The sequence below is a fragment of the Sanguibacter sp. Z6_81 genome, assembly GCF_057180625.1.
In genome coordinates, this window is record NZ_JBXUFV010000001.1 from 283,893 (window position 1) to 507,444 (window position 223,552).

219 protein-coding genes, 1 tRNA gene and 1 riboswitch (2 of these 221 only partly in view) are annotated in these 223,552 nt (G+C 71.7%); of the genes, 108 read left to right on the top strand and 112 right to left on the bottom strand.

Translation table 11 applies throughout. The features are described from left to right. A protein-coding gene (locus AC2AXK_RS01325; RefSeq protein WP_484343529.1) for an adenylosuccinate synthase crosses the window boundary here: on the bottom strand, positions 1-184 show its 5' portion. It extends 1,103 nt beyond the left edge of the window; 184 of the gene's 1,287 nt are visible here — the first part of the coding sequence; its start codon is at positions 182-184; the stop codon falls past the left edge of the window. A 172-nt stretch (positions 185-356) separates the two neighbouring features. After that, complete coding sequence (locus tag AC2AXK_RS01330; protein WP_484343530.1) at positions 357-815, bottom strand: DUF3151 domain-containing protein; 459 nt, start codon at positions 813-815, stop codon at positions 357-359. Between the two features lie 98 nt (positions 816-913). Here AC2AXK_RS01330 and AC2AXK_RS01335 point away from each other — a divergent pair, with 98 nt between their 5' ends. Beyond that, positions 914-1,279, top strand: coding sequence for an STAS domain-containing protein (locus AC2AXK_RS01335; protein ID WP_484343531.1), 366 nt, complete (start codon positions 914-916; stop codon positions 1,277-1,279). 85 nt (positions 1,280-1,364) lie between these two features. Here the strand turns inward: AC2AXK_RS01335 and AC2AXK_RS01340 are convergent, their stop codons facing one another. Continuing rightward, positions 1,365-3,596, bottom strand: coding sequence for a SpoIIE family protein phosphatase (locus AC2AXK_RS01340; RefSeq protein WP_484343532.1), 2,232 nt, complete (start codon positions 3,594-3,596; stop codon positions 1,365-1,367). 149 nt (positions 3,597-3,745) lie between these two features. Between AC2AXK_RS01340 and AC2AXK_RS01345 the strand changes: the two genes are divergently transcribed. Then, a complete protein-coding gene (locus AC2AXK_RS01345; protein WP_484343533.1) occupies positions 3,746-4,174 on the top strand; it encodes an STAS domain-containing protein in 429 nt (142 codons plus the stop codon). 102 nt (positions 4,175-4,276) lie between these two features. Here AC2AXK_RS01345 and fbaA read toward each other — a convergent pair whose 3' ends face one another. After that, positions 4,277-5,299, bottom strand: a complete 1,023-nt coding sequence (gene fbaA, locus AC2AXK_RS01350; RefSeq protein ID WP_484343534.1) for a class II fructose-bisphosphate aldolase — start codon at positions 5,297-5,299, stop codon at positions 4,277-4,279. A gap of 205 nt (positions 5,300-5,504) precedes the next feature. On the opposite strand from fbaA, the gene AC2AXK_RS01355 reads away from it, so the two are divergent. Both AC2AXK_RS01355 and AC2AXK_RS01360 read left to right on the top strand, forming a co-directional pair. Next, positions 5,505-5,630, top strand: coding sequence for a hypothetical protein (locus tag AC2AXK_RS01355; RefSeq protein WP_484343535.1), 126 nt, complete (start codon positions 5,505-5,507; stop codon positions 5,628-5,630). Between the two features lie 113 nt (positions 5,631-5,743). Next, complete coding sequence (locus AC2AXK_RS01360) at positions 5,744-6,208, top strand: LppA family lipoprotein (RefSeq protein ID WP_484343536.1); 465 nt, start codon at positions 5,744-5,746, stop codon at positions 6,206-6,208. A 21-nt stretch (positions 6,209-6,229) separates the two neighbouring features. Here the strand turns inward: AC2AXK_RS01360 and AC2AXK_RS01365 are convergent, their stop codons facing one another. Then, on the bottom strand, positions 6,230-6,892 hold the full coding sequence (locus tag AC2AXK_RS01365) for a TrmH family RNA methyltransferase (protein WP_484343537.1): 663 nt from the start codon (positions 6,890-6,892) through the stop codon (positions 6,230-6,232). A gap of 66 nt (positions 6,893-6,958) precedes the next feature. On the opposite strand from AC2AXK_RS01365, the gene AC2AXK_RS01370 reads away from it, so the two are divergent. The 3 genes from AC2AXK_RS01370 to AC2AXK_RS01380 all read left to right on the top strand — a co-directional run bounded on the left by AC2AXK_RS01370 (position 6,959) and on the right by AC2AXK_RS01380 (position 9,393). Continuing rightward, a complete protein-coding gene (locus AC2AXK_RS01370; RefSeq protein WP_484343538.1) occupies positions 6,959-7,819 on the top strand; it encodes a hypothetical protein in 861 nt (286 codons plus the stop codon). Positions 7,820-7,897: 78 nt separating this feature from the next. Further along, entirely contained in the window at positions 7,898-8,620 is a 723-nt protein-coding gene (locus AC2AXK_RS01375; protein WP_484343539.1) for a DedA family protein, read from the top strand. 32 nt (positions 8,621-8,652) lie between these two features. Next, on the top strand, positions 8,653-9,393 hold the full coding sequence (locus AC2AXK_RS01380) for an HAD-IIA family hydrolase (RefSeq protein WP_484344233.1): 741 nt from the start codon (positions 8,653-8,655) through the stop codon (positions 9,391-9,393). An 84-nt stretch (positions 9,394-9,477) separates the two neighbouring features. Here the strand turns inward: AC2AXK_RS01380 and AC2AXK_RS01385 are convergent, their stop codons facing one another. The 5 genes from AC2AXK_RS01385 to AC2AXK_RS01405 form a co-directional block, all read right to left on the bottom strand. Next, complete coding sequence (locus tag AC2AXK_RS01385; protein WP_484343540.1) at positions 9,478-10,389, bottom strand: hypothetical protein; 912 nt, start codon at positions 10,387-10,389, stop codon at positions 9,478-9,480. A gap of 83 nt (positions 10,390-10,472) precedes the next feature. Further along, positions 10,473-10,778: a hypothetical protein gene (locus AC2AXK_RS01390; RefSeq protein WP_484343541.1), complete on the bottom strand. Its 306-nt coding sequence runs from the start codon at positions 10,776-10,778 to the stop codon at positions 10,473-10,475. 138 nt (positions 10,779-10,916) lie between these two features. Then, positions 10,917-11,480 (bottom strand): hypothetical protein, encoded by a 564-nt coding sequence (locus tag AC2AXK_RS01395; RefSeq protein WP_484343542.1) that lies wholly within the window; start codon positions 11,478-11,480, stop codon positions 10,917-10,919. Positions 11,481-11,485: 5 nt separating this feature from the next. Further along, positions 11,486-12,076 carry an orotate phosphoribosyltransferase gene (pyrE, locus tag AC2AXK_RS01400; RefSeq protein WP_484343543.1) on the bottom strand — a complete coding sequence of 197 codons (591 nt, stop codon included), beginning with the start codon at positions 12,074-12,076 and terminating at the stop codon, positions 11,486-11,488. A gap of 9 nt (positions 12,077-12,085) precedes the next feature. Beyond that, positions 12,086-12,877, bottom strand: coding sequence for an SDR family NAD(P)-dependent oxidoreductase (locus tag AC2AXK_RS01405; protein WP_484343544.1), 792 nt, complete (start codon positions 12,875-12,877; stop codon positions 12,086-12,088). Between the two features lie 62 nt (positions 12,878-12,939). On the opposite strand from AC2AXK_RS01405, the gene bla reads away from it, so the two are divergent. The 4 genes from bla to AC2AXK_RS01425 all read left to right on the top strand — a co-directional run bounded on the left by bla (position 12,940) and on the right by AC2AXK_RS01425 (position 16,428). Continuing rightward, positions 12,940-13,914, top strand: coding sequence for a class A beta-lactamase (gene bla / locus AC2AXK_RS01410; RefSeq protein ID WP_484343545.1), 975 nt, complete (start codon positions 12,940-12,942; stop codon positions 13,912-13,914). 26 nt (positions 13,915-13,940) lie between these two features. Further along, positions 13,941-14,735: an exodeoxyribonuclease III gene (locus AC2AXK_RS01415; protein ID WP_484343546.1), complete on the top strand. Its 795-nt coding sequence runs from the start codon at positions 13,941-13,943 to the stop codon at positions 14,733-14,735. A 45-nt stretch (positions 14,736-14,780) separates the two neighbouring features. Then, positions 14,781-15,590, top strand: coding sequence for a DUF4190 domain-containing protein (locus AC2AXK_RS01420; RefSeq protein ID WP_484343547.1), 810 nt, complete (start codon positions 14,781-14,783; stop codon positions 15,588-15,590). 385 nt (positions 15,591-15,975) lie between these two features. After that, positions 15,976-16,428 carry a septum formation family protein gene (locus tag AC2AXK_RS01425; RefSeq protein ID WP_484343548.1) on the top strand — a complete coding sequence of 151 codons (453 nt, stop codon included), beginning with the start codon at positions 15,976-15,978 and terminating at the stop codon, positions 16,426-16,428. 18 nt (positions 16,429-16,446) lie between these two features. Here AC2AXK_RS01425 and thiC read toward each other — a convergent pair whose 3' ends face one another. After that, positions 16,447-18,147 carry a phosphomethylpyrimidine synthase ThiC gene (thiC, locus tag AC2AXK_RS01430; RefSeq protein ID WP_484343549.1) on the bottom strand — a complete coding sequence of 567 codons (1,701 nt, stop codon included), beginning with the start codon at positions 18,145-18,147 and terminating at the stop codon, positions 16,447-16,449. Continuing rightward, a riboswitch (TPP riboswitch) is annotated at positions 18,139-18,248 on the bottom strand. Its footprint overlaps the gene before it by 9 nt. 112 nt (positions 18,249-18,360) lie before the next feature. Between thiC and AC2AXK_RS01435 the strand changes: the two genes are divergently transcribed. Continuing rightward, a complete protein-coding gene (locus tag AC2AXK_RS01435; protein WP_484343550.1) occupies positions 18,361-19,020 on the top strand; it encodes a maleylpyruvate isomerase family mycothiol-dependent enzyme in 660 nt (219 codons plus the stop codon). Positions 19,021-19,022: 2 nt separating this feature from the next. After that, complete coding sequence (locus AC2AXK_RS01440; RefSeq protein ID WP_484343551.1) at positions 19,023-19,661, top strand: maleylpyruvate isomerase family mycothiol-dependent enzyme; 639 nt, start codon at positions 19,023-19,025, stop codon at positions 19,659-19,661. Positions 19,662-19,704: 43 nt separating this feature from the next. On the opposite strand, the gene clpB is transcribed toward AC2AXK_RS01440, so the two are convergent. After that, the gene (clpB, locus tag AC2AXK_RS01445) at positions 19,705-22,374 is read right to left on the bottom strand and encodes an ATP-dependent chaperone ClpB (protein WP_484343552.1); all 2,670 of its coding nucleotides are present in this window, start codon (positions 22,372-22,374) and stop codon (positions 19,705-19,707) included. Positions 22,375-22,633: 259 nt separating this feature from the next. Here clpB and AC2AXK_RS01450 point away from each other — a divergent pair, with 259 nt between their 5' ends. Continuing rightward, complete coding sequence (locus tag AC2AXK_RS01450) at positions 22,634-23,611, top strand: LppM family (lipo)protein (RefSeq protein ID WP_484343553.1); 978 nt, start codon at positions 22,634-22,636, stop codon at positions 23,609-23,611. 27 nt (positions 23,612-23,638) lie between these two features. Next, complete coding sequence (locus AC2AXK_RS01455) at positions 23,639-24,637, top strand: alpha/beta hydrolase (RefSeq protein ID WP_484343554.1); 999 nt, start codon at positions 23,639-23,641, stop codon at positions 24,635-24,637. Between the two features lie 73 nt (positions 24,638-24,710). Here the strand turns inward: AC2AXK_RS01455 and mnhG are convergent, their stop codons facing one another. The 9 genes from mnhG to AC2AXK_RS01500 form a co-directional block, all read right to left on the bottom strand. Then, entirely contained in the window at positions 24,711-25,076 is a 366-nt protein-coding gene (gene mnhG, locus AC2AXK_RS01460; RefSeq protein ID WP_484343555.1) for a monovalent cation/H(+) antiporter subunit G, read from the bottom strand. Beyond that, positions 25,073-25,483, bottom strand: coding sequence for an MrpF/PhaF family protein (locus AC2AXK_RS01465; protein WP_484343556.1), 411 nt, complete (start codon positions 25,481-25,483; stop codon positions 25,073-25,075). Before AC2AXK_RS01465 ends, mnhG begins: the two co-directional genes overlap by 4 nt. Further along, positions 25,480-26,079, bottom strand: coding sequence for a Na+/H+ antiporter subunit E (locus tag AC2AXK_RS01470; protein WP_484343557.1), 600 nt, complete (start codon positions 26,077-26,079; stop codon positions 25,480-25,482). Before AC2AXK_RS01470 ends, AC2AXK_RS01465 begins: the two co-directional genes overlap by 4 nt. Next, the gene (locus AC2AXK_RS01475) at positions 26,076-27,620 is read right to left on the bottom strand and encodes a Na+/H+ antiporter subunit D (protein ID WP_484343558.1); all 1,545 of its coding nucleotides are present in this window, start codon (positions 27,618-27,620) and stop codon (positions 26,076-26,078) included. The genes AC2AXK_RS01470 and AC2AXK_RS01475 overlap by 4 nt, the downstream gene beginning before the upstream one ends. Next, on the bottom strand, positions 27,617-28,078 hold the full coding sequence (locus AC2AXK_RS01480; RefSeq protein WP_484344234.1) for a Na(+)/H(+) antiporter subunit C: 462 nt from the start codon (positions 28,076-28,078) through the stop codon (positions 27,617-27,619). The genes AC2AXK_RS01475 and AC2AXK_RS01480 overlap by 4 nt, the downstream gene beginning before the upstream one ends. 8 nt (positions 28,079-28,086) lie before the next feature. Next, complete coding sequence (locus AC2AXK_RS01485) at positions 28,087-31,140, bottom strand: Na+/H+ antiporter subunit A (RefSeq protein WP_484343559.1); 3,054 nt, start codon at positions 31,138-31,140, stop codon at positions 28,087-28,089. 177 nt (positions 31,141-31,317) lie between these two features. Then, positions 31,318-32,400, bottom strand: coding sequence for a hypothetical protein (locus tag AC2AXK_RS01490; protein WP_484343560.1), 1,083 nt, complete (start codon positions 32,398-32,400; stop codon positions 31,318-31,320). A gap of 3 nt (positions 32,401-32,403) precedes the next feature. Next, positions 32,404-32,979, bottom strand: a complete 576-nt coding sequence (gene dcd, locus AC2AXK_RS01495) for a dCTP deaminase (RefSeq protein WP_484343561.1) — start codon at positions 32,977-32,979, stop codon at positions 32,404-32,406. A 105-nt stretch (positions 32,980-33,084) separates the two neighbouring features. After that, the gene (locus tag AC2AXK_RS01500; protein WP_484343562.1) at positions 33,085-33,609 is read right to left on the bottom strand and encodes a TM2 domain-containing protein; all 525 of its coding nucleotides are present in this window, start codon (positions 33,607-33,609) and stop codon (positions 33,085-33,087) included. An 83-nt stretch (positions 33,610-33,692) separates the two neighbouring features. On the opposite strand from AC2AXK_RS01500, the gene AC2AXK_RS01505 reads away from it, so the two are divergent. Beyond that, positions 33,693-33,763 (top strand) — tRNA-Gly (locus AC2AXK_RS01505). Between the two features lie 131 nt (positions 33,764-33,894). Here AC2AXK_RS01505 and AC2AXK_RS01510 read toward each other — a convergent pair. The 3 genes from AC2AXK_RS01510 to AC2AXK_RS01520 all read right to left on the bottom strand — a co-directional run bounded on the left by AC2AXK_RS01510 (position 33,895) and on the right by AC2AXK_RS01520 (position 36,163). Next, positions 33,895-34,371 (bottom strand): aromatic ring-opening dioxygenase LigA, encoded by a 477-nt coding sequence (locus AC2AXK_RS01510; protein WP_484343563.1) that lies wholly within the window; start codon positions 34,369-34,371, stop codon positions 33,895-33,897. Positions 34,372-34,675: 304 nt separating this feature from the next. Continuing rightward, complete coding sequence (locus AC2AXK_RS01515) at positions 34,676-35,194, bottom strand: DinB family protein (protein ID WP_484343564.1); 519 nt, start codon at positions 35,192-35,194, stop codon at positions 34,676-34,678. A gap of 24 nt (positions 35,195-35,218) precedes the next feature. After that, complete coding sequence (locus AC2AXK_RS01520) at positions 35,219-36,163, bottom strand: hypothetical protein (RefSeq protein WP_484343565.1); 945 nt, start codon at positions 36,161-36,163, stop codon at positions 35,219-35,221. Positions 36,164-36,364: 201 nt separating this feature from the next. Between AC2AXK_RS01520 and AC2AXK_RS01525 the strand changes: the two genes are divergently transcribed. Next, entirely contained in the window at positions 36,365-37,609 is a 1,245-nt protein-coding gene (locus AC2AXK_RS01525) for an amidohydrolase (protein ID WP_484343566.1), read from the top strand. Between the two features lie 129 nt (positions 37,610-37,738). Here AC2AXK_RS01525 and AC2AXK_RS01530 read toward each other — a convergent pair whose 3' ends face one another. Beyond that, complete coding sequence (locus AC2AXK_RS01530) at positions 37,739-38,440, bottom strand: HAD hydrolase-like protein (protein WP_484343567.1); 702 nt, start codon at positions 38,438-38,440, stop codon at positions 37,739-37,741. A gap of 368 nt (positions 38,441-38,808) precedes the next feature. On the opposite strand from AC2AXK_RS01530, the gene AC2AXK_RS01535 reads away from it, so the two are divergent. From AC2AXK_RS01535 to AC2AXK_RS01550, 4 genes are read left to right on the top strand one after another with little or no spacing between them, the layout of a single operon-like run. After that, a complete protein-coding gene (locus AC2AXK_RS01535; RefSeq protein WP_484344235.1) occupies positions 38,809-39,654 on the top strand; it encodes a DUF4397 domain-containing protein in 846 nt (281 codons plus the stop codon). Between the two features lie 13 nt (positions 39,655-39,667). Next, positions 39,668-40,453, top strand: coding sequence for a class F sortase (locus tag AC2AXK_RS01540; protein ID WP_484343568.1), 786 nt, complete (start codon positions 39,668-39,670; stop codon positions 40,451-40,453). A gap of 35 nt (positions 40,454-40,488) precedes the next feature. After that, the gene (locus tag AC2AXK_RS01545) at positions 40,489-41,064 is read left to right on the top strand and encodes an RNA polymerase sigma factor (protein ID WP_484343569.1); all 576 of its coding nucleotides are present in this window, start codon (positions 40,489-40,491) and stop codon (positions 41,062-41,064) included. Beyond that, positions 41,051-41,833 (top strand): anti-sigma factor, encoded by a 783-nt coding sequence (locus tag AC2AXK_RS01550; RefSeq protein WP_484343570.1) that lies wholly within the window; start codon positions 41,051-41,053, stop codon positions 41,831-41,833. Before AC2AXK_RS01545 ends, AC2AXK_RS01550 begins: the two co-directional genes overlap by 14 nt. Before the next feature lie 2 nt (positions 41,834-41,835). Here AC2AXK_RS01550 and AC2AXK_RS01555 read toward each other — a convergent pair whose 3' ends face one another. The 3 genes from AC2AXK_RS01555 to AC2AXK_RS01565 all read right to left on the bottom strand — a co-directional run bounded on the left by AC2AXK_RS01555 (position 41,836) and on the right by AC2AXK_RS01565 (position 49,097). Continuing rightward, a complete protein-coding gene (locus AC2AXK_RS01555; RefSeq protein WP_484343571.1) occupies positions 41,836-43,692 on the bottom strand; it encodes an NHL domain-containing thioredoxin family protein in 1,857 nt (618 codons plus the stop codon). Between the two features lie 69 nt (positions 43,693-43,761). Further along, positions 43,762-44,442 carry a histidine phosphatase family protein gene (locus AC2AXK_RS01560; protein ID WP_484343572.1) on the bottom strand — a complete coding sequence of 227 codons (681 nt, stop codon included), beginning with the start codon at positions 44,440-44,442 and terminating at the stop codon, positions 43,762-43,764. A 56-nt stretch (positions 44,443-44,498) separates the two neighbouring features. After that, a complete protein-coding gene (locus AC2AXK_RS01565) occupies positions 44,499-49,097 on the bottom strand; it encodes a DUF7927 domain-containing protein (protein WP_484343573.1) in 4,599 nt (1,532 codons plus the stop codon). Between the two features lie 169 nt (positions 49,098-49,266). Here AC2AXK_RS01565 and AC2AXK_RS01570 point away from each other — a divergent pair, with 169 nt between their 5' ends. Further along, entirely contained in the window at positions 49,267-49,743 is a 477-nt protein-coding gene (locus AC2AXK_RS01570) for a hypothetical protein (protein WP_484343574.1), read from the top strand. A gap of 82 nt (positions 49,744-49,825) precedes the next feature. Continuing rightward, positions 49,826-52,105 carry a SpoIIE family protein phosphatase gene (locus AC2AXK_RS01575; RefSeq protein WP_484343575.1) on the top strand — a complete coding sequence of 760 codons (2,280 nt, stop codon included), beginning with the start codon at positions 49,826-49,828 and terminating at the stop codon, positions 52,103-52,105. Positions 52,106-52,215: 110 nt separating this feature from the next. Here the strand turns inward: AC2AXK_RS01575 and AC2AXK_RS01580 are convergent, their stop codons facing one another. The 3 genes from AC2AXK_RS01580 to AC2AXK_RS01590 all read right to left on the bottom strand — a co-directional run bounded on the left by AC2AXK_RS01580 (position 52,216) and on the right by AC2AXK_RS01590 (position 53,876). Beyond that, entirely contained in the window at positions 52,216-52,506 is a 291-nt protein-coding gene (locus AC2AXK_RS01580) for a DUF6458 family protein (RefSeq protein ID WP_484343576.1), read from the bottom strand. Positions 52,507-52,609: 103 nt separating this feature from the next. Beyond that, the gene (locus AC2AXK_RS01585) at positions 52,610-52,828 is read right to left on the bottom strand and encodes a hypothetical protein (RefSeq protein WP_484343577.1); all 219 of its coding nucleotides are present in this window, start codon (positions 52,826-52,828) and stop codon (positions 52,610-52,612) included. A gap of 49 nt (positions 52,829-52,877) precedes the next feature. Then, the gene (locus AC2AXK_RS01590) at positions 52,878-53,876 is read right to left on the bottom strand and encodes a chymotrypsin family serine protease (RefSeq protein ID WP_484343578.1); all 999 of its coding nucleotides are present in this window, start codon (positions 53,874-53,876) and stop codon (positions 52,878-52,880) included. A gap of 102 nt (positions 53,877-53,978) precedes the next feature. On the opposite strand from AC2AXK_RS01590, the gene AC2AXK_RS01595 reads away from it, so the two are divergent. The 3 genes from AC2AXK_RS01595 (at position 53,979) to AC2AXK_RS01605 (ending at position 57,143) form a co-directional block, all read left to right on the top strand. After that, positions 53,979-54,857: an aminoglycoside phosphotransferase family protein gene (locus AC2AXK_RS01595; protein ID WP_484343579.1), complete on the top strand. Its 879-nt coding sequence runs from the start codon at positions 53,979-53,981 to the stop codon at positions 54,855-54,857. Positions 54,858-54,993: 136 nt separating this feature from the next. Continuing rightward, the gene (locus AC2AXK_RS01600) at positions 54,994-56,556 is read left to right on the top strand and encodes an NCS1 family nucleobase:cation symporter-1 (RefSeq protein WP_484343580.1); all 1,563 of its coding nucleotides are present in this window, start codon (positions 54,994-54,996) and stop codon (positions 56,554-56,556) included. A gap of 74 nt (positions 56,557-56,630) precedes the next feature. After that, complete coding sequence (locus AC2AXK_RS01605) at positions 56,631-57,143, top strand: N-acetyltransferase family protein (protein WP_484343581.1); 513 nt, start codon at positions 56,631-56,633, stop codon at positions 57,141-57,143. Positions 57,144-57,226: 83 nt separating this feature from the next. On the opposite strand, the gene AC2AXK_RS01610 is transcribed toward AC2AXK_RS01605, so the two are convergent. Beyond that, a complete protein-coding gene (locus AC2AXK_RS01610; RefSeq protein ID WP_484343582.1) occupies positions 57,227-59,257 on the bottom strand; it encodes a bifunctional copper resistance protein CopD/cytochrome c oxidase assembly protein in 2,031 nt (676 codons plus the stop codon). Positions 59,258-59,381: 124 nt separating this feature from the next. On the opposite strand from AC2AXK_RS01610, the gene AC2AXK_RS01615 reads away from it, so the two are divergent. From AC2AXK_RS01615 to AC2AXK_RS01645, 7 genes are all read left to right on the top strand, one after another. Continuing rightward, the gene (locus AC2AXK_RS01615) at positions 59,382-60,380 is read left to right on the top strand and encodes an AAA family ATPase (protein ID WP_484343583.1); all 999 of its coding nucleotides are present in this window, start codon (positions 59,382-59,384) and stop codon (positions 60,378-60,380) included. A 16-nt stretch (positions 60,381-60,396) separates the two neighbouring features. Further along, positions 60,397-61,296, top strand: a complete 900-nt coding sequence (locus AC2AXK_RS01620) for a DUF58 domain-containing protein (protein WP_484343584.1) — start codon at positions 60,397-60,399, stop codon at positions 61,294-61,296. Then, positions 61,283-61,771: a hypothetical protein gene (locus AC2AXK_RS01625; protein WP_484343585.1), complete on the top strand. Its 489-nt coding sequence runs from the start codon at positions 61,283-61,285 to the stop codon at positions 61,769-61,771. The genes AC2AXK_RS01620 and AC2AXK_RS01625 overlap by 14 nt, the downstream gene beginning before the upstream one ends. Next, positions 61,765-62,817 carry a vWA domain-containing protein gene (locus AC2AXK_RS01630; protein ID WP_484343586.1) on the top strand — a complete coding sequence of 351 codons (1,053 nt, stop codon included), beginning with the start codon at positions 61,765-61,767 and terminating at the stop codon, positions 62,815-62,817. The genes AC2AXK_RS01625 and AC2AXK_RS01630 overlap by 7 nt, the downstream gene beginning before the upstream one ends. After that, positions 62,814-63,842, top strand: a complete 1,029-nt coding sequence (locus tag AC2AXK_RS01635) for a vWA domain-containing protein (RefSeq protein ID WP_484343587.1) — start codon at positions 62,814-62,816, stop codon at positions 63,840-63,842. Before AC2AXK_RS01630 ends, AC2AXK_RS01635 begins: the two co-directional genes overlap by 4 nt. Continuing rightward, positions 63,835-64,920, top strand: coding sequence for a hypothetical protein (locus AC2AXK_RS01640; protein ID WP_484343588.1), 1,086 nt, complete (start codon positions 63,835-63,837; stop codon positions 64,918-64,920). Before AC2AXK_RS01635 ends, AC2AXK_RS01640 begins: the two co-directional genes overlap by 8 nt. Before the next feature lie 72 nt (positions 64,921-64,992). Beyond that, complete coding sequence (locus tag AC2AXK_RS01645) at positions 64,993-66,381, top strand: D-arabinono-1,4-lactone oxidase (protein ID WP_484343589.1); 1,389 nt, start codon at positions 64,993-64,995, stop codon at positions 66,379-66,381. Between the two features lie 51 nt (positions 66,382-66,432). Here AC2AXK_RS01645 and AC2AXK_RS01650 read toward each other — a convergent pair whose 3' ends face one another. Then, on the bottom strand, positions 66,433-67,188 hold the full coding sequence (locus tag AC2AXK_RS01650; RefSeq protein WP_484343590.1) for a ZIP family metal transporter: 756 nt from the start codon (positions 67,186-67,188) through the stop codon (positions 66,433-66,435). A gap of 200 nt (positions 67,189-67,388) precedes the next feature. On the opposite strand from AC2AXK_RS01650, the gene AC2AXK_RS01655 reads away from it, so the two are divergent. After that, positions 67,389-69,032 carry a methyl-accepting chemotaxis protein gene (locus AC2AXK_RS01655; protein WP_484343591.1) on the top strand — a complete coding sequence of 548 codons (1,644 nt, stop codon included), beginning with the start codon at positions 67,389-67,391 and terminating at the stop codon, positions 69,030-69,032. Positions 69,033-69,055: 23 nt separating this feature from the next. Beyond that, the gene (locus tag AC2AXK_RS01660) at positions 69,056-69,577 is read left to right on the top strand and encodes a GNAT family N-acetyltransferase (RefSeq protein WP_484343592.1); all 522 of its coding nucleotides are present in this window, start codon (positions 69,056-69,058) and stop codon (positions 69,575-69,577) included. Between the two features lie 13 nt (positions 69,578-69,590). Here AC2AXK_RS01660 and nirD read toward each other — a convergent pair whose 3' ends face one another. The 7 genes from nirD to AC2AXK_RS01695 form a co-directional block, all read right to left on the bottom strand. Further along, positions 69,591-70,034: a nitrite reductase small subunit NirD gene (gene nirD, locus AC2AXK_RS01665; RefSeq protein ID WP_484343593.1), complete on the bottom strand. Its 444-nt coding sequence runs from the start codon at positions 70,032-70,034 to the stop codon at positions 69,591-69,593. After that, entirely contained in the window at positions 70,031-72,622 is a 2,592-nt protein-coding gene (gene nirB / locus AC2AXK_RS01670) for a nitrite reductase large subunit NirB (RefSeq protein ID WP_484343594.1), read from the bottom strand. Before nirB ends, nirD begins: the two co-directional genes overlap by 4 nt. 523 nt (positions 72,623-73,145) lie before the next feature. Then, entirely contained in the window at positions 73,146-74,054 is a 909-nt protein-coding gene (locus AC2AXK_RS01675; RefSeq protein WP_484343595.1) for a PIN domain-containing protein, read from the bottom strand. Between the two features lie 20 nt (positions 74,055-74,074). Next, entirely contained in the window at positions 74,075-75,061 is a 987-nt protein-coding gene (locus AC2AXK_RS01680; RefSeq protein ID WP_484343596.1) for a ParA family protein, read from the bottom strand. Positions 75,062-75,285: 224 nt separating this feature from the next. Then, positions 75,286-76,986: an FAD-dependent oxidoreductase gene (locus AC2AXK_RS01685; RefSeq protein ID WP_484343597.1), complete on the bottom strand. Its 1,701-nt coding sequence runs from the start codon at positions 76,984-76,986 to the stop codon at positions 75,286-75,288. After that, complete coding sequence (locus AC2AXK_RS01690; protein WP_484343598.1) at positions 76,983-79,367, bottom strand: molybdopterin oxidoreductase family protein; 2,385 nt, start codon at positions 79,365-79,367, stop codon at positions 76,983-76,985. Before AC2AXK_RS01690 ends, AC2AXK_RS01685 begins: the two co-directional genes overlap by 4 nt. An 11-nt stretch (positions 79,368-79,378) precedes the next feature. Continuing rightward, positions 79,379-80,776: an MFS transporter gene (locus AC2AXK_RS01695; protein ID WP_484343599.1), complete on the bottom strand. Its 1,398-nt coding sequence runs from the start codon at positions 80,774-80,776 to the stop codon at positions 79,379-79,381. Between the two features lie 317 nt (positions 80,777-81,093). On the opposite strand from AC2AXK_RS01695, the gene AC2AXK_RS01700 reads away from it, so the two are divergent. Beyond that, positions 81,094-81,759 (top strand): hypothetical protein, encoded by a 666-nt coding sequence (locus AC2AXK_RS01700; RefSeq protein ID WP_484343600.1) that lies wholly within the window; start codon positions 81,094-81,096, stop codon positions 81,757-81,759. Positions 81,760-82,028: 269 nt separating this feature from the next. Continuing rightward, entirely contained in the window at positions 82,029-82,757 is a 729-nt protein-coding gene (locus AC2AXK_RS01705) for a hypothetical protein (RefSeq protein WP_484343601.1), read from the top strand. A gap of 6 nt (positions 82,758-82,763) precedes the next feature. Here AC2AXK_RS01705 and AC2AXK_RS01710 read toward each other — a convergent pair whose 3' ends face one another. From AC2AXK_RS01710 to AC2AXK_RS01750, 9 genes are all read right to left on the bottom strand, one after another. Then, positions 82,764-84,611 (bottom strand): WXG100 family type VII secretion target, encoded by a 1,848-nt coding sequence (locus AC2AXK_RS01710; RefSeq protein WP_484343602.1) that lies wholly within the window; start codon positions 84,609-84,611, stop codon positions 82,764-82,766. Next, entirely contained in the window at positions 84,587-84,913 is a 327-nt protein-coding gene (locus AC2AXK_RS01715; protein WP_484343603.1) for a hypothetical protein, read from the bottom strand. The genes AC2AXK_RS01710 and AC2AXK_RS01715 overlap by 25 nt, the downstream gene beginning before the upstream one ends. A gap of 132 nt (positions 84,914-85,045) precedes the next feature. After that, on the bottom strand, positions 85,046-86,599 hold the full coding sequence (locus tag AC2AXK_RS01720; RefSeq protein ID WP_484343604.1) for a dihydrolipoamide acetyltransferase family protein: 1,554 nt from the start codon (positions 86,597-86,599) through the stop codon (positions 85,046-85,048). 65 nt (positions 86,600-86,664) lie between these two features. Continuing rightward, positions 86,665-87,747, bottom strand: coding sequence for an alpha-ketoacid dehydrogenase subunit beta (locus tag AC2AXK_RS01725; RefSeq protein WP_484343605.1), 1,083 nt, complete (start codon positions 87,745-87,747; stop codon positions 86,665-86,667). Next, positions 87,744-88,904, bottom strand: coding sequence for a pyruvate dehydrogenase (acetyl-transferring) E1 component subunit alpha (gene pdhA / locus AC2AXK_RS01730; RefSeq protein WP_484343606.1), 1,161 nt, complete (start codon positions 88,902-88,904; stop codon positions 87,744-87,746). Before pdhA ends, AC2AXK_RS01725 begins: the two co-directional genes overlap by 4 nt. Before the next feature lie 207 nt (positions 88,905-89,111). Beyond that, complete coding sequence (locus AC2AXK_RS01735; protein WP_484343607.1) at positions 89,112-89,693, bottom strand: hypothetical protein; 582 nt, start codon at positions 89,691-89,693, stop codon at positions 89,112-89,114. A gap of 86 nt (positions 89,694-89,779) precedes the next feature. Continuing rightward, the gene (gene hisC / locus AC2AXK_RS01740) at positions 89,780-90,886 is read right to left on the bottom strand and encodes a histidinol-phosphate transaminase (protein WP_484343608.1); all 1,107 of its coding nucleotides are present in this window, start codon (positions 90,884-90,886) and stop codon (positions 89,780-89,782) included. A 57-nt stretch (positions 90,887-90,943) separates the two neighbouring features. Then, positions 90,944-92,473, bottom strand: coding sequence for a hypothetical protein (locus AC2AXK_RS01745; protein WP_484343609.1), 1,530 nt, complete (start codon positions 92,471-92,473; stop codon positions 90,944-90,946). Positions 92,474-92,498: 25 nt separating this feature from the next. Further along, positions 92,499-92,723, bottom strand: coding sequence for a hypothetical protein (locus AC2AXK_RS01750; protein ID WP_484343610.1), 225 nt, complete (start codon positions 92,721-92,723; stop codon positions 92,499-92,501). Between the two features lie 160 nt (positions 92,724-92,883). Between AC2AXK_RS01750 and purB the strand changes: the two genes are divergently transcribed. Beyond that, positions 92,884-94,350, top strand: a complete 1,467-nt coding sequence (gene purB / locus AC2AXK_RS01755; RefSeq protein WP_484343611.1) for an adenylosuccinate lyase — start codon at positions 92,884-92,886, stop codon at positions 94,348-94,350. A gap of 15 nt (positions 94,351-94,365) precedes the next feature. Continuing rightward, the gene (locus AC2AXK_RS01760; RefSeq protein WP_484343612.1) at positions 94,366-95,127 is read left to right on the top strand and encodes a class I SAM-dependent methyltransferase; all 762 of its coding nucleotides are present in this window, start codon (positions 94,366-94,368) and stop codon (positions 95,125-95,127) included. A gap of 55 nt (positions 95,128-95,182) precedes the next feature. Here the strand turns inward: AC2AXK_RS01760 and AC2AXK_RS01765 are convergent, their stop codons facing one another. Beyond that, complete coding sequence (locus AC2AXK_RS01765) at positions 95,183-95,641, bottom strand: pyridoxamine 5'-phosphate oxidase family protein (protein WP_484343613.1); 459 nt, start codon at positions 95,639-95,641, stop codon at positions 95,183-95,185. A 146-nt stretch (positions 95,642-95,787) separates the two neighbouring features. Between AC2AXK_RS01765 and AC2AXK_RS01770 the strand changes: the two genes are divergently transcribed. The 3 genes from AC2AXK_RS01770 to AC2AXK_RS01780 are packed head-to-tail and all read left to right on the top strand — an operon-like array spanning position 95,788 to position 98,428. Next, positions 95,788-96,870: a trypsin-like serine peptidase gene (locus AC2AXK_RS01770; protein WP_484343614.1), complete on the top strand. Its 1,083-nt coding sequence runs from the start codon at positions 95,788-95,790 to the stop codon at positions 96,868-96,870. Beyond that, positions 96,870-97,817 carry a hypothetical protein gene (locus tag AC2AXK_RS01775; RefSeq protein ID WP_484343615.1) on the top strand — a complete coding sequence of 316 codons (948 nt, stop codon included), beginning with the start codon at positions 96,870-96,872 and terminating at the stop codon, positions 97,815-97,817. The genes AC2AXK_RS01770 and AC2AXK_RS01775 overlap by 1 nt, the downstream gene beginning before the upstream one ends. Continuing rightward, the gene (locus AC2AXK_RS01780; RefSeq protein ID WP_484343616.1) at positions 97,814-98,428 is read left to right on the top strand and encodes a DUF4333 domain-containing protein; all 615 of its coding nucleotides are present in this window, start codon (positions 97,814-97,816) and stop codon (positions 98,426-98,428) included. The genes AC2AXK_RS01775 and AC2AXK_RS01780 overlap by 4 nt, the downstream gene beginning before the upstream one ends. 71 nt (positions 98,429-98,499) lie before the next feature. On the opposite strand, the gene AC2AXK_RS01785 is transcribed toward AC2AXK_RS01780, so the two are convergent. Further along, positions 98,500-99,072, bottom strand: a complete 573-nt coding sequence (locus tag AC2AXK_RS01785; RefSeq protein WP_484343617.1) for a hypothetical protein — start codon at positions 99,070-99,072, stop codon at positions 98,500-98,502. Between the two features lie 103 nt (positions 99,073-99,175). Here AC2AXK_RS01785 and AC2AXK_RS01790 point away from each other — a divergent pair, with 103 nt between their 5' ends. Continuing rightward, complete coding sequence (locus tag AC2AXK_RS01790; protein ID WP_484343618.1) at positions 99,176-101,557, top strand: ATP-binding cassette domain-containing protein; 2,382 nt, start codon at positions 99,176-99,178, stop codon at positions 101,555-101,557. On the opposite strand, the gene AC2AXK_RS01795 is transcribed toward AC2AXK_RS01790, so the two are convergent. From AC2AXK_RS01795 to AC2AXK_RS01805, 3 genes are read right to left on the bottom strand one after another with little or no spacing between them, the layout of a single operon-like run. Next, a complete protein-coding gene (locus tag AC2AXK_RS01795; RefSeq protein ID WP_484343619.1) occupies positions 101,520-102,362 on the bottom strand; it encodes a class I SAM-dependent methyltransferase in 843 nt (280 codons plus the stop codon). The genes AC2AXK_RS01790 and AC2AXK_RS01795 overlap by 38 nt on opposite strands. A gap of 44 nt (positions 102,363-102,406) precedes the next feature. Continuing rightward, on the bottom strand, positions 102,407-103,216 hold the full coding sequence (locus AC2AXK_RS01800) for an LLM class F420-dependent oxidoreductase (RefSeq protein ID WP_484343620.1): 810 nt from the start codon (positions 103,214-103,216) through the stop codon (positions 102,407-102,409). Between the two features lie 54 nt (positions 103,217-103,270). Further along, entirely contained in the window at positions 103,271-104,815 is a 1,545-nt protein-coding gene (locus AC2AXK_RS01805) for a methionine--tRNA ligase (RefSeq protein ID WP_484343621.1), read from the bottom strand. Between the two features lie 258 nt (positions 104,816-105,073). On the opposite strand from AC2AXK_RS01805, the gene AC2AXK_RS01810 reads away from it, so the two are divergent. Together AC2AXK_RS01810 and AC2AXK_RS01815 are read left to right on the top strand one after the other, a co-directional pair. Beyond that, positions 105,074-105,595 (top strand): GNAT family N-acetyltransferase, encoded by a 522-nt coding sequence (locus AC2AXK_RS01810; protein ID WP_484343622.1) that lies wholly within the window; start codon positions 105,074-105,076, stop codon positions 105,593-105,595. Beyond that, entirely contained in the window at positions 105,547-106,194 is a 648-nt protein-coding gene (locus tag AC2AXK_RS01815; protein WP_484343623.1) for a M23 family metallopeptidase, read from the top strand. Before AC2AXK_RS01810 ends, AC2AXK_RS01815 begins: the two co-directional genes overlap by 49 nt. Before the next feature lie 36 nt (positions 106,195-106,230). Here the strand turns inward: AC2AXK_RS01815 and AC2AXK_RS01820 are convergent, their stop codons facing one another. After that, entirely contained in the window at positions 106,231-107,154 is a 924-nt protein-coding gene (locus tag AC2AXK_RS01820; protein WP_484343624.1) for a Ppx/GppA family phosphatase, read from the bottom strand. Between the two features lie 67 nt (positions 107,155-107,221). Then, entirely contained in the window at positions 107,222-108,616 is a 1,395-nt protein-coding gene (locus tag AC2AXK_RS01825; protein WP_484343625.1) for a glutamyl-tRNA reductase, read from the bottom strand. A gap of 57 nt (positions 108,617-108,673) precedes the next feature. Here AC2AXK_RS01825 and hemE point away from each other — a divergent pair, with 57 nt between their 5' ends. The 4 genes from hemE to AC2AXK_RS01845 all read left to right on the top strand — a co-directional run bounded on the left by hemE (position 108,674) and on the right by AC2AXK_RS01845 (position 113,300). Continuing rightward, a complete protein-coding gene (gene hemE / locus AC2AXK_RS01830) occupies positions 108,674-109,735 on the top strand; it encodes a uroporphyrinogen decarboxylase (RefSeq protein ID WP_484343626.1) in 1,062 nt (353 codons plus the stop codon). A gap of 13 nt (positions 109,736-109,748) precedes the next feature. Beyond that, positions 109,749-111,215: a protoporphyrinogen/coproporphyrinogen oxidase gene (locus AC2AXK_RS01835; protein ID WP_484343627.1), complete on the top strand. Its 1,467-nt coding sequence runs from the start codon at positions 109,749-109,751 to the stop codon at positions 111,213-111,215. Positions 111,216-111,316: 101 nt separating this feature from the next. After that, positions 111,317-112,396: a GGDEF domain-containing protein gene (locus tag AC2AXK_RS01840; protein ID WP_484343628.1), complete on the top strand. Its 1,080-nt coding sequence runs from the start codon at positions 111,317-111,319 to the stop codon at positions 112,394-112,396. Between the two features lie 109 nt (positions 112,397-112,505). Next, the gene (locus tag AC2AXK_RS01845; RefSeq protein WP_484343629.1) at positions 112,506-113,300 is read left to right on the top strand and encodes an alpha/beta fold hydrolase; all 795 of its coding nucleotides are present in this window, start codon (positions 112,506-112,508) and stop codon (positions 113,298-113,300) included. Here the strand turns inward: AC2AXK_RS01845 and AC2AXK_RS01850 are convergent. Continuing rightward, positions 113,287-113,964: a TetR/AcrR family transcriptional regulator gene (locus AC2AXK_RS01850; RefSeq protein WP_484343630.1), complete on the bottom strand. Its 678-nt coding sequence runs from the start codon at positions 113,962-113,964 to the stop codon at positions 113,287-113,289. The genes AC2AXK_RS01845 and AC2AXK_RS01850 overlap by 14 nt on opposite strands. A gap of 46 nt (positions 113,965-114,010) precedes the next feature. Between AC2AXK_RS01850 and AC2AXK_RS01855 the strand changes: the two genes are divergently transcribed. Next, the gene (locus tag AC2AXK_RS01855; protein WP_484343631.1) at positions 114,011-114,841 is read left to right on the top strand and encodes an alpha/beta fold hydrolase; all 831 of its coding nucleotides are present in this window, start codon (positions 114,011-114,013) and stop codon (positions 114,839-114,841) included. A gap of 109 nt (positions 114,842-114,950) precedes the next feature. Here the strand turns inward: AC2AXK_RS01855 and AC2AXK_RS01860 are convergent, their stop codons facing one another. Further along, the gene (locus AC2AXK_RS01860) at positions 114,951-115,760 is read right to left on the bottom strand and encodes a Rossmann-fold NAD(P)-binding domain-containing protein (protein WP_484343632.1); all 810 of its coding nucleotides are present in this window, start codon (positions 115,758-115,760) and stop codon (positions 114,951-114,953) included. A 195-nt stretch (positions 115,761-115,955) separates the two neighbouring features. Between AC2AXK_RS01860 and AC2AXK_RS01865 the strand changes: the two genes are divergently transcribed. From AC2AXK_RS01865 to AC2AXK_RS01875, 3 genes are read left to right on the top strand one after another with little or no spacing between them, the layout of a single operon-like run. After that, positions 115,956-116,789 carry a phosphotransferase enzyme family protein gene (locus AC2AXK_RS01865; protein ID WP_484343633.1) on the top strand — a complete coding sequence of 278 codons (834 nt, stop codon included), beginning with the start codon at positions 115,956-115,958 and terminating at the stop codon, positions 116,787-116,789. 28 nt (positions 116,790-116,817) lie between these two features. After that, positions 116,818-117,795 (top strand): hydroxymethylbilane synthase, encoded by a 978-nt coding sequence (hemC, locus tag AC2AXK_RS01870; RefSeq protein ID WP_484343634.1) that lies wholly within the window; start codon positions 116,818-116,820, stop codon positions 117,793-117,795. A 42-nt stretch (positions 117,796-117,837) separates the two neighbouring features. Next, complete coding sequence (locus tag AC2AXK_RS01875; protein WP_484343635.1) at positions 117,838-119,349, top strand: SulP family inorganic anion transporter; 1,512 nt, start codon at positions 117,838-117,840, stop codon at positions 119,347-119,349. A gap of 9 nt (positions 119,350-119,358) precedes the next feature. Here the strand turns inward: AC2AXK_RS01875 and AC2AXK_RS01880 are convergent, their stop codons facing one another. Next, a complete protein-coding gene (locus AC2AXK_RS01880; RefSeq protein WP_484343636.1) occupies positions 119,359-120,774 on the bottom strand; it encodes an aminotransferase-like domain-containing protein in 1,416 nt (471 codons plus the stop codon). Here AC2AXK_RS01880 and AC2AXK_RS01885 point away from each other — a divergent pair. Further along, on the top strand, positions 120,773-121,762 hold the full coding sequence (locus tag AC2AXK_RS01885) for a DMT family transporter (RefSeq protein ID WP_484343637.1): 990 nt from the start codon (positions 120,773-120,775) through the stop codon (positions 121,760-121,762). The two genes, AC2AXK_RS01880 and AC2AXK_RS01885, sit on opposite strands and share 2 nt — an antisense overlap. On the opposite strand, the gene AC2AXK_RS01890 is transcribed toward AC2AXK_RS01885, so the two are convergent. The 3 genes from AC2AXK_RS01890 to AC2AXK_RS01900 all read right to left on the bottom strand — a co-directional run bounded on the left by AC2AXK_RS01890 (position 121,677) and on the right by AC2AXK_RS01900 (position 123,748). Continuing rightward, entirely contained in the window at positions 121,677-122,090 is a 414-nt protein-coding gene (locus AC2AXK_RS01890; RefSeq protein ID WP_484343638.1) for a DUF4262 domain-containing protein, read from the bottom strand. The genes AC2AXK_RS01885 and AC2AXK_RS01890 overlap by 86 nt on opposite strands. A 199-nt stretch (positions 122,091-122,289) precedes the next feature. Continuing rightward, positions 122,290-122,850, bottom strand: coding sequence for a GNAT family N-acetyltransferase (locus tag AC2AXK_RS01895; protein ID WP_484343639.1), 561 nt, complete (start codon positions 122,848-122,850; stop codon positions 122,290-122,292). A 58-nt stretch (positions 122,851-122,908) separates the two neighbouring features. Next, positions 122,909-123,748 (bottom strand): SMP-30/gluconolactonase/LRE family protein, encoded by an 840-nt coding sequence (locus AC2AXK_RS01900; RefSeq protein ID WP_484343640.1) that lies wholly within the window; start codon positions 123,746-123,748, stop codon positions 122,909-122,911. Positions 123,749-123,841: 93 nt separating this feature from the next. On the opposite strand from AC2AXK_RS01900, the gene AC2AXK_RS01905 reads away from it, so the two are divergent. Genes AC2AXK_RS01905 through AC2AXK_RS01915 form a run of 3 tightly spaced genes read left to right on the top strand, consistent with a single transcriptional unit; the run spans position 123,842 to position 124,819 of the window. Next, entirely contained in the window at positions 123,842-124,033 is a 192-nt protein-coding gene (locus AC2AXK_RS01905) for a hypothetical protein (RefSeq protein ID WP_484343641.1), read from the top strand. Positions 124,034-124,082: 49 nt separating this feature from the next. Then, entirely contained in the window at positions 124,083-124,511 is a 429-nt protein-coding gene (locus AC2AXK_RS01910; RefSeq protein WP_484343642.1) for a hypothetical protein, read from the top strand. Beyond that, positions 124,508-124,819, top strand: coding sequence for a transcriptional regulator (locus AC2AXK_RS01915; RefSeq protein ID WP_484343643.1), 312 nt, complete (start codon positions 124,508-124,510; stop codon positions 124,817-124,819). The genes AC2AXK_RS01910 and AC2AXK_RS01915 overlap by 4 nt, the downstream gene beginning before the upstream one ends. A gap of 21 nt (positions 124,820-124,840) precedes the next feature. On the opposite strand, the gene AC2AXK_RS01920 is transcribed toward AC2AXK_RS01915, so the two are convergent. Together AC2AXK_RS01920 and AC2AXK_RS01925 are read right to left on the bottom strand one after the other, a co-directional pair. Beyond that, positions 124,841-125,383 carry a TetR/AcrR family transcriptional regulator gene (locus AC2AXK_RS01920; RefSeq protein WP_484343644.1) on the bottom strand — a complete coding sequence of 181 codons (543 nt, stop codon included), beginning with the start codon at positions 125,381-125,383 and terminating at the stop codon, positions 124,841-124,843. Positions 125,384-125,455: 72 nt separating this feature from the next. Continuing rightward, the gene (locus AC2AXK_RS01925) at positions 125,456-127,384 is read right to left on the bottom strand and encodes an oxidoreductase (protein WP_484343645.1); all 1,929 of its coding nucleotides are present in this window, start codon (positions 127,382-127,384) and stop codon (positions 125,456-125,458) included. A 223-nt stretch (positions 127,385-127,607) separates the two neighbouring features. Here AC2AXK_RS01925 and AC2AXK_RS01930 point away from each other — a divergent pair, with 223 nt between their 5' ends. Next, the gene (locus AC2AXK_RS01930) at positions 127,608-128,831 is read left to right on the top strand and encodes a pyridoxal-phosphate-dependent aminotransferase family protein (RefSeq protein WP_484344236.1); all 1,224 of its coding nucleotides are present in this window, start codon (positions 127,608-127,610) and stop codon (positions 128,829-128,831) included. Beyond that, positions 128,828-130,183: an allantoate amidohydrolase gene (locus AC2AXK_RS01935; RefSeq protein ID WP_484343646.1), complete on the top strand. Its 1,356-nt coding sequence runs from the start codon at positions 128,828-128,830 to the stop codon at positions 130,181-130,183. Before AC2AXK_RS01930 ends, AC2AXK_RS01935 begins: the two co-directional genes overlap by 4 nt. Here AC2AXK_RS01935 and AC2AXK_RS01940 read toward each other — a convergent pair. After that, positions 130,081-130,707 (bottom strand): nucleotidyltransferase family protein, encoded by a 627-nt coding sequence (locus tag AC2AXK_RS01940; protein ID WP_484343647.1) that lies wholly within the window; start codon positions 130,705-130,707, stop codon positions 130,081-130,083. The genes AC2AXK_RS01935 and AC2AXK_RS01940 overlap by 103 nt on opposite strands. A 29-nt stretch (positions 130,708-130,736) precedes the next feature. On the opposite strand from AC2AXK_RS01940, the gene AC2AXK_RS01945 reads away from it, so the two are divergent. The 7 genes from AC2AXK_RS01945 to AC2AXK_RS01975 all read left to right on the top strand — a co-directional run bounded on the left by AC2AXK_RS01945 (position 130,737) and on the right by AC2AXK_RS01975 (position 136,948). Further along, complete coding sequence (locus tag AC2AXK_RS01945; protein ID WP_484343648.1) at positions 130,737-131,303, top strand: 2-oxo-4-hydroxy-4-carboxy-5-ureidoimidazoline decarboxylase; 567 nt, start codon at positions 130,737-130,739, stop codon at positions 131,301-131,303. Then, positions 131,300-131,668 (top strand): hydroxyisourate hydrolase, encoded by a 369-nt coding sequence (gene uraH / locus AC2AXK_RS01950; RefSeq protein ID WP_484343649.1) that lies wholly within the window; start codon positions 131,300-131,302, stop codon positions 131,666-131,668. Before AC2AXK_RS01945 ends, uraH begins: the two co-directional genes overlap by 4 nt. Positions 131,669-131,791: 123 nt before the next feature. Beyond that, positions 131,792-132,367, top strand: coding sequence for an ATP-binding protein (locus tag AC2AXK_RS01955; RefSeq protein WP_484343650.1), 576 nt, complete (start codon positions 131,792-131,794; stop codon positions 132,365-132,367). A 128-nt stretch (positions 132,368-132,495) separates the two neighbouring features. Beyond that, a complete protein-coding gene (locus AC2AXK_RS01960; RefSeq protein ID WP_484343651.1) occupies positions 132,496-133,887 on the top strand; it encodes a sensor histidine kinase in 1,392 nt (463 codons plus the stop codon). Continuing rightward, on the top strand, positions 133,884-134,660 hold the full coding sequence (locus AC2AXK_RS01965) for a response regulator (protein WP_484343652.1): 777 nt from the start codon (positions 133,884-133,886) through the stop codon (positions 134,658-134,660). Before AC2AXK_RS01960 ends, AC2AXK_RS01965 begins: the two co-directional genes overlap by 4 nt. Positions 134,661-134,801: 141 nt before the next feature. Further along, on the top strand, positions 134,802-135,698 hold the full coding sequence (locus tag AC2AXK_RS01970) for an ABC transporter ATP-binding protein (protein ID WP_484343653.1): 897 nt from the start codon (positions 134,802-134,804) through the stop codon (positions 135,696-135,698). After that, complete coding sequence (locus tag AC2AXK_RS01975; protein WP_484343654.1) at positions 135,695-136,948, top strand: ABC transporter permease; 1,254 nt, start codon at positions 135,695-135,697, stop codon at positions 136,946-136,948. Before AC2AXK_RS01970 ends, AC2AXK_RS01975 begins: the two co-directional genes overlap by 4 nt. 133 nt (positions 136,949-137,081) lie before the next feature. Here AC2AXK_RS01975 and AC2AXK_RS01980 read toward each other — a convergent pair whose 3' ends face one another. After that, the gene (locus AC2AXK_RS01980) at positions 137,082-137,696 is read right to left on the bottom strand and encodes a TetR/AcrR family transcriptional regulator (RefSeq protein WP_484343655.1); all 615 of its coding nucleotides are present in this window, start codon (positions 137,694-137,696) and stop codon (positions 137,082-137,084) included. A gap of 164 nt (positions 137,697-137,860) precedes the next feature. On the opposite strand from AC2AXK_RS01980, the gene AC2AXK_RS01985 reads away from it, so the two are divergent. Further along, positions 137,861-138,823, top strand: coding sequence for an NAD(P)-dependent alcohol dehydrogenase (locus AC2AXK_RS01985; protein ID WP_484343656.1), 963 nt, complete (start codon positions 137,861-137,863; stop codon positions 138,821-138,823). Positions 138,824-138,850: 27 nt separating this feature from the next. Here the strand turns inward: AC2AXK_RS01985 and AC2AXK_RS01990 are convergent, their stop codons facing one another. From AC2AXK_RS01990 to allB, 3 genes are read right to left on the bottom strand one after another with little or no spacing between them, the layout of a single operon-like run. Next, a complete protein-coding gene (locus tag AC2AXK_RS01990) occupies positions 138,851-139,363 on the bottom strand; it encodes a nucleoside deaminase (protein WP_484343657.1) in 513 nt (170 codons plus the stop codon). Further along, complete coding sequence (gene pucL, locus AC2AXK_RS01995) at positions 139,360-140,277, bottom strand: factor-independent urate hydroxylase (protein ID WP_484343658.1); 918 nt, start codon at positions 140,275-140,277, stop codon at positions 139,360-139,362. Before pucL ends, AC2AXK_RS01990 begins: the two co-directional genes overlap by 4 nt. Positions 140,278-140,335: 58 nt before the next feature. Then, the gene (allB, locus tag AC2AXK_RS02000) at positions 140,336-141,829 is read right to left on the bottom strand and encodes an allantoinase AllB (RefSeq protein ID WP_484343659.1); all 1,494 of its coding nucleotides are present in this window, start codon (positions 141,827-141,829) and stop codon (positions 140,336-140,338) included. A 99-nt stretch (positions 141,830-141,928) separates the two neighbouring features. Between allB and AC2AXK_RS02005 the strand changes: the two genes are divergently transcribed. Beyond that, complete coding sequence (locus tag AC2AXK_RS02005; RefSeq protein ID WP_484343660.1) at positions 141,929-142,987, top strand: XdhC family protein; 1,059 nt, start codon at positions 141,929-141,931, stop codon at positions 142,985-142,987. A 36-nt stretch (positions 142,988-143,023) separates the two neighbouring features. Here the strand turns inward: AC2AXK_RS02005 and AC2AXK_RS02010 are convergent, their stop codons facing one another. Then, positions 143,024-143,614: a GNAT family N-acetyltransferase gene (locus tag AC2AXK_RS02010; protein WP_484343661.1), complete on the bottom strand. Its 591-nt coding sequence runs from the start codon at positions 143,612-143,614 to the stop codon at positions 143,024-143,026. 113 nt (positions 143,615-143,727) lie between these two features. On the opposite strand from AC2AXK_RS02010, the gene AC2AXK_RS02015 reads away from it, so the two are divergent. Both AC2AXK_RS02015 and AC2AXK_RS02020 read left to right on the top strand, forming a co-directional pair. Then, entirely contained in the window at positions 143,728-144,471 is a 744-nt protein-coding gene (locus tag AC2AXK_RS02015; protein WP_484343662.1) for a GH25 family lysozyme, read from the top strand. A 25-nt stretch (positions 144,472-144,496) separates the two neighbouring features. Next, positions 144,497-145,924 carry a serine hydrolase domain-containing protein gene (locus AC2AXK_RS02020; RefSeq protein ID WP_484343663.1) on the top strand — a complete coding sequence of 476 codons (1,428 nt, stop codon included), beginning with the start codon at positions 144,497-144,499 and terminating at the stop codon, positions 145,922-145,924. Between the two features lie 47 nt (positions 145,925-145,971). On the opposite strand, the gene AC2AXK_RS02025 is transcribed toward AC2AXK_RS02020, so the two are convergent. Then, the gene (locus tag AC2AXK_RS02025; protein WP_484343664.1) at positions 145,972-146,352 is read right to left on the bottom strand and encodes a hypothetical protein; all 381 of its coding nucleotides are present in this window, start codon (positions 146,350-146,352) and stop codon (positions 145,972-145,974) included. An 88-nt stretch (positions 146,353-146,440) separates the two neighbouring features. Between AC2AXK_RS02025 and AC2AXK_RS02030 the strand changes: the two genes are divergently transcribed. Continuing rightward, positions 146,441-146,968 carry a GNAT family N-acetyltransferase gene (locus tag AC2AXK_RS02030; RefSeq protein ID WP_484343665.1) on the top strand — a complete coding sequence of 176 codons (528 nt, stop codon included), beginning with the start codon at positions 146,441-146,443 and terminating at the stop codon, positions 146,966-146,968. Further along, positions 146,965-147,594, top strand: a complete 630-nt coding sequence (locus AC2AXK_RS02035; RefSeq protein ID WP_484343666.1) for a hypothetical protein — start codon at positions 146,965-146,967, stop codon at positions 147,592-147,594. The genes AC2AXK_RS02030 and AC2AXK_RS02035 overlap by 4 nt, the downstream gene beginning before the upstream one ends. Here the strand turns inward: AC2AXK_RS02035 and AC2AXK_RS02040 are convergent. Further along, positions 147,567-148,082: an SRPBCC domain-containing protein gene (locus AC2AXK_RS02040; protein WP_484343667.1), complete on the bottom strand. Its 516-nt coding sequence runs from the start codon at positions 148,080-148,082 to the stop codon at positions 147,567-147,569. The genes AC2AXK_RS02035 and AC2AXK_RS02040 overlap by 28 nt on opposite strands. Before the next feature lie 84 nt (positions 148,083-148,166). Between AC2AXK_RS02040 and AC2AXK_RS02045 the strand changes: the two genes are divergently transcribed. Next, on the top strand, positions 148,167-149,402 hold the full coding sequence (locus AC2AXK_RS02045) for an MFS transporter (protein ID WP_484343668.1): 1,236 nt from the start codon (positions 148,167-148,169) through the stop codon (positions 149,400-149,402). Further along, positions 149,399-150,262, top strand: coding sequence for a PHP domain-containing protein (locus tag AC2AXK_RS02050; protein WP_484343669.1), 864 nt, complete (start codon positions 149,399-149,401; stop codon positions 150,260-150,262). The genes AC2AXK_RS02045 and AC2AXK_RS02050 overlap by 4 nt, the downstream gene beginning before the upstream one ends. 61 nt (positions 150,263-150,323) lie before the next feature. Here AC2AXK_RS02050 and AC2AXK_RS02055 read toward each other — a convergent pair whose 3' ends face one another. The 3 genes from AC2AXK_RS02055 to AC2AXK_RS02065 are packed head-to-tail and all read right to left on the bottom strand — an operon-like array spanning position 150,324 to position 152,374. Further along, positions 150,324-150,914: a hypothetical protein gene (locus AC2AXK_RS02055; protein WP_484343670.1), complete on the bottom strand. Its 591-nt coding sequence runs from the start codon at positions 150,912-150,914 to the stop codon at positions 150,324-150,326. Positions 150,915-150,959: 45 nt separating this feature from the next. Then, positions 150,960-151,505, bottom strand: a complete 546-nt coding sequence (locus AC2AXK_RS02060; protein ID WP_484343671.1) for a GNAT family N-acetyltransferase — start codon at positions 151,503-151,505, stop codon at positions 150,960-150,962. Further along, entirely contained in the window at positions 151,502-152,374 is an 873-nt protein-coding gene (locus AC2AXK_RS02065; RefSeq protein WP_484343672.1) for a dihydrodipicolinate synthase family protein, read from the bottom strand. The genes AC2AXK_RS02060 and AC2AXK_RS02065 overlap by 4 nt, the downstream gene beginning before the upstream one ends. A 104-nt stretch (positions 152,375-152,478) precedes the next feature. Here AC2AXK_RS02065 and AC2AXK_RS02070 point away from each other — a divergent pair, with 104 nt between their 5' ends. Continuing rightward, entirely contained in the window at positions 152,479-153,507 is a 1,029-nt protein-coding gene (locus tag AC2AXK_RS02070) for a serine/threonine protein phosphatase (protein WP_484343673.1), read from the top strand. Here the strand turns inward: AC2AXK_RS02070 and AC2AXK_RS02075 are convergent. The 4 genes from AC2AXK_RS02075 to AC2AXK_RS02090 all read right to left on the bottom strand — a co-directional run bounded on the left by AC2AXK_RS02075 (position 153,482) and on the right by AC2AXK_RS02090 (position 159,085). Further along, positions 153,482-155,995 (bottom strand): MMPL family transporter, encoded by a 2,514-nt coding sequence (locus tag AC2AXK_RS02075; RefSeq protein ID WP_484343674.1) that lies wholly within the window; start codon positions 155,993-155,995, stop codon positions 153,482-153,484. The genes AC2AXK_RS02070 and AC2AXK_RS02075 overlap by 26 nt on opposite strands. A gap of 63 nt (positions 155,996-156,058) precedes the next feature. Further along, positions 156,059-156,718: a TetR/AcrR family transcriptional regulator gene (locus tag AC2AXK_RS02080; protein WP_484343675.1), complete on the bottom strand. Its 660-nt coding sequence runs from the start codon at positions 156,716-156,718 to the stop codon at positions 156,059-156,061. Positions 156,719-156,803: 85 nt separating this feature from the next. Continuing rightward, positions 156,804-157,889 carry a Gfo/Idh/MocA family protein gene (locus AC2AXK_RS02085; RefSeq protein WP_484343676.1) on the bottom strand — a complete coding sequence of 362 codons (1,086 nt, stop codon included), beginning with the start codon at positions 157,887-157,889 and terminating at the stop codon, positions 156,804-156,806. Next, positions 157,886-159,085, bottom strand: a complete 1,200-nt coding sequence (locus AC2AXK_RS02090; protein ID WP_484343677.1) for a Gfo/Idh/MocA family protein — start codon at positions 159,083-159,085, stop codon at positions 157,886-157,888. Before AC2AXK_RS02090 ends, AC2AXK_RS02085 begins: the two co-directional genes overlap by 4 nt. A 112-nt stretch (positions 159,086-159,197) precedes the next feature. Here AC2AXK_RS02090 and AC2AXK_RS02095 point away from each other — a divergent pair, with 112 nt between their 5' ends. The 3 genes from AC2AXK_RS02095 (at position 159,198) to AC2AXK_RS02105 (ending at position 161,801) form a co-directional block, all read left to right on the top strand. After that, positions 159,198-160,235: a LacI family DNA-binding transcriptional regulator gene (locus AC2AXK_RS02095; protein WP_484343678.1), complete on the top strand. Its 1,038-nt coding sequence runs from the start codon at positions 159,198-159,200 to the stop codon at positions 160,233-160,235. Further along, positions 160,232-161,008, top strand: coding sequence for a carbon-nitrogen hydrolase family protein (locus AC2AXK_RS02100; protein ID WP_484343679.1), 777 nt, complete (start codon positions 160,232-160,234; stop codon positions 161,006-161,008). Before AC2AXK_RS02095 ends, AC2AXK_RS02100 begins: the two co-directional genes overlap by 4 nt. 151 nt (positions 161,009-161,159) lie before the next feature. Continuing rightward, entirely contained in the window at positions 161,160-161,801 is a 642-nt protein-coding gene (locus AC2AXK_RS02105; protein WP_484343680.1) for a hypothetical protein, read from the top strand. A gap of 4 nt (positions 161,802-161,805) precedes the next feature. On the opposite strand, the gene AC2AXK_RS02110 is transcribed toward AC2AXK_RS02105, so the two are convergent. The 3 genes from AC2AXK_RS02110 to AC2AXK_RS02120 all read right to left on the bottom strand — a co-directional run bounded on the left by AC2AXK_RS02110 (position 161,806) and on the right by AC2AXK_RS02120 (position 166,917). After that, positions 161,806-164,436, bottom strand: coding sequence for a molybdopterin-dependent oxidoreductase (locus tag AC2AXK_RS02110; protein WP_484343681.1), 2,631 nt, complete (start codon positions 164,434-164,436; stop codon positions 161,806-161,808). After that, a complete protein-coding gene (locus AC2AXK_RS02115) occupies positions 164,433-165,275 on the bottom strand; it encodes an FAD binding domain-containing protein (RefSeq protein ID WP_484343682.1) in 843 nt (280 codons plus the stop codon). Before AC2AXK_RS02115 ends, AC2AXK_RS02110 begins: the two co-directional genes overlap by 4 nt. Before the next feature lie 166 nt (positions 165,276-165,441). Further along, positions 165,442-166,917, bottom strand: coding sequence for a diguanylate cyclase domain-containing protein (locus tag AC2AXK_RS02120; RefSeq protein WP_484343683.1), 1,476 nt, complete (start codon positions 166,915-166,917; stop codon positions 165,442-165,444). 173 nt (positions 166,918-167,090) lie between these two features. Here AC2AXK_RS02120 and AC2AXK_RS02125 point away from each other — a divergent pair, with 173 nt between their 5' ends. Both AC2AXK_RS02125 and AC2AXK_RS02130 read left to right on the top strand, forming a co-directional pair. Then, positions 167,091-168,140 (top strand): GmrSD restriction endonuclease domain-containing protein, encoded by a 1,050-nt coding sequence (locus tag AC2AXK_RS02125; protein WP_484343684.1) that lies wholly within the window; start codon positions 167,091-167,093, stop codon positions 168,138-168,140. A 98-nt stretch (positions 168,141-168,238) separates the two neighbouring features. Then, positions 168,239-169,441 (top strand): MFS transporter, encoded by a 1,203-nt coding sequence (locus AC2AXK_RS02130; protein ID WP_484343685.1) that lies wholly within the window; start codon positions 168,239-168,241, stop codon positions 169,439-169,441. Positions 169,442-169,517: 76 nt separating this feature from the next. Here the strand turns inward: AC2AXK_RS02130 and AC2AXK_RS02135 are convergent, their stop codons facing one another. Then, positions 169,518-170,120: a TetR/AcrR family transcriptional regulator gene (locus AC2AXK_RS02135; RefSeq protein ID WP_484343686.1), complete on the bottom strand. Its 603-nt coding sequence runs from the start codon at positions 170,118-170,120 to the stop codon at positions 169,518-169,520. 100 nt (positions 170,121-170,220) lie between these two features. Between AC2AXK_RS02135 and AC2AXK_RS02140 the strand changes: the two genes are divergently transcribed. Next, entirely contained in the window at positions 170,221-171,018 is a 798-nt protein-coding gene (locus tag AC2AXK_RS02140) for an SDR family NAD(P)-dependent oxidoreductase (RefSeq protein WP_484343687.1), read from the top strand. A 129-nt stretch (positions 171,019-171,147) separates the two neighbouring features. Here AC2AXK_RS02140 and AC2AXK_RS02145 read toward each other — a convergent pair whose 3' ends face one another. From AC2AXK_RS02145 to AC2AXK_RS02160, 4 genes are all read right to left on the bottom strand, one after another. Further along, the gene (locus AC2AXK_RS02145; protein WP_484343688.1) at positions 171,148-173,187 is read right to left on the bottom strand and encodes a beta-galactosidase; all 2,040 of its coding nucleotides are present in this window, start codon (positions 173,185-173,187) and stop codon (positions 171,148-171,150) included. Between the two features lie 129 nt (positions 173,188-173,316). Continuing rightward, a complete protein-coding gene (locus AC2AXK_RS02150) occupies positions 173,317-174,648 on the bottom strand; it encodes an ABC transporter substrate-binding protein (RefSeq protein ID WP_484343689.1) in 1,332 nt (443 codons plus the stop codon). An 88-nt stretch (positions 174,649-174,736) separates the two neighbouring features. Then, on the bottom strand, positions 174,737-175,687 hold the full coding sequence (locus AC2AXK_RS02155; RefSeq protein ID WP_484343690.1) for a carbohydrate ABC transporter permease: 951 nt from the start codon (positions 175,685-175,687) through the stop codon (positions 174,737-174,739). Between the two features lie 2 nt (positions 175,688-175,689). Further along, positions 175,690-176,610, bottom strand: a complete 921-nt coding sequence (locus AC2AXK_RS02160) for a carbohydrate ABC transporter permease (protein ID WP_484344237.1) — start codon at positions 176,608-176,610, stop codon at positions 175,690-175,692. A gap of 216 nt (positions 176,611-176,826) precedes the next feature. Between AC2AXK_RS02160 and AC2AXK_RS02165 the strand changes: the two genes are divergently transcribed. The 4 genes from AC2AXK_RS02165 to AC2AXK_RS02180 all read left to right on the top strand — a co-directional run bounded on the left by AC2AXK_RS02165 (position 176,827) and on the right by AC2AXK_RS02180 (position 180,191). Beyond that, a complete protein-coding gene (locus AC2AXK_RS02165; RefSeq protein WP_484343691.1) occupies positions 176,827-177,912 on the top strand; it encodes a LacI family DNA-binding transcriptional regulator in 1,086 nt (361 codons plus the stop codon). Between the two features lie 96 nt (positions 177,913-178,008). Further along, complete coding sequence (locus AC2AXK_RS02170) at positions 178,009-178,524, top strand: hypothetical protein (protein ID WP_484343692.1); 516 nt, start codon at positions 178,009-178,011, stop codon at positions 178,522-178,524. Between the two features lie 140 nt (positions 178,525-178,664). Continuing rightward, positions 178,665-179,801: a methyltransferase gene (locus AC2AXK_RS02175; protein WP_484343693.1), complete on the top strand. Its 1,137-nt coding sequence runs from the start codon at positions 178,665-178,667 to the stop codon at positions 179,799-179,801. A gap of 9 nt (positions 179,802-179,810) precedes the next feature. Further along, positions 179,811-180,191: a nucleoside triphosphate pyrophosphohydrolase family protein gene (locus AC2AXK_RS02180; RefSeq protein ID WP_484343694.1), complete on the top strand. Its 381-nt coding sequence runs from the start codon at positions 179,811-179,813 to the stop codon at positions 180,189-180,191. Between the two features lie 74 nt (positions 180,192-180,265). Here the strand turns inward: AC2AXK_RS02180 and AC2AXK_RS02185 are convergent, their stop codons facing one another. The 7 genes from AC2AXK_RS02185 to glsA all read right to left on the bottom strand — a co-directional run bounded on the left by AC2AXK_RS02185 (position 180,266) and on the right by glsA (position 185,411). Next, complete coding sequence (locus AC2AXK_RS02185) at positions 180,266-180,865, bottom strand: TetR/AcrR family transcriptional regulator (RefSeq protein ID WP_484343695.1); 600 nt, start codon at positions 180,863-180,865, stop codon at positions 180,266-180,268. An 18-nt stretch (positions 180,866-180,883) separates the two neighbouring features. Continuing rightward, positions 180,884-181,573 carry an ABC transporter ATP-binding protein gene (locus AC2AXK_RS02190; protein WP_484343696.1) on the bottom strand — a complete coding sequence of 230 codons (690 nt, stop codon included), beginning with the start codon at positions 181,571-181,573 and terminating at the stop codon, positions 180,884-180,886. After that, positions 181,570-182,700 (bottom strand): ABC transporter permease, encoded by a 1,131-nt coding sequence (locus tag AC2AXK_RS02195; protein ID WP_484343697.1) that lies wholly within the window; start codon positions 182,698-182,700, stop codon positions 181,570-181,572. Before AC2AXK_RS02195 ends, AC2AXK_RS02190 begins: the two co-directional genes overlap by 4 nt. Before the next feature lie 135 nt (positions 182,701-182,835). Beyond that, positions 182,836-183,450: an RNA 2',3'-cyclic phosphodiesterase gene (gene thpR / locus AC2AXK_RS02200; RefSeq protein WP_484343698.1), complete on the bottom strand. Its 615-nt coding sequence runs from the start codon at positions 183,448-183,450 to the stop codon at positions 182,836-182,838. A gap of 76 nt (positions 183,451-183,526) precedes the next feature. Then, a complete protein-coding gene (locus AC2AXK_RS02205; RefSeq protein ID WP_484343699.1) occupies positions 183,527-183,955 on the bottom strand; it encodes an organic hydroperoxide resistance protein in 429 nt (142 codons plus the stop codon). A 78-nt stretch (positions 183,956-184,033) separates the two neighbouring features. Beyond that, positions 184,034-184,477, bottom strand: a complete 444-nt coding sequence (locus tag AC2AXK_RS02210) for a hypothetical protein (protein ID WP_484343700.1) — start codon at positions 184,475-184,477, stop codon at positions 184,034-184,036. 1 nt (position 184,478) lies between these two features. Then, positions 184,479-185,411 (bottom strand): glutaminase A, encoded by a 933-nt coding sequence (glsA, locus tag AC2AXK_RS02215; RefSeq protein WP_484343701.1) that lies wholly within the window; start codon positions 185,409-185,411, stop codon positions 184,479-184,481. A 90-nt stretch (positions 185,412-185,501) separates the two neighbouring features. On the opposite strand from glsA, the gene AC2AXK_RS02220 reads away from it, so the two are divergent. The 7 genes from AC2AXK_RS02220 to hemL all read left to right on the top strand — a co-directional run bounded on the left by AC2AXK_RS02220 (position 185,502) and on the right by hemL (position 191,834). Beyond that, the gene (locus AC2AXK_RS02220) at positions 185,502-185,669 is read left to right on the top strand and encodes a hypothetical protein (protein WP_484343702.1); all 168 of its coding nucleotides are present in this window, start codon (positions 185,502-185,504) and stop codon (positions 185,667-185,669) included. A 72-nt stretch (positions 185,670-185,741) separates the two neighbouring features. Further along, entirely contained in the window at positions 185,742-187,019 is a 1,278-nt protein-coding gene (gene nhaA / locus AC2AXK_RS02225) for a Na+/H+ antiporter NhaA (protein ID WP_484343703.1), read from the top strand. 94 nt (positions 187,020-187,113) lie between these two features. After that, complete coding sequence (locus AC2AXK_RS02230; protein ID WP_484343704.1) at positions 187,114-187,686, top strand: dienelactone hydrolase family protein; 573 nt, start codon at positions 187,114-187,116, stop codon at positions 187,684-187,686. A 120-nt stretch (positions 187,687-187,806) separates the two neighbouring features. Further along, positions 187,807-188,541 (top strand): hypothetical protein, encoded by a 735-nt coding sequence (locus AC2AXK_RS02235; RefSeq protein ID WP_484343705.1) that lies wholly within the window; start codon positions 187,807-187,809, stop codon positions 188,539-188,541. Positions 188,542-188,590: 49 nt separating this feature from the next. Continuing rightward, the gene (locus AC2AXK_RS02240; protein WP_484343706.1) at positions 188,591-189,484 is read left to right on the top strand and encodes a uroporphyrinogen-III synthase; all 894 of its coding nucleotides are present in this window, start codon (positions 188,591-188,593) and stop codon (positions 189,482-189,484) included. Next, entirely contained in the window at positions 189,481-190,452 is a 972-nt protein-coding gene (gene hemB / locus AC2AXK_RS02245) for a porphobilinogen synthase (protein ID WP_484343707.1), read from the top strand. Before AC2AXK_RS02240 ends, hemB begins: the two co-directional genes overlap by 4 nt. 47 nt (positions 190,453-190,499) lie before the next feature. Next, positions 190,500-191,834, top strand: a complete 1,335-nt coding sequence (gene hemL, locus AC2AXK_RS02250; RefSeq protein WP_484343708.1) for a glutamate-1-semialdehyde 2,1-aminomutase — start codon at positions 190,500-190,502, stop codon at positions 191,832-191,834. 232 nt (positions 191,835-192,066) lie between these two features. Here the strand turns inward: hemL and AC2AXK_RS02255 are convergent, their stop codons facing one another. Next, complete coding sequence (locus tag AC2AXK_RS02255; RefSeq protein WP_484343709.1) at positions 192,067-192,975, bottom strand: DUF4393 domain-containing protein; 909 nt, start codon at positions 192,973-192,975, stop codon at positions 192,067-192,069. Between the two features lie 129 nt (positions 192,976-193,104). Here AC2AXK_RS02255 and AC2AXK_RS02260 point away from each other — a divergent pair, with 129 nt between their 5' ends. After that, positions 193,105-193,413, top strand: a complete 309-nt coding sequence (locus AC2AXK_RS02260; RefSeq protein WP_484343710.1) for a MazG nucleotide pyrophosphohydrolase domain-containing protein — start codon at positions 193,105-193,107, stop codon at positions 193,411-193,413. 6 nt (positions 193,414-193,419) lie between these two features. Here AC2AXK_RS02260 and AC2AXK_RS02265 read toward each other — a convergent pair whose 3' ends face one another. Both AC2AXK_RS02265 and AC2AXK_RS02270 read right to left on the bottom strand, forming a co-directional pair. Then, the gene (locus AC2AXK_RS02265) at positions 193,420-194,160 is read right to left on the bottom strand and encodes a class I SAM-dependent methyltransferase (protein ID WP_484343711.1); all 741 of its coding nucleotides are present in this window, start codon (positions 194,158-194,160) and stop codon (positions 193,420-193,422) included. Positions 194,161-194,205: 45 nt separating this feature from the next. Beyond that, entirely contained in the window at positions 194,206-194,631 is a 426-nt protein-coding gene (locus AC2AXK_RS02270; RefSeq protein WP_484343712.1) for a hypothetical protein, read from the bottom strand. Between the two features lie 385 nt (positions 194,632-195,016). Here AC2AXK_RS02270 and AC2AXK_RS02275 point away from each other — a divergent pair, with 385 nt between their 5' ends. Continuing rightward, a complete protein-coding gene (locus AC2AXK_RS02275) occupies positions 195,017-195,337 on the top strand; it encodes a heavy-metal-associated domain-containing protein (protein ID WP_484343713.1) in 321 nt (106 codons plus the stop codon). Positions 195,338-195,413: 76 nt separating this feature from the next. Here AC2AXK_RS02275 and AC2AXK_RS02280 read toward each other — a convergent pair whose 3' ends face one another. The 5 genes from AC2AXK_RS02280 to AC2AXK_RS02300 form a co-directional block, all read right to left on the bottom strand. After that, positions 195,414-196,463 carry a zinc-binding dehydrogenase gene (locus tag AC2AXK_RS02280; RefSeq protein WP_484343714.1) on the bottom strand — a complete coding sequence of 350 codons (1,050 nt, stop codon included), beginning with the start codon at positions 196,461-196,463 and terminating at the stop codon, positions 195,414-195,416. A gap of 69 nt (positions 196,464-196,532) precedes the next feature. After that, complete coding sequence (locus tag AC2AXK_RS02285) at positions 196,533-198,050, bottom strand: MFS transporter (RefSeq protein WP_484343715.1); 1,518 nt, start codon at positions 198,048-198,050, stop codon at positions 196,533-196,535. Between the two features lie 107 nt (positions 198,051-198,157). Continuing rightward, on the bottom strand, positions 198,158-198,406 hold the full coding sequence (locus AC2AXK_RS02290; protein ID WP_484343716.1) for an RNA polymerase subunit sigma-70: 249 nt from the start codon (positions 198,404-198,406) through the stop codon (positions 198,158-198,160). Between the two features lie 50 nt (positions 198,407-198,456). Further along, entirely contained in the window at positions 198,457-199,221 is a 765-nt protein-coding gene (locus AC2AXK_RS02295) for a 2,3-bisphosphoglycerate-dependent phosphoglycerate mutase (protein WP_484343717.1), read from the bottom strand. Between the two features lie 28 nt (positions 199,222-199,249). Further along, positions 199,250-200,452: an MFS transporter gene (locus AC2AXK_RS02300; RefSeq protein WP_484343718.1), complete on the bottom strand. Its 1,203-nt coding sequence runs from the start codon at positions 200,450-200,452 to the stop codon at positions 199,250-199,252. A 67-nt stretch (positions 200,453-200,519) separates the two neighbouring features. Here AC2AXK_RS02300 and AC2AXK_RS02305 point away from each other — a divergent pair, with 67 nt between their 5' ends. The 5 genes from AC2AXK_RS02305 to AC2AXK_RS02325 all read left to right on the top strand — a co-directional run bounded on the left by AC2AXK_RS02305 (position 200,520) and on the right by AC2AXK_RS02325 (position 204,537). Continuing rightward, positions 200,520-201,191: a GyrI-like domain-containing protein gene (locus tag AC2AXK_RS02305; RefSeq protein WP_484343719.1), complete on the top strand. Its 672-nt coding sequence runs from the start codon at positions 200,520-200,522 to the stop codon at positions 201,189-201,191. A gap of 70 nt (positions 201,192-201,261) precedes the next feature. Continuing rightward, positions 201,262-201,420, top strand: coding sequence for a hypothetical protein (locus AC2AXK_RS02310; RefSeq protein ID WP_484343720.1), 159 nt, complete (start codon positions 201,262-201,264; stop codon positions 201,418-201,420). Beyond that, on the top strand, positions 201,417-203,687 hold the full coding sequence (locus AC2AXK_RS02315; RefSeq protein WP_484343721.1) for a heavy metal translocating P-type ATPase: 2,271 nt from the start codon (positions 201,417-201,419) through the stop codon (positions 203,685-203,687). The genes AC2AXK_RS02310 and AC2AXK_RS02315 overlap by 4 nt, the downstream gene beginning before the upstream one ends. A 14-nt stretch (positions 203,688-203,701) precedes the next feature. Further along, positions 203,702-204,058, top strand: coding sequence for a metal-sensitive transcriptional regulator (locus AC2AXK_RS02320; protein WP_484343722.1), 357 nt, complete (start codon positions 203,702-203,704; stop codon positions 204,056-204,058). Positions 204,059-204,069: 11 nt separating this feature from the next. Further along, entirely contained in the window at positions 204,070-204,537 is a 468-nt protein-coding gene (locus AC2AXK_RS02325; protein WP_484343723.1) for a hypothetical protein, read from the top strand. Here AC2AXK_RS02325 and AC2AXK_RS02330 read toward each other — a convergent pair. The 4 genes from AC2AXK_RS02330 to AC2AXK_RS02345 are packed head-to-tail and all read right to left on the bottom strand — an operon-like array spanning position 204,534 to position 207,728. After that, entirely contained in the window at positions 204,534-205,454 is a 921-nt protein-coding gene (locus AC2AXK_RS02330) for an ABC transporter substrate-binding protein (protein ID WP_484343724.1), read from the bottom strand. The two genes, AC2AXK_RS02325 and AC2AXK_RS02330, sit on opposite strands and share 4 nt — an antisense overlap. Further along, positions 205,451-206,302, bottom strand: a complete 852-nt coding sequence (locus tag AC2AXK_RS02335; RefSeq protein WP_484343725.1) for an ABC transporter permease — start codon at positions 206,300-206,302, stop codon at positions 205,451-205,453. The genes AC2AXK_RS02330 and AC2AXK_RS02335 overlap by 4 nt, the downstream gene beginning before the upstream one ends. After that, complete coding sequence (locus tag AC2AXK_RS02340; RefSeq protein ID WP_484343726.1) at positions 206,236-206,919, bottom strand: ABC transporter permease; 684 nt, start codon at positions 206,917-206,919, stop codon at positions 206,236-206,238. Before AC2AXK_RS02340 ends, AC2AXK_RS02335 begins: the two co-directional genes overlap by 67 nt. Beyond that, positions 206,916-207,728, bottom strand: a complete 813-nt coding sequence (locus AC2AXK_RS02345) for an ABC transporter ATP-binding protein (RefSeq protein WP_484343727.1) — start codon at positions 207,726-207,728, stop codon at positions 206,916-206,918. Before AC2AXK_RS02345 ends, AC2AXK_RS02340 begins: the two co-directional genes overlap by 4 nt. 113 nt (positions 207,729-207,841) lie before the next feature. Here AC2AXK_RS02345 and AC2AXK_RS02350 point away from each other — a divergent pair, with 113 nt between their 5' ends. From AC2AXK_RS02350 to arfA, 3 genes are all read left to right on the top strand, one after another. Beyond that, positions 207,842-208,885 carry a LacI family DNA-binding transcriptional regulator gene (locus tag AC2AXK_RS02350; protein ID WP_484343728.1) on the top strand — a complete coding sequence of 348 codons (1,044 nt, stop codon included), beginning with the start codon at positions 207,842-207,844 and terminating at the stop codon, positions 208,883-208,885. 236 nt (positions 208,886-209,121) lie between these two features. Further along, entirely contained in the window at positions 209,122-210,411 is a 1,290-nt protein-coding gene (locus AC2AXK_RS02355; protein ID WP_484344238.1) for a glycoside hydrolase family 27 protein, read from the top strand. 35 nt (positions 210,412-210,446) lie between these two features. Further along, positions 210,447-211,955: an arabinosylfuranosidase ArfA gene (gene arfA / locus AC2AXK_RS02360; RefSeq protein ID WP_484344239.1), complete on the top strand. Its 1,509-nt coding sequence runs from the start codon at positions 210,447-210,449 to the stop codon at positions 211,953-211,955. A gap of 201 nt (positions 211,956-212,156) precedes the next feature. Here arfA and AC2AXK_RS02365 read toward each other — a convergent pair whose 3' ends face one another. Beyond that, positions 212,157-212,432, bottom strand: coding sequence for a hypothetical protein (locus AC2AXK_RS02365; protein ID WP_484343729.1), 276 nt, complete (start codon positions 212,430-212,432; stop codon positions 212,157-212,159). 707 nt (positions 212,433-213,139) lie between these two features. Here AC2AXK_RS02365 and AC2AXK_RS02370 point away from each other — a divergent pair. Continuing rightward, complete coding sequence (locus AC2AXK_RS02370; protein WP_484343730.1) at positions 213,140-213,646, top strand: hypothetical protein; 507 nt, start codon at positions 213,140-213,142, stop codon at positions 213,644-213,646. An 18-nt stretch (positions 213,647-213,664) separates the two neighbouring features. Here AC2AXK_RS02370 and AC2AXK_RS02375 read toward each other — a convergent pair whose 3' ends face one another. The 4 genes from AC2AXK_RS02375 to AC2AXK_RS02390 are packed head-to-tail and all read right to left on the bottom strand — an operon-like array spanning position 213,665 to position 216,445. Continuing rightward, on the bottom strand, positions 213,665-214,474 hold the full coding sequence (locus tag AC2AXK_RS02375) for an ABC transporter permease (RefSeq protein WP_484343731.1): 810 nt from the start codon (positions 214,472-214,474) through the stop codon (positions 213,665-213,667). Then, positions 214,471-215,430: an ABC transporter ATP-binding protein gene (locus AC2AXK_RS02380; protein ID WP_484343732.1), complete on the bottom strand. Its 960-nt coding sequence runs from the start codon at positions 215,428-215,430 to the stop codon at positions 214,471-214,473. Before AC2AXK_RS02380 ends, AC2AXK_RS02375 begins: the two co-directional genes overlap by 4 nt. Continuing rightward, complete coding sequence (locus AC2AXK_RS02385) at positions 215,427-215,732, bottom strand: transcriptional regulator (RefSeq protein WP_484343733.1); 306 nt, start codon at positions 215,730-215,732, stop codon at positions 215,427-215,429. The genes AC2AXK_RS02380 and AC2AXK_RS02385 overlap by 4 nt, the downstream gene beginning before the upstream one ends. Then, the gene (locus tag AC2AXK_RS02390; protein WP_484343734.1) at positions 215,729-216,445 is read right to left on the bottom strand and encodes a hypothetical protein; all 717 of its coding nucleotides are present in this window, start codon (positions 216,443-216,445) and stop codon (positions 215,729-215,731) included. Before AC2AXK_RS02390 ends, AC2AXK_RS02385 begins: the two co-directional genes overlap by 4 nt. Before the next feature lie 166 nt (positions 216,446-216,611). Here AC2AXK_RS02390 and AC2AXK_RS02395 point away from each other — a divergent pair, with 166 nt between their 5' ends. Both AC2AXK_RS02395 and AC2AXK_RS02400 read left to right on the top strand, forming a co-directional pair. Then, on the top strand, positions 216,612-217,271 hold the full coding sequence (locus AC2AXK_RS02395; protein WP_484343735.1) for a copper resistance CopC family protein: 660 nt from the start codon (positions 216,612-216,614) through the stop codon (positions 217,269-217,271). 2 nt (positions 217,272-217,273) lie between these two features. Then, positions 217,274-218,095, top strand: a complete 822-nt coding sequence (locus AC2AXK_RS02400) for a CPBP family intramembrane glutamic endopeptidase (protein ID WP_484343736.1) — start codon at positions 217,274-217,276, stop codon at positions 218,093-218,095. Here the strand turns inward: AC2AXK_RS02400 and AC2AXK_RS02405 are convergent. Beyond that, the gene (locus AC2AXK_RS02405; RefSeq protein WP_484343737.1) at positions 217,997-218,878 is read right to left on the bottom strand and encodes an HdeD family acid-resistance protein; all 882 of its coding nucleotides are present in this window, start codon (positions 218,876-218,878) and stop codon (positions 217,997-217,999) included. The genes AC2AXK_RS02400 and AC2AXK_RS02405 overlap by 99 nt on opposite strands. Before the next feature lie 189 nt (positions 218,879-219,067). On the opposite strand from AC2AXK_RS02405, the gene AC2AXK_RS02410 reads away from it, so the two are divergent. The 3 genes from AC2AXK_RS02410 to AC2AXK_RS02420 form a co-directional block, all read left to right on the top strand. Further along, positions 219,068-219,814, top strand: coding sequence for an HAD family hydrolase (locus AC2AXK_RS02410; RefSeq protein ID WP_484344240.1), 747 nt, complete (start codon positions 219,068-219,070; stop codon positions 219,812-219,814). After that, on the top strand, positions 219,811-222,315 hold the full coding sequence (locus tag AC2AXK_RS02415; protein WP_484343738.1) for a glycoside hydrolase family 65 protein: 2,505 nt from the start codon (positions 219,811-219,813) through the stop codon (positions 222,313-222,315). Before AC2AXK_RS02410 ends, AC2AXK_RS02415 begins: the two co-directional genes overlap by 4 nt. A gap of 73 nt (positions 222,316-222,388) precedes the next feature. After that, on the top strand, positions 222,389-223,552 hold the start of the coding sequence (locus AC2AXK_RS02420; RefSeq protein ID WP_484343739.1) for a lysylphosphatidylglycerol synthase transmembrane domain-containing protein. 1,425 nt of this gene lie beyond the right edge of the window; only the first 1,164 of its 2,589 coding nucleotides appear in the window; it begins with the start codon at positions 222,389-222,391; its stop codon lies off the right edge, out of view.

Consider the following 223,552-nt stretch of genomic DNA (forward strand, 5'->3'; position numbering starts at 1 on the left):
GCGAGAGGATCCCGGAGGGCAGGAGGTGCAGCGCGTACTTCTCGCCACCCACGACGACCGTGTGCCCGGCGTTGTTCCCGCCGTTGAACTTCACGACGTAGTCGACGCGCGAGCCGAGCTGGTCGGTCGCCTTGCCCTTGCCTTCGTCGCCCCACTGGGCCCCGACGACTACGACGGCTGGCATGGTTCCCCGCTTTCGAGCTGCCTGGTGATGGGCTCCGGCACACGCGTGGTCGCGCGGGCAGTCAGGTCATCCGGGCGGCAGTCACCCCGATTCCGCGACGAGTTTACCGTCTATTGGCATTTGGTCACGGAGCGGGTGGCCCGGCGACGGGGCTGGCCTGCGCGCCACCACCTCACCGCAGCGCGGCGACCTCCTCCGGGGACGTGCCGGCGTCGCGCAGGAACGTCGCGCACCGCTCGGCCTCGTCCACCTCTCCGATGAGAGCAGCGGCCTCGCCCAGCGCAGCCAGCGCCCGCAGGAATCCCTGGTTGGGCTCGTGGGAGACGGGCACGGGCCCGTGCCCGCGCCAGCCCGAGCGGCGCAGGTGGTCGAGCCCGCGGTGGTAACCCGTGCGGGCGAACGCGTACGCCGTGACGTCGTCGCCGCGGTCGAGGGCACTCTCCGCGAGCAGCGCCCACACGTACGACGACGCAGGCAGGTCACGGGCGACGTCGCCGACGGCGCGGCCTGACGCGATCTCGGCGCGGGCGGCCACGTCCGGGTGGTCAGCGGCGAGCAGGGTGGGTTCCGGGCCCTGCATGAGGTTCGTCGGGGGGCGCGTGGCGGGCGTCGTGCTCGGCTCGTTGGTCATGGCTCCATCCTCCCCCACCCCACCGGGCAGACCCACTTCGCCCGCCGCGCCGAGCCCAGCGAGGTGCAGCACCGCACCACGATGGTTAGAGTCAGAGGATGATCGAGATCGCGACATCGCCAGCGACGACGACACTCGTGATCGCCGGCGATCTCGATCTCGCCGAACGCGAGCAGTTTCCCGAGATCGCAGCACGGGTGGTGGGCCTGCGGCGCCAGCTGCTCGTCATCGACATGTGCCGGGTGACGTTCATGGACTCCACGGGGGCGGCGTTCCTCATCTCGTTGGCCGACTCCGGCCGCAAGCGTGGCGGTGCGACCGTCCTGCGCGGGTGCGACGATCGTGACCTGTTCGTCCTCGAGGTGTGCGGCGCCCTCGAGCTGTTCCGTATCGACCCGGATCACCAGTGCAACCCGGCGACGCCGGCGAGCGGCATCCAGCTCGCCCCGGCGCCCGAGGCCTGACGGCCACCTGCTCCGGGCAGGTGCGAGGGCCTGGCACCCACCGGATCCGTGCGCGTCCGACGTCTGCCAGATCCACCTGCTCCGGTCAGTGCCCCCCGGCCCCGGCCGGTCGGACCCGCGCCCAGACGATCTTGCCGGTGCCGCTCGAGCGCCATCCCCACTCGGCGAGACGCTCGACGATCTGCATGCCGTAGCCGCCCAGGCGGTTCGCGTGCCCGTCCGTGGTGACGGGCGGGGACGGGTTGGAGTCCTCGACCTCGATGCGCAGGCCCTCGCCCGTGTCGAACAGGCGTAGTGCGATGTGTCCCCAGCCGTGCAGGACGCCGTTGGCCACGAGCTCGGAGACGACGAGCTCGGCATTGGCGACGTCCCGCAGCTCCCACGCCTGGCAGGTGCGCAGGACGGCGTGGCGGGCGCGGCCGATCGACGCCGCCTCGCCCGGCAGCAGCCAGCGCCGCGACCGTGGGCTCATCCCGGCCGACCCACCGCGCGCCCCCGGGTCGGGGACCCGCACGACGACGACGGCGACGTCGTCCTCGGGCGCGTCGGCCAGCCGGGCGAGGAGCTCCTCGCCGATCCCCGCAGCGTCCGTCGCCTGCACACGGGCCGCAGCGTGGAGGAGCGTCTCGAGCCCTTCCCGCATGGAACGGTCCCGACGCTCGATGAGGCCGTCGGTGTAGAAGACCAGCGTGTCGCCGGGCCGCAGCCGCGCCGAGTCCGTGACCCGTGAGCGAGAGCCGAACCCGATGAGGGCCCCCGCACCACCGAGGAGCTGGGACACGTCCCCGTCCCGCACGAGCAGGGGCGGGAGGTGGCCCGCCCTCGAGTAGTCGAGGGTCCACAGCGTCCCGTCGTCGCCGGGCGTGGTCCGCAGCGTCGCGTAGACGAGGCTCGCGGACCGGGGGATCCGCATCCCCACGACGAGCTGGTCGACCCGCTCGAGCACCGTTCCCGGCGTCGTGAGCTCGAACGCATACGACCGCACGACCGAGCGCAGCTGGCCCATCGTCGCGGCCGCCTCGATGTCGTGACCCACGACGTCACCGATGACGAGGCCCGCCACGCCGTCGTCGATCTGCAGGACGTCGTACCAGTCGCCGCCGACCTGGGCGTGCTCGGACGTCGGCGCGTAGTACGTCCACACGTCGAGCCCCGGCAGATCCGCCTGCTCCGGCAGCATCGCGCGCTGGAGCGTCTCGGCGAGCTGGTGCTCGCGTGCGTAGAGGCGGACGTTGTCGATCGCCATGCCGACGCGACGCGCGACGACGTGCAGCAGCGTGGTCGTCGCGCTCTCCATCTGCGCCACGACCCGGAGCGCACCCCGGTCGCCCGAGTCGGGGTCGGCCGGAGGTGTCGTCACGAGGACCCCGAGCACCCTGCGCCGGCCGGGGACGGGATGAACGACGACGACCGGGACGCTCGTCGGGTCCGTCACGTCGAGACGAGCCCGCATCTCCTCCGCCAGCGTGCGCGCCGCACTCCGCGCCGGATAGTCCGACCGGAGCGGGAAGCCGATCGGACCCGCCGTGTGGCCGTCGAGCATCTCCGTCAACGGGTCGATGAAGGTGGTGGCGTTCTCCGGGGCCCCGGCGCTGCCGCCCGGGACACGCGCGTCACCGAGCGCGTCCACCTCGCCGTCGCCCGCGCGGGCACGGTGCACCACGCGGGGCTGACCGGTCCGCACCTGGATCCCCTCGGCGAACCGGAGGCCGGCCCCGTCATCGAGGAAGAACCCCGCCCATCCCGTGACGCTGCGCTGCAGGTGCGCCGCGATGTCGCGGAGCACGTACGGGTAGTCGAGATCGGTGAGGAGGTCCGAGACGAGCGAGATGAGGTCGAGGGTGCTCCGGGCGAGCCGCTCCACGGCGATCGAGTGCTCCTGCTCGTCACGCTCACGGACCTGCTGGGTGACGTCGACGACCATGCACACCCAGTACGTCGGCTCGTCGTCCTCCGCGGGCACGACGGCGACCGAGTACTCGCACCAGATCTCGTCGCCGTCCGCCCGTACGTTCCGCATGCGCCATGTGACCGGCGCGTCCCCTCCGAGCCGGGCACGCAGGGCGGAGTAGTCGAACTCCTCGCCCCCCGGTGCCTGCAGCTCCTCGAGAGAGCGACCGAGGAAGTGGTCCTCGGGGTGGCCGGTGACCCGGGCGAAAGCGGGATTGGCCCAGACGACGAGGGGGGTGTCCGAGGAGGCGTCGAGCACGAGGCTCGCCACCCCGGCTGCGTCGAGCGCGCGGCACCGGAGATCGCCGTCAGCCGCCGCGAGGGCGGTAGCGCTGACGGTGCTCGCCTCCGGCGTCGACGGGGTCACCTCGCTCCTCCGGTTCGTGCGGCGACATGGCAGGGACTACCCTCACTGCAGTGCCGTCCGACGGACCGCACTGCTCCGAGGTCACACAGGGCTACTAGTAAACTCCCTCTGGACCACGACACAATGGTCTTCTGCCGAAGGGAGTACTCGTGGGTGACGCTAACACTCCAGCCGATGGGGGGCCTGTCGACCCGTCGCACCAGAGCGACGATGAGCACACCGCCACGACCGCGACGGACTCCAGCGAACCTGGCACCGTCCACGTCATCGTCGGATCCACGACCGCACGGGTGCTGCTGTCGGGCGAGATCGACGCCGATCTCGTCGCCGACCTGCAGCAAGCGACGCGCGACGTCGAAGAAGCCGGCCTCCCCGTCGAGATCGACGCCCACCACGTGACGTTCATGGACTCCACGGGCGTCGCGTTCCTCGCCCGCCTCACGGCGATCAGCGAGCACCGCGTCCGGGTCCTGCGGGCCCCGCCGACCGTGCGCTTCCTCCTCGAGGTCACCTCCATCGGCGACCTGCTCGACATCGTCGACGATGCCGCGTCCGAGCACGAGGTACGAACGGTCTGACCGCCGCTCGACGAACGCTACGCACGACGAACCCACGAAGGGCCCCGGTGGAATCCACCGGGGCCCTTCGCGTGCGTCCGGGCCGGAGCCCGGACACGAGGATCAGCCGAGCTTGTGGCCGGCCGAACGCAGCTGCTGCGCAGCCTCGACGATGCGCTGAGCCATGCCGGCCTCAGCAGCCTTGCCCCAGGCGCGCGGGTCGTAGGCCTTCTTGTTCCCGACCTCGCCGTCGACCTTGAGGACGCCGTCGTAGTTGGTGAACATGTGGCCGACGACGGGACGCGTGTACGCGTACTGCGTGTCCGTGTCGATGTTCATCTTGATGACGCCGTTGTCGACCGCCTCGGCGATCTCCGCCGCCGTGGAGCCGGAGCCGCCGTGGAAGACGAGGTCGAACGGGTTCTCCTTGCCGATGACGGAGCCGACGCCCTCCTGGATCTCCTTGAGCAGCGACGGGCGGAGCTTGACGGCACCGGGCTTGTAGACGCCGTGCACGTTGCCGAAGGTCAGGGCGGTGAGGTAGCGGCCCTTCTCCCCGGAACCGAGCGCGCGGACGGTCGCGAGGCCGTCCTCGACCGTGGTGTAGAGCTTCTCGTTGATCTCGGCCTCGTGGCCGTCCTCCTCACCGCCGACGACGCCCACCTCGATCTCGAGGATCGTGCGAGCAGCGTTCGAGAGCTCGAGGAGCTCCTCGGCGATGATGAGGTTCTCCTCGAGCGGCACGGACGAGCCGTCCCACATGTGCGACTGGAAGGTGGGGAGCTTGCCTGCCTTGACCTGCTCCGCCTCGAGGGCGAGGAGCGGGCGGACCCAGGAGTCGAGGTTCTGCTTGGCGCAGTGGTCCGTGTGGATCGCGACGGTGATGGAGTAGTTCTTCGCCACCTCGGTCGCGTAGGCGGCGAGCGCGAGCGAACCCGCGATGCGGTCCTTGATCGTCGAGCCGGACGCGTACTCGGCGCCGCCGACCGAGACCTGGATGATGCCGTCGCTCTCGGCCTCAGCGAAGCCCTGGAGGGCCGCGGTGATGGTCGAGGAGGAGGTGATGTTCACGGCGGGGTAGGCGAACTTGCCCGCCCGTGCCCGGTCGATCATCTCGGTGTAGACCTCGGGGGTGGCGATAGCCATCGAATAGCTCCTGTACGAGAGGGGTCAGTGGGACTGTCGGGTCAAGTTTGTCACGGATCCGCAGGCCCGGTGCTGGGCCGTTCGACCTGTGACACCAGTGGGCGGGGACTTCTGTCCATCGACCTTCCCGGCCCACGCCGATACGGTCTGCCCGGACCGGGAAAGTGCGGGCCGAACGCCCATCTCGGACAGGAAGGCCCGGCGGATGAGCGGCACGACGGTCGACACGGAGGTGCTGAGCATCGGGTACCTCGACCCCGGCTCGACGAGCCATCACCCCATGGCGGCCGTGGTCGTCGGCAGCGCCGACCGGCTCGTGGGTGCGCCGTGACGACCACGATGACTGCATCTGGTCCGTCTCCCGCACGGCCTGGAGGTCGCCTGGTCAGCGCTCGCCTGGTCAGCGCTCGCCTTGCCAGCACCGTCGCTGTCCTCGCAGCCGTCATGACCGGTTGCTCGCCCACCCCGCAGGAGAACAGCACCATGACCGGACGCCCGTCGATGGAGACTGCCCTCGCGCGGTACGAGGAGATGCGCGAGACGGCGATCGCCCGCCTCGACGCAGAGCTCGGCGGCCGCGGATGGGCGGTTGCCGAGAACAGCCTCGACAATCTCCGGTCGGCGTGCGACGACAGCCGTCTCCCTGACGGCGAGACCGTCCACCTGACGCTCATGAGTTTCACGGGCACGTACGGAGAGGATCAGGAGCGATCGACCGAGATCGTCGAGGAGGTCGCGTCCGAGTTCGGCTTCTCGACGCGCACCACGATCGATCGCCCGGGCGAACGTGAGATCTTCGGTGAGGACTCCCTCGGCGGGTCCTACACGTTCGGTATGGCGACGAACACGACGTTCGCTGTCACCACCGGGTGTCACGTGTGGGACTCCGCCCCGGGTGGGGCCACGTAGCTCGTCCGGAGCGAGCGAGGACTACGTGATCCGGGCGTGCTGCTGCACCCAGGCGTGCATCGCGATCGCCGCGGCCGCGCCCGCGTTGATCGACCGGGTGGAGCCGAACTGGGTGATGTGCAGGATGTCGAGGCTGGCCTCCCGTGCCTCCTGTGTCAGCCCCGTGCTCTCCTGCCCGAACAGCAGGGCGCACGTGCGGGGCAGCGCGTACCCCTCGAGCGGCACCGAGCCCGGCACGTTGTCGATCCCGATGACCGGCACGCCCGCGTCCTGCGCCCAGGTGAGGAAGTCCGCGACGTCCGGGTGGTGCCGGACGTGCTGGTAGCGGTCGGTGACCATCGCGCCCCGGCGGTTCCACCGACGCCGGCCGACGATGTGCACCTCCTGCGCCGCGAACGCGTTCGCCGTCCGCACGACTGACCCGATGTTGAGGTCGTGACCCCAGTTCTCGATCGCGACGTGGAACGGGTGCCGACGCGTGTCGAGGTCCGCGACGATCGCCTCCATCGACCAGTACCGGTAGGGGTCGACGACGTTCCGCCGGTCCCCACCGGCAAGGAGCTCGACGTCGTACCGCGGGTCCGGCTCGCCGCTGGGGAGACGGGGCCACGCGTCGGGGCCGCCGGGCCACGGGCCCACGCCGACCTCGGGCGACGCGTCGGCGGTCGGGTCCTCAGATGTCATGGCGTCATTCTCCCGGCCCGGGCGGGGAGAGGCACCGCACAGCCGTGCACGCACTAGGTTTGCGTCATGGCACTCTTCGGTTTTCTCAGCGGCGGGAAGCCCTCGGCCGACATGGACGCGGCCCAGGCACGCGCGGACACGGTGCGCGCGATGTTCCCCCCGGGGGCCGACGTGTCGGTGGAGGCTCCCGACCGGCAGACACCCCTCACCTACTCGGTCGAGGTGGTCGGCGACCGTTCGCACACCTCCGAACGCCTCGCGGCGATCGTGCCGGTCCTGGCCACGGGCGAGGAGAAGTGGGTCCTCGACCTCGGGGTCAAGGACACGGCGGACGAGGGCACGACCTACTCCTTCATCGTGCTCTCGTCGGCACGCGTCGCGGTGCTCGACCAGGTCCTGCGGGCCCACGAGCACCTGTACGCGCGGCTCCCGGAGCGGACGATCATCCTCGACACGGTCGATTGCCACTACACGATCAGCGACGTGCCTCGCCACGCCGCCGTGTCGGCCGCGCGCACCGCCGGCGAGTGGTGGCGGACCGTCCTCGCGAGCGGCTCCGTCCTCGCGACGGAGTCGACCCTCTCGGTCGACGTCGGTGGCGACGGCATCGTCGCCGACATCTCGTACTCCATCGAGAACGAGCGGGAGTACGACCGTGCGACCTCTCGCGTGCTCAAGGAGAATGCCGGAGCGTGGAACGAGCGCGTCATCGACGCCTGGATGAACAACCTCGGCAACCTCGAGGCCCTCGCCACGCTCCCCGTCCCCGCCCACCACAGCGCCGACATCACGTTCACGGAGAACAAGCTCAAGCCCCGTCTGAGCGTCACGCACCACGAGACGCTCGACGAGGACGAGCGGGCGGCGGAGGAGCTCGTCGCGGCGATCCGCGCCAAGGACCCGGGGTCCAAGATCAGGGTCGGATGACGCCTGGCGTCCTGGACCGGCTTCGGCCTACCTCGGACGACAACATGACCATCCAGGCCGTCCACGTACCCTGGCCCTGTGACTACCGCTGAGATCCTCGCTGCCTCCGGACACGTCGTCGCCCTGGGACCCGAGTGGATGAACGCCGACTCGCTCATCGCGTCGTTCGGCACGTACGCACTCATCGGCATCGCCCTGGTGGTGTTCATCGAGACCGGGCTGCTCTTCCCGTTCCTGCCCGGGGACTCCCTGCTGTTCACCGCCGGCATGCTCGTCGCGCGCGACGACCTCGACTTCCCGCTGTGGCTGCTGTGCGTCCTGCTCTTCGTCGCAGCGTTCGCCGGGGACCAGGTGGGCTACTTCATCGGCCACAAGGTCGGACCCAAGATCTTCCGGCGCCCCGACTCGCGCTTCTTCAAGCAGGAGTACATCGACCAGACGAACGCGTTCTTCGACAAGTACGGCGGTCGCGCCATCATCCTCGCGCGGTTCGTGCCGTTCGTGCGCACGTACGCACCGGTCGCGGCCGGCGTCGGACGCATGCCGTACAAGCGGTTCGTCAGCTACAACGTCATCGGTGCGCTCCTGTGGGGGGTGGGCGTCACGCTGCTGGGGTACTTCCTCGGTCAGATCGACTTCGTGCACGACAACATCGAGTACATCCTCATCCTCATCGTGCTCATCTCCGTCCTCCCGGTGATCGTCGAGGTCCTCCGGGGCTGGTCCCTGCGGCGCAAGGCCGTCGCGGCCGTCGTCCCGGCCTCGGACCCCGGCAACATCGTCTCCAAGGAGAACCCGTGACCCACCGCGTCATCGAGTCCTGGCTGACCGACATGGACGGGGTCCTCGTCCACGAGGGCCGCGCCATCCCCGGGGCCGCTGAGTTCATCCGGACCCTGCGCGAGAAGGAACGCCCGTTCCTCATCCTCACGAACAACTCGATCTTCACGGCGCGCGACCTCCGGGCGCGTCTCGCCGCGACAGGCATCGATGTGCCGGAGGGGTCCATCTGGACGTCGGCGCTCGCCACGGCCCAGTTCCTCTCCGACCAGATCCCCGGTGGGAGCGCGTACGCGATCGGCGAGGCCGGCCTGACGACCGCGCTGTACGAGGAGGGTTACACGCTCACCGAGTCGAGCCCCGACTACGTCGTCCTCGGCGAGACGCGCACCTACTCGTTCGAGGCGATCACGAAGGCCGTGCGGCTCATCCTCGGCGGCTCGAAGTTCATCTGCACGAACCCCGACCCGACAGGGCCGAGCACGGAGGGGCCGCTGCCGGCGACCGGTGCGGTGGCCGCGATGATCACCCGGGCCACGGGACGCGAGCCGTACTTCGTCGGCAAGCCCAACCCCATGATGTTCCGCTCGGCGCTCAACCGCATCGACGCCCACTCTGAGTCGACGGCGATGGTCGGCGACCGCATGGACACCGACGTCGTCGCCGGGATCGAGGCGGGGCTGCACACGTTCCTCGTGCTCACCGGGTCCACCCGCGTCAAGGACGTCGACACGTACCCGTTCCGCCCGAGCACCGTCGTCGACTCGATCGCGGACCTCGTCGAACGCATCTGAGCGGGCGCGGGACTGACCCGCGTCCGTTGCCCGGCCGGCGCGCGCCTCTGACCGTAGCGCCCGCCGGCTCTCCCCCGTGGTCGGCTACCCGAACGCGACGACGACGATGGCGACCGCGACGATGATGAGCGCAGCGACCGCCAGACCGATCAGCATCGGGTGCCGCTCCACCCGGGACGTCGACCCGGGGTGGTACGCCTCGAGCGTCTTGGGCGTGAGGAGCTCGTCGTGGATCCGCGGGGTGACGCCGAACGAGTACGCGAGCCTCTCGAGGTCCTCCGGACTCCACATCGACGAGGCGAGCCGCAGGAGCTTGCGTCCGCCGCGGTCGCGCACGAGGAGGGTGAGCACCAGCCGGCGGTCCTGGGCGGTCGCCTGGAAGGGTGCCAGGACGGTCTCGCCGACGTCGCTGCGAGCGAAGCGGCGGGTGCCGAACAGGTGCCGGTGCACGACGTTCGCGACGTCGATGCGCACCTCGGTCCGCCGCATGTGCAGGAAGATCCCACCCAGGACGATGACGGTGACCACGACGCCCACGATCGCTGCGACGATCCCGTGGCGGAGGTACAGGAAGACGAGCAGGAACACGGCCGCGATGGGACCAGAGCCGATGAACTTGCGGTACTGGTCGAGCGACGGCTTGACGACGGCCTGTCCGGCGAAAGGCGCCGGCGGCACGGAGGGCCCGTCGTGTCCCGAGGGCGACCCGTAGCCGCTCGGCGGAGCGATGCCCGGCACGGGAGCTCCGGAGGGCACGGGCGCTGCCGCGGGCATGCCGTACGCCGGCGCTGCGGACGAGGTCTTGCCAGGAACCCCGCCTGGCGCGCCGTAGCCGTAGCTCGGGGCCGTCGGGGCTGGCTCGCCGTAACCCGTCGGGGCTGGCTGGTCGGGTCCGGGAACCTGCCCGAACGCCGGTGCTGCCGGCCCGGGACCCGTCCTGGGACCAGACGTCGGCCGGGCCGGGACCTGCTGCGAGGGATCCATTCCGTAGCTCATGGCCGGGAAGCCTAGCGGAGCGTCGGGGTCATGCCATGGGGAGGACTCCCCGGGTCCGGGCCCGAGCGCCCACGAGGGTGGCGTCAGGCGCCGAGGCTGACCCCGGCGAGGACAGCTGCGGAGAACGCGGCGCCGATGATTCCCGTCGTCCAGGACAGTGGGACGGTGGACCGCAGGAGGGACCGGGACGGGCCGCTCCCGCGCAGCGCGGAGACCGTCGTTGCCGCAGTCCCCCGGCCTGGAACCGTGGCCCGCACCGCGGCGGCGGCGTCGAAGTACTGAGCCGCCAGCTCGTGGCGGGACGCGGCGCTGACGGTCCGGCAGGCACGGACGCCACGTCCGGTGCGCGAACGGGTGGCGGTCAGGCGAGGGGCGGACGTCAGGCTCATGAGGCGCACCCTACGGACCGGGTGAAATTGTGACGATGGGGAGAAGTACCCACGCTCCGGTGCGTCGCGCCGCGGCCGGGACGGGCGACCCGTACGATCCGTGCGCTGCACGCAACGGACCGCACCGTCCCCCTGCAGTCACAGGTGCGGGCGCCCGGGCCCACCTGCCCCGACGGCGCCGGCGAGGAGCCGCGTCGCGACCTCGATGCCGTCCCCCGTCGGGTCCCCGGGCCGGACGCTGAGGACAGCACCGTCGACGAAGCGGAGCCCGTCCGCTGTCGCGTCGTCGCGGTCCCAGCCTCGGGCGCCCTGCGATCCGCTCCCCGCACCCTCGGGGACGAGCCTCCCCGCACTCTCGGGGACGAGCATCGCGACGACGTGCCACCGATGGTTGCGTGAGGACGGGCCACGGCCCGTCATGTAGGTGTACCCGAACGACACCAGCTGGCGCCCGCCGACGGCACCGGTCATCACGTGCCGCACCCTGCGGGAGGTTCCGACGGCGAACGGCGGCCCGGCCCACCGGTCCATGAGCGTCGGATCGGTCCCGTGGTACGTCCAGCCGTGCCCGGCGGCCCACTCGCGCAGGACCGCGCCGCGCCGTCGTTCCCGCCAACCGCGGCCGCCGAGGACGACGAGCGCCAGGACGATCGCGGCGACCCACCACCAGGTCAGGACGTCGCCGGAGACGGACTCCCGCACGGCGGTCAGGCCAGGCCGAGGTCAGCGAGGCCGAACAGGGACAGGTACGGCACGCCGAGCGCCTCGATCTTCTCGCGGGCGCCGGTGTCGCGGTCGACGATCGTCGCGCAGCCCGCGACCGTCGCGCCGGCCGCACGCGCGGCCTCGATGGCCGCGATCGGCGACCCACCGGTCGTCGTCGTGTCCTCGACGACGACGACGCGCCGTCCCGCGACGTCGGGACCTTCGATCTGGCGCTGCATGCCGTGGGCCTTCGCGGCCTTGCGCACGACGAACGCGTCGAGATCCTGGCCGCGGCTGGCCGCGGCGTGCAGCAGGGCGGTCGCGATGGGGTCCGCTCCGAGAGTGAGACCACCGACGGCGTCGATCTCGGCGGTCCCGAGCCCGGCTTCTTCGAGGGCGTCGAGCAGGAGGTGGCCGATGAGGGGGGCCGCTCGGTGGTGGAGCGTCACACGGCGCAGGTCGACGTAGTAGTCGGCCTCCTTGCCGGAGGACAGCGTCACCTTGCCGTGCACGACGGCGAGCTCGGCGATGAGGTCACGGAGCTGCTCGCGCGGCGTGCGGGACAGGGTCGAGGAGTCTGGGTTCGTGGTCACGCACCCAGGCTAGTTGCCCGGTGCGTCGCCGCGCGTGCCCCTGCTGCCGTCCACGACCGTCTGCGCCGCGCGCACGGCGCTGCGTGGCAGGACGCGCAGCAGCCCGGCGGCCGCGCGGTAGCGCAGGCTCGGGGTGGAGATGACGGTGCCGCGACGCACGTCCGCGAGCGCGGCGGTCACGACGGCGGGTGCGTTGAGCCACGCGATCTCCGGGGTCCGCGTGGTGTCCATGCCCGCGCGCTCGTGGAACTCGGTGTGCACGAGGCCCGGGCACAGGGCGGTCGCCGTGACGCCGGTGCCGCGGAGCTCGACGGCCAGCCCTTCGGTGAAGACACGCACCCAGGCCTTGTGCGCGGAGTACGTCCCGGACGCGGTGAGCGCCGCGATCGAGGAGACGTTGAGGATCGCTCCGCGTTCCCGCGGGACCATCTGTCCCGCTGCCGCGTGGGCGAGGACCATGACGGAACGGACCATGACGTCGAGGGAGGCGATCTGCTTGTCGATGTCACCTCCGACGAACGGCTCGTGGACGCTGTACCCGGCGTTGTTGACGAGGAGGCTCACCGGGTCCGTCGTCGAACGCAGACGCTCGGCGACCTTCTCCGTCTGCTCGGCGTCGGCGAGGTCCGCCGGGAGGACCTCGACCCGGACCCCGGCGGCGGCCGTGAGCTGCCGGGCGAGTCGCTCGAGGCGTTCGACGTCCCGTGCCACGAGGACGAGGTCGTGGTGCGCCGTCGCGAGCTGCCACGCGAACTCGAGGCCGAGTCCGGCGCTCGCGCCGGTGATGAGTGCCGTTGCCATGTGGACGAGGGTACCGACACGCGCTGGACGGCCGGCGGAGGTCCGCCGCTAGCCTGGTCGGCATGTCCAGGTCCCCGTCCCTGCGCGCCGTCGTCGTCGTGGCCACCGCGACGTGGTTGTCCGCACTGACCGGGTGCGGTGCGGGGACCGCGACGCCGCCGCAGGTCCCCGCACCCATGAGCCCGACGCCGACGACGGCCGAACCGGAGCCCGGCACGCCGAGCCCCGGACCCGTTTCCGCCGACCCGCAGCTCGCCTCCCTCGAGAGCGAGACGGGGACCCGGCTCGGCGTCTGGGCCCTCGACACAGGCACGGGCCGGGAGCTCGCCTACCGCGCCGACGAACGGTTCGCTCACGCATCCACCCTCAAGGTGCTGGCTGCCGGGGAGGTCCTCGCACGCAGCACACCGGCGGACCTCAGCACCGTGCGGACGTTCTCCGCGGACGACCTCGTCGCCCACTCCCCGGTCACCAGCGGCCGGGTGGCGACCGGCATGTCGTTGCGCGAGGTCGTGGACGCCGCGCTGATCCACAGCGACAACACGGCCGCGAACCTCCTGCTGGCCGAGATCGGCGGGCCCGCGGGCCTGCAGTCAGCGCTCCGTGCGGCTGGGGACGACGTCACCCAGGTGGACCGCTGGGAGCCGGACCTCAACGCGACGGTGCCGGGCGACACCCGGGACACGAGCACTCCGCGCGCGCTCGGTACCGGCCTGCAGCGGCTCGCACTCACCGACGTGCTGGCCGAGGAGTCGCTCAGCGTCCTGCTCGACGGGATGCTCGCCAGCGGGACCGGGACGGATCTCGTACGGGCCGGAGCACCAGCGGGGTGGACGGTCGCAGACCGGTCCGGGGCCGCCGCCTACGGCACCCGCAACGACGTCGCCCTCCTCTGGCCGCCCGACGCCGAGCCGATCGTCCTCGTCGTCCTCTCGGACCGGTCCGAGCCCGACGCGGTGCACGACGACGCCGTGCTCGCACGCGCGACGACCCTCACCCTCGAGGCCCTGGTCGCCGAGCACCCCGGCGGGTCCTAGTGCGCGCTCCCCGCTAGCCTGTGGGCATGCGCCTCACCACGTGGAACATCAACTCGATCCGTGCTCGCGCCGACCGTGCCGTCGCCTTCCTGGAGCGCAGCGGCACCGACGTGCTGGCCCTGCAGGAGACCAAGTGCAAGGACGCCCAGTTCCCGTTCGAGGTGTTCGAGGCCGCGGGGTACGAGGTCGCACACTTCGGGCTGAGCCAGTGGAACGGCGTCGCACTCATCTCCCGCGTGGGGCTCGAGGACGTGGAGCTCGGGTTCCCGGACCAGCCGCACTTCGGTGAGGAGCCGCACCTCGAGGCGCGCGCCATCGGTGCGACGTGCGGCGGCGTGCGCGTGTGGAGCCTGTACGTGCCGCACGGGCGCGCGCTCGACAACCCGCACTACGAGTACAAGCTCGAGTGGTTGCGGACGCTGCGGGAGGACGCCCGCGGCTGGGTGGCCCAGGACCCTGCCGCGAAGATCGCGCTCGTCGGCGACTGGAACGTCGCGCCCCGGGACACGGACGTGTGGGACCTCGCCGTGTTCGAGGGCGCGACGCACGTGAGCCAGCCGGAGCGTGACGCGTTCGCAGCCTTCGAGGGCATCGGCTTCACCGAGGTGACCCGCGAGTTCGTCCCCGAGGACCGCAAGTACACCTACTGGGACTACCAGCAGCTGCGGTTCCCGAAGAACCAGGGCATGCGGATCGACTTCGCCTACACCTCCCCCGGGCTCACACCTGCCGTGACCGGCGTCGAGATCGACCGCAACGAGCGCAAGGGCAAGGGCGCCTCCGACCACGTCCCCGTCATCGTCGACGTCGCGACGGACTGATCGTCCGACCGTGCTTCCCCGTCGCCCGGCACCCGGGGAACGCCCATGACGTCGCTCGGGCCGGGCCGCTCCCCCTACGCAGCGCCGACGTACGGGCCCGCGGAGGGAACGCCCTCGCCCGTGCCGTCGTCGGCACCGGGCGGCACGCGGCGTCGCGGTGACGGCGCGCGGCGTCCTGCCGACGGGGCACTGCGCCCCGCCGGCCGGAACGGCCTCGCGGTCGCCGCGATCGCCGTCCCGTTCACGGCACTGGGACTCGCCGCCCTCCTCGGCGTCGTGTTCGGGATCGCCGGCCTCGGGCAGATCAGACGCGCTCGGGGCCGGGGCGATCGGCAGCGGGGTCGTGGTCTCGCGGTCGCCGGGATCGTCGTGGGCGCGACCGTCACCGCGCTCTGGGTGGCGGGCATCTGGTTCGTCGTCGACGCGGTCCGGTTCGGTGACCGCAGCGAGCTCTACTCCGACCCTGCTCGCGTCGACGCGCCGACGGAGATCTATCTGTGGGACGTCACCCCCGGCCACTGCCTCGACGCGTCGCTCGCACTTGGCAGCCGAGTCACCGTGACGCCCTGCGACGAGGCCCACACCACCGAGCTCCTGTCCCGCGTCCCGGTCCAGTCGGCACCGGGCGGCGGGTACCCCGGCCGCCCCGGGATGCAGCGCGAGGCCGCCGCCGCGTGCGAGAAGGAGCTGGCGGCCCTCCCACCCGCGTCGGCCACCCTGTTCCGGACGGTGCCGGTCGCCCCGACGTCCGGCCTGTGGGCCGACGGCGAGACGGAGGCGTGGTGCTTCGTCACGTCCAGGCACGGGCCCGTGACGGGGACGATCGCCGCGGACGACGTCGCTCTCGCACACTGATCACCCGCGGCCGCGCGATCGACGGCGCGGGGGACGGGCCCGCGGACGAGGACCAGCGACGATAGTCTTCTGAGAAGTCATCGCGTCCGCCCGGCGGACACGTCCCGAAGGCGGTCGATCACCCGTGACGTCAGTCCCTCCCCCGCCACCGCCGCCCGGGCAACCCACACCCGGCCCTCGGCGCGACGCGGTGCCACCGCCCCCGCCGCCATCGGGCACCGCCCCGCCCCCGCCCCCGCCGTCGTCGTCAGCGCCGTCGTCGTCAGCGCCGTCGTCGTCAGCGCCGTCGTCAGCGCCCGGGGCTGCGTACAGCGCTCCAGACGTACCTGCACCCGCCCCCGCGGCACCTCGCCGGGGACGTCGGACCCTCCTCGTGGCGGTGGGGGTGGCCGTGATCGTGCTCGTCGGTGTCGGCGCGTTCCTCCTCCTCGACCGCGGACCGAGCATCGAGCCGCTCGAGGCCGAGGTGACGGAGGAGGTGGAGGTGTCCTCCCAGCAGGTCGTCGTCGGGAACTGCTTCGACGCACCGCGCACGGGGCGCGCCGTGGACACGGTGACGGTCGTCCCGTGCGACGAGCAGCACCCGTCGCAGGCCGTCGCGGGAGTGACGTACGACGACGCCGACGACTACCCGGGGACGCGACCGCTGCGTGAGCAGCTCGCGGAGGTGTGCACCCAGGACGCCGTGAGCACAGGCACGTTCGACCCGGACGACCTCAGCTTCTCGTTGTGGTTCCCGAGCAAGGACTCGTGGGCCGACGGGGACCGGACCGGGCTGTGCGTCGTCACGACACCCGAGGGCACCACGATCGGCGAGAGCATGGCCGCGCAGCTGTGACGGGCGCCGGCCCCGGCGCTACGCCTGGGTGACCGGCAGGTAGACGCGGCCGCCGGCGTCCTCGAACTCTCTCGACTTCTCGGCCATGCCCACCTCGATGGCATCCACCGTGGTGAGTCCGTTCTTCTCGGCGTACTCGCGCACGTCCGCGGAGATCCGCATGGAGCAGAACTTCGGTCCGCACATCGAGCAGAAGTGCGCCGTCTTCGCGGGCTCGGCGGGGAGCGTCTCGTCGTGGAACGCCCGCGCGGTGTCCGGGTCGAGGGACAGGGCGAACTGGTCGTTCCAGCGGAACTCGAACCGGGCCCGGGACAACGCGTCGTCGCGCTCCTGCGCGCGCGGGTGCTGCTTGGCGAGGTCCGCGGAGTGCGCCGCGATCTTGTACGTGATGACCCCGGTCTTCACGTCGTCCCGGTCCGGCAGACCGAGGTGCTCCTTGGGCGTGACGTAGCAGAGCATCGCGGTGCCGGCCTGGGCGATGATCGCCGCGCCGATCGCCGAGGTGATGTGGTCGTAGGCGGGAGCGATGTCGGTGGCGAGGGGGCCGAGCGTGTAGAACGGCGCCTCCTCGCACAGCTCCTCCTCGAGCCGCACGTTCTCGACGATCTTGTGCATCGGCACGTGGCCGGGGCCCTCGATCATCACCTGCACGCCGTACGACTTCGCGACCCTCGTCAGCTCTCCGAGAGTGCGGAGCTCGGCGAACTGCGCGGCGTCGTTGGCGTCCGCGATGGAGCCGGGGCGCAGGCCGTCACCGAGGGAGAACGTCACGTCGTAGCGACGGAAGATCTCGCACAGCTCGGCGAACCGGGTGTAGAGGAACGACTCCTCGTGGTGCGCCAGGCACCACGCCGCCATGATCGCACCACCGCGGGAGACGATCCCGGTGACCCGGCGGGCGGTGAGCGGGATGTAGCGCAGCAGCACCCCGGCGTGCACGGTCATGTAGTCGACGCCCTGCTCGCACTGCTCGATCACCGTGTCCCGGTACACCTCCCACGTGAGCTTCGCGGGGTCGCCCTTGACCTTCTCCAGCGCCTGGTAGATCGGCACCGTGCCGACGGGGATCGGGGAGTTGCGCATGATCCACTCGCGCGTGGCGTGGATGTCCTTGCCCGTGGACAGGTCCATGAGGGTGTCCGCCCCCCACCGGGCTGCCCACACCATCTTCTCGACCTCCTCCTCGATGGAGGACGTCACCGCGGAGTTGCCGATGTTCGCGTTGATCTTCACGGCGAACGCCTTGCCGATGACCATCGGCTCGAGCTCGGGGTGGTTGCGGTTCGCGGGGATGACCGCGCGCCCGCGTGCCACCTCCGAGCGGACGAGCTCCGGGTCGACGCCCTCGCGGGCCGCGGCGATCCGCATCTCCGGCGTGAGGATCCCGGCACGGGCCCACGCGAGCTGGGTGCTCGCACCGTCGACCCGCTCGGGCCGCTCGGGCCGCTCGGGCCGCTCGGGCCGCTCCCAAGCGTCGCGCGTCGGGGCCAGACCCGCGACGACGTCGATCGCCGGGGCGTCCGGGGAGTCGTCCGTGTACGGGCCGGACGTGTCGTAGAGGTCGAGGTGCTCGCCGTTGCTGAGGTTGACCCGGCGGACGGGGAACGTCAGGCCCGGCGCGTCCGGGACGGGCAGGTACACCTTCGACGATCCCGCGATGGGACCGGTGGTGACGGTCCGGGTGGTGACAGGCGTGCGCGCAGCATCCATCGTGCTCATCGAGCTTCTCCCTACGCCGGCATGATCCGGACAGGTTCGAACGGTCGGCGGCGCTGAGCCGCCCTCTCAGCTCGCTGCTGCGAGCTCCCGTGCATGTGTGGTTGTCCGGACACCGTACCCCAAACCGGGCACCCGCTCAGGCAGTAGTCTCGACGATGACGACGCGCGCATCTCCGCGGCGAGCATCGTGGCCCACCACCGGCAGGAGCAGACATGCGTGGGACAGCAGCAGCCGTCTGGCAGACCGTCCGCGCCGAGCGCCGTCGCCTCGTCGCGGACCTCACCGGGCTCCGCGGCGAGCAGTGGCGCGCACCGTCGCTCTGCCCGGGCTGGGACGTGCACGACGTCGTCGCACACCTCGTGGACACCGCGCGCACCGGCCGCGTCTCGTTCGTCCGCGACCTCGTCGCCGCCCGCATGGACTTCGACCGCGCCAACGAGCGTGGCATCGCACGCCAGAGGCGGGCGGACCCCCGCGAGACGCTCCACGCCCTCGAGCAGGCTGCTGACCTCACCCGGACACCGCCGGTCAATATCGCGACACGGCTCGTCGAGGCGATCGTCCACGGCGAGGACGTGCGGCGACCGCTCGGCATCGTCGGGACGTACCCGCCCGACGACGTCGCGGCCGCGCTGGCGTACCAGCTGCGCACCCCCGTGTCGTTCGGGGGCGGAAAGGAACGAGCCGCCGGGCTGCAGCTCGTCGACGCACGCACCGGCGCCACCTGGGGGACGGGCGACGAGGTCCGCGGCGACCCGCTCGACCTCCTCATGGCCGTCTCGGGACGCCCCCTCGACCCCGACCTGCTGGTCGGCCCTGGCGCCCAGCACCTCACGGCCGCCCCAGGACCCACCCGACCCGGAGGAGAGTAGACATGGCCACGCGCGACGACGACCACCTCTGGACCCTGGTCCACGCCGAACGGGCCGCGCTGGCCGACGACCTCGCGAGCCTGGGTGACGATCAGTGGCGGCACAGCACCCTGTGCGGAGCGTGGGACGTCGAGGACGTCGTCGCCCACCTCGTCGCCGCCGCGAGCACCGGGACGTGGAGGTGGGTTCGCAGCATCGTCGGTGCGCGCTTCCGCGTCGAGGTGCACAACGACCGCCGGATGCGCGAGCACCGCGGGAGCACACCGGCCGAGACGCTCGCCCGGTTCCGCGCTGTCGTCCCGAGCACGACCGCGGCGACGAGCCACACCCCGGCCTACCTCGGCGAGGTCCTCGTGCACGCCCAGGACATCCGCCGCCCGCTGGGACTCTCCCCGACCCCGAGCATCGAGGCACTGACGCCCGTCGCAGAGTTCTACGCGCGGCGCGACTTCGCCGTGCCGAGCCGCACGCACACGGCCAGCCTCGAGCTGCGTGCCGACGACGGGCCGTTCCACGCCGGCTCCGGGCCCCTCGTCTCCGGTCCGACGCTCGCCCTCCTCATGACCATGGCCGGTCGGCCCGCCTACCTCGACGAGCTCACCGGCCCCGGAGTGCCCGAGATCCGCCGCCGCATCACCTGAACGTCAGGCGTCCAGTCCTGAGCTCGTCCGCACGGAGGTCCGGTCAGCGCACCGTGAGGACCAGGCCGCCGGACTGGGCCGAGCTGGGACCGGCCACCGCGTCGTCCGCGCCGTCGACGAGCACCTGCTCCGCGCCGACGTCGACCGGGTGGTCGACGACGACGGTCGCCCCGTCGCCCACCTCGCCCGAGAGCATGAGCCGGGCGAGCTGGTCGCCGATCTGCCGCTGCACGAGGCGACGCAGGGGCCGCGCCCCGTACGTCGGGTCGAACCCTTCGATGGCGAGCCACTCGCGCGCCGCCTGGGTGACGTCCAGGACGATGCGGCGCGACTCGAGGCGCTTCGCGAGCTCCGCCACCTGGAGGTCGACGATCCGTGCGAGGTCGTCGAGCCCGAGGGCGTCGAACATCACGATCTCGTCGAGGCGGTTGAGGAACTCCGGCTTGAACGCGTCGCGGACCGCCGCCATGACGGCCTCCCGGCGCGCGGCGTCGTCGAGCAGCGGGTCGACGAGGTACTGGGACCCGAGGTTGGAGGTGAGCACGAGGATGACGTTGCGGAAGTCGACCGTGCGCCCCTGGCCGTCGGTGAGCCGCCCGTCGTCGAGCACCTGCAGGAGGATGTCGAACACCTCGGGGTGCGCCTTCTCCACCTCGTCGAGGAGCACGACGGAGTACGGACGCCGCCGGACGGCCTCGGTGAGCTGACCGCCCTCCTCGTAGCCGACGTACCCGGGAGGCGCACCGACGAGCCGGGCGACGCTGTGCTTCTCGCTGTACTCCGACATGTCGATGCGGACCATCGCGCGCTCGTCGTCGAACAGGAAGTCGGCGAGCGACTTCGCCAGCTCGGTCTTGCCGACGCCGGTGGGACCGAGGAAGAGGAACGAGCCCGTGGGCCGGTTGGGGTCCGACACCCCGGCGCGGGCACGACGCACCGCGTCGGACACGGCCGCGACGGCGGCCTTCTGGCCGATGAGGCGCTGGCCGATGATCTCCTCCATCGACAGGAGCTTCTTGCTCTCGCCCTGGAGCAGGCGGCCCGCGGGGATGCCCGTCCAGGCCGAGACGACCTCGGCGATCTCGTCCGCGCCCACCTTGTCACCGACGAGGCGGGGCAGCGCGTCCTCGTCCGACTCGGCCTCCCGCTCGGCCTCCTCGGCTCCGGCCAGCTCCTTCTCGAGTGCCGGGAGCTCGCCGTACCGGATGCGCGACGCCGTCTCGAGGTCGCCCTCGCGCTCGGCGCGGTCCCGCTGGGACTCGAGCTCGTCCTTGCGCTTGCGCAGCTCGCCGACGCGGTTGAACCCGCCCTTCTCCGCCTGCCAGCGGGCGGTGAGGGCCGCGAGCTCCTCGCGTCGGTCGGCCAGGGTGGCGCGGAGCTCCGTGAGCCGCTGCTTCGAGGCGTCGTCCTCAGCCTTGGACAGCGCGAGCTCCTCCATCTCGAGGCGTGTCACGGCTCGCTGGAGGGTGTCGATCTCCGTCGGGGACGAGTCCATCTCCATGCGCAGCCGGGACGCGGCCTCGTCGACGAGGTCGATCGCCTTGTCGGGCAGCTGCCGGCCGCTGATGTACCGGTCGGAGAGCGTGGCCGCCGCGACGAGCGCGGCGTCGGAGATCGTCACCCGGTGGTGCGCCTCGTAACGTGAGTTCAGACCACGCAGGATGGCGATGGTGTCCTCGACCGACGGCTCACCGACGAACACCTGCTGGAACCGCCGCTCGAGGGCCGGGTCCTTCTCGATGCTCTCGCGGTACTCGTCGAGCGTCGTGGCGCCCACGAGGCGCAGCTCGCCCCGGGCGAGCATGGGCTTGAGCATGTTCCCGGCGTCGATGGACGAGTCCCCGCCACCGCCACCGGCGCCGACCACCGTGTGCAGCTCGTCGATGAAGGTGACGACCTCACCGTCGGACCCCTTGATCTCCTCGAGCACCGCCTTGAGGCGCTCCTCGAAGTCGCCCCGGTACTTGGCGCCCGCGAGCATCGCGGCGAGGTCGAGCGAGATGAGGCGCTTGCCCTTGAGGGAGTCCGGGACGTCGCCCGCGACGATGCGCTGGGCCAGCCCTTCGACGACTGCCGTCTTGCCGACGCCGGGCTCGCCGATGAGGACGGGGTTGTTCTTGGTGCGCCGCGAGAGCACCTGGACGACGCGCCGGATCTCGGCGTCCCGCCCGACGACGGGGTCGAGCCGACCTTCGCTCGCCGCTTGCGTGAGGTCGAGACCGTACTGCTCGAGCGCCTTGTACGTGCCCTCGGGGTTGGGTGAGGTGACGCGCTTGTTACCGCGCACCGCGGGGATCGCAGCAGCGAGGGCGTCCCGGGTGACCCCCGCACGACGCAGCAGGTCCGCGGTGGGGGACGGCGCCGCCGCGAGCCCGAGGAGCAGGTGCTCGGTGGAGAGGTACTCGTCGGTGAGGTCGGACGCCTCGGTGCGCGCGTGCTTGAGCACTGCGGTGAGGGCGGGCGAGACCGTCGGCTCCGCGACAGCGTTGCCGGTGACCGTCGGGAGGGCGACGAGGGCACGGCGGACGTCGGCGCCGATCGCCTGCGGGTCCGCACCGATCTCGCGCAGGAGACCGGGAGTGGTGCCCGTGGTCTGGGCGAGCAGGGCGGCGAGCAGGTGGACGGGCTCCACCTGCGGGTTGCCCGCGGCGGTGGCCGACTGGATCGCCTCCCCCAGCGCCTGCTGGGACAAGGTGGTCAGGTGAGCATCCATGGATCCTCCAGCTGGTCGTGCACGGTGTGGCTGAACTTGAGTCTAATTCACTCAACTTCGCCCTGCCAGGGATGACACACCCGACCAGCCCTCCCCCTCCCCGCCCCGGCTCGTCCGCGGGAACCGGGCAGACTGGGGAGAACTACCCTCACCCGCTCTCCGGCGGCTGCGCAGGGCCATGCTGTGGAAGAGTTGACCCAGCGCCGAGCAGCACCACCGATCCGGCCCGCCGGCTGCTCGCGGAGACCGAAGGATGACCATGAAGAAGATGACCGCTGTGGCGGCCACCGCCGCCATCGCCCTGAGCCTCAGCGGGTGCATGCGCATGCACACGGCCATGACCATCAACGACGACGACACCGTCAGCGGATCGATCATCATGGCCGTCGAGGACCAGGTGATCGAGGACGCCGGCATGACCACCGACGAGTTCTGGGAGATGTACGGCTCCGACTTCGAGAGCGACATGCCCGAGGAGATGACCTCCACGGACTACGTCGAGGACGGCTACACCGGCAAGGAGCTCTCGTTCGAGGAGCTGCCCCTCGACGAGTTCGAGGGCGCGGACGACTCGCTGTCCATCACCCGGGAGGGCGACGAGTACGTCGTCTCCGGCACGCTCGACCTCGCCGAGGAGATGGGCACCGACATGGGTGACCTCGAGGGCGCGGACGACGACGTCGCCGCCGAGATGCAGGACATGCTCGACTCGATCGACATCCAGTTCATGGTGACGTTCCCCGGTGAGGTCACCGAGGCCACCGGCGAGATCGACGGCAGCACGGTCACCTGGACGGCCGTCTACGGTGAGGTGCTCGAGATGTCGGCCCGCGGCCCGGTCGACGGCGGCGACGCACCGGCCGACGACACGAGCTCCGAGGCGGACGAGGACTCCGACGACGGCAACGGCTGGGTCCTGTGGCTCGTCATCGGCATCGTCGTGCTCGCGCTCGCCGGGCTCGTCACGTGGTTCCTCCTGCGCAACAAGAACAAGAACGGCGGCAACGGCCCCACCGGCGGCCAGGGCCAGTGGGGTCAGCAGCAGTACGGTCAGCCCGGCCAGCCGCAGTACGGCCAGCCCGGCCAGCCCCAGCAGTTCGGTCAGCCCGGCCAGCCGCAGTACGGCCAGCCCGGCCAGCCCCAGCAGTTCGGTCAGCCCGGCCAGCCCGGCCAGTTCGGCCAGCCGCAGCCCCCGCAGCAGGGGCAGCCGCCCCAGCAGCCGTGGGGATCGCAGTAAGCGTCCGCCAGGGCACGACACAGCACGATGAGTGACACCGGTCCGGGGACCACGCCGTACGCGGCGTGGTCCCCGGACGTGCTCGGTGACGAGTGGGTGGCTCGCACCCTCGAGCTCACGCCCGATGACGAAGGCCCCGTCGTCGCGACGCTCGTGCGGCGCGCCGGCACCCCTCGGGGGCGACGCGCCGTCCTGTACGTCCACGGGTTCGCCGACTACTTCTTCCAGGCGCACACCGCCGCGCAGCTCGAGCACCACGGGTTCGACTTCTACGCGCTCGACCTGCGCAAGTACGGGCGCTCGCTGCGCAGCCACCAGACACCCAACGACGTCCGCGAGCTCGCCGCGTACGCCGAGGAGCTCGACCTCGCCGCGAGCATCGTCCGGGCCGAGGGCCACACCGAGCTCGTCGTCGTCGGGCACTCCACGGGTGGTCTCGTCACGAGCCTCTGGGCGAACGCGCGGACCCGCCCCGGACAGCCGCGCGTCGTCGACGCGCTCGTGCTCAACAGCCCGTGGTTCGACCTCAACAAGCCGTGGTTCCATCGCGTCGTCGCGACGCGCCTCATCGCCGCCGCCGCGTCGGTCACCCCGCGACTCGTCGTCGGGAACCTCGCGCCGCACTACGGACGCGCCCTGCACGCGGACAGCGGCGGCGAGTGGACGTACGACCTCGCCTGGAAACCGCACGAAGGGTTCCCCGCCCGCGCCGCGTGGGTCCGCGCAATCCGCCGGGGACACGGACGCATCGCTGCAGGCCTCGACATCCGGTGTCCCGTGCTCGTCCTCACCTCTGGGGCGACCGGAGACGCCACGCGGTGGCACGACGCGATCCTCGCCACCGACAGCGTGCTCGACGTCGAGCAGATCGCCGCCCGCGCACCGGGTCTCGGCCCGGACGTCACGCTCGTGCGCATCGAGGGCGGAGCGCACGACCTCGCTCTCTCCGCGCGACCCGCACGGGACGCCTATCACGCGGCCGTCGTGAGCTGGCTCGACGAGACGCTCGGCCCGCGCGGACGCTAGACCGGGCTGCCCACCTGCCCGCGCGACGCGGAGCTCGCGTCAGCGTCCCGGTTGCGTCAGGCGCGTCTGTGCCTCAGCCGACCTCGTTCCGCGGCCCCTGCTCCTGGTCCTGGGTGAGCTCGTCGACGACGAGCTCGTCGCTCGGCACCTTGCCCGTGCGGTACCCCGCCCGGCCGACCATGTGCGCCGCGACCGGCGCCGTGAGCAGCTGGAAGACCGCGATGAGCACGAGCATCCCCACGACCTGGAGGTTGCGGACCCGCAGCGCCTCCCCCGTGAGCAGGAGGATGAGGCCGAGCACCTGCGGCTTGGTCCCCGCGTGCATGCGGGCCAGGAGGTTCGGGAACCTCAGTACGCCCACCCCCGCAGCGAACGCGAGGAACGCCCCGGAGAGCAGGCACACCGCCGCCGCGACGTCCGCCACCACCGACCAGCTCATCGGTCACCCACCTCGTCGTCGTCCGTCGCAGCAACCGGCGCGTGCAGGGCGTCGTCATCCGTCGCGGCGCCCCGGAGGCCGGCCTCAGCGGCGTCCTTCTCCGCCTCCTCGAGCGCGAGCTCCTCGGGCGTCCGGATGCGCCCCTCACCCTCCGGCTCGATCGCGGCGAACCGCGCGATGGCCACGGACCCGACGAAGCCGACCATCGCGAGGACCACGAGGACCGGCAGGGTGTCCGTGCGCCGGGTCAGGGCCGACTCGACGACGATCGCGCCGACGACAGCGGTGACGAACACGTCGAGCGCGACCGTGCGGTCGAGCATGCTCGGCCCACGCTCGGCCCGGACGAGTGCGAGGATCGCGGCACCGGCGAGCAGCACCCCGCAGATGATGGCGACGGCGGTCATGGGCGCACCTCCGGGCTGGACGGGGCGGGCGCGGGCCGCCCGCGCGTGGGCCTCGGGCTGACCCCGGCACGGCTCAGCTCCTCGTCGGACGCCAGGGCGCGCAGCACGCGACGCTCGAGCGACAGGACGTCCGAGCGGACCTTCTCGATCCCGCCGTACGCCTCGATGTCGAGCACGTGCAGGTAGAGCATCCCGGTGAGCCGGTGCGCCTCGATGACGAGGGACCCGGGCACGAGGGAGCTGAGCTCCGCGACAAGGGTGAGGTAGAGGTCGGAGGAGCTGCGCAGCCGCACCCCGACCACGGCGCCCCGCGGCACGTGACCGAACCGGAACGCCTGCAGGCTCACCTGGACCGACGCGACGACGAGGTCGAGACCGAACTTCGCGACGAGGACGAGCAGGCTCAGCGGGCGCACCGTGCCGTGGTACCCGATCGGGGGCAACGGCATCAGGAGGGTCACGCAGAGCCCGATCGCGAGACCCGACACGACGTTCGCCCACGACAGGTCGCCCCACAGCAGCACCCAGACGAGCGCGAGCCCGACGATGGCGGGCCACTGGGCGGCGAGCCGTCGGCGACGACGATGGATCGTCATGCGTCCTCCTCAGCGGTCTCGGTCGACTCCCCCTGGCCCCGGCCGTCGGAGCCGAGCACCTCGTCGATGTAGTTCGCCGGGTCGAGCAGCGTCTTCCCGGCACGGTCCGCGTAGGAGTACAGGGGTCCGGCGACGACGGTGAGCGCCAGGCCGAGCGCCACGAGGACCGCCGTGGGGCCCACCATCGTGCGCGGCAACGTGGCGTCGGGGATCTCCTCCGGCGGCGTCTGCCAGAACGCCTTGTTCCACGCCTTGACGATCGCGTACAGCGTGAGCAGCGACGTCACGACGCTCCCGATGACGAGCGTGTACGCCAGGGGGGTGCCGTGGGCGACGCCGGCCTCGAGCAGTCCCACCTTGCCGAGGAACCCGGACATGGGCGGAATCCCTGCGAGGTTCATCGCCGGGATGAAGAACAGCACCGCGAGGCCGGGAGCGATCTTCGCGAGCCCACCGAGCCGGTCGAGCGACGTCGTGCCGCCACGACGCTCCACGAGGCCGACGACGAGGAAGAGCGTCGTCTGGACGGTGATGTGGTGGGCCACGTAGAAGATCGAGGCACCCAGCCCGGCCTGGCTCGCGAGAGCGATGCCGAAGATCATGTACCCGATGTGGCTCACGAGGGTGAACGACAGCAGTCGTTTGATGTCGTTCTGCGCGACCGCGCCGAGGATCCCGACGATCATCGTCGCGAGCGAGAGCCACAGCAGCACCGTGTCGAGGCGCCCGTCCGGGAACAGCAGCGTCTGGGTCCGCATGATCGCGTACACGCCGACCTTGGTGAGCAGGCCCGCGAAGACCGCGGTGACCGGAGCCGGGGCGGTCGGGTAGGAGTCCGGCAGCCAGGCCGACAGCGGGAAGATCGCGGCCTTGATGCCGAACGCGAGCAGCAGCATGAGCTGGAGCGTCAGCCGCACCCCCGAGTCGATCTCGGGGAGCCGTTGGGCCAGCTGCGCCATGTTCACCGTGCCGGTCGCGGCATAGATGAGGGCGATCGCGACGAGGAAGATGATCGACGACAGCAGGGCCACGACGACGTAGATCGACCCCGCGCGGATGCGCTCGCCCGTCCCCCCGAGAGTGAGCAGCACGTAGCTCGCCGCGAGGAGGATCTCGAAGCCGACGTAGAGGTTGAACAGGTCCCCTGCCAGGAAGGCGTTGGACACGCCTGCCGCGAGGACGAGGTATGTCGGGTGGTAGATGGAGACCGGTGCCGCCTCGTCGCCGTCGCTCACACCCTGACCGAGCGAGTACAGCAGGACGCAGAGCATCACGGTGCTCGAGACGACGAGCATGAGCGAGGAGAGGCGGTCGGCGACGAGGTTGATGCCGACCGGCGCCGACCATCCGCCGACGTCGACGACGACCGGTCCGGAGTCGGCGAGCACGAGCAGCGCCGCGCCGGCGGCGAGCATGAGGGTGAGCGCGACGACGCTGATGACCCGCTGCGCCCGCGGGTGCCGGTACATCGCGAGGGCGAGCCCGGCCGCGAACAGCGGCATGACGACCGGCAGGGGGACGAGCCAGGACATGTCGTTCATACGGTCGGCCGTCCCGTCTCGTCGCGCGCCGCGGCGGCTTCCTCGTCGATGGTCTCCGTGCTCTCACCGGCGTCGAGGTCCGTGAAGGACGGTGCGTTCTTCGCGGCGAGCCGCACGATGCGGCGGTCCTCGACGTCGTCCTGGACCTCGTCGTTGCCGTTGAGCTGCCACGACCGGTACGCCATGGCCAGCACGAACGCCGTGAGCGCGAGGGTGATGACGATCGCGGTGAGCACCATCGCCTGCGGCAGGGGGTCGCTCATGTCCGCGGTCTCGGTGACCCCCACGAGCGGGGCATGGCCCGCCCGCCCGCTCGCCACGAGGAACAGGAGGTTCGCGCCGTTGCCGAGCAGGATGAAGCCGAGCAGCACACGGGTGAGGCTGCGCTCGAGGAGCAGGTACACCCCGGAGATGAAGAGCGCGCCGATCGCGAGCACGAGCACGATGTTGGGGCTCATGTCGATGTTCACTGCTCCACCTCCGCGTCAGCGCTCTCCGGTTCGGAGCCCAGGTCCTCCGTGTCGGAGTCCGAGCCGTCGGCGTGCCTGTCAATCTCGACGCCGAGGGTGCGCAGGATGTCGAGGATGAGGCCGATGACGACGAGCAGCACCCCGAGGTCGAAGAACAACGAGGTGACGAGCTTGACGTGGCCCAGCAGCGGGACGTCGACCTCGAGGATGACGCTCTGCAGCACCTCCGCGCCGAGGATGAGGGCGAAGAGGCCGACGCCGGCAGACAGGAAGAGCCCCGTGCCGAGCAGCAGACCGGGCTGCACCGGCAGGGCCTCGCCGAGCTCGTACCTGCCACCTGCGAGGTAGCGGATGATCAGCGCGATCCCGACGACGATCCCTGCGGCGAAACCACCCCCGGGTGCGTTGTGGCCGGAGAACAGGAGGAACAGCGCGAAGACGATCATCGAGTGGAACAGCAGCCGGGTGACGACCTCGAAGATCACCGAGCGGCGGACGGGAGCGAGCGTCCGTCCGCCCGGGAGCCACACCCGGTGCCGGGCGGAGTTCGGAAGGGGCGCGACGGGCTTCGCCTCCAGGCTCGCGAACGACCGGGGGTCCCGGGCGTCGACGTTGCTGCCGTCCGCGGGCTCGGCCCATCCCTTGTGGTACCACGACGAGCTCTCGTCGCTCACCGGCTGGGCGCGCAGGATCTCCCCGCCGCGACGCCGGATGAACACGAGCGACGCGACACCGGTCGCTGCGACGAGCAGCACCGAGATCTCCCCCATCGTGTCCCAGGCGCGGATGTCGACGAGCGTGACGTTGACGATGTTGCGTCCGCCGCCGAACTCGTAGGCCTCCTCGGGGAAGTCCACCGAGACGGGGTCGTGGATGCGGACGCCCGGCGCGACGAGCGCGAGCCCCATGACGACGACACCCACCGCGACCGCGATGGCCAGCCGCACCCACCGGGTCATGGCGAGCGGCCGGTAGGAGAAGTACGGCGGAAGCCGGCGCAGGACGAGCACCATGACGACGAGCGTCACCGTCTCGACGAGCACCTGCGTGAGCGCGAGGTCCGGTGCACCGTGCAGGAGGAACAGCAGCGCGACGGCGTACCCCGCGAAGCCCACGAGGAGCACGGCCTTGAGGCGGCGGCGCGAGCGTGCCGCGAGGGTCACGGCGACGATGATGATGAGCACCGGCGCGACCTGCGCCGGGGTGTCCCAGAGCCGGACCGCGTCGGGCGGGTCCGTCTGCGTGAGGAGCACGACGCCCGGCCCCGCGACGAGCACCATGAGGATCGCGCCGAGGTAGAACGGGAGCGAGCCGCGCTGCGTCAGGGCGGTGACGTCGGCAGCGAAGTCGTCGAGCACACGCATGAACCGGCGGTACGCGCGGTCGGCGTCGCCGACGTGCGGCAGGGCGGCCTGGAGACGCTCGACGGCGCGGCGCCGCCAGAACAGCAGCGCGCCGGTACCGAGGATGAGCGCTGTGAGCCCGAGCGCCGGCCCGACGCCCGCCCACAGGACGAGGTGGCCGTCGTCGCCCGAGGGGTAGAGCTTGGCCTGGGGCTGGAGCAACGCGTCGCCCACCTGGGGCACGAGGGCGGCCGCCAGGCCGCCGATCGCGAGCACGAGTGGCGGCAGGACGAGGAGCAGCGGCTGCCGGGAGATCTCCGTGGGGTCGATGAGCCCGGTCTCGACCTCGCCGCCCTCCGGGGTGCGCGGCGCGATGGCGATCGCGGGGTTGTCGGACTTCGAGGCGAACGCGCCCCAGAAGAACCGCAGCCCGTAGGCGACGGTGAGGATGGAGCCGAGCACGACGGCCACGATGACCACCCACCCGACCCACGGTTCGCCGCCCGGGACGCCGTCGTGCAGCAGGGACTCGAGGAGCGACTCCTTCGCGACGTAGCCGGCAAACGGCGGCAGGCCGATCATCGACGCCGTCGCGAGCCCACCGGCGACGGCGGTCATGGGCAGAGCGCGCCCGACGCCGGTGAGGCGCCGCAGGTCGCGGGTGCCGGTCGCGGCGTCGATGACGCCGACGGTGAGGAAGAGCGCCGCCTTGAACATCGCGTGCGCGCCGATCATGGCGAGCCCGGCGAGCGCGGCGCCCCGCGTGCCGAGCCCGACGAGCAGCACGATGAGCCCCAGCTGGCTCACGGTGCCGTACGCGAGGACGAGCTTGAGGTCGTTCTGCCGCAACGCCCGGTACCCCCCGAGCAGCAGCGTGCCGCAGCCGAGGACGACGATGATCCCGACCCAGACGGACAGGTCGGAGTAGGCGGGCGCGAACCGGGCGACGAGGTAGACGCCGGCCTTGACCATGGCCGCGGCGTGCAGGTAGGCGCTGACCGGCGTGGGTGCAGCCATCGCCGCGGGCAACCAGAAGTGCACCGGGATGAGCGCGGACTTCGTCGCGGCACCCACGAGCAGGCACACGACGGCGGCGGTGACCGCGGTGCCCGCGGGCGGGTCGGCGAGGAGACCGGAGAGGCTGAACCCGGTGGGTGCGGTCATGCCGAGGATCACCACCCCCACGAGCATCGCCAGACCGCCCGCGGTCGTGATGACGATGGCCTGCATGCCCGCCCGGCGGCTCGCCTTGCGGTCGTGGTAGTGACCGATGAGCAGGTAGGAGAAGACGGTCGTGAGCTCCCAGAAGACGAACAGCAGGAGCATGTCGTCCGCGGTGACGAGGCCCACCATCGAGCCCGCGAACGCGACGAGGATCCCGCCGAACCGCCCGAGCGACGAGGCTGCGGCGGCGAAGTACGCGGAGCAGTAGGCGAGCACGAGGGCACCGACGCCACCGACGATGACGAGCATGAGCCACGACAACGTGTCCATGCGGAAGGAGATCTCCATGCCGAGCACGGGGATCCACTCGATCATCTCGACCGGGTGCTCCCCGTCCATGACGCGGCCGGTCCAGGTGAGGGCGTAGACGGAGGCCGACGCGGGCGCGAGCGCCATGAGGAGGAACGCTCTGCGGCCCAACCAGGAGACGAGAGCGGGCGCGGCTAGTGCCAAGACAACGTGGGCAACGAGCAGTATCAGCACGTCCGCTCCGTCCTGTTGGGCGGTGGTCGGTCAACCCACGCTGCGCCGGGGCACGGCGCACCTGTGGGGGGTGTGGAGTTGTGGAGGTTCCCGAAGAGTTTACCAACCGTTGAAGCAGGTCAGCGCGCGAGGAAAGCGGTCCTCACGGGGAGAAGCGTCACATGCCGGTCGGGGACCTCAGAGGTCCTCGGGGTCGAGGAGGAACTCGTCCTGGTCGACGACGAGCCCACCCACGGCTCCGTGCACGGCGCGAGCGAGTCGCGCGACGACGCCTGCGGCGCGCGTCCGCGAACGTCGCAGGTCGAACGACGGCACCTCGCGCTGCCAGTCGACGAGGTCCTCGGGGGTCCACCGGACGAGGTACGCGACAGCTCCCTGCGCTGCCCACGAGCAACCGCTGAGAGCCGTCGGGACGGTCTCCACGCCGCCGACCTCGACGGTGACGAGACCGTCACGGCCGAGATCGACCTCGACGCCGTACCCGCTGAGCAACGGCGGATGGGACATGGCCTCGACGTCGAACTCGTCCGCGCGCTCGTGCAGGGCGGCGAGCTGTTCGGCGGTGAGCGGGCTGTCGGGGAGGGCAGGCACGATCCCGGTCGTCGCGGGCGGGCCCGCCCAGGGCAGACCGAGGCTGGAGAGCTGCGCACCGGGATGGGCCGCCTGGCACACGTTGAGCGCCGCGTCCGGGTCGAGCCAGACGCCGGAGTACAGCGCGACGTCGACGGCGACGGCCGGGTCAGGCGTGAGGAGGCTGGTCGCCCCGTCACCGACGGAGAACACGACGGACCCACCGAGCCGGCGGGCGACGGCGACGAGCCACGTGACGACGCGCCACTCCTCGCGCACGGGCAGGCCCGCCGCGAAGACGCGTGCGAGGCCGTCCCGGTCTCCTCCACCCTGGTAGGGCGCCGCGCCTCGCTCCCGCGGGCTCTGCACGTCGTACACCATCGACACCGCCCGGCCGAAGCCGAGGGGCGAACCGTCTGCGGCCACCGGCGCGTACGGACCTCTGACGACCGTGTGCCGGGAGGTGCGCAGCGCCCCGGGGTCGAGCTCCGGCGCACCGGCCGCACCGTGCTCTGCCGGCTCGGACTCCCACCGGGTCGCCGGGAACCGCGAGAGCGCGAGCGCCTCGATCTCGAACGGCGCGACGTCGTCCGGGACCCCGAGGAGGTGCCGTTCGTAGAGGTTCGCGATCGGCAGGGTCGAGGTGGGTGGGAGCGGGGACAGGATCGGCGCCGGCGGCAGCGTGCTCATGACTCAGACGTCGCTGCGATGGAAGTTCTGCGACGAGCGGGAGGCCGTCGGCCCCCGCTGGCCCTGATAGCGCGAGCCGTACCGCTCGGAGCCGTAGGGGTGCTCGGCGGGCGACGAGAGACGGAAGAAGCACAGCTGGCCGATCTTCATCCCGGGCCACAGGAGGATGGGCAGCGTCGCGACGTTGCTCAGCTCGAGCGTCACGTGCCCGGAGAAGCCCGGGTCGATGAAGCCCGCGGTCGAGTGGGTGAGCAGCCCCAGGCGACCGAGCGAGGACTTGCCCTCGAGGCGGGCTGCGACGTCGTCGGGCAGCGTGACGGCCTCGAACGTGGAACCGAGGACGAACTCGCCCGGGTGCAGCACGAACGGCTCGTCCGGCTCGGCCTCCACGAGCCTCGTGAGATCGGGCTGGTCAGCCGCCGGGTCGATGAACGGGTACTTGTGGTTGTCGAACAACCGGAAGAGGCGGTCGAGGCGGACGTCGATGCTCGACGGCTGGATCATGGCCTCGTCGCACGGCTCGAGCCGGACGCGCCCGGTGGACAGTTCATCGCGGATGTCGCGGTCGGAGAGCAGCACGGTGCAACGGTAGCGGCTCACTCCCTCGTGGCAACCCCCCTTGACGTCGCTGCCCGGGGAGCGCCCCTGCGCACGGCGCCTGCTGCGGCCGACCCGAGCGCGCGGTCAGTCCCGCAGCGGGCGGCCCGTCGCGTCGTGGGAGTAGGTGCCCTGCTTCGCGGTGAGGTAGAGGATGCCCTCGATGAATCCCCACAGGGACGCGGCGCCGAACGTCAGGACGGACGCGACGATCTGGACGACACCGATGCCGACATACCCGAGGTAGAAGCGGTGGAGCCCCAGTCCGCCGGCAAAGATGCCGAGCAGCCCGGCGACGAGCCGCGACTTCGCGTACGGGTCCTGGGGTGCCCACGGGTTGTTCGGGGCGAATCCGCCCGGCGCAGCACCCTGGTAGGGGTAGCCACCCGGCTGGAAGCCCCCTGGTTGGGAGCCGCCCGGCTCATAGCCACCGGGCTGGTAGCCGCCTGGCTGGTAGCCACTGGGCTGGTAGCCACCTGGCTGGTAGCCGCCCGGCTGCTGCGGCGGAGACTGCGGGTTCGGGGTCGTCCCCGGAGTCTGCTTGCGCAGCCAGTCGGGTTGTCCCTGCCCCGTCGGACCCGTGCCGTACGAGCCGCTGCCGGGTGTGCTCACTTCGCACCGTCCTGTCGTATGGGTATGATCGTGTTCGCGTTCCACGGGCGTCAGGGCTCCTGCCCTACCTGCCCGGGCGTCATGCGGATGTAGTTCAATGGTAGAACTTCAGCTTCCCAAGCTGATAGCGCGGGTTCGATTCCCGTCATCCGCTCAGTGTGCACGATGGGCCGGTCCTCACTGAGGACCGGCCCATCGTCGTTCGTGGTGAGTGCTCCGAACGCCGGGCGCGTCGAAGGCCCCGCACCCTAGGTTGGATGCGGGGCCGTCGACGCCCTGGGAGGTTCAGGCCGAGGCGCGGGAGCTCTCGGGGGCGGAGCCGGCGCGGGCAGCACCGGCAGTCTGGGAGGCGTCGGAGTCGATGCGGCGCAGTGCTACTCCGGTGAGGGCGAACAGGACGCCCATGCCACCGGCGAAGGCTGCGACACCGAAGGCGATGACCGAGGTGAAGAGGGAGGACCGCAGGAACGAGGCGTTCATGACCGTGGCGCGGACCGGGTCTTCCTTGTCGAGCTCCGCGTAGGTGCTGCCGTTGGACGATGCGAGCGCGTGCTCGTTGATGATGTCTGCCTGCACGAACGCGTCGAGCGGGCCGTTGACGGTCTTGCCACCGAATGCCATGGCGTCGTCCGGGATGACGATCTGCTCCGCGACGAGCTGGCTGCGGACGGTCACCCAGGTGGCGACTCCGCCGACCACGAGCAGGAGCCCGGCGACGATGAGGAGGGTTCCGATGAGCCGGACAGGCTTGCTGATGTTCATGGTCGTGCCTTTCCCAGGGGGTCCGAGTGCCGGCGACCGGCTGTTCCTCGTGAGTGCGTCTGTCGCCCTCTGGTAGTAAGCATCCTGCACGTGGACAAGGCTTTCCCGGGCCCTAGGTCCCGGTCGCCTGCGACGGCCGGGTGAGGTCTTTAGACGTCATCTGCGCGCGCCGCAAGAGGTTGTCCGTACGAGTTCTCCGTCCACACCCCTCCACAGACTTATCCACACCCTGTGCACTGAGATGGGCACATGGCGCACAGGCCTGTGGACAACATCTGTGGACGAGCAGCGGTCCGACGACACCTCAGCCGCTGACGTCGTGCAGATGATGCACGACGTCATGGACGAGGTACTGCCCGAACGTCCGGACCGTGAAGACCGAGCCGTTGGAGCGCCGTCCCGGGCGCCCTGTGTCCTCGGGGGTCACGGAGTCGAACCGGTCCGCAAGCAGGGCCCCGTCGGCGGTGAGCTCGACCGAGACGACCGCCGGGTCCTGTGCGGCGTACTCTCCCTGCTCAGCCGCCTCGTCCTGGTCCCAGTCGTCGAACATCGGGTCGTCCCGGGTGAGCATGAGGTCGAGTCGCTCGAGGAAGAGCCGGTAGACGTCCCGCACGTGCACGGCGTACTCCAGCGGCGACCAGGTCTGCTCGTCGGGCCGCTCACCGACGGCGGGCCGGTCGAGGACCTGCGTCCATCGTCGGACCGTGTCCCGGAGCACCGGCCCGACGTCGTGCGGTTCCACGTCCTCGGGCCGGAATCCGCACTCGGGGCACGGCCGCTCGATCACCCAGGTCCAGTCTTTTGTGTCTTTTGTCATGACCATGCCCAGATGCTAGCGGGGGCCCGGTCAGGTCAGGACGTCCACCGGGTGGACGAACCCGTCCTCGTCGACGACCGTCCCCTCGATCGCATCGTGCAGCACCCGCAGCAGTCGGGCGACGATCGGGGCCATGCGGGTCCGTGCGATGTGGTCGCCGCGGTCGGAGGGGCCGTCCCCCTCCAGCGCCGGGGTCCACGCGACGCTGTAGACGAAGGGTCCCGACTCTCGCCACGGGACGGTGGACAGGGCGAGGGGCAACGAACCTTCCCGCCGCACGCTGATCCGCACCGTGCCGTCGTACGGCGTGGCACACCGCAGGCTGTACTCCTGCGGTCCGAGGGATGGCAACGGCTCCACCTGCACGAGCACCGTCCGCGCGAGCGCCAGCGTGTGCTCGGGCGGCAGCAGGTGCGGGCTGAACAACCGCAGCTCGATCCCGCCCCTCGCGACGGGGGCGATGACGGGGGTCCGGCCGTCCACGAGGACCGCACCGCGTGCGTGCCGGGCGGCGGCGACCATCCACCTGACGACGCGCAGCTCGATGCCGCTGGCCATCTCCGCCTCGAAGGCCTCCCCCGAGCGGTCGGGGTCGTCCTCGCGACCGGGGCGCGGTCCGCGGGCTCGCAGAGCCTCGTCGACGTGGACGGCGTAGAGCACCGCACGAGGTGCGGTGAGGTCGAGGAACTGCGTCTGCTGGCGCGTGAGGTCGACCGGGCCGGTGAGGACCACGCCGGGCGCCAGGACCAGCTCGCCCGGCCGCGCGTCGACCCGTTGCGTCATGCCCCTGAACCGCGCGCCGCGCAGCGGGACGCTGCCCGCAGCGGCATCCTCCTGCGACACAGGACGCTGCACCCAGCGGGCGTCGGGGAACCACGCGCGGGCCAGCTTCTCGACGGGTTCCGCAGCGGGCAGCGCCAGGAGGTGCTCACCGGTGTCGAGGCCGGCGGCCGTGGAGCCGAGGAGTTCCGTCATGCGGCCGAACGCTACGCAGCGGGCGCTACCGGCGTGTTTCGCGGAGGAAACGGCTGGTCGACGAATCTTTCCGCAGGTCCGGACGGCGACGACGACGGGGGGCCGTGGTCCCGGCACGCCCGGGTGCACGTCCAGGAGGTTCCGGTTGCCCGGCTTGTCACAGAGTGTCAGTGTTGCGGTATCTCACGAGACGGAGCTCCCATGGCTGCCCACGACAACGTCCGGATAGACCCCTCCCTGGCCGACCTCTACAAGGATCTCCACCGGCACCCGGAGCTGGGGTTCCAGGAGACGCGGACCGCGGGGATCGTCGCCGACCGGCTCCGCGCCCTTGGGTACGAGGTGACGACGGGCATCGCGACGACAGGTGTCGTCGGCCTGCTGAAGAACGGTGACGGCCCCACGGCGCTGTTCCGTGCCGACATGGACGCGCTCCCGGTCAAGGAGGACACGGGGCTCGACTACGCGAGCACCCAGACCGCCACGGACAGCAGCGGCAAGGTCGTCCCGGTCGACCACGCGTGCGGCCACGACTTCCACACCACCTGCCTCCTCGGGGCCGCCGCGGTCCTCGCGTCCGACACCGGGAGCTGGTCCGGCACGCTCGTGCTCGTCTTCCAGCCGGCCGAGGAGCTGGGCGCCGGCGCCCAGGCGATGGTCGACGACGGGCTGTTCGACCGGTTCCCGAAGCCCGAGGTCGTGCTCGGCCAGCACCTCGCTCCGTTGCCCGCCGGAAAGATCGCCGCGCACGCCGGCGCCGCCTACGCAGGCTCGGACTCCCTGCGGGTGCGACTCGTCGGCAGGGGTGCTCACGGCTCGATGCCCGAGGCGTCGATCGACCCTGTCGTCATGGCCGCCGAGACCGTCCTGCGGCTCCAGACGATCATCTCCCGCGAGATCCCCAGCACCGCCGTCGCCGTCCTCACCGTCGGCTCGCTGCACGCGGGCGACGCCGCGAACGTCATCCCCGGGGAGGCAGAGCTCCAGCTGAACATCCGCAGCTACGACGAGCGCACGCGCCAGCACGTCCTGGACAGCGTCGCCCGCATCGTCAAGGGAGAGGCCGCCACCGCGGGCGCCCCGGCCGAGCCGACGATCACCGCGATCGAGCACTTCCCCGTCGTCGTCAACGACGCCGCAGCGCTCGCCAGGACCCTGGGAGCGTTCGGCGAGTGGCTCGGGCCGGAGAACGTCCTCGACCCCGGTGCCGGCGCCGGCAGCGAGGACGTGGGGATCCTCGCGACGAGCTCGGGAGCCCAGCTGTCGTACTGGCTCCTCGGCGGCAGCGACCCCTCCCTGTTCACGACGGGCGACATGACCGACCCTGCCCTGCTGAAGGTCCCGTCCAACCACTCGCCGCACTATGCGCCGGTGATCGACCCGACGCTCGGGCTCGGCGTGACCGCGCTCGTGACGGCCGCGCGCACCTGGCTGCCGTCCCGATAGGGCGGCAGCCAGGTGCGCGGACCGCGGAGGAGGACTGCTGCCCGGTGCCGGCAGCCGGCCGTCAGAGGTTGCGGGTGGCGTGCTCCACCATCGCGTCGCGCACGAGCACCGCAGTGCGTCGCGTCAAGGTCAAGCCCTCGCGTGCGCGGGAACGCGTCCTTCGCCGTCCGCAGCGAGGACCCGGGCCACGAGTGCGTCCGGCGAGTCGACGACGACGAGGGGGCGCGCCTCAGCGATCTCGCCCGGCGTCGCGTACCCCCAGGCGACGACGATGGTGTCGAGCCCGTGGGCGCGGGCGCCCAGGACATCGTGCTCCCGGTCGCCGACCATGATGATCCGGGCGGCGTCGGGCAGCCCGGCCTCCGTCGCCGCGACGGTGTCCAGGGCGTGCCGGACGACGTCCGCCTTGGTGCTGCGCGTGCCGTCGAGGGTCGCGCCGCAGATGGCCTCGAACTGGTCGTCCAGGCGGAAGTGCTCGAGGATCTGCCGGGCGAACACCTCGGGCTTGGAGGTCGCCAGGGCGAGGCGCACACCTGCGGCACGCACGTCCGCGAGGGCTTGCGCCATGCCCGGGTAGACGCTGTTGTCGAACATCCCGCCGGCGCGGAACGCGACACGGTAGGCGGAGACGAACTCGTCGAGGCGCTCCGGGGGGACGCCGTTGCGCAGGACGCTCTGCTCGATGGGCGGGCCGACCCACGCACGGAGCGCGTCGTCGTCGGGCACCGGGATGCCGAGCTCGCCGAACGCGTACCGGACGGATGCGACGATGCCTGGAGCCGAGTCGGTGATCGTGCCATCGAGATCCACCAGAGCAAGGTCGTAGGTCATGCCAGCGATCTTCTCACTCCTCGCAGCGGAGGCTAGACTTCACCCGCTCCGCACCTTTCGCCACCCACGGACCATGAGGTACACCATGACGATCCTCCCCGACCGCCCCGCCCAGGAGAGCGTCGCGTTCGGCGACGTCGAGCTTGGCCAGGGCCTCGAGGTGCTCGCCCTCACCCTCACGGGTCTCGAGTCCCTGCCCGACTGACGCCGCATCTGCGCAGGTCACGGCACCGCGCTACCGCTGGCAGAAATTACTTGAAGAAACTTCAACCAGGGTGCATCCAGATCGCACTCTCCGAGAGAAGTACCAGGTGTCACAACGATCCGCCCCGCCGATGCAGACGGGGCCCGCACACCTGGAGCACATCATGGCCCACCGGATCCGCACCTCGTCCGTCCTCGCCGCCACGTCGGCCTCCGCCCTCGTCGCCCTCGGCGCCTTCGCCGCACCGGCCTCCGCCGCTGACGGCGACGCGACCCTCTCCGTGCTGCACGGCGTCCCCGACATGACCGTGGACGTCTGGGTCAACGGCGCACTCACCCTCGACGACTTCGAGCCCGGTGACCTCGCCGGCCCTCTCGAGCTCCCGGCCGGGACGTACTCCGTGGCCATCACCGCGGCGGACGCAACCGACGCGAGCTCCCCCGCGATCGGCCCCGTCGACCTCACGCTCGAGTCCAACACGAGCTACACCGCGGCGGCACACCTCGACGCCGCGGGCGCACCGACAGCCACGCTGTTCACGAACGACACGGCCCCGACGGCCGCTGGCGAGGGGCGCCTCACGGTGCGTCACGTCGCCGCCGCTCCCGCCGTCGACGTCCTCGCGGGCGGTACGCCGGTGATCACGAACCTCAGCAACCCGAACGAGCAGGTCCTCAACCTGCCCGCGGGCACGGTCTCCGCCACGATCGCCGCGACCGGCACCACCACGCCGGTCCTCGGCCCGGCCGACATCAACGTCGCCGAGGGCGTCAACACGATCGTCTACGCGTGGGGCAGCCTCGATGCCGGCAACCTCGCTCTCGCGACGCAGACCATCGACGGCCTCCACTCCTCGCCGTCCGGTGTCCAGGCGGGCACCGTCGGTCTCGCGGACACGGGCAGCAGCTCGACGGGCCTCGTCGCGGCGGGTGGCCTCGCGGTCGCCGGTCTCGCGGGGGCGGCGTTCCTCGCCCGCCGTCGTCACGCCGACGCCGTCTCCGGCCGCTGAGGTCAGCAACGACATGAGCACCGCCCACACCCGTGGGCCCCGCAGGCCGGTGGACCCGACGAGCAGCGCGTCGCTCGTCGGGTCCACCGCGACCGTTCCGGGGGCCGCGGCCCGTGCCCGTCGCCCCTTCGTCGTCGCCACCGTGCTCGCGCTCGCGCTCCTCACGGGGTGCGGGAGCGGGGACACGGGGGACCGTCCAGCAACGGTCGACGTCGGGACGACCGAGGCGACAGACGTCCCCACCGAGCCCGTGCCGACGCCACCGGCACCTGAGCCACCCGGCGCGAACCTCGTCGGGCCGTTCGGCGACATCCCGGTGCGCACGGCGGACGAGCAGCCCGCCCCGGCACCACCGGCACCGAGAGCTCTGAGCATCCCCTCGCTCGGCATCGAGATGCCGGTCATCCCCGTCGGGGTGGCCGACGACGGGACGATGGGCTTGCCGACGAGCGTGTACGACGTCGGGTGGTACGAGTACGGACCCGCTCCGGCAAGCCCCTCCGGCACCACCGTCATGGCATCGCACGTCGACTCGGCGGCTGAGGGCCTCGGCCCGTTCGCGGAGCTCGTCGACATCGAGGTCGGTGCTCAGGTCGTCGTCACCGACGCGACGGGCACGACCCACGCGTACACCGTGAGCACCACGGAGCGCGTGAGCAAGGCCGAGGTCCAGCTCGCCGACGTGTTCGCCCGGGAGGGCGACCGACGGCTCGTCCTCGTGACGTGTGGTGGCACATTCGACCGCAGCATCGGACACTATGTCGACAACGTCATCGTCACCGCGGTCCCTGCCGCGTGATCCGCGGTGATGGGGCAGCAGCGGGAGGTACCTACGTGACGGACGTCGACGCGGTGGAGGCGGACGACGTCCGCACCCTCGGCGTCGCCTTCGCCTCCGGCGACACGGACGCCCTCTCTGCGGCCTACACGCGGTGGGGATCGCTCGTCCACACGGTCGCCCTGAGGTCCCTCGGCAGCCAGAGCGACGCCGAGGACGTCACGCAGCAGGTGTTCGTCGCAGCGTGGCGCGGGCGGTCCGGGTTCGACCCGGACCGGGCGAAGCTCTCGACGTGGCTCATGGCCATCTGCCGCAACACGGTCGCCGACGCCCACGAGGCACGGTCCCGGGTCCGACGCTCGGAGGCGGCCGCGGTCGTCCTCGCTCCGCAGACGGCCGGGGTCACCCGGTCGGCGTCGCACGGCGTCGCGGACCGCGTCGTCCTCGCCGACGAGCTCGCCCGGCTGGGCGACCCGGGGCGGACGATCATCGAGCTCGCGTTCTTCCGTGACCTCACCCACTCGCAGATCGCCGAGGAGCTGTCCCTGCCGCTCGGTACCGTGAAGAGCCATGTCAGACGAAGTCTCTCGAGACTCCGCACGCGATTGGAGGTGGATTGTGCAGCACGTTGACCCTGAGGTCCTCGCGCTCCTCGCTCTCGGCGAGGACGTCGCGGACGACAGCGAACGCACCCACCTCGCCGCGTGCGAGCAGTGCACCGACGAGGTCGCCGAGCTCGGTGACGTCGTGCGGACCGGACGCACCGTCACCCTCGACGACGGGCTCGTCGCGCCGCCACCGCACGTCTGGGAGAACATCCGTGCCGAGCTGGGGCTCGTGGACGACCAGCCGGACGCGGTGCTGACCCCCGGTGCACACAGCGCGGGCGCCGCCCCGGACGCGTCGGCGCCCGCAGCACCGGTCGACCTCGCCGAGCGCCGGACCCGGCGGACGGTGGGCACGGGCTGGCTCGCCGTCGCCGCCTCCGGGGCACTCGTCCTCGGTGTGGCCGGTGGTGCCCTGTGGCAGCGCAGCGAGGACCGTCCCGGCCCCGGGCCCGAGGCGGCGACGATCGCCACCGCGCAGCTCGACGCCCTGCCCGACTGGACCGATGCGGAGGGCAGCGCGCGGGTGGAGCAGACGCCGGACGGCACCCGCCAGGTGGTCGTCTCCATGGACGCTCCTGCCACCGACGGCGGCTACCGCGAGGTGTGGCTCATCGCCCCGGACCTCAGCGGGCTCGTGAGCCTCGGTGTCCTCGAGGGCACCGAGGGCCGGTTCGACATCCCTGAGGGGCTGGACCTGTCCGAGTTCTCCCTCGTCGACGTCTCCGAGGAGCACTTCGACGGCGACCCGGCCCACTCGGGCGACTCGATCGTGCGGGGCGCGCTCGACGCCTGACCTCAGCCGTGCAGCGGCAGCGTGAGGACGGCGGGCCCGTCAGGGACCACCCGCACGGGCACGCCCCAGTCCTGCTGCGCGAGGTGGCAGGCCGGGTGCTCGATCGCGGGGTCCGCGTCGCAGCTCGCGGCCTGCGCCGTGACGTGCAGGACGCCGTCGCTGACGGCGGGGTTGATGACGAGCGGACGCGTGAGCGGGACGTCGTCGCCAGCGCCGTCGAGGAGGAGGTCGCTCGGGGTGGCGGAGACCCTCAGGCGCGTGGAGGGACCGTAGCGGTCGTCGTACTTCTGCCCGGTGGCGGGCGTGAAGACGACCTCGAGCGACAGCGGTCCGGCTCCGATCTCCGTGACAGGCCGCTGGGTGCGGTGCGCGCCGGCGTCGAGCACCTCACCGGCCAGCCGCGCCGGGAGCGCGACCCGCGTGAGCCGGTGCGCGGACGACTCGACGACGGTGAGCGCCACGACGTCGTCCCAGACGTGCACGACGACACCGCTGGGCTCCGCCAGACCGGTCGCGAGCGTGGTCACCTCGCCGGTGGCCGGGTCGTAGCGGCGCACCGCGCCGTTGTACGTGTCGGCGACGACGACGGACCCGTCGGGCAGCACCGCGACGCCGAGGGGGTGCTGGAGCAGCGCACCGTCCGCCGGACCGTCCCGGTGGCCGAAGTCGTAGAGGCCCTGCCCGACGGCGGTGTGCACGTCGCCGCGCCCGCCGTCGTCGAGCCAGCGCAGCGCGGACGTCTCGGCGTCCGCGAGCCACAGACGTCCGTCCGGGCCGGGTGCGAGGCCGGACGGCTGGGCGAACCACGCACCCGCGCGATCACCGTCCTCGAGTCCCTCGTTCATCGTCCCGGCGAGCGGCTCGGCGTCGCGGCCCGGCTCGAGGGTCCACAGGGTGTGGTTGCCGGCCATGGCGACGACGAACGCGCCGAGCGCGGGCGACCACGCGACGTCCCACGGGGAGGACAGCTTCGGGCCCGACTCCGTGTGGTTGTCGCTCGCGCCGACCATGAGCTGCTCGCCCGTGCCCGCGACCGTGCGCACGTGCCCGTCCGCGAGGCGCACCCCGCGCAGCGCGTGGTTGACCGTGTCGGCCACGAGGACGTCGTAGCCGAGCGTCCCGCGCAGATCCTCGGGCACGAGGCACAGGCCGTTGGGCTCGCTGAAGCGGGCCTCCTGCGGTCCGCCGTCGCGCAGCCCACGCTCACCGGAGCCGATGCGGCGGACGAGCGTCTCGCCGTCGGTCGCGAGCTCGGCGAGGCTGTGGTGACCCGCGTCCGCGACGAGGAGGTTCCCCCCGGGCAGGGCGATCGCCTTCGCGGGGAAGCGCAGGGTGCCCGACGTCGGCTCGGGGGGCACGTACGGGCCGTCGCCGCGGTGCAGCGTGCCTCTCGCGGAGTGCTCGGCGACGAGCTCGTCGACGAGGATCCCGAGGTTGTGCGCGTGCCCCTCCCCCGCCATCTGCGCGACGACGTAGCCCTCCGGGTCGATGACCACGAGCGTCGGCCACGCCCGTGCCGTGTAGGCGGACCACGTGACGAGGTCGGGGTCGTCGAGCACCGGGTGGCGCACGTCGTACCGCTCGACGGCGGCGGCGAGCGCCACCGGGTCGGCCTCGTGGACGAACTTCGGCGAGTGCACACCGATGATGACGAGCTCGTCGCGGTGCGCCTCCTCGAGCTCCCGGAGCTCGTCGAGGACGTGCAGGCAGTTGATGCAGCAGAACGTCCAGAAGTCGAGGACGACGACCTTGCCGCGCAGGTCCGCGAGGGTCACGTCCCGTCCGCCGGTGTTGAGCCAACCGCGTCCGACGAGCGGAGAGGCGCGGACCTTGGGCAGGCGGGAGGGAGTCGTCGTCACCGGACAAGTCAACCGCACACCGCCCAGCGGGCGCCGGTCGTGCCGGTGTCGCGTTCCCCACGCCGCGGCTCAGTCGAGCGCGTCGACCGCCTCGCCCGTCGGGTCGTCGGCCGTGTCGGTGGTGAGGTGCGGGCCGCCGACGGGGCCGTCGGACCAGCGGACGAAGCTCCACCCCTGCACCGGGTCGCCCTCGATCTCGATGAGGCCGGTGTTCGCCAGCTGGGTGTGCGCGAGGGTCGCGATGTCGAGCCCGCTCACCCGCGTCGCCGCCCACGTGCGCAGAGCGGCCCCGTGGGAGACGACGACACCGGTCGCCCACCCCGTGCTCGCCACCGCCTGCAGGGCGGCGTCGAACCGGGCGAAGAACTCGGTGCCGTCCGGACCACCGGGCATCCGGCGTCCGAGGTCACCGCGTGCCCACGCGAAGCACGTCTCGAGGTACCGGCGGTGGGCGTCCGCGCCGGTGGCCCCCTCGAGATCGCCGGACTCGACCTCGCGCAGGTCGTCGAGGACGACGGGCTCGAGGCCGCGGTGCGCGGCGAGCGGCGCCGCGGTGAGCGCCGTGCGGGTCAGTGTCGAGATCGCGATGCCGTCCACGGGCGTGCCCTCGAGGGCGCCGGGGATCGCCGCGGCCTGTCGTTCACCCAGCGCCGTGAGACCGGGGCCGGGTCGGGCGGAGTCGAGCAGACCACTGACGTTCGAAGGGGTCTGGCCGTGTCGGACGAGCAGCAGGCGCAAGGGGAGCTCCATCGGTGGGACGGCGGTGGGAAGGCCCCACCGCCGTCCATCGTACGAGCGTCCGTCGGCTAGTCCGCAGGGCCGTCCTCACGCGTCGCCCCCCGGAGGGCGCCGCCCGTGCGACGCGCACCCCACGAGACACCGGCGCCGGCCGCGGTCAGCGCGAGCGCCCCGAGTGCGAGCCACATGCTCGGACCACCCGTGAAGGGCAGCCATCCGCTCCCAGGGGTTGTCCACAGCGCTGCACCGCCGGACGCGTCCGGCCGCTGCGGCGTCGGGTCGGACGGCGGGGGAGGAGCGATCGTCGGCGTCGGGTGCGACGTCGTCCTGCACTCCTCGTCCTGCGCTGCTGCGGCGCTCACCCCGGGGGTGGGCTCGAGGGCCGGTCCGGCCGGCGCGCACGGCAGCGTGCCGGGGGCTGTCACGACGTTGCGCAGGACGTCCCCGTTCACGTCGTCGTCCACCCGGACCTGGTAGGTGAGAACCTGCGTCCCTTCGAGCGTGTCGTGCCGCCACGAGATCCCGGTCCCGGTCCGTGTCGCGACGCCCGCGGTCGACGTGAGGCTGCCCTCGACGAACGTCGCGTCGTCGAGCACGTCCCCGAGGTCGTCGGTGACGAGGACGTCGTCGGCCCGCTCCCCGGTCACGATGCCCGCACGGACGGTGTAGGTGACGATGTCACCCGGGCGGACCTGCGTCCCGGGGGCCGGGTCGCTCGCCTTGTCGACCGTCCAGGTGCTCACCGTCGGGACCGGGGTGTCGATGTTCGTGATGGTGCACGTCGTGTCGTCACCCGCTGCCAGGTCGAGGACCGTCCCGTCGAACACCACGGGACCGCTCTCGTTCTCGCACACCCAGCCGGGCGTCGTGTACCCCTCCGGCCCGGTCTCGCCCAGCGTGTAGCTCCCCGGGGCCACCCGGACCGCGGTGACGGCGGGGCTGCCCGTCGTCCCGGCGACCGGCTCGGGCCCCTGGGCCGTGAGCGTCCAGTCCTCAGGAACGGCCGTGCCGCCCTCGTCGTTGATGACGTCCTTGACGAGGGTGAGCACGGGGGCATCGAAGGTGTTCGTGATGGTGCAGGTGACGGTCGCGCCGTTGGCGACCGTCACGGTGGACGCGTCGAGCGCGCCACCCTCGCAGACCCAGTCCGACGGGACGTAGTCCGGCACGCCCGTCTCGCTGAGGTCGTACTCGCCCGCCGACACCGCGACGCCCGTGACGGCGGCGCTCCCGGACGGTCCGCTGATCCCCGGCGTCGGCCCCTCGGCCGTGAGGGTCCAGTCGGAGACTGTGGCGGTCCCGCCGTGGTCGTTGACGACCTGCTTGACGAGACTGAGGGTCCCCGGCTGGTCGTCGTTGCTGATGGTGCACGTGACGTCCTGGCCGAGCTGGACGGTCACCGCGCCGTCCACCACGGGGACGGGTGCCCCGCCGACCGTGCAGGCCCACGCGCCCGCCGCGTAGCCCGCCGGACCCGCCTCCGACAGCGCGTAGCTGCCGATCGCGACGGTCGCACCCGTGATCGCCGGGTCGCCCGTCACCCCTGTGGTGCCCGGCGTCGGGCCGGCAGCAGTGAGGGTCCAGTCAGTGGGTGCCGCTGTGCCCCCGTTGTCGTTCGTGACGTCCTTCTCCAGGGTCAACGTCGAGGGCTGCGCCGTGTTCGTGATCTCGCACGTGACGCTCGCCCCGTTGGCAAGGGTCACCGCGTCGTCGACGACGGACACCGTCCCGCCGTCCGCGTCGACGCACTCCCACGTCCCGGCGTCGAACCCGGCGACGGCCGACTCGCTCAAGGTGTAGCGGCCCGCGGCGACCGGCTCAGCCGTCACGCCGTTCTCGCCGTTCCCCGAGACAGGGTCCTGGTCAGGGATGGCCTGCGGCGTCGCGGTCAGGGTCCAGTCGGCGGGGGTCTGCGTCGCACCCGTCGTCCCGGTATCGACGACCTTGCGCAGGGTGAGCTCCGCGGGGTTGTCGACGTTCACGAACGTGCACGCGACCGACTCCCCGCGGCCGAGCGTGATCTCGGTGACCTCCTGCGGGACCCCGTCGATGATGCACTCGAGGGACGTCTGGGTGAACCCGGGCGGTCCGCTCTCGCTCAGGGTGTACGTGTGCTCGGGTCGGATCTCGACCGGCTGGGCGACGTCCGGGTCAGCCCCCGCGACCTCCACCGCCTGGAGCCCGGGGACCGAGGGCGTCGAGCTCGGCTCCGCGCGCAACGTGAAGTCCGCGGGGGTGGCGGTGCCACCAGCGCTGTTGATGACCTCCTTCGCGAGCGTCAGCTGGGCCGTCTCGTTGGTCGCCGTGCACTGGATGCGCTCCCCGATCGGCACCGTGACGCCGCCGTTGAGACCGTCGCTGAAGCCGGGGACCACGGCCCCGGTGGCGCTGATCCGCAGGCACGACCACGATCCGGTGGAGAGGGGGTAGGTCTGGAGGTCGGTGCGCTGGTCGACCTGCAGATAGGTCGCAGACCCTCCGGACTCGGCGAGCTGGTACGGCACGCCGGCAGTCACCGACTGGTCGGTGACCTCAGCGCTGCCCGCGGTTCCGCTCGGCCCGGGGAGCTGCCCGGCGGGGGCAGCGGGCGCCGGGAGCGCGGACAGGTCCCAGAGCGCGGGGTCGGCGTCTCCCTCGACGTCCTTGAGGAGTGTCAGCCTCGACTCGCAGTCGACCGTGTTCCGGATGACGTAGAGGTTGTCACCCTCAGCGAGGGTGGCCGTGTAGCCGTCCGGTCCGACGGGCTCCGAGCTCGCCTCGCCGTTGATCACCACGAGCTCGGGGGTCGACACGGTGCACAGGTCTGCATCGATGTCAGGTGCCTGCAGCGTCACGTCCTCGTTGATCGTCACCGACTCCCCCGCCACGTAGCCCGAGCGCGTCACGTCCCATGCCTGCTCGGTCGCGCCGGCGCTGCCCGGACCGGTCAGCGTCAGCTGCGAGGTGAAGCCCGCCGGCTGGTTCCCCTCGGCGACCGGGTCGGCGCCGTTGATGACCCACTCCTTCTCGACCGTGACGCTGGCCGGCGCGGCCCGCTGGTTGTAGACGGTGCAGCTCACGGCTGTCGTGCTCGGTACGTCCACGGTGAACCCGGCCGCACCGGAGTTCGTCACGGCCACGGCCGCGCCCGTATCAAGGTCGGAGCACACGGCGTTCGCGCCGTCGACAGGGAACACGGCCGTCCCGTCCTGCACCTGCTCCTGGATCTCGATGGTGCCGGACGCTGCGCCACCGGTGTAGGTGAGGGGGAAGTTCACGGCGCTCGAGGCGTCGGTGGTCGCCGTCGCCGGGACGGTCACGCCGGTGGATGTCGTCGACGCGTCGAACGTCCAGCCGGCGCCCCCGAGGGTCGCGTCCGCGATGCTCCCGCTGGTCCCGACGACCTGCTTGACGACGGACAACGAGCCCGCGCAGTCCCCGAGGGCGAGCTGCCGCAGCGCCTGGCCGACGACCCCGTAGTCGGGCACCTGGAAGTAGTCGGCGGTCTGGGCGTTCGTGCCGTCGTAGGCGGTGGGTCCCGAGATCGCGGCGAGGTTGGGTGCCGTGGCGGGCTGGTCGACGCCGGCGCCGACGCCCACCGCGAGCACCCGGGCGCCTTCGGCCTTGACCGCGTTGGCCGAGAAGACGGCGTTCTCCATCTCCCGGATGCGGGTGAAGTTGCCAGGGCCCTCAGCGGGCTGCCCGTAGAAGGTGGGGTTGCCGTCCGTGATGACGACGACGACGTCGTAGGAGTCGCTGGCTTCTGCCGCTGCGGCGAGCCCGCGGTCCCAGTTCGTCCCGCCACCCGACGTCCACGGCGCGTAGCGGGACCTGAACGCGTCTGCTGCTGCTTGTGTGGAGACGGAGACGAGGCCCGGGTAGTTCTGCGTGGCGCCGTCGGCGGGTGTTCCGGAGGAGAACGAGAAGAGCGCCATCTCCGACGGTGTCCCGACGAGGGAGTTGACGAACGTGTCCGCCGCTCCCTTGAGGTCGGCCAGCTGCGACTCGCTGACCGAGCCCGAGAGGTCGAGGGCGATCGCGACGCTCAGACCGCACTGCTGCAGGGGCTCGGGGTTGGTCCTGGACTGCTGCCAGATGCCACCTGATGCGCTGCGGTTGGTGCTGCCCGTCCCGACCATGAAGTCGGTGGTGGAGCGGTACGTGTTGCCTGCGCGCAGCGTTCCGCCCGTGCGGAACTGGTGGGGGGTGGACTGGGAACCGGTGCCGTCGCCGTTGCCGGTGCGGAACGCCGAGTTCTGGGTGAACCCGGCGGGCACCCCGGTCTGGACGATCCAGAACCTGCGGTCGCAGTTGACGCCCGCACCGCCGAAGCACCCGATCGCACCGGTCTGCGTCTCGGGGACGACGAAGCTGCAGTCGCCGTCGGCGTCCGAGGTGCAGGTGGCCCATGCCTCGTTGACGGGGGTCGTCGGTCCGGTCGTCCCGTCGTAGAGCTGGAGGGTGGTCCCGGCCAGTCCCGAGACGCCCGTCGTCCCGGTGCGGTCGGCGCCCACGCGCACGGTGATGACCGAGGTGTTGCCCGTGGCGGGCGGTACGGCCATGGGCAGGCTCCCCGTCCCGCCTGCCTGCGCGGGCGCGAGGCCGGACATCCCGATGAGCCCGAGGCCCACCACCCCGGCGAGCAGTGCCGCGACGAGCCGCCATACGCGTAACGAACTGACAGCCATGTCGTTTCCCCCCCGGGCGATCGCACCCCCATGGTGCGATTCACACAATAGGCATGAATGGGATTTCTGGATACCCAGGGACAAAAACTCCCGCCGGCACGTCCCGCCGCGCGGCAGGCACCGAGCGTCGATACGGTGGGCTCCCCATCCCCTTCTCGCGAGGTCCACCATGTCGCCAGTCACCCGCCGCGCCCTGTCCCTCGTGGGCTCCGCCGCACTCGTCGTCACCCTCGTCGGGTGCTCGGACGACCCGGCGGACACGGAGACCGGGCCGACGCCGAGCGCGAGCGCGGAGACGACCGAGCCGGCTCAGGACGAGGAGACCGACGAGCCGACGGACGAGCCGTCCGAGGACGAGGACATGTCCGGCGACGTGCAGACGATCAGCGCGTCGGACCTCGCCGACCAGGTCGCGGCGTTCATGGACAGCGAGACGGGCACGGAGTACCCGGTCGAGTGCGACGGGGACCTCGACGCGGTCGTCGACGAGGAGCAGCGCTGCTGGCGCGTCATCGACGGCCTCGAGTCCGAGGACATCCCCGACGGCTCACGCCTGGGCATCACGGTGACGGTCACGGAGCTCACGCCCGACGGCCCCAACTTCTACGTCCAGGCCGACGACGCCGTGTCTCCGCCGGAGGACTGACCGTCGCGGAACGTCCCGATGTGTCGGACGTGCTGGGTATCGTTGGCCCCATGCTTCTCAGCGCCCAGCTCGGCCGACACTGATGACGGCCCCGGGAGTCGACCCGACCCTCGTCGCCCCCGGCCAGGAGATCGACCTCGACAACTGCGCACGGGAGCCCATCCACATCCCCGGACGCATCCAGCCACGAGGGGTGCTGCTGGCGGTCCGCGAGGCGGACTGCACCGTCCAGCAGGTCTCGAGCAACGTCGGGGAGATGCTCGGCAGGCCGGTCGAGGACGTCGTCGGTAGCACCCTGGCCGACACGCTCGGCCCCGCGGCCGCGACGGTGATCACCCACCACGTGCAGATGTCCCCCAACCTCCTGGCCCGCAACCCCCTGCTCGTCATGGTCGACGTGCGCGGGACGGTCGTCGCCATGGACGCGATCCTCCACCGGTCAGCGGTGTCGCCCGGCGTCGACGACCCCGACGCCCCGGCCGCCGTCCTCGTCGTCGAGCTCGAGCCGGCCGACGGCCCGCGCCCGTTCTCGTACGCGAACACCTACCAGCTCGTCCGGGACGCCGTCGCCGAGCTCAACAACTCCTCGACGCTCACGCACCTCTTCGACCGCACGGCCGTGCACATCCGTGACCTCACCGGCTTCGACCGCGTCATGGTCTACCGCTTCGACGCGGAGTACAACGGCGAGGTCGTCGCGGAGGCGAAGCGACGGGACCTCAACTCCTTCTTCGGTCTGCACTACCCCGCGACCGACATCCCCGTGCAGGCGCGGGCGCTCTACGAGAAGAACTGGGTGCGTCTCATCTCGGACGTCTCGTACGTCCCGAGCGACATCGTGCCGACCGCGCACCCGGTCACCGGTGCGCCGCTCGACCTCACCCACGCCACCCTGCGCAGCGTCTCGCCCATCCACCTCGAGTACCTCGGCAACATGGGTGTGCGGGCGTCGATGTCGATCTCTCTCATCCGGGACGGCAGGCTCTGGGGGCTCATCGCGTGCCACCACTACTCCGGGCCGCACAGCCCACCGTTCGGGGTGCGCGTCGCGGCCGAGTTCCTCGGCTCCTCGCTGTCCCTGCGCCTCGTGGCCCAGGTCGAGGAGGAGCGCATCGAGACGTCGCGGCGCGTCGGCGCGATCCTCGCGCGGCTCGTCGCCCAGAGCCGTCGTGACGAGGTGCCGCTCACCACGGCCCTCACGGAGGACGACGGCCTGCTCGAGCTCGTGCCGGCCGGGGGTGTGCTCGTGCGCTCGCAGGGACGCACCGCGACGCTCGGCACGATCCCCGACGACTCGGTCGTCGACGACCTCCTGCGCTGGGCGCAGTCCACGGGTGAGGAGGTCGCCGTCACCGACCACCTCGTCGGGACGGCGCCCGGCGTGGCCGGGACGACCGACGTCGCCGGTGTGCTGGCTGTGGTGCTGCCGGACGGCCAGGCCGTCCTGTGGCTGCGGGGCGAGGAGGCCCGCAGCGTCGACTGGGGCGGCGACCCGCACAACAAGGCGATCGCGCTCCAGGAGGACGACACGGTGCGGCTCAGCCCGCGCAAGTCGTTCGACCGGTGGCGCGAGGAGGTCCGCGGGCACAGCACGCCGTGGTCGGACGACGACATCGAGTCGGCCACACAGCTCCGCAGCCACCTCGTCGAGGCGCTCTACCTGCGCGGTCGCCAGGACCTGCGCGCCGCCGAGATGCTGCAGCGCTCCATGCTGCCCGCGGCTCTGCCGCAGGTGGACGGATGGTCGCTCGACGCGCGGTACGAGCCCTCCGGCGGTGGCCAGGTGGGAGGCGACTGGTACGACGCGCTCGTGCTTCCCGACGGTCGTCTCGCAGTGATCATCGGCGACGTCGCGGGGCACGGCCTGCCCGCAGCGGCGACGATGGGCCAGATGCGCAACTCGCTGCGCGCCCTGCTCCTGCGGTCGCAGGACCCCGGGGCCGCGATCACCGAGCTCAACGCGGTCGTGCGCTGGGCGATGCCTGACCAGTTCGCGACCCTCGTCGTCGCGCTCGTCGACACCGCGACGGGCGAGGCCGAGTACGCGTCCGCCGGGCATCTTCCGCCGCTCGTCGCGGCGGGCGACCGCTCTTCGAGGTGGCTGAGCGTGCTGGGCTCACCGCCGCTCGGCGTCGGTGACGTCGTGGCCCGGACGGGCCGGGTGACGATCCCGCGGGGTGGGGCGCTCACGCTGTTCAGCGACGGCCTCGTGGAGCGTCGCCGTGAGATGCTGGCCGTCGGTGTGAGCCGCCTCCAGTCCGCGATCGCTGACGGCTCAGACGTCGACGCCGTGCTGCGGGTCACGCGGGACCCCGCCTCGGTGGACGACGCGACGCTCCTCGTCCTGCGCCGCGCATTCTGAGCCTGCGCGCGCCATCGCCGTGCGGCCATGGACGCCAGCGGACCCCCGTCGACGCATGGTCGGCGGGGGTCCGCTGGGTGGGGCGCGGGCTGGCTCTCAGCCCGTGCCCGTCACAGACCGTCGGTGCGCTGGATGCTCTCCCGACGCGTGGTCGAACCTGCCACCGGTGCGCCGGTGCCGGCCACGGGCGCGGCCGGGGTCGCGGTGTGGTCGACGACCTCGCTGTGCGTCGTGCGGGTGCGCCGGCTGTTCATCGCGAACGCGATGATGAGCGCAAGCACTCCGGCTGCGAGGCAGATGTAGCCGATCGTCACCGTGTCGACTCCCGAGATGGGGTCCTGGACCGCGAAAGCGAGGATCGCGCCGACGACAAGCAGGAAGAGACCGATTCCGAAACCCATGCTGACTCCTTGGTTGGTGGAACGAGCTGGTGCTGCCCCCGGCAGACACCCTCCCGCACAACCGTCGGCTCCGCTCGTCGAACGCGGAGCCGGCCCCGGAGGGTCAGCCCCCTGCGTGGAGGCGCCCGGTGATCCGGACGAGGACGGGCACACCGTCCACGGTGGCGGGCACGGTGTCACGGTCCGCCTCGCGCTCGACGTTCACCTGCACGAGGTAGCCGTCGTCGCTGCGGGTGATGCCCACACCGCGGATACCGTCCCGGCCGGCGAGCTCCGAGCGCAGGACGACCTTCGCGTGCCGCGCCATCTCCAGGTCAGCCATGCCCACCTCGCCTCGGGGCCGCCCACCGGATCTCGGTGGACCACCAGCCTCAGGCCTCCAGGGCGACCCCGAGCGTGCGCAGGACCGTCGTGACGGGGTTGAGGTAGGTCAGCCCGGACCCATTCTCTCCCCCGCTCTCGCTGCCCGCAAAGAGCAGACCGAGCGCGACGCCGTCGGTCCGGTACACGAGCGATCCGCTGTCACCGCCGCGCGAGAAGGGCCCGACGCCGGTGCTCTCGACCTCGATCTGGTCGTCGAGCCGCAGCTCGCCGAGCTCCTCGCCGTACCCGACGACGACGTCGTCGAGCTCGATCGCCGTCACCCTGCCCCGGGTCAGGCCGGTGGTCCGGCCGACCTTGAGCACCTCCTCGCCACCGGAGGCGTCTGCGACGGCGGTGATGGCCCCGACCTCGGGGTAGCGCAGGTCGACGTCGGTGTCGTCGAGCCGGGCGATGGCCGCGTCGACGGGGGCCACGGTCCCGCGCGCCAGCGGGACGAAGTCCGCGAGTGTCCCGATGCGGTCCTGCGGGTCGCTCCCACCGTCCGCGGGCCCAGGCTGCAGGACCGGGTCACCGACAGCACCTGCGGGCGACCCGACGAGCACGTGGTAGTTGGACAGGGCGTAGAGCACGCCATCACGACGCACGACCGCGCCGAGCGTCCCCGCGCTGACGTCTCGGTGCGCGATCGAGACACCGGGCCGCAAGGGCCGCGCACGGCCCGTCTCCCCCACTGCCAGCCTCGTCACGACGGGCCGACGGGCGTGCGCGGGCGACGGTCGCGGACCCGCGAAGATCCGACCGGTACGGCGCACGTCGACCGCCGGTCCGACCTGCTCCGCCACGCGCCGAGCGACCATCCGCGCACGTGGGACACCCAGCCGGTACCGCACCGCGACACCGAACCCGCCGTCCGGCAACGGCGCGAGACCGAGCGCGACGCCCGGCGTCGGCGGCTCCACCCCGCTCGGCCTGATGCCGTCGTCGACCAGCCCTGCCACGTAGTCCACCAGCTGCCGTTTGATCTCCCGCGCCTCGTCCTGATCCATGCCCGCCCCCCGATCACCACCAGGCACACATACCTGGACATGCGCCCGATACTGACCCTGCCCTCCGACATCGGCTGCCGGTCGCACTACCGTGGTCCCACGATGACCGAGCCCTGGATCCCGCCCGACCCGGACGAGCTCGTCGCCCGGTGGGGCCTCACGGCGGACGGGCGGGCCGTCTCGACGCGATCGAGCCACCTCCGCCCGGTGCTCGTCGACGGCGCACCGGCGATGCTCAAGGTCGCCCGGGTGGCCGAGGAACGCGACGGTGGCCAGCTCATGGTCTGGTGGGCGGGGCGCGGGGCGGCCCGCGTGCTGCGTCATGATGACGCCGGCGCGATCGTCGTCGAGCGCGCCACCGGTCACCGGTCCCTCACGCGCGTCGCAGCGCGCGCGGTCGGGTCGCCGTCGTGGATGCTCGACGACGCCCGTGCCACCCGGGTCCTCTGCCGGGTGGTGGCGCAGCTGCACGCCGTCGGGCGCGAGGACGCGGACGCGGGCCACCCGCCGCCGCCCGCGGGTCTCGTCCCCCTGCACACCTGGTTCCGGGACCTCCTCGACCACCCCGCCGACGCACCGGCGTTCACCCGCCGGGCCGCGGGCGTCGCCCGCGAGCTCCTCGCTGACCAGCGAGAGGTCGTCGTGCTGCACGGGGACGTCCACCACGGCAACGTCCTCGACGGCGGCGGCCACTGGCTGGCCATCGACCCGAAGTTCCTCACCGGCGACCGGGCGTTCGACTACGCGAACATCGTCTGCAACCCCACCCACGACGTCGCGCGGGTGCCCGGGCGCCTCGACCGGCAGGTGCGGGTGATCTGCGAGACCGCGCACCTCGACCGCGAGCGCCTCCTGCGGTGGGTCGTCGCGTGGACGGGACTGTCCGCGACCTGGCACGCCGGGGACCCCGGCGACTCCCCGGCCGCCGCCGTGCGGGAGATCGGGCGCACCGCCGACGGGCTCCTGCGCGCCACCCGGTGAGGCACAGGGGCACCCGACCCCTGGGCGAAACAAATCTTCATCCGGCGGAAACCCCTGGTCAGGGGCCCGTGGCTAGCGTGATCGGCACAGCGACCCGCTGTCGATCCCCTCTGCCACCGCCCCTCGAGGAGCGTTCATGACCATCCAGAAGGACGCCGGCTCCGGCCCGCCGACCCCGTCGGGCACGTCCGGTACGCCGTCCGCCCCGGGCCTCTCCGACCGTGTCGCGGCCGCGACGGGCGGGTTCGTCCTCAGCGACCCGCACGCGTCCCTGCACAACGAGGACCTCGCTCCCCTCCCGCAGGAGAAGCGCCGCTGGGGCTCGTTCGAGATCTTCAACGTGTGGACCAACGACGTGCAGAGCCTCGCCGGGTACACGCTCGCGGCGAGCCTGTTCATCACCGCCGGGATCAGCGGCTGGTGGGTGTTCTTCGCCATCGTCGCTGCGGGTGCGATCGTCATGGCGCTCGTCAACCTCACCGGCCGCCCGAGCGTGAAGTACGGCATCCCCTACCCGGTCATGGCCCGCGCGAGCATGGGTGTGCGCGGCGCCCAGCTGCCGGCGCTGGTCCGTGGGATCGTCGCGATCTTCTGGTACGGCGCCCAGACGTACTTCGCGTCCACCGCCGTCGCGCTCGCGCTCAACGCGATCCTCGGGACGCCGGGCGGCGGCACGTTCCTCGGCCTCGACGCCGTCGACTGGGTCTCCTACGTCATCGTGTCCGTCATCCAGGTGAGCCTGTTCCTCAAGGGCATGGACTCGATCACGGCGTTCCTCAACATCGCCGGGCCAGCCGTCTACCTCGTGATGATCCTGCTGCTCGTGGCCGTGTGGGTGCAGGCGGGCGACGAGCTCCTGCCGGCCGTCGGGTCCATCTTCACGAACGACTCCGTGACCGGTGGCGCGGCCGTCACCGCGTTCGTCGGCGTCATCGGCACGATGATCGCGTACTTCTCGGCCGTGATCATCAACTTCGGCGACTTCGCGCGGTTCTCACGCAGCGAGGGCTCGATGCGCCGGGGGAACCTCCTCGGACTGCCGGTGAGCCTCGCGTTCTTCACGTTCCTGTCGTTGTTCATCACCGCGGGCGCGTACATCGTCTACCAGGACGGCACGGGCGAGCCGCTCACCAACCCCGCGGAGATCGTCGGCCTCACCGGCAGCGTCCCGCTCACGGTCCTCGCGGCCGTGACGTTCCTCGTCGCGACGATCGGCATCAACCTCGTCGCCAACTTCATCCCGCCGGCGTTCGACCTGTCCAACCTCGCCCCGCAGCGCATCAGCTTCAAGCAGGGCGGGTACATCACCGCTGCGGTCGCGTTCGTCATCGGCGCCCTGTGGGTCGCGGTCATCAGCAGCATCGGGCTCCCGACGTTCGTCGACACCCTCGGCGCGGTCCTCGCCCCGCTCTACGGCATCCTCGTCGTCGACTACTACCTCCTGCGCAAGCAGCGCCTCAAGGTCTCCGACCTCTACTCCGCCTCCCCGGAGGGCACCTACTACTTCACCCGCGGCTGGAACCTGCGGGCGGTCGGGGCGTTCGCCGTCGCGGCGATCTTCTCCGTCAGCGCGGTGTGGGTGGACGCGCTCAAGGACCTCAGCGGGTTCGCGTGGGTCATCGGGGCGCTCCTCGGCGCGACGTTCTACGTCGTCGCGATGCGCGGGGTCGCGCTGGCCGCACCCGCCGAGGCCGAGTGAGCCTCGCGGGTGGGCCGCCACCGGCCCACCCGCGGGCATCGACCGGCGCGACGACCGCAGCTAGGCTCCACGCCATGAACGCCCGTCCTCGCGTCCGTCCTGCTGGCCGCGAGGACGCCGACGCCATGGCTCTGGTCCACGTCCGGTCCTGGCAGGAGACCTATCGCGGCACCCTCATGACGGACACCGTCCTCGACGACCCGGGACTGCTCCCCGGCCGTCGGCGGTTCTGGACCGCCGCGCTCACGGACAGCCGATGGGCGGACAACCGGGTCGCCGTCGCGGAGCTGGACGGATCGGTGATCGGGATCGCGATGTCCGGGCCCGTCGAGGACGAAGCATGGACGCAGCACCTCTACGTGCTCTACGTGCTCGCCGAGCACCACGGGTCCGGTGCGGGGACAGCTCTGCTCGAGGCGGTCGTGCGGGAGGACGAGGCCGTCGCACTGTGGGTCGGTGACCCCAACCCACGCGCGCAGGCCTTCTACGCCAAGAACGGCTTCGTCCCTGACGGGACAGCCCGCGTCCACGACGACGTGCGCCAGCTCCGGATGACCCGCCCTGCGCGCGGTGCGCAGCACGGCTGAGCCGACCGCGACGCGTCGGTCACACATGAGCGGGAGCGCTCCGCGTCAGCGGGGGCGCGCCACGTCAGCGGGAGTGCGCAACGTCAGCGAGGGCGCGCCGCGTCCTGGTCGGCGATGCGCTGCAGCATCTCGTTGTACTCGTCCATCTCGAGGTCGCCCTCGCGGTCGACCTTGCGGTCACGCCGCTTCGACGCCCGCTCGTCGGACCGCGACCACGACAGGGCGACGATCATCGCGAGGATGATCGTGGGGATCTCCCCGACGCCCCAGGCGATCCCGCCGCCCTTCTGCTGGTCGGCGAGCGCCGTCGGGCCCCACTCGCGGCCCATGAGACCGAACCACTCGGGGACGAGCAGCACCTCGCCGGACATGAGGGTCACGCCGAAGAACGCGTGGAACGCCATGGTCGCGAGCAGCAGCAGCAGCCGCTGGGCGTGGGGCGGCCGCGACGGCCCCGGGTCGATGCCGATGAGGGCGTTCGCGAAGAAGTACCCCGCGAGGGTGAAGTGGGCGACCATGAGGATGTGGCCCACGTGGGTCGAGAGCGCGTACTCGAAGGCCGGCGTGTAGTAGAAGACGATCATCGACCCCGCGAAGTTCAGGGCGGCGACGATGGGGTTGGCGAAGAAGCGCCCGTACCGGGAGTGGACGATCGCGAGCAGCCACTCCCGCGGGCCCCGCGAGCCGTCCTTGCGGATGGGCAGCGCGCGCAGTGCGAGCGTCACGGGTGCCCCGGAGACGAGGAACAACGGCACGACCATCGCGAGGATCATGTGCTGGATCATGTGCGCGCTGAACAGCACGGAGCCGTAGACGGCTCCCCCGCCGTTCGTCACCCAGAACATCGCGACGATGCCGACGGACCAGCACACCGTGCGCAGGGCAGGCCACGCGTCGCCGCGCACGCGCAGGCGCCACACCCAGCGCAGGTAGACCACGAGCGCCGCCGCGCACGCGAACGCGAGCAGCACGTCCCAGCGCCACTCCGTGAACCACCGGGCGAGGGTCGGTTCCGGCGGCAGCTCACGGCCGGTGACGAGGTACGCGGGAGTGGGCTCGACCGGCGGTGGTGACTCGTCCGGGGGGTTGGTCGCACCGAGCGCGACCGCGACGCCGCTCACCGCGCCCATGACCGTGACCTCGACGGCGACGAGCCGCCAGAAGAGCATCGTCGTGCGGGCCGTGGCGCTGCCGACCGTCGCACCCAGCTGTCGTACGACGAACCGGCGGTGCGCCCAGCCGAACCCGCCGAGGACGACGAACAGGCCCACCTTCACGAGCACGAGCACCCCGTAGTCGGTGCTCAACCCGTCCCACCCACCGAGGCGCAGGACGCTGTTGACCAGCCCGGACAGTGCCACCATGACGAAGCACCACGCGGCGACGGAGGAGTACCGGGCGACGACGGGCGCGAGCTCGTCGTCGGCGAACGTCCCGCGCGCCCGCAGGACGGCGATGACCGCGAGCGCGCCGATCCACACGGCCGCCCCCACGAGGTGGAGCATCATCGACGAGACGGCGAGCTCGTGGTCCGCGCTGCCCGCCGCGTGCCCCATGAAGGACTGCAGGACGAGGGCCCCCACGACGGGGACGGCCGTCCACAGGGCACCGAGGGGTGAGGAGACGAGGAGGGCGAGCACCGCTGTCATGGCGGCGATCACCGCGGTGGCGAGCAGGCCCTGCCCGCTCGGGATCTGCGTGAGGTAGGTGCCGAGCTGGTCGCCGAACCCCTCGGCGTCGAGCGGCAGGCCCACCGTGCTGGCGCCGGCGAGCACGGCGCGGGCCAGGGCGCTCACGGCCCACGCCCCCGCACCGACGGCCGCTGTGCCGAGCGCGCGGGAGAGCGCGAGACCGGGCCGGACGACGAACGCGGCGAGGACGAGGGCACCGAGGGTGACGGAGACGGACAGCTCGCTGAGCACGGTGGCGACCGGCAGACCCCATCGCACGGGAGCGCCCGGGTCGAGGAGGACCCGCGCCGCGAAGGCGGACGACATCCACCCGCCGAGGACCGCGGCGAGCACCGCGGCGAGGACCGCCGCGGGCAGCGCCCACAGGAGGATGCGAGGAGCGCGCGACGAGGTCGCCGCGGTCGTCGTGGAGCGCACTGACATCACAGCTTCCAGACTACGTGCGGCCCTGCGGGGATGGGGACCTGGCACCATGAGCGCTCGGTCACTCCGAGCGCGCCCGCTGGCATACTGAGGGCCGACTCGCCCGACGAAAGGTGCATGACGCATGAGCGCAGGCCAAGGCGGCATCACGCCCGCAGAGCTCGAGCGGGCACGGACCCTGCTCGGCACCATCAGTCAGGTGTTCGACCGGCGCGTCGTCGGACAGGAGGCGCTGCGCACCGCTCTCGTGAGCTCGCTCATCGCCGGCGGGCACATCCTCCTCGAGAGCGTGCCCGGCCTGGCCAAGACGACGGCGGCCGAGACCCTCGCCGCTGCGGTCGGCGGGTCGTTCCACCGCATCCAGTGCACACCGGACCTCATGCCGAACGACATCGTCGGCACGCAGATCTACAACTACGGCACGGGTTCCTTCACCACCCAGCTCGGACCCGTGCACGCGAACCTCGTGCTCCTCGACGAGATCAACCGCTCGAGCGCCAAGACGCAGTCGGCGATGCTCGAGGCGATGCAGGAGCGCAAGACGTCGATCGGTGGCACCGAGTACCCGCTGCCCGACCCCTTCATGGTGCTCGCCACGCAGAACCCCATCGAGGAGGAGGGCACCTACGTGCTGCCCGAGGCCCAGATGGACCGGTTCCTCATGAAGGAGATCCTCACGTACCCCACGGCCGCGCACGAGGTGGAGATCCTCGAGCGCATCTCGTCGGGCCGTCAGTCGGCGCCGATCGACGTCACCCCGGTCACGCTCGACGACGTGCGGTTCCTCCAGGGGCTCGTCGACGAGGTCTACGTGGACGCCTCCATCAAGCGGTACATCGTCGACATCATCAACACGAGCCGCTTCTCGGGCCCACGGCCCGTGCAGGGACTGTCCAACCACGTCCGCGTCGGCGCGAGCCCCCGAGGCTCCATCGCCCTCATGCGGGTGGCCCAGGCGCTCGCCATCCAGGCGGGCCGCTCGTTCGTCATCCCCGACGACGTCAAGGCCGTCCGGTACGCGGTGCTCCGCCACCGCCTCGTGCGGACCTTCGACGCCCTCGCGAACAACGTGCAGCCCGAGCAGCTCATCGACGCGATCTTCGACGCCGTCCCCACTCCCTGAGACCCGTGACGACGCCATGAACGAGATCTCCCGGCTCGCGCAGGTCCGCGCGCGACTCGAGCTGCCCGTGGCGCGCCGCGCCGCCGGTCTGCTCGAGGGTCGTCACCGGTCGATCTTCAAGGGCCATGGCCAGGACTTCGACGACCTGTCGCTCTACTCCCCCGGGGACGACGTCGGGGACGTCGACTGGAAGTCGAGCGCGCGTGCGGGGATCCCGATCATCCGACGGTTCGTGCGGCAGTCGAACCTCAACCTCGTCATCGTCCTCGACACCGGGCGCAACATGGCCGCGGTCTCCGCGGGCGGCGAGGACAAGTCCGACGTCGCGTGCTTCATGGCCTCGCTCGTCGCCTACCTCGCCCGCGACCGGGGCGACCGCGTCGCGCTCGTCGCCGGCGACGCCGAGCGGCTCGTGCAACGCCCACCGCGCGCGAGCACCCAGGACCTCGAGATCATGCTCCACCAGGCCGCGGGCCTCTTCGACATCGACGCCCCGGCGAGCGACCTCAACCGGCCGCTGGAACGTGCGATGACGGCGTTCCAACGACGTTCGCTCATGATGGTCATCACCGACGAGGCCCGGCCCGAGCCCCAGCACGAGCGCCTCCTGCGCCAGCTGCGCGTCCGGCACGAGGTCATGGTGCTCGCCGTCGCGGACGCCTCCGCGCTCACCCTCACGGGTGGCCCGACGAAGAAGCCGGTCCGCGACGTCAACGACGCGCTCTTCCTCCCGCCGTACCTCCAGCAGCGCAAGGCTCTGCAGCACTCCGCGGAGCAGGTGGTCCGCGCTCGACGCCAGGTCGTCGCCGACCTGCTGCGACGCCAGCAGATCCAAGGGATGATCGCCACGAGCACCGACGACGTCGTCCTCCAGTTCATCGATCTCCTGGGGAGGCAGAAGCGTGCCCGTCGATGACATCGTCGCCCCGGTGGCGTTCAGCCCGTGGTGGGCGATCGTCGGGCTCGTGCTCGTCACCGTCGTCGTCGCGTGGCTCGTCACCCTCTTCATCATCACGCGGCGTCGACCCGAGGAGGAGCCGGTGACCCCCGCGCCCCCGCCCACGAGCTACGCCGCCGGCAGCGACCCCTTCGTCGACCTGCGCGTGGTCTACCTCGCGCGCGTCGACGAGGTGGAGCGCGCCTTCCGCGCCGCGGAGATCGACGTCCGAGAGCTCCACCTGCGACTGAGCGGAATCGTCCGGGAGTTCGCCGGGCGCCGCCGCGGGGTCGACACCTCCGTCATGACGCTCACCGAGCTCGAGCACCTCACCGGGGCCAGCCGCCTCGCGAACCTCATCGCCCGCTACTACCAGCCGTCGTTCGCGCGCACGACGACCGAGACCGGTGACGAAGGGCTCGACGGCGCGAGGACGGTGATCTCCTCGTGGTGATCCTCGCAGCGGAGGAGGTCTCCTCCGCGATCCGCTGGCCGTGGGTGGTCGTCGTCGTCCTCCTCGTCGCCCTGGGGGCGCTCGCCGTCGCCTGGTACTTCACCCGCCACCCGCGCAAGGTCGAGTCCGAGGAGGCTGTCTGGGTCGCGAACTCCGACTACCTCGAGCAGATCCCGGCGTTCCGCGCGTGGGTCCTGCGGTACCGGCTGCTGCAGTGGACCGGTGTGCTGGGGTTGACCGTGGCGGTCCTCGGAGCGGGCTTCATCGCGGCCCGGCCCGTCGACGTGTCCGTCGTCAACCAGAAGCTCGGCACCCGGGACATCGTCCTGTGCCTCGACGTCTCCGGATCGATGCTCGAGTACGACAAGGAGATGGTGGAGGTGTTCGCCGAGCTCGTGGAGAGCTTCGAGGGCGAGCGCATCGCACTGTCGATCTTCAACTCGACGTCCCGCACGGTGTTCCCGCTGACCGACGACTACACGCTCGTCCAGGACCAGCTCGAGGAGGCGGCGGTAGCTCTCGACCCCGAGCTCGAGTACTCCGGCGACGAAGAAGCGACCGAGCGCTACCTGCGCTTCACCGCGGGCACGACAGGCACCTCGGAGGGTTCGTCGCTCATCGGCGACGGGCTCGCCAACTGCGCCCTGCAGTTCGACGAGACCGAGACCGAGCGTTCCCGCTCGATCATCCTCGCGACCGACAACGACCTCCTCGGCACCCCGATCTACACGCTCCAGGAGGCGGTGACCCTCGCCGACGAGCGCGGCATCGCCCTCAACGGCCTCTACGGTGCGTCCGACTGGGGCGGCTCGGAGAACCTCGAGCGCGAGTACCGCGAGGCGATCGAGAGCGTCGGGGGCATGTACTTCTACAGCGACGACGGCGATGCCGTCGAGCAGATGGTCGAGGACGTGCAGGCCCAGCAGGCCGTGGACCTCGATGCCGCCCCCGAGGTGACGAGCGCCGACAAGGCCGGACCGTGGTTCGTCGTCGCGGTCGTCGGCGTGACGCTCCTCCTCGTCGTGCAGTGGAGGTTGCGCGAATGATCCTCCAGTACCTGCTCCCGCTGCCAGCCCTGCTGGCGATCTTCGTGCCCCTGCTCGGGTTCACGGGGTTCCTCGCCGTGCGCGGCCTCGTCCGCCGCAAGCAGCAGGGCACCGCGCCGGCGTGGGCCTGGATGCGCCGGTTCGCCGTCGTCGCCGTCCTCGCGTGCATCGGGCTCGCGCCGAGCGTCCCGAGGTCGGGCGTGGACACGTCCGTCACCGCGGTCGACGTCTTCTTCGTCGTCGACCGCACCGGGTCCATGGCCGCCGAGGACTACAACGGCACGGAGCAGCGCCTCGACGGGGTGCGTGCCGACATCCAGAGCCTCACCGCGGACATCCCCGGCGCCCGGTACTCGATCATCTCGTTCGACTCCCAGGCGAGCCGGCAGCTGCCGCTCACCACGGACGCCCGCGCCGTCGTGTCCTGGACCCAGACGCTCGAGCGCGAGGTGACGATCTACTCGCAGGGCTCGCTCATCGACCGGCCCCTCGACGAGCTCTCCCGCGCACTGACCGGCGCCGCCGAGCAGCACCCCTCCAACGTCCGCCTCGTGTTCTTCATGACCGACGGCGAGAACACCGCGGAGGGCAGCCGCCGCTCGTTCGCGGACCTCGAGCCCCTCGTCGACGGAGGCGCCGTGCTCGGGTACGGCACCGAGGAAGGTGGCCGTATGAAGGAGTACGACCCGATCTTCAACAACGGTCAGAGCCCCGAGGGCGACTACATCGTCGACTCCACGCAGCCCGGCGAGCCCGACGCGCTGTCTGTGCTCGACCCGGAAGAGCTGCAGGCCGTGGCGGACGAGCTGGGCGTCGAGTACCTCCAGCGGACGGCGCCGGGCGAGACGGCGGAGATGGTCGCCGACATCGACCCGCAGCAGATCGCGTCCGACGGCCGCCGGACGCTCACCTCCTACCAGATGGTCCTCTGGCCGTTCGGCATCGCGCTCGCGCTCCTCCTCGCCCTCGAGGCATGGGCCGCCGGACGGCGGATCGGGCACTCCGTGGGGGTGGAGCATGTCTGAGCAGACCGACCTTCCGTCGAAGGTGTCCCAGCGCGCAGCACAGCGCCCTGACCGCAAGGCTGCGCGCCGTGCCGAGCTCGAGCACCGTGCCGAGGAACGCCGCCGCGTCCTCGAGTACGACCGCGTCGCCCGGCTGCGGGCGGAGCGGCTGCGGCGTCGCAAGCGCCTGTTCTGGTGGACCCTGCCTCTCGTGCTCGTGCTCCTCGGCGGCGCCTGGAAGGCTTTCTCCGTGCCGATCGTCTCGGGCTCGGCGAAGGACGAGTACAGCGCCGGGACGTTCGCCGAGTCGGCGGCGTCGTACCACTGGTTGCAGACGCTCAACGTGGCCGAGCAGTGGAAGGTGCACTTCGCGGAAGGGACCGCGCTGCTGCGCGACAACCAGCTCGAACCCGCGATCGAGGAGCTGTTCCGCGCGCACGACGCCGCGCCCGACGCCCCGGCGGACGTCGCCGAGATCGCGGACGACGAGCAGGTGCCCGTGTGCATCATCCAGGTCAACCTCGCTGTCGCGCACGAGCTCCAGGGCGACGTGGCGCAAGGGGTGGGCGACGGGCACGTCGACCGGATGAAGCGTGAGCAGCAGGCGCTCGACGCGCTGGGCGACGACGTGCCGGACGACGGGACCGCGCCGGACCCCGAGACGTACAAGGACCTCGCGATCGAGAGCTACACGGAGGCGGAGGAGCTCTACGCCGACGCCAACGAGATGCGGGTCTGGAACGAGTGCCCGGACGACGACGAGGCACGTGACCGGGTGACGGAGAAGGAGACGAGCGCACGGGACAAGCGCGAGGCGCTGGAGAACCCGCCGCCCCCGCCGCAGGACCCCCAGGATCCTCAGGATCCGCAAGAACCCCAGGACCCCCAGGACCCGCAGGACCCCCAGGACCCGCAAGAACCCCAGGACCCGCAGGACCCCCAGGACCCGCAAGAACCCCAGGAGCCGCAGGAGCCACTGACCCCGGAGGAGCGTCGAGCCCGGGAGCTCGAGGAGCGCAACCGTCAGGGTGAGGAGGAGCGGCGGGAGACCGAGGGCTGGCTCGACGACGACGCCGAGTCGCCGCCCCAGCAGTGGTGAGCGGCGCCGCACGGGCGGACGATGACGGGTGACGGGCGACGGCGCCCGTCGAGCGAGGAGGAAGAGGACCTAGTGACGGACACGAGCATGCCCACGGGGACGACGGGGAACGGACCCAGCGGGGACGGCGCCCCCACGGACGGGGCACCGCGGGGCGCGGCTGCGGAGCCCGTCGGTGGGTACAACTGGTCACGGAACCTCGCGTACCGCGCAGCGGCCATCGAGTACCCGACGACGACCGAGCAGGTGCAGGAGATCGTCACCCGTGCGGACAAGGTCCGGGCGCTGGGCAGCCGGCACTGCTTCAACGACATCGCGGACACGACCGGCACGCTGCTGTCCATGGCGAAGTTCGTCTCCGGCGGGGACGGCGGGCTCGACGTCCGCACGACGGACGACGGCCGTACGACAGTCACCGTGGGGGCGGGCGTCAGGTACGGCGACCTCGCGGCGGCTCTGCTCACGCGTGGCCTCGCTGTCCACAACCTCGCGTCCTTGCCGCACATCTCCGTCGGCGGCGCGATCGCCACGGGTACCCACGGGTCGGGTGACGGCAACACGGCCCTCGCCGGCGCGGTCGTCGGGATCGAGCTCGTCACGGGGACGGGCGACGTCATCACGGTCCGCGAGGGTGACACGGACCTCCCGCTCGAGGCCGCCGTCGTGCACCTCGGTGCGCTCGGCGTCATCACCCGCGTCACCCTCGCCGTCGAGCCCGCGTACGACGTGCGGCAGGACCTCTTCGAAGGGCTGGCGTGGTCGACGCTCGAGCAGGACTTCGACGCGATCACGAGCGCGGCGTACTCGGTGAGCCTGTTCACCCGGTGGGGCGACGAGGGGATCGACCAGGTGTGGCTGAAGTCCCGCACCGACCGACCGTCGCAGGCTCCCCTCGACGCCGGTACGGACTTCCATGGTGCCCGGCCGGCCGTCACCGACCTCCACCCGCTGCCGGGTATCTCCGCCGAGAGCTGCACGCAGCAGCTCGGTGTCCCGGGTCCGTCGCACGAGCGCCTGCCGCACTTCCGGATGGAGTTCACACCCAGCAACGGTGAGGAGCTCCAGACGGAGTACCTCGTCCCCCGGCAGCACGCCCTCGCCGCGATCGCCGCGGTCCGTGGGCTGCGGGAGCACGTCGTGCCGCTCCTGCAGATCACGGAGATCAGGACGATGGCACCGGACGGGCTGTGGCTCAGCCCGTCCGGCCAGCAGGACACCGTCGCCCTGCACTTCACGTGGCTGGACCGCCAGCCCGAGGTCGAGGCCGTCCTTCCTCTCATCGAGGAGGCGCTCGCGCCGTACGACGCCCGCCCGCACTGGGGCAAGCTCTTCACGACGAGCGCCGAGCGTCTCGCCGAGCTGTACCCCCGGCTGGGTGACTTCACCGACCTTGCTGCACGCCTCGACCCCCGCGGTGTGTTCCGCAACGACTACCTCGACCGGCTCCTCCCCCGTCGCTGAGGGACGCCGCGCCGTCGCGACCTGCGACCCGCGGTCCGGGGACCCGCGACCTCAGGTCGCCGGTCCCTGGATCGCGAAGGCGACGAGGAACCCGCAGCTGGCGAGGAGCCCTGTGCTCAGGTGGGTCTCCTCGACGGCCTCCGGCACCATCGTGTCGACGACCATCGTGAGGATCGCGCCCGCCGCGATCGACGTGATGACCGCGATCGTCGTCCCGGAGGCGTTGCCGAGCGCAAGGCTGCCGACGAGGGCGGCCGCGCCGCTGGCGAGCGTGATCCCGCCCCACACGCCGAACACGTAGCGGGCGCTGCGGCCCGACTCCTTCATGCCCGCAGCGCTGGAGAGTCCCTCGGGGAGGTTGGAGATGGCGATGGCGACGAAGACCCCGACGCTCACGCCGTCGCCGTCGAGGAGAGAGATCCCCAGCACGATGGACTCGGGGACACCGTCGATGAGCGCGCCGATCGCGATCGCCAGCCCGCTGCCGAGCTTCTGGCTCTCCGACGGCTGGAGGGCGCCCGCCCGGTTCCGGTTCTCCGCCCCGCGCCGGGCGAGCACGACGTTGAGCACGACGAAGGCGACCGCCCCGCCGAGGAACCCGACCGACGTGGGCAGCAGCCCGCCATCGATGTCGGCCTTGTCGACGAGGTCGAACGCGACGGCCGAGATGAGGACGCCGGCCCCGAACGCCATGACCCCGGCGACGACACGCTCGGGGATGCGGACCACCCACGCGACGACGGCGCCGAGGAGGAGCGTGGATCCTGCGAGCAGCGCCCAGAGGCCCGATTCCACCCAGACCGGCACGGGACCCCCCTTTCCCGACACACTCTTGCGACCAACGGTGGCCCTGCTCGAGCACTCACGCCACATCTGACGCGACCGACGCCGCGGCGTTCACCCGCTGAGCCTCCTCAGCCACGCTCCGAAGCCGCCGATAACCCCTGAGAACGACCTCGGACGCCCGCCTCTCCGCGTCGACGACTCCCGCGTACAAGGACATCAGCATGAGCGAGCCCAGATGCACGTCAGTCACCAGAAGTCACCGAGCGAGATCGTGGCGCGACCTGAGCATCGGGAGCCGGATCGGTCTGGCTGTCGGCACACTCGGAGCGGGCCTCGTCGTCGTCAGCGCCATCGCGCTCACGTCGCAGGCGCGCGTGTCTGCCCTCGATGATGCCGTGACCGCAGCCGTCCACACGCAGAACGCCGTCACCGACGCGAAGTACCAGCTGCTGTGGGCGACGAACTGGCAGAACATCACCGCATGGAACGCCCGGGTCGTCGGCGGCGCACAGGCCGCTGCCGAGGGCGGGGACAACGTCACGACGTACCGGGCGGCTGTCGCCGCGTTCGAGAAGGTCTTCCAGATCGACAGGTCCCTCCTCGCCGAGGAGGGCCTGCAGAGTCTCGCCGCCGTCGAGGACCACTGGCCCGCCATGGTGGCCTACAACGATCAGGTCCTCGACCTGTGGGAAGCGGAAGAGCTCGACTCCGGTGACGCCGTCTCGACCGGTGCGAAGTGGGACATCCACGACGTCGTCACCGTCGAGATGGACGAGCTCGTCGCCTCGGTCGAGGACCGTGTCCGGGAGATCACCGCGCAGCGCGACGAGCTGCAAGCCGCGAGCCGCACGACGACCCTCGCTGTCACCGTCGTCGCCCTGCTCGTCGGGTTGGGACTCGCACTCGTCACGGTCCGCGCGATCGTGTCGGGCATCTGGCGGGTCCGGGACGGCCTCCAGCGCATGGCAGCCAACGACCTGAGCGTGCGGGTCGAGGTCACCGGGCATGACGAGACCGGGCAGATGGCCCTGGCGCTCAACGATGCGGCGGCGACCATCGGCGGCACGCTCGCGTCCGTGGCGTCGTCGGCCGCAGCCGTGGCGGCGGCGTCCACCGAGCTGGCCGTGACGTCTGAGCGGATCGCCGATGCAGCCGAGTCCGCATCCGTGCGCTCCAGCGTCGTCTCTGCCGCGGCCCACGACGTGTCGGGGAACGTCGCGACCGTCGCCACGGGTGCGGAGCAGATGGGCGCGTCCATCCTCGCGATCGCGAGGAACACGAACGAGGCGGCCCGCGTCGCGACGCAGGCGGTCACGAGTGCCGCGACCGCGACGTCGATGGTGCGGAAGCTGGGCGAGTCCTCCGCGGAGATCGCTGACGTCATCAAGGTCATCACGTCGATCGCGCAGCAGACCAACCTCCTCGCGCTCAACGCGACGATCGAGGCTGCCCGGGCGGGAGAGGCGGGCAAGGGGTTCGCTGCGGTCGCCAACGAGGTCAAGGAGTTCGCCCAGGAGACGGCTCGCGCATCGGAGGACATCTCACGCCGGGTCGCGACCATCACCTCGGACACCGCAGGTGCGGTCTCCGCGATCGACGAGATCTCGTCCACCATCGCGAGCATCGACGACTACCAGGCGACGATCTCCGCCGCCGTGGACGAGCAGACGGCCACGACCACCGCGATGTCCCGCGTCGTCGCGGAAGCGGCCGGTGCGTCCTCGGAGATCGCGCTGACCATCACGGGCGTCTTCGACGCCACGGCCTCGACGACCGAGGCGCTGAGCCACACGCAGGACTCGATCACCGAGCTCGCGGCCCTCGCGACCGGGCTCCGCACCCAGGTCGAGCAGTTCACCTACTGACGCCGCTGGGCTACCGTGGCGCGATGCAGCAGCACCCGCCGCCCGTGACCGTCGTGCGTGCCGGCGAGGACCGCTGGGACGTCGTGCGGGGCGTGCGGCTCGCGGCCCTCGCCGACGCTCCGGACGCCTTCCGGTCGACTCTCGAGGACGAGACGGCGTACGTCGAGGAGCGGTGGCGGTCGTGGCTGCGTGCTGCCGCGATCTACCTCGCACTCTCGGACGGCCGGCCCGTCGGTATGGCTGCCGGGACCGTCGTGGACGGTCGGGCGCACGTCGCCGCCATGTGGGTGGAGCCGCAGTGGCGGGGCGGCGCGGCCGGTGAGGGATTGCTGCGTGCCGTGATCGACTGGGCCCGGACCGGTGGGCACACGGAGCTCGAGCTCCGGGTCATGGCCGACAACCCGCGCGCCACAGGTCTCTACCTCCGGCTGGGGTTCCGCGTCGTGCGGACCCGGCCCCTCCTCGCGGACCCCTCGCGCGACGCGCACAGCATGGTGCTGTCGCTGCGCGGCGCACAGGTCCCACACCCTCAGGCGGCGTCGTAGCGGTCCGCGACCGTCATGCGTCGGACGTCGGCGCCGCCCCGACGAGGACGGTGCGGCCCTCGATGCGCACGGGCCACGTGCGCAGATGCTGGGGCTCGGCGCCGACGGCCTCGAGGCACGTGCCCGTGCGCAGGTCGAAGATCTGCTTGTACATCGGGGAGGCGACGGTGGGGATGTCGCCCCGTGTTCCGACGATCCCCCGGGCCATGATGTACGCGCCGCTGAACGGGTCGAGCTGCTGCACGGCGTGCACGGTGTCGTCGGCGAGCCGGAACACCGCGACCTGCTCACCCCCGACGAGGGCGGCCGCGCCACGCTCGGGGGCGAGGTCGTCGAGCCGGCACACGACGACCCACGGCGAGGCTGCGGGTGCGCCGGCGATGGTCACCGTGGAGGTTGCTCGGTCGTCGGCTGCGGGCGTGGTGGTCGGGTCGTCGAGCTGGGCGTCGAGCGTCATGATCGGACCTCCAGGATGGTGCCGGCGATGAGGACGGCGCCGCTCTCGCGCTCCTCGGGCGTCGCCGGGCGGGCCTGGCCGCGCTCGGGGACGTACGCGAAGGACGGGTCGGGCACGTCGGGGGCGTTGATGAAGGCGCCGAACCGGCGCAGCTTCTCGGGGTCGTCGAGGGTCGCGGCCCACTCGTCCTCGTAGTTGTCCACGTGAGCCGCCATGGCGGCGTCGAGGTCGGCGCAGATGCCGAGCGAGTCCTCCATGATCACCTGGCGGACGCCGTCGAGACCGCCCTCGACCTCCTCCATCCATGGCGCGGTGCGCTGCAGGCGGTCGGCGGTGCGGACGTAGTACATGAGGTACCGGTCGATGGTGCGCACGAGCGCCTCGGTGTCGAGGTCCTCGGCGAAGAGCTGGGCGTGGCGCGGCGTGAACCCGCCGTTGCCGCCGACGTAGAGGTTCCAGCCCTTGTCGGTGGCGATGACGCCGACGTCCTTGCCGCGGGCTTCCGCGCACTCGCGGGCGCACCCGGAGACGCCGAGCTTGATCTTGTGGGGTGAGCGCAGCCCGCGGTACCGGTTCTCCAGCGCGACGGCGAGCCCGACGGAGTCCTGCACACCGAACCGGCACCACGTGGACCCGACGCACGACTTCACGGTCCGCAGCGACTTGCCGTACGCCTGGCCGGACTCGAACCCGGCGTCGACGAGCTTCTTCCAGATCGCCGGGAGCTGGTCCATGCGCGCCCCGAACATGTCGATGCGCTGCCCGCCCGTGATCTTCGTGTAGAGCCCGAACTCCTTCGCGACGGCGCCGATGACGATGAGCCCCTCGGGGGTGATCTCACCGCCCGCGATCCGGGGGACGACGGAGTAGGAGCCGTCCTTCTGCATGTTCGCCATGACATGGTCGTTGGTGTCCTGCAGGGCGGCCATCTCGCCCGCGAGCACGTGCTCGTGGCCGGTGGAGGCGAGGATGCTCGCGACGACGGGCTTGCAGATGTCACACCCACGCCCCCGCGTCCCGTGCCGGGCGATGATCTCGCTGAAGGTCCGCAGCCCGGTGACACGGACGGCGTCGAACAGCTGGGCGCGGGACAGGTCGAAGTGCTCGCACAGCGCCTTGGACACCTCGACGCCCGACTTCTCGAGCTCGGTGGTGACGATCTTCTTCACGAGCGGCAGGCAGGACCCGCAGCTCGTGCCCGCCTTGGTGCACGCCTTGACGCCCGGCAGGTCCGTGCAGGCGTGCTCGGTGACGGCACCGCGGATGGTGCCGGCGGAGACGTTGTTGCAGGAGCAGACGTTGGCGTCGTCGGGCAGGTCCGCGCCCGCTGCCGGTGCGGAGCCCTCGGGGAGCAGGTAGGCGCCGGGGTCGCCGGCGAGCTCGCGGCCGACGAGCGGGCGCAGGCCCGCGAAGGCGGACGCATCGCCGACGAACACGCCACCGAGGAGGGTGCGGGCGTCGTCGGACAGCACGAGCTTCTTGTACAGGCCGGCGACGGGGTCGGCGTAGACGAGCTCCATGGCGCCTGCGGTGCGGGCGAACGCGTCACCGAAGCTCGCGACGTCGACGCCCTGGAGCTTGAGCTTGGTCGCCGTGTCGGCGCCCGGGAAGGTGGCTTGCCCGCCGAGGAGGCGGTCGGCGACGACCTCGGCCATGGCGTAGCCGGGGGCGACGAGGCCGATGCAGCGGCCCTCGATGCACGCGACCTCGCCGACGGCCCAGATGTGCGGGTCCTCGGTGTGGCAGCCGAGGTCGACGACGGCGCCGCCGCGCGCCCCGATCTCGAGACCGGCGTCGCGGGCGAGCTCGTCACGGGGCCGCACCCCGGTGGCGAGGACGACGACGTCGACGTCGAGCCGCCCGCCGTCGTTGAAGTCGAGCCGGCCGACGTGACCGGTGCTGCGTGCGGGCTTCATCTCCTTGGTGCCGGTGCTCACCCGGACCGCGATGCCCATGCCGTTGATGAGGCGTTTGAGCGCCTCGCCACCACCGAGGTCGATCTGCGCGTCCATGAGGTGGGTGCCGAACTGGATGACCGTGGGTGCGGCGTCGAGAGCCTTGAGCGCACCGGCGGCCTCGAGGCCGAGGAGGCCGCCGCCGATGACAGCGCCGCGGACGGGGCGGTTGAACCGCGTGCGCTTCTCCTCGACCCAACCGCGCAGGGCGGCGACGTCGTCGATGGTGCGGTAGACGAACACGCCCGGCAGGTCGGCGCCGGGGATGGGCGGCACGGCGGCGTTGGAACCGGTGGCCAGGATGAGCTCGTCGTAGTCCCACACCCGGCCGAGGCGGTCCGTGACCTGCCGGGCGTCGCGGTCGATCGCGTCGATCTTGCAGTCCCGGACGATGGTGACGAGGGGGTCGTTCCACAGCTCCGGGTCGCCGAGGTTGAGCTCCTCGGGGTCCCGCGCGGAGAAGTACGACGTGAGGGCCACGCGGTCGTAGGGGTACCGGGGCTCCTCCGCGAAGAGCGTCACACGGTAGGCGCCATCGGTGTCGCGGGCGCGCAGCGCCTCGACGAGACGCTGGGCGACCATGCCACCGCCGACGACGACGACGTGCTTGCTGGGTGCGAGTTCCTGGGCCATGCCCACAACGGTAGGAACCGCTGATTTCTCCCGGTCACGCCGGGAGTTTCCCTGCCGTAACGGTTCTCTCACTCCTCACGGGGGGTGGGTGTGAGGTGTGCGGCCCCGCTCCTTACGACGGATCGTTAGGATCCAAAGCCGATACCCACCGCCAATCAACCACCCCCACCTTCGCGAGCGGATGATCAGCTACTTGACACTCTTCCGCATATCCTCGTGCGGCCACCGGCGCTTCAAGTAGCTAACACTCGCGATCGCGAGCCACGATTGGGCATTTTTCCGCATGCTTGATCTCATAAAGCGATTTGCCTCCGCACCCCTCGGTGAGCACGTCCGAGCCCAAGCCGTCGCCCTCTCAAATCACCAGGAACTCCACTCGAGCCCTGTGGCGACAGAAACGCGACCGCCAAAATCAAGAGTCATCCCGCGGCAGAATTCTCGGTCCATCAAAGGCCTACCGGCGAAGTCGCCCTCACGGGCCCTCTGGAACGCGCGCATTTATACCACCGCCTAAAATCACCTCCTACGAGAAGCGCACATCGGTCAACTCCACATCCGTCCTCCCGAAGTCCCCTCCCGTCGGGTCGAAGGGAACCCAAGACGCGAAGCCCGCAATAAAGAATGGGGATATAGAGTCGGACCCGTTCAATGCAACACTCCCGCTTACACGCATTATTCCCTTGGAATCGATAACGTAGGCCCGCGGAGTGGTTAGATTCGAGAACGCTACGTCCGCCTCCACAACCTCATTGATATCTACGTCCTCATGACCCTCACGCCCGATGAGTCCCAGAACCGCGTCACGCACCCCTGCTTCAAGAATTCGACCTGCGTCCACCTCGCTGAACGACGGCGCCACAATGTTGTCGGCAACAGCGCTCACCAGCAGGTTCGCGTTCGAATAGTAAATGACGCTACCCGACAGCCCTTCCGCCTCGCGGGCTAGATGCGGATGAAGGCTGTTTCCGGCGCCAAAATCGCGCGTATTCTCAGTCACCACTGAGACTTCCGCCCCAGAGCCAGCGAGACGCAAAGCCGTAAGCCAAATTAGCGAATCACGGCCGCCCCGCCCCTCTCGGGCAGGCATCACTCGTTGCGCCTCACGCACGAGCGCCTGCAAAGCATCCTCTCCGTTCGCTGGTATCACCGAGAAGTAGTCACGTAGTTGCCGCTCCCAGCTGGCACTAATTTCTTCCGGTCCAGGCAGATACAGAGGCTCCATCTCGACTATACGCGATAAGCGTTGATGACTATCGAGTAGCGTCTGCGACCAATCGGCGGCCTGCACACGACGCATATTTACGCTTTCGTGCAGCACGATCTCTGGAATCGCCAGCGTCATAGCCTTGGTTTCGCAGACCTTCTTGAGCGACTGCCAGAAAAGCGTCTCGAACCCCCCCTTGTTGGGCAGGATATTCGTGTCTATGAGCACAATCGAACCATTGGACATCATTAGCCCAGGCGTTGGATAATCGAGGCGCCCAACCGTTCGAAATCGGATAGCGTGTCACGTGCGCGGATATACTGCGCGCCACGCGCCTCTGCACCAGATAGCTCGAATATCGCCGAATTGCTGTCCTGTGCACGCGGAACGAGACTACTCAAGTTGCGCACCTCGCCAATCTGATGCGGCGCTGGCGGAACAGGAATCCCGGCATCTTTCAGACGCCGTACAATTTCGTTCTCGTACATCTGAGGGATATCCTCGAGCCAGCGCTGGAAAGCCGCGGCCGGGGCGCTTCGGTAACTCGCAAACTGCTGGCTGATGTAACCGAGAGGACGCGGCCGTCCTTTGAAAATTGCACCCTCTTCGAAGTCCTCGACTACCTTCGTCCTCTGGCCCGAGGCGTACGCTGCGTCCCAGTCCGCGATCCATCGTTCAATGCTTGCCCCTACACTCGGGAGAGCGGTTAGAGAGAAAAGATCTGGTGACAATGGTACGACAAAGCCATCGGAGCCAAGCAGAACGACACGATTGAGAGCGCCAACGCTCGGACCGAGGTCTACGAACGCATAATCAGCGTCTACCGTAGCGGCTGCGGCCTTAATGATTCGATGGATCGCAACAGTACGCTGAAACCCTTGGTACTGACCACTGAAACTATCGTTCCACGCCTGAGGCAAGAGCGCTTCGAATTCACTGAGTTGAATGCTGCCCGGTATAATCCACGCGTTGTCCCGAATCTTCTTTGGTTCCATCTGCACAAAATCTCCGGTGCCCCGAATCACCGGCACGAGCTGGTCGTACAGTGTGCGCTTTCCACTAACAGCACTTTCGTAGTCATCGGCCCTCAGTGCGGCGCCAGTCAGGTTCGTCTGCGCATCCGCGTCGATCAATAGGACCTTGGAACCCTGGCGGGCCAGCGCAAGAGCGACATTGAAAAGCAGAGTGGTCTTGCCGACTCCGCCCTTGTGGTTAAAGAACGAGACGATTTCCACGGGGAAGTACCTTTCGGTCGGCCTCGATCAGTCGTAGCCCGCGAGCGGTGGGCCGCGGTCTTCCTGGTCGATCAGTTTCGTGAGTCGGCGGTGTCGGAGCCGATCCTATGCGCAAAGTCACACACCTACCGCAGATATGGCATACGTGACTGCGCGGACGCGTTCGAGCAGCCCTCTAGGCGCTATTCGACCCTCCGCGGGTCACGCGTCAGGCAGGTGCGGTGTCAACGACGCAACCTGTGAGGTGCGTCAGTTCCCGAGCCGCCGTCCGGTATGAACGCCGTGAGCCAGTTCGCAAGCCCGCAGACGAGGTCCTTGCAGCCGCCGCAGCCCGTGGTCGCGCGCGTCGCCTTCGCGATGGCCTCGACGGTACGGGCGCCGTGCTGCCAGCAGTCGACGATGTCGCCCTTGCTCACGCCGTTGCAGCGGCACACGGTAGTGCGGTCGGGCATGTTCGTCGGGTTCGTCGCGGTGGCCGCGGCCGACGCGACGGGTTGGAGCAGGAGGTACGCGGGATCGGACGGGACGGGGGTGCGGCGCGTGTAGGCGGCCGTGAGGTCGGCACCGATCTGTGGGGCGCCCACGCACATCGCGCCGACGATGAAGCCGCCAGAGACGACCACCTCAACGTGGCGCCCGGCCCCGGGGTCGGAGAGGCGGACCGCGCGGTTCCGGGGGTCCTGGGGGCGGCGCGCCCCACAGACGCCCATCGTCACGACGTCGAGGCCTGCTGCCTTGAGCCGCACGACGTCGGTTCCGCGGGTGGCGTCGTCGGGCGCTCCCCCCGGCGCCGGCCGCGTCACGACGTTCATGCTCAGCCGCAGCGCCATGCTCGGGCGGTCGAACCGCAGGCCCCCGAGCCGGACGAGGCCGAGCCGGCCCTCGTGGGCGGCCCGCACCGTGAGGTGGTCGGCGAGGCGCCGGGACTGGTCCCAGCCCTGCGCGATGAGTCCGGTCGATCCCTCCGGCGGTTGAGCGCAGTCGCCGATCGCGAAGATCCGCGGATCCGCCGGACTGACGAGCTCCGCGGTGACGACGACGCCGCGGTCGACGGGGAGCCCGGCGGCCGTCGCGACGCCCGACTCCGGGACGGTGCCGCACGCGAGGACGACGAGCCCGGCGTCCACGACCTCGTCGCTCGCCCCGCCGTCGGCGGTCGTGGTGACGACCCGCACCCCGGTGACCCGGCCGTCGGCCACGAGCACCTCCTCGGTCCGCGCACCCGTCCGGTGCGCAACACCGAGGGACGCGAGGGTCTGTGCGGCGACCTCACCGGCTGCGGCGTCGAGCTGGCGGTCCATGAGGCTCGCCCCGCCGTGGATGACAGTCACGGCCAGCCCGCGACGCGCGAGCCCGCACGCCGCCTCGAGGCCGAGCACGCCGGCGCCGATGACGACGGCGCTGCGGACGTTCACGGTCGCGGCGACGATCTCCCGCGCGTCGTCGAGCGTGCGCAGCGCGTGCACCCCGGCGGGGAGCCCGCTGTCCGGTTCGAGGCCGGCGATCGCGGGGATCCGGGCGGCGGACCCGGTGGCGAGGACGAGGGCGTCGTACGGGTGGACGGTGCCGTCGGCCGCGAGGACACGACGACCGGCACGGTCGATGTGCACCGCCTCCGCGCCGCGGTGCACCGTCGCGCGCTCGTGCGTGAGTGCCGGCAGCGCGAGGGAGGCGACGTCGATCTTCCCCGCGACCACCTCGCTGAGCAGCACCCGGTTGTACGGCTCGTACTCCTCGGCGCCGAGGACGGTCACGCGGAACCGGGCCTGCTCCCCCGCGCCGTCGCGCGCGAAGAGGTCCTCGACGAACCGGGACCCGACCATGCCGTTGCCGATGACGACGACCTCGCTCAGCGTGGGCGTGGCGCCGGGGGCAGCGACTGCGCCGCCGGTCGGTGCAGCACCCGCGGGTGGGACGACGCTCATGACGGAACCCTCTCGAGGTCGGGCGACCCGGCCAGCGGGTCGAGGACGGGCATTCCTGCCGCGCTAACGTCCACGGCGCACACCTTGAACTCGGGCATGCCGGAGATCGGGTCGGTCGCGTCGGTGGTGATGCGGTTGACGCTGCCCGTGCCGCTCCAGTGGAAGGGCATGAACACGGTGTCGGGGCGGATCGTCGTCGTGAGGCGGGCGGCCGCGGTGATGGCCCCGCGGGACGACTCGAGCCGCACGGAGGAGCCGTCGTCGATGCCGAGGCGCTGGGCGAGGACGGGGTGGATCTCGACGAACGCGTCGGGCACCGCGCGGTGCAGCTCGGCCACCCGGTGGGTCTGCGCGCCCGACTGGTAGTGCTGCAGCACGCGCCCGGTGACGAGATAGATCGGGGCGCCGGGTCGCACGTCGTCGCTCGGCCCGACGTGGTCGACGGTGACCATCCGGGCGCGACCGTCCGGCGTCGGGAAGCGGTCGAGGAACAGGCGCGGGGTGCCCGGGTGCAGCGCGGGGGTCGAGCCGACGTCCGTCCGCGCAGCATGGATCGCGACCGTCGCGGAGGCGGGAGGCATCGCGGAGGCGGGAGCCTCTGCGGGGCACGGCCAGAAGAGGTCGGGCTCGGCGTCGAGCCGGGCGTGGCTGAGGCCCGAGTAGTCGGCCGGTCCGCCAGCACTGGCGCGGGCGAGCTCGTCGAACACCTCGGCAGGGTCGGTGTCGAAATGGACGGGTGACCCCATCCGGACCGCGAGGTCGGCGAGGATGTCGAGCTCGGACCGCACGTCGCCGGGCGCGGGCAGGGCGCGGCGTCGGCGGATCACCCGGCCCTCGAGCGACGTCATCGTGCCCTCCTCCTCCGCCCACTGCGTCACTGGCAGCACGACGTCGGCCAGCCGCGCGGTCTCGGACGGGACGAAGTCGCAGACGACGAGGAAGTCGAGGGCCTCGAGGTTCGCGACGACCTTCCGGGAGTTGGGCGCGCTGACGACGAGGTTGGACCCGTGGACGAACAGCATCTTCGGGCCCGCGGGCTTCCCGTCCTCCGCCGGCGCGGACAACCGCCGCAGCAGCTCGACGGCGGGCAGCCCCGGACCGGGGATCGTCGCGGGGTCCACGCCCCACACGGCCGCGACGTGCTCGCGCGCCGCCGGGTCGTCGATCTTGCGGTACCCGGGGAGCTGGTCGGCCTTCTGTCCGTGCTCGCGCCCGCCCTGCCCGTTCCCCTGACCGGTGATGGCGCCGTACCCGCTGCCCACGCGCCCGGGAAGGCCGAGCGCGAGCGCGAGGTTGATCGCGGCCGTGACGGTCGCGGTGCCCTGCGTCGACTGCTCGACCCCACGGCCCGTGAGGATGTAGGCGCCGGTACCCCCGTGCAGAGGGCTGGCAGCTGCGAGCAGCCGGGCGGTCCGGCGCAGCTCGTCCGCGGCCACCCCGCACACCTGCTCCGCGCGCTCCGGCCACCAGGCCGCGGCGGACCGGCGCACAGCATCCGCCCCGGTGGTCCGCGCCGCGACGTACGCGGCGTCGGCGAGACCCTCGGCCCACACGACGTGCAGCAGGGCGAGGAGCACGACGAGGTCCGTCCCGGGCACGGCCTGCAGGTGGATGCCCCCGCCGTCCTCGGTGAGCACGGCCGTCGCGCTGCGCCGCGGGTCGACGACGACGAGCCCACCCCGCTCCCGGGCACCGGCGAGGTGCTGCACCGACGGCGGCATCGTCTCGGCGAGGTTGCTGCCGAGGAGCAGCACGGCCTGCGCGCCACCGAGGTCGGCGAGCGGGAACGGCAGCCCCCGGTCGACGCCGAACGCCCGGTTGGCGCCCGCGGCCGCGCTCGCCATGCAGAACCGGCCGTTGTAGTCGATGTTCGCGGTCCGCAGGACGGTCCGGGCGAACTTGCCGAGCGCGTACGCCTTCTCGTTGGTCAGCCCCCCGCCGCCGAACACCGCGACCGAGTCCCGGCCGTGCTCCGCGGCGATCTGCTGCGCGCGAGCGGCGACGAGGTCGAGCGCCTCGTCCCACGTCGCGGCGTGCAGCTCGCCGTCGGCGCCCCGGACCAGCGGGGTCGTGATCCGGTCCGGGGTGCCCAGCACGCTCGCGCTCGTCCAGCCCTTCTGGCACAGCCCACCCCGGTTGGTCGGGAAGTCCCGCCCCTGCACGACGACCGGCAGCGCGGCCAGGGTCGCCGTCGTGCCCGGCAGGGGCGTACCCGGCGACGACGTCTCCGGCGTCGTCGAGCCCGCGGGCGTCGCGCCCGGGAGCGTGCCGGCACCGCCGGCGGGCCGCTCCAGGCTCATGGCGCACTGCAGGGCGCAGTACGGGCAGTGCGTGGAGGTGGGCTCAGCCGGCGGTGCCGCCAGGCGGGACTGCTGGGTCATGGACGATCCGCTCAGATGCTCTGCGCCGACATCGCGGAACCGCGCCGCTGGTACACGGCCCAGACGGTGAGGCTCATGACGAGGTAGACGCCGATGAACGCCCACAGCGCCGGCACGAGGCTTCCGGCGAGGTCGTTGGAGACCGCGAAGCCGCGCGGGATGAGGAACCCGCCGAACGCGCCGATCGCACCCGCGATGCCGATGCACCCGGCTGCGGCCTTGCGCGCCTTCGCCCGCGCGTCCGCGTCCGTGACACCGACCTGGAACACCGCCGGGATCATCCGGTACGTCGACCCGTTCCCGATACCCGTCGCGACGAACAGCACGAGGAAGGAGCCGAGGAACAGGCCAAAGCTGTGGCTGTCCAGGGCCTGGATCGCGCCGAACGCACCGACGGCCATGACGACGAACGCCGCGATCGTCACGCGGGCCCCACCGATCTTGTCGGCGAGGATCCCGCCGTACGGGCGGGCGAGGGACCCGACGAGCGCGCCGAGGAACGCGATGGACAGCGTCACCTCGGGGAACTGGCCCTTGAGCAGCGTCGGGAACGCACCGGCGTACCCGATGAAGGAGCCGAACGTGCCGATGTAGAGGAACGAGATGATCCACGTGTGGCGGTTGCGGGTGGCAGCCGCGAACGACTTGTAGTCGGCGCGGGCGGAGGTGAGGTTGTTCATGTACTTCCACGCGAGGAACGCGGCGAGGAGGATGAACGGCACCATCATGAGTCCGGCGCGCTCGAGCGCGATCCCTGCGCCGGCGACGATGACGAGCGGCACGGCGAACTGGACCGCGGCCGTGCCGAGGTTGCCGCCGGCAGCGTTGAGGCCGAGCGCCTTGCCCTTCTCCTTCTCCGGGTAGAAGAAGGAGATGTTCGCCATCGACGAGGCGAAGTTGCCACCACCGACGCCGGCGAGCATCGCGATGACGAGCAGCACCCCGAACGACGTGTCCGGCCGCTGCACCGCCCACGCCAGCGAGAGCGTGGGGAGCAGCAGGAGCAGCGCCGAGATGATCGTCCAGTTGCGGCCACCGAAGAGCGGGACGGCGAACGTGTACGGGATGCGCAGCGTCGCACCGACGAGGCTCGGTACAGCGATGAGCCAGAACTGCTGGTCGAGCGTGAGGGCGAAGCCGGCGGCCGCGAGCTGCGGGACGACGATGCTCCAGGTCGCCCACACCGCGAACCCGAGGAACTCCGCGAACACCGAGATCCAGAGGTTCCGGGTGGCGATCTTCTTGCCGCCGTCGTTCCAGAACGTCGTGTCTTCCGGGTCCCAGTTGTCGATCCACCGGCCCTTGCGCACGTGCGCGACCGACGTCGTGTGCTGCGGCTCGGACGATACGTCCGTGGCGCTCCGGGTGTCCGACGCCGAGCCCGGCGTGGTCGAGGTGGGAACAGTCATAGCGGCCTCCTGTGAGCGCGGCCCGAGTCGTCGAGCGCTCCCAGCAGGCTATGAAGTGCGTGTTTCGCCCCGATGCGTCGGGGAGTTAATCGACCGTAACCTTCTCGGCACACACCGGTGCCACGCGTTGTGAGAACGGGACGGTCGTGCCAGGAGGCCGGGCGCCGAGGACGTCGCGCGGTTCGTGCCCGACATCGGGGCAGCCGGGCGCCGGTGAGCGACGGCGCGATCGCGGACACGATTGTGGGCAGATGTCCCCATAGCGCGGTCCGGGTGCTCATGCGAGGGTAGTGCGCCGCAGCCCGAGAGGAAGTCCCGTGACGCAGGTCCGCACCGCAGTGAAGATCGCGTCCGCCACCCTGGTGTGGGGTGTGCTGATCGCGGGCTGTTCAGGCGACGACGCGGACGACGAGCCGACGACAGTGCAGTCAGGCGGAACCGCACAGTCGCCCACGCAGGAGCCGACGACGGAGGCGCCCGTCGAACCGACGACTCCACCGCCGGTCGACGGCGTCGTCGACCTCAGCGATCCGGCAGCGGGGATCGTCTTCACGAACCTACCCGACGCAACAGGCCCGGAGGCAGCGGCCGTGAACGCGTACCTGGCCTTCGAGGTCGCGTACTGGGAGTCCCTCAAGGCCAACGTCGTCTCGGATGCCCTCCCGGGGCTCGCGACAGCCAACGCTCTGAATGTGGTGTCCGAACGGGTGGCCTTTCAGACGACGCAGGGCTTCACGTTCGGTGGCACGGCGCGCTCTTCTGTGCGGGTCGACATCATCCAGGAGGATTACGCGGTGATCAGCGCATGCGGCAGCGACGTCGACGTCACTGCGATCTATTCCGATGGGACGGTTCGGGCGTTCGACGGGGAAGCAGCCCCGACGTTCCGCAGGAACGCCGAGCTCGCGGAGCTCGAAGGGACATGGTTCGTGCAGGAGTACTGGATCGACGAGGAAGCCTGCTCCGTCGAGGACGCAGCATGAGCAGCCGTCACCCCTCGCTGGTAGGTCTCCTCATGCTGACGATGGGCGCGGCACTGTCACTGACGTCAGCTCCTGCGGTCGCTGCTGAACCCGCAGGATCATGTCCCTGGAACGGATGCTCCGACGGCCAGGCGGCTGAGGGTTCGGTCTCGGTCACGGTGAGTGGCACGGGGACGCGCGCGGGCTCGGGAAGCTTCACCGTCGAGACCCGGGCTGTGACCGTGCAACCGACGTGCTGGTTCCAGAAGAGTCCCTGGACAGGCGTGAAGATGGACGAGTTCGCCACGGCCACCGCGAACCATCCCGGAATGACCTACCTGCCGGACGGGGCGGTGTACGGGCCCGATCTCGCGCCCGAGCGGATCGCGGAGTTCGCGACCGACGCCGAGGGCGTCTGGTACTACGCGAAGTGCTCCGGGAGGAACTTCTCGGGTGAGTGGGATGAGTTCGATGCCGTGCGCAACGCGTACCTGGCCAGCAACGACTGGCTCTTCGTCCCCGCCGGTGTGGCGCCGCCCGTCCCCGAGGTCCCGGTCGAGACACTCATGGAGATCGCCTTCAGGCAGGTCGCGCTCCCCGATCCCGAGGTTGAGTGGAATCCGCAGCTGAGGGGCAATGCCGCGACGATCGTCAACATGGACACGTGGGTGTGGTTGGTCGATCCCGCACAACAGCTCGAGGTCACAGCGACGGCCGGCGCGAACTCGGCGACCGTCTATGCCACCCAGCAGACCATGACGCTGAGCGCTCCGAGCGCTGACACCGCGGTGTGCCAGGGGTCTGGCGTGGAGTGGACCCCTGCCGCGCAGGGCGAGTGCTCGATCGTCTTCACCCGGTCGAGCGCGAACCAACCTGACCTGAGGACACCGCTGACGGTGAGCACAGGATGGGCCACGCGGTGGTCCGGCAACGGGGTCGACCGCGGCGCGCTGGAACCACAGACCATGACGTCCGTGGTCGGGATCCCGGTCGCGGAGATCCAGACCACCATCACCTGACCGCCATCACCTCACCGCCGTCGGCTCCAGCGTGTAGACGTGGCCCTGGGCGTCGAGGATGACTGTCTGCTGCTCCGTCCATGAGACCTCGAGGTCGTACGGCTCCTCGATGTCGAGGGTGAGGAGCTCGCTGGCGCCGTCCTGCCACGACCCGGGCTCGAACGTCTCTCCCGGCTCGATGCGGTCCGTGTACGTGTGCTCGACCTCGAGCGTCACCGCGAAGCGCCCGTCCCCGATCGGGACGACGCTCGTCGAGCCAGCATGGGTGAGATCGCCTGTGTCGTGCTCGAGATGGGCGGAGTCGGCCGGTCCGGCGACGGCGTCGTGCGTGGGGAGCGCACCGAGCCGGTCTCCCAACGACGGCCTCCCCGCCGGTGCGTCAACGGGCCCGGCACTCTGCACGCCCCCGTCCGGCGTGGCGTCTGTGGTGGCCCCGCTCCCGGGCGCCCCCGAGGTCGCTGAGGCGAACTCCCCGACGCTCGCACCGGTCCGGAGGTAGGCACCGACCGCATCACGGCAGGCATCGGTCGACCCTGTCGTGACCCGGTCCTGGAACCCGGGGTCGCTGAGCATGTACTCGGTCCACCGTGCATCGTCCGTGACGGTCCACGTCCCGTCCGAGACGTCACGGACGGCCAGCTGCTCGGTCACCCACCGCGCGTCCGGCGCAGGCGTCTGTTCGCTGCTGTCGACGGATGCGCTGTCCGTCGGCTCCGCGGGCGCCACGGTCTCCGAGACGGACGTCTCGAGCGTGGGCACCTCGGCCTGGAGCTCAGGCACCTCGAGCTCCTCGAATCGCATCTCGGGGCGCGGGGGCGGGACGGATCCCCCACCGGGAGCGCCGCCTCCCCCGCCACCACCGATGGGGCCACCTCGGCCCCCGCCGCCACCGACCGGGCCCCCTGGACCCCCACCACCGATGCCGCCGGGGGGCGGCCCCCCAGGACCGGGCAGCGTCTCGTCGTCGAGCGCACCCCAGGCGCCGTCCACCGCGACGTCGAGCGCTGCGTACGCCTGCTCGGCGGTGGTCTGGAAGGCTGTGCGAGCGGTGACGGCGTCGGCGATGTGACGTTTGAGGTCACCCCTGGCCACGTTGATCGCTTCCACGTCCGCGTCGCGGGTCGCGGCGACCTCCCTCGCGAGCGCGGGGCAGCCGCAGTCGACCGGCACCGGCTCGGACAGTGTCGGCGGAGACCAGGGCGAGTCCGCGCTCTGCCGGTACATCGCTCCGGCTCCCCCGGACGAGTTCCACGGGGGCACAGCCGGTGGGTCGTCCCGGTTGGCCTTGACGTTCCAGTCGATTCCCCGGCACGTCGAGCACGAGGGCATCGGCCGGTAGGCCATGATCCCCTGGAACGTCGCCTCGTTGTTCTCTCCCACGGCCCAGCCCCCGCGACCGACACTGCTGTACTGGATCGGCGACGACGGCGAGTGCATCTGGCCCCCGCTCCGCACGTGCGCGGCAGCGTCACCCGCGTCCAGCACCGAGTCGACGAGGTCCCGGATGTACGTGATCGACTGGACGAACGTCGTGTACCCGCCGACCATCGTGTCGAGTGGCGCGACGAGGCTGTGTACGGTCGCGGCGGCAGTCCGGCCCACGGTCCTGAAGGCGTCCGCATCGGTTCCCGACCAGGAGTGCACGGTGTCGTTGACCGTCGTGCGACTGTCGGTCGCGATGGTGGACAAGGTGTCCTTCAAGGACGTGAAGTTCGCAGAGACGGTCCCGATCTGTCCCAGGTCGGCCGTGATGAGGAGCTCCGAGGAGCCGCAGTCCTCGAGAGCGACGTCGAGCGCGTTCCAGAGCCGCGCTCCGTCCCAGGGGTTGATCATTCCGGAGAAGAGCGAGGCCATGAGGGCCGCCCTCCTGCCGTCGAGAAGGCGCTCGCGGTCACGTGGTCCTGGTCGCTGTGCGACTGGAGGTTCCGTGTCACGTTGGTCGCGAGGTCGGTGAAGTCCGTGGCCAGCGCGGCGACCCGTGCCGCGACCTCCACCTTGAACGTCCTCGCAGCGGTCGTGGCGGCGGCGTCCCCGTAGTCGCCGACGCCGGGGTCGATGATGTGGACCGCCGCCGCCAGGTCCGTCGCGTGCGACGTGAGCCGCACGGCGGTGTTGGAGACCTCGTCGTACACGAGGCCGATGCCGCTGTCAGTCATTGCTCTGAACCTGTCTCGCGATCACACCGATGGGTATGCCGGGAGTCTAGGACTCGTGCAAATCACCACACACCCTCCGCCATGGGGACGGGTACCTCTCCCCATGGCGGACCGGCGTCGCGCGCTGGGCGCTCACCCCCAGACGAGTCCCTGCGCCGGCTCCTCGAGCACCGCGGCGACGTCCGACAGGAACCGGGCGCCGAGAGCGCCGTCGACGAGGCGGTGGTCGACGCTCAGGGCGAGCTGCGTGATGTACCGCTTCTTGATCTTGCCCTTGTGCACCCACGGCTGCTCCCGGATGGCGCCGAACGCGAGGATCGCGGCCTCGCCGGGGTTGAGGATCGGGGTCCCCGTGTCGATGCCGAAGACACCGACGTTGGTGATGGTGATGGTGCCGTCGCTCATGTTCCCGACGGTCGTCCTGCCTGCCCGCGCCGTCGCGGTGAGCTCGGCGATCGCGTGCGCGAGCGCCTTGAGCCCCAGGCGGTGCGCGTCCTTGATGTTGGGCACGACGAGCCCGCGCGGGGTCGACGCGGCGATACCGAGGTTGACGTAGTGCTTGTAGACGATCTCCTGAGCGTCCTCGTCCCAGCTCGCGTTGACCTCCGGGTGCCGGTTCACCGCGAGGAGCAGCGCCTTCGCCGTGATGAGCAGCGGCGTGACGCGCACGTCCGTGAACTCCCGGTCCTGGCGCAGCCGCTCGACGAGGCGCATCGTCTTCGTCACGTCGACGGTCTGGAAGACGGTGACGTGCGGCGCGGTGAACGCGCTCGAGACCATCGCCTCGGCCGTGCGCTTGCGGACGCTGCGCACCGGCACCCGCGTCTGGCGCCCGTCGGACGAGACCTGGCCGGACGCGAGCCACGGGGCGTCGTCGTCCACGTACGTGGCGAGCACCTTCGGCTGCGCCTGCGCGCTGTAGGCGAGGACGTCCTCGCGGGTGACGATCCCGCCGGGACCCGTCGCGTGGACGCTGGAGAGGTCGATGCCCATGTCCCGGGCGAGCTTGCGGACCGGCGGCTTGGCGCGCACCGCGAGCGTGCCGGGACGCGGAGCCACCTGCGTCACGGACTGCACCTGCGTCGGGGGGGCCTTCGCGACCGACGGCTCGACCGGCCCGGGTGCCAACCGTGCCGGGCCAGCGAGTGCGACCGGGTGGGTCTCGGCGACAGGCTGGAGAGGTGCGGCGGGCACCTCGTCGGCGGGTGCTGCGTCGGCCGCCGCCGCGTAGGCCGGTGCGGCCTGCTGAGCGCCGGTCGCGGTGTCGGGCTTCGCGTGGCGCGGTCGCCGCTGGCTTCCGGGCGAGGAGACGCCGTACCCGACGAGGACCGCTCCCCCGCCGCTCGCGTCCGCCGCGGCTGCGTGGGCGGGAGCCGACTCCTCCGAGCCGGTGCCCCCGCTGCTCGACGCGGCCGGCTGCTCGGGTGCCGCGGCGCCGTCGGGGTCCGTGTCGATGACGATGATCGGCGCCCCGACCTCGACGACCATGCCGACCGGGGTGAGGATCTCGGAGACGACGCCCGTGTGCGGCGACGGCAGCTCGACGAGCGACTTCGCCGTCTCGATCTCGACGATCGTCTGGTTGACGATGACCCGGTCGCCGACCGCGACGTGCCACGTGACGATCTCGGCCTCGGTGAGGCCCTCGCCGGCATCCGGCATCGTGAACTGCTCGAACGTCGGCATGACACTCCTTCGGCAACGCGGGTCAGGTCAGGCTGTGGGCACACCCGTGGGGGCGTCCCGGATGCTCAGAACGCTAGGGCACGGTCGACGGCGTCGAGCACGCGGTCCAGGCCGGGCAGGTAGTCGTGCTCCACCTTCGACACCGGGTAGGGCATGTGGAACCCGCCGACCCGGAGCACCGGCGCCTCGAGGTCGTAGAAGCAGTGCTCCGTGACGCGTGCCGCGACCTCCGCCCCGGCCCCGAGGAACGTGGGTGCCTCGTGCATGACGACGCAGCGGTGGGTCTTGCGCACGGAGGCGACGAGCGTCTCGGTGTCGAGCGGGGAGATCGACCGCAGGTCCACGACCTCGATGCTCGTGCCCTCCGTCGCTGCTGCCTCCGCGACCTTGAGTGCCGTGCCGACCGTCGGGCCGTACGCGACGAGGGTGAGGTCGGTGCCCTGGCGCGCGACGACGGCGCGGTTGAGCGTCGTCAGGGCCTGGGTACCCTCGGGCGTTCCCGGGTCGGACGACCCACCCGCAGCGGCGTAGGGCCCGGCGGAGAGGTCGACGGCGCCCTTCTCCCAGTAGCGTCCCTTGGGCTCGAAGAACAGCACCGGGTCCGGGGACGCGATGGCCTCCTGGATCATGACGAACGCGTCCTGCGCGGAGCCTGGCGTGACGACCCGCAGCCCGGGGGTGTGCGCGAACAGCACCTCGGGGCTCTCGCTGTGGTGCTCGATCGCCCCGATGCCCCCGCCGTACGGCACGCGGATGACGACGGGCAGCGTGAGCCGCCCCTGGGACCGGTAGTGCATCTTCGCCAGCTGCGTCGTGATCTGGTCGAACGCCGGGAAGATGAACCCGTCGAACTGGATCTCGCACACCGGGCGGTACCCGCGCAGCGCCAGGCCGATGGCCGTCCCGACGATCCCCGACTCCGCGAGCGGGGTGTCGACGACGCGGTCCTCCCCGAACTCTCGCTGGAGGCCGTCGGTCACCCGGAACACGCCGCCGAGCGGGCCGATGTCCTCGCCCATGAGCAGGACCTTGGGGTCGCCAGCGAGCGCGGCCCGGAGGCCCTCGTTGATGGCCTTCGCGAACGGCAGCGGCCGGGCGGCCCCCTGCACGCCGCTCGCGCTCGGCGCAGACTCTGTCGTCGCGGTCACCGGTGGCCTCCCTGCGCGTCGGTGAACGACGCCTCGTACTCCGCGAACCACGCCTTCTCCTCGGTGACGAGGGCATGGTCGCTGGCGTAGACGTGCTCGAACATCGAGGCGGACTCCGGCCGACCGAGCGCCTTGACGTACGTCCGGACCTGCTCGCCGAGCGCCGCGGCATCGGCGTCGAGCTGAGCAGCGGCCTCGTCGTCCCACAGCCCCTCGGACTCCAGCAGCGTCCGCATGCGGGTGATCGGGTCGCGCTCGCGCCAGTAGTCCTCCTCGGCGGAGGTGCGGTACCGGGTGGGGTCGTCGGACGTCGTGTGGGCACCCATGCGGTAGGTCACGGCCTCGATGAAGGTGGGCCCACCGCCGGACCGCGCGCGCTCGAGCGCCTCGGCGGTCGCGGCGTAGCAGGCGAGGACGTCGTTGCCGTCGACGCGGATGCTCGGCACACCGAACCCGTCGCCGCGCCGGTAGAGGGGCACCCGGGACTGCTTGGAGGTGGGGACCGAGATGGCCCACTGGTTGTTCTGGCAGAACAGCACGACGGGTGCGTTGTTCACCGCGGCGAAGCCGAGGGCCTCGCTCACGTCACCCTGCGACGTCGCTCCGTCGCCGAAGTACGCGACGACGGCCGCGTCCTTCGTCGGGTCACCGGTGCCCACGAGACCGTCACGCTGGATGCCCATCGCGTACCCGGTGGCGTGCAGCGTGTGGGAGCCGATGACGAGGGTGTAGAGGTGGAAGTTGTGCGCCTCGGAGTCCCAGCCGCCGTGGTCGATGCCGCGGAACAGGCGAAGGAGGTGCGCCATCTCGACACCCCGGGTGAGCGCGACGCCGTGCTCGCGGTAGGACGGGAAGACCATGTCCTGCGGCGCCAGCACCCGGCCGGAGCCGATCTGCGCGGCCTCCTGCCCGAGCAGCGGCGGGTAGAGGCCGAGCTCACCCTGCCGCTGGAGCGACGTCGCCTCCGTGTCGAACGCCCGCGTGAGGACCATGTCCCGGTACAGGCCGCGCAGGGCGTCGGCGTCGAGGTGGGCGACACGGTCGCGGTAGGACGCGTTCGCGTCGGAGGTCACCCGGGTGCCGTCGGGAGCGACGAGCTGGAGCGGCTCGTCCTCGAGGGTCGGTTGGTCGCTCCGGGTCTGCATGAGGTCGGTCATGCTCTCTCCTGCCGGTCCGGACGCGGTCGGCGTCCTGGTGACGGACGGCGCCGACCACTCGGCCGCGCCAACCTACGATGCCGTAGGTTACGCCAGCGTAGGGTACGGAGCCGCCCGTCGGCCAGCACGGCCCCGACAACCGAGCCCGGGGATTGTGCGAGAAACCCACAAGGCGACGACAGGGCGCCGCTGTGCACCGCCGGGACGTCAGGACCGAGGGCCGTACGGGTTACGCGGTCCCGTGGTCGGTGAGCCCGGACCGTTCTGCCCGCCGTCGCCGTCCTTGCCGAGGTACGGGGCGACCGGCGGGTACGAGGTACCGGACTCGCCGCCGTAGCCGCTGCCGGTCGGAGCGGGACCGTAGGGACCCTGGTAGCCGCCGTCGTAGCTGCCGGCCGAGCCAGCGTCGTACCCGGCCGGGAAGGAGCCGGTGCCGCCGTACGGGTTCGTCCCGCCCGGGCCGGTCACTCCCATGTACGGGCGGGTGTACCCGCTACCTCCGTAGGTGTTCCCCCCGAGCTGGCTCGCGGGGGGGTACGGGCTGCCCGTCGCCTCGAGCAGGGCCTCGCGCGTGAGCGCGAGCTCACGCTCGACCGGCCACTCCTTGAACGCGAAGAGGCACAGGAACACGATGTTCGCGACGGGGACGAGCATGAGGAAGATGTACGGCCACGGGTACCCGGCCTTGGCGACGATCCGGCTGTACACCCAGACCATCGCGACAACGAGGCCGATGTAGAGAGCGCCGAAGAGCACGGCGATGATCGCTGGGAACTGGTCGTTCGACATGAGGTCGTCTCCGTGGGGATGGGCGGGGGGCTGGCGCCGGGATCAATCTATCGCCAGGCGGCAGCCGGCACCCCACGACGGGCGATCTATCGCCAGGTGGCAGCCACCTCGAGGAAGAGGTCCGTCGCCTCCGGCTCGCCGATGCTCACACGCATGCCCTCGCCCGCGAACGGGCGGACCATGACGCCTGCGTCCGCGGCGTCGGCCGCGCGGTCCGCGGTCCGCTCACCCAGCTCGAGCCACACGAAGTTCGCCTGGGTGTCAGGCACGTCCCAGCCCTGCGCTCGCAGACCCTCGAGCATCCGCGCGCGCTCGACGACGAGCGCGTCCACCCGGGTGAGGAGCTCCGCCTTCGCGCGCAACGAGGCCAGGGCGGCGCGCTGCGCGACGTCGGACACCCCGAAGGGCGTGGAGGCCGACCGGATCCCCGTGGCCAACCGCTTGCGGGCCACCGCGTATCCCACCCGCAGGCCCGCGAGCCCGTAGGCCTTGGAGAAGGTCCGCAGCACGACGACGTTGGGGTGCGCCGCGAGGGTCGCGAGCCCGTCCACGGGGTCGTCCATGCGGACGAACTCGAGGTAGGCCTCGTCGACGACGACGAGCACGTCGGACGGCACCTGCTCGAGGAAGCGGTCCAGCTCGGACTGTGTGACGGCAGCCCCGGTCGGGTTGTTGGGCGTGCACACGAGCACGACCCGCGTCCGGGGGGTGACGGCTGCGGCCATGGCGTCGAGGTCGAGCCGGCCACCGGCGGCGAGCGGCACGGGGACGCGGGTGCCGCCGGCGACGTCCACGACGATGGGGTACGCCTCGAAGGACCGCCACGGGTAGACGACCTCGTCGCCCGCGTCGACGACGGCCTCGAGGACGTGCGCGAGGACGGCGACCGAGCCGTTGCCGACGACCACCTGGTCAGCGGTGACGGGTCCGTCGTCGGCGAGCGCCGCGTCCGAGAGCCCTGCCGTGAGGTCCCGGGCGATCGCCTCGGTGAGGTCCGTGGCGAACATGTCCGGGTACCGGTTGATGCACGACGCGGCATCGATGATCACCGCCTGCACCGACGCGAGCGGCGGGTACGGGTTCTCGTTCGACGACAGCTTGAAGGCCGCCGCCCCGACCGGAGCGCGGGCGCCGGGGACGTACGCCGGGAGGGCCTTGATGGCGGGGCGGAGGGGGACGCGTCGCGTGGTCACGCCCCACAGTCTCCCACCCCGGCACCGCGCCTCCGCGTCTCCGCAGCCTCCGCGGCGTCACCGCGCGATGAGCGGGGGCCGGGTCACCCGGCGGCCCTCGGGATCGGCTGGGCGTGCGGGTTCGGTCGTGCCCGGTCCGCTCGGGGCCGGGTCCGTGGCGGCGGGCGGTGGCGGTGGTGGCGGCGGGACCGGGGCGCCCGGGCTGAAGTACATCGTCTCGACGTCAGGCGCGGAAGGGGACACGGACCCGAACGACTGCTGCTGGTGGAGGACCGCGCTCTGCTGGTCCACGGCCCGCAGCACCCCCTCGTCGCCGCTGAGCACCGCCTCGTGGAGCACCTGGGCGTGGGTGCGTGGGCTGTGCGCCTCGACGAGGCTGAGTCCTCCCACCTGCGCGCTCACGGTGACGCGGTCGACGGCGTCCGGTGGACCGCTCGCATCGAGGCTCGTCACACCTTCGGAGGTGTTCTCCAGGTGCAGGCTCGGCACCGGCCGGGACGGTGACATGAGCGAGACGGGCGAGCCGTACGTCGTCACGGACCGCAGGTCGTACCGGCGGCGCAGGACGTCGTCGTCGGCGAGCGCCATCGCGACGATCCCGCCCTGGCTGTGCCCGTAGAGACCCACCTGCGCGCCGACGGGGATCCCGGCCTGCTGCATGGCGGACTCGACCATCTGCATGCTGTCGCTCGCGCCGCGGGACATGAGGTCGAGGTTGCCGTCGAGGTCGAACGGGAGGTTCGAGCCCGGGGCCCAGTCCTTGGTCCCAGGGATGAGCACGGCCCAGGTGACTGCGCCGCCCGGTTGGGTGATCTTCTGGATCTCGACCGTGCCGGGCGGGTGCTCGCCCGACGCGAGGTCGTCCAGGGCGTACCCCACCTGCACCGGGGACATGAGGGGCGGTTCCATGACGGTCCGCTCGACGAGGTGCCCGGGGCGCAGGTCGAGAGGAGCTCGTCGGGTCCGAGTCACACCGGCGTAGAGCCAGCTCCCCACCCGCAGCACCCCCGCCGCGTCGTCCACGCCGGGGGTGGAGAACGGGGTGCGGAACGGGTTGAGCCTGCCGACGTACGCGCTCACGCCACCGGCGAGGTTGTCCGTCCACGACGTCCCGTCGGACTGCAGGTACCCGATACCCCCGGTGACGACACCCGCGCCGGGGGCCACGCCACCCCCGATGCTGAAGAGCCCGCCCAGGAGGTCGAGGAACCCGCCACCGGCCCGGGCCTCCGCGTCCCCGTAGACGGCAGCCGCGTTCAGCGTCCCCGTCGCGAGGTCGTCGAGGTCGCCCGCGTACAGCCGCAGCGCCGCGACCATCAGCTCGACACCATCCTGGGCGTGGGCGAGGTGCAGCGCCGTCATCGGGTCGTGGTCGGGGTCGCCGAAGGAGAAGACCGCCCGCAGCCGGCACAGGACGAGGGCCGCCGTGAGGCTCGCGCACTGCTGGAGGGCGGCGTCGAGCGACACGGCGGCTGCCCGGACGACGCCGGCCGCGGCCTCCATGTCCGCGGTGTTCGCGGCGATCCCGGAGATGCCCCCGATCACGGTGAACCCCTGCACGTCGGCGGGTGGCGGCTTCTCGCTCATGCGCGTCCGTCCGTGCGGGGTTCCGTCAGGTCCACGCGTTGGTCAGCGACGTCCGGACGGCGTCGATCGCCGTCCCGACGGACAGCAGGTCCGCCCGGACCGTCGTGAGCAACGCGCGGTAGGCGCTGGCCGACGTCGACTGCCAGTCCACGCCGTACGCCCCGGCGAGGGTCGTCCTCGCCGACTCCACGTCGGCCTCGATCGTGGCGAGGTAGGTCGTCAGGGAGCTGATCTCTGTCGCGAGCGTCATCTCTGGCCTCCGCAGGTGGGGTCTCGGTCATGCGCCCCGACGGTAGGGACACCCTCCAGGAGCACGCCCCGGGGCGGCCGACGATGGGGACACCTCGGGCGCTGCCGCTCGGTGTGGACGGCCTGTTTCCGCGGCTCGTCGCCGTGGAAGAATGCGAGACATGCCCAACAGCCCCCTCGCGCCCGCCTCGACGCGCGCCAGCCTCGCCGAGGTCGTCCCCGCCATCGCCCTCGGCCCGCTCGACGGCCGCTACCGCGCGACGGTCGCCCCGCTCGTCGACCACCTGTCCGAGGCGGCTCTCAACCGCGAGCGGCTGCACGTCGAGGTCGAGTGGCTCATCGCGCTCACCGACGGCACCCCGGACGGGCCCGCCGTCCCCGGCGCCCCGCGCCTCACGGACGCCGACAAGGCGTACCTGCGCGGAGTCGTCAACGACTTCGCCTCCTCGGGCATCTGCGAGATGGCCGAGATCGAGCGGGAGACGGTGCACGACGTCAAGGCCGTCGAGTACTACCTCAAGCGCCGCCTCGCCGCGGCCCCCGGCCTGCTCGGGGACGACACCGTGCTGCCCGGCGTCGGCGAGCTCGTGCACTTCGCGTGCACGAGCGAGGACGTCAACAACCTCTCGTACGCGCTCATGGTCAAGGGCGCCGTCGAGCAGGTGTGGCTGCCCGCTGCGCGGGCCCTCGTCGAGCAGATCGCGGACATGGCCCGCGAGCACGCGGCCGTCCCGATGCTCAGCCGCACCCACGGCCAGCCCGCCACGCCGACGACCCTCGGCAAGGAGCTCGCCGTCCTCGCCCACCGGCTCCGCCGGCAGGTCCGGCGCATCGAGGGCGCCGAGTACCTCGGCAAGATCAACGGCGCGACCGGCACGTACGGCGCGCACGTCGTCGCGGTCCCCGGCACCGACTGGCCCGCGTTCTCCAAGGCGTTCGTCGAGGGCCTCGGGCTCACCTGGAACCCCCTGACGACGCAGATCGAGTCCCACGACTGGCAGTCCGAGCTCTACGCCGACATCGCGCGGTTCAGCCGGATCCTGCACAACCTCGCCACCGACGTGTGGACGTACATCTCCCTCGGGTTCTTCAAGCAGATCCCCGTCCCCGGCGCGACCGGCTCCTCGACGATGCCGCACAAGGTCAACCCCATCCGGTTCGAGAACGCCGAGGCCAACCTCGAGATCTCCTGCGCGCTCCTCGACACGCTGTCCGCGACGCTCGTCACGAGCCGCATGCAGCGCGACCTCACGGACTCCACGACGCAGCGCAACATCGGCCCCGCGTTCGGCCACTCCCTCCTCGCGATCGACAACGTGCGGCGCGGCCTCACGGCGCTCGCCGTGAGCGAGGACGTGCTCGGCGCGGACCTCGACGGCAACTGGGAGGTCCTCGGCGAGGCCATCCAGTCCGCGATGCGCGCCGCGTCCGTCGCCGGGGTGCCCGGCATGGAGAACCCGTACGAGCGTCTCAAGGACCTCACCCGCGGCCAGCGGATCACCGGCGACGACCTGCGGACCTTCGTCGCGGGCCTCGGCCTGCCGGACGACGTCGCCGCCCGCCTCGCAGCCATGACCCCCGGGACGTACGTCGGCCTGGCGGAGCACCTCGTCGCCGAGTACCTGTAGCCCGGGCAGATCTGCGTGAGCGAGCGCGGGAACGACCGCGGGCCCGACGGCGGCGACGCCGCTCGGCCGTGGCTCGCGCTCGCTCAGGACTACGAGCACGCCCGCGCCCGGGACGACTCGCTGGACCGGCTCGTCGAGTGGCCGGCACAGCGAGAGCTCCTGGGGGACGTCACCGGGCGGTCGGTGCTCGACGTCGGGTGCGGCAACGGCGCCAAGCTCGCCGAGCTGGTCCACGCTGGCGCGTCCGCCTGTGTCGGTCTCGACATCAGCGGCAACTTCCTGTCGGCGCCCCCGGCTGGCATGGAGCTCGTCCGCGGTGATCTCTCCGAGCTGGACGCCGTTCCGGAGCTCGCAGGGCGGACGTTCGACCGGATCACGTTCTTGCAGTCCATCGGATATGCGAAGGACCCCGTCCACACGTTGCAGACGGCCCGGGAGATGTTGGCCGACGACGGGTTCATCCTGCTGACCAGGACCCACCCCGTCCGCTACGCCGTCGAACGGTCGGAGCTCAACGGGACCTCTCTCGGCGAGGAGTACTACTCCACCGGCACCTTCACCTACCGCCACAAGGCGTGGAACGAGCAGATCGCGCTCACGAAGCGCGTCTACACCATCGCTGACCTGCTCAACCTGTTCAGTGCGGCCGGACTCTGGGTCGAGGTTGCCACGGAGCCCCAGCTGTCCGAGGACGCCCGGCGCCGCTACCCGCACAAGCAGGCGTGGATGAACAAGCACCTCGGCATCCTGGTATTCAAGCTCCGCGCCCATCCCTGACAGGCCGCTGCAACGTCGTCGAAGCTCGCCCTCGTCGCTGAGTACCTGTCGGTCGTCACGGTGGCGGGGGGAGCTCCAGCAACCAGCGGCTGACGGTGATCCGCAGGAGGATCCGCGGCCCCACGACCGACTGGTCCCCGGCGTCCCAACCGCCATACTTCGCGGCGAGCGCGGAGACGATGTCGGGTCTGGTGGCGACGTCGAACAGCTCGGCGGCGCCCTCCCCGACGAGACCGCCCTCACCAGCGGTTCCCTCGATGGCAAGACTCACCCGCGGATCCATGCTGATCAGCGCAGCCTTGCGTGACCCGGCCGCGACCGAGGCCCACACTGCGTCCTCCAGGGCGGACCGAGCCTGGACGGCATCGCCGTGGAGGGACGTCTCGGGGAGGGACTCCCGGTGGACAGATCCCTCGTGGACGAACCACAACGGCGTGGTGTGGGGCGGCCCATCGCGGCGGTTCACGGAGAGCCAGAGGTGCGGAGACTGCTGCAGGAGGGTCGACCGGTGCACGTCGGCATCATCCCCCCGGCGCGTCCGTCCGCGCCAGGTGATGCCCCGGACCCCGGCCACTGCCCCGCTGCCCCACGGTGTGCCGCCCGCTGATCGGGGACCGGTCCCCATACGCGGGGGCGGACGATGCGTGGCATATTCACCGCATGCTCATTCGACCCCGGCGGCGCGCCACCAGCCCCCTCCGCCGGACGGCGGTCGCCGCTGGTGCCCTCGCGCTCCTGGCCCTCACCGCCTGCGCGGCGCCCGTCGAGGGCTCCCCCGTCGCCGGTGCGCCGTCCTCGAAGCTCGCCCCCGCGATCGACTCCGACACCGTGTCCCTGCGGCACGACTACGAGGACTCCCCGCAGGAGGTCAACGACTACTGGACGGACGACCGCAAGGACAAAGCGACGCCCAAGAACACCACCCCGGGCGACGGCGGTACCGTCGACGGCTCCCCCGACGCCGCGACAGGCGTCGTCGTGGACCCGACGAGCGGGCCCGTCAACCCGGACGGCCCGCAGCTGCCCGAGTCGGACCTGGGCGACCCGTTCGCGGCGACCGGCCTGGCGACCTCGACCCAGGGACGGCTCTACATCCAGTTCGCCGACGGGGACTACGTGTGCTCGGCGACGGTCGTCAACTCGGTCTCCCGGAGCGTCGTGGCCACCGCGGCGCACTGCCTGTGGGACTTCAGCGGCGGCACCGGGTGGGGCACCAAGGTCATGTTCGTCCCGAACGACGCGGACAACGGCGCCGTCGCACCGTACGGGATCTGGGCCGCGGAGTCCGCCCACGGCCCGCAGGAGTTCGCCGACGGCGCGACGGTCGACGACTCCGGCCGGATCTCCGGTGACGGCTGGTCCTACGACTTCGCGTTCCTGTCCATGGCGCCCGACGACCAGGGCCGGGAGATCCAGGACGTCACGGGCGGTCAGGGCATCGCGTTCGGCGTCCCCGCGGAGGAGCTCGTCGTCATCGGCTACCCCTCCGCCGACCCTTTCGACGGCCTCTCCCAGCGGTACTGCACGAGTGACGACTGGTACTCCTCGGTCCGCGGCTCCTACGGCATCGCCTGCGACATGACGCAGGGTGCGTCGGGCGGCGGATGGCTCACCAACTACGACCCCACGAGCGGCGCTGGCTACGTCGTGGCGACGACGTCGTTCCGGGGCGACTACATGATCGGGGCGATGCCTCTGGGCGAACGGGCCCTGCAGGTCTTCACCGAGGCAGGAGGCCTGTGATGCGCAACCGGACCGCGCGTACCGCGACGGTGCTCCTCGCGGTGGCGGCGCTCACGACGGCCTGCGCGGGCGAGGCCGTCCCGGGCGAGGCGTACCCGGACTGGCAGTACGTCGACGACCGCAGCATCGAGGCGTTCGACCGGCAGATGGCGTTGCTCGCGAGCTCCATCGAGGCGTCCAGCCCCTTCCGCACGGACTCCTCGACGGACGCGACAGGCGTCTCCTACACCCACGCCACGTTCGGCGACCGTGACACCGCGTCGCAGTCTGTCGTCGCCGTCACCGGCAACCCGGCGTCGATCTTCATCCAGCAGACCGACGCCGACGAGGGCTACACCATCGACACCCTGCACGTGGGCGGCGAGGCGATCGACTACCTGCTCCTCGGGGAGGCCTTCTCCTCGCTCTCCCCCACGCCGTGGGTCGCCGTCCCGACCGTCTACGGCGAGCCGGGCGAGAACCCGCTCGCCGCCGAGCTGCGGACCATGTGCTTCATCGACGGGTTCCAGAAGGTGTGCGAGATCCACGAGGTCGTCCGCCTGACGATGCAGTCCGAGCTGGCCGACGAGATGCGCCGCTCGGTGGAGGTGGACGACGACGGCTCGGTGTTCTCCGAGACGGAGGTGACGCTGCGGTCCGTCGTCGAGGTCTCGGGGCTGCTCGACATGCCCGAGGACATGACCTCCCAGTTCACCGAGGAGATGCTCGACTCCTTCATCCCCGTGAGCCTGTGGCAGGACGACGGCGGCAACCTCGTGAAGATGGAGATGAACGGCACCGTCCCCGGGACGGACGGCGTCGACGACTTCGTCGTGCAGGTCGGGTTCGAGATCACCGGGAAGGCCAGCACGGCCGACTTCCCCGCGCCCCCGCCGGCCGCTGACGTCACGACGATCCCCGAGGCGGACGAGGACACCTTCTACGACCAGCTAGGACAACTGCTATGAGCACACCGCCGCCCTACGGCCAGCAGGGGTACGGCCAGACCGGACACGTTCCTCAGCCCCCCACGCACCCGGGCGGACCGGGGCCGCAGGGTGCGCAGTCCGGCCCGCAGCACGGGACACCGCCCGCAGGTCACCAGCAGGGGTACGCAGGCGGCTATCCGTCCGGCCAGGCGCAGCCGGGCCAACAGGCTCACCAGGCGCAGCCCGGCCAGCACAGCGGGTTCGGGGCCGCCGGCGGGTACGGGGGGCCGGGAGGTTCCGGGCCGTCCAGCACTCGACGGCGGTCGGGTGCGGGCAGGGCGACGACGATCGTCGTCACCGCCCTCGTCACGGCCGCGGTGTCGGTGACGGTGACGCTCCTCGCGTCGGGTGCCCTCACCGGGCCTGCCCAGCTCGAGCGTGAGGCCGTCGAGGACGGCGTCGCTGGCGTCCTCAGCGAGGACTTCGACCTCTCCGGCGTCGACGACGTGTCCTGCCCGGACGGCATCGAGGCGGTCACGGGCGCTCAGTTCGAGTGCTCGTTCAGCTCGGGGGGCGAGGACCTCTCCGTCCCGGTCGAGGTGCTCAACGACGAGGGCCAGTACCGCGTCGGTGGCCCGCTCGACGAGTAGCTCCGAGACTCCCGGGGCCGGCCGCGGAGCGCACGGCGGACGCACGCCCGCTGCTGCGTCCGACCGGGCGCCTAGTGGTACGTCGGCATGACGTCGGTCGGCCGGACCTGGACGACGTCGAGCCCTGGTGCATCGAGGAGCGCGTCGATGGCGGCCTGGGTGCCGGCGATCCCCGCCCAGGTCGGGTCCACGTCGCTCGTGAAGCACCAGGCACGGTCCGCGGGCCACGTGAAGGCGGGCGGCCAGTCGCCTGCCGTCTCGACCGTCGGCCAGGCATCGATGTCCGCGACCTCGCCGCGGAACAGGCCGTAGCTGCGGTGCGGGAGGGTGACGAGCGGGCAGTCGGGCGGGACGTCGAGGTCCCCGTACCCGTCCCACCGGCAGAAGTACCCCTCGCCCGGTGTCGTGGTGAACGACGCGAGCAGGTGCAGCGCGAGCCCCGCCCGGGAGAGATCGGTCGGATGGTCCTCCGGCACCGTCACGGAGTTCTCGGACTGGCCGGGATACGCAGGATCAGGGATGTACCGGAGGCGCGCGTACGCCTCGAACCCGTCCGGGCCGAGAGCGACCAGCCGGTCCCACGGGACCTGCGCGTCGACGAGCCACGATGCGGGCGAGACGTCGGTGCAGACCTCGAGTGCCATGGAGGGAACCTACAGTCGCTCCCCCTGGACGGGTAGGAGCCGGGTGCAGGATGCTGGGCCGGGCAGCGAGGACGACCCCCTCACGGATCGGCGGGAAGCAACCATGGCCACGAGCACGGACCAGCAGGCCGCAGTGCATGCGGGCGACGCACACGACCTCATCCGCGTGCACGGGGCGCGGGAGAACAACCTCAAGGACGTGAGCATCGAGATCCCGAAGCGCCGGCTGACGGTGTTCACAGGGGTGTCAGGATCGGGCAAGAGCTCGCTCGTGTTCGACACCATCGCGGCCGAGTCGCAGCGGATGATCAACGAGACGTACAGCGCGTTCGTGCAGGGATTCATGCCGACCCTCGCACGGCCCGACGTCGACGTCCTCGAGGGTCTGACGACGGCCATCATCGTCGACCAGCAGCGCATGGGCTCGGACCCGCGCTCGACGGTCGGCACCGCCACGGACACGGGCGCGATGCTCCGGATCCTCTTCAGCCGCCTCGGGCAGCCCAGCATCGGGTCACCGCAGGCGTTCTCCTTCAACGTCGCGTCCATCAGCGGTGCGGGTGCCGTGACGATCGAGCGGGGCGGGGAGACCGTCAAGGAGCGACGCAGCTTCAGCGTCACCGGTGGCATGTGCCCACGCTGCGAGGGCCGCGGCACGGTGTCCGACATCGACCTCACGGCCCTGTACGACGCCTCGAAGTCCCTCACCGAGGGTGCCCTGACGATCCCGGGGTACACGATGGACGGCTGGTACGGGCGCATCTTCACGGGCTGCGGGTTCTTCGACGCCGACAAGCCGATCGAGAAGTTCACCAAGAAGGAGCTCGACGCCCTGCTCCACAAGGAGCCGACGAAGATCAAGGTCGACGGCATCAACGTCACGTACGAGGGGTTGATACCGAAGATCCGCAAGTCGTTCCTGTCCAAGGACGTCGACGCCATGCAGCCGCACATCCGTGCGTTCGTCGAGCGGGCCGTCGCGTTCGCGACCTGCCCGGAGTGCGACGGGACGCGCCTGAGCGCGCTCGCCCGGTCGTCGCTCATCGGGGGCGTGAACATCGCCGACGCCAGCTCGATGCAGATCACCGACCTGGCGACCTGGGTCGCGGGGCTCGACGAGCCGTCCGTCGCGCCGCTCCTCGAGTCGCTGCGCGCGACCCTCGACTCGTTCGTCGAGATCGGGCTCGGGTACCTCTCGCTCGAGCGCCCCTCGGGCACCCTGTCCGGCGGCGAGGCGCAGCGCGTCAAGATGATCCGCCAGCTCGGCTCGTCGCTCACCGACGTCACGTACGTCTTCGACGAACCGACGGTCGGCCTGCACCCGCACGACATCCAGCGGATGAACAGCCTGCTGCTGCGCCTGCGGGACAAGGGCAACACCGTCCTCGTCGTCGAGCACAAGCCGGAGGCGATCGCGATCGCCGACCACGTCGTCGACCTCGGTCCGGGGGCCGGGACAGGTGGGGGCACCGTGTGCTTCGAGGGGACCGTCGAGGGCCTGCGGGCCAGCGGCACCCTCACCGGGAGGCACCTCGACGACCGCGCCACCCTCAAGCCGTCCGTGCGGACACCGACCGGCGCACTCGAGATCCGCAGCGCGAGCACCCACAACCTCCAGGACGTCGACGTCGACATCCCGCTCGGCGTGCTCGTCGTCGTCACCGGCGTCGCCGGGTCCGGCAAGAGCTCCCTCATCCACGGCTCCATCCCGCCCGGGAGCGGCGTCGTCACCGTCGACCAGGGCGCGATCCGCGGCTCGCGCCGCAGCAACCCCGCCACCTACACGGGGCTGCTCGAGCCGATCCGCAAGGCCTTCGCCAAGGCCAACGGCGTGAAGCCGGCGCTGTTCAGCGCCAACTCCGAAGGCGCGTGCCCGACGTGCAACGGCGCGGGTGTCGTCTTCACGGACCTCGGCATGATGGCGAGCGTCGCGACGACGTGCGAGGAGTGCGAGGGCAAGCGGTTCCAGGCGTCCGTCCTCGAGTACCGGTTCGGTGGCCGGGACATCAGCGAGGTCCTCGCCATGTCCGTGACGGAGGCCGAGGAGTTCTTCCGCGAGGGCGAGGCCCGCACCCCCGCCGCGCACACCATCCTGCGCCGCCTCGACGACGTCGGGCTCGGCTACCTCAGTCTCGGTCAGCCGCTCACGACGCTCTCGGGCGGCGAGCGCCAGCGCCTCAAGCTCGCGACGCGCATGGCCGAGAAGGGCGGGATCTACGTCCTCGACGAGCCGACCACCGGCCTGCACCTCGCCGACGTCGAGCACCTGCTCGGTCTGCTCGACCGGCTCGTCGACGGCGGGACGTCCGTGATCGTCGTCGAGCACCACCAAGCGGTCATGGCCCACGCGGACTGGATCATCGACCTCGGTCCCGGTGCCGGGCAGGACGGCGGGAGGGTCGTCTTCGAGGGGACGCCGGCCGATCTCGTGGCCGACCGCTCCACGCTCACCGGCCAGCACCTCGCGGCGTACGTCGGCGGCTAGCAGCTGGCGCAAGGCTGCGTCGGCAGACGACGAGGACAGCCTCGGACCGCAGGTGCAGCCGACCTTCCCGTGCGACGGCTCCCGCTGCCTCGAAGAACCTGGTGGCCATGCGCTCCCGGGTCTCGGGCCTCTGCGCGAAGATGGCGCGACCGATCCCCGCGAGCCCGTGGGACGGACCCTGCCAGAGGTCCACCGGCTCGATGACGAACGTCCAGCTCACCTGCGTGGCGACCTCGACGTCGAGACCGCACTCCCGCGCCAGCGCAGCGAGTCCAGCGGGTGTCCTGGCGAAGTCCTCCTGCGGCGGGAGCCGCTCCGGCGGCACGGGCTCAACGCCCTCCGCGGCCATCGCCGCCGCCCACAGCAGGGCGATCTCACCCGGGTCCGCGCCCCAGACGGTCGCCGTGACCGTGCCTCCGGGCGCCACGACGCGCGCGATGTCTCGGAAGGTGGCGCGCGGTGAGGGGACGTGGTTGAGGACGAATGCAGCGACGGCGTGGTCGTAGGTCGAGTCGGGAAATGGCAGGACCGGAGCCCCGCCCTCCACCCAGTCCACGTGCGAATCCGCAGCGCGCGAGCGAGCGACCTCGAGCATCGCGTCGTCCGGGTCCACGGCCGTGACGCTGAACCCCGCGGCAGCAGCCGCCGCGCTGAGTCGACCGGTACCCGCCCCGACGTCGATCAACCGCACGCCCGGCTCGTCTCGGAGCGGGTCCAGGACGTGGGGCGTGACCCCAGCGCACAGTTTCGCGAAGCTCACGTCGTACGCAGTCGCCGCACCACCGCTCCAGGTCGTGGACATCATCCCGCCCGCGGTACCGACCGCACCGGCGCCGTTGTCGGCACCCGCTACGCCGCCGCGGCCGCGTTCTTCTCGTCGCGCCAGACGAGCCACTCCGGGATCCGCGAGAGGTCGTAATCGGGCCCGGAGATGCCGATGGTGAAGAGCGTCGCACCGAGTGCGTGGTGCTCCTCGATCTCTGCGACGTCCTTGTGCCCGATCTCCGTGGAGATCTCGATCTCAGTGACGTCGCGGCCGACGGCGCGGCCGTGCTCGGCGAGGATGCCGAGCTTGCGCTCGAGGGTCGCGGCGTCGCTGAAGCTGTGCCAGATGTCGGCGTGCTGCGCGACGATCCGGAGCGTCTTCTTCTCGCCGCCACCGCCGATGAGGACGGGGATCTTCCGGGTGGGCGCCGGGTTGAGCTTCGACCAGCGGTCCTCGATGACGGGCATGGCCGCAGCGAGGGCATTGAGGCGGGCCCCGGCGGTGCCGAACTCATAGCCGTACTCGTCGTAGTCACGCTCGAACCAGCCGGACCCGGTGCCGAAGATGAACCGGCCGGTGCCGCCCTTGGCGCTGATGTGGTCGATCGTCCGGGCCATGTCGGCCTGCAGGTTCGCGTTGCGGTAGCTGTTGCAGTTCACCAGCGCGCCGAGCTCGACCCGGCTCGTCTGCTCCGCGAGCGCGGCGAGCATCGTCCAGGACTCGAAGTGCAGGCCGTCCGGCTCGCCGCTGAGCGGGAAGAAGTGGTCCCAGTTGAAGAGGATGTCGACGCCGAGGTCCTCGAGCTCGCCCGCGACGTCGCGGATCTTCTCGTAGGGCGCGTGCTGGGGTGCGATCTGCACGCCGATGCGGACGGGACGGTGCGGTGCGGCCATGTGTCGGCTCCGATCGATGGTTGCGGGGGGCAGAGCGACGCCTGCCCGTGATGCTCAACAGTGGTCCGGGCCACATCCTTCCCGCCCGGGACCGGAGGGGCGACCTGTCGGCGGGACGATGCGCGGGAACACCGGACCCGGGGCGCCTTCCGGTGCCGTCAACGCGTGGACGAGGCGGGCCGAGCCAGCGGGGACGAACGGCTCGAGCTCGTCCGCGGCGATGCGGCAGATGTGCAGGAGCGTGTTGATGACGGCCTCGAACCTGGCGGCCGCCTCGACGTCTCCCGAGTCTGCGGCCTTGGCCGAGCGCCACGGCGCCTCGTCCTCGATGAACCTGTTGCCGGCTTCGCCGAGGCCCGCGACAGCCTCGCACGCGGCCCTGATGTCGTAGCGCGCGAGGGCGTCGTCGACGGTGGCGGGCAGCGCGCCCGCTGCTGCACGGAGATTCGTCCCGACGTCGGGAACCGGTGCGCAGTGCCAGCTGCGGTCCCGGCGCGAGAGGGCGAGGGTGCGTGAGGCGAGGTTGCCCAGGGTGTGCGCCAGGTCGCGGTTGTAGCACGCGACGAGGCGCTCGTCGGTGTAGTCCGTCGTCCCGACGGGGGCTGGCTCGCGCAGCAACCACCAGCGCAGGGCGTCCGCCCCGTAGGTGTCCACGACCGCGGCGGGGTCCGCGGCCTGTGTCCCGCTCTTCGCGATCTTCGCCCCGTCCACGGTGAGGTAGTCGTGCACGAGGACCCGGGTCGGCAGGGGGAGGCTGGCCGAGAGCAGGAAGGCGATCCAGTAGACGGCGTGGAACCGGGCGATGCCCTTGCCGACGACGTGAGTCTTCTCGACGTCGGCCGCCCACCACCGCTGATAGTCGGCGTCGACGCTGCCGTACCCGAGGCCGGTGAGGTAGTTGGTGAGGGCGTCGAACCAGACGTAGACGACCTGGTCCGGGTCGCCGGGGACGGGGATGCCCCAGCCGTCCGCGCGCGCTGCGGGACGGGAGACGGAGAGGTCACGCACCTCGCCGGCAAGGAAGCCGAGGACCTCGTTGCGACGCTGTCTCGGCTCGACCACGAGCGCCCCGCTCGTGATGAGCTCGACGATCCTCTCGCGGTAGCGGGACAGCCGGAAGAACCAGTTGGTCTCGGTGACCTCGTGGACCGGGGCCCGGTGCTCCGCACACAGCCCGTGGGTGAGCTCGTCCGGGGCGTAGAACTGCTCGCAGCCCGGACAGTACAGCCCGACGTAGTCCCGCTGGTAGAGGTCGCCGGCGGCCTGGCAGGCGTTCCACAGAGCCGTGACTCCGGGCGCGTGCCGGGGGTCGCTGCTGGTCCGCAGGAACTCGTCCGTCTCCACTCCGAGCGCCGCCGCGAGCTCGACGAACCGGTCGCCGTTCGCCCCGACCAGATCAGCCACGGGGACGCCCGCGCGGGCTGCGGCGCTGACGTTCTTGAGGGCGTGGTCGTCGGTCCCGGACTGCACGCGGACGGCGCCGCCTCGGCGCCGCCGGTGTCGGGCCAGGACGTCGACGTGGACGAGCTCGAGGGCGTGGCCCAGGTGGGGGCTGCCGTTCACGTAGGGGATCGAGGTGGTGATGTACAGGTCGTTCATGAGGTGTCCTCCGTCGGATGTGGTGCCACAGGGGCACCGCGGGTGCTGGCGGAGGTCCAGAAACAGAAGAAGGCCCCCGCAGAGCGAGGGCCTGAGCGTCACGAGTGCGCGCGGATCAATCCCCCTGGTGGAGGCGCATCATCGAAGCAGCACGCGTGGCAGTCATCCGAGGAGGGTACCGCTTCACCGCGCGGACGACGAGGGGTGTCGATCCAGCGTCGCGCGTGCCGACCATAGAGTGGGTGCCCTATGCCACACATGACGATCGCCCTCCCGGGGACGCCGGCTGCTGACGAGATCGTCCGGGCCTACATGGGTGACGTGGCCTCGCGCTACTACGGCCGCCCAGCCTCGGAGGGGGAGGTCGATCAGGCGCTCCGCGACGAGCCGTACGACGACCTGTCGGGCGCGACCGGCGTCTTCCTCGTCGCCCTCGACGACGGTGAACCGGTGGCGTGCGCCGGCGCCCGCTTCGTCAGCGGCGCAGCCGAGCTGACGAAGGTCTTCACGCTGCCCGCCTGGCGAGGGCGCGGCGTGGGAACCGCAGTGATCTTCAGACTCGAGGAGATCGCCCGTGCCCGCGGGCTCGGCACCGTCCGACTGGACACCCGTGCGGACCTCGTCGAAGCCTGTGCGCTGTACGAGCGCCTCGGGTTTCTTCCGGTCCCCGCGTTTAACGACGAGCAGTACTCCGACCGCTGGTACGCGAAAGACCTCACGAAGGAGCCCTCATGGCCCGGGCAGTCGACCTGGAGTACCCCTTCCGCGGCCGGTGGCTGACCCGGAACAGCCCGGCCGACCGCGTGCCCAGCCACGGCACCACGCTGTTCGGGACGTCGTACGCGATCGACTTCGTCCCCGTGGACGACGCCGGCCGCACGGCGCCGATCTCCCTCGCGACCCTGGTGCGCCGCGAGCCGCCCGGCCGGTTCCCGGGCTTCGGGCGCCCCGTCGTGGCGCCCGTGAACGGCACCGTCCTGGCCGCGCACGACCACGAGCCGGACCACCCGTGCTACCGCGGGCTGCCGTCGATCGGCTACGCGCTCACCCAGGGGCGCCGTGCCGCCTCGGGGTGGCTGAGCCTCGCCGGCAATCACGTGATGATCGAGACCGATGGCATCGTCGTCGCCGTGTGCCATCTGCAGCAGGGCAGCGTCGGGGTCCGGCCCGGCCACGTCGTCCGCATCGGAGACCCGATGGGGCGGTGCGGGAACTCCGGCAACAGCACAGAACCGCACGTCCACGTCCAGGCGATCGACGAGCGCGACGTCAGAGGGACCAGCGAGATCCGGCGGGCCCGCGCCGTGCCGGTCACCTTCCGAGGCGGACTGCCACGCAACGGTCAGATCGTCGACACCCGGGAACCCCGGGTCCGCTGACCCCCGGACCCCGCCCGCCCCACGAGAAGCAGGGCGTCACAGCTGGTCGAGCCGCCGCAGGAGCACGCCCTCGCGCAACGCCCACGGGCACACCTCGACCTCGTCGACGCCGAGGGCCTTCATCGTCTGGTGCGCGACGACGGCGCCGGCCACGATCTGGTGCGTGCGCTCGGCGGTGATGCCGGGCAGGGACTCGCGCTGCCCGGCGGGGATCGCCGCCAGGCGTCCGACCCATCCCTTGAGGTCCGAGCGCCGCATGCGCCACGCGTCTGCGGGCCCGATGGTGTCGACCTCCCCGCCCGCGAGGCGCGCGAGGGAACGGAACGTCTTCGAGGTCACCACCACGTGGTCGGGCGCCGGCTGGTCGGCGAACGCCTTCCGCACGGCCTCGAGCTCGCGCTTCACCACCTCACGGAGCTCGGTCAGCTCCTGCGGCCCCGGCGGGTCGTGCCGCAGGTGGGCGTGGGTGAGACGGCCCGCGCCGAGCGGGAGGGACAGCGCCACCTCGGGTACCTCGTCCGTCCCGGCGGCGACCTCGAGCGACCCTCCCCCGATGTCGAGGACGAGCAGCCGGCCCGCGCCCCACCCGTACCAGCGACGTACCGCGAGGAACGTCAGCTGGGCCTCGGACTCCCCGGGGAGGACCTGCAGGGGCGCTCCGATGATCTGCTCGAGGAGGACGAGCACCTCGTCCCCGTTCGTCGCGTCACGCACGGCCGAGGTCGCGATCGCGATCACCTCATCGACCGCGTGGGTCCTGGCCCCCTCGACCGCTCTTGTGACGGCGTCAGCCAGTGCCGTGACACCTTCGGGGCTGATCGCGCCGTCGTCGTCGAGGTAGCGCATGAGGCGCACGACCGTGCGCTGCGAGGCAGCGGGCACGGGGCGGGCACCACGCACCGCATCCACGACCGCGAGATGGATGGTGTTGGACCCGATGTCGATGACTCCTAGACGCACGACCGCACCCTAACGCGCGGCGGGAGCGACGCAGGACGGCGCCCACGGCGCCACCGACCCGGAAGGACTAGGACGCAGCGTCCGTGCGCCCCTCGCGAGCCGAGCGCAGCGACACGATCTGGGCGGCCTCGAACGCGACGGCGTCGAGGGACTCCCCGCTGCGGGCCGCGTCGCGGACCCGCACGATGCCGCGGTGCAGCAGCGCTCCGGCGAGGCGGCGCAGCGACTTCTCGTGCGCGGCGGCGTCGGCAGCCGTGGAGAACATGTGGGCCGAGCGGGCGATCTCGGTGGCGAGCTCCGACTCGATGCGTTCGCGCAGGGCGACGATGACCCGGTCCGCGGACCGCATGGCCTCGCGGTCGGCGAAGTCCGCGACGGCCTCGGCGACGATCGACCGCGCCACCCGGACGGGCTGCGAGCTCGTCGAGGGGGCGTGCGCCCGGATCGTCCCGAGGTCCATGAGCAGGACGTTGTCGATGTCCCCGACCCTCGGGTCGACGTCGCGGTGCAGCGCGAGGTCGAGGATGACGAGGGGACGCTCGACGATGTCGTCGCCCATGCGCTGCGCGGCGCGCTCACGGGCGGTGACGATGGCGGCGGTGTGCAGGATGAACTCGAGCGCGGACGTGTCGCCCGGCAGGATGCCGGCCTCGGGGCTTTCGGCGACGGGCGCGTCGCCTGGAGCGCGACCGCGCCTCCCGGCACCGCTGCAGGAGACGACGAGGTCCGCAGCGCCCAGCGCCTCGACGAGGTCCGTCACCGCGTCGATGCCGCGGTCCGCGGCGAACTGCTGCGCCCGCCCGGACCCCGAGTAGACCGAGATCTCGGTGCACCCCCGGGCGCGCAGCGCAGCGACGCTCGCACCCGCGTAGGCGCCGGTGCCGACGACGACGACGCTCGCCTGGCGCCAGGCGGGCAGGCTCGGCTCGGCGAGGTCGAGGCCCACCGACACCACAGAACGTCCGTCGGCACCGAGGTGCGTCTCGTGCCCGACACGCTTGGAGGTGCGGGACGCGCGCTGGAAGAGCCGCTCGAGCCGGGGGCTGGTGATGCGCTCGTCGTGCGCGGCGTCGAGGGCGCGGCGCACCTGACCGGCGATCTCGCGTTCCCCGACGACCATCGAGTCGAGCCCGGACGCGACGGAGAAGAGGTGGGCGGCGACGTCGTTGCCGCTGCGGACCGTGAACGCGGAGGACGCTGCCTCCTTGCTCACCCCGGACTGCTCGGCGATGAGGCCGGCGATCTCGCTCGCGGCGTGCTGGAGGTCACGCTCGGAGACCGGCTGGGAGGGTCGCTCGGCGACGTCGAGGTACACCTCGAACCGGTTGCACGTCGCGAGCACGACGGCACCGGTGATCATCTCGCAAGCCTGCACGGCTGACTTACCCATCGAGTGCGCGCCGGATGACAGCTGCTCGAGCGCCTCGAGGTCAAGCTCATGGTGGCTGGCGGTCATCGACATGAGAACCACAGCTCTTCGATTTAATCATTCGCGCCAGGCAAAGGCAGAATCAGGAGAGTGAACCTTCCCTCCTCCCACCCCCTCGTCGACGGCCGCACCACCGACGCCCCGCTCGTGCGCGCGTACCGGGGTGAGAGGCCCGAGATCACGCCGGTCTGGTTCATGCGGCAGGCCGGTCGGTCCCTGCCCGAGTACCGCGAGATCCGGCAGGGGACGGGCATGCTCGAGTCCTGCCTGGAGCCCGCCCTTGCGAGCGAGATCACACTGCAGCCGGTGCGCCGCCACGGGGTCGACGCGGGGATCTTCTTCTCCGACATCGTCATCCCGCTGCGCCTCGCCGACGTGGACGTCGACATCGTCGCCGGCGTCGGCCCCGTCCTCGGGGAGGCGGTGCGCACCCCCGAGCAGGTGGACCGCCTCGTCGAGAAGTCCCTCACCGAGGAGGCTCTCGCGCCGATCCGCGAGGCCGTCGCGCTCACCGTCGCCCAGCTGGGGTCGACGCCCCTCATCGGGTTCGCCGGGGCGCCGTTCACCCTCGCCGCGTACATGGTCGAGGGTCGTCCCTCACGCGACCACCTGGCTGCTCGCACGATGATGCACGCCGACCCGGAGTCCTGGGCGCGTCTGACGACGTGGGCCGCGGACATCACCGGGCAGTTCCTGCGCACGCAGGTCCTCGCGGGCACGAGCGCCGCCCAGCTGTTCGACTCCTGGGCGGGCAGCCTCAGCCTCGCCGACTACGAGACGCACGTCGCACCGTCGTCGGCCCGGGCGCTCACGCACGTCGCGGACCTGCCCGTGTCCGTCGTGCACTTCGGCACCGGCACCGGGCACCTGCTGCCCGCGATGCGCGACGTCGGCGCGGACGTCATGGGCATCGACTACCGGACCCCGCTCGACGAGGCGAACACCCTCCTCGGCGGCACCACTCCCCTGCAGGGCAACATCGACCCCGCGCTGCTCGGTGCCCCGTGGCCGGTGCTCGAGGCGCACGTGCGCGACGTCGTCGAGCGCGGACGCGCCGCCCCGGCGCACGTCGTCAACCTCGGGCACGGGGTCCCGCCCGAGACGGACCCGACGGTGCTCACCCGCGTCGTCGAGCTCGTCCACTCGCTGTAGATCGCTCCGCTCCGTGACCACGCCGCCCCCCGCTGACTCGTCCACCGGCCCGGACGCCGTCGTCGTCGGTGGGGGTGTCGCGGGGCTCGTCGCCGCACACGCCCTCCTCGCGCGCGGCCTGCGCCCGCTCGTCCTCGAGGCCGGCGAGCGGTGCGGCGGGTACCTCGCGGGCGGCGCCCTGTCCGACGCCCCGGCAGTCGGCACTAACGCCAGCGGGCGCACCTCGGCCCGGTCCGTCACGGTCGATGTCGGTGCCGAGTCGTTCGCCGTCCGCGGCGGGACGGTCGCGGCCCTCGCCGAGGAGCTGGGCCTCGACGTCGTCCCACCCAGCGGGCTGAGCGCGTGGGGGCACGCTGCGAGCCGCTCGTACCCGTTGCCCCGGGCGGGCGTCCTGGGCATCCCGGGGCACCCGTGGGCGCGTGACGCACGGCGAGCCCTCGGGATCGGCGGGGCTGCACGGGCCGCGCTCGACGGCGTCCTGCCCGCCTCCCGCGTGGACCGCTCGAACCTCGCCGCCCTCGTGCGGTCCCGGCTCGGTCGGCGGGTGCTCGACCGCCTCGTGTCCCCCGTCGCTGGCGGGGTGCACTCCACGGATCCCGCCCTGCTCGCCGTCGACTCCGTCGCCCCCGGGTTGCTCGCGGCCTACGACCGCACCGGGTCTCTCACCGCGGCCGTGCGTGCCCTGCGCGCCCAGGCCCCGCCCGGCTCCGCGGTCGCCGGGATCTCCGGTGGCATGCACCGGCTCGTCGAGGCACTCGTGGCCGAGGTCGCCGCAGCGGGCGAGGTCCGCACCGGTTCGGCCGTCGTCGCCCTCGAGCGTGGCACCGACTGGCTCCTGCGCACGAGCGACGGCGAGGAGATCCGCACCCCCCGCGTCGTCGTCGCGACGTCGGGTGCTGCCGCCGCACGTCTGCTCGACGGCGTCGTCGACGTCACGGGAGCCGCCCCGCCGCGCGGAGCCGACATCGCCCTCGTCACGCTCCTGCTCGACGCCCCAGCACTCGACGGCGCCCCCCGGGGCACCGGGGTGCTCGCGGCGCCCGGTGCGGGAGTCGCCGCCAAGGCGACGACGCACGCCACCGCGAAGTGGCCGTGGCTGAGCGAGGCCGTCCGGGTGACGTTCGGCGCCGGCCACCACGTGGTGCGGCTGAGCTACGGCCGCACGACCACTGACGATGCCGGCCGCACGGACCGGCTGGACGACGGCGCCCTCGTCGCTCAGGCCGTAGCCGACTCCGCGGTCCTCTACGGCCAGCCGCTGTCCCGCGCACAGCTCCGCGCGTCGCTCGTCACCCGGTGGGACGACGCCCTCCCGCCCCCGACGCCCGCGCACCGCGAGCGCGTCCGGCGACTGCAGGACGAGGTCCGGACCCTGCCCGGGATCGCGCTCACCGGTGCGTGGGTCGCCGGGACGGGGCTGGCCGCCGTCGTGCCGCACGCGCGCGACGCCGCCGACGCGCTGGCCCGACCGGCCGGCTGACCAGGCTGCACCGGCTGGTCGAGGTGGGCGGAACGCCCGGTCGCACCCAGATTCACCCGCCGTCGCCGTCATGGGCGGCGCGCCTGCGCCGATGAACAGCCATGGGACATGACCGGGCCGGCAACCGAATCGGCAGCACGGAGACGCGAGCGGGCCTCAGTGCACGCCGCCCCGGCCTGCTGGGCGCTCTCGTCCTCATGTTCCTCGGCATCTCGTGCGTGTCCGTCCTGCTGTTCGCCACCCCGGGATCCGGTGCCTACGGGTCGGTCGCGATCCTCCCCGGAGCCATCTCCGGCCTCTTCGTCGGGGTCACGCTCTGGCGCCTCACCCCCGAGATCAGCGCCCGCGCCGCGCACGTGCTGCTCGCCTCGGGGACGCTCTCGATCACTGCGGGCCTCGTGTCCGTCGACGGCGAGCACTTCTTCGCGACGGCCGGCACCACGTACATCTGGCCCGTGGTGCTCGCTGCGGCGTACATGGCGCGCTGGTCCCGGAACGCCCACATGGCCTTCGTGTTCCTCTGCTACCTCGCCGCCGTGCTCCCGCACCAGGACGGGGCCCTCCTCATCGGCTGGGCGTCCACGATGGTGACGTGCCTCGTCGTGGCCGGCGTGGTCCGCAACCTCCTCGAGTCCGTGGACCAGATCGCCGTGAGCGACCCGCTCACGGGGTGCGCCAACCGGCGGGCGCTGGAGAGCGACCTCGCGACGCTCGGTCGGACGACCGCCCGGACCAAGGTCGGCGGCTCGATCATCGTGCTCGACCTCGACGACTTCAAGGTCCTCAACGACACCCTCGGCCACAGTGCCGGCGACGCCGCGCTCGTGCGGTGCGCTCGACGGTGGCGCGCGGAGCTGCGCCTCGAGGACGTGCTCGCCCGGATCGGCGGCGACGAGTTCGCCGTGGTGCTCCCCGCGACCGACCCGACAGCGGCCCGCAAGGTCGCGGCCCGGCTCGTGGAGGGGGTGTCGGGCGTGTGCTCGGTGTCGTACGGCGTCGCTGCCCTGCCCGCGGGATCGGACGGCGCCGCGGCTCTCGTCGAGGCCGACGAAGACCTCTACAAGATGAAGCGGTCGCGGGGGCTGCGCGAGCAGGCGGAGGACGACGTGAACGTGCACGTCCCGCGGCGGAACCGGCTCACGATGGTGCCCTCCGACGACCGGGAGCGCGTCGTCGGCTGACGGCCGTGGGCCGGGCCGGACGTGGGCGCTGATCGACGACTGACATCGGCCGTGGTCCGCAGATGATCGTCTGTCGGGCGCTCACTTCTGCCGCTGTACAGTCCCCCAGGTGAGTGAGACGCGGCGCGCGGTGACGGTCGAGGACGGCACGACGATTGCGTACGTGGTCGTTGACGGGGTAGGCCCGGCGGTCGTCATCCTGCATGGCTTGGCCGGCAGCGGCCGCGAGCTCGTCCCGTGCGCCCGTGCGCTGGCTCCACGGAGGGTGATCCTCATCGATCAGCGCGGCCACGGGTCCAGTACGCGGGTGCCGGCGGACACGTCGCGCGCGGCGTTCGTGAACGACGTGGCCCGGGTCATCGAAGCGGAAGAAGCGCAGCCGGTGGACCTCGTCGGCCAGTCGATGGGCGCCCACACCGCGATGCTCGTCGCGGCCGCGCGTCCGGATCTCGTGCGCCGCCTCGTGCTCCTCGAGGGCAACGAAGGCAGCGGGTCGGCGGAAGACCACGCCGCTCTCGGTGACTTCTTCCGGTCCTGGGCGGTCCCGTTCGCCAGCCGGAGAGAGGCACGTGAGTCGCTGGGCGACGGCCCGTTGGCGCAGGCGTGGGTGGCCGACCTGGAGGAGCGCGAGGACGGGCTGTACCCGCGATTCGACGCCGACGTGATGGTGCGCGCCATCTCCGAGGTGGCGGTGCCGCGCTGGGGCGAGTGGGAGAGCATCACCGCGCCGACGCTGGTGGTCTACGCCGACGGCGGCATGTTCACCGACGAACAGAAGGCCGAGTTCGTCGGTCGCGGCAAGAACGCCACCCGGGTCGACCTCACGGACGCATCGCACGACGCACACCTGGACGCGTTCGAGCAGTGGTCCGCCGCGCTACGCGGATTCCTCACCGCGCGCTGACACGGGTCCCCTCCGGACCCTCTTCGCTCATCGGTGGAGGCGCAGCGGGCGCCGTCTTCTGCATGAGGCCCGTGATGAGCGCGACGGCGAGGTCGGCGGCACGGGTGAGCTGCTCCCTGGAAGCGCCCAGATCGGCCCGGGTGGACAGGCCCTGCCAGAGTGTCTGCACGAGCTCGGCCACCTGCGAGGGTGGGGCCTCCCCCGGGAGAGTGCCATCGCGCGCGGCCTGTTCGAGGCGACCGCGTAGGCGAGCCTCGTCTGATCTCTGGAGCTCGGCGACAAACGTCCGGACGTCGAGGGTGGAAGAGGTATCGGCCATGACTGCGCTGCTCGTCAGGCAGCCCGGCTGTCCCTCGTCGGTGCGCGTGAACTCCGCCACTGAGTCATGCAGCAGCCGCTCGATCACGCCGCACACCGTCGGCTCCCGCAGCGCCCGGTCGTAGATCGCGCTGTAGCGCAGCGCGTAGGTCCGGACCGCCTCGTCGAAGAGCCCCGCCTTCGTGCCGAACGCGGCGTAGAGGCTCGAGCTCGAGACCCCGAGCGCGGCAGTGAGCATGCGGGTCGAGGTCCCCGAGAAGCCGTGTCTCCAGAACAAGTGAGCCGCCTGCCGGACAGCGGTGTCGCGGTCGAACGTGCGTGGGCGGCCGACGGGTCTGGGTGCCATGTTGACAATTCTAGAGCGCCCGCTCCAGTATTCAATTGTGGAGCAGATGATGCAGAAACGAGTCGAGGTCGACGGCAGCTGGATCACCGTGGATGTGTGGGGGGAGGCCGACGGACCGGCGATCGTGATCATCCCGGGAGCTATGGCGAATGCTGCGGACTGGTCCGGGGTGGCACAGCGCCTGGAAGGCTGGGAGACCGTCGCCGTCGTCAACCGGCGCGGACGGGAGCCCTCCGGCCCGTTGACGAGCACGTACGACCTTCAGACCGAGGTGCGTGACGCTGAAGCGGTCGTGAGTCAGTTCTCCGATGTGCGCACCCTGCTCGGTTGGAGCTATGGCGGACTGATCTCCATGCACCTCGCCGACCAGATCACCGTTCCGCACCTCATCGCCTACGAACCCGTCATGGCTCCTTTCGGGGCAACGGCGCTGCCCGCACTCAAGGCCGCTCAGGACGCCGGTGACCTCGACCGGAGCGTCGCGGTCGCGCTCGGGCGCGTGGCCCGCATGCCCGACGAGGCCATCGCGTCGCTGCGATCTCACAGCGAGGTCTGGGCCGGACTACGAGAGGTCGCCTCCCCCCTCTACGACGAGACGCGCGCGATCAACGCAGCACCCGATCTCGAGGAGCTCGCACGAGCAGCCGCACGGATCGACCTCATCGTGGGTGAACGGCATCGCCATCAAGCTCCGTACGGCACCACCTTCGACGACGTGGCTCGCCGCACCCCGCGCGGCGTCGTGCACGAGCTGGCCGGGCAGGCGCACCTGGCACACCTCGAAGCCCCTGGCCGGCTCGCCAGCCTCGTGAATCACCTAGGCGGTGGGGTTGCGGCACAGGAGCGCGGTGGTCTCGCAGGTCCCACACCGCGATAGCCTCAGCACGACGACAGCGCCTTCAGGACGAGGGCTTCTTCGACCGCCGTGAGGCCGGAGCGCCGCTGGCGATCGATGCCCCGGTTCCGTTCGTCGTCGAGCATCCTGGTCACGGTCTCGTGGAGCGGGCGCAGGTTCCGCCTGACGCAAGGAAAGCGGCCCCGGACCGCTGTGCGAACGCGACATCCTGCATGGGTAGCCAGAGCGGGAGCGACCTCGGTCCGGCCCAGTACCGAACATCGTGAGCGCGGAGAAGCTCGTCGTCCGCAGCGACGAGCTTCCCGTCGTACCCCGTCGCCGCAGCAACGACTCGGAAGAAGTCCTCCATCGTGTGAACGTCCCCTACCGCGTTGACCGCACCCGTCACTCCTGCGCGGCCAGCCGCTTCGACCCACGTGGCCAGGTCAGCGACGTCGATGACCTGGACGAAGCGTCCGGTCGGCGTGGGAGCCAGTGCCGGGCCGCCTCGGTCCAGTCGCGCCGGCCAGTAACCGAATCGGTCGCTCGGGTCTCCAGGGCCGACGATGAGGCCGGGGCGCGTCGTCAGGAGACGCTGCCCGAGTCGGGCCGATGTGGTGCGCTCCGCCGCGACCTTCGCGTCGGGATACTCGGTCAGGTCTGTCGGTTCCAGCAGGGCCGCTGTTTCATCGGCACCTGGTTCGTCATTGTGGCTATAGACAGAGACGCTGGAGATGAGAGTCCAGTGCTCGGCTCTCTCGGCGAGTGCATCGAGCGCCGGTCCTACGAGATCAGGTTCGTAGGCGAGCTCGATCACCTCGTCCCAGTCGCTCAGCACGTCGTCGTAGGCGGTCGGGGACCGACGGTCAGCCGGCACAAGACGAGCACCGTCGGGAACCTGTCCCGATTCTCCCCGCGCCAAGCACACGACCTCTGCGCCTTCCGCGACCACTCGTCGCACGATCTCTCGTCCCAGCCATCCTGTCCCACCCAGCACCAAGACACGTCGCATGCTGTCAGTGAATCAGCAGAGTTCGAGCGTGGTCCTCTTGATCCACTGAGAGCGCGCGTTTCATCTGTCACGACCGCCCACGTCATCGTGCCGGTGGGCGAGGATGGAGGCCCGTCGACCGACGGCGAGGACCAGGGAGACCACGTGAGCGCCGACAGTCGCACCGACCCGTCACACGCATCAGCCCCACCCCTGACGGGCCCGCTCGACGAGGAGCAGCTGACCGGCGGCAACAGCACCGACGTCGTCCGCGTCGGTGAGACCGTCCGCCGCACCGCCGGTCCGTGGACCCCGACCATCCACGCGCTGCTCCGCGCCCTGCGGGAGCGCGGCGTCCGCGAGGTGCCCGAGCCGCACGGGCTCGACGACGCCGGTCGGGAGGTCCTGTCGTTCGTCCCGGGGGACGTCGCGAACTACCCGTTGCCCGCGTGGCTGTGGACGGACACCGTCCTGCACGACGCCGCCGCGCTCCTGCGCCGCATCCACGACGCGAGCGTCGGCCTCGACCTGGCGGGCGCCGTCTGGCAGGTGCCCGCCCACGAGCCCGCCGAGGTCGTGTGCCACAACGACTTCGCTCCCTACAACCTCGTGTTCGACGACGGCCGGCTCGTGGGTGTCATCGACCTCGACACCGCCTCCCCCGGGCCACGGGTGTGGGACCTCGCGTACCTCGCCTACCGGCTCGTGCCGTACGGCGAGGACACCGGAGACGACGCCCCGGGCCCGGCCGCCCGCGCGGCGCGGCTCGCGGCGCTGGTGAGCGCGTACGGCACCGGCCTGCCCGACGCGCCGACGCCCACCGAGGTGCTCGCGACGATGGTCGAGCGCCTCGAGGACCTCGCCCGGTACAGCGACCAGCGCGCAGCCCTCAGCGGACGGGCTGACCTCGCCGAGCACGCCGCGATGTACCGGCGCGACGCACGACGGGTGGCACGCACCGTCGCGGAACCCACGGGGCACGGCCGCACGGTCGACTGACCGCGGGCCGGCGGGAGACACTGGGACGGTGACCGCCACCTCCTCCTCCGCACCGCTCCGCATCGGCACGCGCGGCAGCGCGCTCGCCCTCACGCAGACCGGCATGGTCGCCGACCAGCTCGCCACTCTCACCGGGCGTGAGATCGAGATCGTGCGTGTGCGCACCGACGGTGACGTCCTCACCGGCTCGCTCTCCCAGATGGGCGGCACGGGCGTGTTCGTCACCGCGCTGCGCGACGCGCTGCTCGACGGCCGGTGCGACGTCGCCGTGCACTCCCTCAAGGACCTCCCGACGGCCCCGTTCGAGGGCCTCACCTACGTCACCCCGACGCGCGAGGACCCCCGCGACGCCCTGTGCTCGCGCGACGGTTCGCTCCTCGCCCACCTCCCGCACGGGGCTCGTGTGGGTACCGGGTCGCCGCGACGGGCAGCCCAGCTGCGCCTCGCCCGGCCCGACCTCGAGATCCTCGACATCCGCGGCAACGTCGACACCCGTCTCGCCCGGATCGGGGCCGGGAACGACAACGACCACAGCGACCCCACGCGCACCGGCGACCTCGACGCCGTGGTCCTCGCGGCCGCTGGCCTCAACCGCCTCGGCCGCAGCTCCGCGATCACCGAGCTCATCGACGTCTCCGTCATGGCCCCCGCACCCGGGCAGGGCTCGCTCGCCGTCGAGTGCCGCACGGGTGACCTCGACACCGACGAGGGCCTGCGGGAGGCGTTCGAGGCGCTCGACGACAGCGCCACGCACCTCGCCGTCACCGCCGAGCGGGCCCTCCTGGCGCGCCTCGAGGCCGGGTGCGCGGCCCCGGTGGGCACGTACGCGACAGTGTCCGACGGCATGCTCACCCTCCGCGCGGTCGTCGCCCGCCCGGACGGCAGCGAGCAGCTGCGGCACGCGGCTGCCATCGAGGTGACGGACACGTCCCTCGACCTCGCCCGGCAGCTCGGGGTCGACGTCGCCGACCACTTCCTCGCGCTCGGGGCCGCAGACTTCGTCTGAGCGCGGACCCCCGCATCCCCTCGCCCTTCCGAAGGAACACCCATGCCCACGCACGTCGCACCGCCCGAGGCCGACGAGGCAGATTCCGTCCTGCGTGCCCTGCGCTCCCCGCGCCGGCTGCGTACGGAGGTGCTCGGCGGGCTCGTCGTAGCCCTCGCCCTCATCCCCGAGGCCATCTCGTTCTCGATCATCGCGGGCGTCGACCCGCGGGTGGGCCTCTTCGCGTCAGTGACGATGGCCATCTCCATCGCGTTCCTCGGTGGGCGGCCCGCGATGATCTCGGCCGCGACGGGAGCGGTCGCGCTCGTGGTCGCGCCCGTCGTCGCCCAGCACGGCGACAAGGGACTCGACTACCTCATCGCGACCGTGATCCTCGGTGGGCTCATCCAGGTGGCGCTCGCGGTCACCGGCGTCGCCCGGCTCATGCGCTTCATCCCGCGGTCGGTCATGGTCGGGTTCGTCAACGCCCTGGCGATCCTCGTCGTCGTCGCGCAGGTGCCCCACCTCGTCGATGTGCCGTGGCTCGTCTACCCGCTCGTGGTCGTCGCGATCGTGCTGCTCGCGTGGCTGCCGCGGCTGACGACGACGGTGCCCGCGCCGCTCGTCGTCATCGTGCTCCTCACCGCCGTGACCGCGCTCGCGCACCTCAACGTGCCGACGGTCGGTGACGAGGGCGAGCTGCCGTCCTCGCTGCCCACGCTCATGCTGCCCGACGTCCCGTTCACGCTCGAGACCCTGCAGGCCATCGCTCCGTACGCGGTCGCGATGGCGCTCGTCGGGCTGCTCGAGTCGCTCATGACCGCCAAGCTCGTCGACGACGTCACGGACACGCACTCGAACAAGACGCGCGAGGCGTGGGGCCAGGGTGGCGCGAACATCATCACCGGGCTCTTCGGCGGCATGGGTGGCTGCGCGATGATCGGCCAGACGATGGTCAACGTCAAGGTGTCCGGGGCGCGCACCCGGATCTCGACGTTCCTCGCCGGTGCGTTCCTCCTCGTGCTCGTCATGGTCCTCGGCGACCTCGTCGGGATCATCCCCATGGCGGCGCTCGTCGCGGTGATGATCATGGTGTCCGTCGCGACGTTCGACTGGCACTCGGTCCGCCCCTCGACCCTGCGGCGGATGCCCCGGTCGGAGACAGCGGTGATGGTGACGACGGTCGTCGTGGTCGTCGCCACCCACAACCTCGCGATCGGCGTCATCGCCGGGGTGCTGCTCGCGACCGTGCTCTTCGCCCGCCGCGTCGCGCACCTCACCGAGGTGACGTGCCTCGACACCTCGGACGGGGTGCGCACGTACGCCGTGACGGGCGCCCTGTTCTTCGCGTCGTCGAACGACCTCGTCTTCCGGTTCGACTACGCGGGCGACCCGGACGAGGTGGTCATCGACCTCTCGGGCGCGCAGGTGTGGGACGCGTCGACCGTCGCGGCGCTCGACGCCATCACGACGAAGTACGCCTCCAAGGGCAAGACGGCGACGATCGTCGGGCTCGACCCGGTGAGCGCCGGTCGCCACGAGCGGCTCAGCGGGAAGCTCGGCGCCGACGGCTGAGCCGCCGAGTCAGGTGCTCGTCTGCTGGGCGAGCGCACGGCCGAGGATGCGGGCGCCGTCCGGGAACGCGGCCGGATTCGGTCCGGCGTAGTTGAGCCGGACGAACGGCCCCGTGGGCTCGGCCGGGAACCACCCGGTGCCGGTCGCGAGGAGGACGCCGTCGTCCTCGCAGTCCCGGGTGAGCCGGTCGACGTCGGTGCCGTCGGGCAGGCGCGCCCAGAGGTTGAGGCCGCCCGGGGGCACCCGGGCGAGGTGGGCCTCGGGGACGTGCTCCTGGAGGCTCGCGACGAGCAGGTCGCGACGAGCGCGCAGCTGGTGACGCAGTCCCCGCAGGTGCGTCTGCCACGCGGGCTGGGTGACGACGTCGAGGGCCGCCGCCTGCAGCAGACCGCTCACGTACATCGACTCGGACCCGTGGTCGGCGAGGATGCGCTCGCGCGCGGGCCCGCGGGCGACCACCGCGGCGACGCGGACGGCCGGGGAGACGCTCTTGGTCAGGGACCGCAGGTAGACGACGTGACCGGAGTCGTCACGGGTGGCGACGGGGACGGGCGTGGTGGTGATGCCGAAGTCGTGCGCCCAGTCGTCCTCGACGAGGAACGCGCCGTACGCACGGACGATGTCGAGGACCTGCTCCGCGAGCTGCGGGCTCCACTGCGCCCCGCTGGGGTTGGCATAGCTCGGCTGGGCGTAGAACAGGCGGGCCCCGGTCTCCTCGAACGCCCGCGCCAGCCCGTCCGGGTCCGGCCCGTCGACGCCGCACGGCACGGGCACGACGACGACCCCGGCCTGCGCGGCGGCGAGGATCGCCCCCCAGTAGGTCGGCGACTCCATGAGCAGGGGGCGGCCGCTGCCGACGAGGGCCCGGAAGATCGAGCTCAGCCCGCTCTGGCTCCCGGGCTGGACGACGATGTCGCTCGCCGTCGGCGGGGTGACTCCCGCGGGCGTCGCCGTGCGCAGCTCGTCCGCGAACCACGACTGGAGATCGGGAAGGCCCTGCGCGGGCGGACGGGACAGCGCTGTCTCGCTGCGCGCCGCCCGCGTCAGGGCGGAGCGGACGAGGCGCTCCGGCAGCAGCTCGCGGTCCGGGTAGCCGGAGTGGAAGGCGACGACGTCGTTGGTGGCACTGCGCAGGGTGGGTGACGGTCGGCGGGGCGGGGTGTGGGGTGGCCGCAGGGCCGCCGACTGCCAGCCGTAGTCCGACGGCTTCGCCGTCCGCTCACCCCGGACGAAGGTGCCGGAGCCCGGTCGGCGCTCGACGAGTCCCTGTGCGGCCAGGGCGGCGAGCGCCTTCTGCACGGTCACGGGGCTCACGCGGTGCTCGGCGACGAGGGCCCGGGTCGACGGCAGCCGGGTGCCGGGTGCCGCCCCGTCGATGACGCAGCGGAGCATCTCGACCAACCGGGAACTGCTATCGTGGTTCATGACGGACAAGAGTAGCGCTACTCCCATTTCGCCCCTACCGATATCCCCCGCAGCACCCTCGGGCCTGCGGTGGGCGATGCTCGGGGTCGCGGCCTTCTCCTTCACCGTCCCGTTCACCCGCGTCGCGGTCGGTGGCATGTCCCCGCTGTTCGTCGGCGCCGGTCGCGCGGTCGTCGCCGCGTCGCTCGCCACCCTCGCGCTCACCCTCACCCGGCAACCGCTCCCCAGCGGGACGCAGTGGCGTCGGCTCGCGCTCGTCGCCGGCGGGGTCGTCGCGGGGTTCCCGCTGCTCACCTCGTTCGCGCTGACGTCGGTCCCCGCGAGCCACGGAGCCGTCGTCGTCGCGATCCTGCCCGCCGCGACCGCGACGGCCGTCGTGCTGCGCACGCACGAGCGCCCCCGGCGGGTGTTCTGGGCCCTCACCGCCGTCGGTGCGATCGCCGCGATGGGCTTCGCGTCCGCGCAGTCCGGCGGACTCGGACGGCTCGGCTGGCCCGACGCGCTCCTGCTCGGCGCCGTCCTCCTCGGGGCCGTCGGCTACGCGGAGGGCGGCCTGCTCGCCCGCGAGCTGGGCCCCTGGCAGACGGTCTCGTGGGCGCTCGTCGTCGCAGCGCCGCTCATGATCCTGCTCACGACGGTCGCCGTCGTCACGCAGACGCCGACCGCGACCGGCGCGCAGTGGACGGCCTTCGCCTACCTCGCAGCAGTGAGCATGTTCCTCGGGTTCTTCCCCTGGTACCGCGGCCTGGCGATGGGCCCCATGGCGCAGGTGAGCCAGGTCCAGCTCGTCCAGCCCGTGATGACCCTCTGCTGGGCCGCTCTCCTGCTGCACGAGCCCCTCACGTGGACGACGGCGCTCGGCGGGCTCGCCGTCATCGCCTGCGCCGGGCTGGCTGTCCGCGTCAGGCTGGCGCCTGCGGCGGGCGCACCGCGCCGGCATCGTTCGTCACGACGCGCAGGCGGTGGGCTCGCACCACCGTGCCCATGACGTCGCACGCCCGCGCGAGGTACCGCGGGTCCGGCAGGGCCTCGACGCGGACGCTGATGCCGGGGACGACGTTGACGAGGACGCCGCCGAGCGCCGGGGGGTGGCCGGCGGTCGCCCGGCCGGCGACTTCGTTGAGCACGTCCCACGACTCCTGGGGCGGCAGACCGGTGACGAAGAACTCAGGGAGGCCGCGCAGCGCGAGGCCGGCGGTGTAGGCGTAGCAGCAGGCCGAGTTGTCATCCTCGACGTACTGCAGCGCCCAGCCGTACTGGTCGATGTCCCCGCGGAGATCCTCGAGCATCCGCTCCGCGTGGTGGGTGGTGGTCACATGCACTCCTGTAAAACGACAAGAAGTGCGCCGCTCGCTGCAGCGCACTTCGGGGAGAGGAACAGATGCGGGGTGGTCGTGCCGCCCTAGGGCGGCGGGCGCAGCGAACAGACGGACGCCACCTCCGCGGTGCGCTGGCCTGGCGGGGTCACCTGCTCGATCCTCATGCTCTGGACCATAGCCCGGAACGCCGGAAAGGTCACGGGACGTCGGTCCAGGTGTAGAGCGTGCACGGCATGCCTTCGTGCACGACGACGTGCTGCGGTCGGAACCCGACCTTCTCCAGGACGCGGGCGCTCGCGGGGTTCTCCACGGCCACGTGGCTGTGGAGGGCCGCGTCGAGACGGGGGTCGGGGTGCGTGCGGTGCCACTCGACGAGGGCACCTGCGACCTCGGTCGCCATGCCCTGGCCCCACACGTCCCTGCTGAGCGTGTAAGCGAGCTCACGGTGCCCCGGCTCGTGAGCAAGGCCGGACAGCTCGCCGAACCCGGCGCGGCCGACGAGTCGTCCGGCGTGGTCGGCCAGCCGCCACTTGGTCCACCCCCGCGTCTGCTGCTCACCGATGTACGTCCCGACGAGCGCGGTCGTCTCCTCGAGCGACTCCGGGCGTCCGTTGCGCACGAACCGCATCGTCAGGGCATCGGCGTGCACCGTGTGCAGGTCGACGGCGTCGCCCGGCAGCCAGGTGGTCACGGTCAGCCGCGGCGTCGACAGCACGGTCGACCGGGCGGAGTGCCCAAGATCTGGTGAAACGCTCATCTGCCCCACACTGCCCCGCCCCACGACGGCGCGCGACCCCTGCTCGCCGGCAGGCGGGTCAGCCCGCGAAGGGGCGCACCGGCAGGCCGGGGACGTCCACCCGCACCCGGAACAGGGCCCCGGCGCCGGGCTCGGGGTCGTCGAGGTTCTCGCGGGATGTCGTGATGTAGAGGTCTCGCAGGTCCTCCCCGCCGAGGGCGCACGCCGTCGTCTGGGCCGCCGGGACCTCGATCTCGGTGAGGACGGAGCCGTCGGGCGCGACGCACACGACGCGCCCGGCGCCGTGCACCGCGACCCACACGTTGCCCGCGGAGTCGACCGTGAGGCCGTCGGGGTGCTGGTCGCCCCAGTCGCGGAAGGTACGGCGGTTGGTCAGCTGCTGGTCGACGACGTCGAACACGTCGGTGCGGTTCGTGGGGGTGTCGTTGTAGTAGGCGAGCGTCTCGTCCGGGCTGAACTCGAAGCCGTTGGAGATCGTCGCGTCGTCGAGGACGACGCGGACCTGGCCGTCCGGGGTGACGCGGTAGAAGGACGCGGCGCCGGGCGCCGCGTCGTACGCCATGGAGCCGGCGTAGAGGTTGCCCCACGGGTCGCAGCCGCCGTCGTTCATGCGGACACCCTCGTCGGACCACAGCTCCGCCCACGGGGTCGGGGCGTCGTGCGGTGTCGCGGACAGCGCGAGGCCACGCTCGGTGGCGACGACGTAGCCACCACCCGTGCGGGGACGGTGGAAGGCCGCGACCTTGCCGACGTGCAGGCGGTCGACCCGGCCGTCGTCGCGCAGCGTGAGGAGGTCGCCGGCGAGCATGTCCACCCAACGCATGCCGCCCCACGTGGGCGACCACACGGGCCCCTCACCGTGGTACGCGATGGGGTCCGTGACCTGCTCGACCGTCATGATGCTCCTCGTGCTCGGGGGTGCGGGACTGCTCCAGCCTCGTGTGCTGGGCTGATCGTCGCATCTCCGGGCGGGCTCTGGCAGGGTGGATCCATGAGCCGACGACGCACCGTATTCGTCATCACGGCCAGCGCGCTGACCGCGTTCCTCCTCAACCTCGTGCTCGACGTCACGACCGACCTGCCGCTGGCGGTCCGGTGGGGCGCTGCGATCTGTGGGGCGATGCTGGTGACCGTGCTCCTCGCACCTCGTCGCGCCCCAGGGGGTCGGGAGCGCACGGACTGAGCCTCCACAGTAGTTGCCGCTCTGGAAACGATCCTCTATCGTTTCCAGCATGGAAACGAACCAGCCCTCACCCGACCGCGCCGAGGCGGCCGCCGCGCTCGCAGCGATCACCACCTCCCAGAAAGCCGTCCGGGACACGCCCTGGCCCGTGTGGATCTACCCCGTCAACGCCCTGCTGCTCGGCGCGGCGGCGCTGGCACCCCTCGTGGACACCTCGGGGCCGTCCGTCATGGTCGCTGTCGTGATCGCCGTCGTCGTCGCGAACCTCGCGGCCGGACGGAGCAACGGGGCGCCCTTCGCGCTCCCCACGAGCCGCGGCTTCCTCGCAGCGGTCGCCCTGTCAGCGCTGTTCCTCGCGCTCGCGATCATCACCGAGAGCTTCACCGACAACGCACTCCCGGTCATCGCCCTCGCGGTCGCAGCGACGGCGAGCTACGCGGTCGGATCCGTCGTCCACCACCGGAGCACCCAGCGATGACCGCAGCCCTCGACCCGGTCATCCACCCCATGCACCGCCTGCAGATCTGCGCGATGCTCGACGCCGCCACGACCCTCGAGACGTCGGTGGTCAAGGACCAGCTCGGCCTCAGCGCCTCCGCACTGAGCAAGCAGGTCGCCGCGCTCATCGACGCCGGGTACGTCCGCCAGGACCGGTCCGGCGCGGACTCCCGCCGAGTGTGGCTCTCGCTGACGAAGGCCGGCAGCGCGGCCTACCGGGGGCACGTGGCGGCACTGCGGGCGATCGTCGCGCAGTCTGCGGACGCACCGTCGCGGGACGCGGAATGACCACGGTCCGACGGACGCCGGTCACGGCAGCAGCCGGCGGCCCACCTCGAGGATGGCGGCCCGCAGGTCCTCGTCGCTCAGTCCCGCGAGCGCCGGGTTCGTGGCTGGCGCGACGATCCCGCTGAGGAAGAACCCGACCGCCGTGAGCGTCTCTGCGTCCTGGTCACCGGCCGCGAGGAGCCCGTTGAGGCGCCCGAAGACCCGCGCCCAGTCCGGGTCGGACACGGACAGCGCACCCATCGGCACCTCGCGGAGCATGACGGCGTAGAGCCGGCGGTTGTGCACCGCGTGGTCGGCGAGCTGCTCGACGGCGAAGCGTCGGGCCTGCACGGCGTCGGGAAGCGTCGACGCCGTCTCGACGAGCTCCGCGACGGCGTCGACCGCTGGGGCGAGGACCGCGCGGGTGATCATCGCCTTCGACTTGTAGTGGTGGTAGACGGCGGCCTTGGTCACGCCGAGGGCGTCCGCGATCATCTGCAGCGACGTGCCGGAGATCCCGTGGACCGCGAAAAGGTCGAGGGCCGCGTCACGGACGAGGTCCGGGCGCGCATCACCGCGGGGCATCGGTCCTCCTGGTGGCTCGGTCGGTGCCGAGACTACGTGAGGGCCCACACCCCGCGGTGACGGGGCGCGTCATCAGATCGCGGCTCCCGCGAGGTATCCGGCGTGGATGGCCTCGGCGACCTTGGCGGGCTTCACGCAGTCCCCGATCTCGTGGACCTCGACACCCGTGCCGGCGAGCGCTTCGGGGAGGCTGCGGTTCGGCCGCACGCCGAAGGCGAGGACGGCGGTGTCGGCGGGCAGGGTCGTCGTGCCGTCGGGTCCGTCGACGACGACGGCATCGGGCCGCAGCTCGACGACGGTGTGGCTGGTGAGCACCCGGACGTTGTTCTCCGCGAGCTGGCGCAGGAGCGCCACCCGGTTGTGGACGACCATGTCGACGGCGATCGCCGGGGCCATCTCGACGACCGTGACGTCGTGTCCCTCGAGGGCCAGCTCGAGGGCGTAGTCGGCGCCGGAGAGCCCGCCGCCGCACACGACGACGCGGTGGCCGACGGGTGCTCCGAGGTGCGCGTCGAGCACGTGCACGGCCCCGGAGGTGTCGATCCCGGCGATCGGCGGGGTGAGCGCGGTGGAGCCGGTGGCGACGACGACGGCGTCGGCCTGCGTGAGGGCCGGGTCGTCGGGCGTGATCGTGTGCGACAGGTGCAGGGATACGCCGGCGCGCTGGAGCTCGCCCTCCCACCACGTGATCATGCGGTGCAGCTCGCGCTTGAAGTCGGGTGTCGCGGCCGGGGCGAGCACCCCACCGAGGCTGTCGGAGCTCTCGTAGAGGTGCACGTCGTGGCCGCGCAGGGCTGCCACGCGCGCGGCCTCCATCCCGCCCGGTCCGCCGCCCACGACGGTGACCCGGCGGGTGCTCGCCGCGGGCGTGATCGAGCGTGTTCCCTCGTGCCCGGCCTCCGGGTTGACGGCACACTCGACGCCTTTGCCGATGACGACGTTGCCGATGCAGAGCTGGTTGCAGCGGACGCAGGGGCGGATGGTGTCTGCCGCCCCGGCGAGCACCTTCGCGGGGAGGTCCGGGTCTGCGATGATCATGCGTCCGAACCCGATGAAGTCCGCGACGCCGTCCCGGACCGCCTGCTCGCCGAGGTCGGCCGTGAGGCTGCCGGAGACGGCGACGGGGATGCGCAGGACGGGCTTCACGGCTGCGGCGTCGGGCAGGTAGACGCCATCGCCGAGGTAGTAGGGCGGGAAGGACCAGTCGATGGCCTCGTAGGAGCCGGCGTCGACCATGAGGACGTCGAGCCCGGCGTCCTGCAGCAGGACGGCGAGCTCGCGCGCCTCGTCGGGCTCGCGGCCCCCGGGGAACTGGTGGCGCACGGTGATGCGCATCGAGAGCGGGAAGGTCGCGCCTGCTTCTTCACGGACGATGCGGATCATGTCGGTCGCGAAGGTCGCGCGGCCGGCGACGTCGCCGCCGAAGCGGTCGGTACGCCGGTTCCACACCGCGGAGAGGAACTGGTCGGTGAGGTACCCGGTGTGGCCGTGGATGTCGATGGCGTCGAACCCGATGTCGACCGCACGACGCACGGCGACGCGGAAGTGCTCGAGGATGTCCTCGACCTGGCCGGTGGACAGCTCCCGGCACCGCACGCTGGGATCGGCGAGGGTGGTGTTGTCCGACGCGGACCACGACGGCCCGCCGTCGGGCGCGACGGGGATGACGCGACCGAATCCCGGCGTGAGGTTGGCCGCGATGAGAGCGCCCTCGCGGTGCACGGCCGCCACGGCTGCGGCGAGCGGCTCGACGTGGCGCTCGTCGGAGAGGCTGATGACCGACCCGGTGTCGATGTCGTACGTCGACTGGACGGGCATCGACTCGGTGATGAGGAGTCCGGCCCCGCCGCGCGCGCGGGCGACGAGGTAGTCGAGGCCGGCCTCGGAGATCGTCCCGTCCTTGTGCGCCGTGTGGGTGCCCATCGGGGGCATGAACATGCGGTTCGGCAGCGTGAGGGAGCCCCACTGGGCGGGTTCCGACAGACGGGGGTGGGCGATCATGGCGTTCTCCTATGAACTTGTCGATCGGCTAGTTACGAGATCAGTATCCCGAAACGCGCCGCGCCTCATCCGGGCACAAGGTCCCGCTCCCGCGTAACCGGGGAGAAACACGCCCTTGCGACGATGGCCAGCCCGACCGCACGCTTGCCCGACAGCGCATGACCCCGACCGATCACCGAGGTGCCTCGTGCCCGACCAGATCAACCCGCCGCCGCGCCTGCTCATGGGCCCAGGGCCGATCAACGCCGACCCGCGCGTCCTGCGCGCGATGTCCGCGCAGCTCGTCGGCCAGTACGACCCGGCGATGACGGCGACCATGACCGAGACGCAGGATCTCTACCGCACGGTCTTCGCCACGAGCAACGACGCGACGCTCCTCGTCGACGGCACGTCCCGGGCAGGCATCGAGGCGGCGATCGTGTCGCTCGTCGAGCCGGGCGAGCGCGTGCTCGTGCCGGTGTTCGGGCGGTTCGGGCACCTCCTCGTCGAGATCGCGGAACGCGCCGGCGCCGAGGTGCACACCATCGAGGCACCATGGGGCGCCGTCTTCACCCCGGAGCAGATCGAGGCCGCGATCGTCGCGACCCGCCCGACCCTCCTCGCCGTCGTGCACGGGGACACCTCCACCACCCTCGCCCAGCCGCTCGAAGACCTCGGGGAGATCTGCCGGCGCCACGACGTGCTGCTCTACACCGACGCGACCGCGAGCCTCGGCGGCAACCCGTTCCGCACCGACGCGTGGGGGCTCGACGCCGTCACGGCGGGGCTGCAGAAGTGCCTCGGCGGGCCGTCGGGCAGCGCACCCCTGACCCTCTCGCCCAGAGCCGTCGCGGTCGTCGACGGCCGCCGCAGCATCGAGGCCGGCATCCGGGAGGCGGGCGAGACCACGGGCGCCCACCGCATCCGCTCGAACTACCTCGACCTCGCGATGATCCTCGACTACTGGGGGCCACGGCGCCTCAACCACCACACCGAGGCCACGACCATGCTCTACGGCGCCCGGGAGTGCGCCCGCCTGCTCGTCGACGAGGGCCTCGACGCCGCCGTCGAGCGCCACCGGCTGCACGGCGGTGCGATGGCCGCCGGGCTGCAGGGACTGGGCCTCGAGCTCTTCGGCGACCAGCGGTTCCGCATGCACAACGTCGTCGCGGTCGAGATCCCCGACGGCGTCGACGGTGACGCCGTGCGCGGGGAGCTGCTGCAGGACTACGGCATCGAGATCGGCACCTCTTTCGGCCCCCTGCACGGTCGCGTGTGGCGGGTGGGCACCATGGGCTACAACGCCCGGCGCGACGCGGTCCTCACGACGCTCGCCGCGCTCGAGCAGGTGCTCCGCCGCGCCGGGCACCGGCTCACCGCCGGCGGTGGGGTCGGCGCGGCGCTCGAGCAGTACGAGGACGCGACCATGCCTGCGGCCCCGCTCGCGCCCCTCGGGGCGCCGTCATGACCGCCGCCGTCGGCGCCACCCCCCCGAGCCTGCACGACGCCGAGGCGATCCTCGCCCGCTGCGACGCCCTCGCCGCGATCTCCGCGGACGCCGACCGCCTCGAACGCGTGCACCTCAGCCCGGAGCACACCGCCGCGAGCGCCCTCGTCGCGCAGTGGATGCACGACGCCGGCATGGCCACGTGGCAGGACCCGGCCGGGAACCGCTGGGGCCGCCTCGAAGGCCGCGTCCCAGGCTTGCCGGCCCTCGTCCTGGGCTCCCACATCGACACGGTGCCCGACGCCGGCCGGTACGACGGGATGCTCGGCGTCCTGCTCGCCATCGAGGTCGCCGCCCGGACGGCCGCGACGCGGCGGGACCTGCCGTTCGCGCTCGAGGTCGTCGCGTTCAGCGACGAGGAGGGCACCCGGTTCGGCAATGCCCTGTCCGGGTCGCGCGCCGTCGCAGGCACGTGGGACCCGTCGTGGTGGTCGCTCGCGGACCGTGACGGGGTGACGCTCACCGATGCCTTCGAGGGGTTCGGTCTCGACCCCACCCGGGTCGGCGAGGCCGCACGCGACCCCGCCGGGATCGTCGGGTACGTCGAGGCGCACATCGAGCAGGGCCCGCACCTCGAGGACGCGGGCCGGGCGCTCGGCGTCGTCACCGCCATCGCGGGTGCACGCCGCTTCTCGCTCGTCGTCACCGGCCACGCGGGGCACGCCGGCGGGACGCCCTACGACCGTCGACGCGACGCGCTCGTCGGGGCGTCCGAGCTCGTCGTGGCCATCGAGCGGATCGGCCACGCGACAGGCACCATCGCGACCGTCGGGCGCCTGCAGGCGTTCCCGGGGGGCGTCAACGTCATCCCCGGCAGTGTCGAGATGAGCGTCGACCTGCGCGCCGAGCGCGACGAGGACCGCGACGCCGCCTGGGACGAGATCGTCGCGACCGGGCGCGAGATCGAGGTGCGCCGCGGCCTGTACATCGAGGCGACGGAGATCTACCGGGCCGACGCCGCCCCGTGCGACCCGGCCCTGCAGCGAGCGGTCGCGGCGGGGGTCCGTGCGGCCGGTGACCCCGACCCGTTCGCCCTGTTCAGCCGCGCCGGGCACGATGCCATGGCGATGCACGCGATCACCCCCATGGCGATGCTCTTCCTGCGGTGCGCCGGGGGCGTCAGCCACCACCCCGAGGAGTCCGTCACCGCGCCTGACGTGGCCCTCGCTCTCGACGCGCTCGAGGCGACCGTCCTCGCCCACGCCGCGTCCTACCCGTCCGCCCCTGTCCCGCCCCGGGCGGACCACGCCGCCGCTGTGTCGACGTCCTCCCCGCCACCCAGGTCCGTGCAGTCCACGACGACGGCCCGGTGACGCAGGTAGTCGCGCGCCCCGACGTCGCCGCGCAGGTGCTCCGAGAGCACGGCCCAGTGGTCCCGGCCGATGGCGACGGGATGCCCCGGCGCACCGCCGTACCCCGCGCGCACGAGCGAGCCCGGCCCGGCCCCGGCGGCGACCCGCACCACGGCGGCGGGCGCGAGGTCAGGCAGGTCGACGAGCGTGACGACCACCGCGGCCGCGTCCGGCGCCACCTGCGCCAGGGCGTCGAGACCCGCCCGCAGCGACTCCCCGATCCCGTCGGCCCACCGTTCCGCCACGACGGGCACGCAGCCCGCGGGCAGCAACGCCGCGGCCCTCGGGGCATCGGCGCCGAGCACGACGACGACCGGGCCGCAGCCCGCCGACGTGAGCACCCCGACGGCACGGGTCAGCCACGGGGTGCCGTCGTGGTCACGCAGGAGCGCCTTGGGGCCACCGATCCGCGCGCCGCGACCCGCAGCCAGGACGAGGCCCGCGAGCGTGCCGCTCGTCCGCCCGGTCACCGCCTCGCCCGTCATGATCACCGTTCTACCGCAAGGATGGTCCGATGACCCCCGACCCCCGCACCGCCCCCGCCGTCGTCACGCCGCGCAGCGGTCCGGCCGAGGTCCGGGCCGCGCTGGCGCCCGCGCTGCACGTGCAGCGGTGGCTCGACGACGTCTGCGCGCAGGCGCCCTTCCCGTCGTCCGTGCACCTGCTCGACGCGGCCGTCGCAGCCGCCGACCCGCTGAGCGAGGCGGAGATCGACGAGGCCCTCGCCGACCACCCCCGCATCGGGGAGGCGCACGCCGGGTCCGGTGCAGCCGCACACTTCTCCCGGGCCGAGCAGTCCGCTGCGGGCCCAGCGGTACCGAGCGAGGCCGCAGCAGGGCAGGACGCCGACCGGTCGGCGGACGAGGAGGCAGCGAGCCTCACGGCGGGCAACGCGGCCTACGAGCAGCGGTTCGGACGGGTGTTCCTCGTCCGGGCGGCCGGGCGCAGCCGCGCCGAGATCCTCGGTGAGCTCCACCGCCGCCTGCAGCTCGACGACGCCGCGGAGCTCCGCGAGGTCGCGGAGCAGCTGCGCGAGATCGCACTGCTGCGGATCGGCCAGCTGTGGCAGGAGGCACCGTGAGCGGCACGCCCGCCGGAGCACCGGCCCCCAGCCTCGTCACCACGCACGTGCTCGACGCCGCGCTCGGGCACCCCGCTCGGGGGGTGCGCGTCCGGCTCGAGCGGTCCACGCCCGAGGGACTGTGGGACCTCGTCGCGGACGGCGTCACGGACGTCGACGGGAGGGTCGGGGCCCTCGGTCCGGCGGAGCTCGGAGCGGGGACCTACCGCGTGGTGTTCGACACCGGCCGGTACTTCGCGGACACCTCCCAGGAGGGGTTCTACCCCGAGGTGAGCGTGAGCTTCTTCCTCCGTGACCCCGGTGCGCACCACCACGTCCCTCTGCTGCTCAGCCCCTACGCCTTCTCGACGTACCGGGGGAGCTGACCGTCCGCCCTGCGGAAGCCAGGGACCTCCGGTGCTCAAAACTTGAAATACCGCAGGTATGCTGCCGATTGGCAGGGTGGACGTGCCGTCCCCATGCACCGACGAGGAGGCAGGATGAGGCCGATGCCGCAGCAGGGAGTCGCTGCGGACGAGCCCATGAGCGCCTCTGCGAACCCGGCGACGGCCACGGCCACGGCCGACATCGCAGCAACAATCGCACCGACCGTCGTCGTAGCCGCCCTCACCGCGATCACCGGCGTCGCGGCCGCCCCGGAGGTGACCGAGATTCCGCCGCTCTACCGTGATACGGACACCGCCGGCGCCACCCGCACCATGACCTTCACCGCGACGACCGACTCCGTCCGCCCGGCCCGCCACTGGGCGACCGAGGCCGCGGAGCACGCCGGGGCAGACGCGAGCACCATGACGACCCTCGCCCTCCTCGTCACCGAAGCCATCACCAACGCCATCCTGCACGCCGTGCCAGGCGGCGAGATCGTCCTGAGCGTCACCCGCCTGAGTTCCGGGGTCCGCATCAGCACGCGCGACGAGAGCGACGAGGTGCCGATCCTCAAGTCGGTCCCCGCCACCGCGCTCGGTGGACGCGGCGTCATGCTCATCGACCGCCTCTCCAGCGCCTGGGGCGTGGAGCTGCACGACGAGGGCGGCAAGACGGTCTGGTTCGACGTCACCACCTGACCTGCGTCGTCGTCTGACCTGCGTCGCCGTCCGACCTGCGTCGCCGTCTGACCTCCGTCGTCGGCTCGTCCCGGAACACCCCCTTGCGGTGGATCCACCGGCGCTGCGCGCGAGGTACCGTGCCAGGCATGGCCACGCCCGACCCCGCCCGCCCGCGCCTGCCCGAGCGCGTCAACGCCTGGCTCAACGACCCGGTCGAGCCGCTCTGGGAACGACCCGCCCCGACTGCACAGCAGAGGCGCGCGGACATCGTCGGGACCGCGCTGTTCCTCGCCGTCGCGCTCTTCATGGCCGTGCTCACCTCGAGCATCTCCGCGCCCGAGGACGCGGAGGCGTGGTGGCGCCCGTACGTCGCTCTCACGCTCATGATCGCTCCGCTCGCGGTGCGCCGCGCGTACCCGCTCACCGCGCTCCTCGTCTCGAGCGCACTGTTCGTCGGCCTCGCATACTTCAGCCCGGCCAGCTCCATCAGCCTCGCGTTCCAGACCGCGTACTTCGCGGCGCTCTACGCCGCCGTGGCGTGGTCGCGGGACCGGCGGATGCTGTGGATCGCGATGGGCATGGTGCTGCTCACCATGACGTTGTGGCTCGTCGCCACGCTCACCACCGCCACGGCCTACGACCAGCTGTTCCCCGGGGACGACACGCCTGACGGCCCCATCGCGCCGGTCACCGCAGCCGTGCTCTACACCTCGATCCTCAACCTCGTGTACTTCGGCGGTGCGATCGCGATGGGCCGCTCGTCGTGGCGGTCCGCGCTGCAGCGCGAGCGCCTCGCGGGGCAGGCCGTGCGCATCCGCGAGCAGGCCGGCGAGCTCGCGCGCCGCGCGGTCGTCGACGAGCGGCTGCGGATCGCCCGCGAGCTGCACGACGTCGTCGCGCACCACGTGTCCGTCATCGGCGTGCAGGCGGGCGCAGCCCGCAAGGTCCTCACGCGGAACCCCGAGGCGGCGTCCGACGCGTTGCGCAGCATCGAGGGGTCGAGCCGCAGCGCAGTGGGCGACATGCGGTCCCTGCTCGGGGTGCTGCGCAGCGAGACGGACACGATGCGCGCCGACGACGCGGGCCAGGACGCCTCGGGGAGCCGCTCTCCCGAGCCGGGCCTGCGCAACCTCGACGACCTCGTGGCCGCGCACCGCACCGCCGGTCTGGCGGTGGAGCTCACGATCGTCGAGGAGGCCCCCGGTGACCTCGACGACGTGCCCGCCCCCGTCGCGCTGTCGCTGTACCGGATCGTCCAGGAGTCCGTCTCGAACGTCGCCCGGCACTCGACCGCATCGAGCGCTCGAGTGACGCTGCGGGTCCGCACGTCCGAGGACGGCGCGGGGTGGGTGGAGGCGGAGATCATCGACGACGGCCAGGCACGCCAGGGGACGTCGGGGTCGGGGTACGGGCTGCGTGGCATCCGCGAGCGAGCCCAGCTGCACCACGGTGAGGTGGAGATCGGCCCGCGGGAGGGCGCGACACCCGGGTGGCGCGTCCGGGTGCGGGTGCCGGTGCGGACGGAGGTCGCCGCATGAGCGCCCCGACCACCGGCGGGCCCATCCGGGTGCTGCTCGTCGACGACCACGCCCTCGTGCGGTCCGGGTTCGCGATGGTGCTCTCCGTGGAGGAGGACATCGTCGTCGTGGGCCAGGCGGCCAACGGGCGCGAGGCCCTCGACGTGCTCGCCGAGCACCCGGCCGACGTCGTGCTCATGGACGTCCAGATGCCCGTCATGGACGGGATCGCCGCGACCCAGGAGGTCGTCGCCCGGGGTCTGGCGAAGGTCGTCGTCCTCACGACGTTCGACCGGGACGACTACCTCTTCGACGCGCTCAGGGCTGGCGCCAGCGGGTTCCTGCTGAAGAACGCCGACCCGGACGACCTCATCGACGCGGTGCGGGCCGTCGCGGACGGCAACGCGCTGCTGTCCCCGGAGGTCACCCTCAAGGTCATCGCGCGGCTCGTCGACGGGGAGCCGGGCGCCGTCCCCGAAGGCCCACCCATGGTCGTCCCGGCGGTGGAGGTGCAGGTGGGCGGTCAGGGGGCAGGCCACGTGCCCGTGCCCGACGTGCAGATCGCACCGGCGGTGCGCGCAGCGATCGAGTCCCTCACGCCACGCGAGCGTGAGGTCCTGGGGCTCCTCGCGGAAGGGCTGTCGAACGCGGAGATCGCGACCCGGCTGTGGCTCGGGGAGTCGACCGTCAAGACGTACGTGTCGCACGTCCTGGCCAAGACGGGCTCCCGCGACCGCGTCCAGGCGGTCGTCCTCGCCCATCGCGCGGGCCTGGCCGCTCCCCCGGCGTCCTGACCTCACCTCCTCCGTTCGGAGGAGGTGGGCGTCGGGGACCGCGTCGACGGGCGTCGAGATCTCCGTCGCGCGGTGGAACCGCCGGCCGTCGCGAGTTCCTAGGGTTGAGGTATTCAGCCGTCCGCCCAGGGAAGGATCCCCATGACCAGCCACCCACCCGCACTCGAGGTGCGGAACCTCACCCGCAGGTTCGGCGGCAAGACAGCCGTCGACGACGTCTCGTTCGTCGTCGAGCCGGGCCGCATGACCGGGTTCGTCGGTGCCAACGGTGCCGGCAAGACGACGACCATGCGGATGATCATGGGCGTCCTCACGCTGCACGGCGGCGAGGTCCTCTGGGGCGGGCGCCCGCTCACCGCGGCCGACCGCACGGGCTTCGGATACATGCCCGAGGAGCGCGGCCTCTACCCCAAGCAGGGCATCCTCGACCAGCTCACCTACCTCGGTCAGCTGCGTGGCATGACGCGCAAGGACGCGGCGTCCGAGGCCACGCGCATGCTCGAGCGGTTCGGGCTGGGCGGTCGCCTCAAGGACAAGCTCGAGTCCCTGTCCCTGGGCAACCAGCAGCGCGTGCAGATCACCGCGTCGCTGCTGCACGGCCCCACGGCGCTCATCCTCGACGAGCCGTTCTCGGGTCTCGACCCGGTGGCTGTCGACTCCATGGTCGACCTCCTGCGCGACCGCCTGCGCGAGGGCGTCCCCGTCCTGTTCTCCAGCCACCAGCTCGACCTCGTCGACCGGCTGTGCGACTCGCTCGTCGTGCTGTCCGACGGGAAGATCATGGCGGCCGGCAGCAGCGACGAGCTGCGCTCGCGCGGACCCCGCCGCTTCCGCATCACCACGGCCCCCGACGCCGGGTGGCTGCGTGAGGAGCCCGGCGTCCGCGTGGTCGACGTCGACGGTGCCCGAGCGGTCCTCGAGCTCGACGGCGACGCCACCCGCGACCGGATCCTCGCCACCGCGGTCGAGCGCGGGCTGAGCGAGTTCACGCCCCTCGTCCCCACCCTGTCCGACATCTACCGGGAGGTCACCCGATGAGCGCCCCGACGACCAGCACGCTGTCCACCGCGCCCGGCGCTCCGGGCACCTCCGGCGGATCCGGCACCAGCACGACCGGCCCCGTGAAGAACCCCTGGCTCGTCGTCACGCTGCGCGAGATCACGGTCAAGCTCACCGACCGCAACTTCGTGCTCTCCACCCTCCTCACCCTCGCGATGATCGTCGCGTCGTTCGCCGTCAGCGCCTTCTTCAGCGGCCGGACGACCGACTACACGGTCGCGACGACGTCCGCGGAGAGCCAGGCGATCGTCGCCGCGAGCGCCGACGTCATCGGCGCCGACGACTCGGGCGACACCCTCACGGCGGAGGAGCTGCCCGACGAGGCCGCAGCACGCGCAGCGGTCGAGGACGGCGACGTCGACGCCGCCCTCCTGCCCGCGGACGACGGGTGGATCCTGCTCGGCAAGGACGAGGTGAGCTCGACACTGCGGGGGGCGATCACCGACGCGACCGGCGCCGTAGCGCTCGAGACGAACGCGGCCGCGGCAGGCACGAGCGTCGAGGAGCTCACGGCCGGGACCACCGTCACGACCGAGTTCCTCGAGGGCGACGACGACATGGCCGGCGTGAAGTACCTCGTCGGCGCGGTGTTCGCGTTCCTCTTCTACTTCTCGGCCATCGTCTTCGGCATGGCGATCGCCAACTCGGTGCTCGAGGAGAAGCAGAACCGCGTCGTGGAGATCCTCGCGACCGCGATCCCCATCCGCCAGCTGCTCTACGGCAAGGTCCTCGGCAACTCCCTGCTCGCGTTCGGTCAGATCGCGATCTACGCGATCGTCGCCCTCATCGCCATGAACGTCACCGGGTCGGCGGACGACCTCGGGTGGATCGCGTCGGCCTCCGGCTGGTTCGTCGCGTTCTTCGTCGCCGGGTTCGCGGCCCTCGCGTCCATCTGGGCGGTGCTCGGGTCCCTCGCGAGCCGCAGCGAGGACCTGCAGTCGAACACGGGACCCATCACGGGTGTGCTCGTCGGTGTGCTGCTCATCGGCTTCATCGCCGACGGCTTCTGGCTCGCGGTCGCGTCCTACGTGCCGGTCGTGTCCTCCGTCGCGATGCCGATCAGGCTCCTCGACGGCAACGTCCCGCTGTGGGAGCCGCTCGTCTCGCTCGTCATCACGGCGATCGCCGCGTACCTGCTGCTGCGTCTCGGTGAGCGCGTCTACCAGCGGGCCGTCATGCAGGGAGGGACGGCGCTCAAGTGGCGCCAGGCCCTCAAGCTCGAGGTCTGAGACCCGGCGGCCGTGTGGGCCGCCGTGACGGAGCCCCGGTCAGCCGTGCTGACCGGGGCTCGTCACGCCGCACCCGGCCCGCAGGCGGTCGGCCTCCGCGACGGCCACGTCGGCGTCGGAGAGGCAGGTGTCCTCATGCCCTCACTGCGCCACGGGTGGGAGAGCTCGCACTCGAGTCGCCGCCTCTCGACGCCGAGGTCCCCGTGGGGTCGTGATCAGTCTCCCCGTGGTGGGAGAGGCCGACGAACGCCGCATCGGTGAACAGCGACGTCAGCCTCATCGACGCGCGCACCGCCGCCTCGGGCGACATCGCCGCGAGGCCACGGTTGGCGTGGAGCAGGATGAAGACGTCGCCGGGCGTGAAGTCCGCACGGAGGCCGCCGTCCGCCTTGGCCCGACGGACGAGATCACCGAGCAGGTCGAGCGTCTGCCTGCGCAGCGCCTCGAACGCCGGCAACGCGGGCGCGTTTCCGAGGAAGGCGTCCGCGAACGCAGGGTTCCGGATCTGCTGCGTCGCCACCTCGTCGAGCACCCGCACCAGGCCGCGGCGAGGGTCGGGGTCGGTCAGCGCGTCCTCGAGGAGCGTCGTGCACCCCTCGAGGTCGCCGGTGAAGACCGCCGCGGTCAGCGCGGCGCGCGTCGGGAAGTGCCGGTACAGGGTCGCCGGGGCCAGCCCTGCTGCGCGCGCGACGGTGGTCAACGGCGTGTCGAGGCCCCGTTCTGCGAACACCTGTCGGGCGACGGTCACGAGCCGGTCATGGTTGCGGCGCGCGTCGCGTCTCGCCGATCCGCTCACGTGCCCGCCGTTCCGAGAGATCCCCGCGCTGATCGGTCTCACTTCCATCAAGACGGACGACCTCGAACGTCTCAACTCCTACGGTCATGATGCCCCCACGACGAGGAGACGTCCCCATGAACGACATGCGCGCTGCACGGTTCCACCAGTTCGGCACCCCAGAGGTGTTGCAGATCGACCGCATCCCTGTCCCCGAGCCCGCAGCCGGGGAGGTGCTCGTGCGGGTGGCGGCCGTCTCGGTCAACGGTGGCGAGCTGCTCGACCGTGCTGGTCGGGCCACGCTGCTCCTCGGCCGGACACTGCCCCGGCAGACCGGGCTCGACCTCGTCGGGACCGTCGTCGGGCACGGCCGTGGGGCATCGACCCACACAGCAGGACAGCGGGTGTGGGGCACCGTGCGCGAGAAGGCAGGGTTGTCCAGCGCCGCCGAGTTCGTCGTCGTCCCCGAGGACCACCTGTCCGGCGTCCCGGAGAAGCTCGACGACCACGAGGCCGTCACGCTGCTGGCCGGGGGGACGACAGGCCTGCGGGCGCTGCGTGACGAAGCCCGCATCAAGCCGGGTGAGCGGCTCCTCGTCCGTGGGGCCGCGGGTGGCGTGGGCAGCGTCGTCGTGCAGCTCGGCCGAGCGCTGGGGGCGCACGTGACAGGACTCGCCAGGCCCTCGAGTGCCGACTTCGTGCGAGGGCTCGGCGCCGACGACGTTCTCGACTATGCGACCCCGCCCTCGCGGCTCCCGCGTTTCGACGTCATCATCGACGCGTCCACCGCGGGCAGGCACCTCGCGTACCGGAAGAGGCTCTCCCAGGGTGGGCGGTTCGTCGCCCTCTCGCTCGACCTCGACCACATCCTCCGGGACCTGGGCTCCATGGCGTGGTCCACCGTGCACGGCGCTCAGCGCGTGCGGTTCTTCCGAGGAGCACCGCGGACGGAGATCCTGGCCGAGGTGGCGTCGCTCGCCGACCGGGGGGCCATCCGTCCCGTCCTCGACACCGTGTACCCCCTGGACTCCATCGGCGCAGCGCACCGGCGGCTCGAGTCGGGAGGCGTGCACGGAAAGCTCGTGATCTCGATCGCCTGACCTGCAGAGCGTGGTCCGCGCAGGCGCTCAGTAGTCGGTGCGTGTCGCCGAGGCCAGCCAGGCGTCGAAGGGGGCCGCGGCCCGCGGGAGGACCATGCCCTCGACGGGGGCAGGCCACGTAGAGCGGTCCCTCGCGAACAGCTCGTAGAACTCGAGGTCGTCGAACCCGCCGCGGGCCGCGTCGTGCCGGTCCGCGGCGAAGACGACGCGGTCGAGGCGGGCCCACAACGCCGCCGCGAGGCACATGGGGCACGGCTCGCAGGACGTGTAGAGGGTCGCGCCCGCGAGGGAGAACGTCCCCTCGGCCGTGCACGCGGAGCGGATGGCCGTGACCTCGGCGTGCGCGGTCGGGTCGTTGTCCCGCGTGACGTGGTTCTGTCCGAAGGCGACGAGCTGACCGTCGCGGACGATCACGGCGCCGAACGGCCCGCCGCCCTCCTTGACGTTGCTCACCGCGAGCGAGAGCGTGTGGGCGAGCCACTGCTCGTCGGTGATCGGCGCCAGCTCGTCGGTGATCGGCGCCAGCTCCTCGGCGCTCATGCGAGCCCCGCCGAGGCGTCCCACGCGGTGCCCGCGTCGGGTGCGTCGTCGCGCGTGACCGTCGCTTGGATGAGACCGTACGGCCGGTCCGCCGCATAGAACACCTCACCGTGGTTCTCGACGCCGAAGGGCGTGAGGTCGCTGAGGAAGTGGTGCTTGTTCGGGGCGGCGAGCCGGATCTCCGCGATCTCGGGGTACGCCTCGAGGACAGCCCGACCCATGTGCCACAGCGTCTGCTGGAGGGCGAGGGAGTGCACGGTCGCGAACTTCCGCACGAGGATCGCGCGGACCGCGGCGTACACGTGGTTCCAGTCGTCCCGCTCGACGGCGTCGCTCGCGAACCGCCAGCGGGCGACGAGCGACGTCGCCATGACACGGTCGGTCACCTCGGGGAGCGTCGTGTACTCGTCGGTGAGGAAGCCGTGGAACTCCGAGCCCGTGGACTTGAGGACGACGAGGTCCTTGAGGCCCCCGATGACGTGGGCGCGCTGCGCGCCGTCGGGCAGTGTCTCGACCGTGACGGCCGCGGTGCGGACCTCGGTGCCGGAGCGCACCCACGTGTGGTCGTGCTCCGTGCCGTCGATGACGACGCGGTCCCACAGGTGCTGCTCGATCTCGATGCGGGCGCCCACGACGGGTGCGACGTCGTCGACGAAGTGCCGGGCGAGCGCGAGCCCGTACGTCTCGATCGACGCGATGCCGACGCTCTTGGCGTAGGCGAACGCCGTGTTCTTCTGCGAGTCCGTCGGGAGGACGTCCTTCTGGTCGCCCACGAGGTAGGCCGCCGAGAAGTCTCCCCGCAGGGCGGTCGTCACGGACAGGTCCGTGATCTCGTGTCGGGGGGTGTCGCGGGTGAGCCGCACGACGCGGCTCTCCGCCTTGCCGTACTGGGTGTCTCCGAGGACGATCGTCATGCGCCGAGGCTGACAGGCCGGTGTGACCGGGGTGTCAGGAGGGTGTGACCCCTGTGTTTCAGGGCTGCGCGAGCTCGACGGCTGGGCGGTCGAGCAGACGTCCGGTCGGCAGCCGCGCCCCGTCCGCGCCAGCCCCGTCCGCGCCAGCCCCGTCCGCGCCAGCCCCGTCCGCGCCAGCCCCGTCCGCGGCGAACACCTGCTGGCCCCGCAGCCACGTCCCGTGCACGACGCCGTGCAGGTCCCGCGCGTCGTAGGCCGTCACCGGGTTGCGGTGCTCGAGCCGGGTCGCGTCGACGCGGAACGACGCGTCGGGGGCGAACGCGACGAGGTCGGCGTCCGCTCCGACGGCGATACGTCCCTTGCGGCCGGGGGTCGTCGGCGCGGTCGCCGCACCGCTGCCCAGCCCGACGAGGTCCGCCGTGGCCGACGACATCCACCGCACGACGTCGTCGAGCGCGAGCCCGCGGCGTCGGGCCTCGGTCCACACGGCCGGCAGGCCGAGCTGCAGCCCGGCGATCCCGCCCCAGGCGACCCCGAAGTCCCCGTGCCCGGGCTCGGCGCCGCCGTACTTGAGGTCGACCGTGCTCGGGGAGTGGTCGCTGACGATGCAGTCGATGGTCCCGTCGACGAGGCCGGCCCACAGCAGGTCCCGGTTCGCGTCGTCGCGGATGGGTGGGCAGCACTTGAACTGGGTGCCGCCGTCGGGCACGTCCGCGGCGGCGAGCGTGAGGTAGTGCGGGCAGGTCTCCACCGTGAGGTGCAGGCCCTCTCCCTTCGCTGCGCGGATCTGCGGGAGCGCGTCGGCGGCGGACAGGTGAAGGATGTGCGCCCGGCCGCCGTAGCGGCGCAGGCCCTCGATGACGTCGCCGATGGCGGCGGTCTCCGCCGCCGGGGGCCGGGAGGCGACGAAGTGCGCGTAGACGCGCCCGTCGACGTCCGGAGCGGCCTCGTGGGCGTCGAGCACGCCGGGGTCTTCGGCGTGCACGATGAGCAGGGCGCCGTCCGGCCCCAGCCCGGCGAGCTCGGCCTGCGCGGCCCACAGCTGGTCACGGTCGAGGTGCTCGAACTCGTCGACGCCCGAGGGCGCGAGGAAGCACTTGAAGCCGAGCACCCCGGCGTCGTGCAGGGCGGCGAGGGAGCCGAGGTTCTGCGGGACGGCCCCGCCCCAGAACGCGACGTCGACGGCTACGCGGCCGTCCGCCGCGGCGCGCTTCACCGCGAGTGCAGCCGGGTCGGTCGTCGCGGGGACGGAGTTGAGCGGCATGTCGACGAACGTCGTCACTCCCCCGGCGGCCGCGGCGCGGGTCGCGGACACGAACCCCTCCCACTCGGTGCGGCCGGGCTCGTTGACGTGGACGTGGGTGTCGACGACGCCGGGCAGCAGCACCTGGTCGTCCGGGAGCGTGACGTCCTGCACGGCGTCGAGGACGGCACCGCGGTCGGTGACGAGCGCGACGACGCCAGCGCGCACCGCGACCGCCGCCGGGCGCGGACCTGCGGGAGTGTGCACGGCGGTGCTGCGGATGACGAGGTCGAAACGTGGGGGATACACGGGCGTCCTAACGTGGGACCGCACCCGGTCGGTCGGCCGGGATGCCACGGTCTCAGGTGCGTGTAACGCCCCTGTGAACGGCGGACGACAGGGGGAATCGTGCTCGACATCGCTGCTGCGCTCCTGGGACTCGTCGCCGACGGCCGCCGCGTCGCGGTGGCCACGGTCGTCGCCGTGCACGGCAGCGCGCCGCGGCCCGCGGGGGCCTCGATGGCGGTCTCCGACGACGGCGCGGTGGTGGGCAGCGTGTCCGGCGGGTGCGTGGAGGGCGCGGTGTACGACCTCGCGCTCGACGTCCTCGCGACCGGGCGGGCGGTGCGGCAACGCTTCGGCATCAGCGACGAGGCCGCGATCGCGGTGGGCCTCACGTGCGGCGGCTCGATCGACGTCCTCGTCGCCCTGCTGCCCGACGACGACGCGACCCTCGGGCAGCTGCGCTCGGCCGCGCGGGGGCGGGGGGCGCGGGTCGCCGTCGTCGCGGGTGGGCCGGGGGACGACGCTGACCGCGTGGGGCGGGCGATCCCTGCCGGCGCGATGGGCGCCGACCGGCCCTGCGTGACCGGGCTCGTGCTCGTCGGGACGGGGCCGGGGACGGTCGAGGTGTTCCACGAGGTGCTCCGGCCACCGGCGCGGATGGTGGTGTGCGGGGCCAACGACTTCGCCGTCGCGCTCACGGCGGCCGGGGCGCTCGTCGGGTACACGGTCACGGTGTGCGACGCCCGTCCCGTCTTCGCGCGGCCCGAGCGCTTCCCCGGCGCGGACGAGGTCGTCGTGGCCTGGCCGCACCGGTACCTCCAGGGCGAGCTCGCCGCCGGGCGGCTCGACGAGCGCAGCGTCGTGTGCGTCCTCGCGCACGACCCCAAGTTCGAGGTCCCCTTGCTCGTCGCGGCCCTGCGGATGCCGCTCGCCTACGTGGGCGCGATGGGCTCGCGGCGGACGCACGAGACCCGTGAGACGGCGCTGCGGGAGGCGGGCCTCACGCAGGACGAGCTCGCACGGCTGCACTCACCGATCGGGCTCGACCTCGGGGGGAGCACCCCGCAGGAGACGGCGGTGGCGATCCTCGCCGAGGTCCTGCTCGCCCGGACGGGCGGGACAGGGCTCTCGCTGCGCGACGTCGGCGGGCCGGTCCACCGCGGGGCCACCCCGACCCGGTGACCCTGCGGGGCCGGTGACGCCGTCGGGCGACTGTGATCAGAGCTGGGCTCCCCACTCGTCGGCGAGGAGCGCGTACCCGATGGCATCGATCCACCCCAGGTCACGGTGGAAGGAGTCACGCACGGCGTAGATCTCCCGGCGCATCCCCACCCGCTCGGCAAGTCGGCAGGAGAGCTCGTTCGCGGCGAACACGTCGGCGACCACCCGGTGGACACGCAGGTCGTCGAAGCAGAGCCGGAGGAGCTCCCGCACCGCCTCCGTCGCATACCCCTGCCCCCCGAGGTCCGGGTGCAGGGCCCACCCGATCACGGCCTGCTGCCCTCTGGCCTGGTCCGCCACCTCGCGCTGGGCCCAGGCGTCCACCACCCGGACCATGAGGTCCCCGATGATGTGCCCGTCGAGCTCGATGACGAGGAGATCACTCAGGCGGCTGCCGAGAAGGTCACGCCAGTCGGCCTGGTCCGCGGGGTGCCAGGCTCCCCACCGGCCGACGTCCTCCCGCTGGCGGTAGGCCCACATGGCGTCCTCGTCGGCCATGGTCACCCGGCGGAGCGTGAGACGTTCGGTGCGGAGCGGCCACGACACGTCGTCGAGCGGGGTGTGGGCATTCTGGTGGTTTTCGGTCACAGACCAGGATGGTACGTGGCGAGCTGCCGCTGCGGATCGGGTGGCGCGAGCGCGCGCCGCCCGACGATGAGACTGATGCCCAGGGATCGCAGACCTGCGCGACGATGTCCGCTGTGACCGACTCCTCCCCCGCTGACCGGCCCGTCCCCCCGCCCACCCCACGGCGCTCTCGGCACCGCTGGCTGATCGGCGGCGCCGCGCTGCTGCTCGTCGCGGCCCTGCTCGCGGGCGGGGTCTACCTGTGGGCGCCCCACCACCGCCCGGCGCTGCGCGACGGCGAGGTGTTCGGCGTCGACGTGAGCCACCACCAGGGCACGATCGACTGGGACGCGGTCGCCGGGGACGACATCACCTTCGCCTACCTCAAGGCGAGCGAGGGCACGACGTTCCTCGACCGCCGGTTCGTCGAGAACTGGTCCGGAGCGGACGACGCCGGCATCGCTCGCGGCGCCTACCACTTCTTCACGCTGTGCGACCCGGGCGCCGAGCAGGCCGAGCACTTCCTGCGGACCGCTCCCCCAGAACCGGGTGCGCTGCCGCCCGCGGTGGACCTCGAGCTCGCCGGGAACTGCAGCGCCCGACCGCCCGCGGACGAGGTGAACGCCGAGCTCGACGCGTTCCTCGCCGTCGTCGAGGAGGCCTGGGGCACGGACACGCTGCTCTATGTGGGTGCGGACTGGGAGGGCGAGTACCCGGTGCTCGAGCGCTCCGACCGCCCGTCGTGGCTCGTGAGCTTCGTCGGCCGGCCGGACTCCACCTGGACGGTGTGGCAGCTGTCCTGGTGGGGCACTGTCGACGGGGTCGACGGGCGTGTCGACGTGGACGTCGCGCGGCTGGACGAGCTTCAGCGCGAGTGAGCGCCCACCTCGCTAGGCTGCCCGGATGCCAGTCCTGAGCGAGCTCCTCCCTCGATCGACGCCGGCCGCCGCCGGAGTCTCGTCGCGCGCAGTCTCCGCCGTGCTGGACCGGCTCCAGGCTCACGACGTGGAGTGCCACTCCCTCATGATCGCCCGGCACGGCACCGTCGTCGCCGAGGGTTGGTGGGCCCCGTACTCGGCCGAGCGCCCGCACCTCCTGTACTCCCTGACGAAGTCGTTCACCTCGGTCGCCGTGGGCTTCGCCGTGAACGACGGGTTACTCGCGCTCGATGACCGGGTGGTCGACGTCCTGCCCGACCACGTGCCGGACGACATCTCGGAGCAGGGCCGGCGCCTCACGGTCCACCACCTGCTGTCCATGACGACCGGCCATGTCGCGGACAGCCTCGAGGAAGCGTGGCGACTGGAGCCGCGCGACCTCGTCGCAGGCTTCCTCCGCGTCCCGGCCCTGGCACCCGAGGGAGAAGGGCACAGCTACGACAACTCGACGACCTTCGTCCTGGCGCGCATGGTGGAGCGCGTCACGGGCCGCAGCCTCCCGGAGTTGCTCGACGAGCGACTCTTCGCACCCATGGGCATCGAGCACGCCGAGTGGGACCGGGTGGGGAGCGGCGCTGTCTACGGGTTCCACGGACTGCACCTGACGACCGAGGCGGTCATCGCCTTCGGGGAGCTGATGCTGCGTGCTGGCCGCTGGGGCCACCGTCAGCTCGTGCCCCGCGAGTGGGTGGAGCTCGCGACACGTCGGCACGCCGACAGCTTGTGGTCGAAGGACGACGGGTCGGACTCCACGGACTTCCTCTGCGGCTACGGGTACCAGTTCTGGATGTCGCGGCACGGGTACCACGGGCATGGTGCGTTCGGTCAGCAGTGCGTGGTGGTCCCGGCGCACGACCTCGTCGTCGCCGTGACCGCGGAGGGGGACGCGCAGGTCGTCCTCGACGCCCTCTGGGAGTGCCTGCTCCCCGGGCTCGACGACACGAGCAGCGCCGAGGACGACGAGGCCCTCGCCGGGCGCCTGCGCCGACTGTCGCTCGCCCCGGTCTCCGGCTCGTCCGACGACGGGCGCTCCGTCCGGGCACGGCTCGACGGCACAGCCGAGAGCTCACCGCTGCCTCACGGGACCGCGGTGGTGATCGGCCCTGCCGACCGCGGGTGGGTGGTGGACCTCGGGACGATGCGCATCGACGTGGGCCACTGCGAATGGCGGGAGAGCTCACCGCTGGGACGCCCTGTCATGGCGTCCGGCGGTTGGCAGGGCGACATCTTCGTCGCCGACCTGCGCATCGTCACCACCCCGCACCGCGTCCGGCTGACGGTCGACGCCGCGACCGGCTCCGCCCTCGCGACGTGGAGCACCGTGCCCCTGACGACCCCGCGCCTGGAGCTGCACCTGCGGTCACCCATGGTCACCCGGCCAGAGTTCGCGTAGGCGGAGGCATCATGAGCAACCAGCCCCTCAGCCGCACGGGAGACGCGCTATGAACGCGTAGCTCGGAGAAGGGCGTCGCGCACCTCGACAAGCCCCACGAGACCGCCCTCCTGCTCGGCACGCACCTGCGGATGAATCCGATCCGATGCCATGATCTGCCGGGTCACATCGATAGCACCCTGCAGCTGGGTCAGGACGAACGTGACATCCGCATCGTCCAGCTCGATGTCGAGCTCGGCTTCCCTGGGAGGCCAGCCGACGAGACCCTGGCCACGGAGCGGGTGCGCGGCACTCAGCGCCCACCCACGTTCGCGCAGCGACCTGGCGCGGCCGACGACATCGTCATCAGCCATGCCTGAGTGGATCTCGTTGGAGATCGCGTTATCCAGGACCGAATCAATGACGAGCCATACGCCGACAGACATCACGGCGTCGAGAGTAGCAATTCGCCCATCTCGCCTTCTCGAGCGGTGTGCGGAGGAGCGATCGACGCTGGACGTCTGCGATCGTGGCTGGATGAGTAGTCGTCTCACCCTGCGTGAACTCGTCCCGTGCGATGCTCGAACGCTCGGCCGGTGGCAGACCGACCCGACGTTCGCCGCCCACGCCGAGTGGCGCGCGAGCTCTGAGAGCGCTGCCCAGGAGTGGTGGAGCACCAGCATCGCCGACCCGGACGCGCTGCTTCGGCGCCTCGGAGTGGTCGAAGCGGGAGTACTCGTCGGCTTCGTCGACCTGCACGGCAGCGGCGCAGACGAGCGGGAGCTGGGGTACGTCATCGGCCCGTCCTCCCGGTGGGGCCGCGGGTTGGCGACCGCCGCGGCGAGAGCAGGCGTCGCCTACGGGTTCCAGCAGCTCGGCCTACGTCGCATCTGGGCCGAGGCCGTCGCGGCGAACCTCGCATCGATCCGGGTCCTGGAGAAGACCGGCCTTCACCCCATCGGCCGTGGCGAGGCTGCGACCTTCCTCGGCCAGGACTCCCACTACGAACGGTTCGAGCTCCTTCACCCGGACTGGAGCACTACTCCGCGAGGGGATCACCCGTGAGATGGCAAGAACGCTTCCGTACGGTCGTCGCGATGTGGATCTTCGTCGGGCTGATCGGTGGCCCGTTCATGATCCTCATGGGCGTCGCCGCGTTCAGCGGGGTCGGGCCGTTCCAGGAGCGCACGACCGTCAGCGCTGCCGCGCACTTCGCGCCGGGGCAGGAGCTCAAGGTCAGCGGTAAGGATGGGGCCGGGCTTCGCCCGGGAGACTTCATGGTCCTGGCCCACCCGTCGAGCGTCGAACCGCCCACGGTCGAGTGCACGTGGAAGTCCCGCGTCTACACCACGGGCGAGCAGCGGTCCGGCAGTCTCGAGCCCGTTGCGGTGGAAGGTACGGCGTCCGTGGTCGTCGATGCGGGCGACGGCCTGGAGTACCGGCCGGTGATGACGACGGCGCGCGGCTCAGGGTGGATGGAGCCCGAGTACCTCACCTGCACCGGGGAAGGTGTCCAGTCGTTCGCCGTCGCCGAGGACGACGGCATGTCCGACACGGTCCGGACGGCTGCGGGCGTCGGTGCGGTCCTCTTCGGGGTGCTCGTCACCGCCCTGGGCTTCGGCGCCCTCAAGCTGACGCGGCACTGGTCGCGGCAGAGGGCACCTCAGTCCGTGTCGTCACCCAGGGCCTGAGAGGTCTTTGAGGTGTACAGGTCGACCAGGTCGTCGTACCCGTCCCAGAAGTCCTCGATCAGCAGGCCGCGGCCGCTCAGGTGTGCGTGGAGGTACTCGAGGTGGCGGTGCCACCCAGCGGCATAGGACACCGGGTCCTCCAGCTCCTCGTGGTGCAGTGTCAACGTCGAGGTGGCGGCCGTCGCGTCGCTGAGGGCGAAGGTCACCCGGCTGGGGCGCTCCTCCGGGAAGTCCCACGTCAAGGTCAACAGCTGTCCGGGGCTCCACTGCTCCACCACGTGCTCGGAGCGGACCTCGTCGTCGTGCCACAAGGCGAACCGGGCGCCCCCGGTGAGGGAGTCGACGCTCAGGCGGCCGAGCCACTGGCTCGTCCGCGGACTCGAGGTCAGTGCGTCCCACGCCTCGTTCGAGGACGCTGGAAGCTCGACCCGCAGCCGCACGTCGGACGTAGCCGTCCCGGCGTGGCCGGTGATCGTCGGTGTCTGCATCCGGCCGATCGTGCCCGATCGGTACGCCTCCGACATGACGACCCGCCGCGCAGTGCTCAGTTCGGCCGCCTCTAGAGTGGGCGGGTGCTCCCCGGTCGCGGTCTTGGCGTGCTCGTGAGCGCGAACGCTCTGTCCAACGTCGCCGACGGCATCGCCTTCGTGTCGATGCCGCTCCTCGCGGCCTCCATGACGGACGACCCGCGCCTCGTCGCGGGGCTCGCCACGCTCTACGCCGTCGTCCGCCTCCTGGTCGCCCTGCCGATCGGCGTCTGGGTCGACCGGGTCGACCGGCGCACCCTCCTCGTCACAGCCAACCTCCTGCGCGGTGGCGCCCTGCTGGGTCTGGCGCTGACCATCCACGTCGGCGTCTCCTCGCTGGTCGTCCTGTACGCGGCCATGGCCGTGGTCGGGACGTTCGAGAGCATGGCCGACGACGCCGCGGTCGCCATCGTGCCGTCCCTCGTCGATCGCGAACGGCTCGACACCGCCAACGGGAGGATCGCGGCGACCCGGCTCATCGCCGACGAGTTCGCCGGCCCGCCGCTCGGCGGCCTCTTGTTCGCTCTCGCGGCGGCAGCGCCCGTGTTCGCGATGGGTGGGCTGTGGGCCGTCGCGGGTCTTGTCGCCCTCGCCCTGCCGATCCGGGGCTCGTCGCGACCACCCGTCACGACCGGGCGTCGCCCCTCGATCTCCACCGAGGCATGCGACGGGATCGCCTGGCTGGCGCGGCACCGGGTCGTCGGCGCACTGGCGCTCATCGGGGCGCTCGCGAGCGTCGGCTACATGCTGGCCTTCTCGATCCTCGTCCTGTTCGCACACGAGCGTCTCGGGCTCGACGGCACCGGCTACGGACTGCTCCTCGCGTTCTCCGCGCTCGGTGGGCTGCTGGGCTCGTTCCTCGCGCCACGGCTCCGGCAACGCCTCGGGTACCGGTGGACGATCGTGGGCAGTCTGGCCCTCGGGGCGGCGAGTCTCGGCGGGCTCGCGGTCACGACGCATCCGGTCGTCGCCGGCCTGCTCCTCGCGGTGTACATCCTGCACGCGGTCGTCTGGGGCATCTGCGCTGTCTCGCTGCGCCAGCGGCTCGTCCCGGACGACCTGCTGGGACGCGTCGGAGGTGCTGGCCGCGTGCTCGGGCTCCTGGGCCTTGCTGCGGGCTCAGCGCTGGGCGGGATCCTCGGCGCAGTCGACCTGATCCTGCCCGTGGCTGTCGGTGCCGCGGTGTTCGTGGCCTGCTCCCTCCTGGCTGCGCTCACGCTGCCCGGCGAGGAGCACGGTGAATCGGGCCTGCCCACAGGATCGAGCATCATGGTGCGATGACGTTGCCAGCCGACAGCCACGTGCACAGCGAGTGGTCCTGGGACACGGGCGGCCCCTCCTCCCCCGCGGTCGGGCGCATGCGCGCCACGTGCGCGCAGGCGGTGCGGATCGGGCTCGAGGCGATCTACTTCACGGAGCACCTCGACATTCCCGGGACGTGGCGCGCGGAGCCGCAAGACCTCATGCCGCACCAGCAGGACCTCCTCACGAGTGCGGGCACCGTCGACTTCGTGCCGTTCGATGCCGCTGGGTACCTCGACGCCGTCGACCGCATGCGCCACGAGTTCCCGGGCCTTCGGGTCCACACCGGGCTCGAGCTCGGGCAACCGCACCTCGTCGGCCGCCAGGCAGCGGAGCTCTTGGACCTCGATCTCATCGACAGGGTGCTCGGCTCCTTGCACACGCTCGACCTCGGCGACGGACCGGCCGAGCCCCACACCCTGTACCGCGAGCACGCCCCTGCCGACGTCATGGACGCTTACCTCGCGCAGATCCCGGTCATGGTCGCCAGCTCCGACGTGTTCGAGGTCGTCACGCACATCGACTACGCGGTCCGGACATGGCCCGCGAGCACGGCAGGGCCGTTCGACCCCCGCCTGTTCGAGGACGGCTTCCGGGCGGCGCTCCGGTCGATCGCCCAGGCCGGCCGGGCCCTCGAGATGAACACCCGGCGGCTCTGGCCGTGGGTCCCGGAGTGGTGGGCCGACGAGGGCGGTGCGGCTGTGAGCTTCGGCAGCGACGCCCACACACCGGACGCCGTCGCCGCACACTTCCCCGAAGCCACCGCGATGCTCGAGCACTTCGGCTTTCGACCCGGGAGCACGCCGGAAGAACTCTGGCGGCGGGCGCACGCGATCTAGACCCGCGGCAGCGGGCTGACCCCTTGTCGGATCTCCCTGGCGAGACTCAGCAGGGACCTCGTCACGGTGTCGTCGGGTACTCCCTCATGACAGCGTTGGGCGCCTCGCGCCCGTCGACGAGAACGCGGGCGGTGCTCAACGCATCAGCGTCGGGGACGTCGTCCCGGTCGACCACGACGACGACCCGGTACGGGTTGAAGTCCGCCAGGCACCCGTCACCGCCCTGCGTGTCCTCGACGGGGGTGATGTCGACGTCGCCGTCGTCCTGAGTCGTGACCTTGTCGACCCACGCCGGGCAGCTGCTCGACTCGCCGGAGGAGAACAGGGCCACCACCTGCTCCTCGAAGTCGACGTCCGCCAGGTCGCCGTAGACGCCCGGCGCGTGCGGCTCGCCCTCCTGCGCAGGGAGGTCGTCGCTGACGTTCTCCTCCCACAGCGTCCGGGCCGTCTCGCCGTCGTAGGCGACCTCGAGGATGAGAAACGGAGAAGAGTCTCCGAGCTCGTCGCGCCACCCGTCGACCTTGGCGAGCGTCCCGTCCGAGCCCCCGGCACCTGCCGAGCATCCGGAGACGACCAGCCCGACTCCGAGCAGCATCGTGCACCAGAGCGCACGTGGCTGGGTGCGGCTGCGGTCCACCTCGGCCAGTCCCATCGCGTCAACCTAGCGGTATCGACGCGGACGACGACAGGCCGCGGTTCATCGCGGCTCTGCTGAGGCGCTCACTGGTCGCAGATTGAGCTCCCAGAGCGTCTCACCGTCGACCAGCTTCGGGGTGGGCACGAGCCCGAGCCGCCGCGCGACGCCCGCAGAAGCGTCGTGGTCGGGAAAGATGAAGGCTTGCACGACGACGACCTGCTGCTCCAGGAGCCAGTCGAGCATGGCTGTGGCCGCTTCCGTCGCAAGGCCTTGGCGCTGCGCGGAAGGCGCGACGAGCCACGCGATGTCTGCGGCGAGCGCGTCGTCGTCCTTGGTGAGCGTCGCCTGCACGTATCCGACGGCTTCACGCGCCGCCTCCGAGCGGATGATCCAGTTCAACCAACCGGCATCACCAGTCGGTGACTGCCCGGCGGCCTGCATCTCGTAGCGGGGACGCAGGACGTCCTCCGTCGGGGGTTCGCCGCCGATGAAGGCGTAGAGCTCGGGCGCCGCAAGTGCCGCGACCATCTCTGTGACGTGCTCGGGACCCAACGGCTCCAGGACGAGGCGCGCAGTGCGGAGCTGGGTCGCGCGGGGCCACGTCACGCGATCGATCCGAGGACGTCCGCGAGCTCTCTCCGCTGTGCGCCGTCCAGGCCGAGCAGTGGCAGCGGCAGACTTCCGCTCTGGGCAAGACCGAGGTGCTCGGCGATCGCCGCGACGACGCGGAGGCTGCCGTGCTGCGCGAACATCGCCCAGACTGTCGCCAGCTCGTCAGACAGTCCCGCTGCTCGCGCCGCGTCGCCGGAGAGCGCCGCGCGGGCGATCGCGAGGGCCGGCGCCGGGAGGGTGCCGCCGATGACGGAGTACCAGACGTCGCATCCCGCGTTGAGTGCCGTGGCCGCGAAGGGGTCACCGGAGATCCCGATCGTCACGTCCTCTGGGAGAAGCTCACGGAGAGTGCTGATCCGCTCCACGGCGTCCCGAGGGTCGCTCGGCACGCCGGGGATCTTGATCGAGCGGATCCCTGGAAGCTCAGCGACGGAGCGGTAGAGGTCGTCGTCGAAGGTGAAGTGCGTCGTGCGCGGGTTGTCGTACGCGACGACAGGCAGCGACGTGGCAGCGGTGACGTCCTGGAAGAGCCGGTAGACGTCGTCGCGGGTCAGGGTCTGGTACGACACCGGAGCAACCAGCACGCCCGCCGCTCCGATCCCTTGAGCGTCCGCGGCCAGCGCCACGACGTCACGGGTGCGCAGCGCCCCCACGCCGACGATGACGGGCACCCCCGCGGAGTGCTCGAGGGCGAGGCGCGCGACCCGGCGGCGCTCGTCGAGCGACAGGTACGCATACGCGCCCGTCGACCCCAGAACCGTGATCGAGTCGACATCCGCAGCAACGAGGCGGCGGACGAGCCCGACGAAGGCGTCTTCGTCAACCCGCTCGTCGCGCATGGGCGTCAGGGGGAATGCGCTCATTCCGGTGAACATGCGGGGACCTCTCGTCGTCGGCGAACACCCATGGTGCAGTGCGTCGTCGCGAACCGAAAGGGAATACCTCGCCCGCCAGGCAGACTGTCGTGATGCTCAGCGACCGACGCGCCCGTCATGACCTCGTGTCGGCTTCGCTCGCAGCGCGCGACGACGACGCACTCATGGCGCTCCTCGATGCCGCACCAGCCAGCACGGTAGGTGTGGGCGGCGGTGCCTCGGTGCTCGATGTCGATGGCGTCCCCGTGTTCGCCAAGCGGATCCCGATCACGGAGCGAGAGCTCGCGCACCCGAAAAGCACCGCGAACCTCTACGACCTCCCGCTCGCCTGCCAGTACGGCATGCATCCCCTGGCGGGCCCGGGCTTCGGCGCCTGGCGTGAGCTGGCCGCCAACATCACCGTCACCGAGGGGGTCCTCGACGGGGACTGCGACTCCTTCGCCCTCCTGCACCACTGGCGGGTGCTCCCCGGCCGCCCACCCGTCGCGCCGGAGCAGCAGGACATCGAGGCGGTGGTCGCGCAGTTCGGCGGCGACCCGGCGGTGCGGACCCGCCTCGAGGAGCTCGCCCGGGCGGGCTCGAGCCTCGTGCTGTTCCTCGAGCACCTTCCTGATCGGCTGGGCACCTGGTTGAACGACCCGGTGGCCCGCGCCGAGACGTTCGAGCGGCAGCTCTTCGACGCCGTCGCGTTCCTCCGGAGCCGCGAGCTCCTGCACATGGACGGGCACTTCGGCAACATGCGGGCCGACGACGATCAGATCTACCTCGTCGACCTCGGGCTCGCGACATCGCCACGGTTCGAGCTGTCCGACGTCGAGCGCGACTTCGTCGCGTCCCACGCCGACCACGACACGGACTACGCAGCGATGCGACTGGTCAACTGGCTGGTCACCACGGTGTGCGGGGTGCCGATGCCGACCAGCGGTGGACCCGCCGAGCGCAACGCGTACGTGCGTCGGTGCGCCGGCGGCTCCATCCCGGAGGACGTGCCGCCGGTCGTCGCCGGGATCCTCGCCTGGCACGCCGGCGCCGCCGCCGAGATGAACGCCTTCTGCTGGCGCCTCGTCGACGGCGACACCGACGCGATGTACCGGCTTACGCCCGGGACGCCTCTGGCGTGACGTCGTCGACCGTCTCCCCTGCCGCGACGTGCGGGTGCTGACGGGTGAGCGCGGAACCCTCCACGTCGATGTTCGGCAGGATCCGGTCGAGCCAGCGCGGCAGCCACCACGCCTTGTCGCCTACGAGGTGCATGAGCGCGGGGATGATGAGCATGCGCACGAGGAACGCGTCGAGGAGCACCCCGAAGGCGAGCGCGAAGCCGATCGGCCGGATCATCGCGCTGTGCGAGAAGACGAACCCACCGAAGACGGAGACCATGATGATCGCCGCCGCGGTGACCACCGAACGTCCTGCCCGCACGCCCTGAGCGATCGCGACCCGGGCCGGGGCGCCGTGGACGTAGGCCTCACGCATGCCGGTCCCGAGGAACAGCATGTAGTCCATGGCGAGCCCGAAGAGGATCCCCACGAGGATCGTCGGCAGGAAGTTGAGGACGGGCCCCGGGGTGTCGACCCCGAAGACGGCGCTCAGCCAGCCCCACTGGTAGATCGCGACGACGCCACCGAGGGCCGCGAAGTAGGACAGGATGAATCCCCCCGTGGCGACGATGGGGACGAACACGGACCGGAAGACGAGCACGAGGATGATGAAGGAGAGCCCGACGACGACCAGCAGGTAGATCGGCAGAGCGTCCGCGAGCTTGTCGGAGATGTCGATGTTGCCGCTGGCGGTCCCCGCCACCCCGATGTCGTAGGTGCCGTCAAGCGGTGAGAGGTCGCGCAGCGTGTTGACGAGCACCTCGGTGGACTCCGTCGTGGGGCCCTCCTCGGGCACGACCTGGAACGCCACGAGCGTGCCGTCCTCCGAGATGCCGATCGGCGCGACGGCCACGACGTCGTCCTGGGTGAAGAGAGTGTCGGCGATCTGCACCTGGGCGGCGAGCGCGTCGGCCTCCGTGCCACCCGCGGGCAGGTCCGCCACGACGAGGAGCGTGCCGTTCTGGCCCTCGCCGAACTTCTCCGCGACGGTCTCGTACGCCTGGTACTGCGTCGAGTCGTGCGCCTCGGTCGAGCCGTCGGGCAGGTTGAGCCGGAGGTCGAGGGCGGGGAGCGCGATGAGGAGCAGCGCGGCGATGCCGATGAGCACGCGCGCGACCGCCCCGGGGGTCGACATGACCTTGGCTGCGGCGGCGGTGTTCGTCTCCGTCGTGGGCGTCCCGGCCGTTGCGCTGAGCGCAGCGCGCTCGCGGCGGCTGAGGATCCGCTCCCCGACGAGTCCGAGGAGCGCGGGGATGAACGTGACGGCGACGAGCACGGCGATCGCGACGCACAGGGCGCCCACGGTGCCCATGAGGCCCAGGAAGGGGATCCCGGAGACGTTGAGCGCGACGAGGGCGATGATGACGGTGAGCCCGGCGAAGGTGACGGCGTTGCCTGACGTGCCGTTCGCCAGCGCGATGGACTCGGGGACGCTGTAGCCCTGCTTGAGCTGCTGGCGGTGCCGGTTGACGATGAACAACGAGTAGTCGATGCCCACCGCGAGCCCGAGCATCACACCGAGGATGGGTGTCACGGAGGTCATCTCGACGACGCCCGACAGGGACATCGCACCGAGCGCGCCGATGCCCACGCCCACGAGGGCCGTGAGGATCGGCAGGCCGGCACCGACGAGGGTGCCGAGCATGACGATGAGGACGATGGCCGCCACGACGAGCCCGATGATCTCTCCGGGGCCGAGCAGACTCGGGACCCCACCGGCGAGCTCGGAGGAGAAGTTGGCCTCGACACCCGGGATCGGCTCGTCGAAGAGCGTGATGACGGAGTCGAGGACGGCGGCGGGGATGTCCAGCTGGGGTTCCGTGAAGGCGACGGTGATGACCGCGGCCGATCCGTCCGTCGAGACGGTCCGGATCTCTGCAGCCATCTCGAGCAGGGACGCTCCCTGCTCGAGCGTCGTGCTCTGCTCCTCCAGCGCGGCGCGCTGGCCCTCGAGCGTGGCGACGCTCTGGTCGAGGGTCGCCTGCTGGGCGTCGAGCTCAGCCGCGGCCTGGTCTGCGGTGCCGGAGGACTCGGCCGCCGCCCGAGCGGCGTCGAGCTGCTCCTGGGCGGTGACGAGCTCGGCTGCGCCGGTGTCGAGCTGGGTGCGGGCGGTGTCGAGCTCCTGACGACCGGCCGTGATCTGCGCGGCCTGGTCGGCGCGCTGCGCCTCCGTCGCGAAGGGGTCGACCAGCGCGGTCACGCCCTCGAGCTCCGTGCCCTCGGCAACCCTCGCGGAGATCTCGTCGATCTGCTCCTGCGTGAAGGCTGACCCGTCCTCGGTCTGCAGGACGACCGTGCCCGTGCCGCCCGAGGCTTCGGGGAACTTGCTCTGCAGCTTCTCGGTGACCTTCTCGGTCGGGGTGCCGGGGATCGACATGGCCGTGGACAGGGTGCCCCCGGCGACGGCGAACGCGGCGCCTGCAGCGACGAGGATCGCGATCCACACGGTGATCACCAGTCGGGCGTGCCTGGACGCTGCGCGACCCAGACGATAGAGGAGTTCAGCCATGAGAGTCCTTCGAGGTGAGTCGTGGGAGGGCGGTCGGTCGTGGGCAAGAAGAGGGTGACGCGGTCACGCGGTGCGCTCGAAGCCCGCGCCGGACGAGAATCCGTCGCCGATGGCCGCGAGGAAGCGTTCCAGCAGCGCGGCGAAGACCCGCCGCGACTCGGCGTCGTCGACGCCGGCCGTGGTCTCGGCCCACCGCGCCGCCACCACGGGAAGCCCCGCGACGAGCGAGGCGACGAGGAGGTCGACGGCGAGGTCGTCGGCCTCGGGATGGCGGTCCTTAAGATCCGCAGCCAGGCGTTTGCTCATCGACGCCATCGCACTGTTGAACAGCCCGGAGATCTGCCCCCGCACGCTCGAGTCGGGCGTGAGCACCCGGACCAGGTAGCCCACCGGTGCGGTGAGGTCCATGGACCTCAAGGTCTGCGCCACGTCCTCGAAGACCGAGCCGGCTGGCCGGTCGGCGCTGTCCACCGAGCTGGCTGCGAGCGCTGCCATGGCTTCGTCGAACCGCTCCGAGCACACGGTGATGGCCACGTCGTTCAACGAGGAGAAGTGGTTGAAGATCGTGCGCCGTGACACGTCTGCGCGCTCGGCGAGCTCATCGACGCTGAAGCCCCCGATGCCGCGCTCGTCCATGAGGGGCGCGGCGGCGTCGAGGATCGCCCGGCGGTGGCGGGCCTTGAGGGCACCCCGTCGATCGACGGGACGGTCAGCGGAGAGCACGTTCTTACACTACATGCATCGATGCACCGAGTGCATCGATACGGGCGGAGACCCCGCCCACACCGAGGCGAGGTCTCCGGGAACCTCAGCGCGGGAACGAGGACAGGTCCCGCGCCCCCATCTGCGCCGTGATGGCGAGCTCGATGGCCTTGAACGCGTGGTCCTGCGTCATGGCGTTCTCGGTCCGCTCGAGGCAGTCGAGGACGAGCTGCCCGAAGAACGGGTACCCGACCTTCCCGTACACGTTGTAGTGCTTCTCCTCCTGGCCGTTGGCGAGGAACAGGTGCGCGGGGCCGTCCTGGGTGCCGAGGTTCATGTACTTGCGCTGCTCGATGAACCCCTCGGTCCCGAGGATGAAGGTCCGTCCGTCGCCCCACGTCTGCAGCCCGTCCGGGGTGAACCAGTCGCACCGCAGGTACCCGGTCGCGCCCGTGTTCGTCACGAGGTTGGCGTCCCCGAAGTCGTCGAGCTCCGGGTGGTCGGGGTTGGCGTAGTTGGCGATCTGGCTGTTGACCACCTCGGCGTCCGTCGCGCCGGTGTAGTGGAGGATCTGGTCGATGTTGTGGCTGCCGATGTCCGTGAGGATGCCGCCGTACTTGTCCTTCTCGAAGAACCAGTCGGGGCGGCTCCCGGCCCGCAGCCGGTGCGGGCCGAGCCCGATGACCTGGACGACCTTGCCGATGGCCCCCTGCTCGATGAGCTGCCCGGCGAACACGGCCGTCTCCACGTGGATGCGCTCGGAGTAGTACACGCCGTACTTCTTGCCGGTGCGCTGCACCGCCTCGCGGGCGGCGGCGAGCTGCTCGAGCGTCGTCAGCGGCGCCTTGTCGACGAAGTAGTCCTTGCCGGCCTCCATCACGCGGATGCCCTGCGCGCACCGTTCGCTCGTCACGGCGGCGCCGGCGACGAGCCGGACCTCGGGGTCGTCGAGCACCTCGTCCTCGGACCGTGCCACCCGCACGTCCGGGAACCGCTCGCGGAACTGCTCCACCTTCGCGGGGTCGGGGTCGTACACCCACTTGAGCGTCGCACCCGCCCCGATGAGCCCTTCGCACTGGCCGTAGATGTGGCCGTGGTCGAGGCCGATGGCGGCGATGACGAACTCGCCGGGCTCCACGACGGGGGCGGGCAGGGGCGCGGGGGCGTAGGTGCCGCCGTCGGACGCGGTCATCGGTTCTCCTCGGTGTCGGTGGTGCTGGACGGGCGCGTCGGGGCGTCGGTCCCGGGGATGGTGATCGGCCCGTCCTGGTCGCTCACCTGCCCGGTCTTCGCGTAGAAGCGCGGAGCGCGCTCCGGGAGCGTGCCCGGGTGGTAGTACGGGTCGTCGACGGACAGCGGCAGGTCGACCGTGCGGCGCTCGATGCCCGCCTGGTAGATCGCCGTGATGAGCTCGATCGTCCGCCGTCCGTCATGCCCGTCGACGCTGGGCCGCCGCCCGGTCTCGATCGCGGTGAGGACGTCGTCGACCTGTCCCTCGTGGCCCGTGTGCGTGAGGGGTTCCTGCGCGGCCATCACCTCGTCGATCTTGCGCACGAGCTCGGCGTTCCCGCCCGGGACGGGGAAGCCGTTGGGTTGCGCGGTCTCGGCGACGACGTCGCCCGTGAGGCTGATGCTCGCGTCGCGTCCCTGGACGACGATCTGCTGGCGCTCTCCGTGGTGCACCACGGAGCTCGTGAGCGTCGCGAGGGCACGGTCGTACCCGAGGACGGCGACGGAGAGGTCCTCGACCTCCGCGTTCTCGTGCGCAGCGTTCGTCAGCACGGCCGTCACGGACTCCGGCGCCCCGAGGAGCCACAGGAGCATGTCGACGTGGTGCACGGCGTGGTTGAGCGTGCATCCGCCGCCCTCCTGCTCCCAGGTTCCGCGCCACCACAGGTCGTAGTAGCCGAGCCCGCGCCACCACGCGGAGTCGACGGCGACGTGCGAGACCGGCCCGACGAGCCCCGACTCCACCACGGACCGCAGCTGCACGACGTCGTCCCGGAACCGGTTCTGCGCGACGGAGGAGAACACGGCACCGCCCTCCTCCTCGGCAGCGAGGATCGCGTCGCAGGCGGCCAGCGACGGGGCCATCGGCTTCTCGCACAGCACGTTGATCCCTGCCCGCAGGAGGTCGACGCTCACCGGGCCGTGCGTCGACGGCGGGGTGCAGACGCTCACGAGGTCGATGTCGCCCCGGGAGAGCAGCTCGGTGTGGGAGGTGTGCACGGTCGCGGCGTCGAGGCCGTGCGTCTGCCGGAACGCCTCGGCCTTGCCGGGGGCGGTGTCGCTGAGCGCGACGATGCGGCAGCGGTCAGGGAACGCTGCGTACGCACGCACGTGCGCTCCGGCGATGCTCCCGGTTCCGACGATGGCGACGTTGATCATCGAGCTTCTCTCCTCCGTGGGCGACGACGACCGGAGGTGCGGGCATCGTCAGTGATACGTATCACTAGGATGGTCAGCAGGGTCCCCGGATGTCAATCGCTAGGGTGGAGACATGTCGCAGAACGCCACGAGCCGGGACGTAGCACGCCACGCGGGCGTGGCGCAGTCCACCGTCTCGTACGTGCTCTCCGGCAAGGGCTCCATCTCCGCGGAGACCCGCGAGCGCGTGCTCCGCGCCGTCGACGAGCTCGGCTACCGCCCCAACCTCGCGGCGCGCTCGATGCGCACCCGCCGAACCGGTCGGCTCGCCGTCGTCATGGGCATGCGGCTGGTCGACCCCGTCCCGCTGCTCGCCGGCGCGGGCGCCGTCGCGGAGGCCGCGGGGTACGCCATGGAGGTGCACAGCGTCGACGGCACCGCCCGGGTGCGCACCGACCGGATGCTCGACCTCGCGCGGTCCGGCCAGTACGAGGGCATCCTCGCGCTCGGCCCCGTCCTCGCCACGAGCGCCGCGGACCTGCCCGACGACGTCCCCGTCGTCACGACCGACGACTTCGACGACGAGATGCGCAACGTCGGCGCGCTCGCCGACCCCTCGCCGGTCCAGACCTTCGTCGAGCACCTCGTCGCACTCGGCCACACCCGCTTCCTCCACGTCGCCGGGCCGCCGCACTTCACGTCCGCCGCGCGCCGCGCGGACGCCTACCGGGAGACCGTCGCCCGGCTGGGCGTCGAGTCCCTCGGCGTCGTCAGCAACAGCTGGTCCGGCGACGACGCCGTCGCCGCCGTCCGCGCGCTGCCCGACGACGCCCCGCCGCTCGCCGTGATCGCCGCCAACGACCTCCTCGCCGTCGCCGTCCTGCGCGCCGCGACCGAGCGCGGCTGGTCCGTCCCGGGGGACGTGAGCATCACCGGCTGGGACAACTACGACGTCGGCCAGTACCTCACGCCGTCCCTCACCACCGTCGACGGCGACCGCGCCGAGGCCGGCCGGCGCGCGATGCAGCACCTCGTCGCCGCCCTCCGCGGCGACGACCCGCCGCCCACCTCGAACCCGCTCACCCGCATCGTGTGGCGGGAGTCGACCGCGCCGCCCGGTGCACCGCGCCAGCCCGCACACGGCACGCACCCCCGGGAGGACCTCGCATGACACGCACGCTGCGCATCGGCATGGGACAGATGCTCGTCGAGCCCGGCGAGCGCGACGCGAACCTCGCCCGCGCCGTGACGATGATCGACGGCGCCGCGGCCGCCGGGTGCGACGTCGTCGTCCTGCCCGAGTGCCTCGACCTCGGCTGGACCCACGAGAGTGCCCGCGACCTCGCCGCGCCGATCCCGGGCCCCACGACGCAGGTGCTGTGCGACGCCGCCCGCGAGCGCGGCATCGTCGTCGCAGCGGGCATCACCGAGCGCGACGGCGTGCGGGTCTACAACGCCGCGGTGCTCGTCGACGCCACGGGAGAGATCCTGCGCAAGCACCGCAAGATCAACGAGCTCGACGTCGGCCTCGGTGTCTACACGGCGGGTGCGTCCCTCGCGGTGGCCGACACCGACCTCGGTCGCATCGGCCTGGACATCTGCGCGGACAACTCGCTGTCCTCCGTCGCGCTCGGTCACGCCCTCGGCCGGATGGGGGCGCAGATCCTCCTGTCGCCGTCCGCCTGGGCCGTGCCGCCGCAGCACGACAACGTGGCGACCCCCTACGGATCCGAGTGGGTGGAGCCGTACCGGGAGCTCGCCACAGCGCACCGGATGCCCGTGGTGGGCGTGAGCAACGTGGGGCCCGTCATCAGCGGCGACTGGGACGGGTGGCGCTGCATCGGGGCGTCGCTCGCCGTCGGTGCCACCGGGGAGATCCTCGCGCAGGGGCCCTACGGGATCGACGCGGAGGCGCTGCTCACCGTCGACGTGCCGATCGTCTGACCGCGGCGCCAGCGGGTTCCCTCCCCGGGGACCTCGTGGCCCCCGCCCACCGGGGGCGGGAACAGGCTCCCAGGCGTAGGTTCGTGCTCATCGACGGCCATGGGCCGCGCGCGCCAGGGGGCGCCGTCCGCCGACACGAGGAGACCCCGCCATGACCAGCTCGCACCCCGCCCACTCCGACGGCGAGCCCTACCGGGACCCCCGGCACGCCGACGACGCGACGCTCGCCCGGGACCGCCAGGCGGTCGTGCAGCGCGAGAAGGACGAGTACGGGGGCGTGAAGATCGGCTCCGCCTTCTTCGGGTGGCTCACCGCGACCGGCACCGCGGTGCTGCTCGTCGCGCTCGTCGCCGCCGGTGGGGCGGCGCTCGGCCTGGCCACGGACACGGACTTCGTCGACGTCGCCCAGTCGAGCGACGACGTCGCGACCGTCGGGATCGTCGGCGGGGCCATCCTGCTCGTCGTGCTGTTCCTCGCCTACTACTGCGGCGGGTACGTCGCCGGTCGCATGGCGCGGTTCAACGGCCTCAAGCAGGGCATCGCCGTCTGGCTCTGGGCAGTGGTCATCGCGATCCTCGTCGCCGCCCTCGGGGCGCTCGCCGGCAACGAGTACAACATCCTCGCGGAGGTCAACGCCTTCCCGCGGATCCCCGTCGACGAGGGGGACCTCACGACCGGCGGCATCATCGTCGCCGTCGGTGTCGCGATCACGAGCCTTCTCGGCGCACTGCTCGGCGGGCTCGCCGGGATGCGGTTCCACCGCAAGGTCGACCGCGCGGGGCTCGGCGCCTGACGCCTCAGGGCGCGAGGCCGGGTGCGGGACCGCCCGCCGCGAGCTCGCGCCACACCCGCTCCCGGGACAACGGCAGGTTCCGCACCCGGACACCCGTGGCGTCGCGCATCGCGTTGGCCAGGGCTGCCGCCACGGGGTTGAACGGCGCCTCGCTCATCGACTTGGCGCCCAGCGGACCGATCTCGTCGTACGTGTCCGCGAGCAGCACCTCGGTGCGCGGCACGTCCGCGTACTGCGGCACGTGGTACTCCCGGAACGTCCGCGTGGTGACGCGCCCCGCTCCGTCCAGCCGCACCTCCTCGTAGAGGGCCGCACCGATCGCCTGTGCCACCCCGCCCTCGATCTGCCCGCGCAGCTGCTCGGGGTTGAGCACCACACCGGCGTCGGCGGACTGGACGCTCTGCAGGACCCGGACCTCCCCGGTCTCCCGGTTCACCGCGACCCGGAACCCGTGCACGTTGTACGCCACCGAGCGCGGGGTCCCGTCGTGGTGCCCGCGGGCGACGAGCGGCACGTGCTCCGAGTCGACGTCCCGCATCATCGTCCGCAGCTGCAGGGCGGCAGCCACGACGGCCTTGCCGGCGACGACGGACCCCGTCGACCCGAACGCACCCGTGTCATGGTCGACGACATCCGTGTCGGACTGTCGCACGCGCACCCGGTCCCCGGGCACGCCGAGGATCGTCGCGGCGAGCTGCCGGTGGACCGTCGTCGTGCCGTTGCCGAACTCCGCCGTGCCGACGCACACCTCGAACGTCCCGTCCTCGAGCCGCGCGACCGACGTGTCCGAGAAGTGCCCGCGGGGCGGGATCGTCGCGATCATCGCGAGCGCGAGCCCGGTACCCACCGACCACTGGCGGCCCCGCGGCACCGCCGCCCCGTTGCCGCGGGCGAGTGCGGCCTCGGTGAGGTCGAGGCACTGGTCGAGCCCGTAGCTGCCGTGCCGCAGGTCGCTCACCTCGTCGGGGTCCGTGACGATCATCGGCTCACCGGGCAGCACGACGTTGCGGCGACGGAGCTCGCCCGGGCTCAGGCCGAGCTCCCGAGCGAGGTCGTCCATCGCGGACTCCACCGCGAACACCACCTGCCCGAGCCCGTACCCGCGGAACGCACCGGACGGCGGGTTGTTCGTGTAGACGACCTCGGCGTCGACCCTCGTGGCGGGGCAGCGGTAGACGGCGAGCGACTCGCTCAGCCCGTGGAACATCACGCCCCGGCTGTGGTTGCCGTAGGCCCCGGTGTCGCTGAGGAGGTCGACGGTCATCGCGGTGAGGCGGCCGTCCTCGTCGGCGCCGAGCCGGACGTCGACGGTCATGGGGTGCCGGACGGTCGCGACGGTGAACACGTCCTCGCGGGTGAGCTCGTACTGGACGGCCCGCCCCGTGCGCAGCACGGCGAGCGCGACGAGGTCCTCGGTGAGGATCTCCTGCTTGCCGCCGAAGCCCCCACCCACCCGGGCCGTGAACACCCGGACCCGTTCCCGCTCGAGCCCGAACACGTGGCACAGCTCGTCGCGCACGAGGAACGGCACCTGGGTGCTCGACCTGATGACCAGGCGCCCGGTCGCGTCGAGCCAGCCCCGGGCGGCGTGCGTCTCGAGGGCCGCGTGGGAGACGCGGTGGGACGTGAACGTGCCACCGACGGTGGTGTGCGCGGCCGCGAGTGCGGCGGCGGTGTCGCCCATCTCCTCGTGGAGGGTCGCGACGACGTTGCGGTGCGCCTCGTCCACCCGGTCCGCGTGGGTGCGGTCAGGGTGGACGAGGGGCGCGCCGGGGCTGCGGGCCCGCTCGGGGTCGAAGACGGCAGGCAGCTCCTCGTACTCGACCCGGACGAGGTCCCGCGCACGCTGGGCGACGTCGAGCGAGTCGGCGACGACGGCCGCGACGCGCTGCCCGCGGAACCGGACGACCGTGTCGAGGACCCGGGTGTCGTCGGGATCGTCGTAGCGGCTCTCGTGCCGACCCGTGGAGAACAGCACGTCGGGGGCGTCCGCGGCGGTGAGCACCGCGTGCACGCCCGGCATCGCTTCGGCGGCGCTCGTGTCGACGGCCAGGACACGGGCATGGGCGTGCGGGCTGCCGAGCACGGCGAGGTGCAGCACGCCCTGCGTCGGCAGGTCGAGCGTGTACGGCTCGCGGCCGGTGACGACGCGCATCGCGGCCGGCGGCGGCGCGGACGTCCCGACGCCACCCGCCGCGCACCCGACGTTGCGCACACCCGCGATCGCATCCGCGATCGACCGGTACCCGGTGCACCGGCAGAGGTTGCCCTTGAGCGCGTGCGGCAGGTCCGCGCGCTGCGCGTCGTCGAGCACAGACGCGGTGACGACCATCCCGGGGGTGCAGAAACCGCACTGGAAGCCGCCCGCGTCCGCGAACGCCTGCTGGACGGGGTGCGGGTGGTCGACGTCCCCGAGCCCGGCGACGGTCGTCACGGAACGGCCCTCCGCGCGGTGGGCGGGGTAGATGCACGAGTGCACGGCCTGCCCGTCGACGAGCACCGTGCACGCGCCGCAGTCTCCCGCGTCGCAGCCCTTCTTCACCTCGACGTGGTCGTGCTCGCGCAGCAGGGTCCGCAGGCACTGCCCCGGCGCGGGGTCGGTGTCCAGGACGACGCCGTTGACCTCGAGCTTCACCGGGCGCCGCCCGCGCCGGGGGCCGGGGGGCCGTCGTCCGCCAGCTCCTGACGGACCTCGTGGGCGAGGACGGTCGTGACGTGGCGCCGCCAGTCCGGGGCGCCGTGCACGTCGTCGTACCAGTGCTCGACGCCGGCGAGCGCCACCTCGAGCTGCTGCTCGGCGGGCGGGCCGGGGAACCGCAGGACGACGGGAGCCGGCGTGCTCGCCGTGATCGTCACCGTCGTCGCGCCGTCGACGTCGCGCCGACCCGTGACGACGGCGCCGGACCGGCCGAGCGGGGACAGGGCGATCTGGCGGAACGCGGTCCGTGCCGCGAGGGCGGCGCTGGGCACCTCGACGGACCGGAGCACCTCACCGGGTGCGAGCCCGGTCCGGGACGGGCCGGTGACGAGGTCCGCGACGGGCAGCGTGCGCGCCCCGCCGTCCGGGAGCCACACGACGGCGGTGGCGTCGAGGGTGACGGCGAGGGAGATCATGGCGCCGGCCGGCAGGGCGAGGCAGATGTTGCCGCCGACGGTCGCGGCGTTCCACACCTTCCACGACGCGAGCAGCGCGTCGCAGCACTGGCGGAACAGCGGGTGGGCGGTGCCAGCGACCTCCGGGGTGAGGGCGGCGAGCTCCGCGACCGTGCACGTCGCGGCGATGCTCAGGCCGTGGGCCGTCCGGGTGACCGCGGGCCAGCCGAGCGCGGTGAGGTCGACGAGTCCGGTCGTCCCGCGGCCGTGCTGCGGCTCGGAGAACAACCACGTGCCTCCGCCGAGCAGCACCTCGCCGGGGCGCAGCGCGAGGTCGGCGCGGGCGTGCGCCACCCGCACCGTGTCGATCAACAGGTCCATGCGGCCTCCCGGTCCTCCTCACCAGGCAACCACCGGCGTGTGTCGGTCGTGTAACCACGAGGGGCCGCGCGCGTGACGCGTGCGCGCCGGGCCGGTGGTCCGTCGCGACCTCGTGCGCCGGGTGCGCCCGGCTGGTGCAGCTGGTGCGGCTGATGCGCCCGGTGGCTCAGGTGGTGGTGCTCGGCGTCGCTTGCACGTCGTCCGCGGCACCGACGACGGCGGCCTCCTCGACGGCGCACTTGCCCTGGTGCTTCACGCGGTACATGGCGAGGTCCGCGGCGCGCAGGAGCTCGGAGGGGTCGGTCATGGCGGGGTCGGCGACGGCGACCCCGATGCTCGCGCTGATCCGCACCTCCTGGCCGCTCACGGTCATGGGGCGGCGCACCTCGTCGAGGATCCGGTTCGCGACGTCGTGCGCGGAGCGGGCCGCGTGACCGACGAGCACGGCCGCGAACTCGTCACCGCTCATCCGGATCGCGGTGGCCTCGTCCCCCAGGGGGCTCAGGAGCGCGACGAGCCGCCGCGCGGTCTGCACGAGGACGTCGTCACCCGCCGCGTGCCCCAGGGTGTCGTTGACCGCCTTGAAGTCGTCGAGGTCGATGAACACGACCGCGAGGCCACGGCTCGTCCCGCGGGGCCGCGCGAGCTCGTCGTCGATCCGCTCCGACAGGACCACCCGGCCGGCGAGACCGGTGAGCGCGTCGTGGGTCGCCTGGTGCCGCAGGAGCCGCTCCGTCGCTGCAAGACGGCCGACGAGGCCCCGGTTCTCGGAGATGGTCGCGTGCTGGCGCACGACGAGGAGCACGACCATGACGAACGCGGCGGCGGCCGACTCCGGGCGGATGCCGTCGCCGAGGTGCTGGAGCGCGAGTGCGACGAGCGCCGGCAGGAGGAGGACGTACGGGGCGTGGACGAGCGTGTGGTGGGTGCTCAGCACCTCGCGGCGCTCGGACGTGCCCTGGTACACGCAGACGCCGAGGACGAAGCAGGCCATCCCTGCCGCCCAGGCGGGCGTCCCCCCCATCCCCCACGCGACGTCCGACACGGCGACGACGAGGAAGGCGGCGCAGCTCAGCGCGGGCATCGCGCGCCGCGAGGGGTGCATCTCGGTGAGGGCGACGCCGGCCACGACGACGGCGACCGCGACCGCGCCGAGCGGGAGCGCGACGGAGAACGCATGGCTGACCCCTCCGTGCTCCTCGTCCGCGACGGCATGGAGCACGAGGGGCCACGCGGCGACGAACGCAGACGCGGCCGCGAGCCCTCCGTCCGTGACGAGCCGGATCCGGGACCACGGGTCGGCACCGAGCGACGTCAGCCACCACACCGCGCCGCCGAGGACGACGAACCCGACCCGCCCGGCAGTCGCCAGGCCGTCGGGGAGGCCGGTGAGCCAGGCAAGGGGCGCGAGGGACCAGCACAGGGCCGCGGCCGTGAGGCACCGCCACCCGAGCTGACTGCGGCCCGGTCGCGCGCGGGTCGCGGCGACGAGCGTCGCGACGACGACCGCGAGCGCGAGCGCACCGTCCAGCGCGAGGCCCGTGGGCGTGGGTCCGAGCAGCAGTCGCAGACCCGCGACACCACCGAGCCAGGCGACGGCGGCGATCACGCGTGCGCGCGAGTCCAGCGAGGTCTGCGGCACCGCGCCTCCCGTTGCCCCTGGCGCTCCCGGTGCGGGTCGACGGGCCCGGTCGGGACCACGACATCTGCAGGAGCGAGTCCAGGGTACCGGCGGGGCCCGGCGGCCGACAGTGCACGAGGTGAGGCGACGTCGTACCGCGACCGGCATCCCCGCTGGGCACCGATACTGGGTGCATGTTGTCGCTGCGCTCGTCCAGGTCCACCACCAGCACCTCTCCCGGGATCGACGCAGCGCAGTCCCGACGGTCCTGGCTCGGCCGGGCCGCTCGCCACAGGGCCGGAGCACTCGTCGGCGGCTCGCTCGTCGTCGTGCTCGTCGGTGGCGCGTGCGCGGGGATGCCCACGGCCACGCCGCCGTCGCTCGACGAGCTCGCCGCGGACCTGCCCGCACCGGAGCTCGCGGCACCCGTCGACGCCGTCGTCGTGCCGGAGGCCGCCCCCCAGTCCGCGCTGGGCACGGCGAAGCTGCTCGAGGTCAAGGGCCGAGCACCGAAGACCGGCTACTCGCGGGAGGCGTTCGGGCCGGCCTGGTCCGACGAGGACCGCAACGGCTGCGACACCCGCAACGACATCCTGGCCCGTGACCTCACCGCCGTGACGTACAAGGCAGGGACGAACGACTGCGTCGTGCTCAGCGGCACCTTCGCCGACAGGTACAGCGGGACGACCATCGAGTTCCAGCGCGGCCAGGAGACGTCGTCCCTCGTGCAGATCGACCACGTCGTCGCCCTGTCCGACGCCTGGCAGAAGGGCGCCCAGGGCTGGGACGACGCGACGCGCAAGGCCTTCGCGAACGACCCCCTCAACCTTCTCGCGTCCTCCGGTCCGCTCAACTCGCAGAAGGGCGACGGGGACACCGCGACGTGGCTCCCGCCGAACAAGAAGTTCCGCTGCGAGTACGTCGCACGCCAGGTCGGGGTCAAGTACACGTACGGGCTGTGGGTGACCGAGGCGGAGCAGGGCGCGATGCTCAGCGTGCTGTCCGCGTGCCCGGAGCAGGGACTGCCCGAGGGGGCCGCCGTGCCGGCGACGCCCGAGGCTCCGGCGCCGGAGCCGCAGGCCCCCGCTGCCACCGAGCCCGCACCCGTTCCGGCACCTGCCGACCTCCCCTACCCGAGCTGCGCAGCGGCCCGGGATGCCGGAGCAGCACCCGTGCACGTGGGCGACCCCGGGTACGGCACGCACCTCGACGGCGACGGTGACGGGGTCGGCTGCGAGAGCTAGGCCCGCGGGTCCCCACCGCGCCCGTCGCGGTCCTGGTCACGCGGCTATGATGGCCGGTCGGATCGATTCGATCAGCCCTCTCGCAGAACGGTGCTCCCGTGGCCCCGACCCCACCTGACGTCGTCGCGCCCGAAGCACGGCGTGCCCGCGTCGCCGTCGCGCTCGTCTTCTTCACCAACGGCGCCATCGTCGCCAACCTCATCCCGCGCTACCCCCAGGTCAAGGAGCACCTCGGGGTGTCGGACGGGCAGCTCGGGCTCGCCGTCGCCGCGTTCCCCCTCGGTGCACTCATCTCGGGTCTCGCGGCCGGGGCGCTCATCCGCCGGTTCCGGTCCTCGCGCGTCGCGATGGTGGGGACCATCATCATGGCGGCCGGGGTCCTCCTCGCCGGAGTGGCGCCCACCCTGGTGCTGTTCGCGGTCGGCCTGTTCCTCGCAGGTGCCCTCGACTCGATCGTCGACGTCTCGCAGAACTCCCACGGGCTGCGCGTACAACGGCTCTACGGCCGCTCGATCCTCAACGCCTTCCACGCCATCTGGAGCATCGGCGGTGTCGTCGGCGGGCTCATGGGCGGCATCGCGGCCGGGCTCGGCGTGCCGCTCGGCCTGCACCTCGCCGTGTCGGGCGCGATCTTCAGCGTCGTGAGCATCTACGGCTACCGCCTCATGCTCCCCGGGCCGGAGCCCGTCGAGCCCTCGCAGGCTCACGGCGCCACGCGCTCCGCCGGACGCACCACGGTCCAGATCGGCGCCCTCGCCGCGCTCGTCGCCATCGCGGCGGCGGGCGCGATCGTCGAGGACGCCGGGAACTCCTGGGCCGCGATCTACCTGTCGGAGTCCCTCGGTACCGGCGCGACGCTCGCTGCCCTCGGCTTCGTGGCGCTCGTCGGCGCGCAGTTCGTCGGGCGGATCTACGGCGACCGGCTCGTCGACAGGTTCGGGCAGGCCGCCGTCGCGCGCGCGGGCGGGCTGCTCATCGCCGTCGGGCTCGGGACGGCGCTCGCCCTGCCGACCGTCCCGGGGACGATCCTCGGGTTCGCCGCCGCGGGCCTCGGGTCCGCGACGCTCGTGCCCGCAGCCATGGGTGCCGCCGACCGCCTCCCTGGGCTCGCCCCGGGCACCGGCATCACGATCGTCAGCTGGATGATGCGGTTCGGCTTCCTGCTCGCCCCACCGCTCGTCGGGCGCATCGCCGACGCGACGAGCCTGCGGACCGGCCTCGTCGTCGTCCCGCTGGCCGGTGTCGTCGTCGTCCTCGCCGCCGGGGTGCTCCGGGAGCGCCGCGCCGACGTCACAGGCTGACCCGGCGCGTCCGACCCGCCCGGGCCGGGTGTGGGCTGCCCACCCGGGAACGATCGACCGGAGGCAGCTCGATGACCTACCGGCCGGGAGCAGCCGCGGCCAGGACGTGGTCAGGGAGCTCGGCGACGACGGCGTCGAGGAACGTCCCCAACGATCCGGGCTCGGCCGAGGCGGCGATCCAGCGCCGGTAGGACTCCCGCCAGATCGTCAGCACCAGCCCCGCGGCCAGGCTCGCCTCGTCGGGAGCAACGCCCTGCTCCTCCAGGAACCGTTGGACCTGCTGCTGCCAGCGCAGCTGCTGAGCGAGGTCACGGGCCCGCAGCACAGGGTTGTCGTCGAGGATCCGTTCTCGCGCGCACTTGACCTCGGGGTCCTTCTCCGCCGACCCAGCCAGGGCGCGCACCCCCTGCAGGAGCCGGGCCAGGGGCGGGACATCGGGGCCGGCGGCGGCAGCCGCCTCCACGACCTCGGCGAACACGTCTTCGTCGGCGGCGAACATCGCCTCGTCCTTGTCGCGCACGTGGCGAAAGAAGGTGCGCGTGGACATGTCCGCGGCATCGGCGATGTCGGCGACCGTCGTCGCCTCATACCCACGCTCGACGAACAACCGCAGGGCGTGCTCGGCCAGTGAACGCCGAGTGGCGGCCTGGCGCCGTTCGCGAGGGGTGAGCTGCTGCACCACCCCATTGCAGCACATCACCCCTTGACAAACACTGTCGCTCTGGCACACCGTGTCAAATAGGCACGACAAGACGATGCCTCGACCGACAGGAGCACTCATGGACATCACCGGTTCCACCGCACTGATCACCGGCGCCTCCGGCGGCATCGGTGCTGGCATCGCCCGGGCGCTGGCCGCCCGCGGCGCCGACGTCGTCCTCGCCGCACGCAGCGTGGACAAGCTCGAAGCCCTGGCGGCCGACATCCGCAGCCAGCACGGCCGGGACGTGCTCGTGCTCCCCGTCGACCTCTCCACTGCCGACGCCGGCGCCGGGGTGCAGGCGGCACTGGCGGGGCGCCACGTCGACATCCTCGTCAACAACGCCGGTTTCGGGCTCAGCGGCCGACTGGCCGAGACCGAAGACCCGTCCCGACTGAGCGCCATGATCACGCTGAACTGCACCACACTGACCGACCTCACCGCCCGCTTCCTGCCCGCCATGGTCGAGCGGCGCTCCGGAGCCGTGATCAACATCGCCAGCATGGCCGCGTACATGCCCGCACCCGGCTTCGCCGCCTACGCCGCATCCAAGGCGTTCGTCCTGTCCTTGACGCAGGCACTGTGGGCCGAGACCCGGGGCACCGGAGTCCGGGTCGCGGCGCTGTCCCCGTCAGTCACCGACACCGGCTTCTTCGACGTCGCCGGGGAGAACGCCGGTGCAGGGATGCGTCGGCGGAGTGTCGAGCAGGTGGTCGCCACCTTCTTCGACACCCTCGACGCCGACCGTCCCGTCGTCGTCGACGGCAGGTCCAACGAAGTCCTTGCCGCCGCAGCACATCTCGTCCCGCGAGGACCGTTCCTGCGCGTGCTCGGTCCCCGCTTCGCCGACAGGGTCTCCCCGGCCTCCGTCACGTGAGCGACCGCACCGCGAACCTCAGCGCCCGCTCGCCGGTCCCGTCGGCCCTGCGAGCTGCGGAGAGGCCGGCGGCGGGGACGCGCGCCGGCGAGCCTGCGACGACGGTCACGTCGCCGCAGGCTCCGTGCGTCAGGCCTTCGGGCGCCGCAGGACGGCCACGGCGCGGCCGGGCAGGGTCAGGCCCTCGGACGCGTCGGGCCCGACGAGCACCTCGCCCTCGATGCCCGGCACCTCCAGCGCCTCGGCCGTCCGGTTGATGAGGAACCAGAACTCGTCCGTCCCCGACTCGCGCACCGCGAGCTCGACACGGCCACGCAGCGCGTCGGGGAGCTCGCTCACCACGCCGGCGCCGCCCAGCACCTCGGCGACCACGGGGGCGAGCCCCGCGGCGCCGAGCCGCGTCGAGACGTAGGTCGCGGTCCCGGCGTCGACCCGGCGCCGCGTGACCGCCGGCCGCCCTGCCATCTCGCCGTCCTCGTACGTCGCGAGGACCTCGACGTCCGGGCCGACGACGTCGATCCGGTCCGTCCACATCGTGCCCACGCTGCCGTTGCTCAGCGTCACCGACTCGTCGTCGAGCAGCGGCGCGAACTCCTCGATGCGGATGCCGAGCAGGTCGCGCAGCGCCCCCGGGTAGCCGCCCGTCCACACGTGGTCGTTCTCGTCGACGATCCCCGAGAAGTACGTCGTGATGAGGTTCCCTCCCCTGGCGACGTACGCCTCGAGCCTCGCTGCGAGCGCCGCAGGGACGACGTGCAGCACGGGTGCGACGAGCACGTCGTAGTCCTCGGTCCGCCCGTTCACCGGCACGACGTCCACCCGGACGCCGGCCGCGAGGAGCGCCGTGTACCAGTCGAGCGCCTCAGCCTTGTAGCGCAGCCGGGACGTGGGGTGCGAGTCGTGCTCGCTCGTCCACCAGGAGTCCCAGTCGAAGAGGATGCCGACGCGGGCCGGCTTCTGGTCCGACCCCACGATCGGAGCGAGAGCCTCGAGCGTGCGGCCGAGCTCGACGACGGACCGGAACACCTCGGAGTCGGGACCGGCGCTGGGCACCATCGCGGAGTGGTACTTCTCGGCGCCCGCAGCGGACTGCCGCCACTGGAAGAAGCACACGGCGTCGGCCCCGTGGGCGACGTGCGTGAGCGAGTCACGCAGCATCTCCCCCGGCTTCTTCGCGACGTTCACCGGCTGCCAGTTCACGGCGCTCGTCGAGTGCTCCATGAGGAACCACGGCCGGCGGTCGGCGAGCTGCCCCGTGAGGCTGGCGGAGAACGACAGGTCGTCGAAGGCCTGTGGCCCGGGCAGGACGTAGTGGTCGTTGGACACGAAGTCGACCTCGGCGGCCCAGTCGGCGTAGTCCATGCCCTTGGACTCACCCATGACCATGAAGTTCGTCGTGATCGGGACCTCGGGCGTGATGCCGCGCAGCAGGTCCCGCTCGGCGCGCAGGTAGTCCTTGAGCGCGTCGGAGGAGAAGCGCTTGAAGTCCAGCTGCTGCGTGGGGTTGGGGTGACCACCCGCGTACCGCGGCGGGAGGATCTGCCCCCAGTCGCTGTACCACTGGGACCAGAACGCTGTTCCCCATGCGTGGTTGAGCGCGTCGAGCGTGCCGTACCGGGCCTCGAGCCACACGCGGAACGCCGCCGCGGCGTCGTCGGAGAAGTCGTAGATGTTGTGGCAGCCGAGCTCGTTGGACACGTGCCAGGCGACGAGCGCCGGGTGGTCCGCGTACCGCTCGGCCATGGCGCGCACGAGGCGCAGCGCGTGCTCACGGAAGACGGGCGACGTCGGGCGCCAGTGCTGGCGCGCACCCGGTGACACGGTGGTGCCGGTGACGGTCACCGGGAGGATCTCGGGGTGCGCGGTGGTGAGCCACGGCGGCGGGGACGCGGTCGCCGTCGCGAGGTCCACCTCGATGCCGTTGCGGTGCAGCAGGTCCATGACGTCGTCGAGCCACGCGAAGTCCCACGTGTCGGCCGTCGGCTGGATCTTCGCCCAGGAGAAGATCGCGAGGGACACGACGTTGACGCCGGCCTCGCGCATGAGCCGCACGTCCTCGTCCCACACCTCCCGCGGCCACTGGTCCGGGTTGTAGTCGGCACCGAAGCCGATCGCAGCCGTCGAACCGGCCGGCCGGCGCAGCCACCGGTGGGCGTGGGGGGAAGCCATGTGTCCTCCTCAGGACGATGTGGGTGAGGCGTCTGATGGTGCGGCGACGGGGGTGGGCGTTGTGCGCATCCCACCCCCGTCGCGGATCTCGGTGCCGCCGAGCGCGTCCGGGACGTCGCTCGGGGAGGGTCACTCGTTGACGGTGAAGCCCTGCTCCGTCCCGTACTTCACGGTGGCGTCCTGCCACGCGCTCAGGCCGTCGACGAGCGTGGTGTCGGAGACGTACGCCTGACCGACGGTGTCGTTGAAGATGCTGTTCGCGTAGACCTGGAAGGGCAGGTAGCTCCAGCCCTCGACGACGTTCTCCGCGGACTCCGCGAAGATCTCGTTGGCCTTCTGCCCGCCGAAGTACTCGAACTCGGCGCCGAGGAACTCCTCGGACCCGATCTGCTCGGCCGTCGCGGGGAACGCACCGCCGTCGACGCGGGTCTGCACGCCGTCACCGGCGTTCGCGTACTCGAGGAACGCCCAGGCCAGCTCGGGGTTCTCGCCGTCCGTCGGGATCGACAGCGCGCTGCCGCCGTTCTCGGCGCTCGTCGCGGCGCCCGCCTCCCACTGCGGGATCGGTGCGACCGCCCACTTGCCCGCGCCGGCCTCGACGCCGGACTCGAAGTTGGCGGGCATCCACGCACCGGTGGTGAGGGTCGCGATGGATCCGTTGCCGAGGCCCTGGTACCACTCGTCGCTCCACGAGCTGATGGGCGCGAGGAGGTCCTCGTCGAGCAGCGTCTGCCACGTCTCGGCGAACTTCGTCGCGCCCTCGTCGGCGAGGTCGACGGTGACGTTCGTGCCGTCGACCTGGTACGGCTGGCCGCCGGCCTGCCAGATGAGGCTCGTCGCGAGACCGGCGTCACCGGTGTCGTTGGCGATGTAGATGTTCGGGTCGATGGCCTTGAACGCCCGGCCCGCCTCGACGAACTCGTCCCACGTGGTGGGGACCGCGATGCCGTGGGTGTCGAAGAGCTCCTTGTTGTAGAACATCGCCATCGGTCCGGAGTCCATCGGCAGACCGTAGATGCCCTCGCCCGCCTGGACGGAGGCCCAGGGTCCGGGGGTGAACGTGTCAGCCATGTCGGCCGCGCCCATGGAGCCGAGGTCGAGGATCGACTCGGCGAGCGCGAACTGCGGCACCGCGTAGTACTCGATCTGCGCGACGTCGGGCACCCCGGAGCCGGCGGCGATCGCGTTCTGCAGGGCGGTGTACTGGTCGTTGCCGGTGCCGGCGTTGACGAGCTCGACGTCGACGTTCGGGTACTCGGCCTCGAAGTCCTCGACGACCTGGTCGAGGGTGGGCTCCCAGGCCCACACGGTGAGCGTGCCGCCCTCCTCGAGCGCCGACTGCACGTCCTCGGGGGACGCCTCAGGGGCGTCGTCGTCGCCGGAGCCGCAGGCGGCCAGGGACAGCGCCATCGCGGCGATCGCGGTCCCGGTGATGAACCGGGAGCGTCGGGTGGTCCTCATGGTGTTCCTCTCACTTCATTGTCAGATTCGCTGGTGATGACGGCGATGGGGCGGGATGGAGAGCTGGGGGACGGACGCGCGGGCCGCCTCACTCCTTGACGCTGCCGGCCGCGAGGCCGGACTGCCAGTACCGCTGGAGCAGCAGGAACGCTGCGACGAGCGGGAGGATCGTCAGGAGGGAGCCGGTGATGACGAGGTGGAAGATGGCTTCGCCGCCGGCGGTCGCGGCCTGGGCGTTCCAGGCGTTGAGGCCGAGCGTCAGGGGGTACCAGTCGGGGTCCTTGAGCATGATGAGCGGCAGGAAGTAGTTGTTCCACGTCGCGACCATCGTGAACAGCAGGACGGTGACGATGCCGGGGCCCAGGAGCGGCAGGCTGATCGTGAGGAACGTCCGCAGCTCGTTGGCGCCGTCCATCCGCGCGGCCTCGAGCAGCTCGGTGGGGATGGCCTCGGCGGCGTACGTCCACATGAGGTACAGCCCGAACGGGGAGATGAGCGACGGGATGATCACGGCCCACGGGGTGTTCGTCAGGCCCATCTGGCTGAACATGAGGAAGGTGGGGACCGCGAGCGCGGTGCCCGGCACGGCGACGGCACCGATGACGGTCGCGAACACGCCCTTCTTTCCCGGGAAGTCGAACTTCGCCAGGGCGTACCCGCCGAAGACCGCGAGCGCGGTGGCGCCGCCGGCGCCCAGCACCACGTAGAGCACGGTGTTGCCGAGCCAGCGGACGAAGATCCCGTCGTCGTACTGGAGCGTCGTGACGATGTTGTCCCACAGGGCGAAGTCGCCGCTGAACCACAGGCCGAAGGAGTCGAAGAGGCTGTTCTGCGTCTTGGTGGCGTTGATGACGAGCCACGCGAGGGGCACGAGGCTGTAGAGCAGGACGATGCCGGTGAGCACCGTGAGCAGCACGCTGCGGCGGGGCTTGTCCGCGCTGCGCCGGGATGTCGGCCGCTTGGCCGTGCGCATCATCGGGCGCGTGCTCGTGCGGGCGCCGGGGCTCGTGGGCGCCGGGGAGGGAGTGGTCGTGGTCATGCTCAGTCCGCCTTCCGCATGCCGCGCAGCTGGACGACGTAGGCGATGAGCATCGTGAGCAGGCCCATGATGATCGCGACGGTCGCGGAGTAGTTGTACTGCTGGCCGGAGAAGGACAGCGAGAACGCGTAGAGGTTGGGCGTGAAGTACGTCGTGATCGCGTTGGGGGCGAGGCTCTGCAGGATGCTCGGCTCGTTGAACAGCTGGAAGCTGCCGATGATCGAGAAGATCGTCGCGATGACGAGCGCGCCGCGGATGGCCGGGAGCTTGATGGCGGTGATGACCCGCAGCTGCCCGGCGCCGTCGATCTCCGCCGCCTCGTAGAGGGAGGTCGGGATGACCCGCAGGGCGGAGTAGAAGATGAGCATGTTGTAGCCGATGAACTCCCAGGTGACGATGTTGCCGATCGCCGCGAGGACGAGGTCCGGGGACAACGGGTTGGGGATGGACGTCCCGAGGGCGTCGTTGATGCTGCCGACGAGCCCGAACCGGGTGCCGTACATGAAGCCCCACATGAGGGTCGCGACGACGGCGGGGACGGCGTAGGGCAGGAAGATCGAGATGCGGAAGAAGCTCGTGCCGAACAGGCGCCCGCTGTCGAGCGCGAGGGCGACGAGCAGGGCGATGAACAGCATCACGGGCACCTGCACCGCGAGGAACGCGGAGACGCGGCCGAGCGCGGACCAGAACTGGTCGTCCTGGAGGGCCCGCGCGTAGTTGTCGAGCCCGACGAACGAGTTCCCGCCGACGAGCTGGTTGCGGAAGAGGCTGAGGTAGATCGAGTACGCGATCGGGGCCAGGAACACGAGGGTGAACACGGCCATGAACGGTCCGACGAACCCCCATCCGACCCAGGACCGACGCTTGGCCGGGCGCAGGGGCACGTCGGGTCGGGCTACGACCGGCTGTGACATCGTCGTCATCTCGGTTCCCTCGTCGCGGGGGCTGTTCGGCATCGAACGTTTGCGTAAACATCGAAGCACACACCTGGATGTTTACGCAAACAATCTCGCGTACGATCTCGATCGAGACCTGCCCGACGCGCCCACCGACAGGGCGCAGGGCGCCGCGCCGACCAGGGAGACGATGTCGTGGACCACACGGGCGACGCACCCGGCAGACGTGGCCGACGCGCGTCCATGGCGGACGTCGCACGCGCGGCGGGTGTCTCCGCCCAGACCGTCTCCCGGGTGTCCAACGGTGCCGACGGCGTCGGCGCCGACACGCGCCGGGCGGTGCTCGCCGCCATGGAGGCCCTCGGCTACCGCCCCAACAGCGCCGCCCGCGCACTCAAGAGCGGCGAGTTCCGCACCATCGGCGTCATCGTCTTCACGCTGTCCACGACGGGCAACATCCGCACCCTCGAGGCGATCGCGACGTCGGCCGCAGAGGCCGGGTACGCGATCACGCTCATCCCCGTCGCCGCGCCCACCCAGGAGGGCGTCCGGCGGGCGTTCACACGGCTGGGCGAGCTCGCGGTGGACGCGGTGATCGTCATCCTCGAGGTGCACCTCCTCGACACGGCGCGCCTCGCGCTGCCGCCCGGCGTCCAGGTGGTCGTCGTCGGCTCCGACGCGGGTGCGCACCACCACGTCGTGGACACCGACCAGACCGTCGACACCGATCAGGCCGACGGGACCGCCCGGGCCGTGTCGCACCTGCTCGACCTCGGCCACGAGACGGTCCACCACCTCGCGGGGCCCGAGGTTTCCTACGCTGCACAGCGCCGCGCCCAGGCGTGGCGCGCCACGCTGCTCGACGCCGGGCGCCGCGTCCCCGAGGTCCGTTCCGGCGACTGGACGGCCGAGTCGGGTTACGCCGCCGGGCTCGAGCTCGCCCAGGACCCCGGGTGCACGGCGGTGTTCGCCGCCAACGACCAGATGGCGCTCGGCCTCTACCGCGCGTTCGACGAGTCGGACCTGCGGGTGCCCCAGGACGTGAGCGTCATCGGCTTCGACGACATACCCGAGGCGGCCTCGTTCTCCCCACCCCTGACGACGGTGCACCAGGACTTCGCCGAGGTGGGGCGCCAGTGCGTGCACCGCGTCCTGCGCCAGCTCCGGCGGTCGGTGCGCGAGGGACCGCAGGAGCTGCCGACCGGCGGCGGTCCGCGCCGGCAGGTCTCCACGGTCGCGGACGGCACCACCCTCGTCCCGACGTCGCTCGTCGTCCGGTCCAGCACCGCCCCTCCCCGACCGTCCGCACTCCAACGTCACCGCGTGTGACCGACCCGCGTGGTCGTCGGTGACGACCGTGGTCGGAGCCAGGAGGCGACCAAAGGACGTAGCGCGAGCCGGTGGGCTCCGGCGAAGATGGAGTGCATGACGACGACACCCAGCCCCGTGCGCCTCGCCACCGCCCTGCTCTCCGGTATCGCGACCGCCGCCTACTACGCCACCCCCGACCTCATCTCCTCCAAGCGGGCACGGACGTGGGCCAAGACCGGCATCAGCGCCGCGCTCATCGCGGCGTCGATCCCCGACCTGCTCGGGCAGCGCGAGCAGCTGGCAGCGAAGAAGGCCGGAGACACGGAAGCCGCTGCGATCCGGGCGGACGCCGCCGACGGCACGGCACCGACCGCCCAGGACGTTGCGGACGTCCGGGAGGACGAGGACGTCGAGCTCTCGACCCGCGGCAAGATCGCCGTCGGTGGAGTGGTCGCCGCCGTGCTTGCCGTCACGATGGTCCCGCTCGTCTTCGTGGAGCGGTGGATCTACCGCCACGGCGAGGCACGGGCAGCGGCCGGGAAGTCGTTGGCGCACACCGCCCCGGCGATCGTCTACGGTGTGATCGCCGCGGCTCTCGCGGCCGTCCCGCAGCCCCGCGACGAGAAGTAGCGAGCGTCAGCCCACACCCGGGCACCGGTCACTCGTCGGCCAGCCACGGCTCGAACCAGGACGGAACCGTCATCGCTCCCCACTCGCCGCTCGCGCGCGGTCACCACAGCCCTGCGGCCGGTCCGGACAGCCCGGCGGCCGTGGAGCCTGCGGGACCGCCAGCGCTCGTCACCTGGTCCGGTGACGACGGCGAGACCCGCACGCTCCGGTGGCGGTCGGCCAACGGCCGACCTGCTCCCCAGCGCGTCGAGCTGGTCGACGACGTCCTCACCGCCGACGAGGCCAACCGGAAGGCGTCGCAGGGCATCGCGATGCTGTGGACCGGCGACTTCCACAACGCGCGGCAGATCCTCACCGCTCTCGACCGGCGGTTGGGCGACGGCACGAAGAAGCCGGCGAGAGACCTGGCGGACGCCTTCTACCGGCACCGGCAGAGCCGCTCGCACCGGGCCCGGGTCCTCGGCCTCCTCCTCGTCCAGCTCGACCCGGGCCATGAGGTGCCGTTGCGTCGCGCGCCGGACGTGCGCGAGGCGGCCAGGGCGGCCTACGGTCCGGTGGACGAGCCGTCGGCGGTCTCCCTGCACGAGCTCGTCGGTGCCATGGGCGCCCACGAGTGGCGGCGCAAGGGCGTCTACGTCGAGGCCCTGCAGGGCAGGATCCACCCGCACTACGGCACGTTCTTCCCGACCCGCAGCGAGTACGTGGACCTCGTGGCACGCGCACCGTTGCCGCCGGGGGACGTCGCGTTCGACGTCGGGACCGGGACCGGGGTGCTCGCCGCCGTCCTCGCCCGGCGCGGAGTCCGCCATGTCGTCGCGACAGACAACCAGGCCCGTGCCATCGCCTGCGCGCAGGCGAACGTCCGGGCCCTCGGCGTCGACGACCAGGTCGAGGTGGTTCTCGGCGACATGTTCCCGTCCGGCCGGGCGGGCCTCGTCGTGTGCAACCCGCCGTGGATCCCGGCCACACCGCACTCGTCGCTGGACAGCGCCGTCTACGACCCTGGCAGCCGGATGCTCCTGCGCTTCCTCGACGAGCTCGCCGACCACCTCGAACCGGGCGGAGAGGGCTGGCTCGTGCTGTCGGACCTCGCGGAGCACCTCGGGCTGCGCACGCGGGCTGACCTGCTTACCGCGATCGACGCCGCCGGGCTCCGCGTCGTGGACCGGCTCGACACCACTCCCACGCACCCCAAGGCCGCCGACCGCACGGACCCGCTCTTCGCGGCACGGTCGGCCGAGATCACGTCCCTGTGGCGGTTGGCCCCCGCTCGCTAGGCTCACGTCGTGACTGACCTTCCCCTGCGGTCGATGACCGAGAGTGCGCTCGAGCTCCTGCACGCCTACGACGAGGTGAACCTCCGGCGCTTCGGCCGGGTGTGGACCACCGAGGAGCTCATGCTCGGCTTCGCGGGCGACGTCGGCGACCTCTCACGCCTCGTGGTCGCGCAGGCCGGGGTCCGCCACGTGGAGGACCTGGACGAGAAGGTCGCGCACGAGCTCGTCGACTGCCTGTGGTCCGTGCTCGTGCTCGCGGACCGCCTCGGCGTCGATCTCGGGACCGCCTTCCCCGCGAACCTCGCCGACCTCCACGCGCGCATCGCCGTGACGACCGCGCAGCTCGATGCCGCGCCGGACGAGGACACCGACGCGCCAGGAGGAGGCTGACCTTCGGCGGACCTCCGTGAGTCACGCCCTCGGACGCCACACCGAGCTGCGACCCCCGGTCTCCTGCGGGCCGCTCAGCTGTCGGCGAGCCCGAGGTACGGGCCGAGGACCCGCCGGAGCGGGGCGAGGGCCGCGGCGCGCTCGTCCGCGGTGCTCACGCGCTGCGTCGCCCGGATCTGCTGGGTGGCACTGAGCAGCATGGCGTCGATCATGTCCGCCATCGTGTCGGGGGCTGCCTCGCCGTGGTCCCGCAGCGCCTCGCGCAACGGCTCCTGGAGTGCCCGGTGGAACTCCTGCATGGGTCCGTGCAGGAGCGCGGGATCCACGACCGAGCCGAGAGCACGCGCGACGCGCTGCTCCGACCCGCCGAAGAAGGCGACGTTGCTCTCCACGTACGCCCACACCCGCTCGCCCGCGGTCGGCGCGGCGCTGATCGCCGCGCGGATGTGCTCCGCCCACCCCGGGAAGACGTCGGCGACCACGGCGGCCAGCAGGTCTTCCCGGGACCGGGCGTACTCGTAGACGCTCGACCGGGCGAGACCGGCCCGCTTCCCCACCTCAGCGAGGGAGGGCGCGAGGCCGGTCTCGGCGAGCAGGTCGCGGGCCGCGTCGAGCACCGCTCGGAGCTGCTGAGCACGGTGCTCTGCGACGGTCGCGGCGTTGATGCGCGGCACGGAGACCTCCCGGATCGGTCAGGCGGCGGCGCTCAGGCGCCCGTCCATCATGTGCAGGACGCGGTCGCAGTGGTGCAGCACGTCGTGGTCGTGGGTCACCATAACCGTCGCGACACCGTGGCGGTGCGCCTCGCGGGCGAGGAGCCCGACGATCTCCTGGCTGCGCGCACTGTCCAGCGCGGCCGTCGGCTCGTCGACGAGCAGCAGCCGGGGCCGGGTCATGAGCGCGCGGGCGATCCCCACGCGCTGGCGCTCGCCACCGGAGAGCGTGTCGGGACGTCGATCGGCGCGGTGGGACATACCGACCTCCTCGAGCAGCTCGAGCGGGTCCCGGGGGTTCTCGACGCGGCCGAGGTGCAGCGGGAGACGGAGCTGGTCGGCGGCGGTGAGGGAAGGGAGCAAGTTGCCGCTCTGGAAGACGAACCCGATCTGGGTGCGGCGCACCTCGGCCAGGGCTCGCGGTGAGGCGGTGACGAGGTCGGTGTCGCCGACGCGTGCCTGCCCGGACGTGGGCCGGATGAGCCCACCGGCGACGGCGAGGAGGCTGGACTTGCCGGAGCCCGAGGGGCCGACGACCGCGACGAGCTCGCCGGGCTCGACGTCCAGCGACACGGCGTCCAGGGCGGTGACGATCGCGTCGCCGTCGGTGTGCGTGAGGGTGACGTCGGCCAGGTGCAGGCCGGTGCCCGTGGTGACGGTGCTGCTCATCGGTTTCCTCCAAGAGCGGTCAGGGGGTCGACTTTGGTGATGCGCACGACCGCGACGCCGGCGCCGATCATGCCGAGCACGATGAGCAGCACGGTGGCGAGGGCGATCGGCGCCGCCTCGAGGGCGAACGGCATGGCGGTCGCCGAGACGCTCGCGCCGAGCAGGAGCCCGATGCTCACGCCGACGGCGGTGGAACCGAGCAGCAGGATCGCGGACTGGGTGAGGCTGTCGCGGAGGAGGAACCGCTTGCTCGCGCCGAGCGCGCGGAGCACAGCGATCTCCGTTCGGCGCTGGATCGTCACGACGGTGAAGAACGCACCGACGACGAGCGCGGAGATCGCGTAGAGGAACACCTGGATGAGCTGGAGCGTGGACGTCTCGGCCGTGTATCCCGGGGACGCACCGAAGGACTGCTCGAGCGTCATCGAGGTGGTCCCGGCAGCGGCGTCGAGGGCGGCCAGGTCGGGCGTCGCGCCGTCGGCGCTGCGGACGGCGATCGCGGTGACGTCGTCGTAGACGTGGTCGGGGACGGGCTCTCCGGCACGCACGCCGGAGCGGATCTCCTGCCACGTGGTGAGGTCGACGTAGCCGACGTCGACGTGCCCGTAGGTGTGCTGCCCGTCGAGGAATCCGACGACCTCGAGCTCGGTGTCCACCTGCTCGACGGTGACGACGTCTCCGAGCGAGACGCCCTCGTCCTGCAGGGTCGCGGGGAGGACGATCTCGCCGGGGCCGGCCATCTGGCTCCCGGAGGTGACGTCGGGGTTGAGCCACGCGTCAGGCTGCACGCCGAACAGCGAGAGGTCGACGTCGAGGCCCTCGCTCGTGCGTGAGTTCACGAGCGTGCTGCCGAACGGCGCCGCGTCCTGGACACCGTCGACGGCGGCCACGGTGTCAGCGGTGGTGACGTCCACCGTGGAACGGGAGAACGCGGCGGTCTTGTCCACGTCCTTCTCGAACGCGAAGGACGTGACGGGCAACTTCATCAGCCCGGACACGCCATCGTTGACGAGCCCGGACGAGAGCCCGGACAGCAGGACCATGAGAACGCTGATGAGCGCTACCACGGAGCCCATGAGGAGGAATCGTCCTCGGGCGAACTTCAGCTCACGCAACGCGAGAAACATGTCTACGCACCCAATCTTGTCGACGGCATGTCGACAACATTACGCGCGGAGAGGGTTTACCGACAACGCGTCGGGAACTCTGTGGGGCGAGTCATAACGTCCGAGCGGGACCCGTGATCCGAGGCCTGGGCGGCGTCAGGTCGGCGCACCGCCCAGCGGTACGGTCTCCAGGACCGCATGGAGTGGGCGCCCTTGCGGCCCCTGCCCGAGCCGCGACTCGACGAGATCGAGGGAGTCGACCACCCACTCCGGCCCGCGGTAGACGGACAGGGCGTGGGTCACGTGGGCAGCGTCGACACTCGCTCCGGCGCGGGAGATCGTCAGGTGGACCCGGTTGCGCTCCCGCGGGTCGCGGGCCGTGGTGAGCCGCGCGCGGACGTCCGCGAGGTCGTGCATCGCGCGCACGAGCGGCGCGGTCTCCCCGCTCACGCCCACCCACATGACGGTGCCGCGGAAGACGCCCGCGCCACCCAGGGCGAGGGCGAACGGCCCGGTCTCCCGGACCGCGGCGGCCACCCCGTCCGCCAGCTCGGGCACGACGCCGTCGGGCACGTCCCCGAAGAAGGCGACCGTGACGTGCCACGAGGAGCGGGGCGTCCACGGCGACCGGAGCGCCGCGCGCCGGGCGCGCCCTCCAGCACCACGGCGGGGGTGCACCGGAGGCGGCGGCACGGTGCCGAGCATGGCCAGCGCGTTCTCGAGGTGGTCGAGCACCTCGTCCGGTGGGGTGATCGCTGCGAAGAGCCGCACCTGACCACCCTAGGACGCACCGGACGCGGGCGGAAGGCTTGCCACCCTCCGCCCGCGCCCGGCCGCCCTGGACCGGTCAGTCGTCCGAGACCGTGATGGTCACGTCGATGTTGCCGCGGGTCGCGTCCGAGTACGGGCACACCTCGTGCGCCGCGTCGGCGATCTCCTGCGCGACGTCGTGCTCGACGCCGGGGAGGACGACCTCGAGGAGGACCGCGAGGCGGAACCCCGGCTGGTCGTCCGGCTTGGGCATGATCTGCACGCGCCCACCGACGGAGGAGTCGGCGACGTCGACCTTGCGGGTGCGGGCGATCATCTGGACGGCGGAGTGGAAGCACGCCGCGTATCCGGCGGCGAAGAGCTGCTCCGGGTTGGAGCCGTCGCCGGAGCCACCCATCGCCTGGGGGATGGCGAGGTCGAGGTCGATCCGGCCGTCGGAGGAGCGCACATGACCGTTGCGGCCGGCACCGGTCGAGAGGGCGTCAGCGGTGTACAGGGGGTCCATGAGGGAGCCTTTCGGTTGCGAGCGAGGGTGTGGTGCGTGTGGTGCAGTGCAGCGCGCGACGGGTGTCCGCGCGACGGGTCAGCGGCGCGAGGGCGGTGAACGCGTCCAGAGTTCCGGCATGCCCTCCGGACCCTGCCGCGCGTCACGCGCCGCAGCCCGGCGGGCGCTCCACATCAGGACGGAGACCGCCACCACAGCACCAGCGCCCGCCCCTGCCACCACGAGCGTGACCGCCCACGAGGGCCCCTGGGACACGGTGCGGCCGTCAGGGAGCGTCCACTCGCACCGGGCACCCAGGGGAACGATCGAGACGCTCGCCGTCCCGGTCAGTCCCTCCCCGCCGACCTCACGGACCTCCGACGGAGCAGCCCGGCCGAAGCACACCGTCGCCCGGTTCGCGCCCAGGTCAGCCGCAAGCGTCCCGACGACCGCCAGCCCGGCGACCATCACGCAGCTCACGATGACGACCATCACCGCACCGGCCGCTGCAGCCTCCCGCAACGCCCGCACGCGCTCAGCCATGTCAGCGCTCGCGAGCGCCGAAGACGTGCAGACCGACGTCGTCGGAGAAGCGTTCGCACGCCAGGACGCCGCGGACCGAGTTGCCGACCTCGTCGAGCGGCGGGCTGTAGACGCCGATGCCCGCGGTCCACGGGGAGGCCGCAACGAGTCCGCCGGCGACACCCGACTTCGCGGGCAACCCCACACGACGCAACCACTGGCCCGACCCGTCGTACATGCCGCAGGACGCCATGACGCTGAGGACCGTGGTGACCACGGCGCCACTGACCACCTGCTCCCCCGTCACCGGGTTGCGTCCACCGAAGGCGAGCGTCGCGCCCATGAACGCGAGCGCCTCCGCGGTGACGAGCACGGAGCACGCGCGGGAGTAGACGGAGATCGCGTCGTCGACCGAGACGTCGAGGGTGCCGGCGGACCGCATGAGGTGGCCGAGCGCCCGGTTGCGGTCACCGAGGAGGTACTCGGACCGGCTCACGTCCTCGTCGATCGTGAGCTCGCGGCCAGCGAACGCCGAGAGCCCTGCGAGGATGCGCTCCACCCGCTCGTCAGGCGTCGAGCCGTCCACGAGGTTCGCGGTGAGCAGGGCACCCGCGTTGACCATGGGGTTCGGCGGGCGCCCCGTGTCGCTCTCGAGGATGACGGCGTCGAACGGCTCGCCGGTCGGCTCGGTGCCGACGCGGTCAAGGATCTCCTCGCCGCGGTCCGCGAGGGCCAGAGCGTAGACGAACGGCTTGACGACGGACTGCACGGAGAACTCCCGGTCGGCATCGGCCGTGGAGCGCAGCGAACCCTCGGCATCGACGACGGCGATGCCGCAGACGTCGGGGTCGGCGGACGCGAGCTCGGGGATGCTGTCGTCGACCTCTCCGTCGGTGGCGGAGAGGAGGTCCGCACGCAGGGCCTCGAGGTCGTAGTCGTGCAGGGGACAGCTCATCGCTCCAGTGAAACAGCGCGGCGCGTCGCACGCCCGACGAGACGCCGCCACCTGCCCGCACGCCACCGACGACCTCGGTAGACTCGCCGGATGCCCATCTTCGTCCCGACCCGGTCGCGCGCGCGCGTGCGCGCCGCCGAGGCGTGCCCGAAGCGGCTGCTGCGCACGCTCCGTCACTCCGGGACGAACGGGTGGACGAGCTCCTGGGGAACCAACGCACACGGTGAGATCGCCGGCTGCCCGCCGCCATCCCCCTAGGTCAGCGTTCGCCCTCTCGTCGAGACCCGCGGACGCCAGTCCGCGTGCACCCTGTGACGAGAGAGAACACCCATGAAGAACACGTCTGCGCCCCTGCCCACCAACCAGCGGCCACCGTCCATCTGGCGCGGCATCCACCAGACGCTCGCCAAGGACACGATGGGCGGCGCGTTGCTCCTCGGAGCGACCGTGCTCGCGCTCGTCCTGGCGAACGGCCCAGCAGCCGACCTCTACATGTCGGTGCGGGACGTCCGCTTCGGGCCGGAACAGCTGCACCTCAACCTCAGCGTCGGTGCGTGGGCAGCAGACGGGCTGCTCGCAATCTTCTTCTTCGTCGTCGGCCTCGAGCTCAAGGAGGAGTTCGTCGCCGGCAAGCTGCGCAACCCGCGCAGCGCGGCGGTCCCCATCGTCGCAGCGGTCGGCGGCGTGGCCGTCCCCGCGCTGCTGTTCGTCGCGATCAACCAGCACCGCGGCGGCGAGGCCTTGAACGGGTGGGCCATCCCGGCGGCCACCGACATCGCGTTCGCGGTCGCCGTCATCGCCGTCTTCGGACGAGCCCTGCCCCCGGCCCTGCGGACCTTCCTCCTCACCCTCGCGGTCGTCGACGACCTCATCGCCATCACGATCATCGCCGTCTTCTACAGCGACGGCATCCAGCTCGGCATGCTCGCGCTGTCGCTGCTCCCGCTCGCGGCGTTCGCCGTCGCCGTCCAGCGCGGTGTCCGAGCCTGGTGGATCCTCGTCCCGCTCGCCGTCGTGATGTGGACGCTCATGCACGCGTCAGGTGTCCACGCCACGGTCGCCGGCGTCCTCCTCGGGTTCGTCGTTCCCGTCGTCGCGACGCGCCGTGCGCGCGTGAGCGCCGGCACCGACGAGACCGGCCAGCCCATGTACGAGGGGCTCGCGGCGCACTTCGCGGACCGGTGGAGCGTGGTGTCCACCGCCGTCGCGGTGCCTGTGTTCGCGTTCTTCTCCGCAGGTGTCGCCGTGGGCGGGCTCGCCGGGCTCCGCGAGTCCCTCACCGACTCGATCGCGGTGGGGATCATCGTGGGCCTCGTCGTCGGGAAGGTCGTCGGCATCACCGGCGCGACGTTCCTCCTCACCCGGCTGCCGGGGATCCGGATCGACCCGTCGATCCGCTGGGTCGACGTCATCGGGATGGCGTTCGTCGCCGGGATCGGCTTCACGGTGTCGCTCCTCGTGGGAGACCTCTCCTACCCCGAGGGCAGCGCGGCTGCCGACCACGTCAAGGTCGGTGTGCTCACCGGGTCCGTCCTCGCCGCCAGCCTCGGCGCGACCATTCTCGGTGTCCGCAACCGGCACTACCGGGCGCTGGGCACGGTCGGCTAGCCCGACACCTTGCTGAGCACGCCCTGCTGAGCACGCAGCGGCCGCCGCTCCTACTGTGGGACCACACGCACGCTCCGTTTCCCGGGAGGTCGCCATGGCTGAGGTCGTCCTGTTCCACCACGTGCTCGGGCTGACGGACGGGGTGCGCGCGTTCGCCGAGGAGCTCCGCACGGCGGGCCACACGGTCCACACGCCGGACATGTTCGAGGGCCGCACCTTCGGATCGATCGACGAGGGCCTCGACTTCGCTCGGCACACGGGCTTCGCCGAGGTCTCCGCGCGCGGCGAGCGTGAGGCACACGCGCTCCCGCCCGAGATCGTCCCCATGGGCATGTCCATGGGCGTCATCCCCGCGCAGACGCTCGCGCAGACGCGCCCGGGAGTCCGGGCCGCCATCCTGCTCCACGGATGCGTGCCCACCTCAGAGCTCGGCACGTGGCCCGCCGGGCTGCCCGGCCAGGTGCACGGCATGGACGCGGACCCGTACTTCGTCGACGAGGGCGACCTGGACGCCGCGCGCGCGTTGGTGGAGGAGGCCGACGACGCCGAGCTGTTCCTCTACCCGGGCGACAAGCACCTCTTCACCGACTCCTCGCTGCCCGACTACGACGTCGATGCGGCCGCGCTCGTCCTGGAGCGGGTGCTCCTCTTCCTCACGCGGGTCTGACCACGGTCGACCCGGCGCCGCTGCCGCGCATACGCGTGCACGTGCGAAGGAACCGGGGAGATCGGTGTGGGCTCGGTGGAGCCACCACGCCCGGGGGGCCAGAGCCCCTACCTTGAGCGCATGCAGACCAGCATCGAGACGAGCGGGCAGAGCGGGCCGGACGAGCCCACGGGCGACAGCGACGGGCCACAGGCCACGTCCGACGTCCGTGCCACCCGCCCCGTCCTCGGAGTGTGCGCCCTGGCCCTGGCCGCCCTCGGCCTCGCACTCAGCACGGCGCTCCACCTGGCAGCGGACGACGTCGTCCTCGTCGTCGGCGAGCGGTACGTCGAGCCGGCATTCACCGCACCCCTGACGGCGGTGGCGAGCGTGGCTCTCGCGCTCCGTGGGTGGGCACTCCTGCGCGAGCAGCCAGGTGACCGCGTCTGGACCGACGGCATCACCACCGGCGTCATCGCCTGGTTCGTCCTCGCCGCGTGTGCCCTCGCCTCAGGTATCGGGATCCTCCTCATCTTTGCCGTGCCGCTGTACGAGCAGGCTGTCCTCGGCGCGGCGCTGCTCACCGTCGTCGTGCTCGCCGTACGGGAGGCCGCCCGACGCTCCGGGCGCGACCGCCTGCGGGGACTCGCTGTGCTCTGCGTCGTGGCACTCGTCGTCACGAGTGCCACACTCCTCGGGAGCAGCGCCGTGGCCATAGCCAACAGCGACGTGACGGTCGTTCGCTCGCCGGACGGGACCGCGACGGCCGTGCGGACGGACCGGATGTTCGGGTACGAGAGCACCTCCACCTGCCGAGCCGCCGCCGGGTCACCGATCGCACACTGCACGCCCGACGCTGGGAGCAGCAGCCGCTAGGCCGCGCCGCAGGTCTCCCGCGCGGGCCTGCGCGGGAGAGACTGGACGGGTGACCACTCCCGACACGACCGCGCCCGGCCCTCTGCACGGCGTCCGCGTCCTCATCCCCCGCGCACCGGGCCGCGGGGCCGGCCTCGCCGCGAAGGTCGAGTCAGCAGGTGGCGGGGCGCTCCTCGCGCCGATGATCTCCCGCGCGGAGATCGACGACGCCCAGCGCGCCGAGGTGCACGACGCCGTCGCCGGGCTCGCGGCCGGGACGTTCTCCTGGGTCGTGGTCACGAGCGTCAACGCGATCGACGAGCTCGTCGCCGCCGCGAGCCGCGACGGCTCCCGGCTCGCCGACGTCCCGGCCCGGTGGGCCGCCGTCGGGCCGGCGACCGCGCGCGCCCTGCGCGACGTCGGGATCGAGCCAGCGTTCGTCGCGACCGAGAACTCCGCGCGCGGGCTCCTCGCGGAGTGGCCCGACGTCGCGCCGGGTGCGCAGGCCCCGGCGCCCGGCGCCGGAGAGCACGGCACTGAGGAGCAGGACGCTGAGGAGCAGGGCGCTGGAGAGGGCACCGCGGCACCCCGGGTCCTGCTCCCCCTCGGCGACCTCGCCGAACCCACTCTCGAGCGTGGGCTCGCCGCCCTCGGCTACGACCCCGTGCGCATCACGACCTACCGCACCGTCTCCCACCCGGCACCGCCGGAGGTCGTGACGGACTGGGCGGCGGGCCGCATCGACGTCGTCGTGCTCACGTCCGGGAGCGTCGCCCGGGAAGTCGCGCGGCAGCTCGGGCCGCGCGACGACGTGCGGGCCGTGAGCATCGGGGAACCGACCCGCCGCGCGGCCGAGGCGGCCGGTCAGCGTGTGAGCACTGTCGCAGCCGCGGCGACGGACGAGGCGCTGTTCAGCGCGATAATTGAGGCAGTGAGCACGCCCCGCACCCTGGAGGAACCGTGACCCGTCCCCGCCGCCTGCGCACCACCCCCGCGCTGCGCGCCCTCGTCTCCGAGACCCACGTGCACCCGCGCGACCTCGTGCTGCCGCTGTTCATCAAGGAGGGCGCGAGCGAGCCCGTCGCCATCTCCTCGATGCCGGGCGTGCTGCACCACACCGAGGAGTCGCTCGCGGCGGCGGTCGACGAGGCGGCTCGGGCCGGGATCGGCGGCGTCATGCTCTTCGGTGTCCCCGAGGTCCGGGACGCGACGGGCTCCGGGGCGGACGACCCGGACGGGATCCTCAACCTCGGCATCCGCATCGCCGTCGAGGCCGCCGCGGGGCGCCTCGTCGTCATGGCGGACCTCTGCCTCGACGAGTTCACCGACCACGGCCACTGCGGCGTCCTCGACGCGCGCGGGGGTGTCGACAACGACGCGACCCTTGACCGCTATGTCGCCATGGGCCTCGCGCAGGCCGCGGCGGGCGCCGAGGTGCTGGGCCTGTCCGGGATGATGGACGGCCAGGTCCGCGCCGTGCGCGAGGGGCTCGACGCTGCGGGGTTCCAGGACACCGCGATCCTCGCGTACTCCGCGAAGTATGCGTCCGCGTTCTACGGGCCGTTCCGCGAGGCCGTCGAGTCGACGCTCGAGGGCGACCGACGCACGTACCAGCTCGACCCGGCCAACCGCCGCGAGGGCAACCGCGAGGCGGACATCGACCTCCTCGAGGGCGCGGACATCATCATGGTCAAGCCCGCCATGAGCTACCTCGACGTCCTCGCCGACGTCGCCGCCAGCTCCGACGTGCCCGTCGCCGCCTACCAGGTGTCCGGCGAGTACGCGATGATCGAGGCCGCGGCCGCCAACGGCTGGATCAACCGCCGCGGCGCCATCGAGGAGTCCGTGCTGGGCATCAAGCGCGCCGGCGCGGACATCGTCCTCACGTACTGGGCCGTCGAGCTCGCGGGCTGGCTCCGCGAGCAGCGCTGACGCCCGTCCCCACACCGCACACCTCCCGCACCGACGAACGGACCACCATGCACGACGACGCAGCGAACCACTCCGCCTTCGAGCGCGCCCAGGGGGTCCTGCCCGGCGGCGTGAACTCTCCCGTGCGCGCATACCGCTCGGTGGGTGGCGACCCGCGCTTCATCGCGTCGGCGTCCGGCCCGTACATCACCGATGTCGCGGGCAACGAGTACGTCGACCTCGTGTGCTCCTGGGGTCCGGCGCTGCTCGGGCACGCTCACCCGGCTGTCGTGGCCGCGGTGCAGGAGGCCGCGGCACGTGGCCTGTCGTTCGGTGCGCCGACCCTCGGTGAGGTGGAGCTCGCGGAGGAGGTCCGGCGCCGGATCCCCGCTGCGGAGCGCGTGCGGCTCGTCTCGACGGGCACCGAGGCGACCATGACCGCGGTGCGCCTGGCGCGCGGCGTCACCGGTCGCCCGCTCATCATCAAGTTCGCCGGCTGCTACCACGGGCACGTCGACTCGCTGCTGGCCGAGGCGGGGTCCGGCGTCGCGACGCAGGCACTCCCCGGCTCGGCCGGTGTCACGGAGGCGACCGCCGCCGAGACCCTTGTCCTGCCGTACAACGACCTCGAGGCCGTGGAGACCGCGTTCGCGGCCCGCGGGCCGGAGATCGCCGCTGTCATCACCGAGGCCGCACCCGCGAACATGGGCGTCGTCCCGCCGATGCCCGGCTTCAACGAGGGCCTGCGGCGCATCACGAGCGAGCACGGTGCCCTGCTCATCCTCGACGAGGTGCTCACCGGGTTCCGGGTCAGCGAGAGCGGCTGGTGGGGCTACGAGACGTCCGTGCTCGGGGCGTCGTTCACGCCCGACCTCTTCACGTTCGGCAAGGTCATCGGCGGCGGCATGCCCGTCGCCGCAGTGGCCGGGGCCGCGGCGCTCATGGACCAGCTCGCACCGCTCGGCCCCGTCTACCAGGCCGGGACGCTGTCCGGGAACCCCGTCGCCGTCGCCGCCGGGCTCGCCACCCTGCGCGCCGCAGACGCCGCCGTGTACTCACGGGTGAACGACGTCTCGCGCATCGTCGGCTCCGCAGCGTCCGCGGCACTCGACGCAGAGGGCGTCGCGCACCGCGTCCAGTACTCCGGCAACCTCTTCTCCGTCATGTTCGGCGAGGCCGCCGCAGGAACCGGAACCCGCTCGTACGCCGAGGTCCAGGCGTCCGACACCTTCCGCTACCCCCCGTTCTTCCACGCCATGCTCGACGCCGGGATCTCCCTGCCGCCGTCGGTCTACGAGGCCTGGTTCGTCTCCGCAGCGCACGACGACGCCGCGGTCGACCGGATCCTCGCGGCGCTGCCCGGGGCGGCACGGGCGGCGGCAGCGGCGCAGCCCATGCTCTGAGCCTTTCAGGGGTTCAGTCTTTGGGCGCCGACACCGGTTTTATATCCCAAGAACTACACCGCTGTCAGTCCCTCGGTGGCCAAATCGGGCGGGCTGCCGCGGGACCGTTCGCCCTCGGCCACTGGGCGGCTTGCGGGTGCTGCGTCTCCTTGCCACAGGGCGGCACGGTCATCACGGTCTGTGCGGCTGAGGCTCCCCGAGTTGCGTTGCTATATCAAGTCAAGTGCGCGGCTCACGCCGCGCCCTCCCCGCCCGGCGGCTCTTCAACTGGAGCAGGAGCATACGAGCGCCGAGGAGGGGCCGTCGCTGCGCAGAAGCGCTTGCCGAACTCAGTTAAAACCATTGCGCCGCGCTGGAGCGTCACGCTGAACAGACCGTCCCCCGCAAAAGCGTCTCTATAGAGCGCGTACTCCGGCCGCGTGTCGGCCCACACATAGGCCCTCTCGTCCTTCAGGTTGAGGTCGTACGAGACGGTAAACAAGCCGAGCCGCACCCAATTATCGACGTAGACGGGCCCCATCCACTCCTCTACAGGGTTGCCAGCGTCGTCGCGCCACGGCAGCAGGTGCCGGACGACATCCACATACCCATACTCCGGGGACTCTCGCCGCACACACACGATTGGCGAGTTGGACGATGAGTTCGACAGAACTTGTGCCAGGAGGAGAGCCTCTCGCGGGGCTAGCTGTTTGACAATCTCCGCGAAGGCCGGGTGAGCTCCCGCGTTCCTGCGGCTGTCGGTAGCCGTCGCGAGCAGGTTGAGGTACATCTCTTTCAAGTCAGGCTCTTCCACGCTGTACGCGAGGCCCTGCATCGCCGGCACTGCGATGGAGGGCGGCGGTGTCACTAGGTTCTCATCGGGTGTTTCGGCAAGTTTCGCAGCCATCTCGCTCGGAAATGTGCTCTCGAAGTAATCGTCCGCGAGACCGGCCCATCGTTTCAGAGGCCTGAAAAGTTGGAGCAGGAGGGTTTGCTTTAGTGCAACACGCCGCGCATAGGCCTCGGCACCCGCCCGCATAGCTGGCGACTCTTTGGCTAACTCCTGTAGTTGCTTCTTATCGGAGTCGTCTACACGGAGCACTTTTCCTGCCGCTGATAGCGCCTTGCCCGCTACGCCCCCTGCCACAATCTCCCCAGTCATGCCCCGATAATCGCTGCCGGCCGGTCTGATGTCCAGGGGGTTGGTTTGGGTCTTGTCGGCTTCCCGGCCTGCGTCGCACCTGAGGCGAGGACGTGGAGGCCGGCCTGGGACGCAGGCCACACTTTGCGCATGGACATCGAATCCCTGACGCACGACGTCGAATCCGTGTCGCAGCACTACGCCGAGCGGCACACCATCGACCGGACCGACGACTGGTTCATGCTCAAGCTCCACGAGGAGGTCGGCGAGCTGACTCAGGCGTACCTCGCTCTGGCCGGTCAGAGTCGTGACAAGGGCCGCTCCGCCGATGAACGCTCAGCCGACTTTCGAGCAGAGCTGGCCGACGTGCTCGCGCAGGTCCTGCTGCTCGCGAACCGGCACGATGTCGATCTGGTGGAGGAGATTCGTGAGAAGTGGCTCGTCTGGAAGCCCTCCTGAGCGCAGTTACAGGTCGAAGCGGCTGCACGCCGTCACGTACGGGACGTCGACCGGCTCAGAGTCCCGCAACGCGGGATGCGTGTCGAGGAGCTCTTGAACCTCGGCCAGCACGGCCGCGCGGTCCTGCGGCGACAGGGTGATGACATAGCTGCGGGAGGCCACGAGGTCGAGCACCGCAGGCTTGCTGAGCCGGTGCGTCCACGGCACCTCCAGCTGCTCGCCGGGACCGAAGGGGGAGCCCACCCCCGGGTCGTCGACGTTCCGGGGCTGCCCGACGCCGCGGCTCATGAGGCTGCCGAGCAGGCGCACCCAGTCCTCGCGCTCGTCGTGCACGTTCCACAGCAGGCAGAGCCGCCCGCCCGGAGCAAGGACCCGCGCGACCTCAGGGACAGCACGGGCGGGGTCGAACCAGTGCCACGCCTGCGCGACGAGGACGACGTCCACACTCCCGTCGGGCAGCGGGATCTGCTCCGCGCTCCCCTCGAGCGCTCGCGCGTCGGGCACCATGCGTGCGAGCTCGCGTCGCATCCCGGCAGAGGGTTCGACGGCGACGACCGACAGGCCGCGTCGCACGAGCTGTCGGGTGAGCTTCCCGGTGCCTGCGCCCAGGTCCAGTGCAGTCGTGGCGCCGTCCGGCAGGAGCCAGTCGAGCGCGGCGTCGGGGTAGGACGGGCGGCTGCGCTCGTACTCCTCCGCTGCCGCACCGAAGGAGGCGGCGTGCCGCGCGTGGTCATCGGGCGATGGCATCGCGCCATCGTGCCAGACGGGCCACCGATGCCGTCGCAGAACGGGTCAGCGCGCCGAACCTGCGAGCGTCCCCACGACCTGCTCGTTACCGGACCGGACGAGGCAGATGATCTCCCACCCTGCCGACCCGTCCGCCTGCGGGTACGGCGCCGACATGGGGTTGAAGAACAGCGACGACTCCTCGGCCGGGATCCCGATGAAGCCGGGGAACTCGCCCGCACAGAACGCCTGCGACACGACTGACTGCTCGTCCTCGCCCGAGAACGCGTCCTCCGCGACGACGGTTCGCGCGAACACCTCCTCGTCGTGCGGCCCGGAGCAGGGAACGGTGGGGATGACGTCGTTGAGGAGGTCGTCGTTGTTCAGGCACTCGCCCACCTCGAGTCCCCACCCAGGGGCGCTGGCGCCGTCGGGCACTCCCTCGGTTGCGGTGGGTGCGTCCGTTCCCTCGTCGGGTCCGGGGGACTCCACGGGATCGACCGCCCGCACCGTTTCCGGTTCCGATGTCCCTGGGGACGGCGAGCAGGCTGTCAGGACGACGAGCGTCGCCGTGACGACGGACAGGAGGACCGGTTGTGCTCGCACGGGGGACGCCCTTCGTCTGCGGCCGGGAAGGGCCCGCGGGATGCAATGTGTACCGGTTTGGCCACGTATCGCTCCGCTGAGGGTAGCGCCTCTCGCCAACCTCTGGACAGGGCGCGCGCGGGTTCGCCCCGCAGCGCTCCGCCCGTCAAGCGGGCAGGTCCCCGGGGCAGCCGACGGGAGGGCGCGTGGTGTGAGAAGTTAGATCCTGCTGAGCAGCAGCTGCTGCAGCAGCACGTCCCACCGGACGTCCAGAGCACATGAGGAGCCCACCATGCCTGTCATCACCACCCTCGGGGTCAGCGGGATGACCTGCAGCCACTGCGTCGCCGCCGTCACCAACGAGCTGGAGACCGTGGACGGCGTCGAGCGCGTCAGCGTCGAGCTGCGCAAGGACGAGACCTCCGAGGTCACGGTCCTGTCCCACGAGCCCCTCGATGAGGCCGCCCTGCGCGCCGCGATCACCGAGGCCGGCTACGAGACGACGTCCGTCGACGTCCAGACGAACGGCCTCGCCGCACAGGCCAAGGAGCAGCACGAGCAGCAGGAGGAGTTCTACTCCCACGGCGAGCAGGGCAGCACCCCGCTCACCTGAGCAGCACTACCCCCGCGCGGGACGGGTGAGCGGTCCGCCGCTCACCCGTCCCGCGCCGCCGGGCATGCGCGGCGCGTCACGGCCGCAGCGCGACCTTGAGCGCCTCACGTGAAGCCATGAGGCTGTAGGCGTCCGCGGCTTCGTCGAGGGGGAACTCGGTGTCGAACACGCGGCCGGGGTTGAACTGACCGTCGAGCACCTCGCCGATCGCCTTCCTCTGGTACGCCCGCACGGGTGCGGGGCCGCCCGCCAGACGTGCGTTCTTGCCGAAGAGCGAACCGAAGCCGATCGGCGCCTCCTCGTACTGGGGCACCCCGACGCGGGAGATGATCCCGCCGGGTCGCACGATGCCGAACGCCTGCTCGTACGCGGGCCTGAGGCCGACCGCCTCGAGCACGATGTGCGGCCCCTGACCTCCGGTGAGCTCCAGCACCCGGGCCACACCCTCGGCGCCTCGCTCGGGCACGACGGCACTGGCACCGAACTCCCGCCCGAGGGCGGTCCGGGCGTGGTGACGGCCCATGAGGATGATCCGCTCGGCTCCCATGCGGCTGGCGGCGAGCACGGCGGAGAGCCCGACGGCGCCGTCGCCGATCACCGTGACGATCCGCGCCGGCCCCACCTGCCCCATGCGGGCGGCGTGGTAGCCGGTGAGGTAGACGTCCGAGAGGGTGAGCAGGGACAGCAGCAGGTCGCGGTCGGCATCGACCGGGTCGAGGTCGGGGACGGAGACAAGGCTCCCGTCCGCGAGCGGGATCCGTGAGTACTCGGCCTGCAGCCCCCCTGACTCGACGGACCCGTAGAAGCCCCCGTTCACACAGGACGTCTGGAGCCCCTCCTGGCAGAAGACGCACGTGTTGTCCGAGTACGCGAACGGCGCGACGACGACGTCCCCGGGCCGGACGGTCAGGACGTCGCTACCGACCTCCTCGACGACACCGAGGAGCTCGTGACCCATCGGGGTGCCCTGCGCGGACGCGGGCATCGACCGGTAGGGGTGGAGGTCGGAGCCGCACACGCACGTCAGGAGCGTCCGGACGATCGCGTCGGTCGGGTGGCGCAGGACGGGGTCGGGCACGGTCTCGACGCGGACGTCTCCGGCGCCGTACATGAACGTTGCTCGCATGACACGATCACCTCGGTCCGGGCCGGTACGGTCGATCGGCCCTCCTCCACGGTAGGTCCGTTTTGCCCGTTACCGCTCGTCGACCGGTGCGCTGGCGTTCGCGACGGGCCGCGGCGGACCGCCCTCGACCTTCTTGGGCAGCACGAACACGAGCGCGACGGCGATGACGCTGAACACCGCGCTGAGGCCCATGGCCCATGCCGCGCTGGACGTGAAGGCGTCGGCCAGCGCCTCCGGGGTCCCGCCGCGGGGGTGGAGGGTGCCGAACAGCACGCTGCCGATGACGGCGATCCCGACGGCGCTGCCGATGCGCTGCATGACGCCGATGACACCGCTCGCGGCTCCGGCTTCCTCGCGCTCGACGGTCGCGACGATGAACTGCGCGTTGGGTGCGATGAACAGGCCACTGCCGATGCCGGCGATGAGGAGCGGCGCGAGGAGCTGCCAGTGGTTGAGCGCACTGGCGTCGGTGAGCAGGAGCACGAGCCACACCCAGATGAGCCCGACCGACACGAGGCTCGCGCCGACGACGAGCACGGTCCGGCCCAGGCGCCGGGCGAGGGTGTTGCTCTGGGACGCCCCGACGATGCTGCCGATCGCGAACGGCGTGGAGACGAGACCGGACTCGAGGGGTCCGTGGCCGAGGCCCGTCTGCCAGAGGATGGAGATGGTGAAGAAGATGCTCGTGAACGCCGCGAAGTACACGAGGGCGAGGATGACGCCGCCGGTGAAGGCGGGGTGCGTGAACAGGCGCGGCGGGACCATCGCGGTCCGCCCGCGGCGCGCGACGGCGAGCTCCCAGCGGGCGAAGACGACGATGAGCAGCGCGCCGGCGGCGAGGGAGGCATACGTCCACAGCGGCCATCCCTGGTCCTGGCCCTCGATGAGCGGGACGAGGATCGCGACGAGCCCGGCGGACAGCAGGAGGAGACCGAACCAGTCGTTCTTCGCCTTCCCCGGCTGCTCCGCCCCGCCGGGCAGCATGACCGCCGCAGCGACGAGGGCGAGGACGCCGACGGGCACGTTGACCCAGAACACGAGCCGCCACCCGCTCTCATCACCCGCCGCCTCGATGATGAGCCCACCAAGGATGGGCCCGAGTGCCGCGGAGACACCGATGACGGATCCCATGACCGCGAACGCCTTGCCCCGGGTCATGGGCGGGAAGAGGAGCTGGATCATCGCGGTGACCGCCGGCGTGAACATCCCCCCGGCGAGGCCCTGGACGACGCGCGCGACGATGAGCTGGCCGTCGTCCTGCGCGAGCCCGCAGAACAGGCTCGCGACGGTGAAGAGGGCGAGTCCCGCGAAGAAGACCCACTTGTGCCCCACCCGGTCGCCGATGCGCCCGGCGGGCACGAGCGTGAGCCCGTACGCGAGCGCGTAGCCGGAGATGATCCACGACAGCGTGGCCTCGGACGCGTCGAGGCTCGTGCGGATGGTGGGCAGTGCGACGTTGACGATCGTCGTGTCGAGCAACGCCATGAACATGCCGATGAGCAGGACGACGAGCGCGAGCCAGGACCGCCGGGGAACGACGGTGTCACCTCGTCCGGTGGGCGGGGCGGAGGTGGTCGGTTCCGACATCACGGTCCTTTCAGGTCCCGAGAAGTGTAGGACCGAGGGCCGGATCACACCCGGTGGCGCGTGGCGGAGGCGATCAGACGCGACTGATCAGCTGCGCCGCGCGTCCATCAGCGGGTTCTCGCACCATCGCCGGCCGCGCGACCGCGGAACCGGCGGTGCACAGCCTGGCGGGAGACCCCGAGGGCGGCCGCGATGCCCTCCCAGCTCACGCCGAACGTCCGGGCCTGCATGACGAGGTAGTACTCGCGCTCCTCGAGCGTGCGCCGCTCGTCCGTGAGGTGCCGCAGCGCGAGCAGGGCGTCGGCACCCGTCTGGGGTTCCGGGGCGTCTGCGGTGTCCTGCGCTGTCACGACCATGTCGTCAACATATGTTGACGAGGTGCATCGCGTCAACATGTGTTGACTCGCTACGTCCCGCCCTGGCTCGCGACGATCTCCGCGGCCTCGAGCGCGGCGTCGGGGTCGAGGTAGCGGCCCCCGCGCGGGGACGGGCGGCCGTCGGCGTCGAACGTGTAGACGAGCGGGTGCGCGGTAGGGATGTTGAGACGGCGGACCTCGTCGTCGTCCAGCTCGTCGAGGACCATGCAGTACGCGCGCAGCGAGTTCCCGTGCGCGACGACGAGCACCCGCTCCCCCGCTGCGAGGCGCGGGACGACCACCTCGTCGTGGAATGCGCGGACGCGCGCGACGACGTCGAGCAGGGACTCGGTGCGGGGCAACGCCTCGCTGGGCAGCGAGGCGAACAGCTCGGTCGCGGCGAGCGCGGCGTGCTGCGCGTCGTCCATCGGCGGTGGCGCGACGTCGACGGAACGGCGCCAGGTGCGGAACTGCTCCTCGCCGAACTCGGCGCGCACGTCCTCCTTGGTGCGGCCGGTGAGGGCGCCGTAGCTGCGCTCGTCGAGCCGCCAGTCCCGCAGCCGCGGGGCACCGTGCAGGACGCCGGCGGACTCGAGGAGGTCAGCGGTCGCGACGGCGCGGCGGAACTCGGACGTGACGACGGCGTCGGGAGTGAGGCCGGCGTCGTGCAGCAGAGCGGCGGCGGCGCCCGCCTCGCGGCGGCCCTCGTCGGACAGCGGGACGTCGAGCACGCCCGTGAACAGGCCGGCGGCGTTGGCGGTGCTCTCGCCGTGACGGAGCAGGACGAGCGCCGCGGTCGGCGGGAACACTGCCATGCGGGCCTCCTTCGTCAGGTGCAGCAGCCTACGCAGGCACGCGCGCGGGCGCCGCCTTCTCGGAAGCTCGCCGCGGCCCGACGGACGACGCGAAGAACGCCGCGACGATCACGAGTGCGAGCGGTGCGAGGAATGCGGTGCGCAGGGAGAACTCCTCCCCGAGGAAGCCGAGCAGCGGCGGCCCGACGAGGAACGCGACGTAGCCGACGGTCGCCACGAGCGACACGCGCGCTGCGGGGTTCTCGCCCGAGTCGCCCGCGGCGGAGAGCGCGACCGGGAAGCCCAACGAGGCACCCAGGCCCCAGAGGATGACGGCGGCCCCCGCGACGACCTGGTTGTCGACGAAGATGACGAGCGCGAGGCCCACGGCTGCGGAGAGCGCGCTGGCGCGCACGACGGCGGCCCGCCCGAACCGCTCGATGAACCACCCGCCTGCGAACCGGCCGACCGTCATCGCCGCGGCGAACACCGCGAACACCGCCGAGCCGAGCGCCTCGTCGAAACCGTGCCCGTCGACCATGACGAGCGGCAGCCAGTCGTTGGCGGTGCCCTCCGCGAGCGCCATCGCGAGCACGACGACGCCGATGCATGCCAGCCGCGAGTCCTTCCACAGCGCGGCCCGCGGCGCGGCCGCGGCATCCCGGGCGACCTTCGGGGCGATGCCCACCCCGGCCGGGACGTGCCGCACCGCGAGGGGCAGGGCGACCGCGGCGAGGACGGCGACGATGACGAGGTGCCACACGACCGAGAAGTCGGTGGCCGTGAAGACGATCCCGGCCGTGGCTCCGACGACGGTCCCGAGGCTGAAGCACCCGTGCAGCGCGGGGAGGACCGGCCGGGAGATCTGCCGCTCAATCTCTGCCCCCTCGACGTTGAGCGCGATCTCGGCGCCGCCCATCCCGAGGCCGAACAGCGCCAGCCCGAGGGTGGTGACGAGGGACTGCCCGGCAGCGGCTCCGAACCCGATGGTGGGCATGCTGAGGATCACCGAGACGGTCCCCGCGATGATCACGGGCCTCGTGCCGACGCGAGTGACGAGAGCACCTGAGGACAGGATGCCGATCATCGACCCGACGGAGAGACCGAAGAGCACGACGCCCATCTGCGCGGTCGAGGCATCGAGCAGGTCGCGGATCGCCGGCGTGCGGGTCACCCACGATGCGATCGCCAGGCCGGGGATGATGAACAGGACGAACAATGCTGCTCGTCGACGGAACAGCTCGGGGGTCACTGCGCTCCTCGGATCTCGTGGTGGATCGACAACCGTACCCAGCCGCAGCGACAGGAGCCGACGCGCCATGACGACCGACCTCAAGAAGCTCATCGGGACCTACAGCGCGCCGCGGGGTCGCTTCGAGGTCGTCACCGTGCCGCCCGTGCAGCTCCTCATGGTCGACGGCCATGGCGACCCGAACACGTCCGACGCCTACCGGGACGCGCTCGCGACGCTCTACCCGGTGGCGTACACGCTGAAGTTCTTCAGCAAGCGCGAGCTCGGCCGCGACTACACGGTGATGCCGCTCGAGGCGCTGTGGTGGGCGCAGGACATGGACGTCTTCACCAGCACGCGGGACAAGGCCCGCTGGGACTGGACCGTCATGACGGCGGTGCCGGACTGGATCACGCCGGAGCACCTGGGTGCTGCGCGCGAGGTGGTCGCCCGCAAGGGCGACGCCCCCGCGATCGACACCCGCCTCGACGTGCTCGACGAGGGACTGAGCGTCCAGACGCTCCACGTCGGCCCCTACGACGACGAGGGGCCGGTGCTCGACGCGATGCACACCGAGTTCATCCCCGCCCGGTCCCTGCGGATGACCGGCAAGCATCACGAGATCTACCTCAACGACCCCCGCCGCACCGCGCCGGAGAAGCTCAGGACGATCCTCCGGCAGCCCGTCGCACCAGACCCGGACCGGGACCCAGACCCGGACGCAGACCTCGCGGAATACTCCGACGGGGCACCGCGTTAGATCCAGCAGTACCCCATGGGGGTATCCGAGCAGGAGGAGACAGCACCATGAACCCGGAGATCCAGCCGTGATGACGACCGGCACGCGACTCGCGGCGTACGGCGCCGCCCTGCTCGTGACGTTCGGTGCCGCCTACGGGGCCGCCGACGCGCTCGTCCCCGACAGCGTCGTCACGGAGTGGATGCACGAGAGCGACACGCCGTCCGAGCACGAGATGGGCGACGAATGAGCACCACAGCCACACCGCCCGGCCTGAGGAGCATCGAGCTCGAGGTCGGCGGGATGACCTGCGCCTCCTGCGCCAACCGGATCGAGAAGAAGCTCAACAAGCTCGACGGCGTCACCGCGACGGTGAACTACGCGACGGAGAAGGCTCGCGTCACCGTCCCGGAGGACTACGACCCCGCACTGCTCGTCGCCGAGGTCGAGAAGACCGGGTACACGGCCGTGCTCCCCACGCCGAAGGTGCGCCGCGACGCCGCGGAGGCCATCTCCGACGAGGACTCGTCCGACCCCGAGCTCACCTCGCTGCGCCAGCGCCTCATCGGTGCGACCGTGCTCTCGATCCCCGTCATCGCCATGTCGATGATCCCGGCGCTGCAGTTCACGTACTGGCAGTGGGCGTCCCTCGCGCTCGCCGCACCCGTCATCGTCTGGGCGGCCTGGCCCTTCCACAAGGCGGCGTGGACGAACCTCACGCACGGCGCGGCCACGATGGACACCCTCATCTCCCTCGGCACCTCGGCGGCGTTCCTCTGGTCGCTCTATGCCCTCTTCTTCGGCACCGCCGGTACCCCAGGCATGACCCACCCGTTCGAGCTGACCATCGCCCCGACGGACGGCGCGGCCAACATCTACCTCGAGGTCGGCGCCGGGGTGACGATGTTCATCCTCGCGGGACGCTACTTCGAGAAGCGGGCCAAGCGGCGGGCCGGCTCCGCCCTGCGCGCCCTCCTCGAGATGGGCGCCAAGGACGTCTCCGTGCTGCGCGGTGGCGTCGAGACGAAGATCCCCGTCGAGGACCTCGCGGTGGGCGACGAGTTCGTCCTGCGCCCGGGCGAGAAGATCGCCACGGACGGCGTCGTCGTCTCCGGCTCGTCGGCCGTCGACGCCTCGATGCTCACCGGGGAGTCGGTCCCCGTCGACGTGTCCGAGGGCGACGCCGTCACCGGCGCGACCGTCAACGTCGGCGGCCGGATCGTCGTGCGCGCCACCCGGGTCGGCTCCGACACGCAGCTCGCGCAGATGGCGCGGCTCGTCGAGGACGCACAGACCGGCAAGGCCGAGGTGCAGCGGCTCGCGGACCGCATCTCCGGCGTGTTCGTCCCCGTCGTCATCGCGATCGCGGTCGCCACCCTCGGCGCCTGGCTGGGCGCCGGCTTCCCGGTGACCGCCGCGTTCACGGCGGCCGTCGCGGTCCTCGTCATCGCCTGCCCCTGCGCGCTCGGCCTCGCCACCCCGACGGCCCTGCTCGTCGGCACCGGCCGGGGCGCCCAGATGGGCATCCTCATCAAGGGGCTCGAGGTCCTCGAGTCGACGCGCACCGTCGACACGATCGTCCTCGACAAGACCGGCACGGTGACCACCGGGAAGATGGCCCTCGTCGACGTCGTCACCGAGCCCGGCGTCGACCGCACCGAGCTGCTGCGCCTCGCCGGATCGCTCGAGGACGCGTCCGAGCACCCCATCGCGCAGGCCATCGCCACGGCCGCCACCCGGGAGACCGGCGCACTCCTCGCCCCGGAGGGGTTCACGAACATCGAGGGCAAGGGCGTCCAGGGCGTCGTCGACGGGCACGCCGTGCTCGTCGGACGCGAGGCCCTGCTCGCCGAGTGGTCCCTGTCGCTCAGCGAGCCCGTCGCGTCGGCGAAGGCCCGCGCGGAGAGCGAGGGCAGGACGGTCGTCGCCGTCGCGTGGGACGGGCAGGCGCGCGGCATCCTCGTCGTCGCCGACACCGTCAAGCCGACGAGCGCCGAGGCCGTGGCCGGGCTCAAGGCCCTCGGGCTCACGCCGATCCTGCTCACCGGCGACAACGAGGCGGTCGCCCGGCAGATCGCCGCCGAGGTCGGCATCGACGAGGTCGTCGCCGAGGTGCTGCCCCAGGACAAGGTCGACGTCGTCACGCGCCTCCAGGCGCAGGGGCGGACCGTCGCGATGGTCGGCGACGGCGTGAACGACGCACCGGCGCTCGCACAGGCCGACCTCGGGCTGGCCATGGGGACCGGGACCGACGTCGCGATCGAAGCGTCCGACATCACCCTCGTCCGGGGCGACCTCCGCTCCGCGGTCGACGCGATCCGCCTGTCCCGCAGGACGCTCGGCACCATCAAGGCCAACCTCTTCTGGGCCTTCGCGTACAACGTCGCCGCCATCCCGGTGGCCGCGCTCGGGATGCTCAACCCCATGCTCGCCGGTGCGGCGATGGCGTTCTCCAGCGTCTTCGTCGTCGGCAACAGCCTGCGGTTGCGCGCCTTCCAGACCACCACGGACCGATGACCGGAGGACCTGCCATGGAGCACACGGAGATCGAGCACACGGGCATCGAGCACACGGACGTGGCGCACCCGAGCAGCGACGCGCACCACCACGGATACATCAGCGAGAAGGACGCGTACCTCAAGCGGATGCGCCGCATCGAGGGTCAGGCGCGCGGGATCTCGAAGATGATCGACGAGGAGCAGTACTGCATCGACATCCTCACGCAGATCAGCGCACTCACCAGCGCCCTGCAGGTGGTGGCCGTCGGGCTGCTCGACGACCACCTCAAGCACTGCGTGCTCGACGCCGCCCGGCAGGGTGACGACGAGGCCGCCGCCGCGAAGATCAAGGAAGCCACGGACGCGATCCGCCGGCTCGTCCGGTCCTGACGGACTGCGCGATGATCGTCGACTCGGTCCACGGGGACCCGGACACCCTGCGGCTCGCGGGCGCGGTCGCACGCCTGTGGGAGCACCCGGCCGGCCGGGCGATCGCCGCCGCGGCGACCGCTGGCTCCCCCGCGTCCGGGCACGAGACGGGGGCTGACGGCGTCCCGATCGGCGCCGACCAGGTGCTCGGCGTCACGAGCACACCCGACGGGGCGTCCGGCGTCGTGCGGGTCGCCCACTCCGGCCTCGCTCTCGCAACCCGCGTGCTCGTCGGCTCACCGGGCTGGTTCGCCCAGGAGGGCGTCCTCCCCGACGACAGGCTGGCAGCGGCGTTCGAGGCGGCCGGGGCCACGGGCGCGACGGCGGTCCTCGCCGGATGGAACGGCGCCGTGCGCGGGCTCGTCGTGCTGCGCGACCGCCCCCGGACGGACCCGGCCGGCGGCGACGCCGTCGTGGCGCCGCCCCGGCACGAGGACTAGACCAGGCCGTTCTCGGTGAGCCAGTCGGTCGCGATCGTCGCCGCCGGCAGCTGCTCGTCGACGCTGCGGGTGTTGAGCTCCACGAGCCCCTCGGGGGTCATCGCGGCGCTCACCTCGTCGATGATCGCTGCGGCCTCCTCGTCGACGTCGTCGCTCGCCACCGGGACGACGTTCGACGCGAGGAACAGCCCGGCGGTGTCCTCGAGGGCGACGAGCCCGCTGCGCGCCAGCGACGGGTCAGCGGTGTAGATGATCGCGAGCTGGATGTCGCCGTCCTCGAGCGCCTTGACCGTGAGCGGGCCACCGCCGTCCTCGATCGGGGAGAACCCGACCTCGATGCCGTACTCGTCCTGGAGGCCCTTCGGCCCGTTCGGCCGCGTCTCGGCCTCGGAGTTCGCACCGAGCGTCAGCGGCGTCGTGACGTTCGCGAGGTCCGCGATCGTCTCCAGGTCCCACTCGTCGGCGAACTCCTGCGTGACGACGAACGCGTCCTGGTCGGACGCGGGCGACGGCTCGAGCACCCGCAGCCCCTCGGGCGTGGCGTCCTCGAGAGCGGGCAGCACCTCGTCGGGCAGGCGCGCCTCGGTGTCGGGGACCCAGTACTGCAGCAGCGGTCCGGTGTACTCCGGGAACAGGTCGATGGCGCCCGACTCGATCTCGGGCAGGTACGCCTCGCGCTGGCCGATGCGGAAGTCCCGCTCGACCTCGTACCCGCCGTTCTCGAGGGCCTGGGCGTAGATCTCGGCGATGATCTCGCTCGAGTAGTAGTCCTGGGAGCCGACGACGATCGGCGAGTCACCGTCGGAGGCCCCGGCGGCCGGGCTCTCCTCGGAGAGCGGGTCGCTCGACGAGCAGCCGGCGAGCGCGATCATGGCAGCGAGCGTGACGCCGGTCAGTGCGGTGCGGGAACGCTTCATGGGGTCCGTCCTTCGGGGTGGTGCGGCACCTGTGGGGCGCGGCTCGGGTCGGGTGCGGTCGTGGCGGATGCGGTCATGGTCGTGGCGAGGGCGGTGGGGTCCGGTGGGGTGGGGCGCGCCGCCCCGACGGGCGCGGCGGCCCGGGCGGCCCACCGCTGCAGGGCCGCGAGGACGACGTCGAGCAGCAGGGCGAGGGCTGCCACGAGGAGCGCACCGGCGAGCATCTGCGGGTAGTCGCGCGCCTTGAGGCCCGCGAAGAGGTACCGGCCGAGGCCGGCGTCGGCGACGTACGCGGCGAGGGTCGCGGTGGACACGACCTGGAGCGTCGCGGCGCGGATGCCACCGACGACGACGGGGGCCGCGAGCGGCAGCTCGACCTGTCGCACGATCTGCATCTCGCTCATCCCCACGGCCCGCGCGGAGTCCACGGTCACGGGGTCGACGGACTCGATCCCGGCGTAGGCCCCGGCGAGCAGCGACGGGATGGCGAGGACGACGAGGGCGATGAGGGGCGCCTCCAGCCCGATGCCGAGGCTCAGCCCGAGGAGGGTGAGCAGGCCGAGGGTCGGTACGGCCCGCGCCGCACCCGCGGTCGCCACGACGAACCCCCGCCCCCGCCCGGTGTGCCCGACGAGCACCCCGGCGGGGATCGCGACGACCGCCGCGACGAGCACCACCGCGCCGGTGATGGCCAGGTGCTCCCCGAGCCGCGTGAGGATGCCGCCCGGACCTGTGCGGTGCGCGGGGTCGGCGAGCCAGGCCAGGGCCTCGGCGAGCAGGCTCATGCGACCGCCGCCCTGCTCCGCCGCGCCCGGCGCGACGAGCGCCCGCTCGTCGCGCGCGTCCACGGCGTGAGCGCCCGGCCGGCGAGCACGCAGAGGCCGTCGAGGACGAGCGCGAGCGCGACGGTCACGACGATCCCCGTGGTCACCTCCGCGCCGATCCCGCGCTGGAACCCGTCGGTGAACAGCGTGCCGAGGCTCGAGATCCCGACGAGCGCGCCGATGGTCGCGAGGGCGACCGTGCTCACGGTGACGACGCGCACGCCGGAGAGCAGCACCGGCGTCGCGAGCGGCAGGTCGACGCGCCAGAACAGCGCCCGGCGCGAGTGACCGAGCGCCACGGCCGCCTGGCGCACCTGCGGGTCGACGGCGCCGAACGCGTCCGCCGCGGTCCGCACGAGGAGCGCGACGCCGTAGAGGGTCAGGGCGACGATCATCGTCTCCTCCGAGCGCAGCGGCAGCCCGAAGATCACGGGGACGATGATGAGCAGCGGCAGTGCGGGGACCGCGTAGAGCAGGCTCGCGGCGCTGAGCAGGACGCTGCCGGCCCGGGGCCGCAGGAAGGCCAACCGGCCGATCGGCACGGCGACGAGGATGCTCAGGACGATCGCGGGGACGGTGAGGACGAGGTGCGCCCACGTGAGCTCGGCGATGAGACCCCAGCTGTAGGACAGCCACGTCATGGACGCAGCACCCCCAGCGGCCGGCCCGTGGCGTCGACGACGACGCTGCGGCCGTCGATCTGCGTGGTCGACAGCTCGCGTTCCGCGCGGTCCGCGCCGACGAAGTCCCGGACGAAGTCGTCCGCGGGGTCCGCGAGGATCTCCGCCGGGGTGCCCGCCTGCGCGACGACGCCGCCGGTGCGCAGGACGACGACCTCGTCACCGAGCCGGAACGCCTCCTCGATGTCGTGGGTGACGAGCACGATCGTCTTGCCGAGCTCTGCCTGCAAGCGGGCCATCTCGTCCTGCAGCTCGCGCCGCACGATGGGGTCCACGGCGCCGAACGGCTCGTCCATGAGCAGGATGTCCGGGTTGGTCGCCAACGCACGCGCGACGCCGACGCGCTGCTGCTGGCCGCCCGAGAGCTGCGCGGGGTAGCGGTCGCCGAGCGAACGGTCGAGACCGACCCGGTCGAGGAGCTCGGCGGCCGCGAGCCGTGCCCGCCGCCGGGGCGTGCCCGAGAGCACCGGCACGGTGGCGACGTTGTCGAGGACCGTCCGGTGCGGGAGGAGCCCGCCGGCCTGCAGCACGTAGCCGATGGACCGGCGCAGGGCGACCTTGTCGAGCTCACGCACGTCGCGGTCGTCGATGAGCACGGCGCCGGAGGTGGGCTCGACCATGCGGTTGACCATCCGCAGCAGCGTCGTCTTGCCCGAGCCGGAGGACCCGACGAGCGCGACCGTCCGGTGGGAGGGGACCCGGTAGCTGAAGTCGGCGACGGCCACCGTCCCGTCGGGGTAGGTCTTCCCAGCAGCGCGGAACTCGATCACGTCGTCTCCTGCGTCGTCGGCGGATGCCGGGGCGCGCCCCGGCGCCGACCGGATGCCAGCGTTCCTACGCTAAGCGTCAGAACCGGTCCTCGCCCGGCGACTACGCTGCACCGATGACCCCGACCGACCCCCGGCGCCCCGGCAACGTGACGATGCGCGACGTGGCCCTCCGCGCGGGGGTCTCGACCAAGACGGTCTCGAACGTCCTCAACGGGTACGCGTACCTGCGTCCCGACACGCGCGCCCGGGTGGAGGCCGCCATCGCGGAGCTCGGCTACCAGGTGAACGTCGCGGCCCGGAACCTGCGCCAGGGGCGCACAGGGCTCATCGCCCTCGTCCTGCCGGAGCTGCGCCTGCCGTACTTCGCGGAGCTCGCGGACTCGGTCATCGTCGCGGCGGAGCGCTCCGGCCTGCGGGTGCTCGTGGAGCAGACGAACGCGCGGCGCGAGCGTGAGGTGGAGGTCCTGCGGGGCGCCCTGCGCCACGTCGTCGACGGCGTCATCCTCTCCCCGCTCGGTCTCGGCGCGCAGGACCGTGCACTGTTCGACGTCGACTTCCCGCTCGTCCTGCTCGGTGAGTCCGTGTTCGGGACGGGCGCCGACCACGTGACGATGGACAACGTCGACGGAGCGACGGCGGCCACGACCCACCTGCTCGAGACGGGTCGGCGGCGGATCGCCGTCGTCGGCGCGCGCCCGGGCGAGGAGATGGGCTCCGGGACGCTCCGGTTGCGTGGCTACCGGAAGGCGCTCGACGCCGCGGGCGTCGCGTTCGACCCCGAGCTCGTCGTCGCGGCCTCGCCGTGGCACCGGTCGACGGGCGAGCAGGGTCTGCACCGGCTGCTCGACTCGGGGACGACGTTCGACGCGGTCTTCACCTTCAACGACGCGCTGGCCCACGGCGCGCTCCACGCCCTGCACACCCGGCGGATCTCGGTGCCGGAGCAGGTCGCGGTCGTCGGGTTCGACGACGTCGAGGAGTCTGCGTACTCCACCCCGACCCTCACGTCCGTGGCGCCGGGCCGGCAGGAGATCGCCGACGCGGCGGTCCGGCTGCTCGTCGAGCACGGTCAGCGGGCGAGCGACGCCGAGCCGCAGCTCGTCGTCGCGCCGTACACGCTCCACATCCGGGAGTCGTCCGCCCCGGTCGACGGGTGATCCTCGACCGCTGACCAGTCCGCGGGTGGTCGTTGACCACCTCCCCGTGCGACTGTATGTTCTTCTACATCGTTGTTCTACGACGATGTACTACCGCGGCAACGATGCCGCGCCCCGTGTCGACGAAGACCTGAGGAGCCGCCGTGCACGCCAGCCACGCGACGTCGACGAGCACGGCAGCCCCGGCCCTGTCCCTCGCACCCGCTCTCCCTGCCAGCCGCGCCGAGACCCCGCCGATGGGCTGGAACAGCTGGGACTGCTACGGCACCACCGTGACCGAGGCGGAGGTGCTCGCCAACGCCGAGGTCATGCGCGACCGCCTCCTCGCGCACGGCTGGGACACCGTCGTCGTCGACATCGCCTGGTACGACCCCACTGCGCGCTCCCACGGGTACAACACCGGTGCACCCCTCGTGCTCGACGCATACGGCCGCCAGCTCCCCGCGCCCAACCGCTTCCCCTCGTCCGCCGACGGCACCGGGTTCACCGCCCTCGCCGAGGCCGTGCACGCGATGGGCCTGAAGTTCGGCGTGCACGTCATGCGTGGCATCCCACGGATCGCCGTCGAGCAGGACCTGCCGATCCTCGGCACGCAGTGGACCGCGAGCCAGGTCGCCGACCACGAGCACGTCTGTGCGTGGAACCCCGACAACCTCGGACTCGACCACGACCACCCCGGCGCGCAGGCGTACTACGACTCCCAGGTCGCGCAGCTCGCCGCCTGGGGCGTCGACTTCATCAAGGCCGACGACATGCAGGCGCCCTACTACGACCGCGACATCGCTGCGTACGCCCTCGCGATCGCCCGCAGCGGGCGCGACATCACCCTGTCGCTGTCCCCCGGCACGCACCTGTCCACCCACCACGAGCCGCACCTGCGCGAGCACGCCCAGATGTGGCGCATCTCCGACGACCTGTGGGACCGGTGGGAGGACGTGCACGCGCAGTTCGCCCGCCTCGCCCGCTGGGCGCCCTTCCAGCGCAGCGGGGGCTGGGCCGACGCCGACATGCTCCCGCTCGGCCGCATCGGCCTGCGGGCCGAGCGCGGCGAGCCGCGCGCGAGCCGGCTCACCCACGCCGAGCAGCAGACGCTCCTCACCCTGTGGAGCATGGCGCGGTCCCCGCTCATGATGGGCGGCGACCTCCCCACGAGCAGCGAGGAGACCCTCCAGCTGCTGGCCACCCCGGCCCTGCGGGAGGTCCTCGACACGAGCACCGACGGCCGCGAGATCGTCCGTGAGCCGGTCGAGGGCGGGGAGCTCATCTTCTGGACGGCCAGGTCCGGACAGCGACGCTACGTCGCGATCTTCTGGACGGGCGACGAGCCCCGAGCCACCCGCGTGCGGCTCACCTCCGTCGTCGGGCACGACGCCGCGCCGGGCACGTGGCTCACGACGGACCTGTGGCAGCCGGGCACGCCCGCCGATCCGCTCGACGGATCCGGCCACCTCGACGTCGACGTCCCCGCGCACGGCGTGCGCTGGTTCGCGCTCGACCCGGAACACACCGCGCCTCACCTGACCTGAATCCCGCACACCTCACCCCCCGTGGAGACATGACCATGCAGAACGCACGCGTATCGATCGACCCGAACTTCGTCGTCGCCCCCGTCAACCGCCGACTCTTCGGGTCGTTCGTCGAGCACATGGGCCGCTGCGTCTACACGGGCATCTACGAGCCCGGCCACGAGACCGCCGACGAGGACGGCTTCCGCGGCGACGTCCTCGACCTCGTCCGCGAGCTCGGTGTGACCACGGTGCGCTACCCCGGCGGCAACTTCGTGTCCGGGTACAAGTGGGAGGACGGCGTCGGACCGTTCTCGGAGCGACCCACCCGCCTCGACTACGCCTGGCGGACCATCGAGACCAACGCGTTCGGTCTCAACGAGTTCATGCGGTGGACCGCCAAGGCCGGCATCGAGCCGATGATGGCCATGAACCTCGGCACCCGTGGCATCGCCGAGGCGCTCGAGCTCCTCGAGTACTCCAACCACCCGAGCGGCACGGCCCTCTCCGACCTCCGCATCAGCCACGGCGCGGTCGAGCCCCACAACATCCGCGTGTGGTGCCTCGGCAACGAGATGGACGGCCCGTGGCAGCTCGGCCACAAGACGGCCGACGAGTACGGCCGCCTGGCCGCCGAGACCGCCCGCGCGATGCGCCAGTTCGACAACACCCTCGAGCTCGTCGCGTGCGGCAGCTCCGGTCGCGGCATGGCGACCTTCGGCGAGTGGGAGGCCACCGTCCTCGAGCACACCTACGAGCTCGTCGACTACATCTCCGCGCACGCCTACTACCAGCTGCGCGACGGGGACCACGCGAGCTTCCTCGCGTCGGCCGTCGACATGGACCGCTTCATCGAGCAGGTCGCCGTCACCGCCGACCACGTCGGGGCGCGCCTGAAGTCGGACAAGAAGATCAACATCTCGTTCGACGAGTGGAACGTCTGGTACATGGGCGAGGCGCCCACCGACAGCGCACCGAGCGACTGGCAGGTGCTCCCCCGCACGAGCGAGGACGCCTACACCGTGCTCGACGCCGTCGTCGTCGGCTCCCTGCTCATCACGCTGCTGCGCCACTCGGACCGCGTCACCGCGGCGTCCCAGGCCCAGCTCGTCAACACGATCTCCTCGATCCGCACCGAGCCGGACGGCCCGGCCTGGCGCCAGTCGATCTTCCACCCGTTCTCCCTCATGTCCCAGCACGCCAAGGGCGAGGTCCTCGACCTGCGCCTCCAGGCACCGACCATCACCACCAAGACGTACGGCGAGGTCAGCGCCCTCGACTCCGTCGCGACCTACGACGCCGAGACCGGGCAGATCTCCCTCTTCGTCGTCAACCGTGACCACGAGTCGCCCGTGAGCATCACGGCGAGCCTCGCCGGGTTCGGCGACGTCGAGCTCGCCGAGGCCCTCGTCATCGCCGACGACGACCTCATGGCCGCCAACACGCAGGACGCCCCGGACCGCGTGGTGCCGAAGGCTCACCCGTCGGCCGCGGTCGCTGACGGCACCCTCTCGGTGGAGCTGCCCCCGGCGTCGTGGAGCATGGTCCGCGTCCAGGTGCGCTGACGCAGGACGGCGGAACGCAGGGCGTCGGAGGGCAGGGCGTCGTCGCGGCTCAGGCCGCGGCGGCGCTCTGACGCGGTCGCGAGCGCCGAGCTTGCGCAGCACCTCCGAGCCGCCGTCTGCCACTGCGCCCGAGGGTGCGAGGGAAGTTCTACAGTTGTGCACTCAACGCGGAGCCGTACTCGATTCCGGCCACGCCATCGGTTAGCCATACGTGCTGCGATAAGCCTCGATCGCCGGCACCGAACCGAATAGGGTTCGCTTCCCGCCTTCGTCCAAGATCTCAAGCGCGACCCCCAGCTCCCCGTAGTTGAAAAGGTTGAACTGCACAGCTTCGCCTCCCTCGGTGATTGCCTCTGAAGAAACCGAATCGCCGGGAGCAGGGACGACAGCGCCGCCGATCTTTCCGGCACGGACCATCGAACCTTCGAAGTTGCAGCCGGTGATCTCGGCCAGCTCCTCTGCGGTTACCTCGCGCACAGGCTCGCACCGGTTGTCAGGGTCTCCCTGGGCAATCAGAGGAGGAGAGGGCGAAGGCGTCTCCTCGGCGCAGGCAGTACACGCCAGTGAGAGCAGGGCCGCAATTAGCAGCAGGGGGCGCGCTTTACGATTTCTCATGATCAGTGCAACTGCCTAGCAGAGGTAATCAAAGCGACGAGAGATCTCACATCCGACGCGGGCGGTAGGCGCGCAAATCCGTGCTGCGACTCGCATTACGCTGCCTGCATCCTGGCTGGGACGTGACGGCTAAAGTTGAACGCATGCGCCACTGAGGTACGTTTCTCGTGCCTGTTTCTCGGCGGAGATTCGTGACGATGACCCGCAACTTACCAGGTTTGCTGTGTCTCGACTAGAGATGACTGATTAAGGTATTGCGCGACGAAGAGCGCGAGAACCGCAGCAACGCCGCCCCGCCGCCAGCATGCGGCGACCCGGCGCAGGACGGTGCGGACGGAGGTGGGCTCGGGTGCGGTGGTCACGGGCCCATCGCGCCGGTCCCGCTGTGCCATCCACCTCAGTCGCACGACGGATCTCCGACCCCGTCCCAAGGAGCACGGGGGCCGGGGTGGTCGCCCGGGGTCGACGGGTTCCGTGCGGACCACCGGGACGTCGCCGAGGCGCTCGTGTGCCCCGTCAGCGTCGCACCCATCATGTACGCGCCGCGAACGGTCTGAAAGACTCCCCCCATGGACGACCCGCACGACCTCTCCGTGACACCCGACCACATGCGTCGGGCGTTCGGCATGCTCACCGCGTACGTCCTGCTGCCCGAGTCCAGTCACGAGTTCTCGGAGGAGTTCGTCGAGCTCGGCCTCTCCGACCGGGTGAGCACCCTTGTCGCCGGCCGGCGCCTGTGGCACATCATCGCGGCCGACGCGGCACGCAACGGCGCCTACGACGGGTCCGTCGAGGCCGCGATCCGCGCGAGCGCACGCATGGCGGACATCGAGTTCCAGCTCCTGCCGGGCGCTCTCGCGCTCGCCCACGACCTCGACGCGACCCTCGCGAGCGCGGCCGTCACGATCCCCCTGGGCATCGTCCACCAGATCGCGACGAAGGCGACACGGTCCCTGGACGCGCTCGCGTACTTCCTCCGCGCGGCGAGCATCGTCCTGCACAGTGACGCCGAGCAGCGTGAGGTGAGCGTCGACGCGCTCCTCGCGGGCATCGGCCGCGCGCTGGCCGAGGCGTAGCAGGAGGCCTCGCGCGCGTCAGCGGAACCGGCGTCCCTCGTCGCGCCGGTACGCCCAGACGGTGAGCGCCGCGAACAGCACCGTCCAGCCGAGCAGCACCGGGACCGCGAGCGGGTAGATCTCCTCGCCCGTGAGCACGCCGACGAGGATGTCCCGGCCCGCGCGCGTCGGGGTGGCCTGGGAGAGCGTCGCGAGCCAGTCGGGGAAGAACATCGGCGGCATGAACAGCCCGCCCGCGAACGCGAGGGGGAAGAGCACGACCTGCACCACCGCGAGCGCCGCCTTCGCCGTGAGGGAGTAGCCGATCCCGATGCCGAGGAGCACGAACGGCACGGACACGGCGAGGATGACGGCGGCACCGCCGAGGAGCTGGCCGGTGGTGACCGCGGCGTCGGTGAACAGCCACGCGATGAGGACGAGCGGCACGAGGGCCAGCAGGGAGAAGATCGCCCCGTTGAGCACGCGCGCGGCCATCCGCGGTGCCGGTCCGGCGGGCAGGGTCCGCACGTAGGGGTCGAACGGCAGCGCCCGGTCCTCGGAGATGCCGGCGCCGTGCGTGAAGAGGCTCGCGGAGCACACGGCGAACAGCCCGAGGGACGCCACCGCCATGGTCGCCATGACCGGGTCGCCCGCGACGGCCTCCTGCGGGACGACGAAGAAGAACATCGCGAGCGCCGGGAACACGAGGTTGCCGATGACGGCGATGGGGACGCGGACGGTCTCGAGGAACTGGTACTTCAGGTGCAGCCAGGTGAGCCGGGTGAGGGACTGCGCGCGCGGGGTCGCGCGTCCTGTGCCGGCGCTCGCGCCGGGTGACGTCGTGGTCATCGTCCTGCTCCGTCCGTGCTGGTCCTGGGCGCGAACCGCGGGGCCGGGCCCGTGGCCTCGGCGTCGACCATCTGGCCGAACGCCTCCTCGAGGGTGGCGCCGCGCACCTCGAGGCCGTGGAAGTCGATCCCGGACAGCACGAGCTGCCGGACGAGCCCGTCCGCGTCGGCGGTGAGCAGCTCGTACCGGTCGCCCTCGCGAGTGGTCTGCACGACGCCGGGCAGCGTCGTCGGCCCGTCCGACCCGGCGAGCGGTCCGGCGTCCAGCACGGCGCTGGTGTGCAGGACGACGCGCCGCAGCGCGACCTGCTCGAGGATGTGCTCCATCGAGTCGTCGGCCTTGACGACCCCGCGGTCGATGACGACGACGCGCTGCGCGAGCGCCTGCACCTCCTCGAGGTAGTGGCTCGTGAGCAGCACGGTGCCGCCCTGCGCGTGGTACTCGCGGATGGCGTCCCAGAGTGCCTGGCGCGCCGAGACGTCGAGGCCGGTCGTGGGCTCGTCGAGGAGCACGACGCTGGGGCGGCCGACGAGGGCGAGCGCGACGGCGAGGCGTCGTTTCTGCCCGCCGGACATCCCGCCGGTCTGCCGGCCGGCGAGGTCGCCGAGGCCGAACTGCTCGAGGAGCTCGCCCGTCGGGACGGGGTCGGGGTAGTGCCCGCCGATGAAGTCGACGACCTCCCGCACCTTGAGGGTGGAGGGCAGGCCGGTCTCCTGGGGCGTGAGGCCGAGGACGGTCCTGGCCGCGGCGTCGCGCGGGTCCCTGCCTGCGAGGCGCACCGTCCCGGAGTCGGGCTTGCGCTGCCCGCACACGAGGGACAGGAGGGTCGACTTCCCGGCACCGTTGGGTCCGAGGAGCCCGACGAGCTCACCCGCGCCCACCTCGAGCGAGACGTCGTCGAGCGCGACGACGTCGGAGAAGCGGCGGGTGACGCCCGCCACGGACACGATGCTCATCCTGCTGCCCCCTTGAGGAGTTCTCTCAGCGACTCGGTGTAGTCCTCGAACGCCCGCCGCCCACGGGCCGTGAGCTCGATGTACGTCGCGGGCTTGCGGCCCTCGTGCGTCTTGGTGACGGCGACGTACCCAGCGTCCTCGAGCTTGCGCAGGTGCGTCGAGAAGTTTCCCGCGGTCATGTCGAGGAGCTCCTGGAGGCGCGGGAAGGCGATGCGGTCGCCGGGAGCCAGAGCCGCGAGGGTCGCGACGACGCGCAACCGCGCCTGGGCGTGGATGACGGGGTCGAGCTCGGTCTCCGTCATGCCTGCCTCGCGGCACGCCGGCCGTGGACGTGCTCGACGACGGCACCGACGAGGAACCCGCCGCCGCCCAGGAGCGCCATGACGAGGTAGGTGTAGGGCAGGCCCGCGTAGAGCGAGACGGCCGCGACGAGGATGATCCAGATGCCGAGCGCGTACTGGCGCGGCTCCTGCCAGAACGTCCCGCCCGCCATGTAGAGGATGCCGACGATGAGGCAGGCGACGGCGTTGGACGCGAGGGCGACGACCTCGTCGCTCGCCCCGGCGGACTCGAGCCCGCCGATGATGAGGCCACCGCCCAGGAAGCCGATGAACCAGCTCCACCCGTACATCGCGCCGAGCCTGGCGGAGACGCCCTGGATGCCCGCGGTGGCCCGCATGCTGTAGACGATCGTGGCGATGACGGCGACGGTGAGGGCGCCGCCGAACACGGCGAACGCCCACGGGGCGGGGGTCGTGGCGCCACCGTCGATGGGCCGCCCTCCCGGCAGGGACCCCTCGGCCGTGAGGTACAGCGCGAGATACCCGACGAGCCACGCGCACCCCCACATCGCGAAGAAGATGCGGCCGTCAGGGTCGGTCGCGCGGACCTTCGCCGTCTGCGCCTCGATGAGGCGCAGGCTCTCGGCGGGGTCGAGCCGCTCGTCGGCGGTCGCGGGCGGCAGCACCTCGTGCCCGGGCCGGGCTGTCCGGTGGTCCTTCTCGGCGTCGTTCATCGTGCCTCCTCGTCAGAGTGCTTTGCGTTGCAAACTAGTCTGCGAGCATGCCACGGTCCTCCCACCTCCACAACCCCGGGCGCACGTGTCTGCTCCGAGGGCGGGCAGGTCGTCCGGCGGCGGGCCCGGTGGGAGGTTCTCAGGGGGCGTCGTTAGGGTGGTCCCCGTGACGACCTCCCTCGCGCTCCCCACCTCCACCCCGCGCGCGCGCCAGCGCCTCATGCTGCCGGTCATCGCGCTGCTCGCCGGTCTCGCGGCCCTGCTCGCGACCCCGGCCAGCGCCCACGACTCGCTCGTGAGCAGCGACCCCGCGGACGGCGCGCAGCTCACGGCGGCACCGGCAGCCGTGACCCTCACCTTCAGCGCGAACCTCCAGGCGCTCGGCGGCCTCGTCGTCGTCACCGACAGCGCCGGCACCCAGGTGGCCGCCGGGGAGCCCGCCGTCGACGGCACGACCTCGTCGCTCCCCCTGCCCACCGACCTGCCGAACGACACGTACACCGTGGCGTGGCGCGCGGTGTCCTCGGACGGTCACCCCATCGAAGGCACGTTCACCTACACGGTCGCTGCACCGGTCGGCCCCGTGGAGCCGTCCCTCGGGCCGGACGAGGGAGCGGACGAGGAGCCGGGGGAGATGACGACGCAGGAGGCCCCGACGCAGGAGGACGCCGCCACCGAGGACGACTCGAGCGCCCCGGCCGAGGCCGAAACCGACGACGACTCGCCCGGTCTCCCCTGGCCCGGCATCCTCGTCGGCGCGCTCCTCGGCATCGTCGCCGGCACCGTGCTCGTCGTGCGGGCGAAGAAGCGAGCACCGAAGGAATGAGCATGACGGGCGACGTCGTCGGCGACGGTCCCGAGCTCTCGGCAGCGGCCGCCGCCCGCCGCGAGCGCTGGCGGACCGGCGCCGAGATCTGGATCGTCCTCGGCCTCAGCCTCGGCGCGTCGGGCGTCTACGCCGTCGTCAACATCATCGCCCGCCTCACCGCCGAGACCGCCCTGCGGGACCAGTCGGCGACCCTCAACACCGCCCAGTCCCCGCGCCCCTACCTCGACCTCACGTACCAGCTGCTGTCGATCGGCTTCGGCCTCGTGCCCGTCGCGCTCGCGCTCTACCTGCTCTCCGCCCGGGGCGGCGGAGTCCTGCGCCGGATCGGGCTCGACGCCCGCAGCCCGCTCCGGGACACCGGTGTCGGCATCGGGCTCGCAGCCGTCGTCGGGATCCCGGGTCTCGCGTTCTACGTCGCCGGCCGGGCGATGGGCATCACGGTCGACGTCCAGCCCGCCAACCTCGACCCGTACTGGTGGGCGGTCCCCGTCCTCGTCCTCGCGGCACTCGAGAACGGGCTCGTCGAGGAGATCATCGTCGTCGCCTACCTCACCGAACGCCTCGAGGACCTGCGCTGGGGTCCGGTGAAGATCATCGTCACGAGCGCCCTCATCCGCGGCTCGTACCACCTCTACCAGGGCATCGGGCCGTTCTTCGGCAACGTCGCCATGGGCGTGCTGTTCGCCTGGTTCTACCAGTCGCGGTGGGGCAGGCGGCGCGTGCTACCGCTCGTCATCGCGCACACGGTGCTCGACGTCGTCGCGTTCGTCGGGTACCAGTTCCTCCCGGACTCCTGGCTCCGCGCCCTCGGCATCGGCTGACAGGCGGGGGCGCTCGGGCGCGTCGTCGATGTGGATGACGCCGCCCTTGCGACGTTTGGCCTCCTCGCGCGCGGCCGTCTTCGCCGCGGCACGCTCAGCCGACATCCGCTGGCTGTCCTCGCGCCGCGCGACGATCGCGTCGAGCACCGGGCTCTGCCCGGCCAGTGCGCGGTCGAGGTCCTGCGCGACCGACCGCACCGAGAACGCCGAGACGAGGTGGATGGACCCCGTGACGAAGGCGTAGACCGCGAACACGAGGGTCGTCACCTCGAGCATCCCGGTGATGTCCCCCGACCGGGTCACGAGGAGGAACCCGAACAGCGTCGACACGAGCCCGAACGTCAGCAGCCACGGCCACGCGAGGTCCCGGTTGCGGACGAGCGTCGCGGCCCCGATGACGGACTGGACCCCGAGGACGAGGGCCCACACGACGAGCAGGTAGAACAGCGTCGTCGGGGTGAGCGACGGCCACAGGACGATGAGCACCGCGAACACCACGTCGGTGATGCCCTGGACGAGCCACCAGCGCCACCCGGTCTCCTGGCGGCTGGCCAGGCCCTGGAACGCGCCGATGAGACCGTCGGCCAGCAGGAAGGCGGCGAAGACGTACTGCACCCTGCCCATCTCGGACAGCGGCTCGATCATGAGGAGCAGACCCAGCGCGATGAGGACGAGCCCGCGCAGGAGCGGCAGCCACCACGTGGGACGCACCGCCCGGGCGATGCTCGTCGGCGGTTCTGCGTCCCGTCGGTCGGTGCGGGATGCGGAGGTCTTGCGTGCCATGGTCCACCTCGTGAGGACAAGCTCAGTGTGCGGGGCGGGCGCATCTCCCCGAGCGTCCATCGTAGGACCGGGCGTAGGCTCGTGCCCGCCGCCAGAACGCCCGCCCGCCCGGAGAATCCGAGGACATCGACCGTGCCTGATGACCGCACCGCCCTCGACGCGACCGCCCTCGGCGAGCGCCTGCGCACCATGAGCGCGGTCCTCTTCGACCTCGACGGCGTGCTCACCCCGACCGCGGACGTCCACATGCACGCCTGGTCGCGACTGTTCACGCCGTACCTCGAGTCGCACGGGGCCGCCGGGTACACGGATGCCGACTACTTCACCTACATCGACGGGCGCCCCCGGTACGAGGGGGTCCGGGCACTCCTGACGTCCCGCGGGATCGAGCTGCCCGAGGGCCTGCCGACGGACCCGCCGGAGGCTGACACCGTCTGCGGCCTGGGCAACCGCAAGAACGCCGTCTTCACCACCGTGCTCGCCGAGGACGGTGTCACCCCGTACCCCGGGTCCGTCGACCTCCTCGACGCCGTGACCCGCCTGGGCCTCGCTGTCGCCGTCGTCTCGAGCTCCCGCAACGCCGTGCCGGTGCTGGAGGCCGCGGGCCTGCGGGACCGGTTCGACGTCGTCGTCGACGGGGTCCTCGCCGCACGCGAGGGGATCGCCGGGAAGCCGGCTCCCGACACGTACGTGCACGCCGGAGCCCTCCTCGGGCACACGCCCGACCGGTGCGTCGTCGTCGAGGACGCGCAGTCCGGTGTCCGCGCCGGCCGGGCCGGCGACTTCGGGCTCGTCGTCGGGGTGGACCGCGGCGTGGGCGCCCAGGCGCTGCTCGACGACGGCGCGGACGGTGTCGTCACGGACCTCGCCGAGCTCGTCCCCGCGCTCACCGCGCAGGACCCGACACCCGCAGGAACCACCGAGGACAGCCCATGAGAAGGATCGTGTCCGACCCCCTCGACCGCACCCGCTTCCCCATCGACGAGTGGGCGCTCGTCGAGACCATCATCGACCCCAGCGACGCCGGGACCACCGAGACGCTGTTCACCACGGCCAACGGCTACCTCGGGGTGCGCGGCAACGTCGAGGAGGGTCGCAGCGGACACACCCACGGCACGTTCGTCAACGGGTTCCACGAGACCTGGAAGATCCGTCACGCCGAGGAGGCCTTCGGGTTCGCGAAGGTCGGACAGACCATCGTCAACGCGCCGGACGCCAAGGTCATCCGCCTCTACGTCGACGACGAGCCGCTCGTCCTCACCCAGGCGGACATCATCAGCTACGAGCGGCGGCTCGACTTCACCACCGGGGTCCTGTCCCGCCGGGTCGAGTGGCGCACGCCGTCGGGCAAGCGCATCCTCATCCGCTCGCGGCGCATGGTCTCGTTCGTCGACCGGCACGTCGCCGTCATCGACTACGAGGTCACCCCGCTCGACTCGGACGCGTCGATCGTCATCTCCAGCCAGATCCTCAACCGGCAGGACGGCCAGGACGAGTACACCTCGGGGGCGCCGGCGAGCGTCACCACCGCGGACCCCCGCAAGGCCGAACGCCTCGCGGACCGCGTGCTCCTGCCCCGCTTCCAGCACGCCGCGGACGGCCGGTACCTCCTGGGCTACCAGTGCGCCAACTCGAAGATGACGATCATCGCGGGGGCCCAGCACACCCTGCAGACGGAGAACCGCTTCTTCGAGACGTCGCACATCGAGAACGACCTCGCGAAGCACGTCTACACGATCCAGGGCCGCGCCGGCGTGCCCATCCGGCTCGTCAAGACGCTGAGCTATCACACGTCGCGCGGTGTCCCGGCGCGGGAGCTGAGCGACCGGTGCAACCGGACGCTCGACCGGGTGGGTGCAGGCGACGTCGAGGACCTCTTCGACGCGCAGGTCGCGTGGCTGGCCGACTACTGGGCCCGCACCGACGTCGAGGTCCACGCCCACCCCGCGATCCAGCAGGCCACCCGGTGGAACCTCTTCCAGCTCGCCCAAGCGACGGCGCGCACGGACGGCAGCGGCATCGCCGCGAAGGGTGTCTCCGGGAGCGGGTACGGCGGACACTACTTCTGGGACACGGAGATCTACGTCCTGCCCGTGCTGACGTACACGTCGCCCCTCGTCGCCCGCAACGCCCTGCGCTTTCGGCAGAAGATGCTCGGCGCTGCGCGGGACCGGGCGACGGAGCTCAACCAGCTCGGCGCGCTGTTCCCGTGGCGCACCATCAACGGTCTCGAGTCGTCCGCGTACTTCGCGGCCAGCACCGCCCAGTACCACATCGACGCGGACATCGCCTTCGCGCTCGCCCAGTACATGCGGGCCACGGGCGACGTCGAGTTCCTCGCCAGCGGCGCGATCGACATCTTCGTCGAGACGGCCCGCATGTGGGCCGACCTCGGCTTCTGGCGTGGCAACGGCGATCCCACGTTCCACATCCACGGCGTGACCGGTCCGGACGAGTACACCACCGTGGTCAACGACAACCTCTACACGAACGTCATGGCGCGCGCGAACCTGCGCACGGCGGCGGCGTCCGTCGAGTACCTGTGGCGGACGGACCGCGCCGCCTGGGAACGCATGACCACGCGGCTCAACCTCGACGACCTCGAGCTCCTCGAGTGGACGCGCGCGGCCGACAACATGCACATCCCCTACGACGAGACCCTCGGCATCCACCCCCAGGACGCGCAGTTCCTCGAGAAGGAACGGTGGGACCTCGAGCAGACACCCGACAGCCTCAAGCCGCTGCTGCTGCACTTCCACCCCCTGGTGATCTACCGGTTCCAGGTGCTCAAGCAGGCCGACGTCGTGCTGGCGCTCCTGCTCCAGGGAGACCAGTTCACGGCCGAGCAGAAGCGCGCCGACTTCGACTACTACGACCCGTTGACGACCGGGGACTCGACGCTCTCCGCCGTCGTGCAGTCGATCATCGCCGCGGAGATCGGGTACCAGGACCTCGCGATCCCGTACTTCCTGGAAGGTCTGTTCGTCGACCTCGCGAACCTTCACAACAACACCCCCGACGGTGTGCACGTGGCGTCGGCGGGCGGCATCTGGAGCGCCCTCGTCATGGGCTTCGGGGGCATGCGCGACCACAACGGCGTGTTCTCGTTCGACCCACGCCTGCCTGACGCCTGGACGGGGCTGACCTTCCGCATCACCCTGCGACGCACCCGGGTGCGCGTCGACCTGCGCCAGCACGAGATGGTGTTCACCGTCGAGGTCGGGGACACCGCGACCGTCGTCGTGCGCGGCGAGGAGGTGACCGTGACCTCCGGGACCCCGGTGACCGTCCCGCTCGCCGGACAGGGGCACCACCTGCTCGGCTCGCCCAGCGCGCGAGCGATGGACGGGATCCGCCGGCCCGACGGCTCCTTCATGACGGCCTCGCTGCCCACCCTCGCGCTCGACAACGATCCCGAGCACGCCGAGCACGCGTAGGAGAGGGAGACCCGGACCGCGCCGCAACGAATAACCTCCCCCGGGCGCATCCTCCCGGAATAGACTTCAGAGCATGCCGACCTCACCTCGCCGCCCCCCGGTGGCGCACGACGTCGGCTCCTTCCACCCCGTCGACGAGCACCGGGACGCGGCCGCCGCGGCCCGGAACGACGACACGGACCAGCCCGTGCTCGTCATCGACACCCCGATGAGCCACGTCCGCCAGCCGCGCGACCTCCTCGCGCTCGTGCTCACCGCCGTCGGCGCTGCGATGGTGCTCGTCCTCGCCGTCTACGCGCACGGCACCACCGAGGGCGTGCAGGCGGACGTCCGCAACTTCTCGTCCGTCCTCGCCCGCGTGCTGTTCCTGCCCGTCGCCCTCCTCGAGGGTCTCGTCACGCTCGTCGTGCCGGTCGCCGTCCTCACCGAGATCGCGATCCGACGCATGGGTCGCCAGGTCGTCGAGTGCATCGCCGCCCTCATGCTCGGCCTCGCGCTCTCCGCCGTCACCGAGTGGGCGCTGCTGACCTTCGCGACCCCCGACCTCATCCAGGGCATGTCCGTACCCCTGCGCGGCGTCTACACGCTGACGATCCCCGGGTACGTCGCCGGGATCGCCGGACTGCTCACCGCCGCCGGCCCCCGCACCCGCCGCCGGACCGTCGCGTTCTCCTGGAACCTCCTGTGGGTGTCCCTCGGCATCGTCCTCGTCATCGGTCAGGTGTCCCTGGCCGGGGTGCTGCTCACCCTCCTCCTCGGACGGCTCGCCGGGCTCGCTGTCCGCTACGCGGCGGGAGTCACGAGCGAGCGCGCCTACGGGGACGACCTCGTCGCCGGCGTCCGGCGCGCCGGGTTCCACCCCACGGCGCTCGTGCGCGTGCGGGACGTCGCGGACGCACCTCTGAGCGGGGACGCCCCGGGACCCACCGGCGACCCCACCGGTGACCCCTCCCGCGACCTCGGCACCGACCCGTCCGCCGTCGCCATCACCCGCTACTCCGACAACCGCGTCTACGCCCTCACGCAGGAGGACGGCCCACGCCTCGACGTCGTCGTCCTCGACGGCGACCGCCAGGTCATCGGTTTCCTCACCCGCCTGTGGCGGTCCCTGCGGATGCGCGGGATCGACGGGCGGTCGGCCATCTCGCTGCGCGCCGTCGCCGAGCGCGCCGCCCTTCTCGCCTACGCGGCCCGCGCTGCCGGAGTCCGCTCCCCGGAGCTCGTCGGCATGGCGGAG

Excerpts from the sequence above, each read along its gene's own strand:
- AC2AXK_RS01330 (WP_484343530.1), bottom strand. The coding sequence starts at position 815 with ATGACCAACGAGCCGAGCACGACGCCCGCCACGCGCCCCCCGACGAAC.
- AC2AXK_RS01335 (WP_484343531.1), top strand. The coding sequence starts at position 914 with ATGATCGAGATCGCGACATCGCCAGCGACGACGACACTCGTGATCGCC.
- fbaA (WP_484343534.1), bottom strand. The coding sequence starts at position 5,299 with ATGGCTATCGCCACCCCCGAGGTCTACACCGAGATGATCGACCGGGCA.
- AC2AXK_RS01355 (WP_484343535.1), top strand. The coding sequence starts at position 5,505 with ATGAGCGGCACGACGGTCGACACGGAGGTGCTGAGCATCGGGTACCTC.
- AC2AXK_RS01360 (WP_484343536.1), top strand. The coding sequence starts at position 5,744 with ATGACCGGTTGCTCGCCCACCCCGCAGGAGAACAGCACCATGACCGGA.
- AC2AXK_RS01365 (WP_484343537.1), bottom strand. The coding sequence starts at position 6,892 with ATGACATCTGAGGACCCGACCGCCGACGCGTCGCCCGAGGTCGGCGTG.
- AC2AXK_RS01370 (WP_484343538.1), top strand. The coding sequence starts at position 6,959 with ATGGCACTCTTCGGTTTTCTCAGCGGCGGGAAGCCCTCGGCCGACATG.
- AC2AXK_RS01380 (WP_484344233.1), top strand. The coding sequence starts at position 8,653 with ATGGACGGGGTCCTCGTCCACGAGGGCCGCGCCATCCCCGGGGCCGCT.
- AC2AXK_RS01385 (WP_484343540.1), bottom strand. The coding sequence starts at position 10,389 with ATGAGCTACGGAATGGATCCCTCGCAGCAGGTCCCGGCCCGGCCGACG.
- AC2AXK_RS01390 (WP_484343541.1), bottom strand. The coding sequence starts at position 10,778 with ATGAGCCTGACGTCCGCCCCTCGCCTGACCGCCACCCGTTCGCGCACC.
- AC2AXK_RS01405 (WP_484343544.1), bottom strand. The coding sequence starts at position 12,877 with ATGGCAACGGCACTCATCACCGGCGCGAGCGCCGGACTCGGCCTCGAG.
- bla (WP_484343545.1), top strand. The coding sequence starts at position 12,940 with ATGTCCAGGTCCCCGTCCCTGCGCGCCGTCGTCGTCGTGGCCACCGCG.
- AC2AXK_RS01415 (WP_484343546.1), top strand. The coding sequence starts at position 13,941 with ATGCGCCTCACCACGTGGAACATCAACTCGATCCGTGCTCGCGCCGAC.
- AC2AXK_RS01420 (WP_484343547.1), top strand. The coding sequence starts at position 14,781 with ATGACGTCGCTCGGGCCGGGCCGCTCCCCCTACGCAGCGCCGACGTAC.
- thiC (WP_484343549.1), bottom strand. The coding sequence starts at position 18,147 with ATGAGCACGATGGATGCTGCGCGCACGCCTGTCACCACCCGGACCGTC.
- AC2AXK_RS01435 (WP_484343550.1), top strand. The coding sequence starts at position 18,361 with ATGCGTGGGACAGCAGCAGCCGTCTGGCAGACCGTCCGCGCCGAGCGC.
- AC2AXK_RS01440 (WP_484343551.1), top strand. The coding sequence starts at position 19,023 with ATGGCCACGCGCGACGACGACCACCTCTGGACCCTGGTCCACGCCGAA.
- clpB (WP_484343552.1), bottom strand. The coding sequence starts at position 22,374 with ATGGATGCTCACCTGACCACCTTGTCCCAGCAGGCGCTGGGGGAGGCG.
- AC2AXK_RS01450 (WP_484343553.1), top strand. The coding sequence starts at position 22,634 with ATGAAGAAGATGACCGCTGTGGCGGCCACCGCCGCCATCGCCCTGAGC.
- AC2AXK_RS01455 (WP_484343554.1), top strand. The coding sequence starts at position 23,639 with ATGAGTGACACCGGTCCGGGGACCACGCCGTACGCGGCGTGGTCCCCG.
- mnhG (WP_484343555.1), bottom strand. The coding sequence starts at position 25,076 with ATGAGCTGGTCGGTGGTGGCGGACGTCGCGGCGGCGGTGTGCCTGCTC.
- AC2AXK_RS01465 (WP_484343556.1), bottom strand. The coding sequence starts at position 25,483 with ATGACCGCCGTCGCCATCATCTGCGGGGTGCTGCTCGCCGGTGCCGCG.
- AC2AXK_RS01470 (WP_484343557.1), bottom strand. The coding sequence starts at position 26,079 with ATGACGATCCATCGTCGTCGCCGACGGCTCGCCGCCCAGTGGCCCGCC.
- AC2AXK_RS01475 (WP_484343558.1), bottom strand. The coding sequence starts at position 27,620 with ATGAACGACATGTCCTGGCTCGTCCCCCTGCCGGTCGTCATGCCGCTG.
- AC2AXK_RS01480 (WP_484344234.1), bottom strand. The coding sequence starts at position 28,078 with ATGAGCCCCAACATCGTGCTCGTGCTCGCGATCGGCGCGCTCTTCATC.
- AC2AXK_RS01490 (WP_484343560.1), bottom strand. The coding sequence starts at position 32,400 with ATGAGCACGCTGCCGCCGGCGCCGATCCTGTCCCCGCTCCCACCCACC.
- AC2AXK_RS01510 (WP_484343563.1), bottom strand. The coding sequence starts at position 34,371 with ATGAACATCAGCAAGCCTGTCCGGCTCATCGGAACCCTCCTCATCGTC.
- AC2AXK_RS01515 (WP_484343564.1), bottom strand. The coding sequence starts at position 35,194 with ATGGTCATGACAAAAGACACAAAAGACTGGACCTGGGTGATCGAGCGG.
- AC2AXK_RS01520 (WP_484343565.1), bottom strand. The coding sequence starts at position 36,163 with ATGACGGAACTCCTCGGCTCCACGGCCGCCGGCCTCGACACCGGTGAG.
- AC2AXK_RS01525 (WP_484343566.1), top strand. The coding sequence starts at position 36,365 with ATGGCTGCCCACGACAACGTCCGGATAGACCCCTCCCTGGCCGACCTC.
- AC2AXK_RS01530 (WP_484343567.1), bottom strand. The coding sequence starts at position 38,440 with ATGACCTACGACCTTGCTCTGGTGGATCTCGATGGCACGATCACCGAC.
- AC2AXK_RS01535 (WP_484344235.1), top strand. The coding sequence starts at position 38,809 with ATGGCCCACCGGATCCGCACCTCGTCCGTCCTCGCCGCCACGTCGGCC.
- AC2AXK_RS01540 (WP_484343568.1), top strand. The coding sequence starts at position 39,668 with ATGAGCACCGCCCACACCCGTGGGCCCCGCAGGCCGGTGGACCCGACG.
- AC2AXK_RS01560 (WP_484343572.1), bottom strand. The coding sequence starts at position 44,442 with ATGGAGCTCCCCTTGCGCCTGCTGCTCGTCCGACACGGCCAGACCCCT.
- AC2AXK_RS01565 (WP_484343573.1), bottom strand. The coding sequence starts at position 49,097 with ATGGCTGTCAGTTCGTTACGCGTATGGCGGCTCGTCGCGGCACTGCTC.
- AC2AXK_RS01570 (WP_484343574.1), top strand. The coding sequence starts at position 49,267 with ATGTCGCCAGTCACCCGCCGCGCCCTGTCCCTCGTGGGCTCCGCCGCA.
- AC2AXK_RS01575 (WP_484343575.1), top strand. The coding sequence starts at position 49,826 with ATGACGGCCCCGGGAGTCGACCCGACCCTCGTCGCCCCCGGCCAGGAG.
- AC2AXK_RS01580 (WP_484343576.1), bottom strand. The coding sequence starts at position 52,506 with ATGGGTTTCGGAATCGGTCTCTTCCTGCTTGTCGTCGGCGCGATCCTC.
- AC2AXK_RS01585 (WP_484343577.1), bottom strand. The coding sequence starts at position 52,828 with ATGGCTGACCTGGAGATGGCGCGGCACGCGAAGGTCGTCCTGCGCTCG.
- AC2AXK_RS01590 (WP_484343578.1), bottom strand. The coding sequence starts at position 53,876 with ATGGATCAGGACGAGGCGCGGGAGATCAAACGGCAGCTGGTGGACTAC.
- AC2AXK_RS01595 (WP_484343579.1), top strand. The coding sequence starts at position 53,979 with ATGACCGAGCCCTGGATCCCGCCCGACCCGGACGAGCTCGTCGCCCGG.
- AC2AXK_RS01600 (WP_484343580.1), top strand. The coding sequence starts at position 54,994 with ATGACCATCCAGAAGGACGCCGGCTCCGGCCCGCCGACCCCGTCGGGC.
- AC2AXK_RS01605 (WP_484343581.1), top strand. The coding sequence starts at position 56,631 with ATGAACGCCCGTCCTCGCGTCCGTCCTGCTGGCCGCGAGGACGCCGAC.
- AC2AXK_RS01610 (WP_484343582.1), bottom strand. The coding sequence starts at position 59,257 with ATGTCAGTGCGCTCCACGACGACCGCGGCGACCTCGTCGCGCGCTCCT.
- AC2AXK_RS01615 (WP_484343583.1), top strand. The coding sequence starts at position 59,382 with ATGAGCGCAGGCCAAGGCGGCATCACGCCCGCAGAGCTCGAGCGGGCA.
- AC2AXK_RS01620 (WP_484343584.1), top strand. The coding sequence starts at position 60,397 with ATGAACGAGATCTCCCGGCTCGCGCAGGTCCGCGCGCGACTCGAGCTG.
- AC2AXK_RS01635 (WP_484343587.1), top strand. The coding sequence starts at position 62,814 with ATGATCCTCCAGTACCTGCTCCCGCTGCCAGCCCTGCTGGCGATCTTC.
- AC2AXK_RS01640 (WP_484343588.1), top strand. The coding sequence starts at position 63,835 with ATGTCTGAGCAGACCGACCTTCCGTCGAAGGTGTCCCAGCGCGCAGCA.
- AC2AXK_RS01655 (WP_484343591.1), top strand. The coding sequence starts at position 67,389 with ATGAGCGAGCCCAGATGCACGTCAGTCACCAGAAGTCACCGAGCGAGA.
- AC2AXK_RS01660 (WP_484343592.1), top strand. The coding sequence starts at position 69,056 with ATGCAGCAGCACCCGCCGCCCGTGACCGTCGTGCGTGCCGGCGAGGAC.
- nirD (WP_484343593.1), bottom strand. The coding sequence starts at position 70,034 with ATGACGCTCGACGCCCAGCTCGACGACCCGACCACCACGCCCGCAGCC.
- nirB (WP_484343594.1), bottom strand. The coding sequence starts at position 72,622 with ATGGCCCAGGAACTCGCACCCAGCAAGCACGTCGTCGTCGTCGGCGGT.
- AC2AXK_RS01685 (WP_484343597.1), bottom strand. The coding sequence starts at position 76,986 with ATGAGCGTCGTCCCACCCGCGGGTGCTGCACCGACCGGCGGCGCAGTC.
- AC2AXK_RS01690 (WP_484343598.1), bottom strand. The coding sequence starts at position 79,367 with ATGACCCAGCAGTCCCGCCTGGCGGCACCGCCGGCTGAGCCCACCTCC.
- AC2AXK_RS01695 (WP_484343599.1), bottom strand. The coding sequence starts at position 80,776 with ATGACTGTTCCCACCTCGACCACGCCGGGCTCGGCGTCGGACACCCGG.
- AC2AXK_RS01705 (WP_484343601.1), top strand. The coding sequence starts at position 82,029 with ATGGACGAGTTCGCCACGGCCACCGCGAACCATCCCGGAATGACCTAC.
- AC2AXK_RS01710 (WP_484343602.1), bottom strand. The coding sequence starts at position 84,611 with ATGGCCTCGCTCTTCTCCGGAATGATCAACCCCTGGGACGGAGCGCGG.
- AC2AXK_RS01715 (WP_484343603.1), bottom strand. The coding sequence starts at position 84,913 with ATGACTGACAGCGGCATCGGCCTCGTGTACGACGAGGTCTCCAACACC.
- AC2AXK_RS01720 (WP_484343604.1), bottom strand. The coding sequence starts at position 86,599 with ATGCCGACGTTCGAGCAGTTCACGATGCCGGATGCCGGCGAGGGCCTC.
- pdhA (WP_484343606.1), bottom strand. The coding sequence starts at position 88,904 with ATGACCGACCTCATGCAGACCCGGAGCGACCAACCGACCCTCGAGGAC.
- AC2AXK_RS01735 (WP_484343607.1), bottom strand. The coding sequence starts at position 89,693 with ATGTCGAACGACCAGTTCCCAGCGATCATCGCCGTGCTCTTCGGCGCT.
- AC2AXK_RS01745 (WP_484343609.1), bottom strand. The coding sequence starts at position 92,473 with ATGAGCGAGAAGCCGCCACCCGCCGACGTGCAGGGGTTCACCGTGATC.
- AC2AXK_RS01750 (WP_484343610.1), bottom strand. The coding sequence starts at position 92,723 with ATGACGCTCGCGACAGAGATCAGCTCCCTGACGACCTACCTCGCCACG.
- purB (WP_484343611.1), top strand. The coding sequence starts at position 92,884 with ATGCCCAACAGCCCCCTCGCGCCCGCCTCGACGCGCGCCAGCCTCGCC.
- AC2AXK_RS01770 (WP_484343614.1), top strand. The coding sequence starts at position 95,788 with ATGCTCATTCGACCCCGGCGGCGCGCCACCAGCCCCCTCCGCCGGACG.
- AC2AXK_RS01775 (WP_484343615.1), top strand. The coding sequence starts at position 96,870 with ATGCGCAACCGGACCGCGCGTACCGCGACGGTGCTCCTCGCGGTGGCG.
- AC2AXK_RS01780 (WP_484343616.1), top strand. The coding sequence starts at position 97,814 with ATGAGCACACCGCCGCCCTACGGCCAGCAGGGGTACGGCCAGACCGGA.
- AC2AXK_RS01785 (WP_484343617.1), bottom strand. The coding sequence starts at position 99,072 with ATGGCACTCGAGGTCTGCACCGACGTCTCGCCCGCATCGTGGCTCGTC.
- AC2AXK_RS01790 (WP_484343618.1), top strand. The coding sequence starts at position 99,176 with ATGGCCACGAGCACGGACCAGCAGGCCGCAGTGCATGCGGGCGACGCA.
- AC2AXK_RS01795 (WP_484343619.1), bottom strand. The coding sequence starts at position 102,362 with ATGATGTCCACGACCTGGAGCGGTGGTGCGGCGACTGCGTACGACGTG.
- AC2AXK_RS01800 (WP_484343620.1), bottom strand. The coding sequence starts at position 103,216 with ATGGCCGCACCGCACCGTCCCGTCCGCATCGGCGTGCAGATCGCACCC.
- AC2AXK_RS01805 (WP_484343621.1), bottom strand. The coding sequence starts at position 104,815 with ATGAACGACCTGTACATCACCACCTCGATCCCCTACGTGAACGGCAGC.
- AC2AXK_RS01810 (WP_484343622.1), top strand. The coding sequence starts at position 105,074 with ATGACGATCGCCCTCCCGGGGACGCCGGCTGCTGACGAGATCGTCCGG.
- AC2AXK_RS01815 (WP_484343623.1), top strand. The coding sequence starts at position 105,547 with ATGGCCCGGGCAGTCGACCTGGAGTACCCCTTCCGCGGCCGGTGGCTG.
- AC2AXK_RS01825 (WP_484343625.1), bottom strand. The coding sequence starts at position 108,616 with ATGTCGATGACCGCCAGCCACCATGAGCTTGACCTCGAGGCGCTCGAG.
- AC2AXK_RS01840 (WP_484343628.1), top strand. The coding sequence starts at position 111,317 with ATGGGACATGACCGGGCCGGCAACCGAATCGGCAGCACGGAGACGCGA.
- AC2AXK_RS01850 (WP_484343630.1), bottom strand. The coding sequence starts at position 113,964 with ATGGCACCCAGACCCGTCGGCCGCCCACGCACGTTCGACCGCGACACC.
- AC2AXK_RS01855 (WP_484343631.1), top strand. The coding sequence starts at position 114,011 with ATGATGCAGAAACGAGTCGAGGTCGACGGCAGCTGGATCACCGTGGAT.
- AC2AXK_RS01875 (WP_484343635.1), top strand. The coding sequence starts at position 117,838 with ATGCCCACGCACGTCGCACCGCCCGAGGCCGACGAGGCAGATTCCGTC.
- AC2AXK_RS01885 (WP_484343637.1), top strand. The coding sequence starts at position 120,773 with ATGACGGACAAGAGTAGCGCTACTCCCATTTCGCCCCTACCGATATCC.
- AC2AXK_RS01880 (WP_484343636.1), bottom strand. The coding sequence starts at position 120,774 with ATGAACCACGATAGCAGTTCCCGGTTGGTCGAGATGCTCCGCTGCGTC.
- AC2AXK_RS01895 (WP_484343639.1), bottom strand. The coding sequence starts at position 122,850 with ATGAGCGTTTCACCAGATCTTGGGCACTCCGCCCGGTCGACCGTGCTG.
- AC2AXK_RS01900 (WP_484343640.1), bottom strand. The coding sequence starts at position 123,748 with ATGACGGTCGAGCAGGTCACGGACCCCATCGCGTACCACGGTGAGGGG.
- AC2AXK_RS01905 (WP_484343641.1), top strand. The coding sequence starts at position 123,842 with ATGAGCCGACGACGCACCGTATTCGTCATCACGGCCAGCGCGCTGACC.
- AC2AXK_RS01910 (WP_484343642.1), top strand. The coding sequence starts at position 124,083 with ATGGAAACGAACCAGCCCTCACCCGACCGCGCCGAGGCGGCCGCCGCG.
- AC2AXK_RS01915 (WP_484343643.1), top strand. The coding sequence starts at position 124,508 with ATGACCGCAGCCCTCGACCCGGTCATCCACCCCATGCACCGCCTGCAG.
- AC2AXK_RS01920 (WP_484343644.1), bottom strand. The coding sequence starts at position 125,383 with ATGCCCCGCGGTGATGCGCGCCCGGACCTCGTCCGTGACGCGGCCCTC.
- AC2AXK_RS01925 (WP_484343645.1), bottom strand. The coding sequence starts at position 127,384 with ATGATCGCCCACCCCCGTCTGTCGGAACCCGCCCAGTGGGGCTCCCTC.
- AC2AXK_RS01930 (WP_484344236.1), top strand. The coding sequence starts at position 127,608 with ATGGGCCCAGGGCCGATCAACGCCGACCCGCGCGTCCTGCGCGCGATG.
- AC2AXK_RS01935 (WP_484343646.1), top strand. The coding sequence starts at position 128,828 with ATGACCGCCGCCGTCGGCGCCACCCCCCCGAGCCTGCACGACGCCGAG.
- AC2AXK_RS01940 (WP_484343647.1), bottom strand. The coding sequence starts at position 130,707 with ATGACGGGCGAGGCGGTGACCGGGCGGACGAGCGGCACGCTCGCGGGC.
- AC2AXK_RS01945 (WP_484343648.1), top strand. The coding sequence starts at position 130,737 with ATGACCCCCGACCCCCGCACCGCCCCCGCCGTCGTCACGCCGCGCAGC.
- AC2AXK_RS01955 (WP_484343650.1), top strand. The coding sequence starts at position 131,792 with ATGCCGCAGCAGGGAGTCGCTGCGGACGAGCCCATGAGCGCCTCTGCG.
- AC2AXK_RS01960 (WP_484343651.1), top strand. The coding sequence starts at position 132,496 with ATGGCCACGCCCGACCCCGCCCGCCCGCGCCTGCCCGAGCGCGTCAAC.
- AC2AXK_RS01965 (WP_484343652.1), top strand. The coding sequence starts at position 133,884 with ATGAGCGCCCCGACCACCGGCGGGCCCATCCGGGTGCTGCTCGTCGAC.
- AC2AXK_RS01970 (WP_484343653.1), top strand. The coding sequence starts at position 134,802 with ATGACCAGCCACCCACCCGCACTCGAGGTGCGGAACCTCACCCGCAGG.
- AC2AXK_RS01975 (WP_484343654.1), top strand. The coding sequence starts at position 135,695 with ATGAGCGCCCCGACGACCAGCACGCTGTCCACCGCGCCCGGCGCTCCG.
- AC2AXK_RS01985 (WP_484343656.1), top strand. The coding sequence starts at position 137,861 with ATGAACGACATGCGCGCTGCACGGTTCCACCAGTTCGGCACCCCAGAG.
- AC2AXK_RS01990 (WP_484343657.1), bottom strand. The coding sequence starts at position 139,363 with ATGAGCGCCGAGGAGCTGGCGCCGATCACCGACGAGCTGGCGCCGATC.
- pucL (WP_484343658.1), bottom strand. The coding sequence starts at position 140,277 with ATGACGATCGTCCTCGGAGACACCCAGTACGGCAAGGCGGAGAGCCGC.
- AC2AXK_RS02020 (WP_484343663.1), top strand. The coding sequence starts at position 144,497 with ATGCCAGTCCTGAGCGAGCTCCTCCCTCGATCGACGCCGGCCGCCGCC.
- AC2AXK_RS02030 (WP_484343665.1), top strand. The coding sequence starts at position 146,441 with ATGAGTAGTCGTCTCACCCTGCGTGAACTCGTCCCGTGCGATGCTCGA.
- AC2AXK_RS02040 (WP_484343667.1), bottom strand. The coding sequence starts at position 148,082 with ATGCAGACACCGACGATCACCGGCCACGCCGGGACGGCTACGTCCGAC.
- AC2AXK_RS02050 (WP_484343669.1), top strand. The coding sequence starts at position 149,399 with ATGACGTTGCCAGCCGACAGCCACGTGCACAGCGAGTGGTCCTGGGAC.
- AC2AXK_RS02055 (WP_484343670.1), bottom strand. The coding sequence starts at position 150,914 with ATGGGACTGGCCGAGGTGGACCGCAGCCGCACCCAGCCACGTGCGCTC.
- AC2AXK_RS02065 (WP_484343672.1), bottom strand. The coding sequence starts at position 152,374 with ATGAGCGCATTCCCCCTGACGCCCATGCGCGACGAGCGGGTTGACGAA.
- AC2AXK_RS02070 (WP_484343673.1), top strand. The coding sequence starts at position 152,479 with ATGCTCAGCGACCGACGCGCCCGTCATGACCTCGTGTCGGCTTCGCTC.
- AC2AXK_RS02075 (WP_484343674.1), bottom strand. The coding sequence starts at position 155,995 with ATGGCTGAACTCCTCTATCGTCTGGGTCGCGCAGCGTCCAGGCACGCC.
- AC2AXK_RS02085 (WP_484343676.1), bottom strand. The coding sequence starts at position 157,889 with ATGACCGCGTCCGACGGCGGCACCTACGCCCCCGCGCCCCTGCCCGCC.
- AC2AXK_RS02090 (WP_484343677.1), bottom strand. The coding sequence starts at position 159,085 with ATGATCAACGTCGCCATCGTCGGAACCGGGAGCATCGCCGGAGCGCAC.
- AC2AXK_RS02095 (WP_484343678.1), top strand. The coding sequence starts at position 159,198 with ATGTCGCAGAACGCCACGAGCCGGGACGTAGCACGCCACGCGGGCGTG.
- AC2AXK_RS02100 (WP_484343679.1), top strand. The coding sequence starts at position 160,232 with ATGACACGCACGCTGCGCATCGGCATGGGACAGATGCTCGTCGAGCCC.
- AC2AXK_RS02105 (WP_484343680.1), top strand. The coding sequence starts at position 161,160 with ATGACCAGCTCGCACCCCGCCCACTCCGACGGCGAGCCCTACCGGGAC.
- AC2AXK_RS02115 (WP_484343682.1), bottom strand. The coding sequence starts at position 165,275 with ATGGACCTGTTGATCGACACGGTGCGGGTGGCGCACGCCCGCGCCGAC.
- AC2AXK_RS02125 (WP_484343684.1), top strand. The coding sequence starts at position 167,091 with ATGTTGTCGCTGCGCTCGTCCAGGTCCACCACCAGCACCTCTCCCGGG.
- AC2AXK_RS02140 (WP_484343687.1), top strand. The coding sequence starts at position 170,221 with ATGGACATCACCGGTTCCACCGCACTGATCACCGGCGCCTCCGGCGGC.
- AC2AXK_RS02145 (WP_484343688.1), bottom strand. The coding sequence starts at position 173,187 with ATGGCTTCCCCCCACGCCCACCGGTGGCTGCGCCGGCCGGCCGGTTCG.
- AC2AXK_RS02150 (WP_484343689.1), bottom strand. The coding sequence starts at position 174,648 with ATGAGGACCACCCGACGCTCCCGGTTCATCACCGGGACCGCGATCGCC.
- AC2AXK_RS02155 (WP_484343690.1), bottom strand. The coding sequence starts at position 175,687 with ATGACCACGACCACTCCCTCCCCGGCGCCCACGAGCCCCGGCGCCCGC.
- AC2AXK_RS02160 (WP_484344237.1), bottom strand. The coding sequence starts at position 176,610 with ATGACGACGATGTCACAGCCGGTCGTAGCCCGACCCGACGTGCCCCTG.
- AC2AXK_RS02165 (WP_484343691.1), top strand. The coding sequence starts at position 176,827 with ATGGCGGACGTCGCACGCGCGGCGGGTGTCTCCGCCCAGACCGTCTCC.
- AC2AXK_RS02170 (WP_484343692.1), top strand. The coding sequence starts at position 178,009 with ATGACGACGACACCCAGCCCCGTGCGCCTCGCCACCGCCCTGCTCTCC.
- AC2AXK_RS02190 (WP_484343696.1), bottom strand. The coding sequence starts at position 181,573 with ATGAGCAGCACCGTCACCACGGGCACCGGCCTGCACCTGGCCGACGTC.
- AC2AXK_RS02195 (WP_484343697.1), bottom strand. The coding sequence starts at position 182,700 with ATGTTTCTCGCGTTGCGTGAGCTGAAGTTCGCCCGAGGACGATTCCTC.
- AC2AXK_RS02205 (WP_484343699.1), bottom strand. The coding sequence starts at position 183,955 with ATGGACCCCCTGTACACCGCTGACGCCCTCTCGACCGGTGCCGGCCGC.
- AC2AXK_RS02210 (WP_484343700.1), bottom strand. The coding sequence starts at position 184,477 with ATGGCTGAGCGCGTGCGGGCGTTGCGGGAGGCTGCAGCGGCCGGTGCG.
- glsA (WP_484343701.1), bottom strand. The coding sequence starts at position 185,411 with ATGAGCTGTCCCCTGCACGACTACGACCTCGAGGCCCTGCGTGCGGAC.
- AC2AXK_RS02220 (WP_484343702.1), top strand. The coding sequence starts at position 185,502 with ATGCCCATCTTCGTCCCGACCCGGTCGCGCGCGCGCGTGCGCGCCGCC.
- nhaA (WP_484343703.1), top strand. The coding sequence starts at position 185,742 with ATGAAGAACACGTCTGCGCCCCTGCCCACCAACCAGCGGCCACCGTCC.
- AC2AXK_RS02230 (WP_484343704.1), top strand. The coding sequence starts at position 187,114 with ATGGCTGAGGTCGTCCTGTTCCACCACGTGCTCGGGCTGACGGACGGG.
- AC2AXK_RS02235 (WP_484343705.1), top strand. The coding sequence starts at position 187,807 with ATGCAGACCAGCATCGAGACGAGCGGGCAGAGCGGGCCGGACGAGCCC.
- hemL (WP_484343708.1), top strand. The coding sequence starts at position 190,500 with ATGCACGACGACGCAGCGAACCACTCCGCCTTCGAGCGCGCCCAGGGG.
- AC2AXK_RS02255 (WP_484343709.1), bottom strand. The coding sequence starts at position 192,975 with ATGACTGGGGAGATTGTGGCAGGGGGCGTAGCGGGCAAGGCGCTATCA.
- AC2AXK_RS02260 (WP_484343710.1), top strand. The coding sequence starts at position 193,105 with ATGGACATCGAATCCCTGACGCACGACGTCGAATCCGTGTCGCAGCAC.
- AC2AXK_RS02265 (WP_484343711.1), bottom strand. The coding sequence starts at position 194,160 with ATGCCATCGCCCGATGACCACGCGCGGCACGCCGCCTCCTTCGGTGCG.
- AC2AXK_RS02275 (WP_484343713.1), top strand. The coding sequence starts at position 195,017 with ATGCCTGTCATCACCACCCTCGGGGTCAGCGGGATGACCTGCAGCCAC.
- AC2AXK_RS02280 (WP_484343714.1), bottom strand. The coding sequence starts at position 196,463 with ATGCGAGCAACGTTCATGTACGGCGCCGGAGACGTCCGCGTCGAGACC.
- AC2AXK_RS02285 (WP_484343715.1), bottom strand. The coding sequence starts at position 198,050 with ATGTCGGAACCGACCACCTCCGCCCCGCCCACCGGACGAGGTGACACC.
- AC2AXK_RS02290 (WP_484343716.1), bottom strand. The coding sequence starts at position 198,406 with ATGGTCGTGACAGCGCAGGACACCGCAGACGCCCCGGAACCCCAGACG.
- AC2AXK_RS02295 (WP_484343717.1), bottom strand. The coding sequence starts at position 199,221 with ATGGCAGTGTTCCCGCCGACCGCGGCGCTCGTCCTGCTCCGTCACGGC.
- AC2AXK_RS02305 (WP_484343719.1), top strand. The coding sequence starts at position 200,520 with ATGACGACCGACCTCAAGAAGCTCATCGGGACCTACAGCGCGCCGCGG.
- AC2AXK_RS02310 (WP_484343720.1), top strand. The coding sequence starts at position 201,262 with ATGACGACCGGCACGCGACTCGCGGCGTACGGCGCCGCCCTGCTCGTG.
- AC2AXK_RS02315 (WP_484343721.1), top strand. The coding sequence starts at position 201,417 with ATGAGCACCACAGCCACACCGCCCGGCCTGAGGAGCATCGAGCTCGAG.
- AC2AXK_RS02320 (WP_484343722.1), top strand. The coding sequence starts at position 203,702 with ATGGAGCACACGGAGATCGAGCACACGGGCATCGAGCACACGGACGTG.
- AC2AXK_RS02325 (WP_484343723.1), top strand. The coding sequence starts at position 204,070 with ATGATCGTCGACTCGGTCCACGGGGACCCGGACACCCTGCGGCTCGCG.
- AC2AXK_RS02330 (WP_484343724.1), bottom strand. The coding sequence starts at position 205,454 with ATGAAGCGTTCCCGCACCGCACTGACCGGCGTCACGCTCGCTGCCATG.
- AC2AXK_RS02340 (WP_484343726.1), bottom strand. The coding sequence starts at position 206,919 with ATGACGTGGCTGTCCTACAGCTGGGGTCTCATCGCCGAGCTCACGTGG.
- AC2AXK_RS02350 (WP_484343728.1), top strand. The coding sequence starts at position 207,842 with ATGACCCCGACCGACCCCCGGCGCCCCGGCAACGTGACGATGCGCGAC.
- AC2AXK_RS02355 (WP_484344238.1), top strand. The coding sequence starts at position 209,122 with ATGGGCTGGAACAGCTGGGACTGCTACGGCACCACCGTGACCGAGGCG.
- arfA (WP_484344239.1), top strand. The coding sequence starts at position 210,447 with ATGCAGAACGCACGCGTATCGATCGACCCGAACTTCGTCGTCGCCCCC.
- AC2AXK_RS02370 (WP_484343730.1), top strand. The coding sequence starts at position 213,140 with ATGGACGACCCGCACGACCTCTCCGTGACACCCGACCACATGCGTCGG.
- AC2AXK_RS02375 (WP_484343731.1), bottom strand. The coding sequence starts at position 214,474 with ATGACCACGACGTCACCCGGCGCGAGCGCCGGCACAGGACGCGCGACC.
- AC2AXK_RS02380 (WP_484343732.1), bottom strand. The coding sequence starts at position 215,430 with ATGAGCATCGTGTCCGTGGCGGGCGTCACCCGCCGCTTCTCCGACGTC.
- AC2AXK_RS02385 (WP_484343733.1), bottom strand. The coding sequence starts at position 215,732 with ATGACGGAGACCGAGCTCGACCCCGTCATCCACGCCCAGGCGCGGTTG.
- AC2AXK_RS02390 (WP_484343734.1), bottom strand. The coding sequence starts at position 216,445 with ATGAACGACGCCGAGAAGGACCACCGGACAGCCCGGCCCGGGCACGAG.
- AC2AXK_RS02400 (WP_484343736.1), top strand. The coding sequence starts at position 217,274 with ATGACGGGCGACGTCGTCGGCGACGGTCCCGAGCTCTCGGCAGCGGCC.
- AC2AXK_RS02405 (WP_484343737.1), bottom strand. The coding sequence starts at position 218,878 with ATGGCACGCAAGACCTCCGCATCCCGCACCGACCGACGGGACGCAGAA.
- AC2AXK_RS02410 (WP_484344240.1), top strand. The coding sequence starts at position 219,068 with ATGAGCGCGGTCCTCTTCGACCTCGACGGCGTGCTCACCCCGACCGCG.
- AC2AXK_RS02415 (WP_484343738.1), top strand. The coding sequence starts at position 219,811 with ATGAGAAGGATCGTGTCCGACCCCCTCGACCGCACCCGCTTCCCCATC.